This window comes from gamma proteobacterium symbiont of Lampromicra miyakona, assembly GCF_059730895.1.
In genome coordinates, this window is sequence record NZ_AP035932.1 from 3027786 (window position 1) to 3258471 (window position 230686).

The 230686-nt window shown below is 58.2% G+C and carries 209 protein-coding genes, 4 tRNA genes, 3 rRNA genes and 1 pseudogene (1 of these 217 running past the window's edge); 78 read left to right on the forward strand and 139 right to left on the reverse strand.

The features are described from left to right. Positions 1-12 precede the first annotated feature (12 nt). Together AC6I8P_RS14245 and aroL are read right to left on the reverse strand one after the other, a co-directional pair. On the reverse strand, positions 13-204 hold the full coding sequence (locus AC6I8P_RS14245; protein WP_021507229.1) for a YaiA family protein: 192 nt from the start codon (positions 202-204) through the stop codon (positions 13-15). A 110-nt stretch (positions 205-314) separates the two neighbouring features. Next, positions 315-839: a shikimate kinase AroL gene (aroL, locus tag AC6I8P_RS14250; protein ID WP_021507230.1), complete on the reverse strand. Its 525-nt coding sequence runs from the start codon at positions 837-839 to the stop codon at positions 315-317. 332 nt (positions 840-1171) lie between these two features. Here aroL and AC6I8P_RS14255 point away from each other — a divergent pair, with 332 nt between their 5' ends. After that, a complete protein-coding gene (locus AC6I8P_RS14255) occupies positions 1172-1858 on the forward strand; it encodes a DUF2076 domain-containing protein (RefSeq protein ID WP_058775202.1) in 687 nt (228 codons plus the stop codon). On the opposite strand, the gene AC6I8P_RS14260 is transcribed toward AC6I8P_RS14255, so the two are convergent. After that, positions 1859-2302, reverse strand: a complete 444-nt coding sequence (locus AC6I8P_RS14260) for a YaiI/YqxD family protein (RefSeq protein ID WP_498030682.1) — start codon at positions 2300-2302, stop codon at positions 1859-1861. Positions 2303-2446: 144 nt separating this feature from the next. Between AC6I8P_RS14260 and proC the strand changes: the two genes are divergently transcribed. Beyond that, a complete protein-coding gene (gene proC, locus AC6I8P_RS14265; protein ID WP_021507232.1) occupies positions 2447-3259 on the forward strand; it encodes a pyrroline-5-carboxylate reductase in 813 nt (270 codons plus the stop codon). Positions 3260-3375: 116 nt separating this feature from the next. On the opposite strand, the gene AC6I8P_RS14270 is transcribed toward proC, so the two are convergent. The 4 genes from AC6I8P_RS14270 to iraP all read right to left on the reverse strand — a co-directional run bounded on the left by AC6I8P_RS14270 (position 3376) and on the right by iraP (position 6805). After that, positions 3376-4902: an FAD-dependent oxidoreductase gene (locus tag AC6I8P_RS14270; RefSeq protein ID WP_264249262.1), complete on the reverse strand. Its 1527-nt coding sequence runs from the start codon at positions 4900-4902 to the stop codon at positions 3376-3378. Between the two features lie 146 nt (positions 4903-5048). Beyond that, positions 5049-5960 (reverse strand): lipid A hydroxylase LpxO, encoded by a 912-nt coding sequence (gene lpxO, locus AC6I8P_RS14275; RefSeq protein ID WP_021507234.1) that lies wholly within the window; start codon positions 5958-5960, stop codon positions 5049-5051. A gap of 199 nt (positions 5961-6159) precedes the next feature. Further along, positions 6160-6465, reverse strand: coding sequence for a PsiF family protein (locus tag AC6I8P_RS14280; protein ID WP_058775199.1), 306 nt, complete (start codon positions 6463-6465; stop codon positions 6160-6162). Positions 6466-6550: 85 nt separating this feature from the next. Beyond that, positions 6551-6805 (reverse strand): anti-adapter protein IraP, encoded by a 255-nt coding sequence (iraP, locus tag AC6I8P_RS14285; protein ID WP_021507236.1) that lies wholly within the window; start codon positions 6803-6805, stop codon positions 6551-6553. An 18-nt stretch (positions 6806-6823) separates the two neighbouring features. Here iraP and AC6I8P_RS14290 point away from each other — a divergent pair, with 18 nt between their 5' ends. Then, on the forward strand, positions 6824-6976 hold the full coding sequence (locus tag AC6I8P_RS14290) for a hypothetical protein (protein WP_155519908.1): 153 nt from the start codon (positions 6824-6826) through the stop codon (positions 6974-6976). 486 nt (positions 6977-7462) lie between these two features. Next, positions 7463-10549, forward strand: a complete 3087-nt coding sequence (locus AC6I8P_RS14295; protein WP_498030683.1) for a beta-galactosidase — start codon at positions 7463-7465, stop codon at positions 10547-10549. Here AC6I8P_RS14295 and AC6I8P_RS14300 read toward each other — a convergent pair. After that, positions 10482-11780: a multidrug efflux MFS transporter gene (locus tag AC6I8P_RS14300; protein WP_058757990.1), complete on the reverse strand. Its 1299-nt coding sequence runs from the start codon at positions 11778-11780 to the stop codon at positions 10482-10484. The two genes, AC6I8P_RS14295 and AC6I8P_RS14300, sit on opposite strands and share 68 nt — an antisense overlap. 393 nt (positions 11781-12173) lie before the next feature. Here AC6I8P_RS14300 and AC6I8P_RS14305 point away from each other — a divergent pair, with 393 nt between their 5' ends. Then, positions 12174-12425, forward strand: a complete 252-nt coding sequence (locus AC6I8P_RS14305) for a biofilm development regulator YmgB/AriR family protein (protein ID WP_021313231.1) — start codon at positions 12174-12176, stop codon at positions 12423-12425. A gap of 12 nt (positions 12426-12437) precedes the next feature. Here the strand turns inward: AC6I8P_RS14305 and AC6I8P_RS14310 are convergent, their stop codons facing one another. Then, positions 12438-12755: a hypothetical protein gene (locus AC6I8P_RS14310; protein WP_283341804.1), complete on the reverse strand. Its 318-nt coding sequence runs from the start codon at positions 12753-12755 to the stop codon at positions 12438-12440. Between the two features lie 250 nt (positions 12756-13005). Next, positions 13006-13305: an I78 family peptidase inhibitor gene (locus AC6I8P_RS14315; protein WP_058758053.1), complete on the reverse strand. Its 300-nt coding sequence runs from the start codon at positions 13303-13305 to the stop codon at positions 13006-13008. 533 nt (positions 13306-13838) lie between these two features. On the opposite strand from AC6I8P_RS14315, the gene AC6I8P_RS14320 reads away from it, so the two are divergent. Next, positions 13839-14486 carry a CPBP family intramembrane glutamic endopeptidase gene (locus AC6I8P_RS14320; protein WP_021507241.1) on the forward strand — a complete coding sequence of 216 codons (648 nt, stop codon included), beginning with the start codon at positions 13839-13841 and terminating at the stop codon, positions 14484-14486. A 93-nt stretch (positions 14487-14579) separates the two neighbouring features. Then, a complete protein-coding gene (locus AC6I8P_RS14325; RefSeq protein WP_481658084.1) occupies positions 14580-15599 on the forward strand; it encodes a LacI family DNA-binding transcriptional regulator in 1020 nt (339 codons plus the stop codon). Here AC6I8P_RS14325 and AC6I8P_RS14330 read toward each other — a convergent pair. Further along, positions 15594-16481, reverse strand: coding sequence for a LysR substrate-binding domain-containing protein (locus AC6I8P_RS14330; protein ID WP_211726365.1), 888 nt, complete (start codon positions 16479-16481; stop codon positions 15594-15596). The two genes, AC6I8P_RS14325 and AC6I8P_RS14330, sit on opposite strands and share 6 nt — an antisense overlap. 152 nt (positions 16482-16633) lie before the next feature. On the opposite strand from AC6I8P_RS14330, the gene AC6I8P_RS14335 reads away from it, so the two are divergent. Further along, entirely contained in the window at positions 16634-18013 is a 1380-nt protein-coding gene (locus AC6I8P_RS14335; RefSeq protein ID WP_021507244.1) for an NAD-dependent succinate-semialdehyde dehydrogenase, read from the forward strand. 51 nt (positions 18014-18064) lie between these two features. Here AC6I8P_RS14335 and AC6I8P_RS14340 read toward each other — a convergent pair whose 3' ends face one another. The 5 genes from AC6I8P_RS14340 to AC6I8P_RS14360 form a co-directional block, all read right to left on the reverse strand. Continuing rightward, complete coding sequence (locus AC6I8P_RS14340; protein ID WP_498030684.1) at positions 18065-19504, reverse strand: glycoside hydrolase family 1 protein; 1440 nt, start codon at positions 19502-19504, stop codon at positions 18065-18067. A gap of 12 nt (positions 19505-19516) precedes the next feature. Beyond that, on the reverse strand, positions 19517-19831 hold the full coding sequence (locus AC6I8P_RS14345) for a PTS lactose/cellobiose transporter subunit IIA (protein WP_010618140.1): 315 nt from the start codon (positions 19829-19831) through the stop codon (positions 19517-19519). After that, positions 19831-21147 carry a PTS sugar transporter subunit IIC gene (locus AC6I8P_RS14350; RefSeq protein WP_498030685.1) on the reverse strand — a complete coding sequence of 439 codons (1317 nt, stop codon included), beginning with the start codon at positions 21145-21147 and terminating at the stop codon, positions 19831-19833. The genes AC6I8P_RS14345 and AC6I8P_RS14350 overlap by 1 nt, the downstream gene beginning before the upstream one ends. Before the next feature lie 88 nt (positions 21148-21235). Then, a complete protein-coding gene (locus tag AC6I8P_RS14355) occupies positions 21236-21544 on the reverse strand; it encodes a PTS sugar transporter subunit IIB (protein WP_481658085.1) in 309 nt (102 codons plus the stop codon). Positions 21545-21752: 208 nt separating this feature from the next. Continuing rightward, a complete protein-coding gene (locus tag AC6I8P_RS14360; RefSeq protein ID WP_021507248.1) occupies positions 21753-21938 on the reverse strand; it encodes a hypothetical protein in 186 nt (61 codons plus the stop codon). Between the two features lie 58 nt (positions 21939-21996). Here AC6I8P_RS14360 and AC6I8P_RS14365 point away from each other — a divergent pair, with 58 nt between their 5' ends. Further along, complete coding sequence (locus tag AC6I8P_RS14365) at positions 21997-22320, forward strand: hypothetical protein (RefSeq protein WP_125310664.1); 324 nt, start codon at positions 21997-21999, stop codon at positions 22318-22320. A 111-nt stretch (positions 22321-22431) separates the two neighbouring features. Next, positions 22432-22671 carry a hypothetical protein gene (locus tag AC6I8P_RS14370; protein ID WP_021507249.1) on the forward strand — a complete coding sequence of 80 codons (240 nt, stop codon included), beginning with the start codon at positions 22432-22434 and terminating at the stop codon, positions 22669-22671. Positions 22672-22782: 111 nt separating this feature from the next. On the opposite strand, the gene yniD is transcribed toward AC6I8P_RS14370, so the two are convergent. The 6 genes from yniD to AC6I8P_RS14400 form a co-directional block, all read right to left on the reverse strand. Then, positions 22783-22890, reverse strand: a complete 108-nt coding sequence (yniD, locus tag AC6I8P_RS14375; RefSeq protein WP_021507251.1) for a small membrane protein YniD — start codon at positions 22888-22890, stop codon at positions 22783-22785. Positions 22891-22969: 79 nt separating this feature from the next. Further along, a complete protein-coding gene (locus AC6I8P_RS14380) occupies positions 22970-23398 on the reverse strand; it encodes an OsmC family protein (RefSeq protein WP_141496676.1) in 429 nt (142 codons plus the stop codon). 62 nt (positions 23399-23460) lie between these two features. After that, the gene (gene lldD / locus AC6I8P_RS14385; protein ID WP_152391319.1) at positions 23461-24651 is read right to left on the reverse strand and encodes an FMN-dependent L-lactate dehydrogenase LldD; all 1191 of its coding nucleotides are present in this window, start codon (positions 24649-24651) and stop codon (positions 23461-23463) included. Then, complete coding sequence (gene lldR / locus AC6I8P_RS14390; RefSeq protein ID WP_058781186.1) at positions 24651-25436, reverse strand: transcriptional regulator LldR; 786 nt, start codon at positions 25434-25436, stop codon at positions 24651-24653. The genes lldD and lldR overlap by 1 nt, the downstream gene beginning before the upstream one ends. Further along, complete coding sequence (gene lldP, locus AC6I8P_RS14395) at positions 25433-27082, reverse strand: L-lactate permease (protein WP_058769354.1); 1650 nt, start codon at positions 27080-27082, stop codon at positions 25433-25435. Before lldP ends, lldR begins: the two co-directional genes overlap by 4 nt. Positions 27083-27309: 227 nt before the next feature. Further along, positions 27310-28482: a cyanate transporter gene (locus tag AC6I8P_RS14400; protein WP_498030686.1), complete on the reverse strand. Its 1173-nt coding sequence runs from the start codon at positions 28480-28482 to the stop codon at positions 27310-27312. A gap of 87 nt (positions 28483-28569) precedes the next feature. On the opposite strand from AC6I8P_RS14400, the gene AC6I8P_RS14405 reads away from it, so the two are divergent. After that, positions 28570-29430, forward strand: coding sequence for a LysR family transcriptional regulator (locus AC6I8P_RS14405; RefSeq protein WP_031279666.1), 861 nt, complete (start codon positions 28570-28572; stop codon positions 29428-29430). Between the two features lie 89 nt (positions 29431-29519). Then, a complete protein-coding gene (locus AC6I8P_RS14410; RefSeq protein WP_498007701.1) occupies positions 29520-30881 on the forward strand; it encodes an amidohydrolase family protein in 1362 nt (453 codons plus the stop codon). A 109-nt stretch (positions 30882-30990) separates the two neighbouring features. Here AC6I8P_RS14410 and AC6I8P_RS14415 read toward each other — a convergent pair whose 3' ends face one another. After that, complete coding sequence (locus AC6I8P_RS14415; protein WP_010618157.1) at positions 30991-31188, reverse strand: hypothetical protein; 198 nt, start codon at positions 31186-31188, stop codon at positions 30991-30993. Between the two features lie 391 nt (positions 31189-31579). On the opposite strand from AC6I8P_RS14415, the gene dbpA reads away from it, so the two are divergent. From dbpA to AC6I8P_RS14430, 3 genes are all read left to right on the forward strand, one after another. After that, positions 31580-32959: an ATP-dependent RNA helicase DbpA gene (gene dbpA, locus AC6I8P_RS14420; RefSeq protein ID WP_136548229.1), complete on the forward strand. Its 1380-nt coding sequence runs from the start codon at positions 31580-31582 to the stop codon at positions 32957-32959. 141 nt (positions 32960-33100) lie between these two features. Beyond that, positions 33101-34063, forward strand: a complete 963-nt coding sequence (locus AC6I8P_RS14425; protein WP_021507259.1) for a chemotaxis protein — start codon at positions 33101-33103, stop codon at positions 34061-34063. A gap of 572 nt (positions 34064-34635) precedes the next feature. Further along, entirely contained in the window at positions 34636-36192 is a 1557-nt protein-coding gene (locus tag AC6I8P_RS14430; protein ID WP_058758001.1) for a methyl-accepting chemotaxis protein, read from the forward strand. Positions 36193-36291: 99 nt separating this feature from the next. Here the strand turns inward: AC6I8P_RS14430 and AC6I8P_RS14435 are convergent, their stop codons facing one another. The 4 genes from AC6I8P_RS14435 to AC6I8P_RS14450 form a co-directional block, all read right to left on the reverse strand. Continuing rightward, positions 36292-37581 carry an HAAAP family serine/threonine permease gene (locus AC6I8P_RS14435; protein ID WP_481657804.1) on the reverse strand — a complete coding sequence of 430 codons (1290 nt, stop codon included), beginning with the start codon at positions 37579-37581 and terminating at the stop codon, positions 36292-36294. A gap of 399 nt (positions 37582-37980) precedes the next feature. Further along, positions 37981-38976, reverse strand: coding sequence for a glycosyltransferase family 2 protein (locus AC6I8P_RS14440; RefSeq protein WP_481657805.1), 996 nt, complete (start codon positions 38974-38976; stop codon positions 37981-37983). Beyond that, on the reverse strand, positions 38973-40280 hold the full coding sequence (locus AC6I8P_RS14445; protein ID WP_058758004.1) for an oligosaccharide flippase family protein: 1308 nt from the start codon (positions 40278-40280) through the stop codon (positions 38973-38975). Before AC6I8P_RS14445 ends, AC6I8P_RS14440 begins: the two co-directional genes overlap by 4 nt. Before the next feature lie 16 nt (positions 40281-40296). Further along, complete coding sequence (locus tag AC6I8P_RS14450) at positions 40297-41274, reverse strand: glycosyltransferase family 2 protein (RefSeq protein ID WP_498030687.1); 978 nt, start codon at positions 41272-41274, stop codon at positions 40297-40299. A gap of 1203 nt (positions 41275-42477) precedes the next feature. Here AC6I8P_RS14450 and AC6I8P_RS14455 point away from each other — a divergent pair. Beyond that, on the forward strand, positions 42478-44376 hold the full coding sequence (locus tag AC6I8P_RS14455) for a flagellin N-terminal helical domain-containing protein (RefSeq protein WP_498030688.1): 1899 nt from the start codon (positions 42478-42480) through the stop codon (positions 44374-44376). A gap of 9 nt (positions 44377-44385) precedes the next feature. On the opposite strand, the gene AC6I8P_RS14460 is transcribed toward AC6I8P_RS14455, so the two are convergent. Next, complete coding sequence (locus AC6I8P_RS14460; protein ID WP_481657807.1) at positions 44386-45303, reverse strand: LysR family transcriptional regulator; 918 nt, start codon at positions 45301-45303, stop codon at positions 44386-44388. 104 nt (positions 45304-45407) lie between these two features. Between AC6I8P_RS14460 and AC6I8P_RS14465 the strand changes: the two genes are divergently transcribed. Further along, positions 45408-46826 (forward strand): aldehyde dehydrogenase family protein, encoded by a 1419-nt coding sequence (locus AC6I8P_RS14465; RefSeq protein ID WP_481657808.1) that lies wholly within the window; start codon positions 45408-45410, stop codon positions 46824-46826. 205 nt (positions 46827-47031) lie between these two features. Here the strand turns inward: AC6I8P_RS14465 and AC6I8P_RS14470 are convergent. The 10 genes from AC6I8P_RS14470 to proB form a co-directional block, all read right to left on the reverse strand. Next, positions 47032-47107 (reverse strand) — tRNA-Thr (locus AC6I8P_RS14470). 197 nt (positions 47108-47304) lie between these two features. Further along, the gene (locus tag AC6I8P_RS14475; protein ID WP_021507268.1) at positions 47305-49050 is read right to left on the reverse strand and encodes a putative phage tail protein; all 1746 of its coding nucleotides are present in this window, start codon (positions 49048-49050) and stop codon (positions 47305-47307) included. Between the two features lie 50 nt (positions 49051-49100). Continuing rightward, positions 49101-49241: a hypothetical protein gene (locus AC6I8P_RS14480; RefSeq protein WP_021507269.1), complete on the reverse strand. Its 141-nt coding sequence runs from the start codon at positions 49239-49241 to the stop codon at positions 49101-49103. 10 nt (positions 49242-49251) lie between these two features. Next, complete coding sequence (locus tag AC6I8P_RS14485) at positions 49252-49545, reverse strand: hypothetical protein (protein ID WP_021507270.1); 294 nt, start codon at positions 49543-49545, stop codon at positions 49252-49254. Next, the gene (locus AC6I8P_RS14490; protein ID WP_031279668.1) at positions 49542-49886 is read right to left on the reverse strand and encodes a DUF7940 domain-containing protein; all 345 of its coding nucleotides are present in this window, start codon (positions 49884-49886) and stop codon (positions 49542-49544) included. Before AC6I8P_RS14490 ends, AC6I8P_RS14485 begins: the two co-directional genes overlap by 4 nt. A gap of 2 nt (positions 49887-49888) precedes the next feature. Further along, the gene (locus tag AC6I8P_RS14495; protein ID WP_021507272.1) at positions 49889-50356 is read right to left on the reverse strand and encodes a lysozyme family protein; all 468 of its coding nucleotides are present in this window, start codon (positions 50354-50356) and stop codon (positions 49889-49891) included. A 178-nt stretch (positions 50357-50534) separates the two neighbouring features. Beyond that, the gene (locus AC6I8P_RS14500; protein ID WP_481657809.1) at positions 50535-50813 is read right to left on the reverse strand and encodes a transcriptional antitermination N peptide; all 279 of its coding nucleotides are present in this window, start codon (positions 50811-50813) and stop codon (positions 50535-50537) included. A gap of 413 nt (positions 50814-51226) precedes the next feature. Further along, a complete protein-coding gene (locus AC6I8P_RS14505) occupies positions 51227-51958 on the reverse strand; it encodes a S24 family peptidase (RefSeq protein ID WP_031279669.1) in 732 nt (243 codons plus the stop codon). 353 nt (positions 51959-52311) lie between these two features. Next, positions 52312-53565, reverse strand: coding sequence for a glutamate-5-semialdehyde dehydrogenase (gene proA, locus AC6I8P_RS14510; protein WP_481658086.1), 1254 nt, complete (start codon positions 53563-53565; stop codon positions 52312-52314). A 10-nt stretch (positions 53566-53575) separates the two neighbouring features. Beyond that, positions 53576-54679 carry a glutamate 5-kinase gene (proB, locus tag AC6I8P_RS14515; RefSeq protein WP_021507276.1) on the reverse strand — a complete coding sequence of 368 codons (1104 nt, stop codon included), beginning with the start codon at positions 54677-54679 and terminating at the stop codon, positions 53576-53578. A 246-nt stretch (positions 54680-54925) separates the two neighbouring features. Here proB and ompC point away from each other — a divergent pair, with 246 nt between their 5' ends. Continuing rightward, positions 54926-56008, forward strand: a complete 1083-nt coding sequence (gene ompC / locus AC6I8P_RS14520) for a porin OmpC (protein WP_021507277.1) — start codon at positions 54926-54928, stop codon at positions 56006-56008. 81 nt (positions 56009-56089) lie between these two features. On the opposite strand, the gene crl is transcribed toward ompC, so the two are convergent. From crl to gpt, 3 genes are all read right to left on the reverse strand, one after another. Continuing rightward, complete coding sequence (gene crl / locus AC6I8P_RS14525; protein WP_021313042.1) at positions 56090-56491, reverse strand: sigma factor-binding protein Crl; 402 nt, start codon at positions 56489-56491, stop codon at positions 56090-56092. Positions 56492-56600: 109 nt separating this feature from the next. After that, positions 56601-57848 (reverse strand): esterase FrsA, encoded by a 1248-nt coding sequence (frsA, locus tag AC6I8P_RS14530; RefSeq protein WP_059011004.1) that lies wholly within the window; start codon positions 57846-57848, stop codon positions 56601-56603. A gap of 120 nt (positions 57849-57968) precedes the next feature. Continuing rightward, positions 57969-58427, reverse strand: coding sequence for a xanthine phosphoribosyltransferase (gene gpt, locus AC6I8P_RS14535; RefSeq protein ID WP_021507279.1), 459 nt, complete (start codon positions 58425-58427; stop codon positions 57969-57971). A gap of 254 nt (positions 58428-58681) precedes the next feature. On the opposite strand from gpt, the gene pepD reads away from it, so the two are divergent. Next, positions 58682-60142, forward strand: coding sequence for a beta-Ala-His dipeptidase (pepD, locus tag AC6I8P_RS14540; protein WP_021507280.1), 1461 nt, complete (start codon positions 58682-58684; stop codon positions 60140-60142). A gap of 108 nt (positions 60143-60250) precedes the next feature. On the opposite strand, the gene dinB is transcribed toward pepD, so the two are convergent. Then, positions 60251-61306, reverse strand: a complete 1056-nt coding sequence (dinB, locus tag AC6I8P_RS14545; protein WP_021507281.1) for a DNA polymerase IV — start codon at positions 61304-61306, stop codon at positions 60251-60253. A 244-nt stretch (positions 61307-61550) separates the two neighbouring features. On the opposite strand from dinB, the gene dpaA reads away from it, so the two are divergent. Beyond that, positions 61551-62294: a peptidoglycan meso-diaminopimelic acid protein amidase gene (gene dpaA, locus AC6I8P_RS14550; protein ID WP_021507282.1), complete on the forward strand. Its 744-nt coding sequence runs from the start codon at positions 61551-61553 to the stop codon at positions 62292-62294. Here dpaA and AC6I8P_RS14555 read toward each other — a convergent pair. Continuing rightward, positions 62265-63032 carry a class II glutamine amidotransferase gene (locus AC6I8P_RS14555; protein WP_021507283.1) on the reverse strand — a complete coding sequence of 256 codons (768 nt, stop codon included), beginning with the start codon at positions 63030-63032 and terminating at the stop codon, positions 62265-62267. The two genes, dpaA and AC6I8P_RS14555, sit on opposite strands and share 30 nt — an antisense overlap. A 48-nt stretch (positions 63033-63080) precedes the next feature. Continuing rightward, entirely contained in the window at positions 63081-63659 is a 579-nt protein-coding gene (lpcA, locus tag AC6I8P_RS14560; protein WP_021507284.1) for a D-sedoheptulose 7-phosphate isomerase, read from the reverse strand. Between the two features lie 229 nt (positions 63660-63888). Between lpcA and fadE the strand changes: the two genes are divergently transcribed. From fadE to AC6I8P_RS14580, 4 genes are all read left to right on the forward strand, one after another. Next, complete coding sequence (fadE, locus tag AC6I8P_RS14565; RefSeq protein WP_238561154.1) at positions 63889-66339, forward strand: acyl-CoA dehydrogenase FadE; 2451 nt, start codon at positions 63889-63891, stop codon at positions 66337-66339. A 184-nt stretch (positions 66340-66523) separates the two neighbouring features. Continuing rightward, positions 66524-67684: a pyridoxal phosphate-dependent aminotransferase gene (locus AC6I8P_RS14570; RefSeq protein WP_238561155.1), complete on the forward strand. Its 1161-nt coding sequence runs from the start codon at positions 66524-66526 to the stop codon at positions 67682-67684. Then, a complete protein-coding gene (locus AC6I8P_RS14575) occupies positions 67672-68442 on the forward strand; it encodes an amidohydrolase (RefSeq protein ID WP_238561156.1) in 771 nt (256 codons plus the stop codon). The genes AC6I8P_RS14570 and AC6I8P_RS14575 overlap by 13 nt, the downstream gene beginning before the upstream one ends. Before the next feature lie 118 nt (positions 68443-68560). Continuing rightward, positions 68561-69001, forward strand: a complete 441-nt coding sequence (locus AC6I8P_RS14580; protein WP_236569448.1) for a helix-turn-helix domain-containing protein — start codon at positions 68561-68563, stop codon at positions 68999-69001. Positions 69002-69042: 41 nt separating this feature from the next. Here AC6I8P_RS14580 and katG read toward each other — a convergent pair whose 3' ends face one another. The 10 genes from katG to hpxU form a co-directional block, all read right to left on the reverse strand. Continuing rightward, on the reverse strand, positions 69043-71241 hold the full coding sequence (katG, locus tag AC6I8P_RS14585) for a catalase/peroxidase HPI (RefSeq protein ID WP_058776020.1): 2199 nt from the start codon (positions 71239-71241) through the stop codon (positions 69043-69045). 294 nt (positions 71242-71535) lie between these two features. Continuing rightward, on the reverse strand, positions 71536-71871 hold the full coding sequence (gene uraH / locus AC6I8P_RS14590; protein WP_058758020.1) for a hydroxyisourate hydrolase: 336 nt from the start codon (positions 71869-71871) through the stop codon (positions 71536-71538). Further along, entirely contained in the window at positions 71868-72362 is a 495-nt protein-coding gene (gene uraD, locus AC6I8P_RS14595) for a 2-oxo-4-hydroxy-4-carboxy-5-ureidoimidazoline decarboxylase (RefSeq protein ID WP_104189161.1), read from the reverse strand. The genes uraH and uraD overlap by 4 nt, the downstream gene beginning before the upstream one ends. Positions 72363-72374: 12 nt before the next feature. Then, positions 72375-73634: an allantoate amidohydrolase gene (gene hpxK, locus AC6I8P_RS14600; protein WP_498030689.1), complete on the reverse strand. Its 1260-nt coding sequence runs from the start codon at positions 73632-73634 to the stop codon at positions 72375-72377. Then, positions 73631-74866, reverse strand: a complete 1236-nt coding sequence (locus tag AC6I8P_RS14605) for a pyridoxal-phosphate-dependent aminotransferase family protein (RefSeq protein ID WP_058781166.1) — start codon at positions 74864-74866, stop codon at positions 73631-73633. The genes hpxK and AC6I8P_RS14605 overlap by 4 nt, the downstream gene beginning before the upstream one ends. Before the next feature lie 21 nt (positions 74867-74887). Next, the gene (locus tag AC6I8P_RS14610; RefSeq protein WP_021507294.1) at positions 74888-75619 is read right to left on the reverse strand and encodes an amino acid ABC transporter ATP-binding protein; all 732 of its coding nucleotides are present in this window, start codon (positions 75617-75619) and stop codon (positions 74888-74890) included. Further along, positions 75600-76256, reverse strand: a complete 657-nt coding sequence (locus AC6I8P_RS14615; protein ID WP_481657813.1) for an amino acid ABC transporter permease — start codon at positions 76254-76256, stop codon at positions 75600-75602. The genes AC6I8P_RS14610 and AC6I8P_RS14615 overlap by 20 nt, the downstream gene beginning before the upstream one ends. After that, positions 76253-76921 (reverse strand): amino acid ABC transporter permease, encoded by a 669-nt coding sequence (locus AC6I8P_RS14620; RefSeq protein ID WP_498030690.1) that lies wholly within the window; start codon positions 76919-76921, stop codon positions 76253-76255. Before AC6I8P_RS14620 ends, AC6I8P_RS14615 begins: the two co-directional genes overlap by 4 nt. A 12-nt stretch (positions 76922-76933) precedes the next feature. Beyond that, positions 76934-77719 carry a transporter substrate-binding domain-containing protein gene (locus AC6I8P_RS14625; protein ID WP_031279673.1) on the reverse strand — a complete coding sequence of 262 codons (786 nt, stop codon included), beginning with the start codon at positions 77717-77719 and terminating at the stop codon, positions 76934-76936. 194 nt (positions 77720-77913) lie between these two features. Further along, positions 77914-78753: a MurR/RpiR family transcriptional regulator HpxU gene (gene hpxU / locus AC6I8P_RS14630; protein ID WP_021507298.1), complete on the reverse strand. Its 840-nt coding sequence runs from the start codon at positions 78751-78753 to the stop codon at positions 77914-77916. Positions 78754-78945: 192 nt separating this feature from the next. Between hpxU and AC6I8P_RS14635 the strand changes: the two genes are divergently transcribed. Genes AC6I8P_RS14635 through hpxZ form a run of 4 tightly spaced genes read left to right on the forward strand, consistent with a single transcriptional unit; the run spans position 78946 to position 82509 of the window. Further along, a complete protein-coding gene (locus AC6I8P_RS14635) occupies positions 78946-80532 on the forward strand; it encodes a gamma-glutamyltransferase family protein (protein WP_159377491.1) in 1587 nt (528 codons plus the stop codon). Between the two features lie 11 nt (positions 80533-80543). Continuing rightward, positions 80544-80729: an oxalurate catabolism protein HpxX gene (gene hpxX, locus AC6I8P_RS14640; protein WP_010616983.1), complete on the forward strand. Its 186-nt coding sequence runs from the start codon at positions 80544-80546 to the stop codon at positions 80727-80729. Then, positions 80726-82123, forward strand: a complete 1398-nt coding sequence (locus AC6I8P_RS14645; protein ID WP_498030691.1) for an AtzE family amidohydrolase — start codon at positions 80726-80728, stop codon at positions 82121-82123. Before hpxX ends, AC6I8P_RS14645 begins: the two co-directional genes overlap by 4 nt. A gap of 2 nt (positions 82124-82125) precedes the next feature. Beyond that, on the forward strand, positions 82126-82509 hold the full coding sequence (gene hpxZ / locus AC6I8P_RS14650) for an oxalurate catabolism protein HpxZ (protein WP_058758028.1): 384 nt from the start codon (positions 82126-82128) through the stop codon (positions 82507-82509). 74 nt (positions 82510-82583) lie between these two features. Here the strand turns inward: hpxZ and puuE are convergent, their stop codons facing one another. From puuE to AC6I8P_RS14665, 3 genes are read right to left on the reverse strand one after another with little or no spacing between them, the layout of a single operon-like run. Then, complete coding sequence (gene puuE, locus AC6I8P_RS14655) at positions 82584-83537, reverse strand: allantoinase PuuE (protein ID WP_021507302.1); 954 nt, start codon at positions 83535-83537, stop codon at positions 82584-82586. A gap of 35 nt (positions 83538-83572) precedes the next feature. Continuing rightward, the gene (hpxA, locus tag AC6I8P_RS14660) at positions 83573-84304 is read right to left on the reverse strand and encodes an allantoin racemase (protein WP_021507303.1); all 732 of its coding nucleotides are present in this window, start codon (positions 84302-84304) and stop codon (positions 83573-83575) included. Continuing rightward, the gene (locus AC6I8P_RS14665) at positions 84301-85023 is read right to left on the reverse strand and encodes a GntR family transcriptional regulator (protein WP_058758029.1); all 723 of its coding nucleotides are present in this window, start codon (positions 85021-85023) and stop codon (positions 84301-84303) included. Before AC6I8P_RS14665 ends, hpxA begins: the two co-directional genes overlap by 4 nt. A gap of 144 nt (positions 85024-85167) precedes the next feature. Between AC6I8P_RS14665 and AC6I8P_RS14670 the strand changes: the two genes are divergently transcribed. Then, positions 85168-86661 carry an NCS1 family nucleobase:cation symporter-1 gene (locus AC6I8P_RS14670; RefSeq protein WP_215480038.1) on the forward strand — a complete coding sequence of 498 codons (1494 nt, stop codon included), beginning with the start codon at positions 85168-85170 and terminating at the stop codon, positions 86659-86661. A gap of 100 nt (positions 86662-86761) precedes the next feature. Here the strand turns inward: AC6I8P_RS14670 and AC6I8P_RS14675 are convergent. Continuing rightward, a tRNA-Asp gene (locus tag AC6I8P_RS14675) sits at positions 86762-86838 on the reverse strand. Positions 86839-86972: 134 nt separating this feature from the next. After that, positions 86973-87704 (reverse strand): DNA polymerase III subunit epsilon, encoded by a 732-nt coding sequence (dnaQ, locus tag AC6I8P_RS14680; protein WP_058776026.1) that lies wholly within the window; start codon positions 87702-87704, stop codon positions 86973-86975. On the opposite strand from dnaQ, the pseudogene rnhA reads away from it, so the two are divergent. After that, a pseudogene (gene rnhA / locus AC6I8P_RS14685) lies at positions 87658-88225 on the forward strand (ribonuclease HI). The gene dnaQ and the pseudogene rnhA sit on opposite strands and share 47 nt — an antisense overlap. On the opposite strand, the gene AC6I8P_RS14690 reads toward rnhA, so the two are convergent. Next, on the reverse strand, positions 88210-88944 hold the full coding sequence (locus AC6I8P_RS14690; protein WP_021507307.1) for a class I SAM-dependent methyltransferase: 735 nt from the start codon (positions 88942-88944) through the stop codon (positions 88210-88212). The pseudogene rnhA and the gene AC6I8P_RS14690 overlap by 16 nt on opposite strands. Before the next feature lie 40 nt (positions 88945-88984). On the opposite strand from AC6I8P_RS14690, the gene gloB reads away from it, so the two are divergent. Further along, positions 88985-89740: a hydroxyacylglutathione hydrolase gene (gene gloB, locus AC6I8P_RS14695; protein WP_480308914.1), complete on the forward strand. Its 756-nt coding sequence runs from the start codon at positions 88985-88987 to the stop codon at positions 89738-89740. Between the two features lie 71 nt (positions 89741-89811). Next, on the forward strand, positions 89812-91188 hold the full coding sequence (mltD, locus tag AC6I8P_RS14700; protein ID WP_031279674.1) for a murein transglycosylase D: 1377 nt from the start codon (positions 89812-89814) through the stop codon (positions 91186-91188). Positions 91189-91381: 193 nt separating this feature from the next. Here mltD and AC6I8P_RS14705 read toward each other — a convergent pair whose 3' ends face one another. Next, positions 91382-92182, reverse strand: coding sequence for an endonuclease/exonuclease/phosphatase family protein (locus AC6I8P_RS14705; RefSeq protein WP_031279675.1), 801 nt, complete (start codon positions 92180-92182; stop codon positions 91382-91384). Between the two features lie 148 nt (positions 92183-92330). Further along, a complete protein-coding gene (locus AC6I8P_RS14710; RefSeq protein ID WP_498030692.1) occupies positions 92331-93509 on the reverse strand; it encodes an MFS transporter in 1179 nt (392 codons plus the stop codon). Positions 93510-93609: 100 nt separating this feature from the next. On the opposite strand from AC6I8P_RS14710, the gene yafC reads away from it, so the two are divergent. Continuing rightward, entirely contained in the window at positions 93610-94518 is a 909-nt protein-coding gene (yafC, locus tag AC6I8P_RS14715; protein ID WP_498030693.1) for a DNA-binding transcriptional regulator YafC, read from the forward strand. A gap of 12 nt (positions 94519-94530) precedes the next feature. Here yafC and dkgB read toward each other — a convergent pair whose 3' ends face one another. From dkgB to gmhB, 7 genes are all read right to left on the reverse strand, one after another. After that, on the reverse strand, positions 94531-95334 hold the full coding sequence (gene dkgB / locus AC6I8P_RS14720; RefSeq protein ID WP_136547731.1) for a 2,5-didehydrogluconate reductase DkgB: 804 nt from the start codon (positions 95332-95334) through the stop codon (positions 94531-94533). A gap of 170 nt (positions 95335-95504) precedes the next feature. Further along, positions 95505-95581: transfer RNA gene (locus AC6I8P_RS14725), tRNA-Asp, on the reverse strand. Positions 95582-95681: 100 nt separating this feature from the next. Next, positions 95682-95797 (reverse strand): 5S ribosomal RNA (rrf, locus tag AC6I8P_RS14730). Positions 95798-95994: 197 nt separating this feature from the next. Continuing rightward, positions 95995-98900 (reverse strand): 23S ribosomal RNA (locus tag AC6I8P_RS14735). Positions 98901-99114: 214 nt separating this feature from the next. Continuing rightward, positions 99115-99189, reverse strand: a tRNA-Glu gene (locus tag AC6I8P_RS14740). A gap of 88 nt (positions 99190-99277) precedes the next feature. Beyond that, positions 99278-100819, reverse strand: a 16S ribosomal RNA gene (locus AC6I8P_RS14745). Together the 16S, 23S and 5S rRNA genes with 2 tRNA genes alongside form the textbook arrangement of a ribosomal RNA operon. Before the next feature lie 408 nt (positions 100820-101227). Next, positions 101228-101788, reverse strand: a complete 561-nt coding sequence (gmhB, locus tag AC6I8P_RS14750) for a D-glycero-beta-D-manno-heptose 1,7-bisphosphate 7-phosphatase (RefSeq protein ID WP_238561161.1) — start codon at positions 101786-101788, stop codon at positions 101228-101230. Between the two features lie 188 nt (positions 101789-101976). Here gmhB and metN point away from each other — a divergent pair, with 188 nt between their 5' ends. The 6 genes from metN to proS all read left to right on the forward strand — a co-directional run bounded on the left by metN (position 101977) and on the right by proS (position 107550). After that, positions 101977-103008, forward strand: a complete 1032-nt coding sequence (metN, locus tag AC6I8P_RS14755) for a methionine ABC transporter ATP-binding protein MetN (RefSeq protein ID WP_104094481.1) — start codon at positions 101977-101979, stop codon at positions 103006-103008. After that, the gene (locus AC6I8P_RS14760) at positions 103001-103654 is read left to right on the forward strand and encodes a methionine ABC transporter permease MetI (RefSeq protein ID WP_021507464.1); all 654 of its coding nucleotides are present in this window, start codon (positions 103001-103003) and stop codon (positions 103652-103654) included. Before metN ends, AC6I8P_RS14760 begins: the two co-directional genes overlap by 8 nt. A 37-nt stretch (positions 103655-103691) precedes the next feature. Beyond that, positions 103692-104507: a MetQ/NlpA family lipoprotein gene (locus tag AC6I8P_RS14765; protein ID WP_498030694.1), complete on the forward strand. Its 816-nt coding sequence runs from the start codon at positions 103692-103694 to the stop codon at positions 104505-104507. A gap of 127 nt (positions 104508-104634) precedes the next feature. Beyond that, the gene (gene rcsF, locus AC6I8P_RS14770; RefSeq protein ID WP_021507466.1) at positions 104635-105036 is read left to right on the forward strand and encodes an envelope stress sensor lipoprotein RcsF; all 402 of its coding nucleotides are present in this window, start codon (positions 104635-104637) and stop codon (positions 105034-105036) included. Continuing rightward, positions 105033-105740 (forward strand): tRNA (N6-threonylcarbamoyladenosine(37)-N6)-methyltransferase TrmO, encoded by a 708-nt coding sequence (gene tsaA, locus AC6I8P_RS14775; RefSeq protein WP_059012941.1) that lies wholly within the window; start codon positions 105033-105035, stop codon positions 105738-105740. The genes rcsF and tsaA overlap by 4 nt, the downstream gene beginning before the upstream one ends. 91 nt (positions 105741-105831) lie before the next feature. Continuing rightward, positions 105832-107550 (forward strand): proline--tRNA ligase, encoded by a 1719-nt coding sequence (gene proS / locus AC6I8P_RS14780; RefSeq protein ID WP_058759538.1) that lies wholly within the window; start codon positions 105832-105834, stop codon positions 107548-107550. 32 nt (positions 107551-107582) lie between these two features. On the opposite strand, the gene arfB is transcribed toward proS, so the two are convergent. Beyond that, a complete protein-coding gene (gene arfB, locus AC6I8P_RS14785) occupies positions 107583-107993 on the reverse strand; it encodes an alternative ribosome rescue aminoacyl-tRNA hydrolase ArfB (protein WP_021507469.1) in 411 nt (136 codons plus the stop codon). Between the two features lie 216 nt (positions 107994-108209). On the opposite strand from arfB, the gene AC6I8P_RS14790 reads away from it, so the two are divergent. Beyond that, positions 108210-108410: a YaeP family protein gene (locus AC6I8P_RS14790; protein WP_021507470.1), complete on the forward strand. Its 201-nt coding sequence runs from the start codon at positions 108210-108212 to the stop codon at positions 108408-108410. Further along, a complete protein-coding gene (gene rof / locus AC6I8P_RS14795) occupies positions 108397-108660 on the forward strand; it encodes a Rho-binding antiterminator (RefSeq protein WP_021507471.1) in 264 nt (87 codons plus the stop codon). The genes AC6I8P_RS14790 and rof overlap by 14 nt, the downstream gene beginning before the upstream one ends. 39 nt (positions 108661-108699) lie before the next feature. On the opposite strand, the gene AC6I8P_RS14800 is transcribed toward rof, so the two are convergent. The 21 genes from AC6I8P_RS14800 to rpsB form a co-directional block, all read right to left on the reverse strand. Beyond that, positions 108700-109008 carry a c-type cytochrome gene (locus AC6I8P_RS14800; RefSeq protein ID WP_058780481.1) on the reverse strand — a complete coding sequence of 103 codons (309 nt, stop codon included), beginning with the start codon at positions 109006-109008 and terminating at the stop codon, positions 108700-108702. A gap of 15 nt (positions 109009-109023) precedes the next feature. Next, positions 109024-110322, reverse strand: coding sequence for a tRNA lysidine(34) synthetase TilS (tilS, locus tag AC6I8P_RS14805; protein ID WP_498030695.1), 1299 nt, complete (start codon positions 110320-110322; stop codon positions 109024-109026). Between the two features lie 54 nt (positions 110323-110376). Continuing rightward, the gene (locus AC6I8P_RS14810) at positions 110377-110766 is read right to left on the reverse strand and encodes a VOC family protein (RefSeq protein ID WP_498030696.1); all 390 of its coding nucleotides are present in this window, start codon (positions 110764-110766) and stop codon (positions 110377-110379) included. 75 nt (positions 110767-110841) lie between these two features. Next, entirely contained in the window at positions 110842-112992 is a 2151-nt protein-coding gene (locus AC6I8P_RS14815) for a lysine decarboxylase LdcC (RefSeq protein ID WP_058770580.1), read from the reverse strand. A gap of 213 nt (positions 112993-113205) precedes the next feature. Continuing rightward, complete coding sequence (accA, locus tag AC6I8P_RS14820; RefSeq protein WP_021507476.1) at positions 113206-114165, reverse strand: acetyl-CoA carboxylase carboxyl transferase subunit alpha; 960 nt, start codon at positions 114163-114165, stop codon at positions 113206-113208. A 12-nt stretch (positions 114166-114177) separates the two neighbouring features. Next, entirely contained in the window at positions 114178-117660 is a 3483-nt protein-coding gene (dnaE, locus tag AC6I8P_RS14825; protein WP_264441616.1) for a DNA polymerase III subunit alpha, read from the reverse strand. 31 nt (positions 117661-117691) lie between these two features. Beyond that, the gene (gene rnhB / locus AC6I8P_RS14830) at positions 117692-118318 is read right to left on the reverse strand and encodes a ribonuclease HII (RefSeq protein ID WP_058759533.1); all 627 of its coding nucleotides are present in this window, start codon (positions 118316-118318) and stop codon (positions 117692-117694) included. Beyond that, the gene (gene lpxB / locus AC6I8P_RS14835) at positions 118311-119459 is read right to left on the reverse strand and encodes a lipid-A-disaccharide synthase (RefSeq protein ID WP_058759532.1); all 1149 of its coding nucleotides are present in this window, start codon (positions 119457-119459) and stop codon (positions 118311-118313) included. Before lpxB ends, rnhB begins: the two co-directional genes overlap by 8 nt. A 3-nt stretch (positions 119460-119462) precedes the next feature. Then, positions 119463-120251 carry an acyl-ACP--UDP-N-acetylglucosamine O-acyltransferase gene (gene lpxA, locus AC6I8P_RS14840; protein ID WP_021507480.1) on the reverse strand — a complete coding sequence of 263 codons (789 nt, stop codon included), beginning with the start codon at positions 120249-120251 and terminating at the stop codon, positions 119463-119465. Positions 120252-120254: 3 nt separating this feature from the next. Further along, positions 120255-120710 carry a 3-hydroxyacyl-ACP dehydratase FabZ gene (fabZ, locus tag AC6I8P_RS14845; protein WP_013507953.1) on the reverse strand — a complete coding sequence of 152 codons (456 nt, stop codon included), beginning with the start codon at positions 120708-120710 and terminating at the stop codon, positions 120255-120257. A 194-nt stretch (positions 120711-120904) separates the two neighbouring features. Further along, the gene (lpxD, locus tag AC6I8P_RS14850) at positions 120905-121930 is read right to left on the reverse strand and encodes a UDP-3-O-(3-hydroxymyristoyl)glucosamine N-acyltransferase (RefSeq protein ID WP_264441618.1); all 1026 of its coding nucleotides are present in this window, start codon (positions 121928-121930) and stop codon (positions 120905-120907) included. Positions 121931-121933: 3 nt separating this feature from the next. Continuing rightward, complete coding sequence (gene skp, locus AC6I8P_RS14855; RefSeq protein WP_021507482.1) at positions 121934-122431, reverse strand: molecular chaperone Skp; 498 nt, start codon at positions 122429-122431, stop codon at positions 121934-121936. A 113-nt stretch (positions 122432-122544) separates the two neighbouring features. Further along, complete coding sequence (bamA, locus tag AC6I8P_RS14860) at positions 122545-124956, reverse strand: outer membrane protein assembly factor BamA (RefSeq protein WP_021507483.1); 2412 nt, start codon at positions 124954-124956, stop codon at positions 122545-122547. A gap of 51 nt (positions 124957-125007) precedes the next feature. Continuing rightward, complete coding sequence (rseP, locus tag AC6I8P_RS14865; RefSeq protein WP_058759530.1) at positions 125008-126357, reverse strand: sigma E protease regulator RseP; 1350 nt, start codon at positions 126355-126357, stop codon at positions 125008-125010. Between the two features lie 12 nt (positions 126358-126369). Next, positions 126370-127227, reverse strand: coding sequence for a phosphatidate cytidylyltransferase (gene cdsA, locus AC6I8P_RS14870; protein WP_010616187.1), 858 nt, complete (start codon positions 127225-127227; stop codon positions 126370-126372). A gap of 18 nt (positions 127228-127245) precedes the next feature. Next, entirely contained in the window at positions 127246-127998 is a 753-nt protein-coding gene (ispU, locus tag AC6I8P_RS14875; RefSeq protein WP_058759529.1) for a (2E,6E)-farnesyl-diphosphate-specific ditrans,polycis-undecaprenyl-diphosphate synthase, read from the reverse strand. A gap of 165 nt (positions 127999-128163) precedes the next feature. Beyond that, positions 128164-129366, reverse strand: a complete 1203-nt coding sequence (gene ispC, locus AC6I8P_RS14880) for a 1-deoxy-D-xylulose-5-phosphate reductoisomerase (RefSeq protein WP_498030697.1) — start codon at positions 129364-129366, stop codon at positions 128164-128166. A gap of 115 nt (positions 129367-129481) precedes the next feature. After that, the gene (gene frr / locus AC6I8P_RS14885; RefSeq protein WP_021507488.1) at positions 129482-130039 is read right to left on the reverse strand and encodes a ribosome recycling factor; all 558 of its coding nucleotides are present in this window, start codon (positions 130037-130039) and stop codon (positions 129482-129484) included. A 148-nt stretch (positions 130040-130187) separates the two neighbouring features. Continuing rightward, complete coding sequence (gene pyrH, locus AC6I8P_RS14890; RefSeq protein ID WP_010616191.1) at positions 130188-130913, reverse strand: UMP kinase; 726 nt, start codon at positions 130911-130913, stop codon at positions 130188-130190. Positions 130914-131066: 153 nt separating this feature from the next. Then, on the reverse strand, positions 131067-131918 hold the full coding sequence (gene tsf, locus AC6I8P_RS14895; protein ID WP_021507489.1) for a translation elongation factor Ts: 852 nt from the start codon (positions 131916-131918) through the stop codon (positions 131067-131069). Between the two features lie 180 nt (positions 131919-132098). After that, on the reverse strand, positions 132099-132818 hold the full coding sequence (gene rpsB, locus AC6I8P_RS14900; RefSeq protein ID WP_031279692.1) for a 30S ribosomal protein S2: 720 nt from the start codon (positions 132816-132818) through the stop codon (positions 132099-132101). A gap of 317 nt (positions 132819-133135) precedes the next feature. Between rpsB and map the strand changes: the two genes are divergently transcribed. The 4 genes from map (at position 133136) to AC6I8P_RS14920 (ending at position 138465) form a co-directional block, all read left to right on the forward strand. After that, positions 133136-133930 carry a type I methionyl aminopeptidase gene (gene map, locus AC6I8P_RS14905; RefSeq protein ID WP_021507491.1) on the forward strand — a complete coding sequence of 265 codons (795 nt, stop codon included), beginning with the start codon at positions 133136-133138 and terminating at the stop codon, positions 133928-133930. 196 nt (positions 133931-134126) lie between these two features. Continuing rightward, positions 134127-136781, forward strand: coding sequence for a bifunctional uridylyltransferase/uridylyl-removing protein GlnD (glnD, locus tag AC6I8P_RS14910; protein ID WP_498027363.1), 2655 nt, complete (start codon positions 134127-134129; stop codon positions 136779-136781). 172 nt (positions 136782-136953) lie between these two features. Then, positions 136954-137778: a 2,3,4,5-tetrahydropyridine-2,6-dicarboxylate N-succinyltransferase gene (gene dapD / locus AC6I8P_RS14915; protein ID WP_021507493.1), complete on the forward strand. Its 825-nt coding sequence runs from the start codon at positions 136954-136956 to the stop codon at positions 137776-137778. Positions 137779-138072: 294 nt separating this feature from the next. After that, positions 138073-138465 (forward strand): DUF3461 family protein, encoded by a 393-nt coding sequence (locus AC6I8P_RS14920; protein WP_010616197.1) that lies wholly within the window; start codon positions 138073-138075, stop codon positions 138463-138465. Positions 138466-138503: 38 nt separating this feature from the next. On the opposite strand, the gene AC6I8P_RS14925 is transcribed toward AC6I8P_RS14920, so the two are convergent. The 3 genes from AC6I8P_RS14925 to dgt all read right to left on the reverse strand — a co-directional run bounded on the left by AC6I8P_RS14925 (position 138504) and on the right by dgt (position 142932). Continuing rightward, a complete protein-coding gene (locus tag AC6I8P_RS14925; protein ID WP_021507495.1) occupies positions 138504-139661 on the reverse strand; it encodes a CdaR family transcriptional regulator in 1158 nt (385 codons plus the stop codon). 201 nt (positions 139662-139862) lie between these two features. Further along, a complete protein-coding gene (gene degP, locus AC6I8P_RS14930; RefSeq protein ID WP_058759526.1) occupies positions 139863-141302 on the reverse strand; it encodes a serine endoprotease DegP in 1440 nt (479 codons plus the stop codon). A gap of 136 nt (positions 141303-141438) precedes the next feature. Continuing rightward, entirely contained in the window at positions 141439-142932 is a 1494-nt protein-coding gene (dgt, locus tag AC6I8P_RS14935; RefSeq protein WP_498030698.1) for a dGTPase, read from the reverse strand. Between the two features lie 98 nt (positions 142933-143030). On the opposite strand from dgt, the gene mtnN reads away from it, so the two are divergent. The 3 genes from mtnN (at position 143031) to AC6I8P_RS14950 (ending at position 144886) form a co-directional block, all read left to right on the forward strand. Beyond that, entirely contained in the window at positions 143031-143729 is a 699-nt protein-coding gene (mtnN, locus tag AC6I8P_RS14940) for a 5'-methylthioadenosine/S-adenosylhomocysteine nucleosidase (protein WP_021507498.1), read from the forward strand. Continuing rightward, a complete protein-coding gene (btuF, locus tag AC6I8P_RS14945; protein WP_498030699.1) occupies positions 143722-144528 on the forward strand; it encodes a vitamin B12 ABC transporter substrate-binding protein BtuF in 807 nt (268 codons plus the stop codon). The genes mtnN and btuF overlap by 8 nt, the downstream gene beginning before the upstream one ends. Before the next feature lie 106 nt (positions 144529-144634). After that, complete coding sequence (locus AC6I8P_RS14950; protein WP_498030700.1) at positions 144635-144886, forward strand: hypothetical protein; 252 nt, start codon at positions 144635-144637, stop codon at positions 144884-144886. A 33-nt stretch (positions 144887-144919) separates the two neighbouring features. Here AC6I8P_RS14950 and erpA read toward each other — a convergent pair whose 3' ends face one another. Then, positions 144920-145267: an iron-sulfur cluster insertion protein ErpA gene (erpA, locus tag AC6I8P_RS14955; protein ID WP_021507501.1), complete on the reverse strand. Its 348-nt coding sequence runs from the start codon at positions 145265-145267 to the stop codon at positions 144920-144922. A 221-nt stretch (positions 145268-145488) separates the two neighbouring features. Between erpA and hemL the strand changes: the two genes are divergently transcribed. Continuing rightward, positions 145489-146769 (forward strand): glutamate-1-semialdehyde 2,1-aminomutase, encoded by a 1281-nt coding sequence (hemL, locus tag AC6I8P_RS14960; RefSeq protein WP_021507502.1) that lies wholly within the window; start codon positions 145489-145491, stop codon positions 146767-146769. A 35-nt stretch (positions 146770-146804) separates the two neighbouring features. Here the strand turns inward: hemL and fhuB are convergent, their stop codons facing one another. From fhuB to hrpB, 6 genes are all read right to left on the reverse strand, one after another. Then, the gene (fhuB, locus tag AC6I8P_RS14965) at positions 146805-148781 is read right to left on the reverse strand and encodes a Fe(3+)-hydroxamate ABC transporter permease FhuB (protein ID WP_498030701.1); all 1977 of its coding nucleotides are present in this window, start codon (positions 148779-148781) and stop codon (positions 146805-146807) included. Beyond that, entirely contained in the window at positions 148781-149659 is an 879-nt protein-coding gene (gene fhuD, locus AC6I8P_RS14970; protein WP_498030702.1) for a Fe(3+)-hydroxamate ABC transporter substrate-binding protein FhuD, read from the reverse strand. Before fhuD ends, fhuB begins: the two co-directional genes overlap by 1 nt. A gap of 9 nt (positions 149660-149668) precedes the next feature. Further along, a complete protein-coding gene (gene fhuC / locus AC6I8P_RS14975; protein WP_021507505.1) occupies positions 149669-150463 on the reverse strand; it encodes a Fe3+-hydroxamate ABC transporter ATP-binding protein FhuC in 795 nt (264 codons plus the stop codon). Between the two features lie 44 nt (positions 150464-150507). Then, positions 150508-152715: a ferrichrome porin FhuA gene (gene fhuA, locus AC6I8P_RS14980; protein WP_159377292.1), complete on the reverse strand. Its 2208-nt coding sequence runs from the start codon at positions 152713-152715 to the stop codon at positions 150508-150510. A gap of 328 nt (positions 152716-153043) precedes the next feature. Continuing rightward, the gene (gene mrcB, locus AC6I8P_RS14985; protein ID WP_159377293.1) at positions 153044-155584 is read right to left on the reverse strand and encodes a bifunctional glycosyl transferase/transpeptidase; all 2541 of its coding nucleotides are present in this window, start codon (positions 155582-155584) and stop codon (positions 153044-153046) included. A 98-nt stretch (positions 155585-155682) separates the two neighbouring features. Next, a complete protein-coding gene (gene hrpB, locus AC6I8P_RS14990; protein WP_159377294.1) occupies positions 155683-158160 on the reverse strand; it encodes an ATP-dependent helicase HrpB in 2478 nt (825 codons plus the stop codon). Positions 158161-158195: 35 nt separating this feature from the next. On the opposite strand from hrpB, the gene thpR reads away from it, so the two are divergent. The 9 genes from thpR (at position 158196) to panD (ending at position 165302) form a co-directional block, all read left to right on the forward strand. Beyond that, positions 158196-158735, forward strand: a complete 540-nt coding sequence (thpR, locus tag AC6I8P_RS14995) for an RNA 2',3'-cyclic phosphodiesterase (protein ID WP_498030703.1) — start codon at positions 158196-158198, stop codon at positions 158733-158735. Next, positions 158736-159452, forward strand: a complete 717-nt coding sequence (sfsA, locus tag AC6I8P_RS15000; RefSeq protein WP_159377296.1) for a DNA/RNA nuclease SfsA — start codon at positions 158736-158738, stop codon at positions 159450-159452. A 239-nt stretch (positions 159453-159691) separates the two neighbouring features. Further along, positions 159692-160147, forward strand: coding sequence for an RNA polymerase-binding protein DksA (gene dksA, locus AC6I8P_RS15005; RefSeq protein WP_021507512.1), 456 nt, complete (start codon positions 159692-159694; stop codon positions 160145-160147). A 70-nt stretch (positions 160148-160217) separates the two neighbouring features. Continuing rightward, positions 160218-161153, forward strand: coding sequence for a tRNA glutamyl-Q(34) synthetase GluQRS (gene gluQRS, locus AC6I8P_RS15010; protein ID WP_371815467.1), 936 nt, complete (start codon positions 160218-160220; stop codon positions 161151-161153). Between the two features lie 38 nt (positions 161154-161191). Next, positions 161192-162607, forward strand: coding sequence for a polynucleotide adenylyltransferase PcnB (gene pcnB / locus AC6I8P_RS15015; RefSeq protein WP_206099480.1), 1416 nt, complete (start codon positions 161192-161194; stop codon positions 162605-162607). Further along, positions 162604-163089 carry a 2-amino-4-hydroxy-6-hydroxymethyldihydropteridine diphosphokinase gene (gene folK / locus AC6I8P_RS15020; RefSeq protein WP_058780459.1) on the forward strand — a complete coding sequence of 162 codons (486 nt, stop codon included), beginning with the start codon at positions 162604-162606 and terminating at the stop codon, positions 163087-163089. The genes pcnB and folK overlap by 4 nt, the downstream gene beginning before the upstream one ends. A gap of 82 nt (positions 163090-163171) precedes the next feature. Continuing rightward, positions 163172-163966: a 3-methyl-2-oxobutanoate hydroxymethyltransferase gene (gene panB, locus AC6I8P_RS15025; RefSeq protein ID WP_088516660.1), complete on the forward strand. Its 795-nt coding sequence runs from the start codon at positions 163172-163174 to the stop codon at positions 163964-163966. 15 nt (positions 163967-163981) lie between these two features. Continuing rightward, entirely contained in the window at positions 163982-164836 is an 855-nt protein-coding gene (gene panC / locus AC6I8P_RS15030) for a pantoate--beta-alanine ligase (RefSeq protein WP_021507517.1), read from the forward strand. 85 nt (positions 164837-164921) lie between these two features. After that, a complete protein-coding gene (panD, locus tag AC6I8P_RS15035) occupies positions 164922-165302 on the forward strand; it encodes an aspartate 1-decarboxylase (protein ID WP_021507518.1) in 381 nt (126 codons plus the stop codon). 36 nt (positions 165303-165338) lie between these two features. On the opposite strand, the gene AC6I8P_RS15040 is transcribed toward panD, so the two are convergent. The 4 genes from AC6I8P_RS15040 to hpt form a co-directional block, all read right to left on the reverse strand. Further along, a complete protein-coding gene (locus AC6I8P_RS15040) occupies positions 165339-166346 on the reverse strand; it encodes an acyltransferase family protein (protein ID WP_498030704.1) in 1008 nt (335 codons plus the stop codon). 150 nt (positions 166347-166496) lie between these two features. Beyond that, complete coding sequence (locus AC6I8P_RS15045) at positions 166497-167267, reverse strand: ABC transporter permease (RefSeq protein WP_021507520.1); 771 nt, start codon at positions 167265-167267, stop codon at positions 166497-166499. Then, positions 167264-168190, reverse strand: coding sequence for an ABC transporter ATP-binding protein (locus tag AC6I8P_RS15050; protein ID WP_021507521.1), 927 nt, complete (start codon positions 168188-168190; stop codon positions 167264-167266). Before AC6I8P_RS15050 ends, AC6I8P_RS15045 begins: the two co-directional genes overlap by 4 nt. 245 nt (positions 168191-168435) lie before the next feature. Further along, entirely contained in the window at positions 168436-168972 is a 537-nt protein-coding gene (gene hpt, locus AC6I8P_RS15055; RefSeq protein WP_021507522.1) for a hypoxanthine phosphoribosyltransferase, read from the reverse strand. A gap of 154 nt (positions 168973-169126) precedes the next feature. Between hpt and AC6I8P_RS15060 the strand changes: the two genes are divergently transcribed. Continuing rightward, positions 169127-170422, forward strand: coding sequence for a cystathionine gamma-synthase family protein (locus AC6I8P_RS15060; RefSeq protein WP_058759511.1), 1296 nt, complete (start codon positions 169127-169129; stop codon positions 170420-170422). On the opposite strand, the gene cueO is transcribed toward AC6I8P_RS15060, so the two are convergent. After that, positions 170409-172022, reverse strand: coding sequence for a multicopper oxidase CueO (gene cueO / locus AC6I8P_RS15065; protein WP_498030705.1), 1614 nt, complete (start codon positions 172020-172022; stop codon positions 170409-170411). The two genes, AC6I8P_RS15060 and cueO, sit on opposite strands and share 14 nt — an antisense overlap. A 177-nt stretch (positions 172023-172199) precedes the next feature. Between cueO and AC6I8P_RS15070 the strand changes: the two genes are divergently transcribed. The 3 genes from AC6I8P_RS15070 (at position 172200) to speD (ending at position 174340) form a co-directional block, all read left to right on the forward strand. Further along, on the forward strand, positions 172200-172547 hold the full coding sequence (locus tag AC6I8P_RS15070; RefSeq protein WP_021507525.1) for a YacC family pilotin-like protein: 348 nt from the start codon (positions 172200-172202) through the stop codon (positions 172545-172547). 109 nt (positions 172548-172656) lie between these two features. After that, a complete protein-coding gene (speE, locus tag AC6I8P_RS15075) occupies positions 172657-173511 on the forward strand; it encodes a polyamine aminopropyltransferase (protein WP_498030706.1) in 855 nt (284 codons plus the stop codon). Between the two features lie 19 nt (positions 173512-173530). Continuing rightward, the gene (gene speD / locus AC6I8P_RS15080) at positions 173531-174340 is read left to right on the forward strand and encodes an adenosylmethionine decarboxylase (RefSeq protein WP_498030707.1); all 810 of its coding nucleotides are present in this window, start codon (positions 173531-173533) and stop codon (positions 174338-174340) included. A 78-nt stretch (positions 174341-174418) separates the two neighbouring features. On the opposite strand, the gene AC6I8P_RS15085 is transcribed toward speD, so the two are convergent. The 3 genes from AC6I8P_RS15085 to dtnK are packed head-to-tail and all read right to left on the reverse strand — an operon-like array spanning position 174419 to position 177431. Continuing rightward, entirely contained in the window at positions 174419-175180 is a 762-nt protein-coding gene (locus AC6I8P_RS15085; protein ID WP_262256402.1) for a DeoR/GlpR family DNA-binding transcription regulator, read from the reverse strand. A gap of 6 nt (positions 175181-175186) precedes the next feature. Beyond that, positions 175187-176215 (reverse strand): D-threonate 4-phosphate dehydrogenase, encoded by a 1029-nt coding sequence (locus tag AC6I8P_RS15090; RefSeq protein ID WP_220496590.1) that lies wholly within the window; start codon positions 176213-176215, stop codon positions 175187-175189. Continuing rightward, positions 176160-177431, reverse strand: coding sequence for a D-threonate kinase (gene dtnK / locus AC6I8P_RS15095; protein WP_498030708.1), 1272 nt, complete (start codon positions 177429-177431; stop codon positions 176160-176162). Before dtnK ends, AC6I8P_RS15090 begins: the two co-directional genes overlap by 56 nt. 188 nt (positions 177432-177619) lie before the next feature. Here dtnK and AC6I8P_RS15100 point away from each other — a divergent pair, with 188 nt between their 5' ends. The 4 genes from AC6I8P_RS15100 (at position 177620) to AC6I8P_RS15115 (ending at position 182156) form a co-directional block, all read left to right on the forward strand. Beyond that, positions 177620-178774, forward strand: a complete 1155-nt coding sequence (locus AC6I8P_RS15100) for an iron-containing alcohol dehydrogenase (RefSeq protein ID WP_058770605.1) — start codon at positions 177620-177622, stop codon at positions 178772-178774. Positions 178775-178785: 11 nt separating this feature from the next. Continuing rightward, positions 178786-179670, forward strand: a complete 885-nt coding sequence (locus AC6I8P_RS15105; RefSeq protein ID WP_498030709.1) for a dihydrodipicolinate synthase family protein — start codon at positions 178786-178788, stop codon at positions 179668-179670. A gap of 171 nt (positions 179671-179841) precedes the next feature. Continuing rightward, positions 179842-180795 carry a phosphoglycerate dehydrogenase gene (locus AC6I8P_RS15110; RefSeq protein WP_498030710.1) on the forward strand — a complete coding sequence of 318 codons (954 nt, stop codon included), beginning with the start codon at positions 179842-179844 and terminating at the stop codon, positions 180793-180795. A 41-nt stretch (positions 180796-180836) separates the two neighbouring features. Next, entirely contained in the window at positions 180837-182156 is a 1320-nt protein-coding gene (locus AC6I8P_RS15115; RefSeq protein ID WP_481657835.1) for an MFS transporter, read from the forward strand. Between the two features lie 39 nt (positions 182157-182195). Here the strand turns inward: AC6I8P_RS15115 and yacL are convergent, their stop codons facing one another. Together yacL and acnB are read right to left on the reverse strand one after the other, a co-directional pair. After that, positions 182196-182558, reverse strand: a complete 363-nt coding sequence (gene yacL / locus AC6I8P_RS15120; protein ID WP_031279698.1) for a protein YacL — start codon at positions 182556-182558, stop codon at positions 182196-182198. A 168-nt stretch (positions 182559-182726) separates the two neighbouring features. Next, positions 182727-185324, reverse strand: coding sequence for a bifunctional aconitate hydratase 2/2-methylisocitrate dehydratase (acnB, locus tag AC6I8P_RS15125; protein ID WP_152999258.1), 2598 nt, complete (start codon positions 185322-185324; stop codon positions 182727-182729). A 762-nt stretch (positions 185325-186086) separates the two neighbouring features. Between acnB and AC6I8P_RS15130 the strand changes: the two genes are divergently transcribed. Further along, positions 186087-186233, forward strand: a complete 147-nt coding sequence (locus tag AC6I8P_RS15130; protein WP_021314460.1) for a Hok/Gef family protein — start codon at positions 186087-186089, stop codon at positions 186231-186233. A gap of 148 nt (positions 186234-186381) precedes the next feature. On the opposite strand, the gene lpdA is transcribed toward AC6I8P_RS15130, so the two are convergent. The 4 genes from lpdA to pdhR all read right to left on the reverse strand — a co-directional run bounded on the left by lpdA (position 186382) and on the right by pdhR (position 193445). Further along, positions 186382-187806 carry a dihydrolipoyl dehydrogenase gene (gene lpdA / locus AC6I8P_RS15135; protein WP_021507536.1) on the reverse strand — a complete coding sequence of 475 codons (1425 nt, stop codon included), beginning with the start codon at positions 187804-187806 and terminating at the stop codon, positions 186382-186384. A gap of 174 nt (positions 187807-187980) precedes the next feature. Next, positions 187981-189873: a pyruvate dehydrogenase complex dihydrolipoyllysine-residue acetyltransferase gene (gene aceF / locus AC6I8P_RS15140; protein ID WP_481657836.1), complete on the reverse strand. Its 1893-nt coding sequence runs from the start codon at positions 189871-189873 to the stop codon at positions 187981-187983. 14 nt (positions 189874-189887) lie between these two features. After that, positions 189888-192554 carry a pyruvate dehydrogenase (acetyl-transferring), homodimeric type gene (gene aceE / locus AC6I8P_RS15145; protein WP_021507538.1) on the reverse strand — a complete coding sequence of 889 codons (2667 nt, stop codon included), beginning with the start codon at positions 192552-192554 and terminating at the stop codon, positions 189888-189890. Between the two features lie 126 nt (positions 192555-192680). Continuing rightward, a complete protein-coding gene (pdhR, locus tag AC6I8P_RS15150; protein ID WP_021507539.1) occupies positions 192681-193445 on the reverse strand; it encodes a pyruvate dehydrogenase complex transcriptional repressor PdhR in 765 nt (254 codons plus the stop codon). Between the two features lie 512 nt (positions 193446-193957). Between pdhR and aroP the strand changes: the two genes are divergently transcribed. From aroP to AC6I8P_RS15165, 3 genes are all read left to right on the forward strand, one after another. Further along, positions 193958-195313, forward strand: coding sequence for an aromatic amino acid transporter AroP (gene aroP / locus AC6I8P_RS15155; protein WP_021507540.1), 1356 nt, complete (start codon positions 193958-193960; stop codon positions 195311-195313). Positions 195314-195467: 154 nt separating this feature from the next. After that, positions 195468-196874 (forward strand): glycoside-pentoside-hexuronide (GPH):cation symporter, encoded by a 1407-nt coding sequence (locus AC6I8P_RS15160; protein ID WP_264441632.1) that lies wholly within the window; start codon positions 195468-195470, stop codon positions 196872-196874. After that, positions 196871-197824: a glycoside hydrolase family 43 protein gene (locus AC6I8P_RS15165; protein WP_125308869.1), complete on the forward strand. Its 954-nt coding sequence runs from the start codon at positions 196871-196873 to the stop codon at positions 197822-197824. The genes AC6I8P_RS15160 and AC6I8P_RS15165 overlap by 4 nt, the downstream gene beginning before the upstream one ends. Here the strand turns inward: AC6I8P_RS15165 and ampE are convergent. Continuing rightward, positions 197806-198660: a beta-lactamase regulator AmpE gene (gene ampE / locus AC6I8P_RS15170; protein ID WP_031279700.1), complete on the reverse strand. Its 855-nt coding sequence runs from the start codon at positions 198658-198660 to the stop codon at positions 197806-197808. The two genes, AC6I8P_RS15165 and ampE, sit on opposite strands and share 19 nt — an antisense overlap. A gap of 16 nt (positions 198661-198676) precedes the next feature. Beyond that, a complete protein-coding gene (ampD, locus tag AC6I8P_RS15175) occupies positions 198677-199228 on the reverse strand; it encodes a 1,6-anhydro-N-acetylmuramyl-L-alanine amidase AmpD (RefSeq protein ID WP_010618114.1) in 552 nt (183 codons plus the stop codon). 182 nt (positions 199229-199410) lie between these two features. On the opposite strand from ampD, the gene nadC reads away from it, so the two are divergent. The 4 genes from nadC to hofC all read left to right on the forward strand — a co-directional run bounded on the left by nadC (position 199411) and on the right by hofC (position 203506). Then, a complete protein-coding gene (nadC, locus tag AC6I8P_RS15180) occupies positions 199411-200307 on the forward strand; it encodes a carboxylating nicotinate-nucleotide diphosphorylase (RefSeq protein ID WP_459745923.1) in 897 nt (298 codons plus the stop codon). 176 nt (positions 200308-200483) lie between these two features. Continuing rightward, positions 200484-200933, forward strand: coding sequence for a prepilin peptidase-dependent pilin (ppdD, locus tag AC6I8P_RS15185; protein ID WP_104094008.1), 450 nt, complete (start codon positions 200484-200486; stop codon positions 200931-200933). Continuing rightward, positions 200926-202314, forward strand: coding sequence for a type II secretion system protein GspE (gene gspE, locus AC6I8P_RS15190; protein ID WP_498030711.1), 1389 nt, complete (start codon positions 200926-200928; stop codon positions 202312-202314). The genes ppdD and gspE overlap by 8 nt, the downstream gene beginning before the upstream one ends. Continuing rightward, positions 202307-203506: a protein transport protein HofC gene (gene hofC / locus AC6I8P_RS15195; RefSeq protein WP_288423324.1), complete on the forward strand. Its 1200-nt coding sequence runs from the start codon at positions 202307-202309 to the stop codon at positions 203504-203506. Before gspE ends, hofC begins: the two co-directional genes overlap by 8 nt. 30 nt (positions 203507-203536) lie before the next feature. Here the strand turns inward: hofC and AC6I8P_RS15200 are convergent, their stop codons facing one another. Next, on the reverse strand, positions 203537-204577 hold the full coding sequence (locus tag AC6I8P_RS15200; protein ID WP_021507548.1) for a GMP reductase: 1041 nt from the start codon (positions 204575-204577) through the stop codon (positions 203537-203539). Between the two features lie 207 nt (positions 204578-204784). Between AC6I8P_RS15200 and coaE the strand changes: the two genes are divergently transcribed. The 3 genes from coaE to yacG are packed head-to-tail and all read left to right on the forward strand — an operon-like array spanning position 204785 to position 206347. Then, on the forward strand, positions 204785-205393 hold the full coding sequence (coaE, locus tag AC6I8P_RS15205) for a dephospho-CoA kinase (protein ID WP_058780442.1): 609 nt from the start codon (positions 204785-204787) through the stop codon (positions 205391-205393). Between the two features lie 4 nt (positions 205394-205397). Next, entirely contained in the window at positions 205398-206141 is a 744-nt protein-coding gene (gene zapD, locus AC6I8P_RS15210) for a cell division protein ZapD (RefSeq protein ID WP_058759493.1), read from the forward strand. An 8-nt stretch (positions 206142-206149) separates the two neighbouring features. After that, positions 206150-206347, forward strand: a complete 198-nt coding sequence (yacG, locus tag AC6I8P_RS15215) for a DNA gyrase inhibitor YacG (protein WP_021507551.1) — start codon at positions 206150-206152, stop codon at positions 206345-206347. Positions 206348-206373: 26 nt separating this feature from the next. Here yacG and mutT read toward each other — a convergent pair whose 3' ends face one another. Continuing rightward, a complete protein-coding gene (gene mutT / locus AC6I8P_RS15220; protein ID WP_010618124.1) occupies positions 206374-206769 on the reverse strand; it encodes an 8-oxo-dGTP diphosphatase MutT in 396 nt (131 codons plus the stop codon). Positions 206770-207002: 233 nt separating this feature from the next. Between mutT and AC6I8P_RS15225 the strand changes: the two genes are divergently transcribed. After that, entirely contained in the window at positions 207003-207341 is a 339-nt protein-coding gene (locus tag AC6I8P_RS15225) for a winged helix-turn-helix domain-containing protein (protein WP_498030712.1), read from the forward strand. A gap of 40 nt (positions 207342-207381) precedes the next feature. Here the strand turns inward: AC6I8P_RS15225 and secA are convergent, their stop codons facing one another. The 20 genes from secA to ilvN form a co-directional block, all read right to left on the reverse strand. Next, positions 207382-210087 carry a preprotein translocase subunit SecA gene (secA, locus tag AC6I8P_RS15230; protein ID WP_059010287.1) on the reverse strand — a complete coding sequence of 902 codons (2706 nt, stop codon included), beginning with the start codon at positions 210085-210087 and terminating at the stop codon, positions 207382-207384. A 71-nt stretch (positions 210088-210158) separates the two neighbouring features. Then, positions 210159-210665, reverse strand: a complete 507-nt coding sequence (gene secM / locus AC6I8P_RS15235; protein ID WP_211726684.1) for a secA translation cis-regulator SecM — start codon at positions 210663-210665, stop codon at positions 210159-210161. 272 nt (positions 210666-210937) lie between these two features. Next, the gene (gene lpxC / locus AC6I8P_RS15240; protein WP_031279703.1) at positions 210938-211855 is read right to left on the reverse strand and encodes a UDP-3-O-acyl-N-acetylglucosamine deacetylase; all 918 of its coding nucleotides are present in this window, start codon (positions 211853-211855) and stop codon (positions 210938-210940) included. A gap of 101 nt (positions 211856-211956) precedes the next feature. Further along, positions 211957-213111: a cell division protein FtsZ gene (gene ftsZ, locus AC6I8P_RS15245; protein ID WP_021507556.1), complete on the reverse strand. Its 1155-nt coding sequence runs from the start codon at positions 213109-213111 to the stop codon at positions 211957-211959. Between the two features lie 71 nt (positions 213112-213182). Beyond that, positions 213183-214439 (reverse strand): cell division protein FtsA, encoded by a 1257-nt coding sequence (ftsA, locus tag AC6I8P_RS15250; RefSeq protein ID WP_013507861.1) that lies wholly within the window; start codon positions 214437-214439, stop codon positions 213183-213185. After that, entirely contained in the window at positions 214436-215275 is an 840-nt protein-coding gene (gene ftsQ / locus AC6I8P_RS15255) for a cell division protein FtsQ (protein WP_058780440.1), read from the reverse strand. Before ftsQ ends, ftsA begins: the two co-directional genes overlap by 4 nt. Before the next feature lies 1 nt (position 215276). Further along, positions 215277-216197 (reverse strand): D-alanine--D-alanine ligase, encoded by a 921-nt coding sequence (locus AC6I8P_RS15260; RefSeq protein ID WP_104188113.1) that lies wholly within the window; start codon positions 216195-216197, stop codon positions 215277-215279. Next, positions 216190-217665 carry a UDP-N-acetylmuramate--L-alanine ligase gene (gene murC / locus AC6I8P_RS15265; RefSeq protein WP_031279704.1) on the reverse strand — a complete coding sequence of 492 codons (1476 nt, stop codon included), beginning with the start codon at positions 217663-217665 and terminating at the stop codon, positions 216190-216192. Before murC ends, AC6I8P_RS15260 begins: the two co-directional genes overlap by 8 nt. A 70-nt stretch (positions 217666-217735) precedes the next feature. Beyond that, the gene (murG, locus tag AC6I8P_RS15270) at positions 217736-218794 is read right to left on the reverse strand and encodes an undecaprenyldiphospho-muramoylpentapeptide beta-N-acetylglucosaminyltransferase (protein WP_498030713.1); all 1059 of its coding nucleotides are present in this window, start codon (positions 218792-218794) and stop codon (positions 217736-217738) included. Then, positions 218791-220005, reverse strand: a complete 1215-nt coding sequence (ftsW, locus tag AC6I8P_RS15275) for a cell division protein FtsW (protein ID WP_021507561.1) — start codon at positions 220003-220005, stop codon at positions 218791-218793. Before ftsW ends, murG begins: the two co-directional genes overlap by 4 nt. After that, positions 220005-221321, reverse strand: coding sequence for a UDP-N-acetylmuramoyl-L-alanine--D-glutamate ligase (gene murD, locus AC6I8P_RS15280; protein WP_058774827.1), 1317 nt, complete (start codon positions 221319-221321; stop codon positions 220005-220007). Before murD ends, ftsW begins: the two co-directional genes overlap by 1 nt. 2 nt (positions 221322-221323) lie before the next feature. Continuing rightward, positions 221324-222406: a phospho-N-acetylmuramoyl-pentapeptide-transferase gene (gene mraY / locus AC6I8P_RS15285; RefSeq protein ID WP_021507563.1), complete on the reverse strand. Its 1083-nt coding sequence runs from the start codon at positions 222404-222406 to the stop codon at positions 221324-221326. Continuing rightward, positions 222400-223761: a UDP-N-acetylmuramoyl-tripeptide--D-alanyl-D-alanine ligase gene (gene murF, locus AC6I8P_RS15290; RefSeq protein WP_104188111.1), complete on the reverse strand. Its 1362-nt coding sequence runs from the start codon at positions 223759-223761 to the stop codon at positions 222400-222402. Before murF ends, mraY begins: the two co-directional genes overlap by 7 nt. After that, a complete protein-coding gene (gene murE / locus AC6I8P_RS15295) occupies positions 223758-225245 on the reverse strand; it encodes a UDP-N-acetylmuramoyl-L-alanyl-D-glutamate--2,6-diaminopimelate ligase (protein ID WP_498030714.1) in 1488 nt (495 codons plus the stop codon). The genes murF and murE overlap by 4 nt, the downstream gene beginning before the upstream one ends. Further along, the gene (locus AC6I8P_RS15300; protein ID WP_021507566.1) at positions 225232-227001 is read right to left on the reverse strand and encodes a peptidoglycan glycosyltransferase FtsI; all 1770 of its coding nucleotides are present in this window, start codon (positions 226999-227001) and stop codon (positions 225232-225234) included. The genes murE and AC6I8P_RS15300 overlap by 14 nt, the downstream gene beginning before the upstream one ends. 16 nt (positions 227002-227017) lie before the next feature. After that, on the reverse strand, positions 227018-227338 hold the full coding sequence (ftsL, locus tag AC6I8P_RS15305) for a cell division protein FtsL (RefSeq protein WP_021507567.1): 321 nt from the start codon (positions 227336-227338) through the stop codon (positions 227018-227020). Beyond that, positions 227335-228276, reverse strand: a complete 942-nt coding sequence (gene rsmH, locus AC6I8P_RS15310; RefSeq protein WP_021507568.1) for a 16S rRNA (cytosine(1402)-N(4))-methyltransferase RsmH — start codon at positions 228274-228276, stop codon at positions 227335-227337. Before rsmH ends, ftsL begins: the two co-directional genes overlap by 4 nt. 2 nt (positions 228277-228278) lie before the next feature. Continuing rightward, entirely contained in the window at positions 228279-228737 is a 459-nt protein-coding gene (gene mraZ, locus AC6I8P_RS15315; protein WP_021507569.1) for a division/cell wall cluster transcriptional repressor MraZ, read from the reverse strand. A gap of 492 nt (positions 228738-229229) precedes the next feature. After that, positions 229230-230240, reverse strand: coding sequence for a catabolite repressor/activator (gene cra, locus AC6I8P_RS15320; protein ID WP_010615604.1), 1011 nt, complete (start codon positions 230238-230240; stop codon positions 229230-229232). A 197-nt stretch (positions 230241-230437) separates the two neighbouring features. Then, positions 230438-230686, reverse strand: the 3' portion of a protein-coding gene (gene ilvN, locus AC6I8P_RS15325; RefSeq protein ID WP_010615603.1) for an acetolactate synthase small subunit. It continues 243 nt past the right edge of the window; the window shows 249 of its 492 coding nt (coding positions 244-492); the start codon falls outside the window, past its right edge; the stop codon is at positions 230438-230440.

The window sequence follows — 230686 nt, forward strand, 5'->3', positions numbered from 1 at the left end:
TGCCCGCCGGGATTATTCTTTTTCCACATCTTCATAGCGGTCTTTGGCATCCTGCGCTTCCGCTTCCGATTTATGTTCGCTAATTAAGGTATCCGGACGTGGATGGTCGGCCCGTAATTCATACCAGGTGACGGTATTGCCCGCCTGCCCTTTTTCAACGGCAACAATGCGCGCTTCTCGCGGATAGGGTGGTCTGGTTGGCATCGTTTTCCCTCTTATGTCAGGTTTCCACACAGACAGCGGTGATCCTCTGCCTGCTATTCAGTATAGACAATCGAGGATCGCTGTAAAAAAGAGGGAGAATTCTTAGGCAGTTAGCTGGCGCGGGCGAGAGAAAGCGATTGCAGAATATGTTCCACCACCTGCTCCGGTGCCTGCATCGCGTTGACTTCATGGTGCGCGGCCTGACGATAGAGCTGCGCGCGTTCACGCAGGATATCTTCCATCTCTTCCGCGATGGGCCGGCCGGTCAGGGTCGGACGCTGTGCCGCTTCTGGCTGACGCTCCAGCCGATCGGCCAGCACGCCAGAGGGCGCGTTGAGCCAGATGACCTGGCCATGCTCGCGCATGAAGTGGCGATTGACGTCAGCCAGCACCATGCCGCCGCCGGTGGCGATTACGCTGGCAGGCGCGGTAACTGCCCGCAGCGATTCACTTTCACGCGCGCGAAAGCTGTCCCAGCCTTCCGTCGCCACAATCTCTGCCACGCTGCGCTGTGTGGTGAGCTGCAGGTGATGGTCGGTGTCACGAAAGGCATAGCCCAGCGCTTGCGACAGCGCCTGGCCAATAGTGGTTTTACCGCAACCGCGTGCGCCGATCAGATAGATGGGTAATGACATCCGGGCTCATCCTCCGCCGTAGTCTGCCGCGCGGGCAACGTCATCAGGTCAATAATGCGTCGCATGATACCTGGATTTTATTTTATCAGCCAGCCGCGAAGCACGAATTACGCGTATTTCAGCGATAGCCAGTGCCATTCTCATGATTTTAAACGGAAAAACGATGCGCATTTCGTGCATCAGGCGATTTGTAAGCGCGGGGCAACATTTGCTTACCAGGCCGCTGATTTACTTTCTGTCACGCAGCCCGCATATACGCTTTATAGTTCAGGCAACGGACGTCCTGTTGGTCGCCTGAAGAACAACACGCTATGCCTAACCGGAGGTTCACCATGCAGAGCCAGGAACAACAACTTATTGAAAGCCTGTTCAGCCGTCTGAAACAGGCAGAAAGCCAGAGCGGCCCGCGTGATGCTGGTGCCGAACAGTTAATCAATCAGCATTTACAGAGCCAGCCCGGTGCGCCCTACTACATGGCGCAGGCGATCCTGATTCAGGAAGCGGCGATGAAAAAGCTCAACGCGCAGGTGTCTGAGCTGGAGAGCCGTCTGGCGCAGGCGCAGCAGCAGGCCCCACAGCAAAGCAGCGGCGGTTTCCTGTCGAGCCTGTTTGGCGGCGGTTCACGCCCGGCGCAGCCGCAACAGCCGGCATGGAACAGCGCACCGCAACAGCCACAATATGCCGCACCGCCTCAGCAGCAGTATGCTGCACCGGCACGCGGTACCGGTTTCCTGGGTGGCGCACTGCAAACGGCTGTCGGCGTGGCCGGCGGTGTGGTGATGGCGGACATGCTCACCAGCCTGTTCCACCATTCGCAGCCGGAAGAGATCGTCAATATCATCAACGAACCGGCGCTGCCGCAGGTGGATGATAATCTGGACACCTTCAACGGCAATGACAGCAACAATGCCTTCCTGAATGACAATTCAGGCTGGGACAACAACAGCTTTGCCGATAACAATGATTTCAACGATTTCGGCAGCGGCGGTGATTTTGACGACGACGACAGCTTCGTCTGATTAACGCTGACGTAACCATTTATCCAGTTCGTTGGCAAACTGCTGGCGGTCACGTGGGCTTAATGCCGACGGGCCGCCGCTCTGAATGCCGCTGGCGCGCATCGTTTCCATAAAATCGCGCATGGTCAGGCGCTGGCGAATGGTATCGCTGCTGTAACGCTCCCCGCGCGGATTCAGCGCTGCCGCCCCTTTCTCCAGTACTTCTGCTGCCAGCGGAATATCGCCGGTAATTACCAGCTCGCCCGGCTGCACGCGTTTCACAATCTCGTTATCGGCCACATCAAAGCCGGCAGCTACCTGCAGCGTTTTCAGAAACGGCGACGGCGGTACGCGCAGCGGCTGGTTAGCAACGAAGGTCACGGTGATTTTGGTGCGCTCAGCGGCGCGATACAGCACCTCTTTGATGACATTGGGACACGCATCGGCATCCACCCAAATCGACATGTTTAATCCTTATTAACGGGCAATGCCTGCGATCTTGCCGCGCTGACCGCGAATGGCAAATGTTATTTGTGCGCGACTTGTTATTCACCGCCGCTGACGTAAGCTAACCCACTGAGAAAACCGAACCACGTAAAGGATAAAGCGATGCTGGAGAAGAAAATCGGGTTTGTCGGCTGCGGCAATATGGCGAAAGCCATCATCAGCGGCCTGGTGAACAGCGGGCAGATCGCCCCGGCCAATATCTGGGTGCACGATCGAAAACCCGACACCAACCAGGCGATGGCGCAGCAGTATGGCGTGACGGCGGCGGAAAGCGTCGAGAGTCTGGCACGTGAAGTGGACATTCTGTTTGGCGCGGTGAAACCCAACGTGATTCTCAAAGTGCTCAAGGATCTGGCTGGCCAGCTGAAGAAAGATGCGCTGGTGGTGTCGATTGCCGCAGGTGTGACGCTGGATTCGCTGGCGGCGGTGCTCGGTCACGATCGTAAAATCATCCGCGTGATGCCGAATACGCCGTCGCTGGTCAATGAAGGCATGACCTCTATTACGCCGAACGTGCTGGTGGAACCGCAGGAAGTGGACGAGGTGGTGACCATTTTTGAAAGCTTCGGCAAAGCGGCGGTGGTGAACGAGTATCTGATTCATGCCGTGGTGGGTGTCAGCGGCTCGGCACCGGCTTACGTGTTTATGTTTATCGAAGCGATGGCAGATGCCGCCGTGCTGGGCGGCATGCCGCGGGCGCAGGCTTATCAGTTTGCGGCGCAGGCGGTAAAAGGTTCTGCCCAGATGGTGCTGGAGACCGGCAAACATCCTGGCGAACTGAAAGATATGGTGTGCTCACCGGGCGGCACCACCATTGAAGCGGTGAAGGTGCTGGAAGAAAAAGGCTTCCGCGCTGCGGTGATGGGCGCGATGCAGCAGTGCATGGCGAAGTCCGAGGCGCTGAGTAAGCAGTGATGGTGCGGGTTTCCCCTCACCCTAACCCTCTCCCGCAGGCGGGAGAGGGGACTGTTGGGTGCTCGTTTGTCTCTTCCGCAGGCGGGAGAGGGAACTGTTGGGTGCTGGCTTCAGGATCAGCCCTGATACGCTTCAAACAGCGCCAGGCCTTGTTCCAGCGTCATTGGCTGCTGCATCTCATGCACCAGCGCGGCGGTGAGCGTATACATGCCGGCTGAACACACTGCCGCAATCATGCCCTGCTGGCAGTAAAAAGCGATAAAGCGCTTGTCCTGCAGCGATCCCAGCAGGCGATAATCGTCCCACTCCTCTGCATGCCCCAGATACTCATAGCGGGTGCCGTAATGCGCAGTCCAGAAGAACGGCACGCGATCGTACATGATGCGTTTGCCCAGCATATTCAGCGCGGCAATGCGCCCCTGCTGATGCGCCACGCGATAGTGCTCAATGCGCTGCACGCCACGCGGCGTGAGATAGCTGGCAATATCCCCCGCGACCCAGATGTTTTCACTGACCCGCAACTGACTGTCGGCCAGCAAGCTGCCATCCTTCTGTAAGGGCAGGTCGTGAATAAAATGGGTGGCCGGCACAATGCCGGTGGCAAACAGCACCTGGCTGGCTGGCACGGTTTTGCCACCTTTGAGCCGCACGCCACTCACTGCGCCTTCGCCGCTCAGCGCTTCCGGTTCACCCTCGACAAACTTCACGCCGTTGCTGCGGTGCAGCTCATAAAAATGACGGCCAATCTCTTCGCCGAACTGGCTGGCAAACGGCAGCGGATGACGCGCCACCACCGTGACATCAATGTCGCGGTTTCGCAGCGCACCGGCCACTTCCATACCGATAAAACTGTTGCCGATAATCACCAGCTGCTGCGCCTCATCCACCTGCGAAATCAGCGTGTCGGCCTGGCGCAGTGAACGCAGCAGGTGCACGCCATCCAGATCCTTGCCCGGGATATCAAGCGGCTGCGGCACGCCGCCAGTCGCGATCAGCAGCTGGTCAAACTTCACCTGCTGCCCGTCTTTCAGCACCAGCGTCTGCTCCTGCGCCTTCAGCTGCACCACCTCCCCCTGCAGCCACGCCACCGGGCCCAGCACATCCTGTTTCAGCAGCCTGGGTACCTCGTCGATGGCCATCTTGCCGGAGGGGACAAATTTACTCAGCGTGGTGCGATCGTAAGGGGCGTCGCTTTCACGCTCAATACGCACAATCCGGCCGCTAAAGCCTTCATCGCGCAGCGTCCAGATCGCGGCACTGCCCGCCGCGCCAGAGCCGAGAATCACGCATACCGGCGCTTCACCCTGGGCTACCGGCGCACTGGCCGGCGACATCGCCTGCGGATTGATCAGCACCTGCCCCTGTTCAATGCGCACCGGATAACGTTTGAGATTGGCCAGCGCCAGCGGCTCGCACATTTTGCCATCGCGCAGCTCAAACACCGCCTTATGCCACGGACACACCAGTTTGTCGCCGCACACTGCGCCCTGCTCCAGCGGTGCGCCCGCGTGCGGACATTTTGCCTGCAGCGCCTGCACGCGGTCGCCGTCGCGAATCAGCACCATATCCGTTTCGCCGACGGTCACTTTAGTGGGTTTACGCTGCGCCAGCGCCTTGAGTTCCACGACAGATTGATAGCTCACGGTTCGCCTCCTTCGGGGTTATTCGTCTGATACGACAATTCCTTACAAAGAGTAAGTGTGGCAAAGCGTGAGGATTTAGCAGGAGAAACAAAGCGAAACGGCGGTTAACTGACTGTTAAACCGCCGTTTTAAGCGGCACGAAAGGATCAGAAGAACACGCTGGGCACGATGATCAGCGCGAAAATCGCCACAATCAGTCCATGTTTGACCCAGTAATACAACCGGCGATTACGTTTCTTCAGGTTCTGACCGGCATCGCGCAGCGCATAAACGTATTTGAAGATGCGGTTGAGGAAGCCGGTACGATCGTTTTCGTCGTTGGGCGACGCCGCTGCTGACATTAACGTCGAGCCCACCCAGTGATTGACCGCCTGCGCCCAGCGCCATTTCATTGGCCGCTCGATATCGCAAAACAGGATGATACGCGTCTGCTCGCTTTCATTCTGCGCCCAGTGCACGTAAGTTTCGTCGAAGATCACCGCCTGACCGTCGCGCCAGCTGTGGCGCTGACGATCCACTTCAATAAAGCAGCGATCGTCGTTCGGCGTTTGCAGCCCGAGGTGATAGCGCACCGAACCGGCATAAGGATCGCGGTGTTTGCCCAGATGGCTGCCCGGCGGCAGTTCAGCAAACATGGCCGCTTTAACGCCGGGAATGTTGCTCACCAGTTCGGTGGTTACCGGACAGAGTTCGCGCGCTGACGGATGTGCATCGCTATACCATTTTAAATAGAAACGCTTCCAGCCACGCTTGAAGAAGGTATTAAATCCGGCATCGTTATGCGTCTGCGCCGCTTTAATGTGATCCTGCAGGCGAATGGCTTCATCGCGAATCACCTGCCAGTTATCGGTCAGCTGACGCAGCTCAGGAAAATCCTCAACCGGAAAATAGGGCTGTTTAGCCGGCAGTCGCGACAGCCCGGTCATAAACATATTGATCGGCGCCATAAAAGTGGAGTGATCAAATAACTGACGGGAAAACTTTTGCTTTTCCACGCCGCGTGAGTGGGCGTAAAGCACACTAATAATAAATACACCAATAATGATCGCAGCGACCATACAACAGGTTCCTTATGTTGCACGTAAAGCCGCTCTGGCCACGGTTAAGCGCCAGAGAGACTGGATGGGGAGAAATGGAATTTTATGTAAGGATTTTGTAAAGTTTTGGCAACGCGTGCCGTTTATGACAGAAAAAATACGTCGCGCATTAACCCTGCGAGTGCGGACACAAAAAAGCGGCCCGCAGGCCGCCAGAGGTTTAAGCACTCTTCTTCAGACAGCTGCTCATAAAGGTTTTACGCGCATCGCCGCTGAGTTTTTTCTCTCCTGCTTCGTTATTACAGCTTTTCATTTTCATCTGCTGCGGCGTCATATTGCCCATTTTGCTGTCTTTCTTCAGGCATTCGCTCATAAAGCTTTTACGCGCATCGCCTTTCAGATTTTGCGCGCCTGCATGCTGATTACACAGCGTCATTTTTTCCTGCTGCGCGGTTTTCTCCGCCGCGCCCGCACCGCCAGCCAGCAGCAGGCCTGCTGCCATTATTGCCACAAGACACGATTTCATTGCCGGTTTCTCCGTGTGATTATTGCCTGTTAAGCATGGCACGGAATAAGCAAAGCGGAAAAAAATCTATGCGCGTACGGCGGGATTATTCGCGCGGGTGGTTGAGCAACTTTTCGACGTAATTGCGCAGCATCAGCGCGTCCGGATTTTCCTGCACGGAAGCGGCGGGCGGCATCGCGCGATCAATACCCGCCGCGATGTCGCTAACCTGGGCGGCATCCAGTCTGCGCAGCATGGCGGTGAGCACGATTTCCAGCGCCTCAACCTGGACCACTAATTCTTTAGACTCTTCTTCTTTTTCTGCCAGCTTGAGCAGGAGTTCCGCAATCAGGTTTTTCATGCGATGGACTCAGTCAGAATGGGAAAACAAAAATTAGCATTGGCAGGATTAAAACAACAAGAATTTTTGCCGGCCAGAGGAAAAATAATGGTTAGCCGAAGCGTAAAAAAAGTGGCTGAAATTCAATATATAACGGCGAAACGTTTCACTGACAAAATACGCCGCAGATAAAACGTTTCGCATCGCTGCATTAATTATGCACTGGCGCTAAATTAACGCGGACCCTGATACCCATGGCCGGGACCGCCACCGCCAGGACCACCCCAACCTCCGCCGCCGCCCGGCGGCGGAAAAAGACAACCGCTTAACGCGGACACCAGCGCTACAACAGCAGCGAGCTTAACGATACGGATCATATTGACCTCAGGTTGCTGAAATTGCGCTGAGTGTATGAAGCGGCGGTTAACACGACAATACAGAATGCTCCGCAACCCGGCGCTATTCATGCCTGCTCACCACGCTTAACGTTTTAGTGGCAAGAAACCGCTAAAAAAGCCTCACAGACCGCGCAATACATCAGCTTAAGTTACAGCGAACGCTGTGCCGCAAACGTCAGTGCTGCTCGCTGTGCGCGCAGTAACAAAATTGCGCGCTGCGTCTTTACAGCTAACGCCATTTCACGCAATGTGAGCGCAATACAATTAATGAGATCTCACTATGACCTTAGCGGCTGTTTCTCTGAGTGAAGTGCTGGCGCGCCGTGACTGGGAAAACCCGGTTATTACCAACCTGCATCGCCTGGACGCGCATCCACCCTTTGCCAGCTGGCGCGATGAAGTCAGCGCGCGCGATGGCCATTCCTCACCTGCGCAGCAGCGGCTGAATGGTCAGTGGGCCTTCAGCTATTTTACCGCGCCGGAAGCGGTGCCGCACAGCTGGCTGCTACAGGACTTACCGGACGCCGCAACGCTGCCGGTGCCTGCCAACTGGCAGTTGCACGGCTACGACGCGCCCATTTATACCAACGTGCAGTATCCCATTCCGGTCAATCCCCCTTTGGTGCCACGTGAGAACCCCACCGGATGTTACTCGCTCACATTTAAAGTTGATGACGGCTGGTTAAGCCAGGGACAGACGCGCATCATCTTCGATGGTGTCAACTCGGCCTTTCATTTGTGGTGCAACGGACAGTGGATGGGTTATTCGCAGGATAGCCGCTTACCCGCCGAATTTGATCTCAGCCACGCGCTGCAGCCGGGAAACAACCGTCTGGCGGTCATGGTGCTGCGCTGGAGCGACGGCAGCTATCTGGAAGATCAGGATATGTGGCGCATGAGCGGCATTTTCCGCGACGTGACGCTGCTGCACAAACCGGACACCCGCCTGAGCGATGTACAGATCGAAACTGCGCTCAGCCCGGAATATCTGCGCGGCGATTTACGGGTGAGTGTCAAAATCCATGCCGGCGCGCGCCCGCTCAGTCAGTGTCGGGTGCGCGTCACGCTATGGCGCAACGGCGACTGTATTGCGCAGCACGAACAGCCGCCGGGCAGCGTCATCATTGATGAACGTGGCCACTATCCGGAACGCACCCTGCTGGTGTTGCCGGTACTGCAACCGCTGTTGTGGAGCGCCGAAACGCCTCATCTCTACCGCGCGGTCGTTACGCTGCTTGATGATGCCGGCGAGGTGATCGAAGCCGAAGCTTATGATGTGGGTTTCCGACGCGTCAGCATTGAGCACGGCCAGCTGTGCCTCAACGGCAAGCCGCTGCTGATACGCGGCGTTAATCGTCATGAGCACCATCCCGAGCGCGGTCAGGTGGTGGATGAAGCCAGCATGCGTCAGGATATTGAACTGATGAAGCGCCACAACTTTAACGCGGTGCGCTGCGCTCACTATCCTAACCATCCGCTGTGGTATCGGCTGTGCGATGAGTACGGCCTGTACGTGGTTGACGAAGCCAATATCGAAACGCACGGCATGCAGCCGATGAACCGCCTCTCCGACGACCCGCGCTGGTTTGCCGCCTATAGCGAACGCGTAACGCGCATGGTGCAACGCGATCGTAACCATGCCTGCATCATCATCTGGTCGCTGGGCAATGAGTCCGGCCACGGCAGCACGCACGATGCGCTGTACCGCTGGGTGAAAAGCAGCGATAGCACGCGCCCGGTACAGTATGAAGGCGGCGGTGCCAACACGGCGGCCACCGATATTCTGTGCCCGATGTATGCGCGCGTCGATCAGGACCAGCCCTTCCCGGCGGTGCCGAAGTGGTCACTGAAAAAATGGATCAGCCTGCCGGATGAAGCGCGTCCGCTGATTCTGTGTGAATACGCCCATGCGATGGGAAACAGCTTTGGTGGCTTTGCCAAATACTGGCAGGCATTTCGCCAGTTTCCGCGGCTGCAGGGTGGCTTCGTCTGGGACTGGGTCGATCAAAGCCTGACGCGCTATGACGCACACGGCCAGCCGTGGCAGGCGTACGGCGGCGATTTCGGTGACACGCCCAACGATCGCCAGTTCTGCATGAACGGGCTGGTGTTTGCCGATCGCACGCCGCATCCGGCGCTGTTTGAAGCACAGCGCGCCCAGCAGTTTTTCCGGTTTACGCGCGATCCCGGCGATGCGTATCGCGTGACCGTCACCAGCGAATATTTATTCCGCCGCAGCGACAACGAACGGCTGCGCTGGTGGATTGAGCAGGACGGTGTAACCCTCGCGCGCGGTGAATGGGTGCTGGATCTCGATGCCGAAGGCAGCCACACCTTTACCGTGCCCGCGCCTGAAGCGCTGCAGGGTGAAGCGTGGCTCAACCTCACGGTGCATCAGATCGCCGCCACGCCCTGGTCTGAGGCGGATCATCGCGTGGCCTGGGATCAGTGGGCGCTGCCGGCCGCGCTGCCGGTTACGTTGCCGCCGCTCAGCGCCTGCACGCCCCAGCTGGAAACCAATCACAATCTGGTGGCGGTGGTGCTGCCCACGCAGCGCTGGCACTTCTGTCGCCGCAGCGGCGCGCTGCTGCAGTGGTGGGTGAACGATCGTGAAACCATGCTGACACCGCTGGAGGAGTGCTTTATTCGCGCACCGATCGATAATGATATCGGCACCAGCGAAGCTGCCAATATCGACCCTAACGCCTGGGTCGAGCGCTGGAAACGCGCGGGCTATGATCGGCTGCAAACAGAGCTGCTGGCGATGCAGGTCGACAGCCTGCAGCACGGCGTGCAGATTGAAACCTGGCATCGCGTACTGGGTGAGGGTCAGCATCTGTTTACCAGCCATAAGCGTTATGGCATCAGTGGCGATGGCGAACTGACTATCAGCGTCGATGTACAACAGGCCGCTGGTCTGCCGCCGCCCGCGCGCATCGGCCTGCGCTGCCAGCTGGCTCAGGTCCCGCACCAGGTGAGCTGGCTGGGACTGGGGCCTCATGAAAACTATCCGGATCGCCAGCTGGCGGCGCAGTTTTCACGCTGGCAGCTGCCGCTGGCGGCGCTCAGCACCGGCTACGTCTTTCCGGGTGAGAATGGCTTGCGCTGCGGCACGCGCCAGCTGGATAGCGGCAGCTGGCAGATCAGCGGCGACTTTGCCTTCTCGCTCAGCCGCCACAGCCTTGAGCAGCTGCGCGCCACCTCGCACCGCCATTTGCTGCAGGACGAACCCGGCTGCTGGCTGCATCTCGACGGCTTCCATATGGGCGTCGGCGGCGACGATTCGTGGAGCCCGAGCGTCAGCCCGGAGTTTTTGCTTTCTCAGCGGCGCTGGCACTATGCGCTGACGCTGCGTCAGCCGGTTTAGCGGCGGCCGCCGGGCTAAGGGGTTTCAGCTCGGTTTTTGGCCGGCGATAGAAGCGCTGCAGCAACAGCACATTGAGCAGGACGACGACCGCAGTAGCGAAGAATACCCAGCGGTAACCGGTGGCGGCTGAGACCGCTGCGCCCAGCAGCGGTCCGGCGACGTTACCGAGGTACATGAACGACTGGTTATAACCAAAAATACGGCCGGTGACGTTATCGCGTGAATGACGCACCAGCAGGGTTTGCACCGCCGGCATCATCGCGCCATCGGCAAAGCCGAGCAGAAAGCGCAGGACGCCCAGCTGCGTGGCGCTGGTGACAAACGACATGGCAATCAGCAGCAGCAGCGAGGCGATCATGGTCGCCAGCAAAATACGCTGGGTACCGATGCGATCGCCGAGTTTGCCGAGACGCGGTGCGGCGATGAGTGCCGACACGCCGGGCAGCGCGGCAATCACACCACTGAGAAACGCGATATTCTGCGCATCCGGCGCCAGCTCACGCACGAACAGCGTCAGGATAGGATTCACCGAGCCGTTACACATCTGAATCACCATGGTGGTGACGAACAGGCAGAACATCAGGCGTGGATTATCGAGGCTGCGCATCACCTCACGCCCGCTCAGTTTGTCCTGCTTGCTCACCGGCGTGTAGCCGGTCTCCTTAATCAGAAACAGCGTCACCAGAAAGCTGACCATCAGCAGTACCGCGGTAACGATAAACACCATGCGCAGGCCCAGCCAGTCGGCCAGCAGACCGCCAATCATCGGCCCGAGGATCACGCCGCCAATTTGTCCGGTCGACACGCAGCTCAGCGCCCAGCCGCTGCGCTCACGCGGCACCTGCGCGGCCACCAGCGCCATGGCGTTGGGAATATAACCGGACGTCAGTCCCATCAGCGCGCGCAGCAGCAACAGCTGCCACGCCTGAGTGACAAACGCCTGCAGCAGAATCACCGCGCCCATGCCAAACGAAGCGCGCAGCAGCATCAGCTTGCGCCCTTTGCGATCGGCAAGGCTGCCCCACAGCGGCGCCACGGCGGCAGAAACAATAAAGGTGACACTGAAGGTCAGGCCTGACCAGATACTGAGCGCGTTGCCGCCACGGATACCCAGCTCTTCCACGTAAAGCGGCAGGAAAGGAATGATCTGACTAATGGCCAGGCCGGTAAAAAAGCAGCCAAACCAGACGGATATCAGATTGATCTTCCAGGATTCGATGGAGCGTAGCATGAGCACAGATGTCAGAAAAAATGAAACGAGGGTTCAGTCTAACAACCTCGTAACATTACCGGACGGCAAAACATGGCATGAGGATGAAAACGCAGTTTTTCGCTGCCGGGCGTGATTCTGCTCACAGCAAATAGGGCGATGCCTCACTTTTGTAGTGTCTTTATGTGCGGTTACCTGGCATAAGGCCCGATAAGCGCATCGCGAGAGACGGCAAACGTGAAAAAATATGACGATTCGTTACTGACAATATTCCACACCGCATCTATGTTTAAAAAATCACCAGTTATCACTGGCGAGGCGCTGCCCGTCCTGGACAGTCCGCATGCTTAATTCAGGTTTTCAGTTGCTGCCCGTCGTGGGTGGCAGGCTTCGTTGTCTCTGCGGAGGTCGGCTATGAGAACGCACCATGACAGCGCCAGTCGGGCGATTACCGACTATTTCAACAGCCCCGCCTGGCACGCGCCGCACGAGAGCGATTTGCTGGCCGCCATCATGCGCGAGCTGATGGATGATGGCCAGCCCGCCACCAATAAAGCGGTGATTGCCCGCGTGATTACCCGGCTGGAAGTGGAAGGCGATGAACAGCGCCTGCAGAGTTACCGCAACCTGCTGGCGCAGCTGTTAGAAGCAGGGCCGCAAAAATAGCGGCCCCGGAGATTATTTCACCACCCGCAGCTGGTCGGCTTCGCTGACCACTGCTTTACCGCTCTGACGCTGATACAGGCACAGTTCCCGCCCCAGCTGATTTTTCATGTGCTTTTGCGGATAGCGGCCTTCGAGCAACAGCGCATCGTAGCCAACGCTGTCGTCGTACATCATCGGCTTGCCTACCACTTTCACCGCTTTCAGACCGCTGGCCTGCACACACGCCTGCTGCAGGTTTTTATCGTGCTGCTGCCATGCCGCCTCGCTTGAGGCCTGCGCCAGCGGGCTGAGCAGCAGCGTCAAACACAGCGTTCGGGTCAGGTATTTCATCGTCACTCCTGTAAGGTCAGTCTGTTATTGCTGCCTGTACGCCTGACGCCGCAGAACCGCGATTAAACGCGCGCTATGGCGGGGGCAATATGGCGCAGCAGGCAGGTTATAGCGAAAAAAATTCCCGCCGTAGCGGGAAGAAACAAGACGAGCATTGCATATTCGAGAGTGACGAGGAAATCTCCGTAATGCGCAGCTATCCTCGCCCGCCGCCGTGACAGCCCGATGACAATGCCGTGTCCGTTTGGTGTTACCCGCAGTAAACCCGGGAAATTTTCCCGTTCTGATCGCCGAGGAAATTCAGGCGGCGCAGATTGAAGTCCATGGTGGCGGCACCGTTCCACGGAATCGCGCGCACCGGTACGGCAAAGCGCTGGGTATCAAGCGCGCTCAGCGGCTGACCGAGGTAGTTCTGATACTGCGAGGCACCGCACTGGTCGGTTTCCGGATCGTGGCTGACGGCGTGACTGCTGTCAGTTTTACTTGCTGACTGACAGGCCGTTAAGGCGAGCATCGCCGTGAGCAGCAGCGCTTTTCCATAATGGTTCACAATTTTCTCCTCCTGGATAATGAACAAGCGGTTCCTGAGAGTAACAAAGCGTGCCGCCGATGCGAAAATTTTTCCAGCAGACTGGTCGCATTGCGTGACAAAAGGCGCGATTTTCTGCTCACATTTTCGGATTAATCGCACGCCGTGTCTAAAAATCACCCGCGCAGACGCTACAATTATCTAAGACTTTTCTGAGGAGATAATGATGGAACTGGCTATTTTTATCGGCTTCGCCATCGTGATGACCTTCGTGGCCGTCCGGGTGCGTTAAGCCTCGTTAATTTTCTCTCTGCCGTTGTGCACCAAACGGTGCCAGCGGCATCCTCCGCGCCAGATAAGTGATTCGGTTCCCTCTCCGCCTGCTCGCCTGCGATGAAAGCGCAAGCTACCATGCCGCGCATCGCCTGTGATGAGACGGTCGGTTAGCGCCGCGACTGTGGCGTATCTGAACCGGCGAAAATCTCCGCAAACGCACCTCGACAGCACCGATCGCCGTTGCTACTATGCGTCTTCCTCTGCCCGCTGAGTCGCCTATGGACACCCAATCCGACAAAGTTACGTTGACCCTGTTTTACGTCGGTAGCTTTGTGGTTTATTACCTCGTGACCATGCTGATTACGCTGTTTCCCAATTACGGGACGCTGCGCAATAACGGCTTGCTGGTGCCAGTGCTGTGCCTGTTTGAATTTGCCGTGATTTATCCCCTGTACCGTTTCTACTGCCAGCGCCGCAGCGACATTCCCCTGGGCTTTCTGCGTCCCGGCCAGGCACTGCTGTTTATCGGCGCGCTGTTTGTACTGATGGTGGCGCAGACGCAGTTCCTGCAGCCGGAAGGCTGGCTGATTGAACAGAGCCAGCAGGGACGCAGTTCAATGCTGATTCTGCTGCTCACCGCCGTGCTGCTGGCGCCGGTGTTTGAAGAGGTGCTGTTCCGCGGCTTTCTGCTGCAGGCGTTTTTGCTGTGGGCGCCTAAAAGCCGTTTTGCCTGCATGTTGCTCACTTCGCTGCTGTTCGCTGCGTTACACACACAGTACGTGCACTGGGAAACTATCGTTGCGCTGACGCTGTTCTCGCTGCTGCTGTGCTACGCGCGTCTGCGCAGCAACAGCCTGGCGCTGCCGATTTTTCTGCATACGCTGAATAACCTGATCGCCATCCTGCCCGCCTGGTTCTACGCCTGATCCCCCTCACTGTTTGCTAACGATGCCATTAATTTCCCTGCATTTTCAGGTACTATCGCTTTTTAGCCTGCAGGAATGATGGTCGAAGCGCTGATGATTACTATGCTGGATGTGGCCCGCAAAGCGGGCGTTTCTAAAGCCACCGTGTCGCGCGTGCTGGCGGGCAACCGCTATGTCAGCAAATCCACGCAGCAGAAAGTGTTTCAGGCGATAGAGGAAACCGGCTACCGCCCGAATCTGCTGGCGCGCAGTCTGGCGACGCAAAAATCGCAGAATATCGGCCTGATCGTCACCCATTCGCTGTTTAACGGCCCCTATTTCAGCGAGCTGCTGTACCAGACGGCCACGCTGACCAATAACTATGGCCGCCAGCTGATCCTCGCCGATGGCAAAACCAGCGCTGACGATGAGCGCGCGGCAATCGAGTTTCTGCTCGATCTGCGCTGCGACGCCATCATTATCTACCCGCGTTTTCTCGACACCGCCGCGCTGGAAGCGATCATCGACCAGCACGATATCCCAATCATGGTGGTTAACCGCCGCCTGACGCAGCACGCGGCGAACTGCGTCTGGGCTTCGCACCAGCAGAATACCCGCGATGCGGTGAACTACCTGATTACGCGCGGTCACCATGACATCGCGTTTATCACCGGACTGGCGGGATCGCCCACCGCCGCCGCGCGTCTGGCTGGCTATCAGCAGGCGCTGGCCGACCATCAGCTGCCGTATGAAGCGGCGCGCGTACTGCCGGGCGCGTGGACGCCGGAGAGCGGTCAGGCTGCGGCACGCCAGCTGCTGAGTGCCGGCGTACCGTTCAGTGCGCTGATGGCCAGCAATGACGATATGGCGATTGGTGCCGCGCTGGCGCTGAGTGCGGCGGGCAAACGGCTGCCGCAGGATGTATCGCTGATGGGCTTTGATGATATTCGCATGGCCGAATTTTTCCTGCCGCCGCTCACGACGGTTCACGTGCCGGTGGCGGAGATGATTCAGCACACGCTGGCGCAGCTGGTGGCGATGCTGGAGGGCGAAGCGTTTGCGCCCCTGCCGCCGTTCAGCGGACGGCTGATTGAGCGCGCCTCCGTGGCAGATGGACCATTTCGCCGCTCATAACGCCTGATCGCCGTCATCCTGCGTGACCAGCCACTGCTCCAGCTGCTGTAGCGTAGCAGCCTTAACGCTCTCCTGCGGGCGCACCAGGTAATAGGTGTGCCGGCCACAGTCCAGCTGGTAATCCTCCATGGCGATCAGCGTGCCTGCCTTCAGCTCCGCTTCCACCAGCACGCGCTGCGCCAGCGCAATTCCCTGCCCTTCAAGGGCGGCCTGATAGGCCAGCGCCGAACTTTCCATCTGCCGCCGGTGCGGCAGCGCGTCCATTTCCACGCCAAATGCTTCGCACCAGCGCTGCCAGTCATCAGGACGTCCGCGCACCAGCAGCAGGGTATGCTGCGCCAGCCCGGCCAGATGCATGCTGGCGCGCCGGTCAGCTGTCGGACGGCACACCGGCACCAGCACGTTTTTCACCAGCGGCGTGGCGTGCTGCTGCGGCCACGTACCGTCACCAAGCCGAATCGCCGCGTCGCAATCCACCGTATCGTCCCATTCCGACGCGGTCGTCAGGCGCACGTCAATCGCCGGATGCGCCAGCTGAAACTGTGCCAGCCGCGGAATCAGCCAGCGGGTGGCGAAGGTGGTGAAGGAGTGCAGCCGGATGACCGTGCGGCCGGCATTGCGCTGCAGCGTGGCGCTCGCCTGGCGAATACCGTCGAGGTGCTGGCTGATTTGCAGAAAATAGGCATTGCCGGGCAGCGTCAGTACCAGCCCGCGCCCCTGACGCTGAAACAGCGCCGTGCCAAAGTACTCTTCCAGCAGACGAATCTGACGACTCACCGCGCCTGGCGTCACCGACAGGCCATCAGCCGCTGCCCGCACGCTGCCGCTACGGGCGACATATTCAAACGCCAGCAAGGCATTCAGGGGTGGCAAATCACGCATCAGATAACCGTTCAGTTTTTCTCAATGATGGAGCAATTTTAATCGATTGTGGCGAAAAGGCCAGACGCGCATCATTTCTGCACAGCGGCAGCCAGCCCGATAACGCTGACTGCCAGATTGTCACATTGATTCTGACACTGGAGCACACTGGAATGATTAAAGTCACCAATCCTGCCGACGGCAGTCTCGTCGGCGAAGCACCGTTCATGCGCCACGACGAGGTCGCGGCCGCTATCGATCGCACCTGTGCCGCGTTTCCGGCATGGGCGGCAAAAAGCGCGAAACAGCGCAGCGACCTGCTGCGTGGCTGGTACGATCTGGTACGCGCCGATAAGCACCTGTTTGCTGAACTGATGGTCAGGGAGAACGGCAAATGCCTGAGCGAAGCGCTGGGCGAAATCGAGTACGGTCTCGGCTTTATTGAGTGGTATGCGGAAGAGGCCAAACGCGTCAACGGTGATACCCTGCCGTCGCACGATGCTAACGCCTCCGTGCTGGTGGTAAAAGAGCCGGTCGGCCCGACCGCGGCCATCACGCCGTGGAACTTCCCGTTTATGATGATCACCCGCAAAATCGCTACCGCGCTGGCCGCAGGCTGCACCATGATCATCAAACCGGCAGAAGAGACGCCGCTTACCGCGTATAAACTGCTGGAGTATGCACGTCAGGCCGGTATTCCCGCGGGCGTGTTTGAGATGGTGACCGGCGATCCGCAAGCCATCGGCGAAGCTTTTACCAGCGATACGCGCATCCACAAAATCTCCTTCACGGGATCTACCCGCGTCGGCAAACTGCTGGCGCAGCAGTGCGGGGCCACGCTGAAAAAGATGACCATGGAGCTGGGCGGCAACGCGCCGTTTATCGTGTTCGCCGACAGCCCGCTGGAAGAGAGCGTGGCCGGGCTGGTCAGCGCCAAACTGCGTAACTCCGGCCAGGTGTGTATTTCGCCTAACCGCATCTTTGTGCATGACGCGATTTACGATGCCTTTGTGCAGCAACTGGTGAAAACAGTCAGTGAGATCCGTGTCGATCAGGGTATGCAGCAGGAATTTGTGGTTGGCCCGCTGATTAACCGCATGGCGCTCGATAAAGTCACCGCGCTGGTGGATGATGCGGTTGCACAGGGGGCGACGCTGCGCCTCGGCGGCAAGCCACACGCGAAAGGCGGGCTGTTCTATGAACCCACCATCCTGTGCGATCTGGACGCCTCGTTTGCCGTGCACAACACCGAGATTTTCGGACCGGTATTTGCCCTGTACCGTTTCAGTGATGAAGAGCAGGTGATTCGCTGTGCTAACGACACCGAATACGGTCTGGTGGCCTATGCGTGGACGCGGGACGTTGGCCGCGCTTTCCGCCTGTCGAAAAAACTGGAAGCCGGCATGGTGATCCTCAATTCCGGCTCAGTCGGTACGGCGTCAGTGCCGTTTGGCGGTATCAAGCACTCCGGCTACGGCCGCGAGGGCGGCCATTACGGTATTGAAGAGTATGTGCAGGTAAAATATGTGCTGATGGCGGGACAACACCGCTAATCACGCTGCTGGCGCGGCGGCGACCCAGCAGGGATGCCGCCGCGCCGCGCGTTAGTATTCCACCTCCGCATCAGGCTGTGCGCCGTTATTGCGGATCAACTGCTGATACCAGAAAAAGCTCTTCTTGCGATAGCGCGCCAGATCGCGCAGATCGTGTTCATCACGGTTAACGTAGATAAAGCCGTAACGTTTGCTGATGCCCTGGTGGGTGCTGACCAGATCGATGGCCGACCACGGACAGTAGCCAAACAGCTCCACGCCATCGGCAATTGCCAGCCGCAGCTGAGTGATATGCTCACGCAGATAGGCAATGCGGTAGTCGTCATACACCTTATTGCCCGCCTCCAGCGTGTCGAACGCGCCGAGACCATTTTCTGTCACAATCAGCGGCAGCCGATAGCGCGCGTAGATCTCCCGCGCGGTAATGCGGAAACCGACCGGATCGATATACCAGCCAAACTGATTCTGCTGCAGATGCGGATTGTTGCAGCCGACGTACACCGATTTGTCGATGCCGGCCATCTGCTGGTCGGCCTGCTGCTTGCTGTTCAGCTCACCGCGCGCGACCTCAGGCATGTCAGCACTGACGGTGGCCGATGCATAATAGTTGAAGGCGATAAAGTCCGGCTGACCGGCGGCGATGGTCGCCATATCCTCCGCCTCAATGTGCGGCAGCCAGCCGCGCTGCTGCAGAAACGCCCACACTACGTTGTTGTAATGGCCGTGCACCGCCAGGTCGAGGTAGAGCCAGTTGCGGATCGCTGAAAAGTTATCGGCGGCCAGCACATCTTCCGGTCTGGCGCTGGCGGCATAGATACAGGAGATGTTCGGTGCCGGGCCAATTTTGGCCTGCGGCAAGCGCTGGTGACAGGCAATCATCGCTTTGGCCTGCGCCAGCATCATATGGTGGTTCTGCTGATACAGCGTTTTCTGCGCATCCACCGTGCCGGCCGGCAGTGTGCCAATCACCTCGCCTTTGAGGATCATCATGTTCTGTTCATTGATGGTCAGCCAGTATTTCACCCGGTCGCCATAGTGTTCGAAACAGGTGATGGCGAGGCGCTCAAAAGCGGCCACGGTGCGCCGGTTTGACCAGCCGCCATCCTGCTGCAGCGCCCACGGCAGGTCGAAGTGATAGAGCGTGACCAGCGGCTCAATGCCGTGGCGGCAAATTTCATCAATCAGCTGCTGATAAAACGCAATGCCCGCCGGATTCAGCTCGCCGTCACCCTGCGGATAGATGCGGCTCCAGGCGATGGAGAATCGATAGGTTTTCAGGCCCAGCTCCGCCAGCAGCGCGATATCTTCCCGGAAGCGATGATAGTGATCGCTGGTTACGGTGAAATCCGTCATCCCCTCAGGAAAATGGCCTTTATCGATCACCGACGGCCCTTTGCCGTCTTCGTTCCAGGCGCCCTCGACCTGATACGCCGAGGTTGAAGCGCCCCACAGAAAGCCGTGCGGAAACGCACCGGGGTTAGGATGTTGCATACTGCCTCCTTGTTAGTCTGCAGCCAGCTCGCGCCGCAGTTGGATGATCTCTTCCGCCAGTTCACGGCACAGCATGGCGTTCATCAGATGATCCTGCGCATGCACCATGATCAGATTGACCGGAATTTTGCCGCAGCCTTCGTCGGCACCAATCAATTCGGTCTGGATACGGTGCGCGGCTCTGGCCGCCTCGCTGGCTTCGCTCAGCAACGCATCGGCGCGTGGCCACTCTTTGCGCCGCGCCGCGCGCAGCGCCTCCATCGAGCAGGAGCGCGCTTCTCCCGCCTGAATAATCAGTTCCATGACCGTGCTCTCATCAATTTCCATCATGCCTCCTTAACCGGTTGCGCTGCGGCGGCCTGCTCAAGCTCCTGCTGCAGCAGTTGCCGCTCATAAATTTTGAAAAACGGGTAGTAAATCAGCGTGGCGATGGTTACCAGCACGGCAATCAGCACGATGACGCGCCAGTCCCAGCCGGTCGACCAGGCCGCCCCGATCGGTGCCGGCGTGGTCCAGGGGGCCAGCGACACCACGTGGTTAATCAGGTGGGTTTTGGTGGCTGTCCAGGCGAGCGTGGCGTTGACTAACGGCGCGCAGATAAACGGAATGAACAGAATCGGGTTCATCACCACCGGCGAACCGAAGATGACTGGCTCGTTGATGTTGAACATGCTGGGCACAATGCTCAGCTTGCCAATCGAGCGCAGATGCGCCGAGCGGCTGCGCAGGTAGAGCAGCACCAGCCCCATGGTGGAACCGGAGCCGCCAATAACGATGAAAAACTGCCAGAACGGCTCGATAAACACGTGCGTGATCGGCTCACCGGCGTTGAGCGCCTGCTGGTTGAGGCCGAGATTAGTCAGCCAGAACGCCTGCAGAATGCCGCCGACAATTACCGCACCGTGAATGCCGGCGAACCACAGCATGTGGCACAGCAGCACCGCCACCAGCACCGCCGGTAACGAATCCGAGGCGGAGATAATCGGTGCGAACAGCGCCATGATCGCCTGCGGCAGCAGCAGGCCAAACTGCGCCTGCACCCACAGGCTGAGCGGAAACAGCGTGATGAAGATGGCAATGATCGGGATCAGCAGATCGAACGACTGACGAATTTTGGGCGGCACCTGCTCCGGCAGCTTAAAGCCGATGTTGTGCTTTTGCAGGAAGTGCATCAGCTCAGTGGCGAACAGCGCCACCAGAATCGCGGTGAAAATACCCTCGCCGTCGAGTGAGCCAACCGGCAGCGTGCCGTTGCTCTGTGGCGCGGCCACCACCAGAAACGCCATCAGCGCCAGGCTGGCCGCCATAAAGCCGTTCATCTTGTAGCTGTTCGCCAGGTTATAGGCGATGGCGCTGGCGATATACAGCGCCATGATGCCCATGGTCATGTTATACGGCATCATGATTTGCGCTTCATGCGCGCGCACCATACCGAGCCACCACTGGGCAAACGCCCATGAACTGTCAGCTGAGAACGGCGGATGGGCAAACAGCAGCATAAACGAGCCCACAATCAGAAACGGCATCGAGGCGATAAATCCATCGCGGATGGCAATCACATGGCGCTGGCTGGAGAGGCGTCCGGCCAGCGGGCTGATGCGGTTTTCAATCACACCAAATAACGATTCGCTTATGCTGCTCATCGGCGAGCTCCTTGCATCAGGCAACAACAGAATAAGCCTGTGCATTGGCGCACAGGCGTAAACAATTATTTTATTTTCGGAACAATCGTCAGGCGTGAATCAGCTTTAGCGAATCATCTAATATTTTCGCGCCATTCATCATGCCGTAATCCATGCTATTAATCACAGTGATAGGCTTATTTAGCTGCTGCGCCAGCGGCAGGAAGTCCGCCAGTTTGTATTTAATCTGCGGCCCGAGCAGGCAACAGTCAAAGTTCGCGATCTGATCGTTAAACTCTTCAATGCCAACGGCTTTTATCTCAACCTCGACGCCCTTCTCTTTGGCGGCCTTCTCCATTTTCTGCACCACCATGCTGGTGGACATCCCGGCGGCGCAGCAGAGTAGAATCTTTGGCATCATTCAATCCTCAGTGTGGGGTTTAATTAACGAATACCCGCGCTAAAGATTTTCTGCAACCGGTTTCAGATTTGCGTTACGGATCTGTGAGAAATATCAAAAAGCGCGCTGCAAATTTAATCGGGATGCAATAATAAACGGAAGAGATTATGTGAAAGTCGGGGAACAGTGGCGCGGCCAGACACAGCGCGCCACCAAGGGCAGAACGTCAGGAGATGGCGGAATCTTTTTGCTTGTCGGCTTCGAAGTGTGCCTTGAACTGCTCGTAGATGGAGATCATATTGGAGGCATCGCCGTGCAGCGGGCTCAGTTTACCGGCGCGCACCAGTTCGATGACCAGTTGCAGGGCGGCCTGTTTTGGGCTGCTGGCCGGATGGGCAATTTCATGAGACATCAGATATCACTCCTTATTGTTGTCAGTGCCGCACAGTTTAGCCCAGATTGTGCTGCTAATGGGCGCGGCGCTGGTTATCATCATCCTGTTCGGACAAAAAAGCCGCTCAGGCTGTTCATTGACGCCTGAGGCGTTTAGCTATACTGGATCAAAAAAAGGAACACACAGCCACGCATTCCGTACCACGGGAATGGTGCAGAAGGAGTCGGTTATGTTGATTGGTTTTGTCTTGTTAGTGAGCGCCTGCGGCCACGATGCCTGTGATGCCCTGCCGGTGTCGGAGCGGATTTACCCCACGAAAGTGGCCTGCGAACAGATGGCCGATCGCATCCATAAAGTCCGGCCGAACGTGGTGCTGCTTTGTGGGGAAGTGCACCGTTAATTCGGTGCCAGTGCGTCATCAATTGCATAAAAAACAGCCAGACGGCATTGCAACCTGGGCCCGCAGCGTTCAAAATATAAGCTGCTTTACACTATTACAGTTGTGAATCCCATGAAAAAAACTCGCCCCCGTCGTCCCAACGGACGCTGGGTTTATTACATTTTGTATGACGGCATTCTCTGGCCCTGTCCGGTGCGCTGGGAGTGGGAGAGCGGCTTCGGCGGCTGGCTGCCGTTTTACTATTCGCCCACCTTTGAATTTGTTGCGGGCGATCCGCGTAAGGCCTACCGCATTGCGCGCAGCAGCGTGCGCAATCTGCGCCAGCATGAGCATGACGGCGAATATGCCTGAGGCGTCAGAACTGCCACGGCAGCCACGAGGCCGTCAGCAGGTAGTGCACCAGTTCCAGCACCAGAATAATCATCACCAGCACCCCGAGCTTGTGGCGGCATACCCAATCCTTTAGCCCCATATCATCGCCGCCCAGCGAATCAGCATCAGCGCGCCGCAGATGCACAGCAACACCACAATCATCTTCCAGTGTTTTGTCGCAGCCAGTTTTTTTGCCACGTCTCCTCCAGACAGCAGAAAGCAACGATGCGCCCGCAGGCGCATCGCATAGTCTACCGCTGGTCACCCGTGAGGGCGATTAATTATTCAGCGTATAGTCGAGGGTGATTTCGGCATTCAGCACCTGAGACACCGGGCAGCCGGCTTTGGCTTTCTGAATGATTTCATCGAATTTGGCATTATCGATGCCCGGCAGCGCAATGGTGCTGTTGAGGGCAATTTTGGTGATGGCGAAGCCGTCGCCCTTTTTGTCCAGTGAAACATCGGCGGTGGTGTCGATGCTTTTCGGTGGATGACCGGCCTGGCCCAGCATCAGCGACAGCGCCATGGAGAAGCAGGCGGCGTGTGCCGCGCCAATCAGCTCTTCCGGATTGGTGCCCTTCTCGCCTTCAAAACGGGTGTTAAAACCGTATGGCTGGTTGCTGAGCACGCCGCTTTCAGTGCTAACCGTGCCTTTGCCTTTGATGTCGCCTTCCCAATGGGCCGATCCTTTCTTATGAATGGTCATGTCATTCCTCCTGTTAGTCAGACAGCTATTCAGTATAGACAAGAGCCGGCGCTTTGCCTGGCTTAGCGCACCGCGTGCGGGCGCGCCGGGCTGAGTCCGGCTTCGCTCAGCAGCGCATTCGCCTGCACCAGCGAATCCTGCGTGATGTCCGCAATGGTTTTCGCGCCGGTCAGCGTCATCGCCACCCTCATCTCTTTCTCAACCAGACTCAGCAGATTCTCCACGCCGCGCTGGCCGTGCGTCGCCAGCGCATAGATAAACGCGCGTCCCAGCAACACGCTGTCAGCCCCCAGCGCGATCATGCGCACCACATCCAGCCCGTTACGAATGCCGCTGTCGGCCAGAATGGTGATGTCGCCCTTCACCGCGTCGGCGATGGCCGGCAGCGCGCGCGCCGACGACAGCACGCCATCCAGCTGACGTCCGCCGTGGTTGGAGACCACGATGCCATCGGCGCCAAAACGCACCGCATCGCGCGCATCTTCCGGGTCGAGAACGCCTTTGATCACCATCGGCCCTTCCCAGAATTCGCGAATCCACTCCAGATCCTGCCACGAGATCGACGGGTCGAAATTTTTCGCCAGCCAGCCGATATAATCTTCCAGTCCGGTAGGGTTACCGAGGTACGTGGAGATATTGCCGAGATCGTGCGGACGCCCGTGCAGCCCGACGTCCCACGCCCACTGCGGATGGGTGACCGCCTGCCAGTAACGGCGCAGCGCGGCATGCGGGCCGCTCATGCCGGAGTGCGCATCGCGGTAGCGCGCGCCCGGCGTCGGCATATCGACGGTGAACACCAGCGTCGAGCAGCCTGCCGCTTTGGCCCGCTCCAGCGCGTTGCGCATAAAGCCGCGATCGCGCAGCACATACAACTGAAACCACATCGGACGGTTAATCGCCGGTGCCACCTCTTCTATCGGGCACAGCGAAACCGTCGACAGGGTAAACGGAATGCCGCGATTCGCTGCCGCACGCGCCGCCTGCACTTCACCGCGTCGCGCGTACATGCCGCACAGGCCGACCGGCGCCAGTGCCACCGGCATCGACAGCGTTTCGTTGAACAGCCGCGTTTCCAGACTCAGCTCAGCCATGTTTTTCAGCACGCGCTGGCGCAGCGCCACATCAGAGAGATCGGCCACGTTGCGCTTCAGGGTATGTTCTGCGTAGGCCCCGCCGTCCAGATAGTGAAACAGGAATGGCGGCAGGATACGTTGCGCCGCGGCGCGATAGTCACTGGCAGCAGAAATAATCATCAATTGTCTTCCTTACGGGTAGCCTGCGTGGCGCCCGGTAGCCGCGTGATGCGGGCCTGGCGCGCTTCGTCTTCATGCAGCGTTTTCATGGTGGTGTGAACAAAGCCGAGGTGATCCATCGCCGCCTGGCGCGCCGCGTCGGCGTCGCCCGCCATCACCGCGTCGAACATCGCCTGATGCTGGGCGTTGAGCTGGTTGAAAATCACCGGCTGGGTGTACATACGCTGGCGGCTGTGCAGCACGGAGGATTGCAACAGATCGAAAAATCCGCGCATGGTCTGCAGCAGCACCAGATTATGCGAGGCTTCGGCAATGGCGAGGTGGAAGCGCAGATCCGCCTGCGCGGCCAGTTCGGGATCGTCGCAGTCGTTCATTTGTATCAGCGCGTCAAAGGCATAGCGCAGCCGCTCTTTATCCGCCTCGGTGGCGCGCTGCGCGGCGTGCCAGGCGGTGCTGGCCTCAATCGCGTGGCGCGCCTCAAGAATATCCCAGCGGTAGTCAGGATCGGCGGCCAGCAGCTGGCGAATCGGCTCGACGATGCGCTGTTCTGACCACGGCTCCTGCGGCTCGCACAGCCAGGTGCCGCCGCCGCGTTTACTGATCAGCACGCCACTGCTGATCAGCTGCTGGATGGCCTCACGCACCGACGAGCGCGACACGCCGAAGCGGGCGGCCAGCGCACGCTCCGAAGGTAAACGCATGCCGGGTTTCAGCTGATGCTCTTCAATCCAGGCGCTAAGACGCGCGCGCAGCGTATCCGCCAGCCGCGGTGTGGGTTCAGTCATGGAATCATCCAGGTAAAGACATACGCCTGCAGCGTGGTGATCACGCCGACCATACAGGTAAAAATCAGGCTGTGTTTAACGGTAAACCGGAACAGATCGGACTCGCGCCCCACCAGCCCCACGGCGGCGCAGGCGATGGCGATCGACTGCGGCGAAATCATTTTACCAGTAACACCACCGGTGGTATTGGCGGCCACCAGCAGCACATCCGACACACCAATCTGCTGCGCGGTGGTCGCCTGCAGCGCGGCGAACAGCGCGTTGGAAGAGGTATCGGAGCCGGTCAGAAAGACGCCCAGCCAGCCGAGGAACGGCGAGAAGAAGGTGAAGGCCTGGCCGGTGTGCGCCAGCGCCAGGGCCAGCGTGGCCGACAGCCCGGAGTAGTTTGAGATGAACGCAAAGGCCAGCACCATGCCGATGGAATAGATCGGCAGCGCCAGCTCCTTCAGGGTTTCGCCAAAGGTGCGCAGCGCCGCCGCCGGCTTCATACGCAGGAAAATCACCGAAATCACCGCCGCCAGCAGAATCGCAGTGCCGGTGGCGGAGACCACGTCAAATTTGAACAGCGCTGCATACGGCGTTGCTGCGCTCACTACCGGCGGCATGCGTGCCACCAGCTCGTGCAGCAGCGGCACCGGCACGCTAAACACCCAGTCATACAGCGCGCCGCCTTTGGCGAACAGCGCTTTAAACGGCGGAATACTCCACAGCGTAACGGTCGCGGTCAGGAACAGGAACGGCATCCAGGCACGCACAATCTGCGCCAGCGTGTAGCGTTGTGTCCCTGATGGCGCAACCTCTGGCGCGGGCTCTTTAAAGCGGAAGATGCGTACCGGCTGCCAGCGGCGCAGAAACAGCGTCAGGCAGATCAGCGAAGCCAGCGACGAAATGATATCCGGCAGCTCCGGGCCAAGGAAGTTAGAGCTGAGGTACTGGGCGATGGCAAACGAGCCGCCGGCCACCATCACCGCCGGCCAGGTCTCTTTGATGCCGCGCCAGCCATCCATGATCGCCATGATCCAGAACAGCACGATGAGGGTGAGAAACGGCAGCTGGCGTCCCGCCATCTGGCCAATCTGGAAGCTGTCCAGCCCGGTGACCTGACCGGCGACGATGATCGGAATCCCCATCGCGCCGAATGCCACCGGCGCGGTATTGACGATCAGGCACAGGCCGGCGGCATAGAGCGGATTAAAGCCCAGCCCGACCAGCAGTGCGGCGGTGATCGCCACCGGTGCCCCAAAGCCTGCCGCGCCCTCTAAAAACGCGCCAAACGAAAAGCCGACGATCAGCATCTGCAAACGCTGGTCTGGCGTGATGGAGAGAATCGAAGCGCGAATGATATCGAACTGGCCGGTTTTCACCGAGATCTTGTAGACAAACACCGCCGCCACGATGATCCAGGCAATCGGCCACAGGCCGTATAAAAAACCATACGCCACCGACGCCAGCGCCTGGGGCACCGGCATGCCGTACAGCAACAGCGCCACCAGCAGCGCCAGCACCACGGTGATCGTACCGGCCTGATAGCCCTTCAGCTTGAGCTTAATCAGCGCGAAGAAGAAAAAAACAATCGGGATCACCGCCACCAGGCTGGATAGCCACAAATTGTTGAGCGGATCGTAGTTTTGTTGCCACACCTGCATGCCGTTTCTCCAGAGGTCACCAGAGGGATGCGGCGCATCGGCAAAAGCAGGCGTGCGCCGCAGATTATTGCCCGGTTCAGGACCACAATTGGTAGGACCACATTGCGGCTGACGGGCTTTATGGCTCCAGATAGTTAATGCATTGTTAACCCAAAGCAACGCGGCAGGCGTGATTTTTCGTGTTATGTGACCATGTGGCTACATTTCTATAACATTGGTAGGACCAATCAGCGCGCTGCCGCACCAAAGGCGCGCGCATAGCTGTGCGGATGAAAACGCAGATTGAGTCCGATCAACCCCAGCGTCACGATGCCCTGCATCAGCCATACGCTGGCAAAGCTGTGGGTGAGCACCTGTAACTGACCGGCAATAAACGGCATGCAGCCGGCGATGATGAATCCTGCGCCCTGCATGAAGGCCACCAGCCGCGCGCCTGCCTGCGGCTGCGGCAGGTGATCGAGCGCCAGCACCATCGCCAGCGGGAACGCGGCACCGAGACCGAAGCCGGCGATGGCGGCCCACAGCCACGGCGCCAGCAGCGGCACAAAAAGAAACCCGCTCATTCCGGCCAGCTGGCACAGCAGACTGACAATCAGCTGCGGACGGCGATCGGCACCGCGCGCCAGCAGCGGCATCAGCAGCGCGCCGGCAACCTGGCTCAGAATCATCACGCCCAGCAGCGAGCCGCCGGCCTGCGCCGACCAACCCAGCCGGTGATACGCATCCGGCAGCCAGGCAACGCAGGTGGCATAGCCGCCGTTGACCAGGCCAAAGCTCAGCGCCAGCGACCAGGCGCGCGGCTTACGCCACAGCGGCGGCAGCGTTACCTGTGCGGCATCCGGCGCGGCAGGCACGCGCACCAGTAGCCACAGCAGGATAGCCAGCAGCACCGGCAGCGCCCAGCCGCTGAGCGCCAGCGGTACGTCAAGCTGCGCGCTGAGCCACGGCGACAGCGCCGCGCCCAGTCCGCCGCCGCCCATCAGCGCGCCCGCCCACAGCCCGGTGACCGCCGCGCTGCGCCGGCTAAAACGCTGACGAATCAGTCCCGGCATCGCCATCTGCACCACGCCGACACCGATGCCAGCAAACAGCGCGCTGAGCACCAGCCCGCTGCCGCTATCGATCACGCCGCGCGCCGCCAGTGCCAGCAGCAATAACGTCAGCCCGGCCAGCAGTAAGGGCTTTAAAGCCATGCGCTGCATCAGCGTGGCGCTGAACAGCGCCACCGCGCCCATCATCACCATCGGCACCGCCGGCAGCAGCGAGGCGGCCAGCCCTGACAGATGCAGGCTGTGGCGCAGCTGGCCCAGCAGCGGACTGACCGAGGTCAGCAGTGGGCGCATGTTCAGCCCGGCCAGTACCAGCGCAGCCAGCGTTAACGTATTGGCATGTCGGTTCATAACCCATCCTGCAGTGAAAAGGTTGTCAGCATCGCAGCAGACAGTACTATTTGGAAATGAAATAACACCATGATGGGCAGTGGATAAATGAATCGTCAGCCAATGTTTACGCCGCAGCAGCTATTAAGCTTTGTGGCGGTGTGCGAGACCGCCAGCTTTACCCGCGCCGCCGAGCGTGTGCACCTGTCGCAGTCGACGGTCAGTCAGCAGGTGCGGCGGCTGGAAGAGATGGTGGGTAAAGCGCTGTTACAGCGCACCTCACATCAGGTGGCGCTGACCGAAGAGGGAGAAAAATTGCTCGGCTACGCGCGTCGCATCATCGCCCTTAACGGCGAAGCGCACGATGTGCTGAGCGATAAGTGGCGCGACGGCATTGTGCGCATTGGCGTGCCGGAGGATTTTGCCGCCCCGACCGCCAGCCTGCTGGCCGGATTCAGCCGACAGCATCCGCAGCTGCGTCTTGACGTGATGAGCGGCATGTACGTCGATTTGCATCGTGCATGGCAGCGCGAAGAGCTGGATCTGATGCTGATCAAGCAGCCGGGCGGCGATCGCCCGCTGGCCGCCCGGCCCGAGCCACTGCTATGGCTGGACAGTGCTGAACATCCCTGCTTTGACCAGACGCCGCTGCCGCTGGTGGTGTTTCCGCAGCAGGGGCTGTATCGCGAAGAGATGTGTCAGACGCTGGATGCGCTCGGCCGCAGCTGGCGCATCAGCTACAGCAGCGCCAGTCTGGTGGCCCTCGCCAGCGCCAGCGCCGCTGGTCTCGGCCTGACGCTGCTGCCCGCCAGCTGCCGCCTGCCCGGTCACCGCGTGCTGGGCAGCGCTGAGGGTTTACCGGTGATCAGCCATTTCGAGCTGGCGCTGTTCTGCCGTAAGCCGCAGGATGCGCTGCAGCAGGCACTGGCCGCTGCGCTGGTGCAATTCTGCCAGCTACAGTGGCAGTGATTTTTCCACTGCCAGGCAGTGGGAAATATCGCAGCGCGGCGGCGTCGGTTTTGCCAGATTAGGTTTTTTCCTTTTGCCTGGAGTTTCCGATGCCTCTGACCGCTTCCAGCCGACGTGATTTCCTCAGCCACGGCGTGCGCCTTACTGCCGCAGGCAGCCTGATGATGGCTGGCATGAGCAGCGCCGCCCGTCCCGACACACCACCGGTCTCGCCCACCCCGCCGCCTGCCGTGGCGCACTATCAACTGCTGAATGTGCGCCTCGAAGAGGGATTTGAGCGCGACGGCGCGGAGATAGTCGCCACCCGCACTGCGCTGTACGACATCACCATTAAAGAAGGCAAGTTCAGCGCCATTAGCGCCGCCGGCCAGGCGCGCCAGCCTGCCCTGCCGCAGTGGGATGCCGGCGGTGCGCTGCTGTTACCGCGCACGCGGGACATGCACATCCATCTGGATAAAACCTTCTACGGCGGACCATGGCAGGCACCGCGCCCGCGGCAGGGCAAGACCATCATGGATATGATTGCGCGCGAGCAGGTGCTGATTCCCCAACTGCTGCCAACCTCGCAGGCGCGCGCCGAAGCGCTGATTGGCCTGCTGCAAAGTAAAGGCAGCACCGAAGCGCGCAGCCACTGCAACATCGATCCAGTCAGTGGCCTGAAAAGTCTCGAACATCTGCAACTGGCGCTGGCCAACCATCCGGCGTTTCGCTGTGAGATCGTCGCCTTTCCGCAGCATGGTTTGCTGCATTCGCAGGTCGACGGCCTGATGCGTGAGGCGATGCAGCTCGGCGTGCAGTATGTCGGTGGGCTGGATCCCACCAACGTGGATGGTGCCATGCAGGCTTCGCTTGATGCGATGTTCCGCATCGCGCTCGATTACGATCGCGGCGTGGACATTCATCTGCATGAGACCAGCGCCGCCGGCGTGGCAGCCATTCAGTACATGATCGCCACCATCGCCCGTAATCCGCAGCTGAAAGGCAAAGTGACGCTGAGCCACGGTTTCGCGCTCGCCACGCTGGAAGGTAAGGCGCTGGATGAGATTATCGCCGGCATGGCCGAACAGCAGATGAGCGTGGCGTCAACGATTCCGATTGGCAAGCTGACGATGCCATTGCCGCAGTTGCAGGCAGCGGGCGTGACGGTGATGACCGGCACCGACAGCGTGATCGATCACTGGTCGCCGTTCGGTACCGGCAGCATGCTGGAGAAAGCCAATCTGTATGCCCAGCTGTATCGCGGATCGGATGAGTTTGGCCTGAGCCGCGCGCTGCATATCGCCACCGGCGGCATTCTGCCGCTCGCCAATAGCGGGGAGCGCCAGTGGCCGCAGCTGCAGGATGAAGCCAGTATGATGCTGGTCGACGCCAGCTGCTCGGCGGAAGCCGTGGCGCGCATTGCGCCGGTGCGCGCTACGTTCCAGCGCGGCACGCCGGTATTCAGCGCCTGAAGGCGCATCGCAGCCAGCACCAGCACGCCAGACCCGGCCAGAAAAAAGCCTCCCGCAGGAGGCTTTGGAAGGTGACACCGGCGCGGCAAGCCCGATGATAATGCTGGATTTAAGACAACATCTGAATCGCCAGCGCATACAGGCGCTGGTGCTCATCGTCATTAACAGGCTCTTCTTCCGCATAACAGGCAATCATGGAGCTGACTTTATCGGAGGATAACGTCTCTCCATGCAGATGCAGCGTTAGCACGGCGCGGCCGACGATTTTCAGAACGTCTTCGTTTTGTCCCTGGACATAGTGACTCAATGAGGTGACCTCTGAAGTAATTATTAATTGCCAAATGGCGCGCTAAATATAAAGCAAAGCGGTTAGGATTTTTACTCAGATTTTCCGCGTAACAGGTAACATATAAGCGAAATCTTACTGAAAATAGCCGTAACATGCGGCGATATTGCCGCTTACCTGCCGCTAATATCATTTTTTCCCTCGAAAAAGCGTTTTTACCGTTCGTGCTGCCTGGTGTGAAATTCGGAACATTCATTAAAACTTTGCGATAGTTGCACCTCATCATTGACCTGACAAAGCGCAACGACTGACTAATTTCACAACGTGATTATTATCGCAATTGCCGTTGCCGATAGGCCGCCTTTCTGCCAGACTGGCCGCCGCTATTCCTGCTACTACCTGAGATGCTCCTGTGACTGCTTTTTCTACCCTGACGCAACTGCCTGCCAGCCAGCTCGACAACCTGCGCGAGATGGGCTTCGACGCCATGACGCCGATTCAGGCCGCTTCCCTGCCGGCCATCCTTAGCGGACGCGATGTGCGGGCGCAGGCGCAAACCGGCAGCGGCAAAACCGCCGCCTTCGGTATCGGCGTGCTGAACCGCATCGACAGCGGGCGTTTTCATACCCAGGCGCTGGTGCTGTGCCCGACGCGTGAACTGGCCGACCAGGTCAGCAACGTGCTGCGTCAGCTGGCGCGCTTCACCCGCAACATCAAGATCCTGACGCTGTGCGGCGGCCAGCCAATGAGTGCGCAGCGCGACTCGCTGGTGCACGCGCCGCATATTGTGGTCGGCACGCCGGGGCGCATCCTCGATCATCTCAAGCGTGACAATCTCGATTTAAGTCAGTTGCAGAGCCTGGTGCTGGACGAAGCCGATCGCATGCTGGAGATGGGTTTCCGCGACGATATGGAAGCTATCATTGGCTTTACGCCGGATTCGCGTCAGACGCTACTGTTCTCCGCCACCTGGCCCGATACCATTGCCAGCCTGAGTCAGCGCTTTCAGCGCGATGCGCTGGCGGTAGCGACCGAAGCGCAGTCGGAACTGCCGGCGATTGAGCAGCAGTTTATTGAAACCAGCGCCAGCGAGCGTATCAACCTGCTCAGCGCTCTGCTCAGCCAGCAGCAACCGGCTTCCTGCGTGGTATTCTGCAACACCAAACGGGAATGCGATGAGATTGCGGCCGCGCTCAACGATCGCCAGATCAGCGCGCTGGCGCTGCACGGCGATCTGGAACAGCGCGATCGCGAACGCGTGCTGATTCGCTTTGCCAACGGCAGCATCCGCGTGCTGATCGCCACCGACGTCGCCGCACGCGGCCTCGACATTAAATCGCTGGCGCTGGTGGTTAACTTCCAGCTGGCGTGGGATCCGGAAGTGCACATTCACCGCATTGGCCGTACCGGCCGCGCCGGCGAACAGGGGCTGGCGGTCAGCTTTGTGGCGGCCGACGAAATGGTGCGCGCTCATGCGCTGGAAGATTACCTGCAGCAGAAGCTCAACTGGCAGCCGGCCAGCACGCTGAAAGGCAAAGGCGCACAGCCGCTGCCGGCGGCGATGATGACGCTGTGCATTGACGGTGGGCGTAAAGCCAAGATGCGTCCCGGCGATATTCTGGGCGCCCTGACCGGTGAAGCCGGTTTCAGCGGCGATCAGATCGGTAAAATCGATCTCACCCCGACCCATGCGTATGTCGCCATCGACGCCACACAGGCGAAGAAAGCGCTGATCAAGCTGAAAGAGGGCAAGATCAAAGGCAAAAGTGTGCGCGCGATTCTGCTGAAGTAACTGTCGTGAGCGTGAGGGCGATCGCCCTTACGCTAAATTTTCATCGCCCTTCCCTTCATTTTTTTTCTCCGCTGCCGATAAGTTAATCATGGCGCTATTGCCCTGCCCTTTACTCCGCCCAGATTCTGCCCCGAGGCCACAATGGATAATTTTCAGAAAGAGATCGATGAACGCGCCAACCTTGCGCTTTCTAACAAGTTCGAACTGCTGCTGTTCCGGCTGGGTTCCGATCGGCTGAAAGGCAAGTCTGAGCTGTACGGCATCAACGTATTTAAACTGCGTGAAATTGTGCCGATGCCGACCATTACCCGCGCCGCCGGCATGAATTCACCGCTGCTCGGCATGGCCAGCATTCGCGGCCAGTTTATTCCGGTAATCGACCTGCCGGCAGTAACCGGTTGTAAACCGGAAACCGGCCTCAACCTGCTGCTGGTGACCGAATACGCGCGCAGCACCCAGGCATTTGCCGTGGAATCGGTGGAGAACATTGTGCGTCTCGACTGGAATCAGGTGCACACGGCGGAAGCGGGCATCGGCAGCCGTAACATCACCAGCATCGCCTGTCTGGACACCGACGGTCAGAGCAACAATCTGGCACTGGTGCTCGACGTCGAGCAGATTCTGTATGACATCATTCCGTCGGTGCGTGGTGTTGAGCCGAGCGAAGAGACGGCGAAGAATTTCAACCTTAAACCCGGCCAGGTAGCGATTGTTGCTGAAGACTCCAAAGTGGCGCGTCAGCTGCTGGAACAGGGGCTGAAAAGCATGGGCATTCCGGCCATCATGCACAATACCGGGCTTGAAGCGTGGATTAAAATCAGCGAGATGCAGAAAGAAGCGCAGGCTAACGGCGAGTCGATTCACGACAAAATCGCGCTGGTGCTGACCGACCTCGAAATGCCGGAGATGGACGGCTTTACCCTGACGCGCAACATCAAGCGCGACGACGCGCTGCGGCAGATTCCGGTGGTGATTCACTCCTCGCTGTCCGGCAGCGCCAACGAAGATCACGTGCGCAAAGTGGGCGCAGACGGTTACGTCGCTAAGTTTGAAATCAACGAGCTGTCCAGCGTGATTTATCGCGTGCTGGAGAAGAAGCGCTAAGCGCTTACCCCGTTTATCCCCTCAGGCGCGATGTTCGCGCCTTTTTTGTGCCCGCTCGCCTGTCATTCGCTGCATTACCGTAACGGCGTATTTATCCTGTACTGCTGGACAGTTAATCGTCCCTGGTCACCATGAATGGTGACCCTACAGGGTCTCTGCGCGTTTTTTGCTGGGGGCAATTTATTGCGCATTCCGCCACGGTGCGGGAAATGAAATGCGCGATGAATCGCGCCGCTACGGTTTGTGCGACGGGATAATGCAGATATCGCATCCGCCTCTGCGCGTTTTTGTAGGGTGCGCAATTTTGCGCACCGGCATAGGCCGTGATGCCAGCTAATTACGACCAGTGATTAATCAACCTTAAGCCCCCTTAACCGTTTTGTGACAAATCCCTAAAAAATTAAAGTTAAAACATTAGCAACCGATAACTTTAGCGCCTGCGCTGGTGGCGCCAGACCCGTCTCGTCGCAATGGCAAAAAATCTTTCCTTTATACATCATCGACATATTGCAGACCCGTCGTCTGCGTTTCCGTTTTAATACAACAGCATTTTGGCATTGCGGGGAGATCCAATGTTGAGCTTAAAGAATATGAAGGTCGGCGTCCGCCTGGGCATCGCCTTTGGTTTAGTGGTGGCACTACTGGTGGTGATTGGTATCACCTCAATCATGAAGATCAACAACATCAAGAGCGGCATTACTTCGATTGTGGAAGATCGCTATGTAAAAGTGCGGCTCGGCTTTGACGTGCGCGATGGCGTCAACGATCAGATCAAATACCTGCGTGGCATCGTCATCGATACCACCCGACCGCAGTTCAACGTGCAGCGCTTTCAGCAGCTGGCAGACGCCACCGCCCGTACCAACGCGGCGATGAAGAAGATCGAAGCGATTCAGATTACCGCCGTAGGCAAGAAGAAAATTGCCAGCCTGCTGGCTGCCAGTCAGCAGTTTGAACAGCAGAAAAATGAGGTGCTGGATCTGGTGCGGGCCGGTAAAGCCGATGACGCCAGCTATTACGTGCTGAAAAAAATTACCGCCGTGCAGAATGCCTACCTCGACCTGGCGGTGGCGTTTGCTGATTCCCAGTCCTCGCAGCTCCAGCAGGAAGGCGCCGGCATTATCGACGATGGCACCACGGCGATTGAAGTCACGCTGGTGTTCTCCGCGCTCGCCATTCTCGCTGCCGTGGTGATGGGCTGGCTGCTGACCCGTTCGATTGTGCATCCGCTGAATGAAGCGGTGACCATCGCCAGCAAAGTGGCTGCCGGCGATCTCAGCTCGCGCATTGAAATACGCAGCAAAGATGAAACCGGCGCGCTGATGCAGGCGCTGCAGGCGATGAACGATAACCTGCTGACCATTGTTTCCGACGTACGCGCCGGATCCGACACCATCGCCGTGGCGTCCAACCAGATCTCCAGCGGCAACATCGATCTCTCTTCACGCACTGAACAGCAGGCCAGCTCGCTGGAAGAGACGGCGTCCGCGATGGAGCAGATGACCGCTACCGTGAAGCACAACGCCGACAATGCGCGCGAAGCCAACTCGCTGGTGGCGAAAACCTCCGGCGTCGCCAAAGAAGGCGGTGAAGTGATGGAGCAGGTAATTGTGAAGATGGAGGCGATTGCCCTCTCCTCGAAGAAGATTGTCGACATCATCAGCGTGATCGACTCTATCGCCTTCCAGACCAACATCCTGTCGCTCAACGCGGCGGTCGAAGCGGCGCGCGCCGGTGAACAGGGTCGCGGATTTGCCGTCGTCGCCACCGAAGTGCGTAACCTGGCGCAGCGCTCAGCCTCCGCGGCGAAAGAGATCAAAGTGCTGATTGAAGACTCGGTGGCGAAGGTGGATGAAGGCAGCCGTCTGGTGACGCACGCCGGTTCAACCATTGGTGAGGTGGTCAATAGCGTAAGCAGCGTGGCGGAGATCATGAGCGAAATCACCATTGCCAGCAGCGAACAGAGCAGCGGCATCAGTGAAATCAATCAGGCCATTACGCAGATGGAAGCGGTGACGCAGCAGAACGCCGCGCTGGTACAGGAAGCGTCCGCTGCGTCTCAGGCGCTGCAGGAGCAGGCCGATCGTCTGGCGCAGTCGATGAGCGTGTTTAAAACCGCTGCGGTTTAAAACAGACAGCCCCGTTCTGCATGCGTCAGACGGGGCCGTTCAGTGTCGCTGGCATTGTCATGGCGGTGCGCATCGGGTCCGGCGCACCGCGTCCTGCGGTTAATTCATCAGCGAATAAGCGATGGAAGAAATCGCCAGAATCCCCACCAGCACCACAAACAGGTTGCTGATTTTGCCGCTGTACTGGCGCATCGCCGGGACTTTATGAATAGCGTACATCGGCATCAGGAACAGAATCATCGCAATCACCGGCCCGCCCAGCGTCTCAATCATGCCGAGAATGCTCGGGTTCAGAGTGGCAACCAGCCAGGTGGTCAGCAGCATAAACAGCGTGGTCAGGCGATTCATTTTCTGCGGCGTGATGGTTTTGCCGCGGCTGCGCAGCGACTTCGCCACCATGCCATTGAAGCCTTCACGCGCGCCCAGATAGTGGCCGAGGAACGATTTGGTGATCGCCACGATGGCGACAATCGGCCCCATCCAGGCAATCATCGGCACGTTAAAGTGGTTCGCCAGATAGGAGAGAATGGTGATGTTCTGCGCCTTTGCTGCCTGTAAATCGGCGGGCGACAGGCTCAGCACGCAGCTGAACACAAAGAACATCACGGTCACTACCATCATCAGATGGGCGCTGGCGAGAATGCGTGAACACTTTTTCTCCGCGCCGGCGCCGTACTCGGCGCGTTTCGCCACGGCAAAAGACGAGATAATCGGCGAATGGTTAAAGGAGAACACCATCACCGGAATCGCCAGCCACAGTGTCATCCAGATACTGCTGTCGCTGCCGCTTTGCGCAAACGATAAGGTCTCCAGCGCCGCGCCGTGCCAGTGCGGCACCAGATACGCAGCCAGCAACATCAGCACTGCCACAAACGGAAACACCAGCACGCTCATCGCTTTGACAATCATCTGCTCGCCGAAGCGCACCACCGTCATCATGCCAGCAATCAAAATCAGCGACAGCAGCGCACGCGGCGGTGATACCAGCCCGAGCTGGTGCACAATAAAGCTGTCCACGGTATTGGTGATCGCTACGCTGTACATCAGCAGGATTGGGTAGATGGCAAAGAAGTAGAGCAGCGTGATGATCTTACCGGCGCCGACACCGAAATGCTCTTCCACTACGTCCGTGATATCCGCACCGGGATTTTTACCGGAGAGCACAAAACGCGTCAGCGCACGGTGCGCAAAGAAGGTCATCGGGAAGGCGAGAATCGCCATGATGAGTAACGGAATCAGCCCGCCCGCGCCGGCGTTAATCGGCAGAAACAGCACCCCTGCGCCAATCGCGGTGCCATACAGGCCCAGCATCCACACCGTATCACTCTTGCGCCAGCCGGTTGCTGCCGCATCCACCGTACCGAGGGTACCGGTTTGTGAGTTATCCATCTGTCTCTCCAAAATTGTCTCAAATGCAGCCGGAACGACGGCTAAAAATTCGCGGCGGCCTGCAGCGTGCGGTCGCTTCACAAAACGCGCCTATGCTACCCGTTTTTGCCCGGCGTGGATTGCCGCAACGCAAGACATGCATCACAAAGGCGGTAAAAATGCGCGAGATGGCGATAAAAGCAACAATAACGCACGAAACACGCACGCAATCGATTGCCTGGGGCGCTATTTGACCTGAGAAGTGTCAGGAGTGCAAGACACAGCGCGAAGTGGACGTGAGCGGGAGAATGAAGTGCGGGGATGTTGCCAGCAGCAGAGCGCTAAGGAGGAAACTCCCCCGGCAGCTAGCCTCGGGCAATGCTGTACTTCGCCAGAGGATAACGCCGGGAGAATTGAAAATCAGAACGCCCGCATTCTGTAGAGGGCATAAAGGAAATAGTACGCTGTGATAGTATTCAAATTCATAATCATGTACTTCAGTTTTTCATTTTTATTCAGCAGCGTAAAAATACCTTTAGAATATTTTCCGCGCTTGATTTGATTAATTTCCTGCGCAATATCAGCAGGTGAAAACGAGGCGTGATACATAGCGGTGACAATCTGCATATCCAGTGCCAGCACGCGTTTCGAGATTGCTTTTAAAAAATGGTCGAGATTACCCGACGCGTACTTTTCCACAAGCGAATCGTACAAATCGGTGAGCGACTGTTTACGCACTTTCAGTTCGCTGTACTGCACTTTACGTTTCGACAGCGATCCCGCCACATCCTCATAATGATAAGCCGCGCCTGGGGTAATGAGAAAATTACTGACGCAGCTGAAAAACTTCAGGTTAAACAGCAGGTCCTCACTCATCGAGACGCCTTCCATGAAGCGCAGATGAAGATCGTCAATAATCTGGCGGCGATAACATTTATTATGCAGATAGCCAATGTTGTCACTCATCTCCAGCTCGCCCAGCACGTAAGGAATATCCTGCTGGCTGAAGAATCCCGCCTGCGAGACTTTGCCGATACGGTTGTCGTTGAGATTGCCAACCATTAAGTCCACCGATTCGGCCGGCCAGGCATTGAGATTGAGTTTGAAACTCATCAGGAAGTTATCGTCAACCCAGTCATCCGCATCGAGAAACAGGACATATTCCCCGCTGGCCTGCTGCAGCCCGCTATTGCGTGCCGCACTGACGCCTGCGTTAATTTGATTAAGCACCGTAACCTGCGGATAGTGCGCAAACTCCTGCAAAATCCGGGCACTGTTATCGCGACTGCCATCGTTGACAACAATAATTTCATAGCTACTGAAGGTTTGATTTAATACGCTTTGCAACGTACGCCGGATAGTGTTTTGCGCGTTAAAGACGGGAATGATAATACTAAATAGCGTTTTTTCATTCATGATAAACTCTCTTTACTGTCTGAGGTTTTGATAGTGCTAAAGAGCTGCCATAGTTTCCTGGGGTTGAAAAAGATCAGATGAATACGCATGACCGGCTGTGCCGGGAAAAAGTAATTCAGCAGGGAGAACGATAAAAACTCGGTTAATACCACGCTCATGGCGGCACCGGTTAAACCGAAATGTGGCACCAGCAGCAGCGACGACAGCAGGCAAATCACTAATACCGCGAAGGTTTTCTTCACCAGATAGCGGTAGCCGTTATATTTAATGATGAAACGATCCATGACGCTGCTCAGCACCGCGCACATCGCACCGAGGCTGAGTAATAACGTTGGCGCGACCGCATCAAGATATTGCTCACCGTAGAAGTCACGAATAAACCAGCCCGACAGCAGCCAGATCGCCACAATTACCGCAGCGGAAACGCCAATCACCAGCAGATGCAATTTCTGCGCTTTGACGATCGCCTGCTGGTCATTACGCTCGGCAAAAAACGCCGGATAAAACGACGCCAGCAGCGCGCTGGGTAAAAATACCCAGGCGGTCGACAACGTCAGCGCCACGGAAAAAATGCCCGCCTCTTTCACGCCGAGAAAATAAGAGACGCTGATTTGGTTGACGCGGGTATAGAGCGCAACGGCAATCGCAGAGAAGATCAGCGACATGCCGGACACCAGCATGTAGCGCGAATACTTTTTCACGTGGCGCAGCGCCGGAAGCGGTGCACGCCGCTCATACAGCAGAAACAGCGTTAACTTGATGGTGAAAGGAATAAAGGTGGCGAGCACAATCGGGATCGCCAGCCAGGCCGGTTCGAGCTGGTAATAGGAGATCAGAAAGCGCACCGTCAGGCTGATCGCCAGGCCAATGACGTTGGCAATCACATTGAGACGCGCGTTGAGCCTCGCTTCGTTGTAAATATTGACCAGGTCAATGGATGAGAACAGGCAGGCAATGGCTGCCGCGCAGATAAAGACCAGCGCGTCGGCGCTCCACTCCTCTTCCATAATCGCCATGCCGACAATCGACAGCACGCAATACAGCACCAGTACCAGCAGGAAGGTCGCCATCATCAGGCGCAGGCCGGAGTGATGATTTTGCGCGATGCGTTTCAGCAAAATCACATCGCTGCCCATCAGTGCAATGGTCTGAATAAACTGAAATACCAGCATTGCGATGGAGATAATGCCGAAGGTGGTGGGCCCGACGTATTTCGCCACGTAGGAGGTGACAAAGATCAGGCCGAATACCGCAATCAGCTTTTCGGCAATCATCCACATGGAGTTTTTTAATTTGTCTTTCACAACGCCTCCGGTGCGATTATTTCTCTGCCAGCCGGCGCAGCCGTGAAACCAGGCGCGGGCTAATGAAAAACAGCGCAAAATACAGGCTCCACGGATTAAATAGCGGTCCGGCGGAGCACCAGCTGCGGAAACTGCGGCGATAGAGCGTGATGTATTCATCAATAAAGGCGCGGCTCAGGCTGTCGCTGTGCAGCCCTTTGTGGATGTAAGACGCCGTGACTTTTAAATAGAGGTGGTAATAGCAGCGATAATGCTGGCTCGATAAAAACGCCTTCATGCCGCTGAACGAGCGGGCAAAAGAGAAATGTTTTTCCCGCAGCGCCGAACGCGTGGCGGAGTGCGTGGATTTGACGTAGTGATAAACCACCCGCTGCGTCATCACTACCTGGCGATCCTGCTGCAGATGCAGGTAGTTCATGACAAACAGCAGGTCTTCGAAATTGGCGATCTCTTCATTGAACCGCAGCCGGTGCTGACGAATGACATCGCCGCGAAACACCTTGTCGCAGATACCGTGGCGCGGATGGTAATAGAGCAGATCGTTAATCGCCGCCGATACCGACAGCGCGTGCGCCTGTTCACGGTTGGCGGGAAAATCCAGCGGGGCACCGTCCGGGTTGAAGTGTTGTGACTCACCCACCACCATCGCCGTTTCATCACTCATCAGCCGCACATACGTCGAGAAGGCCTGGGGCGGCAGAAAGTCATCGGCGTCTAAAAAACACAGCAGCCGGCCGCGCGAGGCGCGAATGCCCCGGTTGCGCGCCGCCGAGACGCCCGCGTTGGCCTGGCTGATAAGGTGGAACTGCGGATAACCGGCGTAGCGCTGCAGGATCGCCAGCGAGTCATCGCTGGAACCGTCATTAATAAAAATGGCCTCAAAGCGAACCTCATCCTGCTGCAGCAGGCTGTCGATGCATCTTTCCAGATAAGCTGCGGCGTTATACACCGGCACAATGACGCTAATCAGCAAGTCGTTAACGGGAGTTTGCATATGACCTCAAAACATAATTTATTGCGGGTTAAACCCGCCGTGACAAAATAAAAATCGATACTGAACCGTTAATACTTAACGTTTAACGGCCCATGCTTTCATGCGGCTTAACATTAATACGCCGCTGTTTTCAGAGTTTCCTCAGCAAAATATGACCGCCTGAATACGTCTATTTTTCGCTGGCGCCAGATAAGAATTTCGCTATATATTCAGGACAGGTTTATCTGGCGATTTAAAGGGTAAAAACCGCAGGCTACCGCCCCTGGCTTACAGCGACCAGCGTGCTGAAATTCTCTTTGGTGCATTTTCAGGCGTAAAGAAGGGGCGCTGCACTCCGCAGAGTTCAGTGAATTATCAGCCAGTTAGCCCCAACGCCTCCTGCACAGCAACGTATTTATTGCGTTGCTGCCGGGTAAAACATTTATCAGATAGAGGTTTATTCGTTATCCTGATCGGCGCTACCTCTCCAGCTATTTTTTGCCGCATCAGGAGAACGGGAACTGCCGACCGCGGTTGAAAAGGTGCATCTTTCGACGGGCCTTCGCAACGAGCGTCACGACATTAACGATATTTGCTGTATGCCCTGCACTTTTATTACGCCGCGATGTGTGTTGCGCGGCGCGAGGTGCAAGTGGCGTTAATTCAGTCCGGCTATCGCAGCCGGACTGCAAATGGTACAAGGCCAAAAATTGCGATCTGATTCAAAACTTTTACCGCATTCTTACCAGGCGCAGTTATAAGGTCAATGCCTTCCAGACCAAAACGGAATTTACTCACTCGCCCCGCCACAATATTTCGCGCTGACTGATTAGCATGGATAAAGCGCAACCGCGGCGATTGATAAGGGCGGCGCGCGCTGCTGACCAGGAATAAGAGCAGGGAAACCGGCGGATAAGTCCAGTAGCATCCTAAGCGGTTGTTATCGCAATGGGTTACGCCCTCGCCGTCCCGCTTAAGCAGTAATAATCTTTATTCATTGTGCTGACCTGCTATTTTTAGTAGTCGTCAAGCCCTGCCTCTATAAATTAGCGTCGTGCGAAAAAATACAGATCCTTACCGCACCACAAACTCAACTTAGCGCGATTTCATGCTGCTTACTTTAACAATCAGCGCTTCGCTGACGTGACTTAGGCCAAATATTTTTTTAAAGAAAGCCGGTAAATGCCGATAACGCTATCAGTGTATTTATCAGTGAGCCCGGAAATGATCAGCCTGCAAACCAATCTGTCTGCCCTCAACGCCAGCAAGCAATCTGCCAGAAGTGGCGCGGCGCTGGGCGATGCGATCCGCCATTTATCGTCGGGTATGCGCATCACCAGCGCGCGTGACGATGCGGCAGGTCAGGCGATTGGTAACCGTTTTAGCAGCCAGCAGAACGGCCTGGCGGTGGCGCAGCGTAATACCGGTGAAGGCCTGTCACTGGTCGAAACCGCGGAAAGCGCGCTGGATGAGATCAATAACCGCCTGCAGCGGATTCGCCAGCTGGCGGTTCAGGGATTAAACAGCACCAATTCGCAGAGCGACTCAGACGCCATTCAGGCGGAGATTAACCTCAATCTGAAAGAGATTGACCGGCTCAACACCAGCAGCAGCTTTAACGGCATCAGGCTGCTGGATGGCAGCGCCGGTAAGCTGGGATTCCAGGTGGGCGCTAATGACAACGAGAAAATCAGTCTCGACCTGTCGGCGCCCGGCTTCAGCGTGGAGGCACTGGGACTTAAGGATTTGGTGATCAGCGGCATCAGCGGCAAAGTGACCAATGTCACCACCCTCACCGGCCTCGCCACCAATATGGCGTTCAGCAACCCGGCGATTACCGTGAACTATCTGCCCGCCAGCGGCTCACCGCAGCTGGTGCGCAGCAGTGGTGATAACCGCCAGTACGTGCAGAGCAGCGACGCCGACGGCAAGCCGGTCTATTATCTGGCCGCCGTCAGTGCGCGCTGGGACACCGCCACGGCTGCCGGTAACGTCTCGATTAGCCGCAGCAATCCGGCGCCGCTGTACAGTAACGTCAGCAGCATTGCGTCGCGCACCATCCCGGCGGTTAATTTTCAGGACAGCGGCGGCAGCGCGCTGAGCACCACGCCCGCAGCCACGTTAACGCAGGATAATGGCCAGTATTATATTGAGCAGAACAACAGCTGGTATCCGGCCACGCTCAGCTTTGGCAGCAGCGGCGCAGTAACGGCACGCATGACCGGCGGTGCCGCCAAAACCGACAGTGATTTCGCCACCCTGCCGACCACGGTGACCGACACGCCGGCGATCGACACCAGCACCGCCAGCCTTAGCTTCAGCGATGCCAGCGGCAATGCAGTGAGCAATGGCCGTCTGCTGCGCACCAGCGGCGGGCAGTATGTAATGGAAGTGGATAACGGCGGCGGTAGCTACCAGTATTACAACGCCGCCGTCAGCGCGACCTCGGATGGCACCAGTAATTCCCTGAGCATCGTCGCGACCAGCGCCAGCAGCATTAACAGCTTCAGTGCGGTAAACAGCGTGACCGGCACCTCCTACATCACGCTCGATCCGGCCAATGTGGATGTGCGCTATACCGATGTCGATGGCAACAGCAGTAATGATGTGCTGAAACTCGACGCCGACGGCAATTACTACATGGATGTGCCGAACGGCAATCTGGATAAAACCGCCACCTTCGTGCGCAGTGACAGCAGCGGCAACCTGATGCTGAAAACCCTGCAGGGCGTGGGTGACGTGCAGATTTACTTCCAGGCGGCTTTGTCGTCAGTTACCGATGCCTCCACCAACTTTACGACGCTGCGCGTGGCCGAGACCGGTTCAGAGATCCGCCTGAAGCATCCGGACGATCCGCTCGCCACGCTGGATCGCGCTATCGGCCAAATCGACAATCAGCGCACCCGTCTGGGCGCCGTTGCTAACCGGCTGCTCTCGGCGCAAACGCTGCAGGGCAACGCGACCGCCGCCATTGCGGCATCGCGTTCCCGTATTGAGGATGCGGATTACGCCACGGAAGTCTCCAGCCTGTCGCGACAGCAAATTCTGCAGCAGGCCAGCAGCGCCCTGCTGGCGCAGGCTAATCAGCTGCCGCAGCAGGTGCTGAAGTTACTGAACGCCTGATAAAGGACGTCATCCGGCTTCAGATGAGGCAGAAGCATCACGCTGCTCACGCACAAATTCGCTGAGCGCCCGCAGTGCCGGCGGCACCAGCCGGTGTCCCGGATAGTAGAGGCAGAGCGCACCGAGAGGCACCTGCCAGCCGGGCAGCAGGTGCACCAGTCGGCCCGCCTGCACATCCGCCGCGACCTGCTGTTCCGTCATGCAGGCAATGCCCAGACCCGCCAGCGCTGCCTGGTGGATGGCGCTCATGTCGCTGGCCGCCATACGCGGCTCGCCCTGCAGCCGATAACGCTGCTGCTGCTGGCTCAGCTCCCAGCGGTAAACGCTGCCGTCCGCCATACGCATACACAGGGTTTGATGCTGATCGAGCGCCTCTGGCGTCTGCGGTGTGCCCGCGTGTGCGAGGTAGGCTGGCGCGGCCACCACAATCATGCGCATTTCCGGCGTCAGCCTGACGGCAATCATATCGCCCGGCACATCTTCTGCCAGCCGAATGCCGGCATCGAAGCCGTCGGCCACGATATCCACCCGCTCTTTCTGGCTGTAAATATCGACGCGAATGCGCGGATAGCGCTGCAGGAACGGCAGCAATATCGATGCGTACCACAGCGCACTGCTCTCCGGCGGCACGTTGAGACGCAGCATACCGGCCGGATCGCCCGGATCGCTGCCGGCTTCCTCAGCCGCGCTGCGGATCATCGCCAGCGCTGGCACAATTTTCTCGCTGAAACGCCGTCCGGCATCGGTCAGCGCGACGCTGCGCGTGGTGCGGTTGAAAAGCCGCACGCCCAGCCGTTTCTCCAGCGCGGCAACCGCATTGGTCACCGCCGAAGGCGACATCTCCAGCTCGCTGGCCGCCGCTTTAAAGGTGCCGCGCCGCGCGACCGCCAGCACAATTTCCAGTTCAGTCAGACCTGTCCGGTTCATCAATTATTCCGTTTTGCGCAATACCCTTTGCAGGCGGAGGCGGATTATCGCCGCCGGTGGTGCGTGCTACTTTGCCGCCACGCAACATGCAAAGGAGCATAGCCATGCACATGATTGAACACATCTATATCAACGGCCAGTTTGTCACTCCTGACGGCGATGAATGGCTGGATATTATCAAACCTGCCGACGGCAGCGTAATCGGTAAAGCGCGTCTGGCCAATGCGCAGGATGCTGAACGCGCGATTGCGGCGGCCGCGGCGGCGTTTCCCGCCTTCGCCGCGACCACGGTGGCGCAGCGCATCACCCTGCTGGAACAGATGTACCATGCGGTTAACCGCGCCGAAAGCGAGCTGCGCGCAGCGATCCTTGAGGAGTACGGCGCTCCCACCGCACGCTCCGAGTGGATGAGCCGCTATCCGGCTGATGTGATTCTGCAGGTAATAGAAGAGCTGAAACGCTATCCGTTTGTACAACAGGCAGGCCGCGCGCAGGTGCAGATGCTGCCGCTCGGCGTTGCCGGCCTGATCACGCCATGGAACAGCAACGCGGGCTTTATCTGCCACAAACTGGCGACCGCGATTGCCGCAGGCTGTACCGCCGTGATCAAACCCAGCGAGTTCAGCCTGTTGCAGACCCAGGTGATCACCAGGGCGCTGCACACCGCCGGTTTGCCTGCGGGGGTGTTTAATATCGTCACCGGACGCGGTGCCAGCGTCGGTGAAGCCCTGAGCCGCAGTCCGCAGGTGGCGAAAATCTCCTTCACCGGCTCGACCGCCACCGGCAAAGCGATTTTGCGCAGCGCCGCCGACACCTTTAAACGCGTCACGCTGGAGCTGGGCGGTAAATCACCGACGCTGATTTTGCCGGATGCCGATGCCGCGCAGGCGGCCGGGCTGGCGGTTCAGGCTGGCTTTATCAACAGCGGCCAGGCCTGTATTGCCGGCACGCGCATTCTGGTGCCGGAGCAGCGCAAGGCCGAGTTCGAACAGGCGCTGACGGCGGCAGTCGTTGCGGAGGTCTCCGGCGATCCGGCTGACGCGCGCACCACCATCGGGCCGATGGTTAACGAGAAACAGTGGCAACGCGTGCAGCACTATATTGCGCTTGGCGAACAACAGGGCGCGCGCCTGCTGACCGGCGGCAGCGGCCGCCCGGACGGACTGCACCACGGCTGGTATATCCGCCCGACGCTGTTCAGCGATGTCACCAATGATATGCCGCTGGCGCGCGAAGAGATTTTTGGCCCGGTGCTGAGCATCCTGACCTACCGCGATGAAGCCGAAGCCATCGCCATGGCCAACGACAGCGATTACGGCCTGTCGGCACTGGTGATCGGTGCGGATGAACAGCATGCACGCCAGGTGGGAGAGCAGCTGATCGCCGGCCGCGTGATGATCAACACGCTGGCACACGAACCGCGCGCGCCGTTCGGCGGTTTCCGCCACTCCGGCATCGGCCGGGAGATGGGTCAGGCTGGTATCAGCGCGTTTCTGGAACCAAGGGCGCTGATTGCTGGTTAAGGATGAGGTGAGCGCTGCAGTGAATAGCACTGCGGCGCAGGGTGTCGCGCCAGAGCAATGCGCCTCTTTTAGATTGTGATTATCCTGACGCCCATCACCTTTCTGCGCACGCAAAAATCGCCATGTTTATAGGTGTTGAGGGCACAAATCTGTCACACAGGCTGAATCGGGACAGTAACAATATTAGATAAGGGATTGATTTAACTGGTGCCGGAAACAGGAGTCGAACCTGCGACCTTCGCATTACGAATGCGCTGCTCTACCAACTGAGCTATACCGGCATTGAGGCGGGAACTACGGGGAGTAAACATAGAAAAATCGGGGAGATGAGTCAAGATGGTGCCGGTTAAGTGCTGCGTTTTTCAGCATCACCCGGGCTGGCCTTAGGTTTTGACGCGGAAAAACCGCGGCGAACAGCGCCGTCTCGCGCCAGACACAAAAAAAGGCGAGGCCGCAGCCTCGCCAAAAGGTGCTGGCCTCAATCGTAATAAGGAAGCTTACGATCGACACCGTTGATATTGACCAGCACAAAGCCCGTCGGCGTGGTTTTATTGGTCGGCGTACCTGCTGCCGTCGCGACGGTAAGCACGCCTTTCTCGTTAGCCCCAATACCCGCGACGCCATTGTGCAGGCCAAAGCGCGCCGCCGGTTTGAGGGTGCCCATTTTGGTGGTATCCGTCACCACCGAGAAGTCAGGCTGGAACAGCGAGCAGGAGCCGGCTTCAAAACGCGTCGGCCCGGTGGTCTTCAGGTTAATCAGCGTGTCGCCGCTGTTGGCGCGCAGCTTCACCCATACCACGGCATAGGTGGTGCCGACGCGGCTGTAGCGAATATCCAGCACCGCCGGCTGCCCCATATGGCAGGCGTCAGCCCATACCGTTTCCAGCCGCTGCAGGTTAATCCACGTTTTCCCGGTGCCTGCCAGATTGACCGGCGAGGCGGCCGTTCCGGTTGGCTGGGTAGCGTCGGCTTTACCAATCAGCTCCATCACCCACTGCTGATTCGCCGTCGGAAAGAACAGCTGGCCGAGGCGATACCAGTTATCGGTGTCGGTATTGTTGGTGACTTTGTGGCCGCTGTAGTAGCCCGCGCGGAATGAGCCGGTGATCAGCGTGCCGTGATGCTCTTCACGGCGATAGCCGTAGTCAAAGGTCGACAGCCAGCGCGTGCCGGCCATATCGTTCGAGATCTTCGCTCCGGACTGCAGGCCAATCTGGCGCATGATGACGCGCGCATTATTGAGATTGAACGGCGTGCCGCAATCCTCAATGTTCAGCGTATCAATGCTCCAGGCACCGTCCGACAGATCGCCCGGATTACGCGTGTGCTCAATCCACACGTTACGCATGATGCCCTGCGTCACGCGCGGCATGTACAGCGTGGCGTCGCCATAGCCGGTCTGGAAGTTACAGTTGCAGATCTCGATAGCCGTTGAGTGGTCCCACTTGCCGTTTGGCGAGTTCGACCAGCCAATGTCAAACACCCGGCCATAGGTCCACAGCGTGTAGATCTGGTCAAATTTACTGTCGAGCGTATCCAGCGCTTTAATCACCGTGCCGCCGCTGTTTTGCGCGCGGAAACAGTAAATATTTAACGTGGTGCCTTCGATGCAGGTGTTTTCGAAGAACGGCTGCACGTTGGTACACATCTCGGCGGTAATGGTACCTTTGTTGGTGGTGACGTCGGCCGATGCCTGACCGTGCCAGGTGATGCCTTTGATCGCGGTCCGCCGTGCCTTCACTTTGAACACCGTGTTGGCACTTTTGTCGGAGATGATGGTAGTGCGCGGCAGCGAACCCAGCTCCACGTCATCCCCCTGCAGGCCAAAAAAGGCGATCTCGGTGGCGCTGATGTCGATCGGGTTAATCAGGAATTTACCGCCCGGAAAACGCACCGGCAGGTCACGGATATTCCCGCTGTAGCCCTGCGTCCACGCCAGCATGCGGTTAAAGGCATCGGTGTCGTTGGCGTAACCGTCCCCTTTCGCGCCAAAGTGGTAGACGTTGACGTCAGCCGGATCGTTGATCACGCGTTTCCAGTAAAAGCCATTGCCGACCGCCAGCGTACCGCCGTCATCGGCGGCCGTGGTGGTGCCGATAAAGCCGGTGAAATCACCGCCGCCACGGAAGGTAGAGTCCGGGTTGTAGCGGCGCAGGAACGCCAGATCGCCATTTTTGGCCGGCACAGTGGTACGCAGTTCAGCAAAAGAGTTAACTTCGATCATCTTAGCCTCCTCGGCATTTCAGGTTTGCAATACAAAGCGTGAGAACAGCGTCAGTGCGCCGCTGGACGGCAGTGCTGATCCCAGAGATCGTTGTGGTTGTTGATGGCGCGCACGGTGCGAATGTCCATGCGTTCGGCGTCATTGCCGTGGGTATAAATCGGGGAAAAGAGTGAACAGGCGGAGTCGATCACGACGGGCGCCTCAGGGCTGGTGATATTTCGACTGCTGCAGCTTGTCGCGAGCAGCAGCGTCATCAAGATTACCGTTGCGGGTTTCCACACGTCTGGCCTCCTCACGCAGCTGTTGCTGCTGGTGATTAACTTCAACCGCCTGCGCGGCGGTCTTTTCGGCCTGCGCAACATCAGCTTTCGCCTGCTGCTGCACCTTGCCGATTTTTTTACCGCCGGCGTAGCTGGCAATCAGCGCGGCAATCACGCCGCCAATTGCTGCCAGCCAGTGCCAGCTGCCGGCAAGCTGAGAAAGAAGAAAGCTCATGGTTTGTCCTCCAGCGTTTTCCTCTGCTCCACCAGGTTCTTCTGACGCACGAACTGCGCCAGTACGCCCATCGCCACCATGAAGGCACCGATCAGGCCGAGATAGTTGTGCGGCAGGATCTCTTTGATATCCGCCGGCAGCGCGTTCCATGCATCCAGCGCTGACGAGGGAAACGACTGCACCCAGGCGCTGAGCATCGAACCCAGCGACGCCAGCCACACCGACCAGGTTTTAAACAGCAGGCGCGCGTGTTTAACAAACTCCAGCGTGGTGAAGCGCTGCAGCAACAGCAGCAGGATGATGGCCGCCAGCACGGCGATAACGAACAACAGCCAGCGCATGTTCATAACAGCCCCCTGTAGATGTCGTAGGTGCCCGTGCGCATCACTTCGGCATGACGCCGGGCGCGCCCCGCAGTTTGCCGCGCCCACAGGCTATCGAGCATGGCGTTCGCCGCCGCGTCGAAATCGCGTTGCGTCACCGCGGTGAGCATGCCGCGAAACAGCGCCAGACCGTCGACGCCCATCTGGTAGGCCATGCTGATCAGCACATCGCTGCGCGCCTCATTGCATTGACTCAGTGCCTGCTGCACCAGTGCGCGCTGCTGCATCTCCTGCACCTTGCCCTCAACGATGCACTGCTTCCACACGTCACCAACGCGGCGCGGCACGCGGAAGATATAGTGGCTGAGCGACGCGCCTTTCGGCCCGATGCGAATACCGCCCGCAACGGTGGGAAACCCCTGCGTGTCGAGGTAAGGCGCTTCGCGGTATCCCTCTTCGAAATTCAAAATGGCAATGATTTGGCTCATAACGGTTCCTCTTTGACGGGCGCAACGGCATGAAAAGCTGCGCAAATAACCACAACACATAAACCTCGCTGATCGGTTGCGCCGGGCGACAGGCAGCCGTTAAGCGCAACGCTCAAGCGCAACTAAACAGTGAGGAAAGGTGAAACGTTCCGTTCAGAACTGGAAAAACAGCAGAGAATTAACGCACGGCGTACAGATGAACGTGGGGCAAACAGCAGTTATCAAAGCTGGGGTTGTCGTTGCAGGGCCGCGCAGGCGCCAGTACTGCGCGGTCTACCCGGGAGCGGATTTCCCGCTGGCAGATGCGCTCGGCGGTGCGCAGGGTGATCTCATCACACTCCAGGCCCAGGGCACTGTCGATGCTGCGCTTCAGGCGGCTGAGCGGCTGACGCCGCCGGTGGCGACGGGTGCGCGCGTTACCGCTAAAGACTGATTTGCCATATTGAATAATCGCCATAACTCCTCCTGTGAATGAGTCTTTGGCGATGGGGTGGTGAGCACGGCGATTCGGCACAGACCGGGACGTCCGTGGCCCCTCTGCAATCACCCGCAACTGGCTTGCCCGGCCGTAAAAAACGGCCAGGTATAAGCAGAGGAGAGTGAAAGCAGAGGACAACTGACGACGCTGCTAAGTGCGTATCCACCCCATCCCAAAATTCACTGACTTTGGGTGGGTTGTCTCGCGCTTGTGCAGCGCCTCAATTGTTTAAGAGCGGGCTCATCCGGGAGCAGAGATGTCGTCCATCTATGGTCAAATTATTAACAGGTTCTAATGCATTGGCAAACACTGACGGTTAATTTTTTATTTACCGCCAGTTAAATTTTTGATTTCAGCCGGATTATTTTTTTTGCCGGTTAGCGCACTGCTGCTCAGCCCAGAATCTGATAGTCACGCGCCTGGCTCATGATGACGCGGGCAATCACCTGCAGCGACGCCGCTTCGTCCAGCGTCAGGTACCAGGTCTCGTAGCGTTTGTTGTCGGAGATCACCGCCACCTTCTTGTGCTGTAACTGCAGCCGCTTGAGGTAGAGCTGGTTGTCGAGATTGAACAGATAGATGCCGTCGCCGTCGAAGCGGTGCACGCTGATATCGACAAACAGCTGATCGCGCGGAGCAAAAGTACCGGCCATGGAGTCACTGTTCAGGGCAATCAGCCGGATATTTTCGGCCGGACGGCCGTTAAACAGCACGCGCGCCTCATCCAGACCGTATTCAATCGCCTGAATGGTCTCGACCAGTTCGTCGCGCGCGACAATACCCTGTGCGCTGCGTTGCCCGATGTCCAGGCTTTCGACGCGGAACATGTGCTGCGGATCGATCAGGCGCTGACGGGCAAGCGCCACATCCGGTTTTTCCATGCCGAACTGCAGCCACTCCACGCGCACGCCTAACAGCTGGCTGAGCGCCAGCAGATTACTGTCATCCGGAATGGATTGCGCGTTAAACCATTTCCAGACCCCTGGAGTTGAGATCCTGCATCCCCGTTGTTGCAGTGCCTGAGCGACCTGTTTGTTCCGTCCATGTCCGACAATTCCCGCGCTCTCGCATGCGGCAATCAGCCTGGCAGTAAAAGCTTGTCTCGTACTCTCTTTTTTAACCATCAGTTAATAGTCTGCCATCAGTAAAAGACTGAATGTTATTTTCATTTTTGCTACCAGTTCATTTTATATTACCGCTAGTTTACTACCCAACCGCTTTTATCAATAAAGCTGGACGATCATTATCCTCTTCGCCCTGGTGGAAACCAGTAATGAATCTCTGACAGCTTGTTCTGACAGGGGTTTTCAGGATTGTTCTGTAACGCTGAGACCAGCACCCACAGCAAAAAATGGGCGAAAAGCCGCAGGCGCGCCACAGATGACAGGAATAAAACGAAAAGCTCTGGAAATAACTGGATCGAAAGCGATCAAAAAGGGCACCGCGTCAGGTGCCCATTATGATGCCGGAGAGAAAACTAACGGCGCAGGGTATCGTCGCCCCAGCCAATCCATTTGTAGGTGGTGAGCGCTTCGAGGCCCATCGGACCGCGCGCATGCAGTTTCTGCGTACTGACCGCCACTTCAGCGCCGAGACCGAACTGGCCGCCGTCGGTAAAGCGGGTGCTGGCGTTGACGTACACCGCCGATGAGTCGACCTGATTCACGAAGCGATTGGCGTTGCCAATACTGCGCGTCAGAATGCCGTCGGAGTGCTGGGTGCCGTGCGCGCGGATGTGCGCGACCGCTTCATCGAGGTCCGCCACCAGCTTGACGTTCAGATCGTTCGACAGCCACTCATCGTCGTATTGGTGCAACTGCACCGCCACCACGCTGGCCGGGCCCTGCTGCAGCAGCGCCAGCGCGTTTTCGTCGGCGTGCAGCGCAATGTTCTCCTGCGCCATACGCTGCAGAAACGCCGGAATGAAACGCTCAGCCTGATTGCGATGAATCAGCAGGGTTTCCAGCGAGTTACAGGCGCTGGGACGCTGTTTCTTGGCGTTAACAATCACCTCCAGCGCGGCGTCCGTCTCCATGGTTTCGTCGAGATAGAGATGGCACACGCCGATACCGCCGGTGATCACCGGAATGGTGGAATTTTCGCGACACAGCTTGTGCAGCCCGGCACCGCCACGCGGGATCAACATGTCAACGTAGCGATCAAGCTTCAGCAGCTGATTCACCAGTTCGCGATCCGGATTCTCAATCGCCTGCACCGCTGCTGCCGGTAAACCATGCTCGATGAGCGCGTTCTGGATCACCCGCACCGTGGCGGCGTTGGTGCGGTAAGTCTCTTTGCCGCCGCGCAGAATCGCCGCGTTGCCGGTTTTCAGACACAGTGACGCCACATCGACCGTGACGTTCGGGCGCGCTTCGTAGATCACCCCGATCACGCCAAGCGGCACGCGACGTCGCTCAATGCGCAGGCCGCTGTCGAGCAGCCCGCCGTCGATCAGCTGGCCAACCGGATCGGCCAGACGGCACACCTGGCGCACGTCGTCCGCGATGCCTTTCAGGCGCTGCGGGTTGAGCGTCAGACGATCGAGCAGCGCCGCACTCATGCCGTTAGTGCGCGCATCGGCCAGATCCTGCTGGTTAGCCGCCAGAATGTCGGCGCTTTCCGCTTCCAGCCGATCGGCGATGGTCAGCAGCACCTGATTTTTTTGTTCGGTGGAGAGCTCCGCCAGTTTGTACGACGCCTCACGCGCCGCTTTACCCATCTGTTCTAACATCATCCGCTCCTTAACTGACGATCATATCGTCGCGGTGCACCGCAACCGGGCCATATTCGTAACCGAGGATCTCACCAATCTCCTGACTGTGATGACCGGCGATCATGCGCATCGCATCGCTGTTGTAGCGCGTGACGCCGTGGGCGATATCGCGCCCTTGCAGGTTACGAATGCGGATCACTTCGCCGCGCGAGAAATTGCCCTGCACGTCACGGACGCCTTTCGGCAGCAGCGAACTGCCGCGCTCCAGCACCGCCGCCAGCGCGCCGTCGTCTATGGTGATCTCGCCCGCCGGTGGTGCGCCGAAGATCCAGCGCTTGCGGTTTTCCAGCGGTGACTGCTGCGCGTGGAAGCGCGTCCCCACCGGTTTGCCGTGCAGCACATCCCCGATCACATCCGGGCGGCTGCCGGCCGCAATAATCACGTCAATGCCGGCGCGACAGGCAACATCCGCCGCCTGCAGTTTGGTGGCCATGCCGCCGGTGCCGAGACCGGAGACGCTGCCGCCAGCCAGCGTGCGCAGCGCATCATCAATCTGATGCACATCGCTGATCAGTTCTGCCTCGGGATTGGTGCGCGGATCGGCGGTAAACAGGCCAGGCTGATCGGTCAGCAGCAGCAGTTTATCGGCACCGCCGAGCATCGCCGCCAGCGCGGACAGGTTGTCATTGTCGCCGACCTTGATTTCCGCGGTTGCCACCGCGTCGTTCTCGTTAATCACCGGCACGATATGGTTGTCGAGCAGCGCGCGCAGCATATCGCGCGCGTAGAGGAAGCGTTCACGGTCTTCCATGTCGGCGCGTGTCAGCAGCATCTGCCCGATATGGATACCGTAGATGGAGAACAGCTGCTCCCACAGCTGGATTAAACGGCTCTGCCCCACCGCAGCCAGCAGCTGCTTTGAGGCGATGGTCGGTGGCAGTTCCGGGTAACCAAGGTGTTCGCGACCGGCGGCTATTGCGCCTGAGGTGACGATGATAATGCGATGACCGGCGGCGTGCAGTTGTGCACACTGCCGAACCAGCTCCACCATATGCGCCCGGTTCAGCCGGCGCGATCCGCCGGTGAGGACGCTGGTACCCAATTTGACCACCAGGGTCTGACTGCCACTCATGTTTTTCCTGCCATGTAAGAAAAAAATCTGCGAAGGGACGTTTTAACAGGAGTCAGCAAGGAAGCCAACAGCGGCAAGGGGAAAAGCACAAAAAACGCCTGACAAGCGGGTAGACCAAAAGTTCGCGATTAACAAGAAATCAGAAAAAATGTCATAAAACCTTCATTGCCAGTCGGTAAAACGTCCCGTGTTTTACAAACCTTTTCACGGGTACAACAAATTTTACTCATTGGGATTGATAGCAAAATGAAGAAAAGCACACTGGCACTCATCGTTTCCGCGCTGGCTCTGGCCTCAACCGCACAAGCCGCAGAAGTTTATAACAAAGACGGTAACAAACTGGATCTGTACGGTCGTGTGAAAGGCATGCACTACTTCAGCGACAACGCAGCCGCTGACGGCGACAAAACTTACATCCGTCTGGGCTTCAAAGGGCAGACGCAAATTAACGACCTGATGACCGGCTACGGTCAGTGGGAATATCAGTTCCAGGGTAACCGCGCGGAAACCAACACCGACGCTAACATCGGTAACAAAACCCGTCTGGGCTTTGCCGGTCTGAAGTTTGGTAACTACGGCTCTGTTGATTACGGTCGTAACTACGGCGTGGTTTACGATGTGCTGGCATGGACCGACGTGCTGCCAGAATTCGGTGGCGACAGCGCCTACACCGACACCTACATGCTGGGCCGTACTTCTGGCGTCGCCACTTACCGCAACAGCAATTTCTTCGGTCTGGTGGATGGCCTGCGTTTCGCGGTGCAGTATCAGGGCAAGAACGATTCCACCAGCGCCAACGGCCGTTCAGAGATTCCTAAGCAGAACGGCGACGGTTACGGTGCGTCACTGGGTTACACCCTCGGCGATAGCGGTGTCAGCCTGATGAGTGCGATCTCCTCTGCTGACCGTACCAACTCGCAGGACGTGGCGACCCGTCTGGGCCGTGGTGACAAAGCGGAAGCCTGGGGCGCGGGCATCAAATATGATGCGAACAGCATCTACCTGGCGTCGACCTACTCTGAAACCCGTAACATGACGCCAATCACGGGCGGCGTGGCGAATAAAACGCAGAACTTTGAAGTGGTTGCGCAGTATCAGTTCGACTTCGGTCTGCGTCCATCGCTGGGCTATGTGCAGAGCAAAGGCAAAGACATTGAAGGCATTGGCGATGCGGACATCGTGAAATATGTCGACGTGGCGATGACGTACTACTTCAACAAAAACATGTCGGCCATGGTTGACTACAAAATCAACCAGCTGGATGACAACAACCCGCTGGGCATCAACAGCGATGACGTGGTGGCGGTCGGTCTGACCTACCAGTTCTAAGCGTCAGCATTACCCTGTCTGTGTCTGTAAAAAAAGAGCCGGCTCATCACCGGCTCTTTCTTATTCAGGTCTGACTCAGGTTCAGGCGCTGAGTTTAACCGGCTCTTCTTTGAACCCCGCCGCGGGCCTGAGATCAAGCTTAAACTCATGCAGCGTGGCTTTCAGGCGCTCGTGGAAATTACGCAGCGTGCTCTCCACTTTCTCATTGTTCTCTTTGCCCTTGATCGCGGCCACGCTCCAGTCGCCGTCTTTATCAAACAGGCCGAAGTGGTATTCGTAGGTGAAGTGATCTTCATAGGCGTTCAGCGTCATCCACCAGCCCCAGAACTCGCGGCTTTCCGGCGCCGGTTTGACGTTGACGCACGCTGCCAGGCAATCAAAGAAGAAACGCGTCTCTTCACACTGTCCTTCACGGATGTACGGCCCCAATTCGGTGAAGCGCTTAAGCAGGCGACTACGGGGGTGACCACTCGGTAACGTCATGCTAACTCTCTCCCTCAAATAAACCGTATAAAACGCAGTGCGGCGGCAAAACGCCACCGCACGTATTTTCCCGAAGATAAGTTGTAGCAGAGTCTGCGTATTTCGCCAGTTAGCGCTGCAACTGTTTTGCCAGCCAGTCACAAATTTGATTGAGCGCCTTCTCAAAGCTGGCAAACACTGGCGTGGCGGGAATCGCCAGCGCCTTGCCCTGCGCCGAGGAGCTGACGATCAGCTGCGCCTCCTCTTCCGGGCAGAACAGATCGTTGGGCCAGTAAGCGGCCAGCATCGGCACCGGCGTCCGGCGGCCCAGCAGGCCCTGCACTTTGAGCGAATAGCGGTTGAGCTCGATGCGCAGATTGCTGTCGGAGGTCGACGACATGCCCAGCCGGCTGGCCAGCATGTCCATATACATATCCGGCAGCTGCTGCTGGCGCTGCGCATCGACAAACACGTGATGCACCATCGGCCCGAGCGATGCCACCGCGCGCAGACGCGGCACCTCAAGGTAAGCCAGCCGCGTCGCCACGTTGGCGCCAAAGCGGTAACCGAACAGCGCCACGCGCGTGTGGTCAATCCACGGCACGTTGCTCAGCTCGCGCAGCACCTGCTGATGCAGCTGGCTGGTGTCCTGATTGAGCGTCCATTTGCTGCTGAAACCCACCGACGGCATATCCAGCGTCAGCATGGCGATGCCGCGCGGTGCCAGATAATCATGAAACAGCCGGTAATGGTCGCTCTGCAGCGAGTCGAGACCGCCGCACAGCAGCACGGTGGGATACGGCGCGCTGGCCTGCGCCGGCATATGCAGGAAGCCGGTGACCGGACTGCCGCCGCTGATGGGAAAGGTCAGGGATTTCAGCTCGCCGGGCAGGCGCTGGGTGGCTTCTTCATAAGCGCGATTCGCCAGCACCTGCGCCTGATCCGCCAGCTCATCGCCTTTAATGTAGGGATACGCGGCCAGGCTGTAGAGACTGGCGGCATGCAGCCACTGCTGGCCGGCCTCATCGTGATCGGCGTTCTGCATCGCGCGCTGCTGCCACAGCGCCGCCTGCTTCGACCACTCATAGTTCCAGTTGCCGCCGCGATAGCCAATCACCGTGTCCAGCAGCGTTTCGTCGGTGTGTTCAAACTTACTGACGGCAATGCGCGCCAGCACTTCGCTGATCTCCTGCGGTGCCAGGCCACGCCACGTCCACAGCAGCTTATTCAGCATGCGATACCAGCCGCGCTGGGTATCGCCTTCCAGGGCATTGTGCACCTGCGCCGTCGGGTGGTGCTGGCGATGCACCAGCGAGGAGGTTTCCGGGTGTTTGAAGCGGGGTTTGAACAGTTCTTCGCTGAGATTTTTCTCGGCCATCTTAAGCTTCTCCTGCGGCAGTCGCATAGATGGCTAAGAGTGTACTGCACCCGCCGCACGGGCGCGAGGCGCAGAAAGCACAACGCCCGGCATAACCGGGCGTTGTTTGCGTTGCATCAATCAGCTTTTTACAATCGGCGGAATGTACACCACGCCCATGTCCCACGGCTGCTCGATCCAGGTGTTCTGCGGAATATCGACAATGTAGTCGTCCACCAGCGCGCGGCCAGCCGGCTTGGCGAAGATGGTGCAGAAACGCGCTTTTGGATACATATCACGAATCGCCTGCGCGGTACCGCCGGTATCCACCAGATCGTCGATGACCACAAAACCTTCACCGTCGCCTTCTGCACGCTTCAGCACTTTCATTTCACGCTGGTGATCGTGATCGTAGCTGGAGATGCACACGGTATCGACGTAGCGAATCCCCAGTTCACGCGCCAGCAGCGATGCCGGAACCAGACCACCGCGGCTGACCGCGATGATGCCTTTCCACTGTTCCACAGGAAGCAGGCGCTGGGCCAGTTTACGGGCATGAATCTGCAGCATGTCCCAGGTAACGACGTATTTTTCGCTCATAAAAGGAATCCCGGCCAATGAGATTGGCTTAAAAATATGCAAGGGGGAAAAGGTTGCGCGAGATTATAAGGATCTGACGCGTTAAAAACCAGCACCCGTCACATCGGTTGCAGGTTTTTAGCGCGCCCGATGGCGCACCCGGCAGGAAACAGTGATATTCTCTGGCCCATCACGTCAGATGTGCTGACGGCGATCTTTCACTGGAAACCCGCGTGCGAGCGGTATGTCCGCCGCGCTGACACAGGAGACGCGTTGTGTCTGAATTGTCTCAACTTTCCCCGCAGCCGCTGTGGGATATCTTCGCAAAAATCTGCTCGATTCCGCACCCTTCTTACCATGAAGAAGCGCTGGCCGAATACGTTGTTGGCTGGGCTAAAGAGCAAGGTTTCTGGGTTGAACGCGATCAGGTCGGCAATATCCTGATTCGTAAACCTGCTACCGCAGGCATGGAAAACCGTACTCCGGTGGCGCTGCAGGCGCACCTTGATATGGTGCCGCAGAAGAACAATGACACGGTACACGACTTCACCAAAGACCCGATTCAGCCGTACGTTGATGGCGAGTGGGTGAAAGCGCGCGGCACCACGCTGGGTGCGGATAACGGTATCGGTATGGCCTCTGCGCTGGCGGTGCTGGCTGACAACAGCCTGACTCACGGCCCGCTGGAAGTGCTGCTGACCATGACCGAAGAGTCGGGCATGGACGGCGCCTTTGGTCTGCAACCAAACTGGCTGCAGGCGGACATCCTGATCAACACCGACTCGGAAGAGGAAGGTGAGATCTATATGGGCTGCGCCGGGGGTATCGACTTTATCACTACCCTGCCGCTGAGCCGCGAGGCCGTGCCTGCCGGTTTCGAAACCCTGAAGCTGACGCTGAAAGGTTTGAAAGGCGGCCACTCCGGCGCGGACATTCATCTTGGTCTCGGCAACGCCAACAAGCTGCTGGCGCGCTTCCTTGCCGTGCACGCGGCTGAGCTGGATATCCGTCTGATTGAGTTCACCGGCGGTACGCTGCGTAATGCAATTCCGCGCGAAGCGTTCGCTACGCTGGCCATCGACAGCCATAAAGTGGATGCGCTGAAGTCTGCTGCCGCCCATTTCCAGGCCACGCTGCAGAATGAGCTGGGCAGTAAAGAGAAGAACGTCGCCGTGCTGAGCGAGCCGCTGGCGCATCAGGGCCAGGCGCTGACCGCAGACAGCCGCGATCGCTTCATCAACCTGCTGAACAGCACGCCAAACGGTGTAATTCGCAACTCGGACGTGGCGAAAGGCGTGGTGGAAACCTCGCTTAACGTCGGCGTGGTCACGATGGAGCAGGACAGCGCCGAGATCATCTGCCTGATTCGCTCGCTGATCGACACCGGTAAAGATTGGGTAGTCGAAACCCTGACCTCGCTGGGTGCGCTGGCCGGGGCGAAAACCGCGCCGAAAGGCGGTTACCCGGGCTGGCAGCCGGATGCCGACTCGCCCATCATGGCGCTGACGCGTAAGACTTATGAAGCGCTGTTTGGTAAGACGCCAAACATTCAGGTGATTCACGCCGGTCTGGAGTGCGGCCTGTTCAAAAAACCATATCCGGACATGGACATGGTGTCGATTGGGCCAACCATCACCGGTCCGCACTCGCCGGACGAGCAGGTGCACATCGACAGCGTCGGTCTGTACTGGAAACTGCTGACCGCGCTGCTGAACGTGGTACCGGAAAAAGCGTAACGCCGTTGCGATAAAAAAATCCTGCCTCCGGGCAGGATTTTTTATTTACGGTAACGGTACCGTGTCAGGCGATCGCGCTGTAGCGCTCTTCCAGCGGCAGCTCAGCCATTACAACCCCAGCACCAGCTGGCGCTCCAGCTGCGGATTTACCAGCGTGACGTGCAGCCCCACCAGCCGCACACCGCGCCCGGCGCGGCGTTCATCCCAGGCCTGACGCGCCACAGCGATCATGTCGTCTTTATTCAGCACCGGCCAGACATGCTCCTGGGTGGTGAGCTGGAAATCGTTGAACTTCAGCTTTACGCCCTGACGTGCAATCTGCTTATCCGGGCGGATCGCGCTGAGACGGCGATCGAGTTCGGCGTAGAGAAAATCAATAATCTCCAGACACTGCTCCCAGTGATGAATGTCCTCACCCAGCGTACGCTCGACGCCCAGCGATTTGCGTTCGCGCTCCACCACTACGTCGCGATCGTCGATGCCGTTGCTGCGCTCCCACAGCACGCGGCCAAATTTTCCAAAGCGCTTCAGCAGCTGCGCCAGATCGGCCTGTTGTACGTCAGCGCAGGTGCGCAGTCCCATCTCTTCCAGCTTTTTGGTGGCCACTTTACCGACGCCGGGAATCTTGCTCAGCGGCAGCGTCAGCAGAAAGTCCGGCATCGCCTGCGGCGTGATCACATACTGGCCGTCTGGCTTGTTCATGTCTGAGGCGATTTTGGCGAGAAACTTGATCGGCGCAATGCCAGCCGACGCGGTCAGGCCGGTTTCGCGCAGGATATCGGCGCGAATCGCCTGCGCCATCAGCGTGGCCGATCCCTGGCAGTATTCACTGTCGGTGACGTCCAGATAGGCTTCATCCAGCGACAATGGCTCAATCAGTGGCGTATAGCGGGTAAAGATGGCGCGAATCTGCTGCGAAGCTTCTTTATAGGCGTCAAAGCGGCCGGGCAGCAGTTTCAGATGGGGACAGAGGCGCAGCGCCGTGGCGGTCGGCATCGCGCTGCGCACACCGTATTTCCGCGCCGGATAGTTGGCGGTGCTGATCACCCCACGCTGCACGCGGCTGCCGCCGATGGCAATCGGGATATCACGTAATGAAGGATCGTCGCGCATTTCCACTGCCGCGAAAAAGCAGTCCATATCGACATGAATGATTTTGCGCATACGCCCCTCCGGATACTGGATAAGTATACAGCAGAGAAAAACAACGGCAATATTTGTGGCGCGTGCGATTAAAGTTTACAAATTTGTGGTCGTATTCCCTTTAGGATTGCACCATTTTCTCGGACTCCGGCTTGATTAAACGCCAGACAATGATAATGTTGCGCTGCGGTAGCGGATATTTCCGATAATGCAATACAGTGACGCACTGCGTCAGCGTTCCTCTTCACTTCAAGGTACACACAGAATGGGCAGAATCGCATTATTGTTTGCGATGATTCTTATGCCGCTCCTGAGCTGGGCAATGACGCCTGAGCCAATGCAGCCGCTGGCTCCGGTGAGCAAAGAGTTAAAGAAACAATTACTGGGTACACCGGTATTTATTCAGATCTTCAAGGAAGAGCGTACGCTGGAACTGTACGGCAAAATCGGTAATGAATATCGTCTGCTGGACAGCTATCGCATCTGTAACTTCTCCGGCGGCCTCGGGCCGAAACGTCGTCAGGGCGATTTTAAAAGTCCGGAAGGCTTTTATAACGTGAAGATGAATCAGCTTAAGCCGGACAGCCGTTTTTATCGCGCCATCAATACCGGATTCCCGAATCAGTACGATCGCGCCAAAGGCTATAACGGTAACTATTTGATGATTCACGGCGATTGCGTGTCCGTGGGCTGCTATGCCATGACCAACGCATCGATGGATGAGATCTTCACTTACGTGAACGCCGCGCTGCGTAACGGTCAGCAGGATGTGCAGGTCAACATCTTCCCGTTCCGCATGACCGACAGCAACATGCAGCGTCATCGTTACTCGACTTATATCAGCTTCTGGCGTGAACTGCAGCCGGGCTATGCTTACTTCGCCAAATACCACGTGCCGCCAACGGTCAACGTGACGGCAACCGGTCAGTATGCGGTGAACAACACGCCGGTCATGACCACGCCGGAAGCGGCGTCGAAATCATTCCTGGCGCTCACCCAGGTAAAATAATGCCCACTCGCCTGGCACGATGCGGTGCCAGGTTTCATTACCGGTCAGCGGCTGCGTCGCAATCACCGTCACCACGTCTTTCGGCGTGGTCTGCTGCAGAAAATCAATCTCCACATCCTGATCGAGCAGCTTCGCTTTGCCAAACGGCGCGCGGCGCGTAATCCAGTACAGATTGGTTGAGCAGAAGGCCATTAAATAGCGTCCGTCAGACAGCAGCATATTGAATACGCCCTTCTGGCGCAGCTCCGTCGCCAGTTCCGCCACATAGCGAAACACCGCCGGCCAGTTGCCCGGCGTGCGCGGATAGCGCTCAGCCAGCTTATGCAGAATCCAGCAAAACGCCTTTTCGCTGTCGGTTTCGCCTACCGGACGGAAATGCCCGGTCTCCAGCTGGCGATAGCCCTTCAGCTGGCCGTTATGCGCGTAAGTCCAGTTGCGGCCCCACAGTTCGCGGGTAAACGGATGGGTATTTTCCAGTGACACCTGGCCGCGATTGGCCTGACGAATATGCGCCACCACCGAGTGCGACTTGATTGGATACTCCTGCACCAGGCGGGCAATCGGTGAGTTGTAGCTCGGCAGCGGATCTTTAAACGTGCGGCAGCCTTTATCTTCGTAAAAGGTGATACCCCAGCCATCTTTGTGCGGCCCGGTTGCACCGCCACGCTGCACCAGACCGGTAAAACTGAAACAGATATCCGTGGGGACATTGGCGCTCATCCCGAGCAATTCGCACATAGCAACCGCCTTATCAGAACCTCCCGCAGGCGCGGGAGGAGCACGTCATCACTTAACCATCTCTTTTTCGATTAACAGCATCAGGATGTGGATCACTTTGATGTGAATCTCCTGAATGCGATCGGCATATCCAAAGTGCGGCACGCGAATTTCGATATCGGCCGTACCGGCCATTTTGCCACCGTCTTTGCCGGTCAGGGTAATCACTTTCATGCCTTTGGCGCGCGCGGCTTCTACGGCTTTGATGATGTTGGCCGAGTTACCCGAAGTGGACAGCCCCAGCAGCACATCGCCCTCGCGCCCGACCGCCTCGATGTAGCGGGAGAACACGTAGTCGTAGCCAAAATCGTTGCTGACGCAGGAGAGATGGCTGACATCCGAAATGGCGATGGCCGGATAGCCAGGACGATTTTCGCGGTAGCGCCCGGTCAGCTCCTCAGCGAAGTGCATGGCATCGCAGTGCGAGCCGCCGTTGCCGCAGGAGAGCACTTTGCCACCGGCTTTGAAGCTGTCGGCCAGCAGCACGGCTGCGCGCTGAATGGCGTGAATGTTGGCTTCATCACTCAGGAACTTATTGAGCGTATCGGCGGCTTCATTGAGTTCTGAGCGAATAATGTCCTGATACATAGGGATGTCCTTTAGAGGAAAATTGACCCAGCAAGTTTAACGGAATGGGCCAGAGCCGCAAAGCGCCCGCAGCAGGGAAAAGCGCGACGCCGCGCTGACGTCCAATTGCCGGCGCGATTTTGTGAGTTCGGTTGTAATTGCGATGTAAACAGATTGATAAATTTCGTGCGCTGCTCTAAACCTTATCACTAACAGGTCAGACCTCTTACAACTTACGGAGCGGTTCATTATGTTGCTTGCCTCGATCATCGCGACGCTGGTGTTAATTAGCGCCCTCTTCTACCATCAGGTTTCACTGCGGCTCAGCAGTGCGATTGTGCTGCTGTGGACCGCGGCACTGGCCGCCACCGGTCTGTGGACGCCGTGGCTGCTGCTGCCGCTGGCCATAATTCTGCTGCCTTTCAACCTGCCGGCGATGCGCCGCAGCATGTTCTCTAAGCCGGCTCTGCACAGCTTCCAGAAGGTGATGCCGCCGATGTCGCGCACCGAAAAAGAGGCGATCGACGCCGGCACCACCTGGTGGGAAGGCGATCTGTTTCGCGGCAAACCGGACTGGCAGAAACTGCACAACTATCCGCAGCCGCGCCTGACCGAAGAGGAACAGGCGTTTCTGGATGGCCCGGTGGAAGAAGCCTGCCGCATGGCTAACGACTTCGAAATCACCCATGAAATGGCCGATCTGCCGCCGGAGCTGTGGGCTTACCTCAAGCAGCACCGCTTCTTTGCCATGATCATCAAAAAAGAGTACGGCGGTCTGGAGTTTTCCGCTTACGCGCAGGCGCGTGTGCTGCAAAAACTGGCAGGCGTGTCCGGGATCCTGGCGATCACCGTCGGCGTGCCGAACTCGCTGGGTCCGGGTGAACTGCTGCAGCATTACGGTACCGATGAGCAGAAAGATCACTACCTGCCACGCCTCGCGCGCGGCGATGAAATCCCCTGCTTTGCGCTGACCAGCCCGGAAGCGGGCTCCGACGCCGGCGCCATTCCGGATACCGGCGTGGTGTGCATGGGCGACTGGCAGGGCCAGCAGGTGCTGGGCATGCGCCTGACCTGGAACAAGCGCTACATTACCCTGGCGCCGATTGCCACCGTGCTCGGCCTCGCCTTTAAGCTCTCCGACCCCGATCATCTGCTGGGCGAAACCGAAGAGCTGGGTATTACCTGTGCGCTGATCCCGACCCATACGCCAGGCGTTGAAATTGGCAGACGTCACTTCCCGCTAAACGTGCCGTTCCAGAACGGGCCGACGCGCGGCAAAGATATCTTTGTGCCGATCGATTACATCATCGGCGGTCCGGCGATGGCCGGTCAGGGCTGGCGTATGCTGGTTGAGTGCCTGTCGGTAGGACGCGGCATTACCCTGCCGTCTAACGCCACCGGCAGCCTGAAAAGCCTGGCGCTGGCGACCGGTGCCTACGCGCACATTCGCCGCCAGTTCAAAGTCTCTATCGGTAAAATGGAAGGGATTGAGGAGCCGCTGGCGCGCATCGCCGGTAACGCTTACGTGATGGACGCGGCGGCGACGCTGATCACCAGCGGCATTATGCTGGGCGAAAAACCGGCGGTGCTGTCAGCGATTGTTAAATACCACTGCACCCATCGCGGTCAGCGCGCCATCATTGATGCAATGGATATCGCCGGCGGTAAAGGCATCATGCTTGGCGAGAACAACTTCCTGGCGCGTGCCTATCAGGGCGCCCCGATCGCCATCACCGTTGAGGGCGCGAACATCCTGACGCGCAGCATGATTATCTTTGGCCAGGGCGCAATCCGCTGCCATCCGTGGGTGCTGGAAGAGATGAACGCCGCCGCAAAGAACGATCTCGTCGCCTTTGACCGTGCGCTGTTCAGCCATATCGGCCACGTCGGCAGCAATAAAGTGCGCAGCCTGTGGCTTGGCCTGACCGGCGGCCGCACCAGCGCTACGCCAACCCGTGACGCGACCTGCCGCTACTATCAGCAGCTGAACCGCCTGAGCGCCAACCTTGCGCTGCTGTCGGATGTGTCGATGGCGGTGCTGGGCGGTAGCCTGAAACGTCGCGAACGTATTTCGGCACGCCTCGGCGATGTGCTGAGCCAGATGTATCTGGCGTCAGCCACGCTGAAACGCTATGACGATGAAGGCCGCAACGAGGCGGATCTGCCGCTGGTGCACTGGGGCGTGCAGGATGCGCTGCATCAGGCGGAAGTGGCGATGGACGATCTGCTGCGCAACTTCCCGAATCGCCTGGTTGCAGGTGCGCTGCGGCTGGTGATTTTCGCCGGCGGCAAACACTGCCCGGCACCGTCTGATAAACTGGATCATAAGCTGGCCAAAATGCTGCAGCTGCCGTCCGCAACCCGCACCCGTCTGGGCCGCGGCCAGTATCTGACGCCGAGTGAGCACAACCCGGCCGGTCAGCTGGAGCAGGCGCTGCAGGATGTGATGGCGGCAGAAGTGATTCACGATCGTCTGTGTCAGCAGCAGAAAAAACACTTCTCCTTCACCCGGCTGGATGCGCTGGCCCAGCGCGCGCTGAAAGAAGGCTGGATTGACGAGAGTGAAGCGAAGGTGCTGACGCGGGCCGAAGCCAGCCGGCTGAAGGCCATCAACGTGGATGATTTTGCGCCCGAGGCGCTGGCGGTGGCCAAACCGGACAGCAAACCCAAACCGAGCGCCCGCCCCAGCGAAGCGGCGTAACCGCAAAAAGCCTCCAGCCGGAGGCTTTTTTTATGGCCTGCGGCAGCGGATAAGCGCACTCAGCGTCTGTGCCAGCCACGTTTAGACGTCTAAGCGTCTCGATTGCCAAGTGTTAACATCCTGTTTATAGTGGCTGCAGCACAAGGTTACTCCGCAACGACATTCGCGCTTAAGGCACCCGATAATGACGCAGCCCAACCTGATCCCCGAGAGCAAACTACCGGCGCTCGGCACCACCATTTTTACCCAAATGAGCGCCCTCGCCGCCCAGCACAACGCCATCAATCTGTCACAGGGCTTTCCCGATTTTGACGGCCCGCGCTATTTGCAGCAGCGCCTGGCACATCACGTCAGCGAAGGCGCTAACCAGTACGCGCCGATGATTGGCACCCTGCCGCTGCGCGAGGCGATCGCCGATAAAACCGCAGACATGTACGGCCATCGGCCGGATATCAACAGCGACATCACCGTGACGGCGGGCGCAACCGAAGCGCTGTATGCCGCGATCACCGCGCTGGTGCGGCCGGGCGACGAGGTGATCTGCTTCGATCCCAGCTATGACAGCTATGCGCCGGCGGTTCAGCTGGCCGGCGGCGTGCTGAAACGCATCGCGCTGCAGCCGCCCACGTTTCAGGTCGACTGGCAGGCCTTCAGCAGCCTGCTCAGCGCGCGCACCCGGCTGGTGATCGTCAACACGCCGCATAATCCGTCCGCCACCGTGTGGCACGCCAGCGACTACGCCGCGCTGTGGCAGGCGATCGCCGGACAGGAAATTTATGTGCTCAGCGATGAAGTCTATGAGCACATCTGTTTTGATGAGCAGGGCCATGCCAGCGTGCTGGCACATACCGATCTGCGTCAGCGCGCCATCGCAGTCTCATCCTTCGGCAAAACCTTTCATATGACCGGCTGGAAAGTGGGTTACTGCATCGCTCCGGCGGCGATCAGCGCCGAAATCCGCAAAGTGCATCAGTATCTCACCTTTTCAGTGAATACCCCGGCGCAGCTGGCGATTGCCGATATGCTGCGCCAGCAGCCGGAACATATTGATGCGCTGCCGGCATTTTATCGCGCCCGGCGTGACCGCCTGACGCAGGCGCTGGCCGCCAGCCGGTTTAAGGTGCTGCCCTGTGCCGGCACCTATTTCCTGCTGGTGGATTACAGCGCCATTTCCGATTTGGATGATGTCAGTTTCTGCCAGTGGTTAACCCGCGAAGTGGGCGTGGCGGCGATTCCGCTGTCGGTGTTCTGCTCGGACCCTTTCCCGCACAAGCTCATTCGCCTGTGCTTTGCTAAACAGGAAGCGACGCTCGACGCCGCTGCGGAGCGTTTATGTCAGCTTTAAAACTTACCGTATTGCAGGAAACCCTGAGCTGGATGGATGGCGCAGCCAACCTGCGTCATTTCGATGAGGTGCTGCAGGGCTTGACGGGCCGCGATGTCATCCTGCTGCCGGAGATGTTTACCACCGGCTTCGCCATGGAGGCGGCGGCCAGTTCGCTGCCGCAGGATCAGGTAGTGGCGTGGCTGCACGGTCATGCCAAAGCCCTGAATGCCCTGGTCGGCGGCAGCGCGGCGATTCAGAGCGACCAGGGCGCGGTAAACCGTTTCCTGCTGGTGGAGCCCGACGGCACGCTGCACCAGTACGACAAACGCCACCTGTTCCGCATGGCCAGTGAGCACCAGCACTATGTGCCCGGTGAAACGCGCGAGGTGTTCCACTGGCGCGGCTGGCGTATTCTGCCGCAGATTTGCTACGACCTGCGCTTCCCGGTGTTTTCGCGCAACCAGAATGATTACGATCTGGCGCTGTACGTCGCCAACTGGCCGGCACCGCGCGCGCTGCACTGGCAGGCGCTGCTGCTGGCGCGCGCCATCGAAAATCAGGCCTATGTAGCCGGTTGTAACCGCATCGGCAGTGACGGCAATCAGCATCAATACAGCGGCGACAGCCGGATTATCTCGCCGCAGGGTGAGATCCTCGCGGCCGCTGAACCCTTCGCCCGCGCGCGCCTCGACGCCGAGTTATCACTGGAGGCGCTGCAGGACTATCGCGAGCGCTTCCCGGCCTGGCGCGACGCGGATGAATATACGCTGAAGTAATCTTTTAGCCGCATCCCTGCGATGCGGCTTCCACATATCCTCCTGCCCTGTTGTTTCCCGTGTGGAAACATTCTATGTTGTGCGTTACAATGTTTCCACCCTGGAACAGTTCGAGGGAATGATGCACATTATCTCAGGGAAAGTGTTTAACGAAGCGATTCAGGCCTCCAACAATCTGATTAAAGCCGTGCCGCTGCTGGGCGGAAGTCAGTCCAGAGCCGATTATGAACAGGCGCTTGAACTGGTGGAATACCTGGTTGAGCATCAGCCGGGGCATCCGCTGATCGAGATGCTGGCCGTTAAAGTCGCGAAGTATGAAGAAACCGCAGCGGAATTTGCCGCGTTTAATGCGCGCACTCAGGCGCTGCCGGGCGGCGTGGCGCTGCTGCGGGTGCTGATGGACCAGCACGGTCTGAATCAATCCTCTTTCGTGGCAGAAATCGGTCAGCGTTCGTATGTGAATCGCATTCTGAAAGGCGAGCGCAGATTAACGGATAAGCATAAGGCGGCGCTGGCGCGACGCTTTAATCTGCCGTTTGAGGCATTTCGTGAGGCATAAACAGGAATAAGCCGCAGCGCATGACGCTGCGGCTCAGGGGATTACAGATCGAACCGGTCGAGGTTCATCACTTTGGTCCAGGCGGCCACGAAGTCGTTAACGAACTTCTGCTTCGCATCGCTGCTGGCGTAAACTTCCGCCAGCGCGCGCAGGATGGCGTTAGAACCAAACACCAGATCGGCGCGGGTGGCGCTGTACTTCACTTCTCCGCTCTGACGATCGCGGCCTTCGAACAGCTCAGCGCTCTCATCGGTGGCGCGCCATGCGGTGCGCATATCCAGCAGATTGATGAAGAAGTCGTTGCTCAGCACGCCCACGCGATCGGTAAACACGCCGTGCGCGCTGCCGTCGAAGTTGGTGCCCAGCACGCGCAGACCACCCAGCAGTACCGTCAGTTCTGGCGCGCTCAGCGTCAGCTGTTGCGCTTTGTCCAGCAGCAGGGTTTCGGTGGAAGAACCGCCCTGTACGCGGCGATAGTTACGGAAACCATCGGCCAGCGGCTGCAGTACGTTGAATGACTCGACATCCGTCTGGTCCTGACGCGCATCCACGCGGCCCGGCGTGAACGGCACCTGCACCGCGACACCTGCCGCTGCTGCCGCCTGCTCAATCCCGACGCTGCCCGCCAGCACAATCACATCCGCCAGCGACGCTTTACCTGACTCCTGCTGAATCTTTTGCAGCACCGGCAGCACATCACGGGTGACGCTGGCGTTGACCGCCCAGCCGTTCTGTGGCGCCAGCGCCAGACGGGCCCCGTTCGCGCCGCCGCGCTTGTCGCCGCCACGGAAGGTGGAAGCTGACGCCCAGGCCGCAGAGACCAGCTGGCTGACGCTCAGACCCGAAGCGGCAATTTTCGCTTTCAGATCGGTGATGTCATCTGGCGTTGGCTGATGCGTGGCCTGCGGTAACGGATCTTGCCACAGCAGATCTTCCTTCGGCACTTCCGGACCGAGGTAACGCGCTTTTGGCCCCATATCGCGGTGCGTCAGTTTGAACCAGGCACGGGCGAAGGCTTCATTGAACGCCTGCGGATCGTTGAGGAAACGACGCGAAATCTTCCCGAACTCCGGGTCGAAACGCAGCGTCAGGTCGGTGACCAGCATGGTCGGCTTGCGTTTTTTCTCTGGATCGAACGGATCCGGGATAATCGCTTCGGCATCAACCGCTTCGAACTGAATCGCGCCCGCCGGGCTGTGCGTTTGTACCCACTCATATTTGAACAGGTTCTCGAAGAAGTAGTTGCTCCACTGCGTTGGGGTTTGCGTCCATACCACTTCCAGACCGGAAGTGATGGCATCAGCACCAGCACCGCTGCCGTAGCTGCTGTGCCAGCCCAGACCCTGCGCTTCCAGCGGCGAGGCTTCCGGATCGACGCCCACGTGGCTGGCCGCAGCGGCACCGTGCGTTTTACCTAGCGTGTGACCGCCGGCAATCAGCGCGACGATCTCTTCATCGTTCATGCCCATGTTGCCGAAGGTAGCGCGAATCGCCGGGGCCGCCGAGCGCGGATCGCCGCTGGCTTCCGGACCTTCCGGGTTCACGTAGATCAGGCCCATTTCCGTCGCACCCAGCGGCGCGTTTGCCAGGCTTTCCGGATGGCGGTGCGCCAGCCATTCGGTCTCATGTCCCCAGTCCACGTCCATGTCCGGTTCCCAGACATCTTCACGACCGGCACCAAAGCCAAAGGTACGGAAGCCGGCGTTTTCCAGCGACACGTTACCGGCAAGAATGTAGAGATCGGCCCAGGAGATTTTCTGGCCATACTTCTGTTTCACCGGCCACAGCAGACGACGTGCTTTGTCGAGGCTGACGTTATCCGGCCAGGAGTTGAGCGGCGCAAAGCGCTGCTGGCCACGTCCGGAACCGCCGCGACCGTCGATGGTGCGGTAGGTGCCGGCGCTGTGCCATGCCATACGGATAAACAAGCCGATGTAGCTGCCCCAGTCGGCTGGCCACCAGGATTGCGAGTCGGTCAGCAGCGCACGAATATCGGCTTTCAGCGCGGCGTAATCCAGCTTGCTGAACTCTTCACGGTAGTTGAAATTGTCACTGAGGGGGTTAGAACGGCTGGAATGCTGGTTTAACAGATCGACGCGCAGCATATTTGGCCACCAGTCGCGGTTAGTGGTCCCGCTTCCGGCGCCACGCGCTAAAACGCTTTTCTCTTCCGATGCTCCATGATGAAAGGGGCATTTTCCTGAGGCGGCTGCATTATCATTATTTTCGGGCGTGCTCATTTCTCGGCTCCATTGGCTTCACGTTGTCCGGTTAAGATAACCGCACCGTGTTGCAGAATATATTTGGATGGACCGAAGGTTTTGATAGTTACTGGCTTTCAAGCGCGAGGTTTGTGATAGAGAGCACGAATTTCAGCGGGCCTGAGAGGGTGTGAAGCCGGTACTGCAAGTCGCACAAGATTCGTAGCGGCGCGATTTATCGCGCAATAAATTGCGCCGCTACCAAAACGCAACCGTTGTTAAGCGGATTTACAATTTAACAGACAAGCATTGCGCCATTTATGGCGACCTGGATCAACTCCCGCGGTAAGTCGACCACGACCACGGGGAAATGAGGAACGGCAGGTGATAATGGCTGCCGGCGGTGCCAATCACAAAATCAATCTGCGCGCTGACGTACAGCGCATCACGTCCGTCGGCGGCGAAATAGTCACCGATCTCCGCGGTTAAGCGATAGTGGCCCGGCGCCAGCGGTTCAGGCGTGAGATCTTTGATGCGCCCGTCGCTGTCGGTTTCGCCCTCGGCCACCGGCAGCCAGCCTTCCGGGCTGTTCTGCTCCAGCGACATCGCGACGCCAATCGCCGGTTTGCCCAGCGCGGTGTCGAGAATATGGGTGGTGATGGTGCTCATGTGATGCTCTCCTTAAGCCGTAACAGGGTAATTTCCCGCAGCTGCGCCAGCGCTTCCTGCTGCTCAGTCTCCTCATCATTGTTGAGCCTGCGCTGCAATTCCGCCAGCATCTGTTCACCGCTGCGCCCTTTGGCGCGAATCAGAAATACCCGGCCGAAGCGCTGCTCATAGCGCTCATTACCGGCCAGCATCGCCAGTTGCAGCGCGCCGTTAGCCTGCTGCATCGCCGCCTGTTCCTGCTGCGACAGCGCGGCCTCTTTACCCGCGCCCTGCGCTTTTTCGCCGATGCGCGGATGGGCGCTCAGCGCCTGCTGCAAGGCGTCGCCCTGCCACGCCAGCGCCAGCTGTTGCGCCGTGGTGTACAGCGCCGTCAGGCTGGCGAACGGCCGCGCCGCCACCAGCGCCTGCTGCCAGGCGGGAATCGCCACGCAGTGGGCAATCGCCGCCTGCGCCTGCGCGGCGCTCGCCTGATTAAAATCGTTCAGATCCATTTCCCGGCTCCTTTAGCTGCGCGCCAGATCGCACACCGCCTGCAGATAGGCCTGCACACCGAGCGCCACATCGGCCACCTGCACCGATTCCGCCGGATGATGGCTGATACCGCGATGGTTGCGCACAAACAGCATGCCCACCGGCCAGCGCTCAGCCATCGCGATCGCGTCGTGACCGGCTCCGCTCGGCAGCGCCAGGCTGCGCCCCTGCACGGTTTCTACCGCATGGCTCAGCGCCTGCTGCAGCCGCGTATCACAGGCGGTGGCCGCGATGCGATAGTACTCGTTAGCGCTGAAGCTGAGCCCGCGCCGCAGCGCGATGGCTTCCGCCTGGGTCAGCAGGCTGGAGAGCAGACGTTCCAGTGGTTCATCCTGCGGTCCGCGCACGTCCAGCGACAGCTGCACCTCGCCGGGGATAACGTTAACGGCGCCCGGCAGACAGCTCAGCGTGCCCACCGTTGCCACCAGCTGCGCATCCTGATCCTGCGTGGCCTGTTCCACAAACACCATCCACTCTGCCGCTGCTGCCAGCGCGTCTTTGCGGTGCGTCATCGGCACCGTGCCGGCATGACCGGCCTCCCCGACAAAGCGGCAGTTAAGACGGCGCGCGCCGTTAATCGCCGTCACCACACCAAGCGCCAAATCGTCCTGTTCCAGGCACGGTCCCTGCTCAATGTGCAGTTCGAGATAAGCCACAATGTCGCTCACCCCACGTGCCGCCTGCGGGATCAGCGCCGCGTCCAGGCCGAGGTCCTGCATCGCCTGCGCCACCGTAATACCGTTACCGTCCGGATGTGACACCCAGCTCTCCGGCCAGCTGCCGGTGAGGCCGCGGCTGCCAAGCAGCGTGATGCCAAAGCGCGTGCCCTCTTCATCGCCGAAGCCGACAATTTCAATCGCCAGCGGCAGGCGCTGCTGATGGTCGTGCAGCCACTGCACGGTTTCGATGGCGCTGAGCACGCCCAGCATGCCATCGTAACGTCCGGCGTTGCGCACGGTATCAAGGTGCGAGCCGAGCAGCAGCGCCGGTGCGCCCGGCTCCGCCGCTTCATAGCGACCGCAGATATTGCCGACCGCATCCTGCCAGGTGTGCATACCTGCCGCCTGCATCCACTCAGCAACGCGCGCGTTGGCGCGCACCTGCTCCGGCGACAGATAGACGCGGGTCAGCCCCTCTTCGCTCTCACTGATTGCTGCCAGCGCGTCACAGCGCGCCATCACCCGCGCCGCCGCTGACTGCGCCTCACCGGCGCTCATCAGGCTATGACTCATGCGTGGCTCCCGTAGTGGTCCCAGGCAGCCTGCAGCGCCGCGCCCTGAGTGGTGCGGAAACCGACGTGATTCAGCACGGACTCCAGCGCGCTCAGCGTCAACATCACGCAATCTTTGCGCGCGTTGTAGCCCATGGTGCCGATGCGCCACACTTTGCCGTGCAGCGGACCGAACGAGGTGCCAATCTCAATGCCGAAATCGTCCAGCATCAATTTGCGTACCTGGTCGCCGTTGATGCCCTGCGGGATCACCACGCCAAGCACGTTATTCATCTTGTGTCTGAGATCGCCAAAGGTTTCCAGCCCCATGCCCTGAATACCTTTCAGCAGCGCATCACCGTGCAGTTTGTGGCGTGCGATGCCGTTATCCAGCCCTTCCTGCAGGATCAGACGGGCACATTCGCGTGCGCCAAACAGCGCCGAGGTGGCTTCGGTATGATGGTTGAGCCGCTCCGGTCCCCAGTAATCCATGATCATGCCGAGATCGAAGTAGTTGGAGTAGATCATCTCGTCGACGCCATCCTGATGTGCGTCGGTGCGGATGCCCTGCTCCACGCACTTACGCTGGCGGATCACCGCTTCCATTTGCGGGCTCAGGGTGATCGGCGAGGTGCCGGACGGACCGCCGAGGCATTTCTGCATGCCGGCAGAGACCGCATCCAGCCCCCAGGCATCGGTTTCCAGCGGGTTGCCGCCCAGCGATGCGGTGGCATCGGTGTACAACAGCACGCCGTACTGGCGACAAATGGCACCGAGCTGCTCCAGCGGTTGCAGCATAGTGGTTGAGGTATCGCCCTGCACCGTCAGCAGCAGGCGCGGTTTGACTTTTTTGATCGCATCTTCGATCTGATCCGGGGTAAATACCTCGCCCCACGGCACCTCAATGGTATGGACTTCCGCGCGGCAGCGACGGGCAATTTCGCACAGCAGATGGCCGAAGCGGCCGAACACCGGCACCAGCACTTTATCGCCCGGACGAATCGCCGACAGCAGGATGGCTTCGATACCGGCGCGTGAGGTGCCATCAATCAGCAGGGTCCAGCGGTTTTCAGTGCGGAATACGCCACGGTACAGCGCCATCACCTCGTTCATATAGTGCGTCATCGCCGGATCGTACTGCCCAAGCAGCTGGCTCGACATGGCGCGCAGCACGCGCGGGTCGGCGTTGATCGGGCCCGGTCCCATCAGCAGACGCTGTGGCGGATTGATTTGCGAGAACTGGCTGATATCCATGAGGGGTTCCTTATTGTTCGGTTACAGACGCACGGTCGAAATAAACTGCTTCAGCTCGGCGGTTTGTGGATTCGCAAACAGCGTTTTGCTGTCGCCCTGCTCCCACACGCGTCCCTGATGCATAAACACCACGCGGTCGCCCACGTCGCGGGCGAAGTTCATTTCATGGGTGACGAGAATCAGCGTCATGCCTTCGGCGGCCAGCTGCTCCAGCACTTTCAGTACTTCACCCACCAGCTCCGGATCGAGCGCCGAGGTGATTTCGTCACAGAGTAAAACTTTTGGCTGCATCGCCAGCGCACGGGCAATCGCCACGCGCTGCTGCTGACCGCCCGACAGGTTGGCCGGGTAGTAATTGAGACGTTCGCCGAGCCCGACTTTTTCCAGCATCTGCGTGGCCAGCGTGCGGCACTCCGCCTCGCTCTTTTTCAGCACGCGGCGCGGTGCCAGCATCACGTTTTCCAGCGCGGTCATGTGCGGAAACAGGTTGAAGTTCTGAAACACCATGCCCACCGAGCGGCTGATTTCACGCGCCTGCGATTCACGATCGGTAATCGTCATGCCGCCCAGTTTAATGCTGCCTTCCTGATAGCCTTCCAGCCCGTTCATGCAGCGCAGCAGGGTACTTTTACCGGAGCCGCTGCGGCCAATGATGGAGATCACTTCGCCGTTGTCGATATCCAGATCGACCCCTTTCAGTACGTGGTTATCACCGTAGTACTTCTGGACCTGATTAATGGTGATGAGCGGCATTGAATTTTTTCTCCAGGTACTGGCTGTAACGCGACAGCGGATAACACATCAGGAAGTAACCGAGCGCCACCAGGCCAAACACCTTGAAGGGCTGATACGTCACATTGTTGAGAATGGTGCCGGCTTTGGTCAGCTCGACAAAGCCGATAATCGACGCCAGCGCAGTACCCTTGATCACCTGCACGGCAAAGCCAACGGTCGGCGCGATGGCGATGCGGATCGCCTGCGGTGCCACCACGCGATACAGCGTCTGGCCAAAGTTCAGGCCGAGGCAGCGCGACGCTTCCCACTGCCCTTTTGGCAGCGCGCGAATGCTGCCGTACCAGATATCCAGTAAAAACGCGCTGGTATACAGCGTCAGCGCCAGTGACGCCGCCGTCCAGGGCGCAACGTCGATGCCGAACAGGCCGACGCCGAAGAAGGCGAGAAACAGCTGCATCAGCAGTGGCGTGCCCTGAAACAGCTCGGTATAACAGCGAATCAGGCGGGTGAGCCAGCGCCGCTGCAGCAGACGCAGAAACAGCAGCGGCAGTGTCACCAGCGTGCCGCCGAGAAAGGCCACCAGCGACAGCAAAATCGTCCAGCGCGCCGCCAGCAGCAGGTTGCGCAGGATGTCCCAGTCAGTAAACGTTGTCATGCCGGCTGCGCTCCAAACCATTTGCGACCCAGCGCCAGCAGCAGCTGACGCATGGCAATCGACAACGCCAGATAGATCAGCGTGGTCACCAGATAGACTTCAAAACTCAAAAAGGTGCGCGACTGAATCAGGTTGGCGGCAAACGTCAGCTCTTCATAAGAGACCTGCGACACCACCGACGAGCCGAGCATCACAATGATGCACTGGCTGACCAGCGCCGGATAAATGCGCTGCAGCGAGGGCGGCAGCACCACGCGGATGAAGGTTTGCGTGCGGCTCAGCCCGAGCACGCGCCCCGCTTCCCACTGCCCGCGCGGCGTGACCTGGATACCGGCACGGATGATTTCAGTGCTGTAAGCGCCAAGGTTAATCAGCATCGCCAGCAGCGCCGCTTCACCGGCCGTCAGTTTCAGCCCGAGATTAGGCAGACCAAACACGATAAAAAACAGCTGTACCACGAACGGCGTGTTGCGAATCAACTCGACGTAGATGCCCCACAGGCGGCTGGCCCAGCCCGGTTTGCGGCTGCGCAGCGCCGCGCCGAGAATACCAAGTCCGACACCGCCCACCGTCGCCAGCACCGTAAGCTGCACCGTGACCCACAGTCCGGCCAGCAGCTCTGGCCAGTGCGGCCAGAGATCTGCAAAGTTAAGTTGCCCAATCATTGGCCGTTCCTGTTATGCGCCGAGGTTGGCAGGCAGCGGCGCTTTCAGCCACTCTTCCGACAGCTTGTTCAGCGTGCCGTCTTTAATACCCTGCTCAATCAGTGCGTTCACTTTCTCTTTCAGCGCTGGCTCATTCTTTTTCAGGCCGATAAAGCACGGTGAATCTTTCAGCATAAACTGCGGCACCGGGGCTTTTTCCGCGTTCTGGCGCGCAATCGCTGCGACCACCAGGTTTCCGGTAGCGACATACTGCACCTGACCGGAGAGATAGGCGGACAGCGTAGTGTTGTTATCTTCGTAGCGCTTCACCTGAGCATCTTTCGGGGCGACATCGCTCAGCACCATGTCCTCTACCGCACCGCGCGTCACGCCAATCGATTTACCGCTCAGCGCCGCCGCATCTTTCAGCGTCTCGCCTTTCGGGCCGAACACGCCGAGGAAGAACGGTGCGTAGGCGCGGCTGAAGTCGATCACTTTTTCGCGCTCGGCGTTTTTGCCCATGCTGGAGATCACCAGGTCGACCTTGTCGGTCTGCAGATACGGTACGCGGTTGGCACTGGTCACCGGCACCAGCTGCAACTTCAGTTTCATCTGCTTCGCGAGGTATTTCGCCATGTCGATGTCATAGCCCTGCGGCTGCAGATCGGTACCGACCGAGCCAAACGGCGGAAAGTCCTGCGGCACTGCCACGCGAATCACGCCACGCTTCTGGATATCCTGCAGCTGATCGGCCATGGCGCTGCCTGCCTGCGCCAGCAGCAATGCTGCTCCTGCTACTGCCAGTAATACTTTGTTCATTATGCACCCCGGTGAGTTAATGGTGAAACAAAAGATTCTTGATAAATTGATTTGCAACTAATGTGCCAACCACAACGGGCAGCAAACGCAGCGGCTAAGCGGAGGATTTAAGGCGGTTGTGGGCGCATCATAACGGGGATCACCCCGTCAGCGGACGCGATCAAAAAAGGTGCAAAGCACCAAAACGGTGCCCTTTAGCGATGTTCCAGCTCATCGAGCTGCTGGTAAAGATCGGCAATCTGGTGGATGCGCTGACGCCCCTGCGACAGCATTTCGTGCAGCAGCGCGTTGGCCAGCAGGTTGATCAGGCTCATTGCCGAGGCGTAGCTGTCAAAGGCGGAAACGCTGTCGAGCGGTGCGCACAGCTGCCAGCGCGCCAGGGTGAGAATGCCCTGCGCCTGCGGTTCGCACAGCACCAGTACCGGGATGCCGCTCTGCTGCAGCTGCTGCATCAGTGGACGGATGATGCGTGGCCGGCGGCGAAACGCCATCACCACCACCACATCTTCCGGCGTCATGTCCACCAGCTCTTCGCCCAGCGTCTGGCCTGGCTGCGGCAACACCTGCACCTGAGCGCGCGCCTGCAGCAGCTGCTGACGCAGGTGCAGCGCCACCGGATACGCGTTGCGCATCCCAATGATGAACACCCGCCGTGCAGCGCCCAGCGCAGCAATCACCTCGCTAAACTGCCGGGCGTCAATGCTGTTGACCCACTGCGTCAGGTTCGCCATCTCCTGCTTGTAATGGCGCGACAGCAGCGTGTTGCCCTGCACCGCGTCGCGGTTATCGGTCAGCGGCATTCCGCTCTGGCGCAGGGTGCGCAGCTCATCACGCATGTCTTTGTATTTTTCATAGCCGAGGCGTTTGAACAGCCGACTCACCGTGGCCTTTGATACGCCGCTGAGCCGCGCCAGCTCAGCGCTGTTATAGCTAATCAGATCATCAAAATGGTCAAACACAAAGTCAGCAATGCGCTGCTCCTGCGGCGACAGTTGCGGATAGTGACTGCGAAGGCGTTCATCGAGCTGTTTCATCATCGGTCCTGTAACTTTCGTTTCATCACAAGCTAGCATAAATCGATCCAGGCTGGCGTAACACCAAAACTGGAACGGCTCTTGCTTTACCATTGCTACAGACTGGTAGCGGCGCAATTTGTTGCGCTTGTTTTCCCTATCCAGCGCGCCAAATCGCGCCGCTACAAAAGAATAATCCGGGAACAGTTCACTATGATTCAAAGCAATATGGCCCCGATGGGCATGGCGGTGACGCCACATCACCTTGCCAGCGAAAGCGCACTGGCGGTTCTGCGTGAAGGCGGCAACGCGCTGGAAGCCATGGTGGCCGCCGCGGCGACCATTGCGGTGGTTTACCCACACATGAATGGCCTCGGCGGCGACGGCTTCTGGCTGGTGGTGCCGCCCGGCGGCGATCCGATTGCCATCGATGCCAGCGGCGCCGCCGGCTCGCTGGCGCACCCCGACTTCTATCACGGTGAGAGCCATATTCCGCATCGCGGCCCTAAAGCGGCACTGACGGTTGCCGGCACCGTCAGTGGCTGGCAGGAAGCGCTGACGCTGGCGCACGAACTGGGCGCGACGCCGCTGCCGCTGAGCCGTTTGCTGCGCGATGCGATTCGCTATGCGGCCGATGGCATTCCGGTCACCGCCTCGCAGGCGGCAGCGACGGCGGCAAAACAGCATGAGCTGCAACATCAGCCCGGTTTTGCTGCCACCTTTCTGCCTGATGGCGCACCGCCCGCCGCCGGCAGTCGTTTTACCCAGCCGGCACTGGCACAGACGCTGAGCGTGCTGAGCGAGCAAGGGCTGGAGAGCTTTTATCGCGGTGAGCTGGCGCACCATCTGGCGCGCGAAATGGGCGCGCTCGGCATGCCGATTACGCTGGACGATTTACACCGGCAGCGCGCCCGGCGCTGCACGCCGCTGCACCTCGCGCACAGCGAAGGCGATATCTGGAACATGACGCCGCCAACGCAGGGGCTGGTATCGCTGGCGATCCTCGGGATCACCGATCGTCTGGCGATGGCCGACGCCAGTGAAGCGCAGACGGTGCACCGCATCGTTGAAGCCACCAAACAGGCCTTTGCCCTGCGCGATCAACACATCACCGATCCGCGTCACATGGCGATTGATGTGCAGTCACTGCTGAATGCCGATCATCTCGGCACGCTGGCCGCGCAGGTGCAGGACGATCGCGCCGCGCCCTGGGGCACCGGACGCGGACCGGGCGATACCGTGTGGATGGGGGTGATGGACAGCAGCGGCCTGGCGGTCTCCTTTATCCAGAGCATTTACCACGAATTTGGCAGCGGCGTCGTGCTGCCCGGCACCGGTATTACCTGGCAAAACCGTGGCGCGGCGTTCAGTCTGCAGCCGGATCACCTGCTGACGCTGGCACCGGGCAAACAGCCGTTCCATACGCTCAATCCAGCGGCGGCACGCCTGAAAGATGGCCGCACGCTGGTGTACGGCTCGATGGGCGGTGATGGCCAGCCGCAAACCCAGGCGGCGATCTTTACCCGCTATGTCATTCAGGGCCAGCCGCTGCAGCAGGCGGTCAGCGCACCGCGCTGGCTGCTTGGCCGCACCTGGGGCCAATCCTCGGACTCCCTCAAGCTGGAGGCGCGCATCGCGCCTGAAACCGTGCAGCAGCTGCGCGCGCTCGGTCATGAAGTCGAACTGCTGGCTGAATACAGTGAAGTGGTGGGCCACGCCGGCGCCATCGTCAGACACAACAATGGCATGCTGGAAGGCGCGTTTGATCCGCGCAGCAACGGCAGCGCTGCCGGTTTTTAACGGAGAAAATCATGAGTGCACAACCGGACTGGGCAACCTATATTGCCCAAATGGAACAGATTCTGGCGCTGGAACTGGACGACACGCGCCGCGCCGAACTGCTGACGCAGTTTAACCGTATCGCCGCGATGGCGCAGCCGCTGATGGCGCTGCCGCTGGACGATCGCCTGGAAGTGGCAGGAGTGTTTCATCCATGACGCTGGCAGCCTTATCAATTAGCCAGCTGCAGCAGGCACTGGCGCAGGGCGATCTCAGCGCGCGCGACATCGCACAACAGACGCTGGCCGCCATAGAACAGCATAACCCGGCCATCAACGCCTGGACCGCCGTCACCGCGCAGCGCATGCTGCGGGAAGCCGACCGGCTGGATCAGCAGCGTCAGCGCGGCGAGCCGCTGCCGGCGCTGGCTGGCATTCCCTATGCGGTAAAAAACCTGTTTGACGTCGCCGGTCAAAGCACGCTTGCCGGTGCCAGCCTGTTCAGCGAGCGGCCGGTGGCACAGCAGGATGCGTGGGCGGTCTCTAAGCTGCAGCAGAGCGGCGCGCTGCTCTCCGGCATGCTGAATATGGACGCCTACGCTTACGGCTTTACCACCGAGAACACCCATTATGGTGCGACGCGCAACCCGCGCGATCTGTCACGCGTGGCCGGCGGCTCATCTGGCGGTTCCGCGGCAGCCGTCGCTGCCGGGCTGGTGCACTTTTCACTCGGCACTGACACCAACGGCTCGATTCGCGTGCCTGCTTCGCTGTGCGGCATTTTCGGCCTGAAACCCACCTTTGGTCGCCTGTCGCGCAGCGGCAGCCATCCGTTTGTCGCCAGCCTCGATCACATCGGTCCGTTTGCCCGTTCGGTGGAAGATTTGAGTCTGGTTTACGATGCGCTGCAGGGCGGCGACGCCAGCGATGCGTTTCAGGCGGCGCGGCCTGCGGAACCGGTCAGTGACAGGCTCTCTGCTGGCAGCGAAAAGCTGCGCAGCGCGGTGCTGGGCGGCTTTTTTGCTGACTGGTGCAGCGATGAGGCGCGCGCGGCGGTGGCGGTAGCGGCCCGCGCGCTCGGCGCGACAGAAGAAGTGACGCTGCCGCAGGCCGAACTGGCGCGCTCGGCCGCGTTTATCATGACCGCGGCGGAAGGCGGCAATCACTATCTGCCGGCTCTGCGCACCCAGCCAGAACGCTTTGAGCCGAATTCACGCGAACGCCTGCTGGCGGGCGCGATGCTGCCCGCCGCGTGGTATGTGCAGGCCCAGCGTTTCCGCCGTCACTTCCAGCAGCAGGTGCTGCCGCTGTTCGACCATTATGATGTGCTGATCGCCCCGGCCACGCCCTGTACCGCCACCACCATCGGCCAGGAAACCATTCAGATCAACGGTCAGGATTTGCCGACACGCGCCAGCATGGGCATGCTGACGCAGCCGATTTCGTTCCTCGGCCTGCCGGTGTGTAGCGTACCGCTGCTCACTGCCAGCGGCTTACCGATTGGCCTGCAGCTGATTGCTGCGCCGTTTAACGAACAGCTGGCGCTGCGCGCCGCCTGGGCACTGCAGCAGCAGGGTGTAACGCTGCCACAAACCTCTTTTATGGATGCCTGAAGATGACACCTGAACATATCGATCGTCCGGCGATACTGGCTGAAGTGACCGCCGCGTTTTACCGCTACGAGCAGGCGCTGGTGAGCAATGATGTCGCCGTGCTGGACGAGCTGTTCTGGCACGATGCGCGTACGGTGCGACTCGGTGCCGGAGAGAATCTGTACGGGATTGAGGAGATTCGCGCCTTCCGCGCGGCGCGTCCGTCAAAGGGGCTCGATCGCACGCTGCGCAATACAGTGATCACCACTTTTGGCGATGACTATGCGGTGTGCAGCACCGAATTCACCCGCGAGGGCGTAGAGAAGATCGGCCGTCAGCAGCAGACCTGGGTACGGCTGCCGTGCGGCTGGCGCATCGTGGCGGCACAAGTGAGTTTGATGAGCTGAGGCGGGCGCGAGTGTTGCCCTCTCCTGACAAGAGAGGGCAAAAACGACCTGACATCGGTGGAAAGTAAGGCCACTCAGGCAGCCGGATGCGTCTTCATCCAGTGATCGGCAATCTGCTGACGCGTGCACACCCACACCTTGTCGTGCTGCTGAATATGGTCGAGGAAACGCTGCAGCGCGCGGAATTTCCCCGGACGCCCCAGCAGACGGCAGTGCATGCCAATCGACATCATCTTCGGCGCCGTCGCGCCCTCTTCATACAGCACATCAAAGGTATCGCGCAGATAGGTATAGAACTGCTCGGCGGTGTTGAATCCCTGCGGCGTGGCGAAGCGCATGTCGTTGCACTCCAGCGTGTAGGGAATGATCAGATGCGGCTTCACCGTGCCGTCCTGACAGGTGACCTGCGTCCAGAACGGCAGATCGTCACCGTAGTAATCGCTGTCGTAGCTGAAGCCGCCCTGCTCGACCACCAGCCGCCGCGTATTGGGGCTGTCGCGCCCGGTATACCAGCCGGTGGGCGCTTTACCGAATAACTCGGTGAGCACGTCCACTGCCTGCTGCATGTGCTGACGCTCGGTTTTGGCATCCATCCCCTGATAGTGAATCCAGCGCCAGCCGTGGCTGACCACATCGTAATCGGCGGCTTTGATGGCCTCGACAATCTGCGGATGCCGCGCCAGCGCCATCGCGACGCCAAAGATGGTCAGCGGCAGGCCGCGCTGCTGAAACTCCTGATGGATGCGCCAGAAACCGGCACGCGAGCCGTACTCATACAGGGAATCCATCGACATGTGGCGATCGGCATAGCTGGCGGCACCGATGATGTCGGAAAGAAACTGCTCAGAGCCCGCGTCACCGTGCAGCACATTGTTTTCAGCGCCCTCTTCATAGTTGAGCACGAACTGCACCGCCACCCGCGCCTCACCTGGCCACTGCGCGTGCGGCGGCTGGCCCGCATAGCCAATCAGATCGCGCGGATAATTTTTGTTGAAGCTGTACTCTTTCTTTTCAGATACATCACTCATTCTGCAAGTTCCTGTCATCAGTCCTCAACCAGCCCTTAGTTTAGGTGCTGAAATGCCGCGCTGAGCGGTTTTTTAATCGGGTAAGCCAGATCGCCGTGTTTGCTGGTACCAAAGCCCAGCGCCAGTAATGACTCGACCATTTTCACCGCCGCACTGACGCCATCAATCACCGGCAGGCCCAGCTCTTTAGTCAGATCCTGCGCCAGCGACGCCATGCCGCCGCAGCCCAGCACAATCGCCCCGCTGCCATCTTCACGTTTCGCCTGCAGGCAGCGCTCGCGCACTTTCTCCTGCGCGACGCCGCTGCCGTCCTCAAGCGCCAGCACCGGCAGGTCAATGGCGTGCAGCGCGGCACAGTGATGGCTGAATCCGTACTGCTGCAGCAGATGGCGGGCGATCACCAGCGTGCGCGGCAGCGTGGTGACAATCGAAAAGCGCGTCGCCACCAGCGTCGCGGTGTGCATCGCCGCTTCGGCAATGCCAATCACCGGTCCGCTCGCCAGTTCGCGCGCCGCCAGCAGTCCCGGATCGCCAAAGCAGGCGATGATGTGGCCGCTGACGCCCTGCTCTTTGCCGCGTTTTACCTGTTCCAGCACGCCCACCGCGGCAATCGCTTCATCAAAGTGTCCTTCAATGGAGGGCACGCCCTCGCTCGGGCACACCGCCACAATCTCCGTGCCAGGTGCGGCCACGGCGCGTGCCGCTGCGCCGATGGTCGCCGTCATGGCGGCGCTGGTATTCGGGTTGATCACCTGGATCAGGCTCATGATGCCGCTCCTTTATGACCGGCAAATAACCGGGTGAAATCAGGCAGGGTTTCGCCGCTGCGTTCAAAGTGCAGGCTGGCGACGATATGTTCGAAGTGATGCTGCAGCGCCGTGGTTAACGCTGGCAGATCGTTTTGCCGCAGCAGATCCACCAGCCGATCGTGATGATCGCAACGACAGCCGCGCTGCCACGGTGCACCGTAGGCGGCGATCACCAGCGAGGAGCGCTGCGTCAGGCGCGTCACCATGTCAGTCAGCACCTGGTTGCCGGAAATCGCCTGCAGCTGGATATGAAAAGCCGCAGACAGACGGATGGCGGCGGCCCCGTCGTGCTGCTGGTGCGCCTGCTGCTCGTCGGCAATTAAGCCACTCAGCGCGGCGAGATGCGGAGGCTGCAGATGCGCCAGCACCGCCGGCAGATTGGCGCACTCCAGCAGGCTGCGCGTGGCGAAGATGTCGCGCGCTTCCTCCACGCCCGGCGTCGCCACCTGTGCACCACGTCTGGGCGACAGGGTGATCATTTGCACCGCCGCGAGGCGCTGCAGCACCTTACGAATGCCGGTGCGGCTGACGCCAAACACCTCCGACAGCGCCTCTTCCGGCAATTTGCTGCCCGGCGGCAGCTGATGCTCCACGATGGCGTTCAGCAACGCCTGATAGATAGGTTCGTCTCTGTCATTCAGATCGGCAGCCGTTTTCTGGCCTGTTTCACTCTTCATTACCCGCTCCGGCAAGTGACTGTATGCAGACATCGTATACGTGAAATTAATTTTTTGTATACAAGAAATCAATTCTGGCCTGAATCCTGCAATACCGTTTCACGCTGTCATTATTTTTCCATGAAGTTAAGAGGAGCAGGTTTCATGCCAAATCATTCTGAAGTGACCTCTGCGGTGGCCTCTGAAGCCAACGCCCATTACAGCCCGCGTCTGTGTAACGACGACCTGGCGCCGACCCGCAACCAGAGCTGGTCGTGGTACAACATTTTTTCGTTCTGGATGTCGGACGTGCACAGCATGGGGGGCTATGTGGTGGCGGCCAGCTTCTTCACCCTCGGTCTGGCCAGCTGGCAGGTGCTGCTGTGTCTGCTGGTGGGAATTTGTATCGTGCAGCTGTGCGCTAACCTGGTGGCGAAGCCGAGCCAGATGGCCGGCGTGCCTTATGCGGTTATTTCGCGTCAGGCATTTGGCGTGTTCGGGGCCAACATCCCGGCGGTGATTCGCGGGCTGATCGCCTTCGCCTGGTACGGCATTCAGACCTATCTGGCGGCGAATGCGCTGATGCTGGTGCTGCTGAAGTTCTACCCGTCGTTAAGCAGCATGACGCAGAGCAGCTGGCTCGGCCTGTCGCAGCTTGGCTGGTGCTGTTTCGGCGTCATGTGGCTGCTGCAGGCGATGGTGTTCTGGCACGGCATGAGCGCAATTAAACGCTTTATTGATGTCGCCGGTCCGGCGGTCTACGTGGTGATGGTGGCGCTGGCGGGCTGGATTGTATACAAAACCGGTTTTGACGGTATCTCCTTCACCCTCGCCAGTAAATCACTGAGCGCGGGCGAGCAAACCTGGCAGATGATTACCGCGACCGCGCTGGTGGTCTCTTATTTCTCCGGCCCGCTGCTCAACTTTGGTGACTTCTCGCGCTACGGCAAAAGCATGGGTGAGATTCGCCGCGGCAACCGCTGGGGCCTGCCGTTCAACTTCCTGCTGTTTTCGATTGTGACCGTGGTCATTGTCTCGGGTACTCAATCGCTGTTTGGCAAAATGATCACCGACCCGATTGAAACCGTGAGCATGGTAGGCAACGATGTGGCCGTCGCTATCGGACTGCTGACCATGATTACCGCCACCATCGGCATCAATATCGTGGCGAACTTCGTTTCACCAGCGTTTGATTTCTCTAACTGCTCACCGCAGAAGATCAGCTTCCGCGCCGGTGGCATGATTGCCGCCGTGGGTTCAGTGCTGTTGACGCCGTGGAATCTGTTCCAGTCGCCGGAGCTGATTCACTACACGCTGGATGTGCTGGGATCGTTTATCGGGCCGCTGTTTGGCATTCTGATCGCCGATTTCTACCTGATCAAACGCAGCAAGGTGTACGTTGATGACCTGTTCAACGATACGCCAAAAGGCCGCTACTGGTATCGCGGCGGTTTCAATCCGAAAGCGATTGCTGCACTGCTGCCTTCCGTCGGCATTTGCCTGGTGATTAGCTTTATTCCGTCCCTGCATGCAGTGGCGAACTTCAGCTGGTTCATCGGCGTGGCGCTGGGCGCTGGCTGCTACCGCTGGCTGGCGCGCGCCGAACGTGAGGTGCCGCAAGCCACCTATCGTGCGGAAGTGGCGGTACAGAAGGATTAATGCGGTGGCGGTCGCCATGAATGGCGACCGTACGCCAGATGGGTATGATTTAGAAAAGCAAAAAGCCGATGCATTGCTGCATCGGCTTCTTTAAAGAGATTGGCGGAACGGACGGGGCTCGAACCCGCGACCCCCTGCGTGACAGGCAGGTATTCTAACCAACTGAACTACCGCTCCGCGCTTTGTTCCCCGTCGGGAACGAGGCGCATATTAATGGCAGCCTCATCCCTCGTCAACGCTTTTTGCAGGGGAATCTCTCGTTTGCCGGTTTTTTCAGCTTAACGACGCTTTTCCACGCAAAATCAGCGGCTTCAGGCGCGCCACAGGCAGCTGCCGCCCTTCTTTTGCACCAGATCGAGCCGGCTCTCATGCGCCATTATCTCTTCATCGCTGGCGCTAACCACGCGCAGGCCGGCGCCCGGACGAACGATGCGCTGAATGTGCTCGCCTGCCACCTGATTGCTCTGCTCGCCTTCCATCGAAAACGCCAGCGAGGTCTGGCCGCCGGTCATGGTGAGGAACACTTCGGCCAGAATCTCGGCATCAAGCAAAGCGCCGTGCAGCGTACGTTTGCTGTTGTCGATCTCGAAACGGTTACACAGCGCATCCAGGCTGTTGCGTTTGCCCGGAAACATTTTACGCGCCATCGCCAGGCTATCGGTGATCTGACAGAAGGTTTCTGTCTTGCCGATGTCACGCTGCAGCATGGCAAATTCGTAATCCATAAAGCCGATGTCGAACGAAGCGTTATGAATCACCAGCTCCGCGCCGCGAATGTAATCGAGGAATTCGTCGGCGATTTGCGCAAAGGTCGGTTTATCGGCGAGGAATTCATCGGCAATACCGTGTACGCCGAACGCTTCCGGATCCACCAGCCGATCGGGCTTGAGATACATATGGAAGTTGTTGCCGGTCAGGCGACGGTTGATCACCTCAACCGCACCGATTTCAATGATGCGATGTCCTTCGTAATGCACCCCGATCATGTTCATGCCGGTGGTTTCGGTATCGAGGACGATCTGGCGGTTATTTGCAGTGCTCATAGGACTCGTTTTATGTCAGACTTGGCGTTTTGTCAGAAGGAAGTCTACCAGAGATGCGCAAACAGGTAGAAATATTCACCGATGGATCCTGCCTGGGCAATCCCGGTCCCGGCGGCTACGGCGCCATTCTTCGCTACCGCCAGCACGAGAAATTATTCAGCGCCGGCTACCGCCTTACTACCAATAATCGCATGGAGCTGATGGCGGCCATTGTGGCACTGGAAGCGCTGACCCAGCCGTGTGACGTGGTGCTCAGCACCGACAGCCAGTACGTGCGCCAGGGCATCACCAGCTGGATTCACAACTGGAAAAAGCGCGGCTGGAAAACCGCAGAAAAGAAGCCGGTGAAGAACGTTGATCTGTGGCAGCGACTCGACGCGGCGCTCAGCACCCATCAGATTCAGTGGGAGTGGGTAAAAGGCCATGCCGGTCATCCGGAGAACGAACGCTGCGATGAACTGGCACGCAGCGCTGCCGGCAATCCTTCCCTCGACGATATTGGCTATCAGGTTGAGTCCTGATCGCTGGCTTCACGAAACTGCCGCGTGGCATTGACCGCTGGCCGTAACTGGGTTTTGCCGGGCATCATCTTCACTTTGCCCGGCGTCAGCGGGAAGGTGCGCTTACGTGCTACCACAATGTTAAGACAGCCCAGCGCCGGCAGGTGCGTGCTGATCATCTTGCCGCCCTGGCGGTGCCACGGCACCACCTGAAAGCGCGTACGATACACCACTTCATAGTTGAGTAAGCTCAGCCAGTCGAGCAGGCGCACCTGGCTGAACATCCGTCCGCTCCACGGTGCGCGGCGCTGTAATCCGGGCAGGCCTTTACTGATGCCCAGCAGGCTGAATGGATTGAAGCCGCTGATAATCATCCAGCCGTCATCAATCAGTACACGATCCACTTCGCGCAGTACGCGGTGCGGATCCTGGCTCCAGGCCAGCGTGTGCGCCAGCAGACAGGCATCAATCGATTTGGCTTCAAACGGCAACTGTGTTGCGCTGGCGATGACGTGCAGCCCATCGCCCTCATCGCCCACATTAACCTGATGCGATATGGCACACTGGCGGGTATTGATTTCTGCGCTGAGGCTGCCAATTTTAAGCATATGAAAGCCGTACAGCTTGCCGAGATACGGTTGCAGTTGCTGGGTTAACGCGTCGCGGAAATAGTCGCCCCAGGGCATATCCTGCCAGGAGCGCGGCGCAGTCAGGATTTGGCGTGTTTTCGCTGGCTTCATGCTCTACCATTTTCCTTTTTCTACGACCTGAGAGGTGTTTATGAATCTTACCAGTATTCCCGCGTTGCAGGATAACTACATCTGGACACTGAACGATGAACAGGGACGCTGTCTGATCGTCGATCCGGGTGAAGCCCGGCCGGTGCTGGAAAAAATTCGCGCCAATCACTGGCAGCCGCAGGCCATTCTGCTGACCCATCATCATCACGATCACGTGGGCGGCGTTAGCGAACTGCTGGAGCACTATCCACAACTTGAGGTTTATGGTCCGCAGGAGACCGCCGATAAAGGCGCGCGCACTATTCTCAGTGACGGTGATGAATTTACGCTGCTCGGGCTAAATTTCCGCGTCATCGCAACGCCTGGACACACTTTAGGACATATCTCATATTTCAGCTCACCTTATCTTTTCTGTGGCGATACGATGTTTTCGGGTGGCTGCGGACGACTGTTCGAAGGCACTGCGCAGCAAATGTTTGAGTCGTTTCAGTCGCTTAATCAACTCCCTGCCGATACGCTTATCTGCTGTGCGCATGAATACACTTTATCCAATATGAAGTTTGCTGCGGCTATTCTGCCTCAGGACCCGAAAATTTTGGCAAGGTATCAGCAAATTAAGGACTTACGCGCAGAAAATCGCATTACTTTGCCAACAAAACTGGCGCTGGAGCGTGAAATAAATTTATTCCTGCGTACGCAAGACCCTGATTTGCAAAAGGCTTTAGGCATTAATGTGTCGTCGGCTCCGTTATGGCAGACTTTTGCCGATCTACGCGAGAAGAAAGACCGTTTTTGATATTTCTGGTTGTGTTGTGCCGGTCGCTAACGTATAGTTGCTCGTCTTTTAAGCGAACTATTGACACACACATGAAGGCTAAAGCGATATTACTCGCCTCGGTCTTGCTGGTTGGATGTCAGGCATCAAGGAATGACGCCAGTATCCCGGTACAGCATGCACAGAGTCTGTCTTCAGCTGGTCAAGGTGAAAATGGAAAGTACGGAGATCGCTTGTTGTCGCCGCGCTGGCAAGATGATGGAACCAGCCTCGCAGAAGACACTGATCTCTGGAATCACATTAGTGACGAGTTGAAGATGGGGATTCCGGAAAACCCGCGAATCCGCGAACAAAAAACAAAGTACTTAAAAAATAAGAGCTATCTCCACGATGTAACATTACGGGCAGAGCCGTACATGTACTGGATTGTCGAGCAGATACAGAAACGTAAAATGCCGATGGAACTGGTACTGCTACCCATAGTGGAGAGCGCTTTTGACCCACACGCAACCTCTTCTGCGAATGCCGCTGGCATCTGGCAGATCGTTGCGCAAACGGGCAAAAACTATGGTTTGAAACAGAACCAATGGTATGACGGACGCCGCGATGTGGTGGCCTCAACCAAAGTTGCGCTGGATATGATGCAACGTCTGAACGGCATGTTTGACGGTGACTGGTTACTGACCATCGCCGCCTATAACAGCGGTGAAGGGCGTGTGCTGAAGGCGATGAAACAGAACAAGGCGCGCGGTAAGCCGACCGACTTCTGGCATTTATCGCTGCCACGCGAGACTACGGTTTACGTACCTAAAATGCTGGCCCTGAGTGATATTCTCAAGAACAGCAAACGTTACGGTATTAAGCTGCCAACCGCCAATGAGAGCCGTGCACTGGCTCGCGTTGAAGTGGGACAGCAGATTGAACTGACGCAGGCCGCAGATATGGCCGGTATGTCGCTCAGCAAGCTGAAGACATTCAATGCCGGGTATAAAAACGGCACCACCGCGCCAAACGGACCGCACTATATTATGGTGCCAAAGTCCAACGTGGCTCAGCTGCGCAATTCACTGGCTTCCGGTGATATTGCTGCGGTACAGCCCGGCGAGCTGGCGAAAGTCAGCGCTGCAGGCAATAGCTATAAGGTCCGCAAAGGCGACACCTTATCGGGCATTGCCAGTAAGCTTGGTGTGAGCGTTAGTGCACTGAAGCAGCAGAATAACCTGCGCAGTGCGTCAGTACGCATCGGTCAGACACTGACCGTTGGCAGCAAAGCTGGCGCGTCGCAGCTGGCGGATAACGGCAACAGCATCACCTATCGTGTACGTAAGGGTGATTCTTTTGCCAGTATCGCCAAACGTCACGGTGTTAACACCAAAGACGTGATGCGCTGGAACAGTGACGCTAAAGACATTCAGCCCGGCGACAAGCTGACGCTGTTTGTGAAGAATAGCGCAACACCCGATACCTGATGCACCGAAAAGGCTGACTTTTGTCAGCCTTTTTCATTATTTACCTTTTCCCTTTCCCGCAGTCAGATACACTCACGCGTAAACCTCGTTATTTTCGCCGTTGCGCCATGCCTTTAGCAGCCTGAAGTGGTTTATTGAGCAGGATGCGGCTTCAGCGCTGTGAATCATTCGCCTTTGGCGCGCCGCGCCTGGCTTAGCGTTTAGCCGCGCCGGGACTGAATTCAACCAGCAGAGGATTATGGTCAGAGGCACGCGTCACCAGCACCGACGCCTCGCTGACTTTCATGTCGCGGTAAAAGACAAAGTCCAGCGGGCGGCCAAAGGCCTTGCGCCGATGATCATCAGTAAAGTTTACTTCGCGCAGCGCCATCTCACGGGCAAAGCGGTAGAGCGCGTTCATACGCTGGCGGCTCCAGGCATTGAAGTCGCCGGCCATGATCACCGGCCCGCGATGATGCTGGATTTGCTCGCCAATCGGCCCCAGCTGTTTGCTGTACACATCAACGCCGAGGCTGAAATTGACCGCATGAATGTTGACCACCATCAGCATTTCGCCGGTGGGAAGCGGATAGGCAGTGACCAGAGCGGATTTAGACAGCCTCAGTAGCGGCTCACGTTCACGCAGCGGACAGCAGTAGACCGGATGGGCAGAAGCCAGCGTCATGACGCCAGAGGGGTGTTGCGGCAGCACAAAGGCCGGTACCTGATCGGCCGCCAGATAATTACTGGTGGCGAACTGCACCAGTTCCGGGGTGGTCTGCGCCTCCTGCAGCAGCACCAGATGGGCATCTTTACCGAAGCCCTGCAGTACTGACATCCAGTCTGCCCGCTGCTGTTTGAAGATATTCCACACCAACACGCGCAGGGTTGGGTCGGCTGGCAGCGGTGCACCGGGCGGTAACGCCTGCCCAAGATGCAGCATCGCCCCTGGCGGAAAAATCCGCTCAGCAGGCTGACCTGCTACATACCGCATTGCATAAGTTTTTTTTCGCACTGTCCCGCCTGGCTGATTTTCGACTACAACTTCACCTGACTGTTATAGGGATTTTAGCGCGGGGTTTCAATTGCTGTTATTGATTGTCGGAATTCGCCTCACAGCCAGCAACGGCAACAGCCCGCCATGCGGCAGGCTGTTGTGCGGCTTATTCAGTAATGGCTGCCGCGCGTGGCTTATCCAGCTGGCCGCTGAGGCGGACCAGCAGCAGAGCCGCAAACACGATGACGGCACCCACCCATGGCGTCTGCGCCAGACCGTAATGTTCCACGATGTGACCACCGACGGTTGAACCCAGTGCGATGCCAATATTAAAGGCCGCGATATTCAGCCCGGACGCGACATCAACCGCGCCTGGCGCATAGTGTTCGGCCTTTTGCACCACGTAAACCTGCAGGCCCGGTACGTTAGCAAAGGCAAAGACGCCCATCACCAGCACCGTGAGCAGCGCGAGGTAATGCATGCTGGCGGTGAACTGGAATACTATTAACAGAATGGCCAGCGCGATAAAAATCAGCGTCAGCGCCGGTACCGCCCCGCGGCGATCGGCGAGCCTGCCGCCCCAGATATTTCCGATAGCCACCGCAATACCGTACCCCAGCAGCACGCCGCTGACGGCGGTCGGCGAGAAACCGGCCAGTGACTGCATCATCGGTGCCAGGAAGGTAAAGGTGGTAAAGATGCCACCGTAGCCCAGCGCCGTAATCGCGTAAATCAGCAGCAGACGCGGATTGATCATTACCGCGGCCTGTTGTGCCAGTGAAGTGGCAGGCGGCTGTGCGATGTTACGTGGTACCAGTATCATGCTGCTGACCAGCGCAATCACGCCCAGCAGAGAGACCGCCAGAAAACTTTCACGCCAGCCAAAATGCTGACCAATCAGTGTGCCAAGCGGTACGCCGGTGACCAGCGCCACGGTTAAGCCGCCAAACATGATGGCTATCGCACTGGCAGCCTTCTCTTTGCTTACCAGGCTGGTGGCAATGGTTGAGCCGACGGAGAAGAAAACGCCGTGCGCCAGTCCGGTCAGCAGACGCGCCATCACCAGCGTTTCATAGTTGGGTGCCAGCCAGGCCACCAGATTACCGACGGTAAACAGCGCCATCAGCCCCATCAGCAACTGCTTGCGCGGCAGCTTGCCGGTTAAGGCGGTGAGCACTGGCGCACCGACGGCCACGCCAAGCGCGTAGATGGATACCAGCATCCCGGCAGAAGGTAACGTAATGCTGAGCTGTTCAGCGATGGTCGGAATCAGCCCGACGATAACAAACTCGGTGGTTCCGATAGCGAAGGCGCTGATGGTCAGCGCCCAGAGTGCAAGTGGCATGGTTGACTCCCAATAATGTTTTGATGGGCGCCATTATCGACTCGTGCTTTAATAACAAAAAGAAGCAAAGTAACAATAAACTTTTGCCTGAGGAGGCATAATGAAGGCATCTTCAGAGGAGTTAAAAGTCTTTATCGCTGTGGTGGAAAGCGGCAGTTTTAGCCGTGCAGCGGAGCAGTTACAGATGGCCAATTCAGCGGTGAGCCGCACGGTGAAGAAGCTGGAGAACAAGCTTGGCGTGTCGCTGCTGACGCGTACCACCCGTCAGCTGGCGCTGACTTATGAAGGCGAACTTTATTTCCGGCGCGTGCAGAAGCTGATCCTTGAGATGGCGACGGCAGAGAATGAGCTGATTGAGCGCCAGCAGGCGCCACAGGGCGTGCTGCGCATCGACGCGGCAACACCGGTGATCCTTAACCTGCTGATGCCGATGATTAAACCCTTTCGCGAGCGCTATCCGGCGGTCACGCTATCGCTAATCTCCTCTGAAAGCTTTATTAACCTGATCGATCGTAAAGTGGATGTCGCTATTCGTGCTGGGGATTTAACCGACTCCACGCTGCGTGCCCGGCTGCTGTTCACCAGCTATCGTAAAATGGTCGCTACGCCAGCTTATCTGGCGAAATATGGCACGCCGGCGTCGGTGGAGGCGCTGGCACAGCATCAGTGCCTCGGCTTTGTCGAGACGCCTCGTCTCAATCGCTGGCCAGTTTCGGCCAATGGCAGCGATCTGTATGAAATTGACGCGGCGATGTCATCAAACAGCGGAGAGACAATCAAGCAGCTGTGCCTGAACGATCAGGGTATCGCCTGCCTGTCGGACTTTATGGTGAATGCGGAAATTGCGTCGGGCACTTTTGTTGAGGTGCTGGCGCACCAGTCGGTACCGGTTGAGATGCCTTTTAATGCGGTGTATTACAGCGATTTAGGGGTGAGCCAGCGCGTGCGGGCCTTTATTGATTTTCTCAGCGAGTGGGTCAGAGATCAGCCCTGGCGCGTGCAGGGCTGATGCATGGGAGAATTAATCCCAGTCTGGTGCCAGACCTTCCGGGCTGACCAGACGCTGCTGACGATCCAGCGCGGCGATCTGCGCCATGTCGTCCGCATCCAGTGTCAGATCCTGCGCCGCCATATTGCTGGCCAGGTTCTCACGTTTGGTTGAGGAGGGGATCACGGCATAACCCAGTGCCAGTGCCCACGCCAGGACGATCTGCGCGGGTGTGGCCTGATGTTTCTGCGCAATCTGCTTTATCACCTGTTCTTTTAACGCTTCGCCATATGCCAGCGTCATGTATGAAGTGATGTGAATGCCCTGCTGTTTCGCGAACTCCACGACCTGGCGATTTTGCAGGAACGGGTGCAGCTCAATCTGGTTGGTCGCAATGTTCTCTGCGCCCACAGCGGCAATGGCCTCTTTCATCAGGGCAATCGGGAAGTTAGAGATACCAATCTGACGCGTCAGTCCCGCCTCTTTCGCCGCCATCAATGCCTGCATGCTCTCTTTGACCGATACCGCTGCACCCGGCGATGGCCAGTGAATTAGCGTCAAATCGACATAGTCGGTACGCAGTTTCGCCAGGCTCTGCTGTAGGCTGGGGATCAGTTTGTCGGCGGCGAGATTCTCAATCCAGATTTTAGTGGTGATAAACAGCTCATCACGTGCCACGCCGCTTTCGGCAATAGCCTGACCTACGGCAGCTTCGTTTTCATAAATTTGAGCGGTATCGATGGTGCGATAACCGAGTTCCAGTGCGGTTTTCACTGAATGAATAACGACATCGTCCTGCAGACGAAATGTTCCTAAACCAAAAGCGGGGATTGTCATGTTTTCCTCATCATTGCGTTGAATGTTGCGATGAGGCGTATTTTGGCAGGATTATTGTTGCTGAAAAATCCGCTTATGAGCAGAGGAATTTTGCGTTTTACTCAACAATGTCGGGTTTTTAGCGGACATGAAAAAGCCCTGACTTCACAGTCAGGGCTTCTCAATTTAAGTGGCGGAACGGACGGGGCTCGAACCCGCGACCCCCTGCGTGACAGGCAGGTATTCTAACCAACTGAACTACCGCTCCACCGATTCTGTACTGATATCAGACCGTCGCTGATTTCAGGTGTTTCGCCCTTTCCGCGTCACCGGGAAGGTCACGACCCGATTAGGGGTCTTAAATTGATGCCTGGCAGTTCCCTACTCTCGCATGGGGAGGCCCCACACTACCATCGGCGCTACGGCGTTTCACTTCTGAGTTCGGCATGGGGTCAGGTGGGACCACCGCGCTGTTGCCGCCAGGCAAATTCTGTTTTCGTCCGCGTCTTTCGCGCTCTGACTGCGTTGCCCCGCTCGCGCCGCTCAGTCACATACTCGTGTATGCTCCTTCACGTCGTCTCGCGTGCCGCCTTGTCACAGCACAAAATCCACTGGACGTAATCCGGTGAACAAAGCTGAAAATTCTTTCGGTCTCTCGGACCAAAACGCCTCTGGCGTTGTAAGGTTAAGCCTCACGGGTCATTAGTACCGGTTAGCTCAACGCATCGCTGCGCTTACACACCCGGCCTATCAACGTCGTCGTCTTCAACGTCCCTTCAGGACCCTTAAAGGGTCAGGGAGAACTCATCTCGGGGCAAGTTTCGTGCTTAGATGCTTTCAGCACTTATCTCTTCCGCACTTAGCTACCGGGCAGTGCCATTGGCATGACAACCCGAACACCAGCGGTGCGTTCACTCCGGTCCTCTCGTACTAGGAGCAACCCCCCTCAATTCTCCAGCGCCCACGGCAGATAGGGACCGAACTGTCTCACGACGTTCTAAACCCAGCTCGCGTACCACTTTAAACGGCGAACAGCCGTACCCTTGGGACCTACTTCAGCCCCAGGATGTGATGAGCCGACATCGAGGTGCCAAACACCGCCGTCGATATGAACTCTTGGGCGGTATCAGCCTGTTATCCCCGGAGTACCTTTTATCCGTTGAGCGATGGCCCTTCCATTCAGAACCACCGGATCACTATGACCTGCTTTCGCACCTGCTCGAGCCGTCACTCTCGCAGTCAAGCTGGCTTATGCCATTGCACTAACCTCCTGATGTCCGACCAGGATTAGCCAACCTTCGTGCTCCTCCGTTACGCTTTGGGAGGAGACCGCCCCAGTCAAACTACCCACCAGACACTGTCCGCAGCCCGGATTACGGGCCTACGTTAGAACATCAAACATTAAAGGGTGGTATTTCAAGGTTGGCTCCACGCAGACTGGCGTCCACGCTTCAAAGCCTCCCACCTATCCTACACATCAAGGCTCAATGTTCAGTGTCAAGCTATAGTAAAGGTTCACGGGGTCTTTCCGTCTTGCCGCGGGTACACTGCATCTTCACAGCGATTTCAATTTCACTGAGTCTCGGGTGGAGACAGCCTGGCCATCATTACGCCATTCGTGCAGGTCGGAACTTACCCGACAAGGAATTTCGCTACCTTAGGACCGTTATAGTTACGGCCGCCGTTTACCGGGGCTTCGATCAAGAGCTTCTCCTTGCGGATAACCCCATCAATTAACCTTCCGGCACCGGGCAGGCGTCACACCGTATACGTCCACTTTCGTGTTTGCACAGTGCTGTGTTTTTAATAAACAGTTGCAGCCAGCTGGTATCTTCGACTGGCTTCGGCTCCGGGAGCAAGTCCCTTCACCTACGCGCCAGCGTGCCTTCTCCCGAAGTTACGGCACCATTTTGCCTAGTTCCTTCACCCGAGTTCTCTCAAGCGCCTTGGTATTCTCTACCTGACCACCTGTGTCGGTTTGGGGTACGATTTCGTGTTACCTGGAGCTTAGAGGCTTTTCCTGGAAGCAGGGCATCAGTTACTTCACCGCCGTGGCGGCTCGTCATCACGCCTCAGTGTTAAAGAAGACCGGATTTGCCTGGTCTTCACACCTGCACGCTTAAACCGGGACAACCGTCGCCCGGATAACCTAGCCTTCTCCGTCCCCCCTTCGCAGTAACACCAAGTACAGGAATATTAACCTGTTTCCCATCGACTACGCTTTTCAGCCTCGCCTTAGGGGTCGACTCACCCTGCCCCGATTAACGTTGGACAGGAACCCTTGGTCTTCCGGCGAGCGGGCTTTTCACCCGCTTTATCGTTACTTATGTCAGCATTCGCACTTCTGATACCTCCAGCGTGCCTCACAGCACACCTTCAGCGGCTTACAGAACGCTCCCCTACCCAACAACACATAGTGTCGCTGCCGCAGCTTCGGTGCATGGTTTAGCCCCGTTACATCTTCCGCGCAGGCCGACTCGACCAGTGAGCTATTACGCTTTCTTTAAATGATGGCTGCTTCTAAGCCAACATCCTGGCTGTCTGTGCCTTCCCACATCGTTTCCCACTTAACCATGACTTTGGGACCTTAGCTGGCGGTCTGGGTTGTTTCCCTCTTCACGACGGACGTTAGCACCCGCCGTGTGTCTCCCGTGATAACATTCTCCGGTATTCGCAGTTTGCATCGGGTTGGTAAGCCGGGATGGCCCCCTAGCCGAAACAGTGCTCTACCCCCGGAGATGAGTTCACGAGGCGCTACCTAAATAGCTTTCGGGGAGAACCAGCTATCTCCCGGTTTGATTGGCCTTTCACCCCCAGCCACAAGTCATCCGCTAATTTTTCAACATTAGTCGGTTCGGTCCTCCAGTTAGTGTTACCCAACCTTCAACCTGCCCATGGCTAGATCACCGGGTTTCGGGTCTATACCCTGCAACTTAACGCCCAATTAAGACTCGGTTTCCCTTCGGCTCCCCTATGCGGTTAACCTTGCTACAGAATATAAGTCGCTGACCCATTATACAAAAGGTACGCAGTCACCTAACAGGTAGGCTCCCACTGCTTGTACGTACACGGTTTCAGGTTCTGTTTCACTCCCCTCGCCGGGGTTCTTTTCGCCTTTCCCTCACGGTACTGGTTCACTATCGGTCAGTCAGGAGTATTTAGCCTTGGAGGATGGTCCCCCCATATTCAGACAGGATACCACGTGTCCCGCCCTACTCGTCGGACTCACAGCTCATGCATCTTCGTGTACGGGGCTGTCACCCGGTATCGCGCGACTTTCCAGACGCTTCCACTGATGCACAAGCTGATTCAGGTCCTGGGCTGCTCCCCGTTCGCTCGCCGCTACTGGGGGAATCTCGGTTGATTTCTTTTCCTCGGGGTACTTAGATGTTTCAGTTCCCCCGGTTCGCCTCGTTAACCTATGTATTCAGTTAACGATAGTGTGTCGAAACACACTGGGTTTCCCCATTCGGACATCGACGGCTGTAGCGGTTCATATCACCTTACCGTCGCTTTTCGCAGATTAGCACGTCCTTCATCGCCTCTGACTGCCAGGGCATCCACCGTGTACGCTTAGTCGCTTAACCTCACAACCCACAGGCGTTTTGCAACGCTGCGGACTGCAAGCATTTGAGAGACCCGAACGCATCGCCATTTCATTCTTATTACGGAGAATGAACGCGACGCGTCGTTTCAAATTTTCAGCTTGTTCCGGATTGTTAAAGAGCAATATCTCAAACACGACGTTACCGTCAGTTTTGAGATATTCTGTGGAGACACCTTTCACCTGTCACCAAGCAGTGGCGTCCCCTAGGGGATTCGAACCCCTGTTGCCGCCGTGAAAGGGCGGAGTCCTAACCGCTAGACGAAGGGGACACAAAGTGTCACGACTTCGCAGCCGTCCTGCTCGTTACTTTTCTATCAGACAATCTGTGTGAGCACTTCGCGGGAAAGTATCTTCAGGTAAGGAGGTGATCCAACCGCAGGTTCCCCTACGGTTACCTTGTTACGACTTCACCCCAGTCATGAATCACAAAGTGGTAAGCGCCCTCCCGAAGGTTAAGCTACCTACTTCTTTTGCAACCCACTCCCATGGTGTGACGGGCGGTGTGTACAAGGCCCGGGAACGTATTCACCGTAGCATTCTGATCTACGATTACTAGCGATTCCGACTTCATGGAGTCGAGTTGCAGACTCCAATCCGGACTACGACGCACTTTATGAGGTCCGCTTGCTCTCGCGAGGTCGCTTCTCTTTGTATGCGCCATTGTAGCACGTGTGTAGCCCTGGCCGTAAGGGCCATGATGACTTGACGTCATCCCCACCTTCCTCCGGTTTATCACCGGCAGTCTCCTTTGAGTTCCCGGCCGAGCCGCTGGCAACAAAGGATAAGGGTTGCGCTCGTTGCGGGACTTAACCCAACATTTCACAACACGAGCTGACGACAGCCATGCAGCACCTGTCTCAGAGTTCCCGAAGGCACCAAAGCATCTCTGCTAAGTTCTCTGGATGTCAAGGCCAGGTAAGGTTCTTCGCGTTGCATCGAATTAAACCACATGCTCCACCGCTTGTGCGGGCCCCCGTCAATTCATTTGAGTTTTAACCTTGCGGCCGTACTCCCCAGGCGGTCGACTTAACGCGTTAGCTCCGGAAGCCACGCCTCAAGGGCACAACCTCCAAGTCGACATCGTTTACGGCGTGGACTACCAGGGTATCTAATCCTGTTTGCTCCCCACGCTTTCGCACCTGAGCGTCAGTCTTCGTCCAGGGGGCCGCCTTCGCCACCGGTATTCCTCCAGATCTCTACGCATTTCACCGCTACACCTGGAATTCTACCCCCCTCTACGAGACTCAAGCCTGCCAGTTTCAAATGCAGTTCCCAGGTTAAGCCCGGGGATTTCACATCTGACTTAACAGACCGCCTGCGTGCGCTTTACGCCCAGTAATTCCGATTAACGCTTGCACCCTCCGTATTACCGCGGCTGCTGGCACGGAGTTAGCCGGTGCTTCTTCTGCGGGTAACGTCAATCGGCAAGGTTATTAACCTCACCGCCTTCCTCCCCGCTGAAAGTACTTTACAACCCGAAGGCCTTCTTCATACACGCGGCATGGCTGCATCAGGCTTGCGCCCATTGTGCAATATTCCCCACTGCTGCCTCCCGTAGGAGTCTGGACCGTGTCTCAGTTCCAGTGTGGCTGGTCATCCTCTCAGACCAGCTAGGGATCGTCGCCTAGGTGAGCCATTACCCCACCTACTAGCTAATCCCATCTGGGCACATCCGATGGTGTGAGGCCCGAAGGTCCCCCACTTTGGTCTTGCGACGTTATGCGGTATTAGCTACCGTTTCCAGTAGTTATCCCCCTCCATCGGGCAGTTTCCCAGACATTACTCACCCGTCCGCCACTCGCCACCCAAAGAGCAAGCTCTTCTGTGCTGCCGTTCGACTTGCATGTGTTAGGCCTGCCGCCAGCGTTCAATCTGAGCCATGATCAAACTCTTCAATTTAAAGTTTGATTTGCTGCAACGAGTGCAGCGATGCTCTGTGAATTAAACTTCGTAATGAATTACGTGCTCACTCAGCAAAGACTTGATATTTTTTAAAGCCCGTAGGCTTGTGATATCAATCCTGCGAGTGCCCACACAGATTGTCTGATAAATTGTTAAAGAGCGGTGCGACGCGGCGTTCGGCCTGCTGTCGCGAGGTGGCGTATATTACGCTTTCCTCCTTCAGAGTCAAACACTTTTTTTAGCGTTTTTCTCCGGCGGGGTGAATCGCTTCACGCCCTGCTGAGCCGCCTGCGTTGCCGCTTTGCCGTCTCAGTGGTGGCGCATTATAGGGCGAACTTATGGAAGCGCAAGTGCAAATTTCAACTTTTTTACTGTTCGCTTAAGATTTGTGCAGAAGGCCTGATTTCAGGCCTTTTTCATGCGCGCCGGCAGCTCTGCGAGACTATCAATCACCCAATCCGCAGCCGCTTCGCCTTCGGCGGTGACCGGCTTACCACTGCGCACCAGCACTTTGGTTCCCACACCTGCCGCCTGCGCTGCCAGCATATCTTCCAGCTTATCGCCCACCATATAAGAAGCCGCCATATCGATGTTCAGGTGTTTCTGTGCCGAAAGCAGCATGCCCGGTTGCGGCTTGCGGCAATCGCAAGTCTGGCGGTACTCCACGACCGTTGCATCTGGCAGATGCGGACAGAAATAGATGCTGTCGAGATCGACATCGCGATCGGCCAGCGACCAGTCCATCCACTCGGTGAGTTGCATAAACTGATCTTCGGTAAACATGCCGCGCGCGATGCCAGACTGGTTGGTCACCAGCACCAGCGCGTAGCCCATCTTCTTTAACGCCTGCAGCGCTTCAATGGTGCCATCAATAAACTGAAAATTATCGATCTCATGAACATAGCCGTGATCGACATTCAGGGTGCCATCACGATCGAGAAAAATAGCCGGGACTGGGTTCGCCACGTAGAAACTCCTGCTGCAAATAGTGCCGCGCAGTATCGCATGATTGCGCGTACCGTGAGAATGGCAGATTGAATGACTTTGATTGATTTAGCCGTCTGGATGCCTTACCATCCATCCAGATTTCGCCTGCCCCGGCGGCGCGAAGACCGATACACCACGGACAACGCAACACGATAACAATTAAACTAATGATTATACTCGAAAATATAACCAAAGTGTTCCAGCAGGGTTCACGCACTATTCAGGCGTTGTCAAACGTTAGCCTGCACGTGCCTGCCGGACAAATTTATGGCGTCATCGGTTCATCCGGTGCCGGTAAAAGTACGCTCATCCGCTGCGTCAACCTGCTGGAGCGCCCGACATCCGGTCGCGTGCTGGTTGACGGTCAGGATCTCACCGCGCTCTCTTCCGGGCAGTTAACACTGGCGCGCCGCCAGATTGGCATGATCTTCCAGCACTTCAACCTGATGAACTCCCGCACCGTGTCGGGCAACGTTGCGCTGCCGCTTGAGCTGGGTAACCTGTCACGCGAGGCGATCAAAAAGCGCGTCAGCGAACTGCTGGAGCTGGTCGGTCTGGCGGACAAACACGACAGCTGGCCGGCGAATCTGTCCGGCGGTCAGAAACAGCGCGTCGCAATTGCCCGTGCGCTGGCCAGCAATCCGAAGGTCCTGCTGTGTGATGAAGCCACCAGCGCGCTGGACCCGGCCACCACCCGCTCGATTCTGGAGCTGCTGAAAGACATCAACCGTCGGCTCGGCATCACTATTCTGCTTATCACCCACGAGATGGATGTGGTGAAACGCATCTGCGATCAGGTAGCGGTGATCAGCAACGGCGAACTGATTGAAAAAGACAGCGTCAGCGAAGTGTTCTCGCACCCGAAAACGCCCCTGGCCCAGCAGTTTATTCAGTCAACGCTGCATCTGGATATTCCGGATGATTACCAGCAGCGCATGCAGGCGAGCGCGGGCAGCGAGAGCGTGCCGCTGCTGCGGCTGGAGTTCACCGGTAAATCGGTCGATGCGCCGCTGCTGTCAGAAGCCGCGCGCCGTTTCAACGTCAATAACAACATTATCAGTGCCCAGATGGATTACGCCGGTGGCGTGAAGTTCGGCATCATGCTGGCCGAAATGGACGGCAGTGAAACAGATACACAAGCCGCTATTGCCTGGCTGAAAGAAAATCATGTGAAAGTAGAGGTGCTGGGTTATGTCTGAAGCGATGCTGTGGTTACTGACGCGTGGCGTCTGGGAAACGCTGATGATGACCTTCGTTTCTGGTTTCTTTGGCTTTGTGCTTGGCCTGCCGGTTGGCGTTCTGCTGTACGTCACGCGTCCGGGGCAGATTCTGGCCAACACTGCGCTGTATCGCGTGCTGTCAGCCATCGTCAATATTTTCCGTTCTATTCCTTTTATTATCCTGCTGGTGTGGATGATTCCGTTTACCCGCGCCATCGTCGGCACCTCCATTGGCCTGCAGGCGGCTATCGTTCCGCTGACCGTGGGCGCGGCGCCGTTTATCGCCCGTATGGTGGAGAACGCGCTGCTTGAGTTGCCGACCGGACTGATTGAAGCCTCGCGCGCCATGGGTGCCACACCGCTGCAGATCGTGCGTAAGGTGCTGCTGCCGGAAGCGCTGCCAGGGCTGGTGAATGCCGCTACAATTACCCTGATTACGCTGGTGGGCTACTCCGCCATGGGCGGTGCTGTGGGCGCGGGCGGTCTGGGCCAGATTGGCTATCAGTATGGTTACATCGGCTATAACGCCACCGTGATGAATACCGTGCTGATTTTGCTGGTGGTGCTGGTGTATTTAATTCAGTTCTGTGGTGACCGCATCGTGCGTGCGGTGTCACATAAATAAGCAAACAACATCAATAGTCCTCTATTAAGGAAAGGATATGTCTTTCACATTTAAAAAGATTGCCGCTGTGGGTGCTCTGATTGGCGCGATTGCGCTGGCAGGATGCGATCAGAAAGAGAAAGATCCCAACCACATTAAAGTGGGTGTGATTGTCGGGGCTGAACAGCAGGTTGCGGAAACTGCCGTGAAAGTCGCGAAAGAGAAATACGGTCTCGATGTTGAACTGGTTACCTTTAACGATTACGTGCTGCCTAACGAAGCGCTGAGCAAAGGCGATATTGACGTTAACGCCTTCCAGCACAAGCCGTACCTCGATCAGCAGATCAAAGACCGCGGTTACAAACTGGTGACGGTCGGCAACACCTTCGTTTATCCGATTGCTGGCTACTCGAAAAAAATCAAATCGCTGGATGAGCTGCAGAACGGTGCGCAGATCGCTATCCCGAACGATCCAACCAACCTCGGTCGTTCTCTGCTGCTGCTGCAGAAAGTGGGCCTGATCAAACTGAAAGATGGCGTGGGCCTGCTGCCAACCTCACTGGATATCACTGAGAATCCAAAGAACCTGAAGATTGTTGAGCTGGAAGCGCCACAGCTGCCACGTTCACTCGACGATCAGCAGATTGCGCTGGCGGTGATCAACACCACTTACGCCAGCCAGATTGGCCTGACCCCGGCGAAGGACGGCATCTTTGTCGAAGATAAAGACTCGCCGTACGTGAACCTGATCGTTAGCCGCGAAGACAACAAAGACGCGGAGAATGTGAAGAAGTTTGTTGAGGCTTATCAGTCAGACGAAGTGTCTGAAGCCGCCAACAAAATCTTCAACGGCGGCGCAGTGAAAGGCTGGTAATTATCCCTTTCATGCGGTGCAGGGCGGCTTCGGCCGCCCTTTCTATTTCAGCATGTGGCAGCTGACTTGTTATTTCTGGTCGTCCTTGTTTCAATAACGCCACTTTTTATTACATGAGGATGTTGCCATGCGTTTTTTACCGCTCTGCTTGTTGGCATTGATGCTGACCGGGTGCGTGCGTGAATATCACCCAATAAGCAGTGCTCCGTCTCGCCCGCAGCAATCAACCAGCGAACCTCAGCGCAAACCGGCTGCGCGTCCAGCCCCGGTGAAGATCTATACCGATGCGACCGATCTGGTCAGCAATCCGTTCCGAGATCTGGGCGAAGTGTCGGGTGATGATTGCCAGAGCAGCACCCAGGACTCGCCGCCGAACCTCAATACCGCGCGTAAACGCCTGCAGATTAAAGCGGCCGGCATGAAAGCCAACGCCGTGCTGCTGCACAAGTGTGAAATTGTCTCCAGCACACCGGGCTGCTATCGCCAGGCCGTATGCCAGGGCTCTGCGCTGAAAGTTTCGAATCAATGAGTGAATTTGCCTTTGCGCAAATCGGCGTGATCCGTTCGCCGTGGAAAGAGAAATTTGCCGTACCGCGCCAGCCGGGTCTGGTGCAGGACGGCGGTGGCGAACTGCATCTGCTGGCGCCGTACAATCAGCCTGAAGCGGTGCGTGGACTGGAGGCATTCAGCCATCTGTGGGTGCTGTTCGTCTTTCACCAGACCATGGCAGGCGGCTGGCGCCCAACCGTACGCCCGCCGCGCCTCGGCGGTAATGCCCGCATGGGCGTATTTGCCACCCGCTCGACCTTTCGCCCCAATCCTATCGGCATGTCGCTGGTTGAGCTCAAAGGCATCCGCTGTGAGCAGCAACAGGTGATTCTGCAATTAGGCAGCCTCGATTTGGTGGACGGCACCCCTGTGGTGGATATCAAGCCTTACCTGCCCTTCGCCGAAGCGCTGCCTGAGGCGCGCGGGGGGTTCGCTCAGAGCGCGCCCGACGCCAGCATGCCGGTGCGTTTCTCTGCACAGGCGCAGCAGCAGCTGCAGCAGCAGCAACGCCATTACCCGCAGCTGGCGCGCTTTATCACTGAAGTGCTGGCGCAGGATCCGCGTCCGGCTTATCGCAAAGGTGAAAGCCCCGGCCGTGAATATGCCGCCTGGCTGCTCGACTTTAATGTGCGCTGGCGCATTGACGCGGCGGGAACCGAGGTGATCGCGCTCGATCCGCGCTAAAACAAGCTTTTGAGTGACGGATCTCGCTGGTACACTAGCCGCCAGCAAATTTTTTGTTCGTATCCTTCCGTACAACTGGAATCGTAAATTAATGCGTACTACTCAATATCTGCTCTCCACCCTGAAGGAGACGCCTTCCGATGCTGAAGTGATCAGCCACCAGCTGATGCTGCGCGCCGGTATGATCCGCAAACTGGCTTCCGGTCTCTATACCTGGTTGCCGACCGGTATTCGCGTGCTGCGAAAAGTTGAAAACATCGTGCGCGAAGAGATGAACAACGCCGGTGCGATTGAGATCTCCATGCCGGTGGTTCAGCCAGCCGATCTGTGGGAAGAGAGCGGTCGCTGGGAGCAGTACGGCCCGGAGCTGCTGCGCATTAAAGACCGCCACGAACGTCCGTTTGTGCTGGGTCCGACCCATGAAGAAGTGGTCACCGACCTGATCCGCAACGAGCTGAGCTCCTATAAGCAGCTGCCGCTCAACGTCTATCAGATCCAGACCAAATTCCGTGATGAAGTACGCCCGCGTTTTGGCGTGATGCGTTCGCGCGAATTCATCATGAAGGATGCGTATTCGTTCCACACCTCGCAGGAGTCGCTGCAGGAAACTTACGATGCGATGTACCGCGCCTACAGCCAGAGCTTCAGCCGCATGGGGCTGGATTTCCGCGCCGTACAGGCCGATACCGGTTCGATTGGCGGCAGCGGCTCGCATGAGTTCCAGGTGCTGGCGCAGAGCGGTGAAGATGATGTGATCTTCTCCAGCGAGTCCGATTATGCTGCCAACATTGAGAAAGCCGAGGCGCTGGCACCTGCCGGTGAGCGCCCGGCGGCAACGCAGGCGCTGACGCAGTTCGCCACGCCAAACGCGAAAACCATCGCCGAGCTGGTCGAACAGCACCAGATCCCGGTAGAAAAAACGGTGAAAACGCTGATCGTGAAAGCCAGCGAAGAGAGCGGTCATTCGCTGGTTGCGCTGCTGTTACGCGGCGACCACGAGCTCAACGAAATCAAAGCCGAGCATCTGGACATTGTGGCCGCGCCACTGGAAATGGGCAGCGAGGAAGAGATTCGCGCCGCCATCGGTGCCGGTTTTGGTTCTCTCGGTCCGGTCGGTCTGACCATCCCGGTGATTGCTGACCGCACCGTGGCAAAAATGAGTGACTTCGCGGCAGGTGCCAACATTGATGGCCAGCACTATGCCGGCATCAACTGGGGCCGCGATCTGCCAGAAGCACGCGTAGAAGATATTCGTAACGTGGTAGAAGGCGATCCGAGCCCGGATGGCAAAGGCGTGCTGATGATTAAGCGCGGCATTGAAGTCGGCCACATCTTCCAGCTCGGCACCAAATATTCGGACGCGATGAAAGCAGCGGTACAGGGTGAAGATGGTCGCAACCAGATCATGACCATGGGCTGCTACGGTATCGGTATCACCCGCGTCGTGGCGGCGGCTATCGAACAGAACCACGACGAGCGCGGGATTATCTGGCCAGCGGCGCTGGCACCGTTCGAAGTGGCGATTCTGCCGATGAACATGCACAAATCCTTCCGCGTGAAAGAGCTGGCGGAACAGCTGTACAACGAGCTGCGTGCCAAAGGCATCGACGTCATTCTTGACGATCGTAAAGAGCGTCCGGGCGTGATGTTCGCCGATATGGAACTGATTGGCGTACCGCACACTATTGTAATTGGCGACCGCAACCTGGATAACCAGGAGATCGAGTACAAAGCCCGCGCCGCCAGCGAGAAGCAGATGATTAAGCAGCACGACATCGTCGACTTCCTCAGCCGCGCACTCAACAAGTAATCCCCTGACGCCTCCTGCCGGAGGCGTTTTTTTTAGCGTAGCTTGCCGCGCAGCGCCTTCACATTGCTGCGTCGTGATTTACCTTCCAGCCGCCGCTCTCTGGACGCCCGCGTCGGGCGCGTCGCGCGGCGCACTTTCTCCACCGTTGTCAGCTCGCGTATCAGGTTGATCAGCCGCTGCAGCGCCGCTTCACGGTTCATCTCCTGGCTGCGATACTCCTGCGCTTTGATAATCACCACGCCATCGGCGCTGATCAAATGGTGGTTCGCCTCCAGCAGCCGCTGTTTATAAAACGGCGGTAGCGACGAGGCGTGAATATCGAAGCGCAGATGGATAGCGGTCGACGTCTTATTGACGTGCTGGCCGCCCGCGCCCTGAGCGCGAATGGCACTGAGCTCCACTTCATTGTCCGCAATTGAAACACTACGTGACAGCACAATCATCTGCCACCTGCCGTTATCAGCGCGGTTGTATCCGGAAATAACCTGTTCATCAACTTAACCTTTTGTGCGCCGCCAGTCTGGCTGAGACCAGTGCTGGCTGTCACTTTTTGCCCTTTCTTTGCCACCTTCCCTGCGCCCCCTGGCTGATTTCCAGCGAACCCCTGTGATATAGTCGCATATCAACCAGAGTATTGATGCTCTGCTGAGGAGGTGTATGTGCAAAAGTATTGTGAGTTAGTTCGCCAGAAGTATGCCGGGATTGGCAGCGGCGACCTGGGGTATGTGCCAGACGCGATCGGATGCGCACTGAAAGCACTCAATGATATTGCCGCTAATTCTGCGCTAAACTCTTCTGTCAGGGAACAGGCAGCGTATGCCGCTGCAAACTTATTGGTGAGCGACTATGTTGACGAATGAAGCCTACAAACCCATCAACTGTGATGACTACGACAACCTCGAGCTCGCCTGTACCAAACACTGGACGCTGTCGCTGGAGCTCAAAAACGGCGACCAGCTGAAAGCGAAAGCCGTGGACATGGTCTCACGTAAAAACGTCGAGTATCTTGCGGTCGACCTCTCCGGTGAAACGCGCGAGCTGCGTCTCGACCACATCGCCAGCTTCAGCCATCCTGAGCTGGGCACCGTTATCGTCAGCGAAGACGAATAATCTCTCCCCGGGCGGGAAAGCTGTTCCCGCCCACCTCGCTTAAGGCTGCAGCGAAGCGTAGTACGCCGCTAAATCATCCATATCCTGATCGCTCAACCCGGCCACAAAGGCTTTCATCACCTCTGCCTGACCGCCACTGCGCTCGCCTTTTTTGTAGGCCTGCAGCGAATGCAGCAGGTAAGGTGCATGCTGCCCGGCCAGATTAGGGTAAAGCGGCACCGCGCTCTTACCTTCCGCGCCATGGCATGCCATACAGCTGGCGGCTTTCTGCGCGCCGGCCCTGACGTCGCCCTGCGCAAACGCCGGCAGCGCAGCAGCCAGTAGCGCCGCGACAATCCACTGTTTCATCATTGCTGTTCCTTTTTAGGGTGTTGACCAGATCGCCTGCCAGCCTTGCGTCTCGCCCGCCGCGCCTGCGCGGGTGATAAACAGCCCCGGCGCAGCAATCAGCGTCTGGTTGTAGTAAATCAACGGAATGCGTTCGCGCTGCCAAGGCGGGACGCCCAGCTCCTGCCACAGTTTTTTCATTTCGCGACCACCAGCCCGGCCAACAACATGGTGATAGCCGTGGGCCTGAAAGCGCACAATAACCTGTTCATCCGCCGCCGGCTGGCGCAGTTCCGCCTGCGCCAGGCTGGCGCGCAGTTCACCCAGCCCATCAGGCAAAATTAATGGCTGCGTCAGCGGCTGCCAGGTTAGCGAGTGCTGACTCAGTGAGTGCTGTCGCGGCAGCCAGTAAAGCCGTTCCCGGTAGCGCCGCAGTTCGTGCGCGCCAAAGCGCAGACACGGCTGCGCATCTTCACGGCTGTGCATCACCTCGTCGGTAATGCGCTGCAGCGCGTCGCGCGCGGGCATTGCACCACCGCGTTCGCCAATCCAGCGCCGCAGCAGCGCGTGCCGTCGCGCCTCGCTACAGGCCAGCAGCGGCGGAAAATGCAGCGCGCCCTGGGCATCGGTCAGTTGCGCAAGCTGCTCGCTGAGCAGCTCATCCAGCAGTTGCTCCTGCTCACCGCACAGCGCTGCGCTGCGGGCACTGGCCGCGCTGAAGTGCGGCCAGCGCGCCTGCAGCAGCGGCAGCACCTCCTGGCGCAGGAAATTGCGATCGTAGCGACGGTCAGCGTTGCTCTCATCGTCAATCCAGTCCAGCTGGTGCCCGACAGCGTAAGCTTCCAGCTGCTGACGGCTGAGGTTAAGCAACGGGCGCAGATGCCAGTGGCCGTTAACCTGCCGCTGCTGCGGCATCGCCGCCAGACCAGCCGGACCACTGCCGCGTTTCAGCGCCAGCAGCAGCGTTTCAGCCTGGTCATCGAGGTGCTGAGCAGTAAGTAAGTACTCACCGGGTTGCAGGTGAGTGAATAACTCCTGATAGCGCGCCGTGCGGGCTGCGGCTTCGATACCGCCGGCGCGAGCGTCCACCTGCACGCGCAGCACCTCGCAGGGAATGTGCCACTGCTGACACTGCTGCTGGCAGTGCGCCGCCCAGCGATCGGCGTTGGGGCTTAAACCATGATGCACGTGTAATGCGCGCACGCGCAGCTGCGGCTGCTGGCGTTGCCAGCTCACTAACTGATGCAGCAGAACGCTGGAATCGAGCCCGCCGCTGAATGCCAGCACGCAGCGGGCATCGGCTGGCAGCAGCGCAGCAAGATGAGAAAAGGACATGCACGCATTCCGTTGAGGTGAACCGCCGGATTGCGGCTCACTGCGCGCGCTATTTTACGCCTGATACAGCTCCAGCGGCAAACCGTCCGGATCGGGGAAGAAGGTGCAGGCTTTACCGGTGAGAGCATCGATGCGGATCGGCTCGCACACCACGCCCTTTTCTGCCAGCGCGGCAACCGACTGTTCGACATCATCCACACAAAACGCCAGATGGCGCAGCCCGCACGCTTCCGGCCCGCTGACGCGCGGCGGCGGCGCAGGAAACGAGAACAGCTCAATGGTATAGACGCCATTAAGGCTAAGATCGCCTTTCCATGAGTCGCGCTCAGCGCGATAGTATTCACCCAGCAGCTCAAAGCCCAGCACGTCGCAGTAAAACGCCTTACTGCGCTGATAATCGGTGGCAATAATGGCGATGTGGTGGATCTGTTTTATCTGCAGCATAGCGGCTCCGAAAGTATTCTGAGCCGCTTAGCCTACGTGCCCGGCGCGGCGCTGAAAAGAGGCAATTATCTGAAGTTAGCGCGCAGGCTCGTCGCGCAGCACGCGCACCAGATAGCGACCGTCGTCGGTGAGCGTGGCACCGTGAATATCCGTTTCAAAGCCGGGATAGTGCCGCCCGATGGTACAGAGCATCAGCAGGAAATCCAGCACCGCCCGGCTCTGTTCGGTAATCATCTCGCCCGGCATCACCAGCGGCACGCCTGGCGGATAAGGCAGGATCATGTTGGCTGAAATCCGCCCGACCAGCTCGCGAATGTCCACGGTTTCCACCTGTCCCTGCACCTGCCGCTGAAACGCCTGGTGCGGCGTCATCTTCATCTCCGGCAGAACGTCAAATGCCCGCAGCATCAGACGCGGCAAATCGTGCTGCAGGATCAGCTGATGAATGCCCTGCGCCAGCGTCTGGATGCGCATATTACGGTAGAAGTCAGGATCTTCAGCATAGAGATCCGGCAGCATGTTTTTTACCCGCAGGTTGAGATCGTAGGCACGTTTGAACTCCGTCAGCCCGCGCAGCACGCTCATCGCTTTGGTTTTATCGATGCCAATGCTGAACAGGAACAGCAGGTTATACGGTCCGGTCTTCTCCACCACGATGCCACGCTGGTCGAGGAATTTCGCCACCAGCGCGGCCGGAATGCCCTCTTCCGCCATCTGGCCCAGTTCGCTCATGCCCGGCGTGAGAATGGTGACTTTGATGGGATCAAGGTACATATGATCGCGATCGGCGTGGGTAAAGCCGTGCCACGCCTCGTCGCCCGGCTGAATCGGCCAGCATTCGGCTTCATCCACCTGTTCCGGCTGCCAGATATCAAAGAACCAGCCGTCAGACTCTTCGCGCAACCGCTGGATCTCGCGGCGAAAATGCAGTGCGCGCTCCACCGAGCGATTAATCAGCCGCCGGCCCGGATTACCGCGCAGCATCGCCGCTGCGGTCTCAATCGAAGAGACGATCGCGTAGCTCGGCGAGGTGGTGGTGTGCATCATGTAGGCTTCGTTGAAGGTGTCGTGATCGTAATCGCCCTTGATGTGAATCAGCGACGCCTGTGAGAACGCCGCCAGCAGTTTGTGGGTCGACTGGGTTTCATAGATCACTTTGCCGGGAATGCGCTCGCCGCTCATGCCACTTTTGCCGCTGTAGATAGGGTGAAAATTGGTGTATGGCACCCAGGCGGAATCGAAATGGATGGACGGCACGTCCAGCGTCTGTTTGATGTATTGCGTGTTATACAGCAGGCCGTCGTAGGTTGAGTTGGTGATGACCGCATGCACCGGCCAGCTGGCGCGCGGGGTATCGTTAACTTTCTGCTGGATGCTGTCGCGGGTGAATTCGCGCTTAGGGATGCCACCCAAAATGCCCAGCGCGTTGCGCGTTGGTTTGAGCCAGATGGGGATGATGTCGCTCATCATCAGCAGATGCGTCAGCGATTTGTGGCAGTTACGGTCAATCAATACCGTGCTGCCGGCCGGTGCGGCGTACATTCCGACGATTTTATTCGAGGTCGACGTGCCGTTGGTGACCATATAGCTCTGCTCAGCGCCAAAGGTGCGCGCCACATACTCTTCTGCTTCGAGGTGCGGACCGGTGTGATCGAGCAGCGAGCCCAGTTCAGTGACCGAGATCGAAACATCCGCTTTCAGCGTGTTGGCGCCGAAGAAATCATAGAACAGGCTGCCGACCGGGCTTTTCTGAAACGCCGTACCGCCCATGTGGCCCGGCGTGCAGAAGGTGTATTTCCCCTCTTTGACGTAGGTGAACAGCGCTTTGGTCAGCGGCGGCATAATTTTGTCGATGTACTCATCGGTGTACTGCCGGATATGCAGTGCGATATCGTCAGCGGCGTTGAGCGCGTATTCGAAGAAGTGCAGCGCCATGCGCATTTCATTAATGCTGACATCCATCTGCGAATGGGTGTTGATGAAGGCATACAGCGGCAGTGATTCGTTAAGCTGATTGATGTCGCTGCACAGCGCCAGGCTGTAGTCGTCCCAGTCAAATATCACCCCGCAGACGCGCGGGTTGTGTTCAATCAGTTTCAGCAGGTCGCTGGCATTGTTGGGATAAACGGTCTGGAAACCCTGCAGCTTCAGCGCCGCGTCCAGTTCGCGAATCGGTTCATCTTTGTAGAACGCGCCGTGCGGTCCCATGATCGCAATAATATTCAATGCTCACCTCCTGTGGTGTTGTGGCACGGAATAAGGATAGCGAAAAGTGGCGGGTGAATGTTCCGGAATAGCGCCGTTGTTGGCCTGATGTTTGCCAGCGATGCATCTCAGGTCGACATGAATGGCGCATCTACAGGGAACTCAAGCCTGATCGCGGAAAACAGGCATAAAAAAAGCGGACCGGGGTCCGCTTCTGTGAAGGCTTTTCGGCGCTTACGCGTAGCCGTAGCTCATCAGACGCTGATAGCGGCGGTTGAGCAGCTCTTCCGTGCTCAGCACATCGAGATCGGCCAGATCGGCCAGCAGCTGCTGCTTGAGCGCTGCCGCCATGTCCACCGGATGACGGTGCGCGCCGCCCAGCGGTTCCGGGATGATCGAATCGATCAGCTTCAGCTCTTTCAGACGTCCGGCGGTGATGCCCATCGCTTCTGCGGCCAGTGGCGCTTTGTCAGCGCTCTTCCACAGAATTGATGCACAGCCTTCCGGTGAGATCACCGAATAGGTGCTGTACTGCAGCATATTCACTTTATCGCCAACGCCAATCGCCAGCGCGCCGCCGGAGCCGCCTTCGCCGATCACGGTACAGATCACCGGGATCTTCAGGCCTGACATCTCGCGCAGGTTGCGGGCAATCGCTTCAGACTGACCGCGCTCTTCCGCGCCCACGCCCGGATAGGCACCCGGCGTGTCGATGAAGGTGATCAGTGGCATCTTAAAGCGCTCGGCCATCTCCATCAGACGCAGCGCTTTACGGTAGCCCTCGGGTGCTGGCATACCGAAGTTACGCCGGATTTTCTCTTTGGTTTCGCGGCCTTTCTGATGGCCAATGACCATCACAGGACGCCCATCCAGACGAGCGATGCCGCCGACAATGGCTTTATCATCGGCATAGGCGCGGTCACCGGCCAGCTCGTCAAAATCGTCAAACGCATTGCGGACATAGTCCAGCGTATAAGGACGCAGCGGATGGCGCGCCAGCTGCGCAACCTGCCATGCACCCAAATCGGAGAAGATTTTACGGGTCAGCTCAACGCTTTTCTCGCGCAGACGCTGCACTTCTTCATCCAGATTAATATCGTGTTTCTCATCCGAACGACCAATCGATTTCAGCGAGTCGATTTTCGCTTCCAGTTCAGCGATTGGCTGTTCAAAATCCAGGTAATTAAGACTCATAATGTTCCTGTTTTAGTCAAACTCCAGTTCCACCTGCTCCGACCCTACTAACGACCGCAAATCGTTGAGTAAACGATCGCTGGGCGAAATACGCCACGCTGCACCAAAGCGCAGCTTCGCCCGCGCATCTGCTCTCTGATAATAGAGATGCACCGGAATGGTCCCGGAGCGATGAGGCTCCAGAGACTGGCGGAGACGGTTTAAAAGCTGGTCATCAATTTGCCTGTCCGTCAGCGAGATAGCAAGTCCGCGCGCGTATTTTTCCCGCGCTTCGTCGATGTCCATGACTTCCCGGGCGGTCATTTTAAGCCCACCGCTAAAGTCATCAAAGCTGACCTGTCCACTGACGATCAGGATACGGTCCTTCTCCAGCAGCTGCTGGTATTTATCTAACGCATCGGTAAATAACATCACCTCGAGACGGCCAGAGCGGTCGTCAAGAGTACAGATACCAATTCGGTTGCCGCGCTTGGTGACCATGACGCGAGCGGCAATCACCAGCCCGGCCGCAACGGTCACTTTACCACGTTCTGTTGGATGCATGTCTTTCAGGCGCATGCCGCCAACGTAGCGCTCAATTTCTTTCAGATACTGATTGATCGGATGGCCGGTGAGATACAGACCGAGCGTCTCACGCTCGCCATCCAGCTGCACCTGTTCCGGCCACGGCGTAATGGCCGCATAAGATTGCTCAACCTGCTCGGGCTCTTCGGCCAGCACGCCGAACATATCCGCCTGTCCCGTCGCTTCGGCTTTGGCATGCTGATCCGCCGCCTTCAGGGCGTCACCCAGCGCGCTCATCAACGCGGCGCGGTGCGGGCCAAGACGATCGAACGCGCCGGACATGATCAGTTTTTCCATCACGCGACGGTTGATCTTTTTGGTGTCGGTGCGCGCGCAGAGATCAAACAGCTCTTTAAAGTAGCCGCCCTGATTACGCGCTTCGAGGATCGCTTCGATCGGCCCCTCACCCACGCCTTTGATGGCGCCGATGCCGTACACGATCTCCCCGTCATCGTTGACGTGGAACGGATAGAGCCCGGAGTTAATGTCTGGCGGCAGCACTTTCAGCCCCATGCGCCAGCACTCATCCACCAGTCCAACCACCTTCTCGGTGTTATCCATATCGGCGGTCATCACCGCCGCCATGAACTCGGCCGGATAGTGCGCTTTCAGCCACAGCGTCTGATAGGAGACCAGCGCATAAGCAGCAGAGTGCGACTTGTTAAAGCCGTAGCCTGCGAACTTCTCCACCAGATCGAAGATTTTCATCGACAGTTCGCCGTTGATACCCATCTTCTCAGCACCGTCCTGGAACACCGAACGCTGCTTGGCCATCTCCTCCGGCTTCTTTTTACCCATGGCACGACGCAGCATATCCGCGCCGCCCAGCGTATAGCCGGACAGCACCTGCGCAATCTGCATCACCTGTTCCTGATAGAGGATGATGCCGTAGGTCGGCTCCAGCACGGGCTTCAGGCTCTCATGCTGCCACTGAATATCCGGGTAAGAGATGGCTTCACGGCCGTGCTTACGGTCAATAAAGTTATCGACCATGCCCGACTGCAGCGGCCCCGGACGGAACAGCGCTACCAGTGCGATCATATCTTCGAAGCAGTCCGGCTTGAGGCGCTTGATCAGATCTTTCATGCCGCGCGATTCAAGCTGGAATACCGCGGTGGTTTCCGAGCGTTGCAGCATGTCGAAGCTTTTTTTGTCATCCAGCGGGATGGCGGCGATATCGATCGGCGGTAAACCCTGCTTTTCGCGCCGCGGATTGATCATCTTCAGCGCCCAGTCGATGATGGTCAGCGTGCGCAGGCCGAGGAAGTCAAACTTCACCAGTCCGGCGTATTCCACGTCGTTTTTATCGAACTGGGTGACCGGGAACTGGCCGTTCTCATCACAGTACAGCGGCGCAAAATCGGTGATTTTGGTCGGCGCAATGACCACGCCACCGGCGTGCTTGCCAGCGTTACGCGTGACCCCTTCCAGCTTGCGCGCCATATCGATCAGCGCTTTGACCTCTTCGTCAGCTTCGTAGATCTCCGGCAGCTGCGGTTCCGCCTGGAACGCTTTTTCCAGCGTCATGCCGGGATCCGGCGGGATCAGTTTTGAGATGCGATCAACAAAGCCGTACGGATGCCCCAGCACCCGGCCGACGTCGCGAATCACCGCTTTCGCCGCCATGGTACCAAAGGTGATAATCTGCGACACCGCATCGCGGCCGTACATCTCAGCCACGTGATCGATCACCTGGTCACGTTTTTCCATGCAGAAGTCGACGTCGAAGTCGGGCATCGAGACACGTTCCGGGTTAAGGAAACGTTCGAACAGCAGGTCAAACTCCAGCGGATCGAGATCGGTAATTTTCAGCGCGTAGGCCACCAGCGAACCGGCGCCGGAACCACGCCCCGGCCCGACCGGAATGCCGTTGTCCTTCGACCACTGGATAAACTCCATCACGATCAGGAAGTAGCCGGGGAAACCCATCTGGTTAATGACGTTGAGCTCGATGTCGAGACGCTCGTCATACTCCGGCCGGCGTTCAGCACGCACCTGCTCATCCGGGAAGAGAAACGCCAGGCGCTCCTCCAGCCCTTCGCGCGACTTCATCACCAGAAAATCTTCGGTCGACATGTCGCCGGTCGGGAATTGCGGCAGGAAGTATTCGCCGAGGCGCACCGTGACGTTACAACGCTTAGCAATCTCTACGCTGTTTTCCAGCGCTTCCGGGATGTCCGAGAACAGCTCGCACATCTCCTCTTCGCTGCGCATATATTGCTGAGGACTGTAGTTGCGCGGACGTTTGGGATCGTCCAGCGTGTAGCCGTCGTGAATCGCTACGCGGATTTCGTGCGCATCGAAATCTTCTTCATTCAGGAAGCAGACTTCATTGGTGGCCACCACCGGCACCGATTCAGCGATCGCCAGTTCCACCGCGGCGTGCAGATACGCCTCTTCGTCTGGCCGGCCGGTGCGCGTCAGTTCCAGGTAATAGCGGTTGGGAAAATGCTGCTGGTAGAAACTCAGGCACTGCGCCACCAGCGCGTTATTGCCGCGCAGCAGGCTGCGACCAACGTCGCCGCGCCGTCCGCCCGACAGCAGAATCACCCCTTCGCCCAGCTCCAGGAGCCAGTCGCGATCGATAATCGGTCCGGCGATACCGTATCCGCGCTGGTAAGCGCGCGAAATCAGTAGCGTCAGATTCTGGTAACCGGTGTTATTAGCGGCCAGCACGGTGAGCTGCGTCAGCTCATCGCCCATCAAATCGCTGGCCACCTGGAAGTCGGCCCCGACGATCGGTTTGATACCGGCGCTGTGCGCGCTGCCATAAAAGCGCACCAGCCCGCACAGGTTGGTGTAGTCGGTGATGGCAATGGCGGGCATGCCGAGCGCGGCCGCCTTTTTTACCAGCGGCCCGGTCTTGGCCAGACCATCGACCATGGAGTAATCGCTGTGTACGCGCAGATGTATAAAACGAGGTTCAGCCATATCAGTTTCCGGTTAAAACAGCGTCAGGCTATTAAAGCGTAGTCGGCTGGCGCGCGGCCAGCACATCAGCATCAATCAGGGCGTTACGCACCGGCGCAAAGCTGCGGCGGTGGTGAGGTGTGGCACCAAACTGCGTCAGTTTTTCCATGTGCAGCGCGGTCGGATAGCCTTTGTGCTGGGCGAAACCGTACTGCGGAAACAGCAGGTCCAGCTCGGCCATTTCACGGTCGCGCGTGACTTTGGCAATAATCGAGGCGGCGCTGATTTCCCGCACCAGACTATCGCCCTTCACCACCGCCTGCGACGGCATCGGCAGCGCCGGACAGCGGTTGCCATCAATCAGGACAAAATCCGGTGCAATATGCAGACCGGCAACCGCGCGCTGCATCGCCAGCATGGTGGCGTGCAGGATGTTCAGCTGATCGATCTCTTCCGGTTCAGCGCGGCCCAGGCTCCACGCCAGCGCTTTCTCTTTGATTTCATCAAACAGCGCAAGGCGGCGCTTTTCAGACAGCTTTTTGGAATCCGCCAGGCCGGCAATCGGCCGCGCTGGATCGAGGATCACGGCGGCGGTCACCACGGCACCGACCAGCGGGCCACGTCCGACTTCATCAACGCCGGCAATCAGCCGGGCATCAGGATAGATAAATTCAGCCATTGGCAATCTCCAGTACCGCATCCGCCGCCTGTTCGTCGGCGTTCCAGCGAATCTGCTGATGCAATTGGGTGAAAGTGGCCAGCAGCGCGTCACGCTCCGGACCGGCATGCAGCAGCGGCTCCAGCGCCGCGGCTAACGCTGCAGGCTGGCACTCCTCCTGCAGCAGCTCCTGCACCAGCTCACGGCCGGCCAGCAGGTTAGGCAGCGAAACGTACGGGGTTTTCACCAGCCGCTTCGCCAGCCAGAAGGTGAACGGCTTCATACGATAGCCCACCACCATCGGGCATTTCGCCAGCATGCACTCCAGCGCTGCAGTGCCGGAAGCCAGAATCGCCGCGTCGCTGGCGATCATCGCCTGGCGCCCTTTGCCATCCAGCAGGTGCATCGGCAATTCCGGCGCGACGCTGGCTTTAATCTGCTCGAACTGCGCGCGCCGCTTCGCGTTAACCAGCGGCACCACGATCTCCAGCGCCGGATAGCGCTGGCGCAGCAGCTGTGCAGCGCGCAGGAAATCGGCGCTGAGCATCTCCACTTCCGCGCCACGGCTGCCCGGCAGCAGGCCAAGGCACAGCGCATCGTCAGCGATGCCTAATTCACGCCGCGCGGCCAGTTTGTCCGGCTGCAGCGGCATCGCATCGGCCATGGTGTGCCCGATAAAGCGGCACGGCACGTTGTAGCGATCGTAAAACGCTTTTTCAAAAGGCAGAAACGCCAGCACCAGATCGGTGTTGCGGCCAATTTTGAACACGCGCTTTTGTCGCCAGGCCCACACGGAGGGACTGACATAATGAATGGTGCGAATGCCGGCACGCTTGAGGTTGCCTTCCAGCGTGATGTTGAAATCCGGGGCATCGATGCCGACGAAGACATCCGGCCGCAGCTCGGTAAAGCGCTGGGTTAAATCCTTGCGGATGTGCAGCAAACGGCGCAGGCGGCCAAGCACCTCAACGATGCCCATTACCGCCAGCTCTTCCATCTCGTACCAGGCTTCGCAGCCTTCGGCCTGCATCAGCGGACCGGCAACGCCAACGAAGCGCGCGTCAGGATGGCGCGCTTTCAGCGCACGAATCAATCCGGCACCAAGAATATCGCCGGAGGTTTCTCCGGCGACCAGGGCAATCGTTAAGGGACGCACTGACATGAATTAACGAATCAATCCACGGGTAGAACGGGCAAAGAAGTCGTAGAAAGGCTGCACTTCGCTATGAAGTTTGGCCAGTTCTTCAATCTCCGGCTTCACTTCATCCAGCGTTTTACCGCTGCGGTACAGCAGCTTGTACGCGTTACGAATGGCGTGCAGTGCTTCTTTGCTGAAGCCACGACGCTTCAGGCCTTCGATATTGACACCGAACGGCGTGGCATGGTTGCCCTGCGCAATCACATACGGCGGCACGTCCTGCGCGACGCCGGAACAACCGCCTACCATCACGTGGGCACCAATGGTGCACCACTGGTGCACCGCCGTCACGCCGCCGATGATGGCAAAATCATCCACGGTAACGTGGCCGCCCAGCGTTACGTTGTTGGCCAGAATACAGCGATTGCCGATCACGCAGTCATGAGCAATGTGCGCATTGACCATCAGCAGGTTGTCGCTGCCGACTTTGGTCAGGCCGCCACCCTGCGTGGTGCCACGATGAATGGTGACGCTCTCGCGGATGCGGTTGCGATCGCCGACTTCAACGCGGGTCGGTTCACCGGCATATTTCAGATCCTGATTCACTTCGCCAATCGAAACGAACTGGTAGATCTGGTTATCTTTACCGATACGCGTGTGGCCATTCACCACCACGTGCGATTTCAGCACCGTGCCTTCACCAATTTCCACGTTCGCTCCGACAACACAAAACGGACCGATTTGGACGTTGGCGCCGATCACCGCACCTTCTTCAATGATGGACGTTGGATGGATGCTGGCGGTTGAATCAATCACTAATTATGCCTCCCGGCTACGGGCACACATCATGGTCGCTTCACAGACAATCTTACCGTCTACGGTTGCCACGCCTTTAAAGCGCGTCAGGCCACGGCGGGTCTTCTCGAAGGTGACTTCCATGATCATCTGGTCGCCCGGCACTACCGGACGCTTGAAACGGGCTTCGTCGATACCGGCGAAATAGTACAGCTCGCCCGGTTCCAGTTTTCCAACGCTTTTAAACGCCAGAATACCGGTCGCCTGCGCCATCGCTTCCAGGATCAGAACGCCTGGGAAAATCGGTTTACCAGGGAAGTGTCCCTGGAAAAACGGTTCATTAACAGAAACGTTCTTTACCGCACGCAGATATTTATGCTCTTCAAATTCCAGCACGCGGTCAACCAGCAAAAACGGGTAGCGGTGCGGCAGCAGTTCTAAAATCTCTTCAATTTTCAGAGTATGCGTTTCAGTTGTCAAAATACTCTTCCTGTCCTAAAAAATCTGATGGCAACAATAACACGGCCTGCACCGATCAAAATGATCTTTCGCAGGCCGCAAATCAGTTCAGTGGCGTTTCGCTTACCATGATACCTGCTGCCGCACTCTGGTTAACCCCGAGGTGAAAGAAGGTACGCTGCTTTATTATGAAAGCGGGTAGAGCCGGGATGTGCTCAGTCGTCTTTGCCGACCTTGCGTTCGATGGCTTTTAAGCGTTTGCTCATGTCATCGATGTTCATCACCAGCGCTGCCGTTTTACGCCAGGTTTTGTTGGGTTGCAGCGGGATACCCGATGAGTATACCCCAGGCTCTGTGATGGGACGCATGACCATGCCCATGCCGGTTACCGTCACTTTGTCACAGATTTCCATATGGCCGTTAATGACGCTGGCTCCGCCAATCATACAGTAACGCCCAATCTTCAGACTACCCGCCATGATCACACCACCGGCAACCGCGGTGTTATCACCAATCACGACGTTGTGCGCAATCTGACACTGGTTGTCTATGATAACACCATTGCCGATCAGAGTGTTATCCAGCGCACCGCGATCGATCGTGGTACAGGCACCAATTTCTACCCGATCGCCAATCACCACGGTGCCCAGCTGAGGAATTTTCACCCAGTTGCCGCGGTCGTTAGCATAACCGAAACCATCGGCACCAATCACGGTGCCAGACTGAATCAGACAATCCTGACCCATCTGAATCTCATGATAAACCGTAACGTTGGCCCACAGACGGGAACCACGGCCAATGCGCGTGCGCTTGCCGACAAAGCAGCCGGCGCCAATCACCACGTCATCACCCAGCTCAACGCCGGACTCGATGACCGCGTTAGCGCCCACCGAGACATTGCTCCCCAGCTTCGCGCTCGGATCGATCACGGCGCTGGGCGCGATATTTTGCGCGGGCTGCGGCGTGGTGTCCAGCAGTTGTGCCATGCGGGCATAAGTCAGGTAAGGGTTTTTCACCACCAGCGCGGCGGTTTTACACCACTCCAGATCCGCTTCCGTCAGCACCACGGCTGAGGCCTGAACCTGTGCGAGCTGCTCGCGGTAGCGGCTGTTGGCAAGAAAAGTGATTTGACCAGGGGTGGCGGATTGCATAGAAGCAATGCCGGAGATGGCGATATCGCCATCTCCGTGCAATTCTGCATCCAACTGCTGGGCTAAATCAGCCAGTCGAATTGATGACATCGATTATTTAACCTGTTTCAGCACGTCAGCAGTAATGTCTTTCGCGTTAGAAGCATAGGCAACGGCATTGGCGTCGATTACCACGTCATACCCTTCGCTGTCCGCCACTTTCTTCACTGCGTCCTGAATACGGCTCAGCAGTTTGTTACGCTCTTCCATCTGACGACGGCGGTTATCCTGATCGAAAGCCTGCGCTTTCGTCGAGAATGCTTCGCGCTGTGACATGATGTCTTTTTCCATGCGGCTGCGGTCGCTGGCCTTCATGGTTGAACCATCACGCTGCAGTTTCTGCATTTTAGTCTGCAGATCGCGCTCCTGGCTCTGCAGCTCAGTGGCACGGCCCTTGAATTCGTTTTCCAGCTGTTTAGCAACGGTCGCACGTTGCGGTAACTGTTGGAAAATGCTGGACACGTTTACCACTGCAATTTTGTCAGCAGCCTGAACGCCCGCGGAAACCGCTAAAGCAAGACCCAGACCTGCGGCACACAACAACTTTTTCACTATAAACTCCTTACCATCAACGTTTGTGTCAGCGACACAGTGTTGGCATCGTCCGGCTCCCGTCTGGCGCCGGCGCGATGCCGTACTACGACTCTGCTTCCGTGCTCAGAACCTTACCAGGTTTTACCGATGTTAAACTGGAACTGTTCTGCTTTGTCTCCCTCGACTTTTTTCACTGGCTGTGCGTAGGAGAACACCAGTGGTCCAAGTGGCGACATCCACTGCAGCGCAAGACCGGCAGAGACGCGAATGTTGTTCGGGTCGCTGTAGTCCGGAATGCCCGCCGCGCGGGTTTCCGCGGTGTTCTGCCACTTGGTATCCCAGACGGTACCGGCATCCATAAATACCGAGGTACGTACTGAGTTTGCATATTTTTCGCTCAGGAACGGCGTTGGCGTAATCAGCTCAAGGCTGGCGATCGCCATGGCGTTACCGCCCACCGCATCGTCAGACTTACAGATGCCGTCCGGATCGGTCAGATTACAGCTCGACGAACGATCGTTCAGATAAGCGGCTTTCGGACCAATGGTGTTGGACTGGAAGCCACGCACGGTGCTGGAACCGCCGGCGTAGAAGTTCTCATAGAACGGCATCTCTTTGCCACCGAGTCCGTCACCGTAGCCAACACGGCCACGACCCAGCACCACCCAGGTGCCATCACGGTTCAGCGGCACGTACTGCTGGGTGTCCAGCGTCGCTTTGTAGAACGAGTTATCAGAGCCCGGGATGGTCACTTTACCGTTCAGGTTGGTACGGTTACCGCGCGTCGGGAAGAAACCACGATCGAGCGTGTTGTACGTCCAGCCGTAGTTGAAGGTGAAGTCATCCGCAGAGAAATCACCGTCATCATTCAGCCCCTGATGACGACCCACCGAGTCAAGGTAACGCCACATCGCCACCTGCGGACGCATGTTGGACAGGTCGTTGTGCACATAACCTAAGCCGACGCGCAGCGTGTTGTTTTCGTTAACCGGGAAGCCGAGCGTACCGTCCACACCGTAACTTTTGTTGGTGTAGTCGGAGAGATCAGCATCATCCGCTTTAAAGTCGTTGTAGAAGAGGCGGCCGCCGAGGCTCACACCGTCCACCGTGAAGTACGGATCGGTGAGTGAGAATTCTGCGTAAGTCTGGTAGTCGTTCTTGGTACCGCTGATGCCGACGGTATTACCGGTGCCGAGCCAGTTCTCCTGGGTCACGCCAACCTGGAAGCTGACGCCACTCTCCGTACCGTAACCCACACCAAAGTTGAAGGTACCGGTGTTACGCTCTTTGACTTTGTAAACCACGTCAACCTGGTCTGGCGAGCCCGGAACGCGCTGGGTATCAACGTCCACGGTTTCGAAGTAACCGGTACGGTTCAGGCGCTCTTTGCCCTGATCGACGAGGTCGCTGCCCAGCCATGCGCCTTCCATCTGACGCATTTCGCGGCGCAGTACGGCATCTTTCGAGGTGTCGTTACCTTCAAAACGCACTTTACGCACGTAGTAACGGTTACCGGCATCAACGTTGATGTGCAGCTTAACGGTTTTATCCGCATCGTTGATTTCCGGCTGCGTCACCACGCGTGGATAGGCGTAGCCATAACGGCCCAGCAGCTTCTTGATGTCATCTTCCATCTGGGTGACTTTGGTGCCGTTATACAGCTCACCGTTTGGAATCTGCGTCAGGTGCTCAATTTCCGCCGAGTGGCCCGCCATGCTGCCGTTGACGATCACGCCGGCAATCTTGTACTGATCGCCTTCAGTGATGTTGACGGTGATGTAGATGCCTTTCTTGTCCGGCGTCAGGCTCACCTGCGTGGAATCAATATTGAAACGCGCATAACCGCGATCCAGATAGAAGCTGCGCAGGGTTTCGAGATCGCCCGCCAGTTTCTGTTTCTGGTATTTACGATCGCCCACCACGTTCCACCACGGCACTTCATCGCGCAGCTGGAAGCGGGAGATCAGTTCGTCTGAGCTGAACGCTTTGTTGCCGACAATGTTGATCTGCTGGATCTTGGCCGAGACGCCTTCCTGGAAGACGAATTTCAGATCGACACGGTTACGCGGCAGCGGCGTCGCGATGGCTTTGACGCTGGCGGTATATTTACCGACGCTGTAGTAAAAGTCCTCCAGCCCCTTCTCAATGGAAGAGAGCGTGGTGCGGTCAAGCGCTTCGCCAACGCGCACACCGGAGGCCTCAAGGTTCTCCTTCAGCTGATCCTCTTTCACCGCTTTGTTACCGGAGAAGGTGATGCTGGCAATGGTCGGACGTTCCTTCACCTGAACAATCAGGGTGGTGCCGTCACGCAGAACCTGGACATCTTCAAAGTTACCGGTAGCGAACAGTGAGCGAATGGTGTTTCTGATGTCATCATCATTCACCGTATCACCGACGCGTACCGGCATGCTGAGCAGAGCCGCGCCGACGGCGACTCGCTGTAGACCTTCGAAATGAATGTCCTTCACTACGAAATCGTCTGCACCGTAAACGGTGGCGCTGCTAAACAGCAGCGACGCTATGAGCAACTTTTTCATCGCCATCGTTGTTATGCGTTTTCCTAACACATCCCGCGCCTGTCTGCGTTCCAGCGATTACAGGCGAGAGAAATCATTGAAAAGTGCAAGCCCCATTAAAAGCACCAGCAAAATTGAGCCGATGCGATAACTGAAGTCCTGAACTCGCTCGGACACCGGTCCACCTTTGATCTTTTCGATCGCCAGAAAGAGCAGATGTCCACCATCTAAAACCGGCAGAGGGAACAGATTGATGATCCCTAAGTTGACGCTAATCAGCGCGAGGAACATCAGGTAATAAATCACCCCATATTCAGCTGATAATCCGGCACCCTGCGCAATCGAAATTGGCCCGCTCAGGTTATTCAGCTTGACGTCCCCGGTTATCAACTTGCCCAGCATCGAAACCGTCAGCTTCATCAGTTGCCAGGTTTTGACACCGGCTTCACCAATCGCGGCGAAAGGTCCGTACTGTTTTACCGTTTTGTACTCATCCGGCAGCGGGATCACACGCGGGATCACCCCGGCAAAACCTTCCGCTGCGTTACCCGGTTTCGCTTCCGGCGTTAGCGTCAGCGTTAACGGTTCACCGTTACGCTCAACCTCCAGCGCCATGTTTTTGCCGGGATTATCCCGAACCTGAGCCGCAAAAACCTGCCATTGCGTTAATGGCTGACCATCGACTTTAACGATCCTGTCGCCGGCTTGCAAACCGGCAGCACTTGCCGGTGAACGCGCCTGCACTTCTGCCAGCGTGGTTTCGATTTGCGGCCCGCGCGGTCGAATACCTAAAGCGACCACCGGGTCCTGTTTGTCCGGTTCAAATTGCCAGTCACGCAGATTGAGCTGCTTCTGCTGCGTCGCCTGCTGACCAAACTGTGACACGGTCAGCGTGGCGCTGCTGTCGCCGATTTTACCGATCAGCGCCAGGCGCACAGCATCCCAGTCAGGCGTTTCGATACCGTCAACCGCTTTAAGTTCCATGCCGGAGGTAATTTGCGCTTCTGCCGCGACGGAACCGCTCATAATTTCGCCGACCACCGGGCGAACACCCGGCACCCCATGGATGAACACCACCCAGTAGGCAAACACGGCAAAAATGAAATTTGCGATGGGACCGGCGGCAATGATTGAGGCACGCTGCAGCACGGTTTTATTGTTGAAGGCCTGATGACGCAGCTCAGCGGGCACGCTCTCTACGCGCTCGTCGAGCATTTTGACGTAGCCACCGAGCGGAATCAGCGCGATCACGTATTCCGTGCCCTGGCGGTCAGTGCGACGCCACAGGGCTTTGCCGAAACCGATCGAGAAGCGTTCTACTTTGACACCGCAGCGACGCGCCACCCAGAAGTGGCCGAACTCGTGCACCGTAATCAGCACGCCGAGCGCCACGATAAAGGCGACAAAACTCCAGAGTATGCTCAACATCGTCGCTTATCCTCAGAGGGTGCGGAACACCAGCAGCAGCAGGCAGGCAAATACCGGCACCGCGGCTGTCAGGCTATCAATGCGATCGAGGATACCACCGTGGCCCGGAATCAGGTTACCGCTGTCTTTGATACCGGCTTCACGTTTGAACATACTTTCCGTGAGATCGCCCAGCACGGAGGCCAGCGTGGCAATCACGGCGCAGATAATCAGCGTGCCCGGCGCCACCGACAGCGGGGCCAGCAGCGCAAACAGCCAGGCGATAATCGCCGATGACAGCAGTCCGCCAAAGAAGCCTTCCCAGGTTTTGCCCGGCGAGACTTTCGGCGCCAGCTTATGCTTGCCGAACAGACGACCAAACATGTAAGCACCGGAATCCGCGCCCCAGACGAGGAACATCACGAACAGCAGCCACCAGGCGCCGGCGAAATGGTCGGTGTCATAGTGATACTGGCGCAGCGCCATCATGCCCCAGAAGAACGGCACCACGGTCAGCACGCCAAACAGCAGGCGCAGCGGACGCGATGCGCGCCACAGCGCAGCGGAGGCCGGATAAAACAGCACGAGAAACAGCGCGACAATCCACCAGCCCAGCGAGGCCCAGAGCGAGCTCTCCATCTGGAACTGGTGCAGATTACGTTGATAGGGTTGCAGGGTGAACAGCATCACCGCCAGCAGCAGGCCGCATAGCACCGCCAGCCAGATACGCTGCTGACGCGTTGCCATCCCCGCCAGCTGCCCCCACTCCCAGGCGGCAAGCATGCAGATGATGATGGTGGTAATCGCAAAACCGGACAGCGGCAACCAAAACAGAGCAGCGATCACCAGCGGAATCAGAATAAACGCGGTGATCAGACGAGACTTCAGCAAAGGTTACCCCCAGGTTGCTCAGGCGCCGCCTGGTGCAGCGCCGCCATAGCGTCGCTCCCGCAGAGAGAATGCATTCAGTGCACCTTCAAAAACGTGTTCATCAAAATCAGGCCAGAGAACATCGGTAAACCAAAACTCAGCATAGGCGATCTGCCACAGCAGGAAGTTGCTGATCCGATGCTCTCCCCCGGTCCTTATCACTAAATCCACCGGCGCCAGCTCCTGCATACACAGATGCGGAGCCAGACTTTCTTCAGTTATCTGGTCAGGACGTAGCAGTCCTTCCTGAACCTGTTCAGCCAGTTTTTTTACACCCTGGATAATATCCCAACGGCCGCCATAGTTGGCAGCAATGTTGAGGGTGAGTCCATCATTTTGCTGAGTCAGTTCCTCGGCGCGGCGAATGCGTTCCTGAATGCGGTTATTGAAACGGCTGATATCACCAATAATGCGCAGACGCACATTGTGCTTGTGCAGGCTTTTGACTTCGCTGTCGAGCGCCCAGACAAACAATTCCATTAAGGCCGTCACTTCCTGTACCGGTCGGCTCCAGTTTTCACTGCTGAACGCATAGAGCGTGAGCGCTTCCAGCTTGTTGCTGACCGCAAAGCTGACAGCCCGGCGTACTGATTTTACCCCGGCTTTGTGGCCTGAAATACGCAGTTTGCCCTGATTTTTTGCCCAGCGACCATTACCATCCATAATGATGGCCACGTGACGTGGCGTGCAGTACGACCCGTCATCGATTGTATTGTGATTGTTGGACGACATAACGCGTAATAATTCCTTTCATCAGAAATGCTGTGGTTTCTGAATACATTGCGCCTGCGGCAAACGCCGGTAACCTCACCGGATGACATCGAAACAATGTCGGGCCGTAAAACGCGAGCGAGCGACTATACCATTTTCACCCTGAGCGAACAAATAGCGCCACCATCAACCGGCTAAACGAAAGCGCGGCAGCAACGCCGTGGCCCGCACGCGTGCGATCCGATCAATCTCCATCACGTCATCCACGCTGCACGGCTCCTGACACTGCAGGGTTGCCAGCACTTCACTGTTGATGGCCGCGATATCGGTAAAGCGAATCTGATGCTGCAGAAATGCCGCTACCGCGACTTCATTGGCTGCGTTCAGCGTGGTGGTGGCCGCCTGTCCGGTTGCGCATGCATCGATTGCCAGCTTCAGGCAGGGATAGCGTTCGTAGTCCGGCTCAGCAAACGTCAGCGCCTTCATTCGGGTGAAATCAAGCGGCGTTACGCCTGCGGTAATACGTGCCGGCCAGGCCATGCTGTGGGCGATTGGCGTGCGCATATCGGGTGAACCCAGCTGTGCCAGCACGCTACCATCGCAGTATCGCACCATGGAGTGAATCACCGACTGCGGATGCAGGATGACCTCCATTTGTGCGTCGGTGGCGTTAAACAGCCAGCGGGCTTCAATGTATTCAAGACCTTTATTCATCATGGTGGCCGAATCAACGGAGATTTTACGCCCCATTGACCAGTTCGGATGCGCACAGGCCTGATCTGGCGTCATAGCGGCCAGCTCGGCTAATGGCGTGTCACGAAAAGGACCACCCGATCCCGTAAGGAGAATCGACTCGATGCCATTCTCCCGCAGATCAGCGTACCCCAACTGATGCTGTATGGAAGCGGGCAAACTCTGAAAAATGGCGTTGTGCTCGCTGTCGACCGGCAGCAGCTGCGCCTGATGCTGGCGTACCGCCTCCATAAACAAACGGCCGCATGTGACAAGCGATTCTTTATTGGCAAGCAGGACGGTTTTGCCGGCACGAATGGCGGCCAGCGTCGGTTGTAAACCGGAAGCGCCCACAATGGCGGCCATCACCTGATCGACCTTATCCAGCGCGGCCAGTTCGCAGGCGGCCTGAACGCCGGAGAGCACTTCCGTATCGATGTTGAGTGCTTTCAGTCGTTCACGCAGCGTCGCAGCGGAAGCGTCGTCGGACATCGCCGCGTAGCGCGGTTTAAATTGCTGACACTGTTCGGCCATCAGCGCCACATTTTGACCTGCCACCAGCGCAGTCACCTGATAGCGTTCAGGATGCGCCGCCACTACCGCCAGCGTGCTGGTGCCAATTGAGCCGGTCGAACCCAGCAGAGTTAATCGCTTCATGGTGCTGTCCCTGTGAAGTCGTGGTGCGCGCCCGCGCGTACGCCGGGCACAATGTAAAACGCCGCCAGAGTCGTACTACGTCTCTGAACGGCGTTTTGTCAGGCAAATGACGGAATCAGAATTCCATCAGTTCCTTCTCTTTCTCGGCCAGCGCCGCATCAACGTGCTTGATGCGAACGTCGGTCATTTTCTGGATCTCGTCCTGCGAGCGACGTTCGTCGTCTTCGCTGATCTCTTTGTCTTTCAGCAGCGCCTTGATCTTGTCGTTCGCGTCACGGCGCACGTTGCGCACGGAAACACGGCCCTGCTCGGCTTCGCCACGCACAACCTTGATCAGATCTTTACGACGCTCTTCGGTCAGCGCAGGCAGTGGAACACGAATGTCGCTACCGGCTGAGCTTGGGTTGAGGCCGAGGTCAGAAGCCATGATGGCTTTCTCGACTGCCGGACCCATTGAGCGATCGAACACGTTGATTTTCAGCGTGCGTGAATCTTCAACGGTGACGCTGGCCAGCTGACGCAGCGGCGTTGGCGTACCGTAATATTCCACAACGATGCCGTCGAGCAGTGAAGGCGAAGCACGACCGGTGCGCACTTTGCTGATGGTGTTTTTGAATGCTTCCACGCATTTGTCCATGCGCGTTTCAGCATCTTTTTTAATATCGTTAATCACGTTGAAACCCTTGGATTCGGTTTGACCTGGCCACTTCCGGACGCAGCGGAACGGAAACGGTATCGATAAACATCGATCATCCTGAATGCTGCGCGACAGCAGTGCAGCGCGCCAACAGAATATACCTTATTTTATCCTGCGTCGGGTATTAATGCGTAATCAGGGTGCCTTCTTTTTCACCCATCACTACGCGACGCAGCGCGCCAGGCTTGTTCATATTGAAGACGCGGATCGGCAGTTGATGGTCGCGCGCCAGCGTAAAGGCGGCCAGATCCATCACTTTCAGCTCTTTTTCCAGCACTTCACCGTAGGTCAGCTGTTCATACAGCGTGGCATCCGGATTTTTCACCGGGTCGGCTGAGTAGACGCCGTCGACCTTGGTAGCTTTCAGTACCACGTCCGCTTCGATTTCGATGCCGCGCAGGCAGGCCGCTGAGTCGGTGGTAAAGAACGGGTTGCCGGTACCGGCAGAGAAGATCACCACGCGGTTATTGCGCAGCAGGCTGATGGCTTCTGCCCAGCTGTAGTTATCACACACGCCGTTCAGCGGAATCGCCGACATCAGGCGCGCGTTGACGTACGCACGATGCAGTGCGTCACGCATTGCCAGGCCGTTCATCACGGTCGCCAGCATCCCCATGTGGTCGCCGACCACGCGGTTCATGCCTGCCTGCGCCAGACCCGCGCCACGGAACAGGTTACCGCCACCAATTACCACACCCACCTGAATGCCCAGCTCAACCAGCTCTTTCACCTCTTGCGCCATACGGTCAAGCACGCTCGCGTCGATACCAAAACCTTCGGCACCCTGCAGTGCTTCGCCGCTCAGTTTCAGTAAGATACGTTGATATACAGGTTTTGCGTTGGTCGCCATGGTCAATTCTTCCTGGAAGATAAGATGAATGAGAAGTTAAATCCGATCGATCATCCGCTTAGCGCGTGAGAAAAGCTATTGGGATGAGACTGAAAATTGCTGCGCCAAAACGCAGACAAAAAAGAACCGCCTCTCGGCGGTTCCTGCAAACCATTAAGACTGTTTGGACATGGCAGCAACTTCGGCTGCAAAGTCAGATTCAACTTTCTCAATGCCTTCGCCCACTTCGAAGCGGATGAAGTTGATCACGTCAGCGCCCTGCTCTTTCAGCGCCTGGCCAACGGTTTTGCTTGGGTCGATAACGAAAGCCTGACCGGTCAGAGAGACTTCGCCGGTGAATTTCTTCATGCGGCCTTCAACCATCTTCTCTGCGATCTCTTTTGGCTTGCCAGACTGCATCGCGATGTCCAGCTGAACCTGGTACTCTTTCTCAACCACGTCAGCAGAAACGTCTTCTGGTTTAACGAATTCAGGCTTGCTCGCTGCAACGTGCATCGCGATCTGCTTGATCAGATCTTCGTTAGCGCCTTTCGCTGAAACCAGAACGCCGATGCGCGCGCCGTGCAGGTAGCTACCCAGCTCTGCGCCTTCGAGGACAGCAACACGACGGATGTTGATGTTCTCACCGATTTTCGCAACCAGTGCCACGCGCTCTTCTTCGAACTGCGCTTTCAGAACTTCCACATCAGTCACTTTACCGGCAGCAGCAGCGTCCAGCACTTTGTCAGCAAAGGCCTGGAAACCGGCATCTTTTGCCACGAAGTCAGTCTGGCAGTTCACTTCCAGAATCACGCCATAGTCGCCAGCGATTTTGGTTTTGATCACGCCGTCAGCAGCCACGTTGCCTGCTTTCTTAGCAGCTTTGATCGCACCAGACTTACGCATGTTCTCGATCGCCAGCTCAATGTCGCCGTTCGCTTCGGTCAGCGCTTTTTTGCAGTCCATCATGCCTGCGCCAGTACGCTCGCGCAGTTCTTTTACCAGTGCAGCGGTAATTTCAGCCATTCCAGAATCCTCGATTCGTCTCGCAGTGCTTTCACACTGTCAGAAACTTGTTGCGGAAAATTTACTTGCCCCGCCAGCCCGAACAGGGTGCGTGACTAAGTGAGATAAATAAAGGGGCCTTCACGGCCCCTTAACAGATCACATCTGATGTCTAAGGGCTCTCAGAAAGAGCGAACCTTATTAAGCTTCAGCAGCTTCTTCAGCCTGCTCAGCCAGGTCCTGTGAACGGCCTTCGCGCACGGTAGTGGCAACGGCAGTCAGGTACAGGCTTACAGCACGGATCGCATCGTCGTTACCTGGGATAACGAAATCAACGCCGTCTGGATCAGAGTTAGTATCAACGATAGCAAATACCGGGATACCCAGGTTGTTTGCTTCTTTGATTGCGATGTGTTCGTGGTCAGCGTCAACAACGAACAGTGCATCCGGCAGACCGCCCATATCTTTGATACCGCCCAGGCTGTTTTCCAGCTTGGCCAGCTCACGAGCACGCATCAGTGCTTCTTTCTTGGTCAGTTTGTCGAAAGTACCGTCCTGAGACTGAGTTTCCAGATCTTTCAGGCGTTTGATTGACTGACGAACGGTTTTCCAGTTGGTCAGCATACCACCCAGCCAGCGGTGGTTAACGAAGAACTGGTCGCAGCTCAGTGCAGACTCTTTTACCGCTTCGGCAGCAGCGCGCTTGGTACCAACAAACAGAATCTTACCTTTACGGGAAGAGATCTTGTTCAGCTCAGCCAGGGCTTCGTTGAACATTGGTACGGTTTTCTCAAGATTGATGATGTGAACTTTGTTACGCGCACCGAAAATGAATGGCTTCATTTTTGGGTTCCAGTAACGGGTCTGGTGACCGAAGTGAACACCAGCCTTGAGCATGTCGCGCATGGAAACAGTTGCCATGATTACCTCTAAAAGTTTGTTTGGGGTTGGGCCTCCATGTATCCCATACAACCGACCTCTTACGAGGCACCCCGGCGTACGTGTCGATACATGTGTGTTTTAGTACACATAATGAGATTTATGCGTTTCCTGCCCTCTCATACGAGGTGACAGAGAATCGTCGGCGCGCTTTATACCACAATGCGCAGGAATACGCCAACAGTTGTTAGCATGAGCGGCAGGCTGTAATCCCGATTTGGCAGCCCATTTGCTGACTGCTAACATGACTGCCACAGAACTCATTATTGTCGAAAATTGCGGCGATTGCGGATTATTTAATGGCCATTTCAATCAAAACCCCAGAAGAAATCGAAAAAATGCGCGTGGCGGGCCGTCTGGCTGCAGAAGTGCTGGAGATGATCGCTCCACACGTCGTGCCGGGCGTCACCACCGGCGAGCTTGACCGTCTGTGCCACCAGCACATCACCGAAAAGCAGCAGGCCATTTCAGCCTGTCTCGGCTACCACGGCTTCCCGAAATCGGTGTGTATTTCGGTCAACGAAGTGGTATGTCACGGTATTCCCAGCGACGATCGCGTGCTGAAAGACGGGGATATCGTTAACGTCGACGTCACGGTGATCAAAGATGAGTACCATGGCGATACGTCAAAGATGTTCATCGTCGGCAAACCGACGATTCAGGGTGAGCGCCTGTGCCGGGTTACGCAGGAGAGCCTGTACATTGCGCTGCGTCTGGTGAAGCCGGGCATTCGCCTGCGTGAACTGGGCCGGGCGATTCAGAAATACGTGGAAGCTCAGGATTTTTCCGTGGTGCGCGAGTATTGCGGACACGGCATCGGTAAAGGTTTCCATGAAGAGCCGCAGGTGCTGCATTACGATGCCGACGACAGCGGCGTGGTGCTGCAGGCTGGCATGACGTTTACCGTCGAACCGATGGTAAACGCCGGTGATTATCGCATCCGCACCATGAAAGATGGCTGGACGGTGAAAACCAAAGATCGCAGCTTGTCCGCACAGTATGAGCATACTATTGTGGTGACGGAAAACGGCTGTGAAATCCTGACGCTGCGCGCCGACGACACTATTCCAGCGGTGCTGGAAAACAACGCGTAACGCTCGTCATCAGGATAACAGGCCGGCTCAAAACGAACGCCTGTCAGTTTAGGTTCACCATCCCTGCACCTCCCGTAGCGGCGCCATCAGTTGCGCGTTAACCCGCGCCGCTACTACGGTGATGTCACGGACGGAGGCTAACTGAACGGCATCACGGCGTTAAGCCCGCTTTTTATGGCGCAGAAGAGGCATGTTGATGAGTGGTAGCGTGACCGAAGCAGTACACAAAGGCCTGACCGATTCCCCCGCCAGCTGGCCAGACGACGCGCTGACGCGCGACAAACTCAAACAGTATCTTGAACAGTTCCAGCAGCATCTGGGCAGCGCTTTTGACGCCGGCAGCGATATCGAATCGCTGATTGATGCGCGCACGCTGTTTATCGATCGCCTGCTGCGCCGGCTGTGGCGGCTGTTTGGCTTTGACCAGATGAAAGAGATCGCGCTGGTGGCGGTGGGCGGCTATGGCCGCGGCGAGCTGCATCCGCTGTCGGACATCGACGTGCTGATCCTGAGCCGCCAGCCACTGGACGAAGCTGCCGCGCAGCGCACCTCAGAATTACTGACGCTGATGTGGGATCTCAAGCTGGAGGTCGGCCACAGCGTACGCACGCTGGAAGAGTGTCTGCTGGAGGGCTTGTCGGATCTCACCGTCGCCACCAACCTGATTGAGTCTCGCATGCTGACCGGCGACGTGGCGCTGTTTCTCGAACTGCAAAAGAATATCTTCAGCGACGGTTTCTGGCCGTCGTCATGCTTCTTCGCCGCCAAAATTGAGGAGCAGCTGGAACGCCATCAGCGTTATCACGGCACCAGCTACAACCTCGAACCGGATATCAAAAGCAGCCCGGGCGGGCTGCGCGACATTCATACTCTGCAGTGGGTCGCGCGCCGCCACTTTGGCGCCACCACCATGGATGAGATGGTCGGTTTTGGCTTTCTCACTGAAGCAGAGCGCAATGAGATCAATGAGTGCCAGGAATTTCTCTGGCGCATCCGTTTCGCGCTGCACCTGACGCTGCCGCGCTACGATAACCGCTTACTGTTCGATCGCCAGCTCAACGTGGCACAGCGCCTCAACTATGGCGGCGAAGGCAATGAGCCGGTTGAGCGCATGATGAAGGATTTCTATCGCGTCACGCGCCGTATCGGCGAGCTGAACCAGATGCTGCTGCAGCTGTTTGACGAAGCCATTCTGGCGCTGTCGACCACCGAGAAGCCGCGCAGCATCGATGAGGATTTTCAGCTGCGCGGTAATCTGATCGACCTGCGCGATCCCACGCTGTTTGAGCGCGAGCCGCAGGCGATTCTGCGCATGTTTTACGTGATGGTGCGTAACGAAACCATCACCGGCATCTATTCCACCACGCTGCGCCAGCTGCGCTACGCCCGCCGTCATCTGCAACAGCCGCTGTGTCAGATCCCCGAAGCGCGCCGCACCTTTATGGCGATTCTGCGCCATCCAGGCGCGGTAAAGCGCGCGCTGCTGCCGATGCATCGCCACAGCGTACTGTGGGCCTATACGCCGCTGTGGGGCAACATTGTCGGCCAGATGCAGTTCGACCTGTTTCACGCCTACACCGTGGATGAGCACACCATCCGCGTGTTGCAGAAGCTGGAAAGTTTTGCCGACGAAGCCACGCGCCCGATGCACCCGCTGTGCGTCGAGCTGTGGCCGCGTCTGCCGCAGCCGGAGCTGCTGCTGATGGCCGCGCTGCTGCACGATATCGCCAAAGGGCGCGGTGGTGACCACTCGATTCTCGGCGCGCAGGATGCGCTGGACTTTGCTGAGCTGCATGGCCTCAATTCGCGCGAAATGCAGCTGGTGGCGTGGCTGGTGCGTCATCACCTGCTGATGTCGGTGACTGCTCAGCGTCGCGACATTCAGGATCCCACGGTGATTCAGCAGTTTGCTGAAGTGATGCAAAATGAAAACCGGCTGCGCTATCTGGCCTGCCTGACAGTTGCCGACATCTGCGCTACCAATGAAAGCCTGTGGAACAGCTGGAAACAGAGCCTGCTACGTGAACTGTTCTTCGCCACCGAAAAACAGCTGCGACGCGGTATGGAGAACAGCCCGGATCTGCGCGAGCGCGTGCGTCATCACCGGCTGCAGGCACTGGCGCTGCTGCGCATGGAAAATCTCAACGAAGAGCGCCTGCACCATATCTGGAGCCGCTGCCGCGCCGACTACTTCCTGCGCCATACGCCCAACCAGCTGGCGTGGCACGCGCGGCATCTGATCAATCATGACCTCAGCAAACCGCTGGTGCTGGTAAGCCCGCAGGCCACGCGCGGCGGCACCGAGATCTTCATCTGGAGCCCGGATCGCCCTTACCTGTTTGCCGCCGTAGCCGGAGAGCTCGATCGCCGTAATCTGAGCGTGCACGATGCGCAGATCTTTACCAGCCGCGACGGCATGGCCATGGACACCTTTATTGTGCTGGAGCCGGACGGCAGTCCGCTGGCAGCAGATCGCCATCCGCTGATTATTCAGGCGCTGGAGCAGGCGATCACGCAAACGCAGTGGGTGCCACCGCGTACGCGCCGGCCGTCGTCACGTCTGAAACACTTCAGCGTCGATACCGAAGTCAACTTTTTGCCCACCCATACCGACCGCCGCAGCTATCTGGAGCTGGTGGCGCTGGACCAGCCCGGTTTGCTGGCGCGCGTCGGCGAAGTGTTTGCTGACCTCGGTGTTTCGCTGCACGGCGCCCGCATCAGTACCATCGGCGAACGGGTGGAGGATTTGTTCATCCTTGCCAACAGCGAACGACGTGCGCTGGATGCCGAAATGCGTTCCGTGCTGCAACAACGGTTGACAGAGGTACTTAATCCAAACGATAAAATGTGACCCGGCTTCCATTCTTCACGTTGCCGATGCATTGGCCTGGTGACACGGCCCATCCGTGGATCTCGCTCGGATAGGCGCGCCACCGTTCTGCAGCATGAAGGATGTTTGCCCGATAATTTTACTCTGCACGCCAGCTGGCGTGCATCCGCAATGACAGACTCAGGAATTAAATATGCAACAGTTACAGAGCGTTATCGAATCTGCCTTTGAACGCCGCGCCGACATTACGCCGACCAGCGTAGACAGCGCCACCCGTGAAGCGATCAACCAGGTGATTGGCCTGCTGGACAGCGGTGAACTGCGCGTGTCAGAAAAGATCAACGGCGAATGGGTAACGCATCAGTGGCTGAAAAAAGCGGTACTGCTGTCGTTCCGTATCAACGACAACCAGGTGATCGACGGGGCAGAAACCCGCTTCTACGACAAAGTGCCGATGAAATTTGCCGGCTGGGATGAAGCGCGCTTTAAAAGCGCCGGCTTCCGCGTCGTGCCACCGGCCGCAGTGCGTCAGGGTGCATTCATCGCGCGCAACACCGTGCTGATGCCGTCCTATGTCAACATCGGTGCGTATGTCGATGAAGGCACCATGGTTGATACCTGGGCCACCGTCGGCTCCTGTGCGCAGATTGGTAAAAACGTGCATCTGTCCGGCGGCGTCGGCATCGGCGGCGTACTGGAACCGCTGCAGGCCAATCCAACCATCATCGAAGATAACTGCTTTATCGGTGCCCGTTCTGAGATCGTTGAAGGCGTGATCGTCGAAGAAGGCTCGGTGATCTCCATGGGCGTTTACATCGGCCAGAGCACCAAAATTTATGACCGCGAAACCGGTGAAGTGCACTACGGTCGCGTACCGGCGGGTTCGGTGGTGGTTTCCGGTAACCTGCCGTCTAAAGATGGCAGCTACAGCCTGTACTGTGCGGTGATCGTGAAGAAAGTTGACGCGAAAACGCTGGCAAAAACCGGCATCAACGAACTGCTGCGTACCATCGATTAAGTTTTTTCTTCCCGCTTATTTTTATAGCCACGGGCCTGTATTCAGGCCCGTCATTTTTTCTTTACACTTCTACCGCTATTACCTGTTTCGCGCCGCGAATTAACAGGTGCGTTTGTTTTTCAAACAGGTCATAATCCGCGCCAGTTAACTCCGGTCGCGCACTGTTCATCCCGGTTTTTGTGTCTACAGTTGATTAAGTATGCCGTAAGCGTTCGGTTCGTTGCGCTTATTACGCAGCCGAATGATGATGATAATCCTGCGCGCTCACTCACTCTCAGATGGAATATAAACGCTATGTACGACAACCTGAAAAGCTTAGGTATCAGCAATCCTGAAGACATTGACCGCTACAGCCTGCGTCAGGAAGCCAACAACGACATCCTGAAAATCTACTTCCGTAAAGACAAGGGCGAGTTCTTCGCCAAAAGCGTGAAGTTTAAATACCCGCGTCAGCGCAAAACCGTGGTGGCCGATCACACCACCCAGGGTTATAAAGAGATTCAGGAAATCAGCCCTAACCTGCGCTACGTGATCGACGAACTGGATCAGATCTGCCAGCGCGATCAGGTAGAGGTGGATCTGAAGCGCAAAATCCTCGCCGATCTGCGCCATCTGGAGAACGTGGTGTCGAACAAAATCGCGGAAATCGAATCCGATCTCGATCAGCTGACCCGCAACGGTCGCTAATTCCCGCCGCTTCTCAGGCCAGCCGCTGCTGGCCTTTTTTATGCCTGCTCATCAAGCTGCAGCGCCACATACAGCAGCAGCCGATCGTCAAAGTTCGCCAGGTTAAGGCCGGTCAGTTCCGAGATGCGGTTCAGGCGGTACTCCAGCGTATTGCGATGAATAAACAGCGCGCGCGCCGTGGCGCTCGGCTGCACGTTGTGGCTGAACCACGCAACCAGCGTCCGCCGCAGCAAACCGTTATTGTCCATACTCTTCAGCTTTGCCAGCGGACGTGCCAGCTCGCTGGCCTGCCAGCCGCCGCGCAGGCTATCCAGCAGCACTGGCAGCACCAGATCCTGATAGAAGAAGCTCCGCTGCTGCGGCATGCGCTGTTTGCCCACCATCATGGTGGTGCGGGCGGTGCGGTAAGAGCGCGCAATGCTGCCGGGCCCGGTAAAGAAATTGCCGAGCGCGATACGCATCCGCACCTGACCGCTCTCTTTCATGCGCTGCAGCAGTTGATCGACGCGGCGGCGATGATCGTCCTGATCGTAACGGCCATGGGCATTCAGCGCTGGCTTCAGCACCACCATTTCGGTGAGCGAAACAATGGCGATCAGGTTATCGCGATCGGGCGTGGTCAGCAGCGTCTGTAATTGCTGCAGTTCCGACATTGCGCTGTCGACCCCCAGCTGTCCGCTGTCCACTTCCACCACCGCCACCACACGCGGCTGATTGAGATCGATGCCCAGTCGCTGCGCCCATTCGTTCAGCGCTGGCGACAGCGTATCGCTGCGGATCAGGTTCAGCACCAGCTCCTCACGCAGGCGGCTGTCCTGCGCCAGCATATGCAGCAGGCGCGCCTGTTCCAGCATCATCTCTGCCGTCATGCACACCAGCTCGCCGTAGTGGCGTAGCGTGCTGGGCTGGCCGGTGAGGCCAATCACGCCGACGATGTCGCCGTCAATGCGCAGCGGCAAATTGATGCCCGGCCGCACGCCGTGCAGGTGTTTAGCCACCGCTTCGTCAATATCAACCACCCTGCCCTGTGACAGCACCAGCAGCGCGCCCTCGTGCAATTCGCCAATACGCTCGCGATCGCCACTGCCAATAATGCGGCCGCGCGCATCCATCACATTGACATTGCTATCGATAATTTTCATGGTGCGGGCAACGATATCCTGAGCCAGTCGCGCATCAAGATGATAGGTGGCCATCAAACACTCCAGAATTCGGGACGAACCGACAGAATACGCATCCCGATTGCCCCTGGCATTGTGCAACTGCACATAGCCGCAGGGTGATTACCGGAATTGCGGCAGCGGTCACACTGGGAAGGCACAGATGACTGAGGACGCAGCAGCATACAGGCAATAAAAAAGGCGAGCCGAAGCTCGCCTGAGAGACCAATAAAAGGATTACTGCATCAGCAGATAGAGGCTGCTGTCGCCGCGCTTGACGTTGAGCGCCAGCACCGACGGTTTGGTGTCGAGGATTTTACGCAACTCGCCAAGGTTGCTTACCGCCTGCTGGTTCACACCGAGGATCACATCGCCTTTCTTCAGGCCGATACGTGCCGCAGCGCTGCCGGCTTTCACGCTGTCAACGCGCACGCCCTTCTGGCCGTTGCTGTCGACGTTGCTGAGATCGGCGCCTTCAATGCCGGTGTAAATCGTCGCGGACTGCACTTTATCCTGTGAGCTCTGCTGCAGCTCAACCGTCACGTTGAGCGGTTTGCCATCGCGCAGCAGACCCAGCTGCAGTTTGGTGCCGACCGGCAGCGAGCCGACTTCTGCACGCAGCGCCGCAAAGCTGGTCAGCGCTTTACCGTTCATGGAAACCACCACATCGCCCGCTTTCACACCGGCTTTCGCCGCCGCGGAGTTTGGCAGCACCTGGCTGACAAAGGCGCCACGCTGCGCATCCACTTTCATCGCTTTAGCCAGCTCGGAGTTGAGCTCGGTGCCCATAATGCCCAGCTCGCCGCGTTTCACCTGGCCATACTCCACCATCTGCGCGGTCAGGTTTTTCACCATGGAACTCGGGATGGCAAAGCCGATACCGATGTTGCCGCCGTCCGGTGCGAGGATCGCGGTGTTAATACCGATCAGCTCGCCGTTCAGGTTAACCAGCGCACCGCCGGAGTTGCCGCGGTTGATGGCGGCATCGGTCTGGATAAAGTTTTCGTAATTTTCGACGTTAAGGCCGCTGCGCCCCAGCGCTGAGACGATGCCGGACGTGACCGTTTCGCCCAGGCCGTACGGGTTACCGATGGCCACGGTGTAATCACCGACGCGCAGATTGTCGGAGTCTGCGATCTTAATTGCCGTCAGGTTTTTCGCATCCTGCAGCTGGATCAGCGCGATGTCAGACTGCGGATCTTTGCCGATGACCTTAGCATCGTAGCGACGGCCATCGCTCAGCTGTACCTGAATTTTGGTGGCGTTATCTACCACGTGGTTGTTGGTAACCACATAGCCTTTGTCGGCGTTGATGATTACCCCAGAACCCAGCGCGCGGAACTGCTGCTTCTGCGCGTTGGCGCCATCGTCGCTACCGTCACCGCCGCCGCCCTGGCACATGGGTGAACCCTGGAACGGCGATCCGTCCTGACAGAACGGGGAATTATCGCCAAAGAATTGCTGGAACTGCTGCGGCATGCGCGGGGTTTTCACCGTGGTACTGCCTTCCACGCTGATACTGACCACGGAAGGCATCACTTTTTCCAGCATGGGTGCCAGGCTGGGCAGTTGCTGACTGGAGGAAGACGCTGTCTCCGCCGCGAAAACACTGACAGGGCTTAACGCCATGCCCAGACTAAGCGCCAGCGCACTTAACATTAATGTGCTTTTTTTCATTCGTCTGTGTCTCTCTGAAATTAACGTGCAGACCATTGCTGTGGTCGTGATGATGAGATTAAGTTTTTAGCGCGAAGTTCCTGATAAAGTATTGGGCAAAGGTAAAAATTTATTCTTCGTCTTTACAAAACTGCGCTTATTCCACCGCCATCAACCGACGATACTCATCCCAGGCGTAATTGTCCGTCATCCCGCTGATATAGTCCTGAATCAGCCGCGAGCGATAATAACGTTCCCATAACAATTGCTGATATTTATGCTGCACCACCAGGTTACGCATCTGTTGCTGATAAGCTTTACGATGTTTACCGGAAAGTTTATGAAACAGTCGGGTTTCGATCGGATGTTTCGCGAGAAAATCCTCATTCATTAACGTGGTAAACTGTTCATAATCGAGCTGCATCAGCGACTGATAAATTTCCAGTAATCCTTTAATGACCCGATAACCCTGTAATTCCAGCTGCTCAACTTCAGGGTGATTAAACACCTGCTGGCGCGCCACGGTTTTAAATAATTTTAACAGGCGCCCTTCATCACCGTCGTCTTCCAGCAGCGCATGGTTAAAGTTGCCGGCAAAAATGGCAGGTAAATTATCAACAAAGCGGCGCACCGCATGGCTGACCAGTACACTCTGGACGTTGACCCGCAGCGACATGAAAAATTGATCGCTAATACTGCGGCGCTTTTTCTGATTGGCCTCTTTCCACGCTTCATTAATGGTGCGGCTGAACGCGTCGCCGGGTTTCACCGGGCCCCAGGCGTTGAGCAAAGAATGATAGAGCGTATCGACGGTGAAGATATCTTTTTCTACGGCGTCATCAAGGTCGGCAATACAATAGGAGATATCGTCAGCCGCTTCCATTATCCAGGTCAGCGGATAACGGTGGTGCTCAGGTATATCCGTTGCCGCGCGAAGATCGGCCACATATTCACGTTCGGATAAATAGAAACCCGGCTTTTTCATTAACACGCTGAACTCCGCCGGCTTATCGCCCTGCCACCACGCCGGCGCGGTGTATTTTAAAATACACGCTACCTGCGCATAGCTAAGATTTAGCTGCAGCAGGGTATGCACCAGCCGAATGGCCTGCGCATTCCCTTCGAAATGGCACAAATCCTGACGAATCATTGCATTTAACCGGTCGAAATCGGCACGCTGCGCGTCATCCGCCACGCCCGCCACCAGCGGATCCACCAGTTCGGCCGGCAGGTTGTCATCAAACCAGTCATTGATCGCCGCTTCACCAAAATGGCCAAACGGCGGGTTGCCGACGTCGTGCAGCAGGCAGGCCATCTCCACCAGGCTCTCGACCGCGCCCTCAAAGCCATCGAGGCCGTATGCTGCCAGCCCGCCGCCCTGGGTTTTCAGCGTATGCAGAATCTCTTTGGTGATGTAACGTCCGGTTTGCTGCACCTCAAGCGAATGGGTCAGGCGCGAGCGCACGGCCGCATTCCGCTCCAGCGGAAACACCTGGGTTTTTTGTTGCAGACGGCGAATCGCGGCAGAATTAATAATGCGTCCACGATCGCTTTCAAAGTGGCGGGTAATAAGGTATTCGCCTTCGGGATCTTTGCGGCTGGTATAAGGGCGGGTGAAACTGATCTTCTTCCTGAAATTGATCGTCGCCATTGTTACCCCTTATTTTTTCCTGAATTGATCCCCATTGAGCCATGTTAGACTATGCCTCACTTTAGCCTTATACATCCATAACTACAGCGAGATTCTTTATGAAAGCAGGCATTATTGGCGCGATGGAGCAGGAAGTCACACTGCTGCGTGACAAAATTGAAAACCGTCAGACGCTGACGCTGGCCGGCTGCGAAATTTACACCGGTACGCTCAACGGCGTTGAGGTGGCTCTGCTGAAATCGGGCATCGGCAAAACCGCGGCGGCGCTGGGTACCACGCTGCTGCTGGAGCTGTGCAAACCAGATCTGGTGATCAACACCGGTTCCGCAGGCGGTCTGGCACCAACCCTGCAGGTGGGCGATATCGTGGTGTCCGATGAAGTGCGTTATCACGATGCCGATGTCACCGCTTTTGGCTATGAGCCTGGTCAGATGGCGGGCTGCCCGGCGGCGTTTGTCGCGGACAGCGCGCTGATTGCCGCCGCAGAGCAGGTGATCAAACAGCTGGATCTCAACGCGGTGCGCGGTCTGGTGGTCAGCGGTGACGCCTTTATTAATGGCGCCGCGCCGCTGGAGCGTATCCGCAGCACCTTCCCGCAGGCGATTGCGGTAGAGATGGAAGCCACGGCGATTGGTCACGTTTGCCATCAGTTTAAGGTGCCGTTCGTGGTGGTTCGCGCTATTTCTGACGTGGCCGATAAAGCGTCGCATCTGAGTTTCGAAGAGTTCCTCAGCGTGGCGGCTAAACAGTCGTCGCTGATGGTGGAAAACCTGCTGGCTCAGCTGGCGCGTGGCTAAATATCTGCTGCTCGGGCTGTGGCTGCTGTGCCGCAGTCTGCTGGCCGCACCGCGCGTCATTACCCTGTCGCCGCATCTCACCGAACTGGCGTTTGCCGCCGGCATCACGCCGGTGGCGGTGAGCGCGTGGTCAGACTATCCCGCCGCTGCTCGCCAGCTGGAGCAGGTGGCAAACTGGCAGGGCATTCGCGTTGAACGCATTGTGCAGCTCAGACCGGATGTGGTACTGGCCTGGCGCGGCGGCAATCCGCTGCGCCAGGTGGAGCAGCTGCAGCGTCTGGGCATCCATGTGGAATGGATCGATCCGCAATCACTCGACCAGATGATTGACGCGCTGGCGGCGCTGCAGCGCTGGAGCCCACAGCCCCAGCGGGCCACCGCGGCCGCGCAGGCGTTACACCAGCAGTTGCAGACACTGCGTCAGCGCTATCAGCAGCAAACGCCGGTGCCGCTGTTTCTGCAGTTTGGCCAGCAGCCGCTGTTTACCGCCGCGCGCAGCACGCTGCAGAATGAGGTCATCACCCTGTGCGGCGGTCGCAATATCTTTGCTGACAGCAGCGTAAGCTGGCCTCAGGTGAGCCGGGAGCAGGTGCTGATGCGGCACCCGCAGGCGATTGTCACTGGCGGTGATGCCAGCCGCGCCGCCAGCGTCGCGCGCTTCTGGCAGCCGCAGCTTAACGTGCCGGTGATTGCGCTTAACGATGACTGGCTGAGCCGGCCGGGTCCGCGCCTGCTGCTGGCAGCAAAACAATTGTGCGAAGCTTTACATCCGACGAAAAATAAAGCATTACCAGACTAAAGATTCGACGATTCATGTCGAAAATCAAATAACAAGGCACAGCGGCCACGTATGCTCTGTGCCCTTTTAGCGCGTAGCGCACTTTTGACATCACCAGGATTTCACCATGACCAGAGCGCTGCTGCTGGCCATAGGGCTGACCGTGGCTGCACCGATCGGTGCGGCAACCACCACGGGCTCTATCGCCGTCTCGCTAACGATTTTCTCCCGCTGCGATATCTCACGCCCGAGTGAGCAGACGCTGCCGTCTGTTGACTGCGGCCGGCATTTCAGCGCGCAGCCGCGCGTGACACAAAGCGTACTGAACCGCGATGCGATGCGCCGTGAAACGGCTCGCTTAGTGACAATTGAGTGGTAAATCATGGCTGCCAGAACGGCAGCCAGCCCAGCATCAGATGCTGAAAGAGGAGCCGCAGCCGCAGGTGGTTTTGGCGTTGGGATTGGTCACGATAAAGCGTGAACCTTCCAGACCTTCGGTGTAGTCAACCGATCCACCCACCAGATACTGCAGGCTCATCGGGTCAACTACCAGCGCCACACCCTGCTTCTCGATGGTCATGTCGCCGTCATTCATTTGATCGTCAAAAGTAAAACCATACTGGAAGCCACTACAGCCCCCGCCGGTGATATATACGCGCAGTTTCAGCGCCGGATTCTCTTCATCCGCAATCAGGTTTTTTACTTTTTTCGCTGCTGCATCGGTGAACTGCAGAGGCAGCGCGGCTACGTCGTCACTCATCTTTTACTCCGGGTAAACGTCCAGGTCATAAAACGAACTCAATTTCGCTATTATCTGCCAGCCGTCCAGTGCAATCAAGTAGCGCCCTTGACACTGTGTGCCGCCAGTTATGGCATAAAGTATAGCAATGTCGCAGGCGCAAGCGGCCGCGCGCCTTTCTTCACCGGCCGCTCTTCCGTAGAATGGCGCCAGATTTTTTCCAGAACAGCAGGAGCCGAACCATGAGTAAGTCAGAAAACCTGTATGCCGAAGCACAACGCCTGATCCCGGGCGGCGTGAACTCCCCGGTGCGTGCCTTTACCGGCGTGGGCGGCGTGCCGCTGTTCATCGAACGCGCCGACGGTGCCTATCTGTATGATGCCGATGGCAAAGCCTATATCGATTACGTCGGCTCCTGGGGACCGATGGTGCTGGGCCACAATAACGCCACCATTCGCAATGCGGTGATCGAAGCCGCCGCGCGCGGCCTGAGTTTTGGCGCGCCGACCGAGATGGAAGTGAAGATGGCCGAGCTGGTGTGCGAGCTGGTGCCAAGCATGGATATGGTGCGTATGGTTAACTCCGGCACTGAAGCCACCATGAGCGCCATCCGCCTGGCGCGCGGTTTCACCCAGCGTGACAAAATCATCAAATTTGAGGGCTGCTACCACGGCCATGCTGACTGCCTGCTGGTGAAAGCCGGTTCCGGTGCGCTGACCCTCGGCCAGCCCAACTCGCCGGGCGTGCCGGCGGATTTCGCCCGTCATACCCTGACCTGCACCTATAACGATCTCGACTCGGTGCGCGCGGCGTTTGAGCAGTATCCGCAAGAGATCGCCTGTATCATCGTCGAACCGGTGGCAGGCAACATGAACTGCATCCCGCCGCAGCCGGAATTTCTGCCGGGCCTGCGTGCGCTGTGCGATGAGTTTGGCGCGCTGCTGATTATCGACGAAGTGATGACCGGCTTCCGCGTGGCGCTGGGCGGTGCCCAGGCTTATTACGACGTTACGCCAGATCTGACCTGTCTCGGCAAGATCATCGGCGGCGGTATGCCGGTTGGTGCCTTTGGCGGCCGCCGCGAAGTGATGGCCGCGCTGGCTCCCACCGGCCCGGTGTATCAGGCGGGTACGCTGTCCGGCAACCCGATTGCCATGGCTGCCGGTTTTGCCTGCCTGTCGCAGATTGCGCAGCCTGGCACCCATGCGACCTTAACCGCACTCACCGACCAGCTGTGTGCTGGCCTGCTGGCGGCGGCGGAGGCGGAAAATATCCCGCTGGTGGTGAACCACGTCGGTGGCATGTTCGGTATTTTCTTCACCGACGCCGACAGCGTGACCTGCTACGCCGACGTGACGAAGTGCGATGTGGAGCGCTTTAAGCGTTTCTTCCATCTGATGCTGCAGGAAGGTGTTTACCTCGCGCCATCGGCCTATGAGGCCGGCTTTATGTCACTGGCGCACAGCCAGGAAGATATTCAGCGCACCGTCGATGCCGCCCGCCGCTGCTTCGCGCAGCTGTAAACCTGCCGGGGCGCCATTCATAGCGCCCCGCTTCACTAAGCGCGCCTTAGTAACCAGATAAAATACGGCGCGCCGAAGAAGGTCGCCATCAGGCCTGCCGGGATTTGATCCGGGAAGGCCAGCATGCGGCCGCACCAGTCGGCGAACACCAGCAGGCACCCACCGAGCAGGCCAGCCATCAGCAATTGCGGCAGCGCGCGACGGAAGCCGAGCATGCGCACAATATGTGGCGCCATCAGGCCAATAAAACTCAGCGGACCGATAGTGAGCGTCGCGGTGGCGGTCAGCGCAGCCGCCAGCAACAGCAGGCTGAAGCGCGATCGGTTTAGCGCCATGCCGGCTGAGCGCGCCGTGGCACTGCCGAGCGGCAGCAGCGTCAGCCAGCGGCTGGCCAGCGGTGCCAGCGCCACCAGTATCATGCCCACGCCAGCACTCTGCAGCGCCTGTGTCATTGAGATGTTGTACGTCGAACCGGAAATCCAGCTCAGCAGCCCGGCCATGCGCGGATCGCCGCTCGCCAGCAACACCATCAGTAACGTGACGAACGCACTGTTCAGCGCCATTCCGGCCAGCAGCATGCGTTCCGGTGCAAAACCGCCGCGGCTGGCCACCAGCATAATCACCAGCAGCGTCAGCGCGGCGCCCAGCACGCCGGCCGGCAGCAGCCAGGCGACCGCGTTGCCGGGCACAAAGAACAGCATAACCACTACCCCGCAGGCCGCCCCGGAGCTGATGCCCAGCACTTCCGGACTGGCCATCGGATTACCGGTCAGGCGCTGAATCAGCACCCCGGCGACGCCCAGCATCGTGCCGACTACCAGCGCCGCCAGCACGCGCGGCACGCGCCACGGCAGCAGCTGTTGCAGCATGTCGCCGCTGACCCACGTCCAGCCGTGTGCGTCGCGCCCAAACGAAATGCCCGCCAGACTGCACAGCGCCAGAATCATCACGCCCGCCAGGCACCAGCGCAGCACGGCCTGCCGCTCCTGCGGCACTGTGTCGCCGGCATTCATCGCCGGCGGCAGCGAGCCTGTGCGCAGACGCGGCAGCAGCCACAGCAGAATCGGCACGCCAATCAGCGCAGTAGCCGTCCCGGTTGACACTTCACGCCAGTGCGCGGTCAGCCACAGCACGCACTGATCGGCCAGCCACAGTAGCAGTGCGCCAATCAGCGGCGCCAGCAGCAAGCGGCTCAGCAGACGACGCGCCCCCAGCATCTTCGCCAGCAGCGGCGCGAACAGCCCAATAAAGCCGATGATGCCGGCGACGTTAACCAGCTGCGCACTGAGCAGAATCGCCAGCGCCAGCGCGGCAATGCGCGCTGCCGACAGCGCCAGACCGAGGTTTCTTGCCACGCCATCATCCAGCCCCATCAACGTCAGCGGACGCAACAGCGCCAGCGCCAGTGCGAACGCCAGCAGCAGGCGCGGCCACAGCAGCGCCACGTTGTGGCCGTCGAGCTGGTTCAGCGCGCCGGTGCTCCACAGAAACATGTTTTGCAGCTGATCGTGATTGAAGATGGCAAAGATTTGATTAACCGCGCCGGCATACAGGCTCAGTACCAGACCGGCCAGGATCAGCGTCACCGGCGACAGACGCTTGCCCCAGGCGATGCCAAACACCAGCACGCCGACCAGCACCGCCCCGCCCATCGCGGCAAACTGCTGCGTCAGCTCCCCGCCCGGCAGTTGCCACAGGGTGGCGACGGTCAGGCCAAGCTGCGCGCCGGAAGAGACGCCCAGCGTGGTCGGCTCCGCCAGCGGATTGCGCAGCACCTGCTGGAACAGCAGGCCCGCGAGGCCAAGTCCGGCCCCGACCAGCAGCGCCAGCGCCAGCCGCGACAGCAGGCTGTAGTGGAACACCACCTGACGGATGTTATCGATATCCGGCGCGAACATCGCCTGCTGCCACTGCGCCAGCGGCAGCGCCTGGCGCAGGTTGATAAACGTGAGCGCCAGCGCCAGTAAACTGAGCACGCTGAGCAGCGCGACGGGAAACAGACGGTTGCGCATCAGTGCGACTCCAGCGCGCGTTCCAGCACGCGAATAAATTTGATGGCTGAGTAAGTGGCGCCGTAGTACCACACCGCCGGTACCCGCCGGAAACGGCCGGAATGGACAAACGGCAGCGCCTGCCACAGTGCGCTTTGTGTCACCTGCTGCATATCGCGTTCGTTATCGTGATCGAAGCAGATCACCTCAACGTCACCGACCTCCGCCAGCCGCTCCAGCCCGACCACCGCACTGCCCCAGAAGTTGGTTTCGCCCTGCCAGGCATTGCGCAGGCCAAGCTGCTCCATCACTTCGAGGAACAGGCTGCCTTTACCGAAGGTAATGGCGTGACGCGGATCCATCAGCGACATCAGCAGCAGCGGACGCTGCGCCCACGGACGTAACCGCTCACGCGCGGCCGCCACTTCACCATCCACCCAGTGCAAATGGGCCTGAGCCTGCGCTTCAAGGCCAAGCCGGGCACCCAGCGCATGCAGCGATGTGCGCGCGGTGGTGAACGGTTTGCCATCGCCGCTGTTGAGGTCAAAGCCCATCGTCGGCGCAATGCGCTCCAGCTTGTCGACCGCCGGGCCGTAACCGTTGGAGTGCAGGATCAGCGACGGTGCCAGCTGGGTCATCAGTTCCAGATTGGGTTCGGTGCGTAAGCCGAGATCGAGGGTGCCGGCCGGCAACACCGGGTCACCCACCCAGATGGCGTAGTTGTGCAGATCGGCTACGCCGAGCGGGGCGACGCCGAGCGCCATCAGCAACTCCACTGGCAGCCACTCCAGCGCCAGGATGCGCTGGTTGTCCGGCGGCGCGGCGCGCAGCGGTGCAAGGTTCATCAGCGGTGAGAGCGCCAGCACGGTCAGCAGACGGCGACGGGAAATGTCGAACATCACGAGGCCTCAGTAGACAAAGCTGACGGGCGCGCCGCCCTGCGGATGCGGCAGAATGCCCATCGGAATGCCATAAATATCACCCAGCACCCCGGCCTGCATAATCGCTTCCGGTCCGCCTTGCGCGATCACTTCGCCCGCGCGCAGCGCCACCAGCTGGTCACAGTAGCGAGCCGCCATGTTGAGATCGTGCAGTACCGCTATCACCGTCAGGCCGCGTTCGTGGCTGAGGCGCTGAATCAGCGCCAGCACATCCACCTGATGGGCGATATCCAGCGCCGAGGTGGGTTCATCCAGCAGCAGACAGCGGCTGTTCTGCGCCACCAGCATTGCCAGCCACGCACGCTGCCGCTCGCCGCCGGACAGGCTGTCCACCAGCCGCCCGGCGAAGGGTTTCAGTCCAACCAGCGCAATCGCCTCGTCAACCCGATCGCGATCTTCCTGGCCGTAGCGCCCCAGCGCACCGTGCCACGGATAGCGCCCAATCGCCACCAGCTCGCGCACCGTCATGCCCTCCGCCGCGGGCAACTGCTGCGGCAGATAGGCCACCTGTCGTGCAAAAGCTTTACTGCTCCAGGTATCAACCGCCTCGCCGTTGAGCATCACGCGCCCTTCGCTGGCGGCGTGGTGACGGCCGAGCATCTTCAGCAGCGTGGATTTACCGGAACCGTTATGCCCGATCAGCGCGGTGACTTTGCCCGGGGCGAAAGTCAGCGACAGCGGATGCAGCAGCGTGCGGCCGGGCACACGGAAGCTGACGTTTTCCAGTGAAAAGGTGGTTTCTGCGTGGTGCGGATGCTGCATGATAATCCCTGGTTAACGGGCGCCGCAGCGCCCTGTGTTCAGTATCAGAAGCGGAAGGTGGCGGTACCGACGATCTGGCGCTCTGCGCCCCAGTAGCAGGCGTAGTCGCGGTAGCAGCTGGCAACGTATTCGCGATCGAACAGGTTGTTGATGTTGACGCCGACGGTTGAGCCCGGCAAGCCGAAGCGGCCCAGATCGTATTTCAGTGCGGCATCTACAGTGGTGTAGGCGGCGACGTCAAAGTTCTGGTTGGCATTTGCGCCGCTGGCGTACAGGCCTTTGCTTTCACCCACGTAGCGCACTCCGGCGCCCACGGTGAAGCCCGACAGTGCGGTTTCGTGGAAGGTGTAATCGCCCCACAGCGAAGCCATGTGCTTCGGCACCTGCACCGGCGTACGGCCTTTCAGCAAGGTGTCTTCGGTGTACTCCGCATCGGTATAAGAGTAAGCCGCCGTCAGGTTGATGTTGGCGTTAAGCGCCGCTTTGGCTTCCAGCTCGACGCCGCGTGAGCGAATTTCACCGCTTTGCACGCTGGCAAATTGATGGCTTGCATCGGGATCGGCCGTCAGGTTCTTCGTTTTGGTCAGCTGATAGACCGCCGCCGTCATGACAATCGGACGATCTTTGGGAACGTATTTTACGCCCGCTTCATATTGTTTAGCGCGTGACGGATCAAACGCTTCGCCGCCCCATGTTGCGCCAGCATTAGGAATAAACGCTTCGCTGTAACTGAAATAAGGTGCAATGCCATTATCGAACACATAGTTAACACCTCCACGCCAGGTAAAGGCCTGATCGTTCTGGCGATCTACGCTCTGCGCTACGCGGTCGGTAACGGAATTCATCGCGTAGTCGTAGCGGCCACCGAGCGTCAGCACCCAGCGGTTCCACTCCATTTGATCCTGCGCGTACAGACCGGTCTGGCGTTGCTGGTTCAAACGCTGATAAGGATCGTCATAAGGGGTGTAGCTGTCGTTGCCATATTGCGGATTGAATGGACTCAGGCCGGTGGCGGTGCCGAACTGACCATCAATATCGTTACGGGTGCGCTGAAAATCGACGCCCAGCAGTAACGTATGGGCTAAATCACCGGTTGCGAATTTAGCCTGCGCTTGCGTATCCACGGCAAACTGGTTGAGTTTTTCTTTTGAGAATGCGGCATTGCGGGTAATCAGTTGATTCTCAGGGTCATAACCGAAGCCATAAATACTGCGATAATCGGTCTGCATTTCGGCATAGCGCAGATTCTGGCGCACCGTCCAGGTGTCGTTAAAGCTGTGCTCAAAGTTGTAGCCAACCATTTTGGTGTTGCGCGAGATCTTATTGCTGTCTTCGCCTTCATCGAAATTGGTGGGCAGCTTATAGCTGCTGCCGTCCGGCCGGGTGATGCCCACCACGGTGCCTTCGCGCGGCAGCCAGCCGTAATAGCCGGTTTCCGGTTCGTTCTGGAAGTAGGTCAGCAGGTCAAAGCGGGTATTGGCATCGGGACGCCAGCTGAACGAAGGCGCAAGGGTATAGCGCTTCTCTTTGTTCATCTCCTGTTGCGCATCGGCGCTGCGCGCCAGGCCGGTCAGGCGATAGCTGTAAACACCGTCATCATCCAGTGAGCCGCCAAAATCGAAGCCGGTGGAGAACAGGTTGTCGGTGCCCATCTGGAACTGGACTTCACGCAGCGTCTCCTGGGTCGGCCGCTTGCTCACCAGTGACACCACACCGCCCGGGTTGCTCTTACCGTACAGCACCGACACCGGGCCGCGCAGCAGCTCCGCGCGCTCAAGGAAGTAAGGATCGATAGCGAATTCGGAGTAGTTGTCACCCTGTAGCTTCAGGCCATCCAGATACTGGTTGGTGTTGGTTTCGCTGAAGCCGCGAATCGACAGCGCGTCGATAACGTCCGAGCTGCCGCGGTTACCGGTCAGCACGCCTGGCGTGTAATTGAACGCACCTTTGACGCTGGTCACCGCATGCATTGACATCTCTTCCTGCGTCACCACCGACACCGACTGCGGATTCTTCTCGATTGGCGTATCGGTTTTGGTGCCGGTCGCGCTGTGTTTAGCGGCGATGGTCGGCGATGGTCCCCATGCGCTCTCCTGCGCGACGCCGCTGCCGCCATCAGCCGTCACTACCACGGTATCTTCGGCCAGCGCCTGCATGCTGAGTGTGCCCAGAGTCAGGGAAATCAATAACGCGAGCGGTCGACGGGTGGTCACCGCGCGCAGAGAACAAGGAAAAGTGTTTCGCGCATTCATAGTGGGATCTCATGAAAATAGAACAATGCAGGCGAATGGAAACGAGAATGATTATTAGACGCACGGATTTTAGGCGAAACCCGGCAAGCACCGCAAGATGTAATGCCTGCTGGCGGTGAGTTTGCCAGCGGATCGCACATATCCATGATCGCGGCTAAAAAAATGGCGGGCAAAGAAAAAGGCGCCGCAGCGCCAGAGGGAGTTAAATTCAGCTTTTATGCAAGACTCAGGCTGGAGCGCCGCCATGTATCTGGCACCGCCACGTGGTGGTAAAACGCCGGCACTGCACAGGCTCTGAAGGTATAAAGCCGGTGCAGTGCCGGATGGCTTATTTACTGCCAAACATATCTTTAATCCAGCCCGCGACGCCGTCAGAGTCCTTCTGCTCGCCCTGCGGCTGCTGCTGTTGCTGTTGTTGCTGTTGTTGCTGTTGTTGCTGTTCTTGCTGTTGCTGTTGCTGAATCTGCTGCTGTTGCTGCTGGCACAGCGCGTTCGGATCCAGCGCCCACACCGGCAGCGAACGCCAGGTGCTGCTGCCGCTGCCGCAGACAAAGTTACCGGCCGAATCGATATTCATCTGAGTGATATCTTCCGGTGGCGTCAGGACCAGTGGCATCGGCGCCTGATTGTCGAGGTAGCGACGATAGATCTGCATCGCACCACTGGCACCGTACAGCTTCGAGGTCTGGTTGTTGTCGCGGCCAACCCAGGTGATCGCCACTTCTTTGCCATCAATACCGGCAAACCAGCTGTCGATCAGGTCATTGGTGGTACCGGTTTTCGCCGCCAGATGCGCACCCGGGAAGCGTGCGCCCAGCGCCCGCGCCGTACCGTGATCGGCCACCTGCTGCATGGTATACAGCGTCAGATACGCCGCCTGCGCCGGCTCAACGCGCTGCGCCTGCGGGAAGCTCTGATACAGCACCGTGCCATCTTCCGCGATCACCGAGCGCACCGCCGACAGCGCAGCGCGGTTACCGCCGCTGGCAATTGACTGGAACGCCTGCGCCACTTCAATCGGCGTCAGATTAAGCGCCCCCAGCAGCATGGCCGGTACCGGATGCAGCTGATCTTTTGGCACGCCCAGTTTAGTCCAGGTATCCACTACCGCATCGAGTCCCAGCGTCATACCGAGGTTAACGGTTGGCACGTTCATCGAGTTAGTCAGTGCATCCACCAGCATCACTTTACCGCTGAAGCGACGATCGTCGTTCATCGGCTTCCACACCGAACCGTTTGGCTGTTTCAGCGCGATCGGCTCGTCAGCGATCCAGCTGTTCAGGCGATAGCTGTTTGGCTGGCTGAGGGCGGTCAGATAGGTCGCCGGTTTTGCCAGTGAACCAATCGAGCGACGCGCCTGCAGCGCGCGGTTATAGCCGGCAAACTGCGGATCGGCACCGCCGACCATGGCGCGCACTTCACCACTGAAGCGGTCGACCACCACCATCGCGGTTTCCAGATCTTTCAGCCCGCGCTGTTTCTTCAGCGTGGGAATGCCATCTTCAACCGCTTTTTCCGCGGCATCCTGCGAAATCGGATCGAGCGTGGTGAAGATCTTCACGCCGGACAGATCTTTGACTTTATCGCCCAGCTTCGCCTGCAGCTCATTACGCACCATCTGCATAAACGCCGGCTGCGGCGTGATCACCCCACCTTTCGGCTGAACGCCAAGCGGCCGTGCCGACAGCATGTCGTATAGCTCCTGGTCGATCACTTTCTGCTGTTGCAGCAGACGCAGCACCAGGTTACGACGCTCCAGCGCCAGCTGCGGATTGCGCCACGGATTGTACAGTGACGCACCTTTAACCATGCCGACCAGCATCGCCTGCTGATCAAGGCTCAGTTCGTCCACCGGGCGGCCAAAGTAGTACAGGCTGGCCAGCGGGAAACCGCGGATTTGGTCGTTGCCCGCCTGGCCGAGATACACCTCGTTCAGGTAGAGCTCAAGAATGCGATCTTTGCTGTAGCGCGCATCCATGATCACCGCCATATAGGCTTCACGCGCTTTACGCCACAGCGAGCGTTCGTTGGTGAGGAACAGGTTTTTCACCAGCTGCTGCGTCAGCGTACTGCCGCCCTGCACCGCTTTACCGGCGGTGATATTGGCGAGGAAGGCGCGACCAATCGAGTACGGGCTGATGCCGTCATGCTCATAGAAGTGGCGGTCTTCGGTGGCGATCAGCGTATCGACCAGCAGATCCGGGAACCCGGCGCGCGGTACAAACAGACGCTGCTCGCCGTTTGGCGACTGCAACATGGTGATCAGCCGCGGATCGAGGCGGAAGAAGCCAAAGTCGCGTCCGGTATCGAGGTTTTTAATCTCGCTCAGCTCGTTGTTGCTGAAGGTGAGACGCGCGTTAATCTGGCCCTCTTTGCTGTCCGGAAAATCAAACGGACGGCGCAGCAGGTCGATGGTGTTGCCTTTCACGCTGAACTCACCCGGACGGGTAATGCGCGACACTTCGCGATACTGCGTGCCTTCCAGCAGCGCAATCATCTCTTTCTTGTCGTAAGCCATGCCCGGTTCGAGGCTGACCATGCGCCCGTACACGGCCGCTGGCAGCTGCCACACTTTACCGTCAATGCGGCTGCGGATTTCCGAATCGAGATAGACGCCCCAGGCGGCCATCACCACGACAAACACCAGGAAGAGTTTAATCAACCAGCCTAACCAGCGGCGTTTGCCACGCGCGGGTCGTTTTCCTTTACCTTTGGGTGGCACCGGCGCACTCTCCTCATCATCTTCGTCAAAATCGTCCTGATCGATATCATCTTCAGGCTCCCTGCGGCGACCCCGGCGCGCAACGTTACGCGGCGGCTTTGGCGCTTTTCCTTTGCGCCCAATAGGTTCGCGATCGTTCCCAGACATGCTTTGTTTTCTCCAGGCATAGCTACGGCAGCGCCGCTACTCTAACTGCTTTCTCGTGCCGCGCATGGCAGAACCCTCTGAATTCGATCCACTGCGGGCTACGAGGAATATTTTTTGGTGCGCCTCGTCGGCAAGGCGCTGGCCGGATCGTCCGGCCACGGATGTTTGGGATAGCGCCCTTTCATCTCTTTCTGCACTTCAGGATACGCACCGCGCCAGAACGCCGCGAGGTCACGGGTGATCTGCAGCGGACGGTGCGCCGGCGAAAGCAGCTCCAGCACCAGCGGAACGCGCCCATCGGCAACCGCCGGGTTCTGCGCCTCGCCAAACATCTCCTGCATACGTACCGCCAGCGCGGGGGGCTTTTCCGCGTCGTAGCGAATCGGCAGGCGACTTCCGGTCGGCACAGTGTAATGAGTTGGCAGCACAGTATCCAGCCGCTGCCGCTGTGACCATGTCAGCAAATGTAATAAAGCGCTGACAAGATTAACGCTCTGCAGCCCTTTCAAATCGCGTACTGCGCCCATCTCCGGCAGCAGCCAGTGCTCCAGCGAGGCCAGCAGCGTGTCATCATCCAGCGTCGGCCACGCCTCTTCCGGCAGCCACTGCGCGGCGCACTGCAGGCGCAGACGCAGCTGCTCTGCCTCTGGCGTCCAGCCGAGCACCGCCAGCCCTTTTTCGCGGATCCAGCGCAGCATCGCCGGATGCAGGATCTCCGGCTCGGGCCGCGCCTGCGGCTGGGCCCGCAGGATCAGCGCGCCAATCGCTTCCCGCCTCCACGCGCGCAGCGTGCCTTTGTCTTCATCCCAGTCCACATCGGTACGCTGCTCCACCAGCTGCGGGCACTGCTGGTGTAACGCATCCATCTCTACCGGCAGCGCCAGCAGCATGCGCGCATCAGCGCTGCTGGCCCCCTGCAGCAGGCTCGGGGCAATCAGCCACTCATAGCGGCTCAGGCCGTCGTGCTCATCCAGCATCGCGCCGATACCATTGGCGAGCTGATAGCGCGCGCTGTCACCGCGACGCTGCGCCAGCCGGTCAGCAAATCCGGCGGCCAGCAGCGCCGGGAAGCGATCGGCGTCAACGTGACCTTCGCGCGCGTTCAGCCGCTGCTGCCAGTGGCGCGCGCGCCGCAGCCACTGCGGCTGTGGCTGGTTGAGCGCATCACGCAGATCGACACTGCCGCTGCGCGGCGGATCCTCCAGAATCGCCACCAGCAGCGCCGCGCTGGCGATGGCGTGCACATCATCGCCGGCGGCGCACAGCATCGCCGTGAGACGCGGATCGCTGCCGAGCTGCGCCATTTTACGACCGCGCGCGCTGAGCCGTCCTTCGCTATCCAGCGCGCCGAGCCGCTGCAGCTGTTGACGTGCCGCCTGCAGGCTGCGCGCCGGTGGACTATCCAGCCATTGCAGCTGAGCCGCGTCCTGACAGCCCCACTGCAGTAAATCCAGCTGCAGCGAGGCCAGATCGCTGGTGAGTATCTCCGGCTCACTCTGCGCCGCCGCACGCAGCGCCTGCTCCTGCGGCAGCAGATGCAGACAGATCCCCGGCGCCAGGCGACCGGCGCGGCCAGCGCGCTGCGTCATCGATGCCTGGCTGATGCGCTGGGTCAGCAAACGCGTCACGCCGCTGCGCACGTCAAACTGCGCCGCGCGCTCCAGCGCGCTGTCAACCACCAGGCGGATGCCTTCAATCGTCAGGCTGGTCTCGGCGATATTGGTGGCGAGCACCACTTTACGCCGGCCCGGCGCGGCCGGCAGGATGGCCCGCCGCTGCGCCTCCAGCGACAGCGCACCATATAAAGGAGATAAATCCACCTCATCACTGACGCGCGACACCAGTTCACGCTTCACCCGTTCAATCTCCGCCACGCCGGGCAGAAACAGCAGCAGCGAACCGGGCTCATCCCGCAGCAACTGTGCCACCTCGCGCGCCACTGCCTCTTCAAACCGCTGCTGCGGATTGAGCGAAGCGTAACGTCTAATCACCGGAAAGCTGCGCCCCTGTGACGCAATAAACGGCGCGTCGGGCAATAGCGTGCGTAGCTGCTGATTATCCAGCGTTGCCGACATCAGCAGAATTTTCAGGTCGTCGCGCAATCCCTGCTGCACATCAAGCAGCAGCGCCAGCGCCAGGTCAGCCTGCAGGCTGCGCTCATGGAATTCGTCGAGGATCACCAGCGATACGCCCTCCAGCAGCGGATCGCGCTGCAGCATGCGCGTCAGAATGCCTTCGGTGACCACCAGCAGACGCGTCGCTGCGCTGCTGCAGTTTTCCCCGCGCAGCCGATAGCCTACCGTCCCGCCCGGCTGTTCGCCCAGCTGTTCCGCCAGCCGCTGTGCCACGTTGCGTGCCGCCAGCCGGCGCGGCTCCAGCATGATGATTTGCCCCGGCAGCTGCGCCTGTTGCAGCAGCTGTAGCGGCAGCCAGGTGGATTTCCCGGCGCCGGTCGGGGCCGCCAGCAGCACCTGTGGCGACTGCGCCAGCGCGGCCAGCAATGCAGGCAGTACCTCGCTTACCGGTAACTCACTCACACTCAACTCCCACTCTGCCTGTGCTAAGATGGCGCGCATTGTACACCACCCGGCGCCAATTACCGGAGTTCAGCATGGCCACGCAACGACTGTTTTTTGCCCTCGAATTGCCTGATGCCCTCCAGCAACAGCTGGTGCAATGGCGGGCCGATTGCTTCGCCGCAGACGCGGGTAAACCGGTGGCGGCGGCGAATCTGCACCTGACGCTGGCGTTTCTTGGTGAGGTCAGCACGGAAACAGCGGGCCAGCTGCAGCAGCTGGCGGCACGCATCCGCCAGCCGGGCTTTACGCTGGATCTCGATGACGCCGGTCACTGGCCGCGTCCCGGCGTGGTGTGGCTTGGCTGCCAGCGCGCGCCGCGCGGTTTACTGCAGCTGGCCAACCTGCTGCGCGCCCAGGCCGCGCGCCATGGCTGTGCGCAGAGTACGCAGCCGTTCCATCCCCAAATCACCCTGCTGCGCCACGCTGCGCAGGCCGTGGCGCTGCCGCCGCGCGGTTTTCACTGGCGCATTGAGGTGAATCATTTCGCGCTGTTTGCGTCCAGTTTCACGCAGGGACGCACGCGCTATCGCCGGCTGGCGCGCTGGCCACTGTTATCTGCCGCAGGAGCATAAATGCAGTTCGATCCGCCGTTACAATCAGCCCGCTTAATCACCCGCTATAAACGTTTTTTAGCCGATGTCATGACGCCGGAAGGTGACACCTTTACTCTGCACTGCGCTAATACCGGCGCGATGACCGGCTGCGCCACGCCAGGCGACACGGTGTGGTACTCCACTTCGGCCAGCGCGACGCGCAAATATCCGCACAGCTGGGAAATAACGCAAACCGCGCAGGGCCACTGGATTTGCGTCAACACCCTGCGCGCCAACCAACTGGTGCGCGAGGCGCTGCTGCGCGACGCAATTCCGGAATTATCCGCTTATAGCCACTGCCAGGCTGAGGTGAAATACGGCACGGAAAAAAGCCGAATTGACTTCCTGTTGCAAGCGGAGGGCAAAGCCAACTGCTATATTGAAGTCAAGTCCGTCACCCTTTTACAAAATGGTAAAGGCTATTTTCCGGATGCGGTGACGGCTCGTGGACAGAAACATCTGCGCGAATTAAGCACTATCGCGGCAGAAGGCCACCGGGCCGTTTTGTTGTTTGCTGTTCTGCACACGGGGATTGAGGACGTTTCCCCGGCGCACCATATCGATGCGCAATACGCAGAACTACTGGTACAGGCGCAGCGCTGCGGTGTGGAAGTGTTGGCGTATCAGGCTCAGATTTCACCGGCAGAAATGTTACTTACCCGGCCGTTAACGGTAACGATTAACGCACAGTTGTAATATTTAACGTTATTTGCTGTGATAAGAATGTTCTGAGCGGTGCGCTAAATACGCTGTTCCTCACAGGCTTGTCAAGGTGCGTTCATGAATAATTGCCAACCTTGATTGCTTCTGCTATTTATAGCGGCCTGTTTTTTTCCCTGATGGGAATCGATATGCCCCGCATGCGTCGGGTTGCAGGCAAAGGCTTTCGCAATCTGAAACAGAACGGGTAGTGCGTGTTATCCAGGAGAAACAACATGCAAGAAGGGCAAAACCGTAAAACATCGTCCCTGAGTATCCTCGCCATCGCTGGGGTGGAGCCGTATCAGGAGAAACCGGGCGAAGAGTATATGAATGACGCCCAGCTGAGCCATTTCCGCAAGATTCTGGAAGCCTGGCGCAACCAACTCAGGGATGAAGTAGACCGTACTGTGTCGCATATGCAGGACGAAGCTGCCAACTTCCCGGATCCGGTTGACCGTGCCGCCCAGGAAGAGGAGTTCAGCCTGGAGCTGCGTAACCGCGATCGTGAGCGCAAACTCATTAAAAAGATTGAGAAAACGCTCAAGAAAGTGGAAGACGACGACTTTGGCTACTGCGAATCCTGTGGGGTCGAAATTGGTATCCGCCGTCTCGAAGCGCGTCCGACCGCCGATCTCTGCATTGACTGCAAAACGCTGGCAGAAATCCGCGAGAAGCAGATGGCAGGCTAATGGCCGTTAACAGACTGTCGCCGCACAGCCGGGAAAACCACTGTTTTCCCGCCGTGCGGTGTACCACAGCATGATGTCCGCCACGCTTCCCTGCATCGGGCGTTTCGCCCCCTCTCCTTCCGGTGATCTTCATTTCGGTTCGCTGATAGCCGCATTAGGCAGCTACCTGAGCGCGCGCGCGCAGCAGGGCCGCTGGCTGGTGCGCATTGAAGATATCGATCCGCCGCGTGAAGTCGCCGGTGCCGCAACGCGCATCCTGCGTCAGCTGACGCATTATGGGCTGCACTGGGACGGCGACGTGCTGTGGCAGTCGCAGCGCCACGAGGCCTATCGCGCGGCGCTGAGCTGGCTGCGCGAACATCGTCAAAGCTACTTCTGTACCTGCCCGCGCAGCCGCATTCAGCAGCTGGGCGGCTTTTACGACGGTCACTGCCGCGATTTACATCTGCCGCCGGACGGCGCCGCGCTGCGGCTGCGTCAGCATGCGCCGGTGTACGGTTTTGACGATCGCCTGCGCGGCCATCTGCAGGCGGAGCCGCGTCTGGCGCAGGAAGACTTTATTATTCACCGTCGTGACGGCCTGTTCGCCTATAACCTTGCGGTGGTGGTCGATGACCATTTTCAGGGCGTGACGGAGATAGTGCGCGGTGCGGATTTGATTGAGCCAACGGTGCGCCAGATTGCGCTGTATCAGCAGTTTGGCTGGCCGGTGCCGGCTTATCTGCATCTGCCGCTGGCAATTAACCCGGACGGTAATAAATTGTCGAAGCAAAACCACGCGCCGGCTTTGCCGGACGGCGATCCGCGACCGGTGCTGGTGCAGGCGCTGAGCTTCCTGGGGCAGTCGGTTTTGCCTGGCTGGCAGGACCATGGGCTGGGGGCGCTGCTGGACCATGCCGTTACACACTGGGATAGCGCATTGATTCCGCGGCATGATGCGCAACAACCGGATGAGGCGACAACGCCATTCCTAAATGGTTCGCAACAGGCTATGATTAGCCGCTGATTTTATTCACACCCATTTTCTCACTGTCGAGGTGTCCCATTTTTACCCGAGTCGCTAATTTTTGCCGGAGAGTCCTCAAGCGTGATGAGGAGGCCCCTGAAGAGGTGGAAACCGTAAGTCTGATGACCGTTATCCCCCGGGAAAGCCACAATATCTCACGCAAAGATATCAGCGAAAACGCTCTCAAAGTGCTGTATCGCCTGAATAAAGCCGGATACGAGGCTTATCTGGTTGGCGGCGGCGTGCGCGATTTGCTGCTGGGTAAAAAGCCGAAGGACTTTGACGTGACCACCAACGCCACGCCGGAGCAGATGCGTAAGCTATTCCGCAACTGCCGCCTGGTCGGGCGTCGCTTCCGTCTGGCGCATGTGATGTTCGGTCCGGAAGTGATCGAAGTCGCCACGTTCCGCGGCCACCATCAGGAAGAGAGCGTCGACGATCGCAACGGTTCGCAGCGCGGTCAGAACGGCATGCTGCTGCGCGACAACATTTTTGGCAACATTGAAGATGATGCGCAGCGCCGCGATTTAACCATCAACAGCCTCTATTACAGCGTGGCTGATTTCACCGTGCGCGATTACGTCGGTGGCCTGCAGGATCTGCAGGAAGGCATCATCCGCATGATTGGCGATCCGGAAACGCGCTACCGCGAAGATCCGGTGCGTATGCTGCGCGTGGTGCGCTTCGCCGCCAAGCTGGACATGAGCATTGCGGCGGAAACCGCCGAGCCGATTCCCCGCCTCGCCACGCTGCTGAATGACATTCCGCCGGCGCGCCTGTTTGAAGAGTCGCTGAAGCTGCTGCAGGCCGGTTACGGTTATCGCACCTATCTGATGATGCGTGAATACCAGCTGTTCCAGCCGCTGTTCCCGACGCTGGCGCGCAACTTCACCGAACAGGGCGACAGCCCGATGGAGCGCATGCTGGCCCAGGTGCTGAAAAACACCGATACCCGCCTGCACAACGATATGCGCGTGAATCCGGCGTTCCTGTTTGCGGCGATGTTCTGGTATCCGCAGCTGGAGTCAGCCGAGCAGATTGCGCAGGAGAGCGGCCTGACCTATTTCGACGCCTTTGCGCTGTCCATGAACGAAACGCTGGATGAAGCCTGCCGTGCGCTGGCGATTCCGAAACGTATCACCACGCTGATTCGCGATATCTGGCAGCTGCAGCTGCGCATGTCGCGCCGTCACGGTAAGCGCGCATGGAAGCTGATGGAGCATCCTAAATTCCGTGCCGCCTACGACCTGCTGGCGCTGCGCGCAGAAGTCGAGAACAACGCCGAGCTGCTGCGCCTCAGCCAGTGGTGGGGCGAGTTCCAGTCGGCGGTGCCGACACAGCAGAAGACCATGCTCAACACTTTGGGTGACGATCCGGCCCCGCGCCGTAAACCACGCCGTCCGCGCCGTCGTCCAGCTGGCCCGCGCCGCGACAGCAACCACAGCGCGTCATGACGCGGGTCTATCTCGCCTTAGGCAGTAATCTCGCCGATCCGCTGCATCAGGTTGATGCAGCGCTGGCCGCGCTGGATGCCATTCCCGATACCCACCGCGTAGCCACCTCCGCGTTTTATCGCACGCCACCGTACGGCCCGCCGGATCAGCCGGATTACCTCAACGCCGTGGTGGCACTGGAGACCACACTGGCCGCGGAAACGCTGCTCGATCACACCCAGCGCATTGAGCTGGAGCATGGCCGGGTGCGCAAAGCTGAACGCTGGGGACCGCGCACGCTGGACCTCGATATCATGCTGTTCGGCAATGCAGTGATCCACACGCCGCGCCTGACGGTGCCGCACTACGATATGCACAACCGCGCCTTCATGCTGGTGCCACTGCTGGAAATCGCGCCGACGCTGCGCCTGCCGAACGGCCAGCCGCTGGCCGGCATTCTGGCGACGCTGGACCGCAGCAGCATCCGCTTGTGGTCCGCCTGACGCGGCAGAATCGCACGCCCGTCGTATCGCCTTTGCAATCAATCCAGTACACTGCGCGCATCAGAAAATGCTGGAGATTGCGATGAAACCCACCACCCTCTCTCATTTACGCCAGCTGAAAGCCAGCGGCCGCAAGTTCGCCACGCTGACCGCCTACGATTTCAGCTTCGCGCGCCTGTTTGCCGACCAGGGCATTCCGCTGCTGCTGATTGGCGATTCGCTCGGCATGACCGTGCAGGGCCATGATTCAACGCTGCCGGTGACGGTCGACGATATTGCTTATCACACAGCCGCGGTGCGGCGCGGTGCGCCCAACGCGCTGGTGATGGCCGACCTGCCGTTTATGAGTTACGCCACGCCGCAGCAAACCTTTGACAGTGCCGCGCAGCTGATGCGCGCCGGTGCCAACCTGGTAAAACTGGAAGGCGGCGCCTGGCTGGCAGAGACCGTGCGCATGCTGACCGAGCGCGCCGTGCCGGTATGTGGTCATCTGGGATTGACGCCGCAGTCGGTTAACATCTTCGGTGGCTACAAGGTGCAGGGGCGCGATGAAGCGGCAGCCGAGCGCCTGCTGGCGGATGCGCTGGCGCTGGAAGCGGCCGGCATGCAGCTGCTGGTGCTGGAGTGCGTGCCGGTCGCGCTGGCTGAGCGCGTCACAAAAGCGTTATCGGTACCGGTGATCGGCATCGGTGCCGGTAACGTCACCGACGGCCAGATTCTGGTGATGCACGACGCGTTTGGTATTACCGGCGGCCACATTCCAAAATTTGCCAAAAATTTCCTTGCGGAAACCGGCGACATTCGTGCGGCAATTCGCCAGTATATGGCCGACGTTGAGGCAGGCACCTACCCTGCTGCCGAACACAGTTTCCAGTAAATCAGGAGATTTGCAGTGCTGATCATTGAAACGCTGCCGCTGCTGCGCCGTGAGATTCGACGCTGGCGCCAGGCAGGTAAACGCATCGCGCTGGTGCCCACTATGGGCAACCTGCATGAGGGGCATCTGACGCTGGTGGATGAAGCACGCCAGCGCGCAGATATCGTGGTGGTATCGATCTTCGTTAACCCGATGCAGTTTGATCGCGCCGACGACCTGGCGCGCTATCCGCGCACGCTGCAGGACGATTGTGAAAAACTCAATCGCCACAGCGTCGACCTGGTCTTTGCCCCGGCGCCGGCCGATGTCTATCCGCAGGGTCTCGACAGCCAGACGTTTGTTGAAGTCCCGGGCCTCTCCTCGCTGCTGGAGGGCGCCAGCCGTCCCGGTCATTTCCGCGGCGTGGCCACCATCGTCAGCAAGCTGTTTAATCTGGTGCAGCCGGATATCGCCTGTTTTGGCGAGAAGGATTTTCAGCAGCTGGCGATCATCCGCAAGATGGTGGCGGACATGGGCTTTGACATTGACATCGTTGGCGTGCCGACGGTGCGCGCCAAAGACGGTCTCGCGCTCAGCTCACGTAACGGCTATCTTACTGCCGATGAACGCAAGCTGGCGCCGGTGCTCAGCCAGGTGATGAACAGCATGGCGCAGCGCCTCAGCAACGGCGAGCGGCACGTGGATGAGATTATTGAACACGCCGAACAGACGCTGCGCGATCAGGGCCTGCGCCCCGACGGCCTGGCCATCTGCGATGCCGATACGCTGCAGCCGCTGACGGTCGACAGCCAGCGCGCAGTGATTTTGATGGCCGCCTGGCTCGGCAATGCGCGTTTAATTGATAATCAGCAAGTGGATCTGACGGTTTAACGCCGTCGTTTATGGGCAGCATGTACCCGCTACACACTACGCGGTAGAAACCGGCCGCGCACGGGTATAACAAAGGTATCACGCTATGATTCGTACCGTATTACAAGGCAAACTGCACCGCGTAAAAGTGACGCAGGCGGATTTGCATTATGAAGGCTCCTGCGCCATCGATCAGGATTTTCTTGATGCCTCCGGCATTCTGCAATACGAAGCCATCGACATCTATAACGTCACCAACGGCCAGCGCTTCTCTACCTATGCCATTGCCGCCGAGCGTGGCTCGAAAATCATTTCGGTCAACGGCGCAGCCGCGCGCTGTGCCTGTCAGGGCGATCTGCTGATCATCTGTTCTTATGTGCAGGTGGAAGATGAAGTGGCGCGCAGCTGGCAGCCGAAAGTGGCCTATTTCGACGGCGATAACGAAATGAAGCGTATCGCTAAAGCGCTACCGGTGCAGGTGGCCTGATCATCCCGCGCGCTGTACTGACAGCGCGCCTTTTCCTTATAAGCCCGCCAGCTGCGGCTGCCCTTTGCGCTTCAGCGTAAACAACCAGTCAAACCATCCTTTTGCCCGCAGTACGCACAGCGCCGTTGGCAACGCCAGCGCGACGCTGAACGCCAGCACAAAATGCAGGTCAGCCAGCCACGCAGAGTGGCCGTCATGGCGCAGCAATTTACTGCACACCTGAATCGCCAGATAGTGCGACAGATAAAACACAATCGAATGGCGGCCAACGTAGTTAACCGCCCGCAGATTGATACGGCAGGCCAGTGCAACGAACAGCGGGATTGAGGGCAGCGCCAGCGGCAGCAGCCACGGCGAATGCTGACGCAGCCCGCCCCACAGGCTGAACGCCGCGAGCAGCATAAAGGCGATCAGCGACAGCAGCAGCGGCATACGACGCTGCGCGAACGCGGCAATATTAACATCCTTTCGCACCAGCCAGTCGGCGCTGTAGAAGAAGGCAAACAGCACCAGCGACTTGTTCAGATGCAGGTTATCGAAACTGGCAAACAGCGAGTCAGGCGGCACCGGCGGCAGCAGCACCGCACCAGTAACGCACAGTGTCAGTACCAGCGCCGCAGGCAGGCGGCGTGCCGGGATAATCAGCACAAAAAACAGAAACAGCGAGTGCAGAAACCAGGTGATATCGCCGCCGCTCAGATGGCCGAGCGCGATGGCCAGCGGCGACTGTGGGTGATTGGCCATCGCGCTGAAGGTCCACTTCAGCCCGCCGTAGATCAGCGCCCAGACGGCAAACGGATAGAGAATGCTGCTGACTTTGTTTCGCAGATAGCGCGCCTGCCCGTGGCGTAAACCGCTGGCGACGAACAGTCCGGAGACAAAGCACATCAGCCCCATACGCACCGGCGCCAGCAGCTGATTCACCAGCTCGTTAAAGGCAGTGAAGTGCCCGGCCTGCTGGTTCACTGCAATCATGCAGTGCAAAAAAATCACGGCCAGAATGCTCATGCCGCGTAAATTATCAATCCATGATACCCGATTCACTCTTCGCTTCCCCGCTGCTTTTTTGGTCAGCGGCCACTATGGGGAAAGCCACGGGCTGAAAGCACAAGACGCGTCTGGAACTGCGTAAAGCAGGTAAAAAAAGCCGCCGCCGGACGACGCCGGCAGCGGCTTCTTATTCTGACCTGCGCCTCAGGTGCGCAAGCCGCGTCCGCGCTGAATCAGCGCATATACCAGCACGTAAAACACCACGATAAACGCCACCAGCACTGACAGCGTCAACACCAGCGGAACATCGTTGATGCCAAGGAAGCCATAGCGGAACCCGCTGATCATGTACACCACCGGATTGAGCTTCGACACCGCCTGCCAGAACGGCGGCAGCAGCGCCAGCGAGTAGAATACGCCACCGAGGTAAGTTAACGGCGTCAGCACGAAGGTCGGGATCAGGCTGATATCGTCAAAGGTGCGCGCAAACACCGCATTCAGCAGGCCCGCCAGCGAAAACAGAATCGCCGTCAGCAGCAGCGTGATCGCCACCATCGGCCACGAGAATACGTGGAACGGCACGAAAAACAGCGACACCGCCGTCACCAGCACGCCCACGCACACGCCGCGCGCTACGCCGCCGCCGACATAACCGGCGATAATGATGTGCGTCGGCACCGGCGCCACCAGCAGCTCTTCAATGTTGCGCTGGAACTTGGCGCTGAAGAATGACGAGGCGACGTTGGCGTAAGCGTTGGTGATCACCGCCATCATAATCAGGCCCGGCACGATAAACTGCATGTAGCTGAAGCCGTGCATATCGCCGATGCGTGAGCCGATCAGATTGCCAAAGATAATGAAGTACAGCGTCATGGTGATCACCGGCGGCACCAGCGTCTGAATCCAGATGCGGGCAAAACGGTTGATCTCTTTGCTCCAGATACTCTTGAGCGCCACCCAGTACAGATGCGTCATGCGGTTACTCCTGTTTTTCCCTGCGTCAGGCTGACGAACAGCTCTTCCAGACGATTCGCTTTATTGCGCATGCTGAGCACCTGCACGCCCTGCGCGCTCAGCTGGCTGAATACGCTATTCAGCCCCTGTTCACGCATCACTTCCACTTCCAGCGTTGAGGTATCAACCAGACGATACTGGAAGCCCTCCAGCTGCGGCAGCGGGCTGCGCGGCGCCAGGTCGAGGATAAAGGTTTCCGACTGCAGCTTGGACAGCAGCCCTTTCATTGAGGTGTTCTCCACCAGCTCGCCGCTCTGGATGATGCCGATGTTACGGCACAGCATTTCCGCCTCTTCCAGATAGTGGGTGGTCAGGATGATGGTGGTGCCTTTGGCGTTCAGCTCTTTCAGGAACACCCACATTGAGCGGCGCAGTTCGATATCCACGCCAGCCGTCGGCTCATCAAGAATCAGCAGTTTCGGTTCATGCATCAGCGCCCGGGCTATCATCAGCCGGCGCTTCATGCCGCCGGACAACATGCGCGCCCGTTCGTTACGCTTGCCCCACAGGTCGAGCTGATTGAGGTATTTTTCCGCGCGCTTGTTCGCTTCGGCGCGTTCCACGCCGTAATAACCGGCCTGGTTAACCACAATCTGCATTACGGTTTCAAACGGGTTAAAGTTGAATTCCTGTGGCACCAGCCCAAGCTGCCGCTTGGCGTTGACCACATCTTTCTGCAGGTCGTAGCCAAACACGCGCACGCTGCCGCTGGATTTGTTCACCAGCGAGCTGATAATGCCAATGGTGGTGGACTTACCGGCACCGTTAGGGCCCAGTAAGGCATAAAAGTCGCCTGCTTCCACGTTGAGATCGAGGCCTTTCAGCGCCTGTACGCCGCCGGGATAGGTCTTGGTCAGCCCGGAAAGTTCCAGTGCATAAGTCATTGCGAGTCCGTACCCTGTTGTAGTGACATCATAGCCATATGAAATGATAGTGCGCTCGCGTCGAGCGTGCGGGGTTATTCAGCGATAACGGTTGTGAAATCAAAGGAATTGCGCAGAGTGATAACCCACCACACTCTACCACTCTGCGTGCCGCAGGAAAACGCGTGCCGAGCCCGTAAGTCATTGAGTTACGGGCTGCGCATCTTATCGCAGGCGGAGGGAATCAGCCTTGGAAGATTGTGCGGTTATTCGTCCAGCAGCGTAACTTTGCCGATATACGGCAAATGGCGGTAGCGCTGTGCGTAGTCGATACCGAAGCCGACCACGAACTCATCCGGAATGGTAAAGCCGACAAACTCGACCGGCACCTCAACTTCACGACGCTCCGGCTTATCCAGCAGCGTGCAGATCGCCAGCGATTTTGGCTCACGCAGCTGCAGAATTTCACGCACTTTGCTCAGGGTGTTACCGGAGTCGATGATGTCCTCGACGATCAGCACGTCTTTGCCGCGAATGTCTTCATCGAGATCTTTAAGGATTTTCACGTCGCGCGTAGAGGACATGCCGCTGCCGTAGCTGGAGGCGGTCATGAAGTCGACTTCGTGCGCGACATCAATGGCGCGGCACAGGTCAGCCATAAACATGAAGGAGCCGCGCAGCAGGCCGACCAGCACCATTTCGCTGCCGCTGTTGCGGTAGTGCTCGCTAATCTGCTTGCCCAGTTCGGCAATACGGGTTGCGATCTCCTGCTCAGAGATCATCACGTCGACGGTGTGTTTCATTGCATTCGCCTAAGAAGGTTTTCAGAAAGCCGCGCATTCTATCATAGTCGACGCACAGGCTAACGCCGCGCACAGAACGCAAACGTTATCGTGGCGAAATTTATTGCGCTGGCGTTAACTGTAAGCATCCTGCCCGCTCTCTCTGGAGATCCCTATGGCCGCTTCATCAGGTAAAAAAACGCAGATCGGCACGCGTGAACTGCATCCGGAAACGCAGATGCTCAACTACGGTTACGATCCGCGCCTGTCAGAAGGTGCGGTGAAGCCGCCGGTGTTTCTGACGTCAACCTTTGTGTTTAACAGCGCCGAAGAGGGCAAAGAATTTTTCGATTTCGTTGCCGGCCGCCAGCAACCGCCGGCGGGCAAAAGCGGCGGGCTGGTCTATTCCCGCTTCAACCACCCTAACAGCGAGATCGTCGAAGATCGGCTGGCCATTTATGAAGGTGCCGAAAGCGCCGCGCTGTTCTCATCCGGCATGTCGGCGATTGCCACCACGCTGCTGACCTTTGCCCGTCCCGGCGAAGTGATCCTGCACTCGCAGCCGCTGTACGGCGGCACCGAAACGCTGCTGAGCAAAACGCTGCACGATCTGGAGATCAAAGCGGTGGGATTCAGCGACGGCACCGACGAAGATAAAGTGTATGAAGCCGCGAAGCTGGCGTGGCAGCGCGGGCGCGTCGCGATGATTCTGATCGAAACGCCGGCCAACCCCACCAACAGTCTGGTGGACATCCAACTGATGCGTCAGGTGGCGGAGGTGATTACACAGCAGCAGGGCTCCCGGCCGATTCTCGCCTGCGACAACACCCTACTCGGCCCGCTGTTTCAGCGTCCGCTGCAGCACGGCGCGGATATCTCGCTCTATTCGCTGACCAAATATGTCGGCGGTCATTCCGATTTGATTGCCGGCGCCGCGCTGGGCAGCCGGGCGTTAATAAACAAAGTGCGTTCGCTGCGCAGCGCGATTGGCACCCAGCTCGATCCGCACTCCAGCTGGATGATTGGCCGCTCACTGGAAACGCTATCGCTGCGCATGGAGAAAGCCGCCAGCAATGCGGAACAGGTCGCGGCATTTTTACGCGATCACGCGCAGGTGGCGAAACTGCACTGGCTGCCCTATCTCGACGCCAGCAGTCCGGCAGGAGAAACCTGGCAGCGCCAGTGCAGCGGCGCCGGTTCCACCTTCTCCTTTGATATCGAGGGCGGCCAGGCTGCGGCATTCCGCTTTCTCAACGCGCTGGCGCTGTTCAAACTGGCGGTGAGCCTCGGCGGCACCGAGTCGCTCGCCAGCCATCCCGCCAGCACCACCCATTCCGGCGTGCCGCAGGAGGTGCGGGAGCGCATCGGCATCACCGATGCGACGGTGCGCCTGTCGATCGGCATCGAACATGCCGATGATTTGATTGAAGATATTCGCCTGGCGCTGGAAGCGGCCGTCAGCTCACCGTAAAGCCCAGCATCATGCCGGTATCTTCATGCTCCAGCAGATGGCAGTGCGCCATATAGGCATTTTCAGTATCGGCGACGTAGTTGAAGCGCACCAGCACTTCACTGCGCCAGCCGTTGACGCTGACCATGTCTTTCCAGCCGGCGCGATGCGCCGCAGGCGGCTTGCCGTTCTCGGAGAGAATGCGGAACTGCGTGCCGTGAATATGGAACGGATGCAGCATGGCGTCGCCTTCGCCGGAGATGGTCCATTTTTCATACTTGCCCAGCGGCACGGCAAACATGGGCTTTTCCATGTTAAAGGCCTGGCCGTTGATTTTGTTGCCGTTGTGGAAATCATATGCGGCGCTGCTGGCGTGGTTACCCTGATCCATCGCCATATCGCCGTGATCCATGTTGCCATGATCCATCGCGCCATGGTCCATGTTCATGCTGCCGTGATCCATCGCTTTGCCCGCGCCGTGCTGGCTGCCCATCGCTTTAGCACCGTAACGCTGCTGCAGCGCCTGCATGCCCTGCTGATCCAGCTGCGGATCCATCATCAGCTGCAGCCAGCGGCTCTGCAGCCCTTCCGTTGCCGGCAGCGGCGGCACATCCACCAGCTGGTCCGGCAGCGTACCGCTGGCCATCACGCGCAGCGGCAGAATCTGCACCAGTGGCAGCGGCTGATCGAACGGCGCCAGCGTCATGCCCATCTGCGTGACCGGCAGCGTTACAATATCGAAGGTTTTGCCGTCTGAGGTATCCACCAGCACTTCAAAGCGCTCGCCCGGCAGCAGCGGCAGGCTCGCCACCTTCACCGGTTCAGCCAGCAGGCCACCGTCGCTCGCCACCACGTACAGCGGACGTTTATCGCTGGCGGCGATGTGCAGTGAGCGCGCATTGCAGCCGTTGAGCAGGCGCAGCCGCAGCCAGCCACGCGGCACCGCGTGCTGCGGATACGGCACGCCGTTGGTCAGCATCAAATCGCCAAACCAGCCCACGGCGGCGCGCATGATATCCAGCTGATAATCGATACGCGTGCCGTCCTGAGTGAGCTGCTTATCCTGGAAAATCAGCGGCACATCATCTTCGCCCCACTGCATCGGCAGCCGCAGCTTGCCGGACGCCTCATCTTCCAGCAGTACCAGCCCTGCCAGCCCCTGCGCCACCTGATAGCCGGTTTTGCCATGCTGATGCGGATGGAACCAGCAGGTCGCCGCCGGTTGATCGGGGGTAAAACTCACCTGACGCGTAGCGCCGGGCGCAATCAGCGCCTGCGGACCGCCATCCACCGCGCCGGGAATTTCCAGCCCGTGCCAGTGCAATGTGGTGGCTTCCGGCAGGCGATTATGAATATTGACGGTGACGCTTTTCTCACGCTGCAGGCGCAGCGCCGGGCCGAGCAGGCTACCGTTGTAACCCCAGGTTGGGACGGATTTGCCGTTCCACTGGCTGCTGCCGGTCATGGCGGTCAGCGTGTACTGGCCGCGCGCATCGGGTTCCAGCAGCGACGGGATGGGCAACAGCGGACGCGTGGCGGCCATTAGCGAGCGGCTCCAGAAGGGCAGCGCGCCGGCTGCACTGAGGGCGGCAGTCAGCTTGAGAAAATGACGACGTTGCATATTCATATCCTTATCGTGAATAGGGGCACAGCGTAAACCTTTCCCCTGCGGGAGGGTCAAGCGATGAAAGCGCCCACCGGGATAAAAAGCGCGCCAGTGGCCCATTTAGCCAAATTTAGCGGAATCCCGGCAATAACTGTGCTAACGTCATTAAATTGTCCCTTGTTGAGAACGATTATGACGAAAAGCATCAAGATCCTGCTGCTGGCGGGACTCCTTGGCTTCTCCTCCACCAGTTTTGCCCTGAGCGAATCCGAAGCAGAAGATCTGGCTGACCTCACCGCGGTGTTTGTCTATCTGAAAAATGATTGCGGCTATCAGGATCTGCCCGACGCGCAGATTCGTAAAGCACTGGTGTTTTTTGCCCAGCAAAACCGCTGGGATCTGAGCAACTACAGCGCTTACAACATGAAATCCCTCGGTGAAGAGAGCTACAAAGATTTGAGCGGTATCGCCATCACCAACGACAAAAAGTGTAAGTCGCTGGCGCGCGACTCCCTCAGCCTGCTTGCCTACGTGAAATAATCCTCCGCCCTGCGCTGCTGTTAACGTCCTGACCGTGCAAGCACGGTCATAATTCGTTATGCTTTTTTCTGGCATTATTGCGCGTTAACAGCATAAGGAGCGCTCCGGCATGGCCGACAAAGATACCTGGCATGAGACGCTGCATAGCGGCTTTGGCCAATATTTCAGCGTAGACAATCTGCTTTACCGCGATAAAACCGCGCATCAGGATCTGGTGATCTTTGAGAACGCCGCGTTTGGCCGCGTGATGGCGCTGGACGGCGTGGTGCAAACCACCGAGCGCGATGAGTTTATCTATCACGAAATGATGACGCACGTGCCGATTCTGGCGCACGGCAATGCCCGGCGCGTATTGATTATCGGCGGCGGTGACGGCGCGATGCTGCGCGAGGTCGCCCGGCATCAGCGCGTTGAGCACATCACCATGGTGGAAATTGATGCCGGAGTGGTGAATTTCTGTCAAACCTATCTGCCTAACCACAGCGCCGGCGCTTACGACGATCCGCGTCTGCAGCTGGTGATCGACGATGGCGTTAACTTCGTCAGCCAGACGCAGGAACGGTTTGATGTGATCATCTCCGACTGTACCGATCCAATCGGTCCCGGCGAGAGTCTGTTCACCTCGGCGTTTTATGCCGGCTGCAAACAGGCGCTCAATCCCGGTGGCGTGTTTGTCGCGCAGAACGGCGTCTGCTTCCTGCAGCAGGATGAAGCGGTCAACAGCCACCGCAAACTCAGCCACTATTTCGCTGACGTCAGCTTTTACCATGCGGCGATTCCGACCTACTACGGCGGCATCATGACCTTCGCCTGGGCGAGCGATAATCCGGCGCTGCGCCAGCCGGACCTTACAACGCTGCAGTCACGTTTTGCCGCAGCCGGACTGCCCTGCCGTTACTACACGCCAGAGCTGCACATCGGCAGCTTTGCCCTGCCGCAATACCTTTTAAACGCGCTCAGCTGACCTCAGGAGGTGAACCCAATTGCAAAAGCTAAAACTACATGGCTTCAATAATCTGACCAAAAGCCTGAGTTTTTGTATCTACGACATTTGCTATGCCAATAGCAAAGCCGAACGTGATGGCTATATCGCCTATATTGATGAGCAATATAACGCCAACCGCCTGACGGAAATCCTCACCGAGACCTGCTCGATTATCGGTGCTAACGTGCTGAATATTGCGCGCCAGGATTATGAGCCGCAGGGTGCCAGCGTGACGATTCTGGTCAGTGAAGAGCCGATCAATCCGCAGGATATCGATAATTCCGAGCATCCCGGCCCGCTGCCCAATTCGGTGGTGGCGCACCTCGACAAGAGTCACATCTGCGTGCACACCTATCCGGAGAGTCACCCGGAAGGCGGTTTATGTACCTTCCGCGCCGACATAGAAGTCTCGACCTGCGGCGTGATTTCGCCCCTGAAGGCGCTGAATTATCTGATCCACCAGCTGGAGTCGGATATCGTGACCGTGGATTACCGCGTGCGCGGCTTCACCCGCGACGTCAATGGCGTGAAGCATTTCATCGACCATGAGATCAATTCCATTCAGAACTTCATGTCCGAGGATATGAAAGCGATGTACGACATGGTGGACGTTAACGTTTATCAGGAAAACATCTTTCATACCAAGATGTTGCTGAAAGAATTTGATCTGAAGTATTACCTGTTCAACACCAAACCTGAAGAGCTGAGCCCGCAGGAACACAAGCGCATCACCAATCTGCTGTGGAAGGAGATGCGTGAGATTTATTACGGGCGCAATATTCCGGCGACGGGATTGAAGTTGTTATAACTCAGCGCCGGCAGTGGGTGAAGGCTGCGCCGCGGTAGCGCAGCGCACGTCATTCACCCGCTGATGCGGGCGGCACATTTACGCGGTCAGCTGCAGGCCAATGCCGCGCTCGCGCAATTCACGGCATACCGCTTCATCAAGGCGGGAATCTGTCACCACATCGGTCAGGCTATCAATCGGTGCCGCGCAGTACAGCGACCATGAGCCATATTTACTGCTGTCGGCCAGCAGAATGCGCCGGCGCGCGTTGGCCAGCAGATCCATCTTCAGCCCGGCTTTGTCTTCCGTCGGCGTGGTAATACCGCGCTCAATACTCCATGAGTTACAGCTGACAAACGCAATGTCCGGATTGATACTGCGCAGCAGGCGCCGGCCGTGCTCACCAATGCACGACTGGCTGGAGTCGTCGATGCGGCCGCCGATGATGGTGGTCTCAATCTGTTTAAACTCCGACAAAAACAGCGCAATGTGCAGATCGGCGGTGATCACCCGCAGCTGCAAATGGGTCAGCTGTCGTGCCAGTTCCAGCATGGTGGTACCGGCATCCAGCACCACCGCATCGCCGGACTGCACATAGCTGGCGGCGAACTGCGCGATGGCCTGCTTCTCCGCCAGGTTACGCTGCATCTTCTCCAGCGTGGTCGGCTGCGTCGGGATAAAGCGGTTCAGCGTGACGCCGCCGTGGCTGCGGCTAATCACCCCTTCCTTGTCCAGCTTAATCAGATCGCGGCGAATGGTGGCTGGCGAAGCAGAAATGGCGCTCACCAGCTGTTCAACAGTGACCAGATTATGACTTTTGAGATAGTCCATAATCTGGTCGAGACGGCTTTGTCCCTTCATATTTCCCTATGCAAGCTGCATCGCGAGTTTTATTGAGATCGCCATGCTCGCAGAGTTCGCTTTACCTGTCCAGGCGATATCAAATGCCGTGCCGTGGTCGGCGGAAGTGCGGATAAACGGCAGTCCCGCCGTGATGTTGACGCCATCGTAAAATCCAAGCAGTTTCAATGGGATATGCCCCTGATCGTGGTACATCGCCACTACCATATCGTACTGCCCCTGCTGGCACTGTAAAAACACCGTATCCGGCGGGCACGGGCCATGGACATCAATGCCCTGCTGCTTCATTGCCTGGATCGCTGGCGTCACCGTGGTGATCTCTTCATCACCAAACAGGCCATTCTCGCCCGCGTGCGGATTGACCCCGGCGACCGCGATGCGCGGTTGGTCATAGCCCACGCGGCGCAGGAAGCTGTCAGCCATGCCGATCACCGTCTGAATACGTTCGCCGTTCAGCGTGTCGAGGAACTTACGCAGCGCGATGTGCGTGGTCACGTGGATCACTTTCAGATGGTCGGTATACAGCACCATGGCGTAATTTTTGGTTTGGGTCAGCTGTGCCAGCAGTTCAGTGTGGCCGGGATAAAGGTGGCCCGCCGCGTGCAGCGCCTCTTTGTTCAGCGGAGCGGTGGCAATCGCCTGCACGTCGCCCGCCAGCGCCAGTTCGGTGGCGCGCTTCACGCAGCGCCAGGCCAGATCGCCGGCCTGCTTCTGCACCTTGCCCGGCTGCAGCGCGTCAGGATCGGCCAGCGGCTCATCGATGACGTTAATGATGCCCGGTGCGAAATGCGCATCCTGCACGCTGTCCAGCACGCGCAACTCAGCGTGCGGCGTAATGTTCAGCGCCAGCACCCGACGCAGCGTCGCGGCACAGCCGACCACCACCGCCGGAATGCCCGCCAGCTCCCCTTCTGCCAGCGCTTTAATGATGATTTCCGGGCTGATGCCCGCCGGATCGCCCATGGTCACCGCAATAGTGTTATTCACTCGACTTCTCCTCAATAAAACGAATGGCTTCTGCCAGGGTGTTTTCATCACCAAAGCCACCCGCTTTGGTCATCACCGGCAGGTGTAATTCACTGTTAAGCAGAACCCCGTGCGGCACACAGCCCGCCACCTGGCCCTGAATCTGAAAGCCGCTGGCCCCGAGCGCCTGCGCCACCGCGATGGCCACGTCACCGCCGGAAAGAAACAGGCCGGCAGGCTGAATGTGCGCGCAGACGGCGCGCGTGAGCTGTGCCAGAAACTGGCAGATGCGCTCGCCGAGCTGCTGGCGCGTAATCTGCTGCTGCTGACACAGCTGCGCAATCGCGTGGCGCTGGTCAGCCTGTTGCGTAGTGCGCACCACACAGTGCACGCCCTCGCGCAGCGCCTGGACCATCGCCTGCTGCCAGGCCGCCGCCTGCGGCCATGCCGGTGTGGCAAACAGCTGGCAAATATCAATATCAATCAAGCGAATGTCACGCTGGCTGGCGAGCCGGGCGATTTGCTGCTGCGCCATGGCGCTCATCGAACCGACAATCGCCAGCACCGGGCGAGAGGGCCGCGCAGCAAGATGCGCACCCAGCGCATCGCTTAACCCGGACGCGCCGACCAGCAGCGGACGTTCCGGCAGCGTCGCGGCAGCCGCGATAATGGCGTCGATATCCGCCTGCAGTTCCGCGTCCAGTACCAGCAGGCCCTGACTGGTCGCCAGCCGTGCGGCCAGCGTGCCGCTGCGTACCGTGGCAAGATCGATCTGCTCGCCCGGCAGCTGGCATTGCATCTGCAGCCGCGTCAGCACGTTACTGCTGGTCACCGGGGTTTTAGGATCGCTGGCAAATTCGGTGTCGATCAGGCGCTGCTGATGGATCCAAACTTCCCCGCCGCGCGTGATGCGGCCCAGCTTAGGCACCGCCGGCACCACCAGCGCCAGCCGTTTCGCGCTGACCTGCAGCGCGGCCGCCACCTCAGCGCCTGGATTGCCGCGCAGCGTTGAGTCAATTTTCTTAAACAGCCAGCCGTGTTGCGCTATCTGCTGATGCGGCTGCATGGCGGCATGCGTACGGCTGGCGGCTTCCGCTGCGCTGACCGCACGGCTATCGGTGCTGATCACCAGCACATCCGCTGCGCCGGCCTCCGGGGGTGTCAGGTTATTGAACAGCACGTGGACGCGTGCGCCGGCCAGCGCGAAGCCGCTGCCTGCGTCATTGGCGCCGGTAAAATCGTCGGCAATCACCAGAACGGGCGTTTTCCATGGCGATGAAGTCATTCTCTCTCCTGTCACGGCCCCTTGCCGTGCTGCATTTGATTATATTCAATCATGATTGATTATATGTGAGCAAGATCAAATTAATTGAAATCGATATCGCCTATAAATTTAGCCTCAGAAAGGGATACACCCCGCACAGCATTGAGCAAACCTAATCATAATGTGCAAAACCGTTATAAGGGCATGACATGAATATCAACAGCACCGTGATCAGTGGCTATCAGGCTTTGAACGATCTCAGCTATTTACTGCAGGATAAGCAGAAGGCGTTGCTGGTCACGGATAAAAACATTCTGGGCATTCCGGCGGTGCAGGCGCTTATCGCCCGGCTGCAGCAGCAGATCGCCAGCCTGAGCCTGGTTGATACGGTGCCGCCCGAGCCGAGCCAGCATGATGTGGCGGCGATTGTTGCGGCGCTGCCGCACGGCGACGTCGATCTGGTGATCGGCATTGGCGGCGGCAGCGTACTGGATGTGGCGAAGCTGCTGTCCGTGCTATGCGTGGCCGATGCGCCAACCCTGACGGCGCTGCTGGCCGGTGAGAAGCCGCACACGCGTACCGCTTCTTTACTGATCCCAACCACGGCCGGCACCGGCTCGGAAGCCACGCCCAACGCCATCCTTGCCATTCCGGAGAAAGAGACCAAAGTCGGTATTATTTCGCCGGTGATGCTGCCGGACTACGTGGCGCTGATTCCGGAACTGACCACCAGCATGCCGGCGCACATCGCCTCGTCGACCGGAATTGATGCGCTGTGCCACCTGATTGAGTGCTTCACCGCCACCGTGGCCAATCCGGTGAGTGATAACTATGCGCTGATCGGCATGAAAAAGCTGTTCGCCAGCCTCGAAAAGACCCTTGCCGAACCGGACAACCTGGAAGCACGGCTGAATATGTTGTGGGCGTCCTACTACGGTGGAGCAGCGATCGCCCATGCCGGGACGCACCTGGTGCACGCCATGTCCTATCCGCTGGGCGGCAAGTATCATCTGCCACACGGCGTGGCCAACGCCATTCTGCTGGCGCCGTGCATGCAGTTTGTGCGTCCGGCGGCGGTGAGCAAGTTCGCGCAGGCCTACGATCTGCTGCCGGATGCCGATAGCGCACTGGATGAAGAGGCCAAATCGCATGCGCTGGTGGCCTATTTCGCTGCGCTGGTGCAGCGCCTTAAACTGCCGGCCAGCCTGGAAGCGCTGGGTATCGGGCCGGATCATCTGCCGTATCTGGTCGAAGCCGCGCTGGACGTGCAGCGCCTGATGAAGAATGTACCGATGAAAGTCAGCGCCGACGATGTGCGCAACGTCTACCTGACGCTGTTTCCGGCGTTAAATCACTCAGCATGAGCGGGGAAATCATGAGCAACACCATTCAGGGCGTACTGACCGCCATCGTCACCACTTTTGATCGCGACGGAGCCTACAATCCTGCCGCGCAGCGTGAACAGATTCAGCGTCAGCTGAGCGCCGGTAACGGTATTTTCTGCGGCGGCACCAACGGGGAGTTTTTCGTGCTGAACGAGCAGGAGAAGCTGGCGGTGACCGAGACCTGCGTCGACGAAGTAAACGGCAGCGCACCGGTGGTGGCCCACATTGGCGAGATCTCGACGCGTGAGACTATCCGGCTGGGCAGGCAGGTGGCAAAGCTGGGCGTGGATGCCGTCTCGGTGATCACCCCTTACTTTGTGCCGCTCAAACAGGAAGAGCTGATTGATCACTACCGTGCCGTGGCCGACGCTATCGACGTCCCGCTGTTTCTCTACAACATTCCGGCGCGCACCGGTAATACGCTGCTGCCGGAAACCGTGCGCACGCTGGCAGCGCATCCCAACATCATTGGCATCAAAGACAGCGCCGGCAGCTACGAAAGCCTGAGCGGCTTTCTGCAGGCAGCGGCAGGTATTGCGCATTTCAACGTGCTGAACGGGCCGGATTCACTGATTCATCAGGGCTTCGTCGATGGCTGTTCCGCCTGTATTTCCGGGCTGGCTAACGTGGCGCCGAAAGAGATTAACGCCATCTGGGCGCGCTTCCATGCCGGTGACATCGCCGGATCGCGCGCCGCTCAGGAGAACGTCACCGGCCTGCGTACCGATCTCTACAGCATTGGTTTTTCCCCGGCGGCGGTGAAAAAAGCCGTGGCGCTGCTCGGCTATGAGGTCGGCGACAGCCGCTATGCGGTGCGCTTCTCTGCGGAGGAAGAGCAGAAGATCCGCCAGATCGTGAATCAGTATTTGCAGTAAAGCCAGTAAATTCAAAGCACTTACCGCACGCAGCTGTGGTAGCGGCGCGATTCATCGCGCAATACAGGCGCCGCTCCCCCCTGCCGCCATCAGGGTTAGGGTTAATCTGACGGTGGCGGGGCGGATTCAGGCAGCGATGGCTGCTGTTATTAACACCGGGACGCATTTGCTATGAAAGTCATCTGTACTTCACCTTCGTTCGCCCGCTACGACGCCGCGCCGATCGACACACTGCGCCAGCAGGGCTTTGAGCTGATTACGCTGCCCGCCGACGCGCCGCTCAGCGCGCTGGCGCCGCATCTCGCCGACACCGTCGCCCTGATCGTGGCCTTTACCGAGGTCAACGATGCGCTGCTGTCGCTGGCACCGCAGCTGAAAATTGTCTGCAAGCACGGCGTGGGCGTCGATAACATCGACCTCGACGCGACGCGTGCGCGCGGTATTTACGTGACAAACGTGCCGGACGCGAACAAACACGCGGTTGCCGATTTCGCCTTTGCGCTGATTCTTAATAGCGCGCGCCAGATCACCACCGCCGCAATAGAGACCCGCGCCGGCCACTGGCCGCGCATTTTTGCCACCGACGTCTACGGCAAAACGCTCGGCATCATCGGCCTGGGCAATATCGGTAAGCAGGTGGCACTGCGCGCTAAAGGCTTCAATATGCGCATCCTCGCCTTCGATTTTTATCCCGATGACGCCTTCGCCGTCGAACACGGCGTGACGTTTGTCAGCCTCGATCAGCTGACGGAGCACAGCGACTTCATCACCTTACATATGCCGCTCACCGACCAGACGCAAAACCTGTTCGACGCCGCGCGCCTGAAGCGCATGAAGAAGAGCGCGTTTCTCATCAACGCGTCACGCGGTGGCGTAGTGAATGAGCAGGATCTCTACCAGGCATTGCAGGATAACGTGATTGCCGGTGCGGCGGCGGATGTCTTTGTGCAGGAGCCGCTGGTGCAGCATCCGCTGTTCACCCTGAGCAACTTTATCCCCACGGCGCACCTTGCCGGTTATACCGACGGTGCTATCAGCGCCATCGGCGAACGCTGCGTGACGCAGATTGTGCAGTGTATCAAACAGGGCGAACGCCCGATGAATGTCATGAACGGGCTGGCCTGACGCCGCCCTCCTCTGTCACCCTTTTCGCGTGGATAATGATTATGACCAACACCGCACGCTCAACACGCATCAGATGGTGGATCGCCGGCCTGATGTGGCTGGCCATTGCCATTAACTATATTGATCGTACCGTACTCTCTGCCGCCGCACCGCACCTGATCACCGAGCTCGACATCAATCCGGAGATGATGGGCTTTATCATGGCAGCATTTTTCTGGTCCTACGCGCTGTTGCAGATCCCGGCAGGCTGGTTTGCCGACCGCTTCGGCCAGAAAAAAGGCCTCGGTATCGCTGTCGGCTGGTGGTCGATTGCCACCATGGCGATGGGGCTCGCCACCGGCTTTAAATCGCTGCTGGCGCTGCGTCTGGCGCTCGGCGTGGGTGAAGCAGCGGCTTATCCCAGCAACGCCGGTATTACCGCGCGCTGGTTCCCGGATCGCGAGCGCGCCACCGTCTCAGGCCTGTTCGACAGCGCATCAAAATTTGGCGGGGCCGTCGCCATGCCGCTGATCGTCTTTATGATCGCGCTGTTCGACTGGCGTCTGACCTTTCTGGCGATTGGTGCCGTCGGTCTGATTTGGGTCATCGCCTGGTACTTCATTTATGCCGAGAACCCGGAAGACCATAAAGCGATCAGCGCCGATGAAGTGCGCCTGATCCGCGATGGCCAGGCGCAGAAGCACGGCGATAAGAACGTGCGGCCGATGAAGTGGTACAAGCTGCTGCGTTACCGCAACATCTGGGCGATGTGTATTGGCTTCTTCACCATCAATTACACCTCCTACTTCTTTATCACCTGGTTGCCAACCTACCTGGTGAAAGACAAAGGGATGGATTTCCTGAAAATGGGCATGGTGGCGGCGCTGCCGCTGCTCTGCGGTATGGTGATTGAAGTGCTGGCGGGCTGGGCGTCGGACCGTATGGTGCATAAAAAAGTGCTGTCGCTGACCGCCACGCGCAAGCTGTTCCTGACGATTGGCCTGCTGATGGCGCTGTGCATCGGGTTCGCGCCGTTCACCGATTCCGTGTTCATGACGGTACTGCTGCTGTGTATTGCCAAGTCCGGCACCACCGTCGCGGCCTCTCAGGTGTGGGCGTTGCCGGGCGATGTTGCGCCCACCAACAGCGTGTCAATTGTTGCCGGGCTGCAGAATACCGTCTCCAATATGGGCGGCGCGGTCGGGCCGATCATTACCGGCGCTATCGTCGGTGCCACCGGCCACTTTACCTGGGCGCTGGTGTTCTCGGCGGTGCTGGTGGTGATCGGAATCCTTAACTACCTGTTCCTGCTCGGCAAGGTCGAACCGATTGTGGATGAGGAACCTTTATCCCACGCCCGTTCCGCCATTAACGGCGTGTAACCTGCGCAACGGCAGTGGCGCCCCGGCTGCGGGCGCCCGTTAGCGGCCGGCCATAAACCGGCGATAAGCAGCAATCACCGCAAGAAAATCCTCCACGCCGCAGAACGACAGGCTCTCCTCATCGTAATAAGTCATGCCCTCTTCCAGGCCGTCATCCTCTAACGCCAGCTGATTGGCGCGGATCATCACCTCTTCCTCATCCAGCCACAGCGTATATTCGTGCCCGACGCGCTGCCACTGCTGCTGTGTGCCTTTGACTGCACGCACCGCGGCTTCGACTTCATCCAGCAGCGCAAAGTTCTCTTTCACTTCTTCATTGAACCAGTGCCCCACCGCTTCGTGGTCCATCGACATGCGCACCCGGACCTGACCGGTCACGTCACGCAGAAATTCATATTCCATGTTGGCCTCATACCAGTGGCGCGCCAGACGGCACGCTTTCGTGCATTTTGTGCGCAGCGCGCGCAAGAAAGTGGGATCGCGCTCGCATTATGCCTGGAGACGGCGAGGGAAAAAAGCGCATAAAAAAAGGGACGATGCGCTCGTCCCTTTTTCACTGGCAGGCGTATTTTACACCGCGGTCTGGAAAATCACTCCGTCCGCTTTTTCGGTGTACTGGCCCAGCTGATCGAAGTTCAGGTAGCGGTAGGTGTCGGCAGCGGTTTTATCCACCTGCACCATAAACTGCTGATACTCGTCCGGCGTAGGCAGTTTACCCAGCAGGGAAGCGACCGCGGCCAGCTCGGCTGACGCCAGGAACACGTTGGCACCGGTACCCAGACGGTTCGGGAAGTTACGGGTCGAGGTGGAAACCACCGTCGCACCGTCTTTCACGCGCGCCTGGTTACCCATGCACAGTGAACAGCCCGGAATCTCGATACGCGCACCGCTCTTACCAAAGACGCTGTAGTAGCCCTCTTCCGTCAGCTGCGCGGCATCCATCTTGGTTGGCGGCGCTACCCACAGGCGGGTCGGCAGCTGGCCTTTGTGCGCGTCCAGCAGTTTACCTGCCGCACGGAAGTGACCGATGTTGGTCATGCACGAACCGATGAACACTTCGTCGATCTTCTCGCCCTGTACGTCAGACAGCCAGCGCGCGTCGTCCGGATCGTTCGGCGCACACAGGATTGGCTCTTTGATTTCCGCCAGATCGATTTCGATCACCGCTGCGTATTCCGCATCGGCATCGGCTTCCAGCAGTTGCGGATCGGCCAGCCATTTTTCCATGCCCTGAATACGGCGCTCCAGCGTACGACGGTCGCCGTAGCCTTCGGAGATCATCCACTTCAGCAGTACGATGTTGGAGTTCAGATACTCGATGATCGGCTCTTTATCCAGCTTGATGGTACAACCCGCCGCAGAACGCTCGGCCGAGGCATCGGTCAGCTCAAATGCCTGCTCAACTTTCAGCTTCGGCAGACCTTCGATTTCCAGCACGCGACCGGAGAAGATGTTTTTCTTGCCTTTCTTCTCAACGGTCAGCAGACCCTGCTTGATGGCGTACAGCGGAATCGCGTGCACCAGATCGCGCAGCGTGATGCCCGGCTGCATTTCGCCTTTGAAGCGCACCAGCACTGACTCCGGCATATCCAGAGGCATAACGCCCGTCGCGGCGGCAAACGCCACCAGACCAGAACCGGCCGGGAACGAGATGCCAATCGGGAAGCGGGTGTGTGAGTCACCGCCGGTGCCGACTGTATCCGGCAGCAGCATACGGTTCAGCCAGCTGTGAATCACGCCATCGCCCGGACGCAGCGAGACACCGCCACGGTTCATGATGAAGTCCGGCAGCGTGTGGTGTGTGGTGACATCGACCGGCTTCGGATAAGCGGCAGTGTGACAGAAGGACTGCATCACCAGATCGGAGGAGAAGCCCAGACACGCCAGATCTTTCAGTTCATCACGGGTCATTGGACCGGTGGTGTCCTGAGAGCCGACCGAGGTCATTTTCGGTTCACAGTAGGCGCCAGGACGAATCCCTGCCACGCCACAGGCGCGGCCCACCATTTTCTGCGCCAGCGAGTAACCACGGTTACTTTCGGCCACATCTTTGGCTTTGGTGAACACATCGCTGTGCGGCAGACCCAGCGACTCACGCGCTTTGGTGGTCAGGCCGCGACCGATAATCAGCGGAATACGGCCACCGGCGCGCACTTCATCCAGCAGCACGTCAGTTTTCAGCGCAAAGGTCGCCAGCAGTTCATTGGTCTCGTGATTGCGTACTTCACCCTTGTAAGGGTAAACGTCAATCACATCGCCCATGTTCAGGCGCTCAACGTCGAGTTCGATCGGCAGCGCGCCGGCATCTTCCATGGTGTTGAAGAAGATCGGCGCGATTTTACCGCCGAGGCACAGACCGCCGCCTTTTTTGTTCGGCACATACGGAATGTCGTCACCCATGAACCACAGCACTGAGTTGGTCGCGGACTTACGTGAAGAACCGGTACCAACCACGTCACCGACGTAGGTCAGCGGGAAGCCTTTCTGCTGCAGAGCTTCAATTTGTTTGATCGGGCCAATGTTGCCAGCATCGTCGGGTTCGATGCCGTCACGTGGGTTTTTCAGCATCGCCAGCGCGTGCAGTGGAATATCCGGACGTGACCATGCATCCGGCGCCGGAGAGAGGTCGTCGGTGTTGGTTTCGCCGGTCACTTTGAACACGGTGGTGGTGATTTTTTCTGCCAGCTTAGGACGCTTAAGGAACCATTCTGCATCAGCCCAGGACTGGAGGATTTTCTTCGCGTGGGGATTACCCGCTTTGGCTTTCTCTTCGACGTCGTAGAAGTTATCGAACATCAGCAGCGTGTGGGACAGTGCTTCAGCGGCAATCGGTGCCAGGGCCTCATCGTCAAGCGCCTCGATCAGCGCATGGATGTTGTAGCCGCCCTGCATGGTGCCCAGCAGTTCGACTGCTTTTTCACGAGTGACCAGAGGAGAGTGGGCTTCGCCCTTTGCGATAGCTGCCAGGAATCCGGCTTTTACATACGCCGCTTCATCAACACCCGGCGGGACACGGTTGACCAGCAGGTCAGTCAGGAATTCTTCTTCACCCGCTGGCGGGTTTTTCAGCAGTTCAACCAGCGCGGCCATCTGGGAAGCATCTAACGGCTTAGGTACGATTCCCTGGGCAGCACGCTCGGCAACGTGCTTACGGTATTCTTCTAGCACGACGTTCTCCTCGCTCTCATTGTATAGCTTTCCGGTGCACCTGTTGATGCTGTCAAACAGTAGGGTGAGGTGCCCGGTTCTGCGTCGGCCAGCATAGCAGGATTTCGGCTGATTGTTAATCCGTTTACAAAAAAGCAACATCCGCGCGTTATTTAGCAGATTTGACTGCGCTTTGCGCCAGGAGAGAAGCCAGAACGGCTCTAATAGTGCCTGTTCGCGCCTGTGCCGATAGCCAGTGGAACCAGGTTGTAGCGCGTAATTTGTTGCATTCGGCCTTCACACCGCGAATCCATAACCTGCAATCCCCCTTCGGGCCGGTTCATTCACTTTTGGTTATATGCTAATGCGCTTGCACTAAACGGCTACCGTTCAGCTTCCCACACGTTTTTCTGAGGAAAATTAATACCACATCATCTAATAAATATTGAAGGTGATAACTTGCGCGCATTTAATTAATTATCAACGCAGTGCCGGTTTAAATTAACCTTTAAACTTAGTCACTCAATTAAAATACACCCTTAAAAAATAACTGCGATTTAAAAAAGAGATAAAAAATAAAAGAGGAAATGATAAATAAATAGCGCAGACTGCCTGCGGGCGCTTGAGGCTATCTGCCTTAAGATCTGCAAAAGAAATTGGGGTGGATGGTGGAAGGTGAACCGTGCGATTAATTTTCATTAACCGCACGGGTGAGCCACTACCCTACACCCAGACAGTGTCAGGGTAATGGCTTGCTCGTGCTAATGCAAGGAGTAAGTGATTATGAAGGTGAAATTCAGCACGCTGATTATCAGCGGGCTCATCCTGTTAGGTTTATGCCTGGCAAATCGCAGTTCACTGTGTGAATTACGATTGCGGATATTCGCGGCTGAATTATCGGCTGTCATGGCTTACGAAGCACAACAGTAAACTTCAATAGCGGAGGGTCTCCTCCGCTATTCCGGCATCGTTAACGTGTTGCTCCTGCGCCCGCTTTTATCTATTCAACTTACGTTTTCAATTAATAAAAAAACGGCTCCTTACAGGAGCCGTTAATTAACCTAAGCCTCAGACGAAATTATTTCTTTTTCGCTTTCGGATTTGGCAGGTCAGTAATGCTACCTTCAAACACTTCCGCCGCCAGGCCAACCGATTCGTGCAGGGTTGGGTGCGCGTGGATGGTCAGCGCGATATCTTCGGCATCACAACCCATCTCGATAGCCAGACCGATTTCACCCAGCAGCTCGCCGCCGTTGGTACCGACAATCGCGCCACCAATAACACGGTGCGTCTCTTTGTCGAAGATCAGTTTGGTCATACCGTCTGCGCAGTCAGACGCGATAGCACGGCCCGATGCCGCCCACGGGAAGGTGGACACTTCGTAGCTGATGCCTTTCTCTTTGGCTTCTTTCTCGGTCAGACCCACCCAGGCCACTTCTGGCTCGGTATAAGCGATAGAAGGGATCACTTTCGGGTCGAAGTAGTGCTTCAGACCGGAAATCACTTCTGCCGCCACGTGACCTTCGTGCACGCCTTTGTGCGCCAGCATTGGCTGACCGACGATGTCACCGATAGCATAGATGTGTGGCACGTTGGTGCGCATCTGTTTGTCGACGCGGATAAAGCCGCGATCGTCCACTTCCACGCCTGCTTTGCCAGCATCCAGACCTTTACCGTTCGGTACACGGCCAATCGCCACCAGCACTGCGTCGTAACGCTGTGGTTCAGCCGGCGCTTTTTTACCTTCCATGGATACGTAGATACCGTCGTCTTTCGCTTCTACCGCGGTGACTTTGGTTTCCAGCATCAGGTTGAATTTCTTGCTGATACGCTTGGTGAACACTTTCACCACGTCTTTATCGGCGGCCGGGATCACCTGGTCAAACATCTCAACCACGTCGATCTCTGAACCCAGCGCATGGTAGACGGTACCCATCTCCAGACCGATGATGCCACCGCCCATAACCAGCAGACGCTTCGGAACTTCTTTCAGCTCCAGCGCATCGGTAGAGTCCCACACGCGCGGATCGTTATGTGGAATGAAGGGCAGTTCGATTGGACGCGAGCCTGCAGCGATGATTGCGTTGTCAAAGTTGATGGTGGTTGCGCCACCTTCCCCTTCTACCACCAGCGTGTTAGCACCGGTGAATTTACCCAGACCGTTGACCACTTTCACTTTGCGGCCTTTTGCCATGCCAGCCAGACCACCGGTCAGCTGAGTGATGACTTTCTCTTTCCAGGTACGGATTTTGTTGATGTCAGTCTGCGGCTGGCCAAACACGATACCGTGCTCTTCCAGAGCCTTAGCTTCTTCGATGACTTTCGCCACGTGCAGCAGCGCTTTTGACGGGATACAGCCGACGTTCAGACAGACACCGCCGAGGGTGCTGTAGCGCTCTACCAGTACGGTTTCCAGACCTAAATCAGCGCAACGGAAGGCTGCAGAGTAACCTGCAGGACCTGCCCCAAGTACCACGACTTGAGTTTTAATCTCTGTACTCATCATGACCTCTTGTTAGATTGCCGGCGGTCAAAAGCGACCCTTTCCCAGGCTCTTGATGCCCTATCTCCACCGGGACATTTCACCGCGAGAGTTTACAGAATTGTTAACAAACTGCCAACCGCGGCAACTCCGAATGCTTACAACAAGGCCGGCATTTGCCGGCCTTGATTAACGTCACATCACCAGACGGCGAATATCAGACAGCATATTGTTAATGATGGTGATGAAGCGCGCACCATCCGCACCGTCGATGACGCGGTGGTCGAACGACAGCGAAATCGGCATCATCAGGCGCGGAGTGAACTCTTTGCCGTTCCACACCGGCTCCATCGCCGACTTAGACACCCCGAGGATAGCCACTTCCGGCGCGTTAACAATTGGCGCGAAGTGCGTGGTGCCGAGGCCGCCAAGGCTGGAGATGGTGAAGCAGCCGCCCTGCATATCGCTGGCGGTCAGTTTGCCATCACGCGCTTTCTTCGACGTCGCCATCAGCTCACGCGACAGCTCAGTGATGCCTTTCTTGTTCACGTCTTTGAACACCGGAACCACCAGACCGTTTGGCGTATCGACCGCCACACCGATGTTGATGTACTTTTTCAGCGTCAGCTTCTGACCATCTTCCGACAGCGAGCTGTTGAAACGTGGCATCTGCTCCAGTGCCGCCGCGACCGCTTTCATGATGAACACCACCGGGGTGAACTTCACATCCAGCTTGCGCTTCTCGGCTTCCGCATTCTGCTGCTTACGGAACGCTTCCAGATCGGTGATATCGGTTTTGTCGAAGTGAGTCACATGCGGAATCATTACCCAGTTACGGCTCAGGTTAGCGCCCGAGATTTTCTGGATACGCCCCAGTTCCACTTCTTCGATTTCGCCGAACTTGCTGAAGTCCACTTTCGGCCATGGCAGCATGCCCGGAATACCGCCGCCTGCGGCCGCAGCCGGGGCCGCTTCAGCGCGTTTCACTGCGTCTTTCACGTAAGCCTGCACGTCCTCTTTGAGGATGCGACCTTTACGGCCGGTGCCTTTGACTTTCGCCAGGTTAACACCGAACTCGCGCGCCAGGCGACGAATCACCGGCGTGGCGTGCACGTAAGCATCGTTTTCAGCAAATTCGCTCTTCGCATCGGCTTTCGCCGCTGCTGGCGCAGGTGCAGCAGCCGGTTTGGCTTCTGCAGCGGGGGCGGCTTCCTGTTTCGCTGCCGGTGCCGCAGCAGCCGGCGCAGCGCCTTCTACTTCGAACACCATGATAAGCGAACCGGTGCTGACTTTATCGCCGGTAGCCACTTTCAGCGCTTTAACCGTACCGGCAAACGGCGCCGGAACTTCCATTGACGCTTTATCGCCTTCCACCACGATCAGTGACTGCTCAGCCTCAACTTTATCGCCTACTTTGACCAGCACTTCAGTGACTTCCACTTCGTCGCCGCCGATATCCGGGACGTTAACGTCTTTGGCACCCGCAGCCGCGGCTGGCGCGGAGGCCGCCGCTTCTTTCACGGCAGGTTTGGCAGCCGCTGCTGGCGCCGCGCCTTCGGCTTCAAAGATCATGATCAGTGAACCGGTGTTCACCTTGTCGCCCGTGGCGATTTTGATCTCTTTCACCACACCGGCAAACGGTGCAGGCACTTCCATGGACGCTTTGTCGCCTTCGACGGTGATCAGCGATTGCTCTGCCGCCACTTTGTCGCCCACTTTAACCAGAATTTCGGTGACTTCTACTTCGTCGCCGCCGATATCCGGTACGTTAACGTCTTTCGCTTCGCTGGCGGCGGCCGCAGCAGGTGCGGCTTCCGCTGGTTTCTCTTCGGCGGCCGGTGCCGCAGCAGCTGCACCTTCGGCGTCGAAAATCATGATCAGTGAACCGGTATTCACTTTGTCACCGGTCGCGATTTTGATCTCTTTGACCACGCCGGCCTGCGGCGAAGGCACTTCCATCGAGGCTTTATCGCCTTCCACGGTGATCAGCGACTGTTCGGCTTCAACCTTGTCGCCCACCTTGACCAGAATCTCGGTGACTTCAACTTCGTCTGACCCGATATCCGGTACGTTAATTTCGATAGCCATTACTCTCTTACCTCTTAAGCCAGACGCGGGTTAACTTTATCGGCATCGATGTTGAATTTCGCGATCGCATCCGCCACCACTTTCTTCTCGATTTCGCCGCGTTTAGCCAGTTCACCCAGGGCTGCAACCACTACGTATGACGCATCCACTTCGAAGTGGTGACGCAGGTTTTCGCGGCTGTCTGAACGGCCGAAACCATCGGTACCCAGCACGCGATAATCGCTGGCTGGCACGTAGCTGCGAACCTGCTCTGCGAACAGCTTCATGTAGTCGGTCGATGCCACCGCCGGCGCGTCGTTCATCACCTGAGCGATGTACGGTACGCGTGGAGTTTCCGTTGGGTGCAGCATGTTCCAGCGCTCACAATCCTGGCCGTCGCGTGCCAGCTCGGTGAACGAGGTCACGCTGTAGACGTCAGAACCGATGCCGTAATCCTTCGCCAGGATCTGTGCCGCTTCGCGCACGTGACGCAGGATAGAACCTGAGCCCAGCAGCTGCACTTTGCCTTTGCTGCCTTCTACCGTCTCCAGCTTGTAGATACCCTTACGGATGCCCTCTTCCGCACCCTGCGGCATCGCAGGCATGTGGTAGTTTTCGTTCAGCGTGGTGATGTAGTAGTAAATATTTTCCTGCGCTTCGCCGTACATACGTACCAGACCGTCATGCATGATGACTGCCACTTCGTACGCGTAAGACGGATCGTAAGAGATACAGTTCGGGATAGTCAGCGACTGAATGTGGCTGTGACCATCTTCATGCTGCAGACCTTCACCGTTCAGCGTGGTACGACCGGACGTGCCGCCCACCAGGAAGCCGCGCGCCTGCTGGTCGCCTGCCAGCCACATCAGATCGCCGATGCGCTGGAAACCAAACATCGAATAATAGATGTAGAACGGAATCATCGGCAGGTTGTTGGTGCTATAAGAGGTCGCCGCCGCCAGCCAGGAAGACCCTGCGCCCAGCTCGTTGATCCCTTCCTGCAGAATCTGGCCTTTCTCGTCTTCTTTATAGTAAGCAACCTGCTCACGGTCCTGCGGCGTATACTGCTGGCCGTTCGGGCTGTAGATACCAATCTGACGGAACAGACCTTCCATACCAAAGGTACGCGCTTCGTCCGCGAGGATCGGCACCAGACGATCTTTGATCGACTTGTTCTTCAGCATCACATTCAGCGCACGCACGAAGGCGATGGTGGTAGAGATCTCTTTGCTCTGCTCTTCCAGCAGCGCACTGAACTCTTCCAGCGCCGGCATTTCCAGCTTTTCGCTGAACTCAGCCTGACGGGTTGGCAGATAGCCACCCAGCTTCTCGCGCTGGCCGTGCAGGTAGTTGTACTCTTCTGAGCCTTTTTCGAAGGTCACATACGGCAGCTGTTCGATCTTGTCGTCAGCCACTGGCACGTTGAAGCGATCGCGGATGTAGCGAACGCCATCCATGTTCATCTTCTTAACCTGGTGCGCGATGTTTTTACCTTCCGCAGTGTCACCCATACCATAGCCTTTAATGGTATGCGCCAGGATCAGCGTTGGCTGACCTTTGGTCTCCTGCGCTTTCTTCAGTGCCGCGTAGATTTTCTTCGGATCGTGACCACCACGGTTCAGGGCGAAGATCTCTTCGTCTGACCAGTCTTTCACCAGCGCTGCAGTCTCCGGGTATTTACCGAAGAAGTGCTCGCGCACGTACGCACCGTCGCGTGATTTGAAGGTCTGATAGTCGCCGTCAACGGTTTCGTTCATCAGCTGAATCAGCTTGCCGCTGGTATCTTTCTTCAGCAGCTCGTCCCAGCGTCCGCCCCAGATCACTTTGATCACGTTCCAGCCAGCACCGGCAAAGATGCCTTCCAGCTCGTTGATGATCTTACCGTTACCGGTGACCGGACCGTCGAGACGCTGCAGGTTACAGTTGATGATGAATACCAGGTTATCCAGCTTCTCACGGGTAGCGATGGTGATCGCCCCTTTGGATTCTGGTTCGTCCATCTCGCCATCGCCAAGGAAGGCGTAAACGGTCTGCTTAGAAGTATCTTTCAGGCCGCGGTGTTCCAGATATTTCAGGAACTTCGCCTGATAGATGGCGTTCAGTGGGCCGAGACCCATCGACACGGTCGGGAACTGCCAGAAGTCCGGCATCAGTTTTGGATGCGGATAGGAAGAGAGACCGTTGCCGTGGACTTCCTGACGGAAGTTGTTCATCTGCTCTTCAGTCAGGCGTCCTTCAAGGAACGCACGCGAGTAGATGCCCGGAGAAATGTGGCCCTGGAAATAGACCAGATCGCCGCCATCCTGCTCGCTACGCGCGCGGAAGAAGTGGTTGAAGCACACTTCATAAATGGTGGCAGAAGACTGGAAAGACGACAGGTGACCACCCAGCTCCAGATCTTTCTTCGACGCACGCAGAACCGACATAATGGCGTTCCAGCGGATTGCGGAACGGATACGACGTTCAAGAGAGGTGTTCCCCGGATATTCCGGCTCATCTTCGACCGCAATGGAGTTGATGTAGTTGCTGACGGCGTTGCCGCCCGCTGCCACTTTCACACCGCCTTTGCGTGCAGCACTCAATACCTGATCAATCAGATACTGCGCGCGCTCAACACCTTCTTCACGGATGACCGATTCGATCGCCTGTAGCCAGTCACGAGTTTCGATCGGATCCACGTCATTCTGTAAACGTTCTGACATGGGGTGTATTCCTTATCTGTGTCTAATACGTTGAATTATCAGGAGCCTGTCTGCTTGTGCTTTGCTTCTGATTCACAGCACAAGAAGACAGGCCCGTCGTTTATGTCGCACGTTCATTGCCGTGCGTTATTCCTTACGTTGCTGTAAACGACGCAGGGAGCGTTCACGACGGCTCTGCTCCCGACTTCTGTCCAGCAAGATTTCCTCAATGAACGCCAGGTGACGATGGGATGCCTCGCGTGCTTGTTCTGGCTCACGAGCCACAATCGCCTCAAAGATACTGGCGCGGTGACCGCTCACTTTCGCCAGCATTTCGCGGCGAGCGTAGAGCAATTCGAAATTCTGACGGACGTTCTGTTCCAGCATAGGGCCCATCGAACGCAGCAAGTGCAGCAGCACCACATTATGGGCGGCTTCTGTGACAGCGATCTGATACTTCATGACCGCATCGGCCTCAGCATCTAAATCGCCGCTGTCCTGCGCCTGCTGGATGTTGACGTGACAGTCGCGAATACGCTGCAGGTCTTCATCGGTGCCGCGCAGCGCAGCGTAGTAGGCCGCAACGCCTTCCAGCGCGTGGCGGGTTTCCAGCAGGTCAAACTGGGATTCAGGATGTTCAGCAAGCAGGCCGACCAGCGGGTCGCTCAGGCTTTGCCAGAGGTTCTGCTGTACGAAGGTGCCACCACCCTGACGGCGCAGCAGCAGGCCTTTGGCTTCCAGACTCTGGATCGCTTCGCGCAGCGATGGACGTGAGACATCAAACTGTTTGGCCAGTTCACGCTCGGGAAGCAGTTTTTCACCCGGCTGGAGCGTCCCTTCCATAATCAGGGATTCCAGCTGCTGCTCGATTGCATCGGAGAGCTTGGGTTGGCGAATTTTACTGTAGGCCATCATCCCTTCTTATGAGCCAAACGTCCGGAGTAAATTGGTAATACCAATTGAAAAATGGTGCCCGTAAAGTAACAAAGTATTCACCTTGTGTCTATATGGCCCCCCGCACACTTTCACCGCAGACACCGGTTACCGTGCGCTAACTTACCGGGATCTGGCAGAAAAGCGTCTCAGCGCGGCAAATGTTAACAGATTTCACTTTTACCAAACCTTACACTGCATTAGCGCGCATCAGGCTGCGTAGCCATAAGCGAATGCTATTCGTGTTTAAGCCTTATTCATGGCAGAAATAGCGCAAGGGAAGCGCAGAGGATGCTGCTGCTTTTTCAGCCATCTCTCAGCACAAAAAGCAAAAGCAGGTGCAAAGCGGCGCGCTTATCACTATTCTGGTCGCCAGGGTAGCTCAGGCTTGCACACAGCCCGCCGGATACCGTAAAGAAAAACGTACACAGATAGAACAGCCTTACAGTGCGCGCACTGCAGGTGCACAATAACAACATCATGAGGTTTGTATGGAACAACAGCATGGCGAAACGCTGCATCGCGGCCTGAAAAATCGCCATATTCAGCTGATTGCGCTGGGCGGTGCCGTCGGTACCGGTCTGTTTCTGGGCAGCGCATCAGTGATTAAATCGGCCGGTCCGGCCGTGATTCTCGGCTATGCCATCGCCGGTTTTATTGCCTTCCTGATCATGCGCCAGCTCGGTGAAATGGTGGTGGAAGAGCCGGTGGCCGGCAGCTTTAGCCACTTCGCCTATAAATACTGGGGCAACTTTGCCGGCTTTGCCTCCGGCTGGAACTACTGGGTGCTGTATGTGCTGGTGGCGATGGCTGAACTCACCGCCGTCGGCAAATATATTCAGTTCTGGTGGCCGGAATTCCCCACCTGGGCCACTGCGGCTATCTTCTTTGTGGTGATCAACGCCATCAACCTGACCAACGTCAAAGTGTTCGGTGAGATGGAGTTCTGGTTCGCGATTATCAAAGTGGTGGCGGTCATCGGTATGATCCTGTTTGGCGGCTGGCTGCTGTTTAGCGGCAACGGCGGCCCACAGGCCAGCGTCAGCAACCTGTGGAACCAGGGCGGTTTCCTGCCGCACGGCGTTAGCGGGCTGGTAATGATGATGGCGATCATCATGTTCTCCTTCGGCGGCCTTGAACTGGTGGGTATCACCGCCGCAGAAGCCGACAATCCACAAGAGAGCATCCCTAAAGCCACCAACCAGGTGCTGTGGCGTATCCTGATTTTCTACATCGGCTCGCTGGCGGTGTTGCTCTCCCTGCTGCCATGGACGCGCGTCACCGAAGAGACCAGCCCGTTTGTACTGATTTTCCACGAACTGGGCGATGCACTGGTGGCGAATGCGCTCAACGTGGTGATCCTGACCGCCGCGCTGTCGGTGTATAACAGCTGCGTTTACTGTAATAGCCGCATGCTGTTCGGCCTCGCGCAGCAGGGTAACGCGCCAAAAGCGCTGCTGAAAGTGGATCGTCGTGGTGTGCCGGTGGCGACCATTCTGGTGTCGGCGGTAGCCACTGCGCTGTGCGTGTTGATTAACTATCTGATGCCGGGCGAAGCCTTCGGCCTGCTGATGTCGCTGGTGGTCTCCGCGCTGGTCATCAACTGGGCGATGATCAGTCTCGCGCACCTGAAATTCCGTAAGAAGAAAGATCAGCAGGGCGTGACCACCCGTTTCAAAGCGGTGCTGTATCCGCTGGGTAACTGGATCTGCCTGCTGTTCCTGGCGGCCATTCTGGTGATCATGCTAATGACGCCGGGCATGGCGATTTCAGTGTGGCTGATTCCGGTGTGGCTGCTGGTGCTGGCCGTGGGTTATACCGTTAAAAATCGGGTACAGAAAGCCTGATGCTTCACCGGGCCCGGCACGCTGCTGCCGGGCCGATCCGCTTCACACTTTTCCCCGCCCGCGTATTTTGTCCATCATCCTGACCGATTGTTCCCCACCAGGTTACTGATTTAACGCTGATAATTTTTGCTCCACTTGTCGCAGGAGACGACTGATGAAAGGAGCAGCCCTCTCGTTCAGAGAAAAACTGGGATACGGCATGGGTGACGCCGGATGCAACATGATCGGCGGTGCCATCATGCTGTTCCTCAACTACTTCTACACCGACGTATTTGGCCTCGCCCCGGCGCTGGTCGGCACGCTGTTACTGTCAGTACGGGTGCTGGATGCGGTGACCGACCCGATAATGGGCGCAATTGCCGACCGCACACAGAGCCGCTGGGGACGCTTTCGCCCATGGCTGCTGTGGATATCGCTGCCCTACGTGCTGTTCAGCGTGCTGATGTTTACCACCCCGGACTGGAGCTACGACAACAAGGTGATCTGGGCATTTGTCACCTATTTCCTGATGTCGCTGACCTACACCGCCATCAATATTCCTTACTGCTCGCTGGGCGGCGTCATCACTAACGATCCCGGTGAACGCGTCTCCTGCCAGTCATACCGCTTTGTCATGGTGGGCATCGCCACGCTGATCCTCTCGCTGTCGCTGCTGCCGATGGCCGAGTGGTTTGGCGGCGACAACAAAGCGCGCGGCTATCAGCTGGCAATGAGCGTGCTGGCGCTGATTGGCCTGGTGATGTTTCTGTTCTGTTTTGCCACGGTGCGCGAGCGTATTCACCCGGCGGTACCGAGCAACGATGATCTGAAGAAAGATTTGCGCGATGTATGGAAGAACGATCAGTGGGTGCGCATTCTGCTGCTGACGTTCTGTAATGTCTGTCCCGGTTTTATTCGCATGGCCGCCACCATGTATTACGTCACCTGGGTGATGGGCCAGTCGACGCACTTTGCGACGCTGTTTATCAGCCTGGGCGTCATCGGCATGATGCTGGGCAGCACACTGGCGAAAGTCCTCACCGACCGCTGGTGCAAGCTCAAGGTGTTTTTCTGGACCAACATTGCGCTGGCGCTGTTCTCCAGCGGCTTTTACTGGATCGATCCACACGCCACCGTCACCGTGGTAATTGCTTATTTCCTGCTGAACATCCTGCACCAAATCCCGTCGCCGCTGCACTGGTCACTGATGGCTGATGTCGATGACTACGGCGAATGGAAAACCGGTAAACGCATCACCGGGATCAGCTTCTCCGGCAACCTGTTTTTCCTCAAGGTCGGACTGGCGGTAGCGGGTGCCATGGTCGGGTTTTTATTGTCGATGTATGGCTATGACGCAGCGGCGAAACAGCAGTCTGCCAGCGCGCTTAACGGCATTGTGCTGCTGTTTACCCTGATCCCCGGCGTCGGCTATCTGATCACCGCCGGCGTAGTGCGCCTGCTGAAAGTGGACCGCGCGCTGATGCGCACCATCCAGCAGGATCTCGCGCTGCGTCGCGCCAACTTCCATGACCTGTCCGCCCCTGTTCGCCGCGCAACCTCACAACCAGGAGAAATTAAATGAGCTGGCCTAACCCGTTTATTACGCAACGTGCCGATCCGTTTATATTGCGCCACGGCGATGGCTACTATTTTATCGCTTCGGTGCCCGAGTACGATCGGCTGGAGCTGCGCTATGCCAGCACGCTTAACGGCCTGATTACCGCCCCGGCCACAACCGTGTGGCATAAACCGGACAGTGGTCCCTGCAGCGCCCTGATCTGGGCACCGGAACTGCACCTGATTAATGGCCAGTGGGTGATTTACTTTGCCGCCGCGCCGTCCCGCGAAATCAAAGAGGGGCTGTTTCAGCACCGTATGTACGCGCTGGTATGTGACGATGCCGATCCGCTCAGCGGTCACTGGCAGCCGTGCCGCCGCGTGCAAACCCACCTCGATACCTTCGCCCTTGACGCCACCCACTTCGTGCATCAGGGTAAAAACTGGTATCTGTGGGCGCAAAAAGACCCGGCCATTCCCGGTAACTCCAACCTTTATCTGGCGGAATTACTGAATCCGTGGACGCTGAAAACCCAGCCGCTGATGCTCAGCCGGCCGGAGTATGAGTGGGAGTGTGCCGGCTTTAGCGTTAATGAGGGACCGGCGGTAATTCGCCATGGCGAGCGGCTGTTTGTCACCTACTCAGCCAGCGCCACGGATGAAAATTACTGCCTCGGCATACTGAGTATTGACGCTCAGGCCGATCCGCTCGACATCAGCGCATGGCACAAATCGGCGCGGCCGGTATTTGCCACCAGCTGGGATAATCACCAGTACGGTCCGGGGCATAACAGTTTTACCGTGGATGAAGCAGGACGGGACGTGCTGGTGTATCACGCACGGAATTACACCGAAATTGAGGGCGATCCGCTGTGGGATCCCAACCGCCATACGCGGCTTAAATATTTTGCCTGGCGCGAAGACGGCACACCGGATTTCGGCGTGCCGCCTGCCGATCACACTAACGTGCCGTAGATAGTCAGCAGCGCCACTACCACGACCAGCACCAGCGAAACGCGTTTGGCCAGCGCCACGGCAACCCGTGGCGTTTCCACTTTATCCAGATGCGGATCGCGCGCCAGCGAGAACTGCGCCAGGCTGGTCAGCACCTGATACTGTGGACGATGCACATCGCTGAGCGCAGCAAACCATGCCGGCAGCGCACGCTCGCCGTGGCCGAGCAGCGCATAAGCCACACCGGCTAGCCGCACCGGAATCCAGTCCAGCACGTGCAGAATGCGATCGATGCCGGACTGTGCGCGTTCCAGCGGTGAACGGTGTTTCGCCAGCCAGCTCTGCCAGGCACGCAGAAACGCATACCCCACCAGCAACACTGGCCCGTAAGGGCCACCCACGACAAACCAGAACAGCGGCGCAAGATAGAAGCGGAAGTTAATCCAGATCAGCGCGTTTTGCAGCGCCTGCAGAAATTCGCGCTCGCTACAGTCAACCGGCACGCCGTGAATCAGCGTCAGCTCTGCCGCCATCGCCTGATGGGCCGCTTCATCATCGTGGCTCGCCGCTTTAAGATACTGATGATAATGCAGCCGCACCGAGCCGGCACCAATGCACAGCAAACCGACCACAATCCAGAACAGCAGCTGCGCCACGCCAAACAGAATGCCCTTCAGGCTCCACACCACCAGCCAGACCAGCAGCATGGCGATCACGGTCATCAGCAGCGTACGCAGCAACGAGAAGCGCTGGCGACCGCGAAACAGCGGCTCAAGCCGATGATCCAGCTGCCAGTGTTCACCTAATTTAAAAAGACGTTCCCAACCCAAAACTAACAACAAACTAAACAACGTCATACCTGCTCCTGCGGTGTCAGGGGTGCTCCTGCCCGATAGCCTGTTTATAGCGTATCCAGTCAAATGCCGGACCGGGATCGGTCTTGCGTTCCGGCGCAACATCGCTGTGACCGGTGATACGCTGCGGCGTCAGCGGATAATGCTGCATCAGCAGGCGGGTAACCTGCTGCAGCGTAGCGTACTGGGCATCGGTGTAGGGCAGCGTATCAGTGCCTTCCAGCTCTATACCCATGGAAAAATCGTTGCAGTTTTCCCGTCCGGCAAACTGCGAAATGCCGGCGTGCCAGGCGCGCTGGTCAAAGGAAACATACTGTACCAGCTCACCGTCACGGCGAATCAGACAGTGTGCTGCCACGCGTAACTGGGCGATATCCGCAAAATAGGGATGCGCATCAGCCGGTAGCGTACCGGTGAACAGCCGGTCAATCCACGGACCGCCAAATTCGCCCGGCGGCAGACTGATGTTATGAATGATCAGCAGCGACGGCGCTTCGTTATCCGGCCGCGCATTGAAGTGCGGCGACGGCACCTTGCGTGCGCTCGTGATCCAGCCGTGTTCCAGTTTCATGCCTGTTATCCTGAACAAAATCTGGCTGAGAATACCATGATTCCACCTCACTGCTTGTGACTTAATGCGCTATGGCATGAGCAAGTTAAGGATACTAAACATTTCACCTGGCGTGTCTGGCAATAGCTGCAAAATCAGGCTAAGGTGAGCGCACGTAATCCGCAGGGTGGAGCCGCAAAATCATGGTGTCGCGTCGTTATAATCCCGAACATCGTCGTCAGGAATTGCTTAAACGTATTCAGCTGGATATCCCGGAAACCGTGGCACGTGCGCTCCAGGAGGATTTAGGTGGTGACGTTGACGCTGACCGCGACATCACCGCCCAGCTGTTGCCGCAGGCGGCGCAGGCTGAAGCGCGCGTTATCACCCGCGAAGCCGGTGTTTTCTGTGGTAAACGCTGGGTGGAAGAGGTGTTTATCCAGCTGGGCAATAACGTTTCCATTACCTGGCACGTCGAAGACGGCCAACCGCTGGTGGCCGATCAGCTGCTGTTTGAATTACAGGGACCGGCGCGGTTGCTGCTGACCGCAGAACGTACCGCGTTAAACTTTGTGCAGACGCTCTCCGGCGTGGCGACAGCCGTGAACCGCTATGTGGCGCTCTTGTCTGGCAGCAATACCCAGCTGCTGGATACGCGCAAAACCCTGCCCGGGCTGCGCACCGCGCTCAAGTATGCGGTGCTGTGCGGCGGCGGGCAGAATCATCGCCTGGGCCTGTCCGACGCTTTCCTGATCAAAGAAAACCACATCATTGCCAGCGGTTCGGTCAGTAAAGCGGTGGAGAAAGCCCTGTGGCTGCATCCGGATGTGCCGGTCGAGGTGGAAGTGGAAAATCTCAGCGAACTGCAGCTGGCGCTGGCGGCCGGTGCCGACATCATCATGCTGGATAACTTCACGCTGGCGATGATGCAGCAGGCGGTTACGCTGACGGCGAAGCGCGCACTGCTGGAGGTGTCCGGCAACGTGACGGAGACGACGCTGCCGCAGATCGCCGCCACCGGAGTGGATTATGTCTCGGTGGGCGCGCTGACTAAGCACGTGCAGGCGCTCGATCTGTCGATGCGTTTTCGCGAAGTCTGACGTCTGCCCGTGCCGCCGGTGCTGGCGGCAAATTGCGAGCGGGCTTCCATCATCATGTGGCTTCGCCTGTAATGCGCCAGATTGTCTGCGCGCCCCTTTCCGGGATTGAAACGCGCCCCCTTCCGCTTTTCCCCGCCCTTTCTTACCGTTGCGGCTCCACAACAAGGAGCCTCATTATGGATAAACAACGCGGTTTTACCCTGATCGAGCTGATGATTGTCATCGGTATCGTCGCCATCCTCAGCGCCATTGGCCTGCCCGCTTACCAAAATTATCTGCAACGTGCCGCGCTGACCGACATGCTGCAAACCATGGTGCCCTATAAAACTGCCGTGGAGCTGTGCGCCATTGAGCGCGGCGGACCGGCGCAGTGTCAGGCCGGCGAGCGCGGTATTCCCGCCGCCAAAGGCTCACGCTATGTGGCGAGCCTGAGCGTGGTGAATGGTGCCATTACGCTGACCGGCCAGGAGAGCCTGACGGGGTTAACCGTTGCAATGTTGCCGATATGGAATGCGGCGGAAGGCGCACTCAGCTGGCAACGCAGCTGCACCAGCGACAACGCCAGCCTGCGCGACAGCTGCCTTGAGCAGTTCCGCTTTGCCGACAAGGAAGAAAACAATGGATAAGCCGGATAGCACCCTGCAGGCGCTGTGTGCCCGCTATCAGGCCGTGATATTGCACCATGACGCCACGCACTTGCGCGTGGCGGTCGCGGACGCGCCAGACCCGCTGTTGTTAGAGGCGCTGCAGTTTGCCAGCCAGTGCGCAGTCGAGGTTGAGTGCTGGCCCGCCGCACGGCTGGAGCAGCTGCTGCACCAGCCAGAAAGCAGTGCGGCACCGCGCGAACAGGCCAGCGCCGAGTCCGCCATTCACGCGGTGGATCAGATTCTGCGCCAGGCCATACAGCGACGCGCCTCCGATGTGCACTTTGAACCGCAGCGTCACGGGCTGCGCGTACGGCTGCGGATTGACGGCGTGCTGCACCCGCTGCCGCAGTTACCGGATGCCCCACCCGCCGCCGTGCTGGCACGGTTGAAAATTCTCGGCGGTCTGGATATCGCGGAGCGTCGGCTGCCGCAGGATGGCCAGTTCAGTCTGGAGATGGATGACAAACCGGCGGCGTTCCGCCTGTCGACCCTGCCGGTCAGCCAGGGGGAAAAAGCGGTGGTGCGCCTGCTGCAAAGTGAAAACAGCGCCATTGCGCTCGATAAGCTGGGCATGCCAGTACCACAGCTGCGCCTGCTGAAAAACGCGCTGGCCAAACCGCAGGGGCTGATTCTGGTCACCGGCCCAACCGGCAGCGGCAAAACCTTTACGCTGTACAGCAGCCTTAGCGCCCTCAACGTGCCGGAGAAAAACGTCTGCAGCGTGGAGGACCCGCTGGAAATTCCGCTACAGGGGATTAACCAGACGCAGGTACAGCCAAGGAGCGGTCTCGACTTTAACCGCGTCCTGCGCGCGCTGCTGCGGCAGGATCCGGACGTCATAATGATCGGTGAAATCCGTGATGCTGAAACCGCCAGCATCGCCGTAAAAGCGGCGCAGACCGGACATCTGGTGCTCTCAACCTTGCATACCAACTCGACGGCCGAAACTCTGACCCGCTTACGGCAGATGGACATTCCCGGCTATCTGCTTGGCCCGGCGCTACAGCTGGTGGTGGCGCAGCGGCTGGTGCGCCGTTTGTGCGTGCACTGCCGTCAGCCGGGCCAGGCGATTGCCCACCTGCCCGGCGACATGTGGCCCGGCACGCTGCAAACCTGGCGTGCGCCCGGCTGCGATCACTGCTTCTCCGGTTACTACGGCCGCCTGGCGCTGTTAGAAATCCTGCCGATGAGCAGCAGGTTGCAGAACGCCATCTCGGCTGATATGCCGCTGGAGCACCTGCTGACGCTGGCTGCGGAGCAGGGAATGAAAACGCTGCTGACCGCCGGGCTGGAAGCGGTGAGCCGCGGTGACACCTCATTCGAGGAGATGCAGCGCGTGGTGGGCCTTGGCAATGGCTAATCGCTACCAGTTTCACTGGCAGGCACTCGACAGCATGGGCCTGCTGCAGGAGGGCGAGTCGCTGCAGCCCACGCAGGATGCCCTGCTCGGCCAGTTGGGCGATCGCGGCATGCTGGTGGTGAGCTGGCAGCGCGGGAAATGCTGGCGCGCGCGCGACTGGAAGTGGCAGCAGAAAATTGACCTGATGCGCCAGCTGGCGACGTTGCTGAAAGCCGGGCTGCCGCTGGCGGAGAGTCTGACATTGCTGGCCAGCGGCCATCCCCATGCAGGCTGGCGCGTGCTGCTGAGCCTTCTGCAACAGCGGGTCATGGCCGGAGAGCCGTTTTCTCAGGCGCTGCGCGCCTGGCCGGATATCTTCCCGCCGCTGTTTCCGGCGCTGATGCAGGTTGGTGAGCTGACCGGACAACTGGACGAGTGCTGCCGCCAGCTGGCACTACAGCAGAGCAGGCAACAGTTTCTGCGCCAGAAAGTGGTGAAAGCGTTGCGCTATCCGCTGTTCATCCTGCTGGTAGCGCTGGCGGTCAGCGCCGGGATGCTGCTGTTTGTACTGCCGGAATTTGTTGCGGTGTACGCCAGCTTTGACGCACCGCTGCCGGCCTTTACCGCCGGCGTGATGGCGCTGTCGGCACTGTTGCAGCAGGCGGCGCTGCCGCTGCTGTTGTGCGGTGTGGCGTCCGGGTGGCTGGCGCGTCTGACCTATCGACGATCCGTTGCGTGGCAAAAGCGCAGCCAGCAGTGGCTGCTGCGGCTTCCGCTGCTGGCCCCGTTGTGGCGCGGCGGTCAGCTCAGCCAGATATATGCGATTCTGCAACTGACGCAGCAGGCCGGACTGACGCTGCTGCAAAGCCTGCAGGCGGTGGAAGTGACGCTGGCCGCGCGACTGTGGCGCGATGCCATCGTGGCGTTACAGCAGCACATTGCCGCTGGCGCACCGCTGCATCAGGCGCTACAGGGACATCCGCTGTTTACGCCGCTGTGCGCTCAGCTGATCCGCGTCGGTGAAGAGGCCGGTGCGCTGGATGTGATGCTGGCGCGACTGGCGGAGTGGCACGAAGCGCAAACGCTGACGCGCGCAGACAGCCTCGCCGCTTCGCTGGAGCCATTAATGATGGTGGTGATTGGCGGCATTGTCGGCACGCTGGTGATTGCCATGTATCTGCCGGTATTTGGTCTGGGAGACGCCATACGTTAAACGGGCGCACGCGGCGCCCGTTGCGGCACATCAGCGGTTAAAGACGCGGTTTTCCTGCTCTGCCACACGAATAAAGGTGGTGCGTTTGGTCAGCTCTTTCAGGCGCTCTGCGCCGACGTAAGTACAGGCCGAACGCAGTCCGCCGAGGATATCTTTCACCGTCTCCGCGACCGGTCCACGCAGCGGCAGACGAACGGTTTTACCTTCTGCGGCGCGGTAGCCCGCCACACCGCCCACATGTCGTTTCATCGCGGATTCGGAGCTCATGCCGTAGAACAGCATGAACTGCTCGCCCTGCTCTTCAACAAGAGTGCCTTCGCACTCATCGTGCGCCGCCAGCATGCCGCCGAGCATCACGAAGTCAGCGCCGCCGCCGAACGCCTTGGCGATATCGCCCGGCACGGCGCAACCGCCGTCACTGACAATCTGCCCACCGAGGCCGTGCGCCGCATCAGCACACTCAATCACCGCGGAGAGTTGCGGGTAGCCAACGCCGGTTTTGACGCGCGTGGTGCAGACCGAACCCGGGCCGATTCCCACCTTTACAATGTCGGCACCGGACAGAATCAGCTCTTCGACCATTTCACCGGTCACCACATTCCCGGCACAAATGGTTTTCCCCGGGAAGCTTTCCCGCGCGCGCTGCAGGAAGGCAACAAAGTGCTCGGAGTAGCCGTTTGCCACATCAATACAGATAAAATTGAGTTGGGGTGACAGCGCGAGGATCGCGCTTAACTTTGTGAAATCTGCTTCTGAGGTCCCGGTGGAGACCATCACGTGGCTGAGCACCGTGGCCGGTACGCGCTGGATAAAGGTCTGCCACGCTTCAACACTGTAGTGCTTGTGAACGGCGGTCAGCACGTTAAAGCCAGCCAGCGCTTCGGCCATGGTAAAGGTGCCGACGGTATCCATGTTGGCGGCAATCACCGGAACGCCGGACCAGGCGAGGCCTGAATGTTTGAAGGTGAACGTACGTTCCAGCTCAACCTCGGAACGGCTTTTCAGCGTGGAGCGTTTCGGGCGGATCAATACATCTTTAAAGCCCAGTTTTACATCTTCTTCGATACGCATAGCAGAGTGTCCTGGTTAGTGACGACGAACCGCAGTTCGGGTAGCGCTCACGGCTCCAGTGTCGTTATCATACGCGCCATTCGTTCCGCGACAAGACTGCGAATTTCACTTTATTTAAGCTACAATCCGTTAAATTTAGCTGAGAAAACCGATTGTGATCGGGCTCTCATCACGCTGCGGCAGATGAGAAAATGTTGAGAGAACGCTATGCCTTTTACCGTTGCACTGACCGGCGGCATTGGTAGTGGTAAAAGCACCATTGCTAACGCTTTTGCCGCGCTGAACGTCGACATCATTGATGCCGATGTGATTGCCCGCGAGGTGGTTGAACCGGGCACACCTGCGCTCAATGCGATTGTGAAACGCCACGGAGAATCGATTCTGACCGCAGAAGGCACGCTTTATCGCGCGCGTTTGCGGGAAATTATTTTCCAGCAGCCGCAAGAGAAAAACTGGCTCAATCAACTGCTGCATCCGCTGATTAACGCCCGTACCCAGCAGCTGAAGGCGCAGGCGACTTCGCCTTACGTCATGTGGGTAGTGCCGCTGCTGGTAGAAAATGGTCTGCAGCATCAGGCTGATCGGGTATTAGTCGTAGATGTCGACGAGGCCACGCAGCTGCAGCGCACCCGCCAGCGTGATGGTATCTCTCTCAGCCAGGCGCAACGGATTCTTGCCGCGCAGGCCAGCCGTCAGCAGCGTTTAGCCTGCGCGGATGACATCATTGATAACAGCGGCACGCCGGAACAGGCTTTGCCGCGCGTTGCTGAACTTCACCAGCGCTATTTACGCCTGGCAGCAACCGGACGGGATTAATATCATGAGCACAGTGGTTCTGTTTGAACACCCATTGAATGAGAAAATGCGCACCTGGCTGCGCGTGGAGTTTTTGATTAACCAGCTGCACGAAACGCTGCCGGTCAACAGCTCGGTTGCCGCACTCGGTGTATTTCGTATTATTGGCGACCTGCTGGATATCTTCGAACGCGGCGATATGCGCACCGAGCTGTTAAAAGAGCTGGAGCGTCAGCAGCAAAAACTGCGTGCCTGGCTGGATGTGCCGGGTGTCGATGAACACACCGTCAGCCAGCTGCGCGAACAGCTGAAGCAGCAATCCAGCGAGCTGATGGCCGCGCCGCGCATGGGCCAGCAGCTGCGCGAAGACCGGCTGATTGCCTCCGTACGTCAGCGCCTGAGCATTCCCGGCGGCTGCTGCAGTTTTGATCTGCCGGGTTTACACATCTGGCTGCACCAGCCACAGGCGCTGCGCGATACTCTGGTGAATAGCTGGCTGGCCTCGCTCGATCCGCTGCGCAACAGCCTGACGATGATCCTCAACCTGATTCGTCAGTCGGGCGTGTTTCGCCATCAGACCAGCCTCAACGGCTTTTATCAGGATAATGCCGAGGGGTCCGACCTGCTGCGCCTGCAGCTGACGCTGGAAGATGCGCTCTATCCGCAGGTCTCTGGTCATAAAAGCCGCTATGCCATCCGCTTTTTACCGCTCGATAGCGAACGCGGTGAAGTGCCGGCGCGACTGAATTTTGAATTAGCCTGTTGTTAGAGGATGTTATGCAGGAAGAGATGATTACCGTACCTTGCCCCAACTGCGGTAAAGCCGTGATGTGGGATGAACTCAGCCCGTGGCGCCCGTTTTGCAGCAAACGCTGTCAGTTGATCGACCTGGGCGAGTGGGCCGCTGAGGAGAAACGCATTCCCAGCAGCGGAGACATGACGGAGAGTGACGACTGGAGTGAAGAGCAGTCGTGATCGGCAGGGGCACGCGGCCCCTGAGTTTAAATCTCGCCCGCCACTAAGCGGGCAATCAGGGCGTGGTTGGCCGGTGGAAATTCATCGGCCACTAAATCACGCTGCTCGACCCAACGCTGCGGCTGACCTTCGCGTCCCCACGGCTCACCCTGCCAGCCCTCCACCAGGAAGAAATGCAGCGTAACACGCAGGTCATCGTAACTGTGGTCGGCCTGACCAATCGCTTTCGCCGCCGTCACCTCAATACCGGTTTCTTCCATCAGCTCACGTTTTAACGCCTGTTCTGCGCTTTCGTGCTGTTCAATTTTTCCGCCCGGGAACTCCCATTTGTTGGCCATGTGCGAGCTTGCTGCGCGCTGGGCAAGAAAGATCTGACGACTGGCATTGCGAATGATGCCCACCGCAACCTGCAGGTGTTTCATAAGCTGGATTCCGCTTGTAGTGAGTGAGCGCTGATTTTAAAGCAGACGCCGGACGATGTTAACTGCTGTCGGCTTCACCGCGATCCTGTCGCACAGATTCCAGTTATTAAGACAGGTCGTAATGATCGCACGGCGCCATGTTGGGAATACTCGCAGCCACTTTACTCTAGCCAGGCCGACTACACATGGAACGCAAACTAACAACGTTTCTGGCGCAAGACGCACAGAAACAGATGAATACCTTACGCCATTTGGTTTTTCACGACATCCTGACACTCGACAGCGCGCAGAACACCTTAACCTGGTGGCCAGAGCAGAAGACCATCCCGCTTAATGAAGCACAGAAGCGCTTCTTCTCCTGCCTGCTGCTGCGCATCACGTCGAAACGGCAGATTATTGCCACGGTATGGAATGAGAGCTATCCGGGGATCAGCGACAACAACTATCACCAGTTGCTGTTTCAGAGCCGGGCGTTGCTGAAACGCTATGGTTTGCCGGATGGGCTGCTGGTCACGCTGCCCTACCATGGCGTGCGGCTGAATGAGGAGAAGCTGATGGCGATTAACCGCTAATCAGCCAAAGAAAAAGGAGCCCGCGGGCTCCTTTTTGTTATCAGGCCAGACGACCGTGACACTGTTTGTATTTTTTACCTGAGCCGCATGGGCACGGATCGTTACGTCCCACTTTCCGCTCACCGCCCTGTGCCGCCAGCGCAGCGGCCGCTGCGGTGTCGTCATCGACGTGACTGAGCTGCTGCTGCTGTGCCAGACGCTCTGCTTCTTCACGACGCTGCTGCTCCATCGCTTCCACTTCTTCCGGCATCCGCACCTGCACTTTGCTCAGGGTGCTGATCACTTCGTACTTCAGCGACTCCAGCATCGCGGCAAACATGGCGAAAGATTCACGTTTGTACTCCTGCTTCGGATCCTTCTGCGCATAGCCACGCAGATGGATACCCTGACGCAGATAGTCCATCGCCGCCAGATGCTCTTTCCACAGCGAGTCGAGCGTTTGCAGCATCACGCCTTTTTCGAAGTTGCGCATCATTTCTGCGCCGACCACTTCTTCTTTCGCCGCATAGTTTTCGCTGGCGCGGCTCATAATGCGCTCACGCAGCGTCTCTTCATGCAGATCCGGCTCTTTATCCAGCCACTCGGCAATCGGCAGATCCAGATCGAAATCATTGCGCAGACGCTCTTCCAGCCCCGGAACGTCCCACATCTCTTCCAGCGACTGCGGCGGAATGTAAGTGTCGATAGTGGCTTTGAACACATCTTCACGGATGCTGTTGATGGTGTCCGAAACGTCAGAGACATCCAGCAGTTCGTTACGCTGGCTGTAAATGGCGCGGCGCTGATCGTTAGCGACGTCATCATATTCCAGCAGCTGTTTACGGATATCGAAGTTGCGGCTTTCCACTTTGCGCTGCGCATTAGCAATCGCTTTGGTTACCCACGGATGCTCAATCGCTTCACCCGGCTTCATACCCAGCTTACGCATCATGTTGGACACACGATCGGAGGCAAAGATACGCATCAGCGCATCTTCCATCGACAGATAGAAGCGCGAAGAACCGGCGTCACCCTGACGGCCCGCACGGCCGCGCAGCTGGTTATCGATACGGCGTGATTCGTGGCGTTCGGTACCGATAATGTGCAAACCGCCTGCCGCCAGCACCGCATCATGGCGCAGTTTCCACGCCGCCTTGATGGCTTCAATCTGCTCTTCCGTCGGGTTTTCCAGCGCGGCCACTTCCGCCTGCCAGCTACCGCCGAGCATGATGTCCGTACCACGACCGGCCATGTTGGTCGCGATGGTTACCGCGGCTGGCTGACCTGCCTGCGCCACGATATCCGCTTCGCTGGCGTGGAACTTGGCGTTCAGTACGCTGTGCTTAATACCCGCGCGCGTCAGCTCCTGGGATACCACTTCCGATTTTTCAATCGAGATGGTGCCCACCAGTACCGGCTGCCCGTTAGCCGTACAGGTGCGAATATCTTCGATAATGGCGTCAATCTTCTCTTTCTCGGTCATGTAGACCAGATCGGCCATATCTTTACGCACCATCGGACGGTTGGTCGGCACCACGATGGTATCGAGCTTGTAGATGGAGCTGAATTCAAACGCTTCAGTATCAGCGGTACCGGTCATACCGGCCAGTTTCTCGTAGATACGGAAGTAGTTCTGGAAGGTGATGGAAGCCAGCGTCTGGTTTTCATTCTGGATCTCCACACCTTCTTTGGCTTCGACCGCCTGGTGCAGGCCATCAGACCAGCGACGTCCCTGCATGGTACGGCCGGTGTGTTCATCAACAATGATCACCTCGCCGTCCTTCACGATATAGTCAACGTCGCGGGTGAACAGTGCATGGGCGCGCAGCGCTGCCGTCACGTGGTGCATCAGCATGATGTTGGTCGGCGAGTAGAGTGATTCGCCCTCATCCATGATGCCCTGACTGACCAGCAGCTCTTCCACTTTCACCAGACCGCGCTCGGTCATGTGCGCCTGACGGGCTTTTTCATCTACCCAGAAGTCACCTTCGCCCTGGAAGTTATCCGAGTCTTCTTTTTCCTGGCGCACCAGGTGTGGAATGATTTTGTTGACCTTGATATAGAGATCGGAGCTGTCTTCGGCCGGGCCCGAGATAATCAGCGGGGTACGCGCTTCATCGATCAGGATCGAGTCCACCTCATCCACCAGCGCATAGTGCAGTTTACGCTGTACGCGCTCTTCCGGACTGAAGGCCATGTTATCGCGCAGATAATCGAAGCCGTATTCGTTGTTGGTGCCGTAGGTGATATCGGCTGCATAGGCAGCGCGCTTGGCCACTGCCGGCATGCCCGGCAGGTTGATACCGACTGTCAGACCAAGGAACTCAAACAGCGGACGGTTGTTTTCGGCGTCACGCTGCGCCAGATAGTCGTTGACGGTCACAACGTGCACGCCCTTGCCGCTCAGCGCGTTCAGGTAAGCCGGCAGCGTCGCAGTCAGGGTTTTACCCTCACCGGTACGCATCTCCGCGATGCAGCGTTCGTTGAGCACCATGCCGCCGATCAGCTGCACGTCAAAGTGGCGCATGCCAAACACGCGCTTACTGGCTTCACGCACGGTGGCGAAAGCTTCAGGAATCAGGCTCTCCAGCGTTTCACCTTTTTTCAGGCGCTCGCGGAATTGATCGGTTTTCGCTTTCAGTTCGTCGTCAGACAGTTTGACGAACTCCGGCTCCATCTTGTTGATGACATCGACCACTTTACGCATGCGGCGCAGAGTACGATCATTGCTGCTACCAAAAACTTTCGTTAACAATTTGATTAACATAATAAATTTATCTCAATTCAGCCGTGACAATACGGGCTGCAAAGGCAAAAAACAGAAAAAGGAAAATAACGTTAGCTTTGAGCAATGAAAGGTCCGGCGCGGATGCCATGAATAGCAGCCTGCCAGTCAGCAGAAGAGTGAACGTTGGGCGAAACATGATGCGCTCGCGACGGCGGTACCATCGTGGCTAAAGGTTGCGCGGGTGAAGTCAGCAGCGCCTGCAGCGAGTCAATCAGCGCCAGCTTTTGCGCCGCCAGCGGCAATGCATGTTCCGCTTCCGCTGTCGCGGGCGGCGTCATGCTGAATGAGAGATGGCGAATGACGGTGCGGATGGCGTGCTGATGCCAGTAGTCAACGTTGAAACTGGGGCGACGCGCGCTTTCCTGCAGGCGAATCAGGTGATCAAACCGCACCACCTTGCCGGTAAACAGGCTGCTGACCGGCGAATCGCTGCTGGTGGGCTCTGCGCTTTGTGCACAGGCAGGCAGGCCGAGACTGGCCGCCACCATTCCCAACAGGAGATGAGGCCAGAAATAGCGTCTGCCGAGTTGTCGCCAGCGTGAGAAAATCCCGATCACCTTTCGTCCATCATGCCAGTCATTAAGCGCTAAGCCAGAGTTGCGTTTCGCACCCTGCTTACATGAGCGCCAGATAATAGCACTTATGTGGGGCTTCGACATCAGGGATTAAAGGGCTTACGGCGGATTTCACGTTTTTTTGCGCAGGGTTTGGTCGCTGACAACAGGGTTTTGCGAGCGGGATTACAGCGCCAGCGGCAGGCAATAAAAAACGGCGGGTTCCACTGACCGGAGAGGGTGTCAGGGAAGCCCGCCGTTTGATGGCTGACTAATTAAGCCAGCACTAAATTTGGCGCTTTGAAGGCCAGTGGCAGTTCAGCTTCGTCTTCGAAGGTCGCCCATTCCCAGGCTTCCTGTTTCGCCAGCACCGCCTGCAACAGTTTGTTGTTCAGCGCATGGCCGGACTTGAACGCAGAGAATGCGCCAATCACGTTATGACCACACATGAACAGGTCGCCGATGGCGTCCAGCATTTTGTGACGCACGAACTCATCTTCAAAGCGCAGGCCATCTTCATTCAATACGCGGAAGTCATCGAGGCCAATCGCACAATCTAAACTACCGCCCAGGCACAGGCCTTTAGACTGCAGATATTCGATTTCACGCATAAAGCCGAAGGTGCGCGCACGGCTAATCTGACGCACAAAGGATTCAGCCGAGAAATTGAGCTGGTAACGCTGCGAGCTTGAGTCGATCGCCGGATGTTTGAAGTCGATGGTGAAGTCGAGTGAAAAACCGTTGTACGGTTTGATCTCGGCCCACTTATCGCCATCTTCTACCCGTACCGTTTGCTTCACGCGCACGAATTTCTTCGCACTGTTCAGCTCTTCGACACCGGCATCCATCAGCAAATAAACAAAAGGCGCGGCACTGCCATCCATGATCGGAATTTCTGGCGCATCGACTTCAACAATAATGTTGTCGATACCCAGACCTGCCAATGCAGCATTCAGGTGTTCAACCGTCGAAATACGCACGCCTTCATCATTCACCAGGCAGGTACTCAGCATGGTGTCGCGCACGTATTTTGCATCAGCCGGGAAATCAACCGGTGGATTCAAGTCAGTGCGACGATAGATGACCCCGGTATTAGCCGACGCAGGGCGTAAAGTCAGCGTGACTTTTTTGCCGGTATGCAAACCGACGCCAGTCGCCTGAACAATACGTTTTAATGTCCTTTGTTTGATCATCGCATTATCTCGCAATATTACCCATCCGACCGCCAGTATAAATTACCGGCGGGCAAATACTTTAGCACAAAGAGCGGAGAATCCCAATTCTCAGGATATTCTTAGTCTGCCTGTTTACGCAGGAAGGCTGGAATATCAAGATAGTCAGGCTCTTTGCTGGATGACGCTGGCTGGTCATTCACCACTTTCGCGGCCGGTTTCTGCTCCTGCGGCAGCGGCGCCATGCCGTGCTGCTGGTAGCGATGATCCATGACCGGCTGAGTCGCAGGTTTGTTAGTCACCAGGGTGATTTCCGGACGCTTGTCCATGCCGATACCGGTCGCCACCACGGTGACGCGCAGCTCGTCGTTCATCTCTGGATCCAGCGAGGTACCGATAACCACGGTCGCGTTGTCCGAGGCGAAGGCGCGGATGGTGTTACCCACGGTTTCGAACTCATCCAGGCGCAGGTCGAAGCCCGCCGTGATGTTGACCAGCACGCCACGCGCACCCGACAGATCGATATCTTCCAGCAGCGGGCTAGAGATCGCCATTTCGGCCGCTTCTTCGGCACGGTCTTCACCACAGGCAACGCCAGAACCCATCATCGCGTAACCCATTTCTGACATCACGGTACGCACGTCGGCGAAGTCGACGTTCATCAGACCCGGACGGGTAATCAGTTCTGCGATACCCTGCACCGCACCTTTCAGCACGTCGTTAGCCGCACCGAAGGCATCCAGCAGAGAGATACCACGGCCCAGCACTTTCAGCAGCTTGTCGTTAGGAATGGTGATCAGTGAATCAACATGCTTGGACAGCTCAGCGATACCCTGCTCAGCAAACGCCATGCGTTTTTTCCCTTCGAAGTTGAAGGGCTTCGTCACCACTGCAACCGTCAGGATACCTAAATCTTTGGCTACTTCAGCCACCACAGGAGCTGCACCGGTACCAGTACCGCCACCCATGCCCGCGGCGATAAACACCATGTCTGCCCCTTCCAGCGCAGAACGCAGTGCTTCGCGATCCTCTTCCGCCGAGGTACGACCGACTTCCGGGTTAGCACCCGCACCGAGACCTTTGGTGATATTGGTCCCGATCTGAATCGTCTGGCCGACCGCCGTTTTACGCAACGCCTGTGCGTCGGTATTCACAGCGAAGAATTCCACACCTTCGATACGCTCGCGTACCATGTGCTCTACGGCGTTGCCACCGCCACCGCCGACGCCGATGACTTTAATCACCGCGTCATTGGTTAATTCCATAGGTTCAAACATGATTTCTCTCCGTTATGTGCCTGTCGCCTGGAGATCATAAACATTGCCTGATGATCTCCTTTTTCAAAAAATTAAAACTCTTTCTTCAGCCAGCTGTTGATGCGTTTAAACCAATTGCCCACTGAAGCACGTTTTTCCGTTTCTGCATCACCGTTCATGTGTGACTCTTTGCCGTAATGCAGCAGGCCAACCGCCGTCGAGTAGTACGGCTCCTGTGCATAATCCGTCAGGCCGGTGATGTTAAGCGGCTGACCGATGCGCACCTGGGTGTGGAACACCCGCTGTGCACAGGCCGCCAGACCTTCAATCTGCGCCGCACCGCCGGTCAGCACAATACCGGCTGCCAGATGATGCTTCACGCCCTGCTGGCGCAGTTGCTCCTGCAGTTGCAGAATCTCGTCGTTCACCAGATTCAGCAGTTCGGTGTAACGCGGCTCAATCACTTCGGCCAGCGTCTGGCGCTGCAGGCTGCGCGGTGGACGTCCACCCACGCTCGGCACCTCGACGTTTTCGTCTTTGCCGACAATCGAACCCAGCGCACAACCATGACGCACTTTAATCGCTTCGGCGTCGGTTGGCGGTGTGCCAAAGGCATAGGCGATATCGCTGGTCACCACGTTCCCGGCATAGGGAATCACTTTGGTATGACGCAGCGCGCCGCCGGTGTACACCGCGATATCCATTGTACCGCCACCGATGTCAACAACACAGACTCCCAGCTCACGTTCATCTTCGGTCAGCACCGAAAAACTGGATGCCAGTCCGGCAAAAATCAGTTGGTCAACTTTCAGGCCACAACGTTCAACGGCTTTCACGATATTTTTTGCCATATCGTTGTGGCAGGTGATGAGATGCACCTTGGCCTGCATACGCACGCCGGAAAGGCCAACCGGATTTTTGATGCCTTCCTGATAATCGATGGCGTATTCCTGTGGAATCACATGCAGAATACGATGTTCGTCGCGCACGCGAACGGATTTCGCCGTATGCACCACGTTTTCCACATCATCCTGAGTGACTTCCTCTTCGGAAATCGGAACCATCCCGATTTCGTTCTGACAACTAATATGTTTGCCCGATAAAGCAAGGTATACCGACGAAATCTGGCAGTCTGCCATCAATTCCGCTTGGTCGATGGCGCGCTGAACGCACTTCACCACCGACTCCAGATCGTTCACGCCGCCTTTGTCCATACCGCGGGACGGGCAGCTGCCGACGCCAATAATGTTGACCATACCATCGGGCAGAATTTCCCCAACCAGGGCGGCGACCTTCGCAGTGCCGATTTCAAGTCCTACTACCAGTTTTCTGTCCGTTGCCTTGATCATTGTGGTTTAGCCTGTGCCTGGTTTTGTTGCTGATTACTGTCCTGTGGCTCAATCGGTGCCGGTGCCCAGCCTACTGCGGCGCCGGAGTCATAGCGTAGATCAACATAGCTGATGCGCTGGTTCTGACTCTGGCCCTGCTGCTGTAACTCCGGATAGAGCTCAATAAAACGGTTCAGACGCTTCATGGTATCGCTGCGCCCCAGTTCGATGCGCACATCGTCGCTGGTCACCAGCTGCCACGAGCGCCGCGCCGTCATCGACGCGACCTTCAGGGTAAACTTACTGGCCCGCAGCACATCACTCATGGTGTGATAGCCGGCCAATACCTCTTTCTCACTGCCTTCCGGCCCATACAGCATCGGCAACGTCTCTTTGCCGATGTGGCTGGCCGGGACGCTGAAGGAGACGCCATCGGCGTCCACCATGTGCGAGTCATTCCAGCGTGCCACCGGGACAAACTCCACCAGGTTTATCTTCAGCTCATCAGGCCACTGCTTGCGCACGCTAACCTGCTTAATCCACGGTAAACGCTCGATCTGCTGCTGGATAATATCCACATTCTGCGACATGAACGTTCCCGGCGCGCCGAGCGATAAAATCGCCTGACGAATATCATCGTGCGTGGTGTAGTGGGTTTCGCCCGTCACCACCAGCTTCGACAGCGGCAGTCGCGACGCATCGTTCATCCACTTCAGCACCACGAGGCCGCCAGCCACCATGATGCCCATCACCAGCAGCAGGAACACGATGCCAAACAGCCGTGCTCCGTTGCTCCGTCCGGAGCGCGCACGCTCCTGAGGTTCGCGATTTCTTACGCGCAGTGCCGCCTGAGACATATCAGTCAGCCAGCTCCAGAATGCGCGCCACCAGTTGCGGGAAGCTGTATCCCGCCTGCTTTGCCGCCATCGGCACCAGGCTGTGGCTGGTCATGCCTGGCGAGGTGTTCACTTCCAGCAGCTGGAAATTGCCGTCACCGTCGACCATCACATCAACCCGTCCCCAGCCGCTGCAGCCTAACGCGCGCCACGCGGCCAGCACTAATGTCTGCAGTTCCGCCTCTTTCTCCGCACTCAGGCCGCTCGGGCAGAAGTATTGAGTATCGTCAGAAATGTATTTTGCTTCATAGTCATAGAACTCGCTGGCGGTCTGAATTCTGATTGACGGCAGAATTTCGTCGCCGACGATGCCCACGGTGTATTCGGCACCGCTGAGAAAAGCTTCCACCAGCACGTCATCATCATGGCGAAACGCCTCCTGCAGCGCGGCTGGCAGCGCTTCCGCCTGGTTCACGCGGCTGATGCCAACGCTGGAACCTTCACAGCTTGGCTTCACAAACAGCGGCAGTCCGAGCGCGGCGATCGACGCCTGCGCTGCAGCATCCAGCCCCTGCTCATACTGCTGGCGCGTCAGCCAGACAAATTTGCCCGCCGGCAATCCCCTGCCCTGCCACAGCAGTTTGCTGCGCAGTTTATCCATGGTGATGGCCGACGCCATGACGCCGCTGCCGGTGTAGGGCAGTTGCAGAAACTCCAGCAGCGCCTGCAGCGTGCCGTCTTCGCCACCGCGACCGTGCAGCGCGATAAACGCTTTGGCAAAGCCCTGCTGCCGGAGGTCCAGCACTGAGACGTCACGGGTGTCGACACCGTGCGCATCAATGCCCATCTCGCGCAGTCCCGCCAGCACCGCGCTGCCGGACATCAGTGACACCTCGCGCTCGGCGGAGGTACCGCCCATCAATACCGCGACTTTCTCAGCCATGGCGCGCCTCCGTGTTCAGAGCCGGCTGCAGCTGAATCTCAGCCAGCTTGCGGGCAATTTTGCCGATGTTGCCGGCGCCCTGCACAATCACCAGATCGTCGCCGGACAGCAGCGGCGCCAGCGCATCCGGCAGCGCTTCGTGCTCGGAGACCAGAATCGGATCGACCTTGCCGCGATTGCGGATGGCACGGCACAGTGAACGGCTGTCCGCGCCCGGAATAGCGGCTTCGCCCGCCGGGTAGACATCCAGCATCAGTAATACGTCCACCTGCGACAGCACATTGGCGAAATCATCAAACAGGTCGCGGGTGCGCGTGTAGCGATGCGGCTGAAACACCATCACCAGCTTTTTCTCTGGCCAGCCGGCGCGCGCCGCTTTGATGGTGACATCCACTTCGGTCGGATGATGGCCATAATCGTCGACCAGCATCGCGCTGCCTGGCTTACCGTTAACGGCTGCGGTGTCAAACTCGCCCAGCACGTCGAAACGGCGACCGGTGCCCTGGAAACTCTCCAGCGCCGCCAGAATGGCGTTATCGTCAATGCCCTCTTCGCTGGCAACCGCCACGGCTGCCGCGGCGTTCAGCGCGTTATGGCGACCCGGCGCATTCAGCGTCACATGCAGCACCGGTTTGTCCTGACGAATCAGGGTGAAGTGGCCCTGCGCGCCGCGCTGTTCGTAGTTTTCGACCCGCACATCCGCATCGTCGCTGAAACCATAGGTGGTGACCTGACGGCCCACGCGCGGAATCAGATCGCGAATCACCACATCATCCACGCACATCACCGCGCGCCCGTAAAACGGCAGGTTGTGCAGGAAGTTAATAAACGTCTGCTTCAGGTTCTCAAAATCGCCCTGATAGGTATCCATGTGATCCGCTTCGATGTTAGTGACAATCGCCACCATCGGTTGCAGATGCAGGAAAGACGCGTCGCTTTCGTCCGCTTCCGCAATCAGATAACGGCTGCTGCCGAGGCGCGCGTGCGTACCCGCCGCTTTAACCAGACCGCCATTGACGAACGTCGGATCGAGACCGCCTTCCGCATAAATACTGGTCACCATCGCGGTGGTGGTGGTTTTACCGTGCGTGCCGGCAATCGCAATGCCGTGACGGAAACGCATCAGCTCAGCCAGCATCTCCGCCCGGCGGATCACCGGGATACGCTGCTCACGCGCCGCCACCAGCTCCGGGTTATCCTGCGCCACGGCGGTAGAAACCACGACGACGCTGGCGTCGGTAACATTTTCCGGGCGATGGTTGAAGTAAATGGTCGCGCCCAGCGAGGCCAGATGCTGCGTAACCGGATTGGGCGCCAGATCGGAGCCGCTAATGTGATAGCCTTCGTTCGCCAACACCTCGGCAATACCGCCCATGCCGGCACCGCCGATGCCGACAAAGTGGATGTGCCGGACGCGACGCATCTCGGGCACAATAGAACGCAGTTTTGCCAATTGTTGTGTATTCATCTGTCTCTGTTACCTGTTTTCCCGTTTGCACCTGCATTCAGATGCGGGCCAGTCAAACTGACCGGTTAACTTACTTCGCGACGCGCGCAACCTCTTGTGCCACCCGTTCGGTCGCATCAGGAATCGCGACCTGGCGGGCTTTTTCCGCCATCGCCAGCAGCGTGGCGCGATCCCAGTGGCGCAGCGTGTCTGCGACGGCCGCAGCAGTAAACTGCGGCTGCTCGAAAATTTTGGCCGCGCCGGCTTTTTCCAGCGGCAGCGCATTCCAGTACTGCTGACGATCTTTGTGCTGGAACGGCACGAAAATCGCCGGTAAACCTGCCGCCGCCACTTCACTGACGGTCAGCGCGCCGGAGCGGCACACCACCACATCGGCCCACGCATAGGCTTGCGCCATGTCATCGATGAACTCGGTGACCTTATGCTGCGGCTGGCCAGCGGCCTGATACGCCTGCTGCACGGTCTCCCGTGCGCCTTTGCCGGTCTGATGCCACAGCGTGATGGCGTCACCCAGTTCAGCGGCGACCTGCGGCACGATCTGATTGAGGATGCGCGCGCCCTGACTACCGCCAATCACCAGCACGCGAATCGGCCCGCTGCGGTGTGCCAGACGCTGCGCCGGAAGCGGCAGCGCCAGCACATCATTACGCACCGGGTTACCCACCACCTCAGCAGTGGGGAACGCGCCCGGAAAGGCCTGCATCACTGTGGTGGCGATCTTCGCCAGCCACTTGTTGGTCAGCCCGGCAATGCCGTTCTGCTCGTGCAGCACCACCGGGATGCCGCAACTCCATGCCGCAAGGCCGCCCGGCCCGGAAACATAACCGCCCATGCCCAGCACCACATCCGGCTGCCAGTTTTTCATGATGCGGCGCGCCTGGCACCACGCATTGAAGATGCGCACCGGTGCCAGCAGCAGGGCCTTTACGCCTTTACCGCGCAGTCCGCTGATGCGAATGAAGTCGATATTGATGCCATGCTTTGGCACCAGATCGGCTTCCATCCGGTCTGCCGTTCCCAGCCAGCGCACCTGCCAGCCTTGTTCGATCAGATGATGCGCCACGGCCAGTCCGGGGAACACATGTCCGCCGGTACCCCCTGCCATGACCATCAGCCGTTTACCACTCATCGGGCACCTCGGGTAAACGCCTGGGCTTTTGCCAGACGTGTTTCATAATCTATGCGCAATAAAAACACGATGGCGGTCGACATAATGATCAGACTCGATCCACCGTAACTGATCAGCGGCAGCGTCAGGCCCTTGGTCGGCAGCATACCCGCCGCCGCACCAACGTTAACCAGCGCCTGGAAGCTAAACCACACGCCAATGGAACAGGCGAGGAAGCCGGAAAAACGCTGGTCGATCTCCAGCGCGCGACGGCCAATCGACATTGCGCGAAAAGCGACGAAGAATACCATCAACAGCGCCAAAACCACACCGACATAACCCAACTCTTCACCGATAATTGAGAAGATAAAGTCGGTATGCGCTTCCGGCAGATACTCCAGTTTTTGCACCGAGTTGCCCAGGCCCTGCCCCCAGAACTCACCGCGGCCAAACGCCATCAGCGACTGGGTCAGCTGGTAGCCGCTGCCGAATGGATCTTCCCACGGGTTCCAGAAGGAGGTCACGCGGCGCATACGGTAAGGTTCCGCGATAATCAGCAGCACCACGGCGAAAATGCCGGAGCCGATAATCGCCAGGAACTGCCACAGTTTGGCGCCCGCCAGGAACAGCATCGCCAGCGTGGTAACAAACAGCACCACCACGGTTCCGAGGTCCGGCTGGGCCAGCAGCAGCACCGCCAGCACCACCATCACGCCCATCGGCTTACAGAAGCCCCAGAAGTTGTTCCGCACCTCTTCCACTTTGCGCACCAGATAACTGGCGAGATAGCAGAACAGCGACAGCTTGGATAACTCCGCCGGCTGAATACGCAGCGGCCCGAGTGCGATCCAGCGCGATGCGCCGTTAACCGAGCTACCGACCACCAGTACGATCAGCAGCATCGCCACCGAAGCCATCAGCATCGCGTTACTGTAGCGCTGCCAGAAATCCATCGGTACGCGCAGCGTCACTAACGCCATCCCCAGCGCCAGTGCGATATAAAAGGCATCACGCTTGGCAAAGTAGAACGGATCGTCGTTAAGACGCTGTCCAACCGGCATCGACGCCGAGGTGACCATGACAAAACCGATAATCGCCAGGCCAAACGTCAGCCACAGCAGCGTGCGGTCATACAGCACCACCGGCGCGTCGTCGTTGTCGCGCGCGCCCATCACCCAATCACGCAGGCGCAGCGAAATAAAACTGGCGATACTGGCTCCGGGAATACGCATCAGCTCAGCTCCTTCGCCAGTTGCGCGAAGCGATCGCCACGCTGTTCAAAATTACGGAACTGGTCGAGGCTGGCGCACGCCGGTGACAGCAGCACCATGTCGCCCGCCTGCACCTGAGCGGCAATCTGCGTCATCGCCTGTTCGAGCGTGTCGGTGCGCGTCGCCACCGCCGGACGCAGCGCGGCCAGCGCGTCGCCGTCGCGGCCAAAGCAGAACAGCCGCACGTTGTCGCCCTGCAGATAGCGCGCCAGCGGCGTAAAGTCCGCCCCTTTGCCATCGCCACCCAGCAGCAGCCACAGCGTGCCTTTCACCTGCAGGCCGTTAAGCGCGGCTTCGGTGCTGCCCACGTTGGTGGCTTTCGAATCATTAATCCAGCGCACGCCATGCGCTTCGTGCACCAGCTGGAAGCGATGCGGCAGGCCGCTGTAGGTGGTTAACGCTTTCAGGCTGGAGGCGCGCGGGATATTCACCGCATCGGCCAGCGCCAGCGCGGCCAGCGCATTGGTGTAATTGTGCTGCCCGACCAGCTTCATCTCGTCGGTATTAAGGACTTTCTCGCCCTTCACCCGCAGCCAGGTACTGCCCTGCTGCTGGTTGAGGTGATAATCGCCAACGTCGATGCCAAAGCTGACGCAGCGGCGATCGGCGCCGCGCACTGGCATGGTCATGCCATCGTCAGCATTCACCACGCAGATATCCGCGTTTTCATAGATGCGTAATTTAGCGGCGCGGTACTGCTGCATGCCGAGCGGATAGCGATCCATATGATCCTCAGTGACGTTGAGGATGGTTGCCGCCGCCGCTTTTAGGCTGTAGGTGGTTTCCAGCTGGAAGCTGGAGAGCTCCAGCACATACAGCTGCGCCGGCGATTTAAGCAGCGTCAGCGCTGGCAGCCCAATGTTGCCGCCTACGCCCACCTGCCAGCCCGCAGCGCGCGCCATTTCGCCCACCAGCGTGGTGACGGTACTTTTGCCATTGGAACCGGTGATCGCCACAATCGGCGCCTGCGCTTCACGGCAGAACAGTTCGATATCGCCGACAATTTCAATGCCGGCGTCGGCCGCTTCGCTCAGCGCCGGGTGCGCCAGCGCGATGCCCGGGCTGGCGATGATCAAATCGCATGCCAGCAGCCAGTCGCTGTTGATACCGCCAACGTGGCGCTCCACCTGCTCTGGCAGTTTGTCCAGCCCCGGCGGTGACACACGGGTATCCATCACGCGGGGCGTTACGCCCTGCGCGAGGAAGAAATCAACACAGGACAGGCCGGTGATGCCTAATCCAATGATGACGACTTTTCTGCCCCGATAGTCAGCCATGATTAACGTACCTTGAGCGTTGCCAGGCCAATCAGCACCAGCATCAGCGAAATAATCCAGAAGCGCACGATCACGCGCGGCTCCGGCCAGCCTTTCAGTTCATAGTGGTGGTGAATCGGTGCCATGCGGAAAATACGCTGACCGCGCAGCTTGAACGAACCCACCTGCAGAATCACCGACAGCGTCTCGACCACAAATACGCCGCCCATGATCACCAGCAAAAATTCCTGACGCAGCAGCACTGCCAGCGTACCCAGTGCGCCACCCAGCGCCAGCGAACCCACGTCGCCCATAAAGACCTGCGCCGGATAGGTGTTGAACCACAGGAAGCCGAGACCGGCCCCGACAATCGCGGTACAGACAATCACCAGCTCACCGGCGTGACGCAGATACGGAATGTGCAGATACTCGGCAAATTTCACGTTACCGGTCGCCCAGGCCACCAGTGCAAATCCCGCCGCGACAAACACCGTTGGCATGATGGCCAGACCATCCAGACCGTCTGTCAGGTTTACCGCATTACCGGTTCCGACAATCACAAAGTAGGCCAGCACCACGTAGAACAGGCCGAGCTGCGGCATAACATCTTTGAAGAACGGCACCACCAGCTGTGTGGCAGGCGTATCTTTACCGGCGATGAACAGCGCGAACGCCACGCCGAGCGAAATCACCGACATCCAGAAATATTTCCAGCGCGCGATCAGGCCCTTAGTGTCTTTACGCACCACTTTGCGATAGTCATCAACAAAGCCAATTACGCCAAAACCGACCAGCACCACCAGCACGCACCAGACGTAAGGATTGGACGGATAAGCCCACATCAGCACCGAAACCGTGATGGAGGTCAGAATCATTATGCCGCCCATGGTCGGCGTGCCGCGCTTGCTGAAGTGCGACTCCGGACCATCGTTACGTACCACCTGGCCAATCTGCAGTTTCTGCAGCCAGGCGATCAGGCGCGGGCCCATCCATAAAGAGATGAACAGAGCGGTCAGCAGGCTGACAATGGCGCGAAACGTCAGATAGGAAAAGACGTTAAAGCCGGAATAAAATGCGACCAGATGTTCGGCCAGCCAGACTAGCATGTTCCTTTCTCCTGTAAGCTCTGTACTACCTGCTCCATGGCGGCACTACGTGAACCTTTAACCAAAATAGTGATGTCCGCATGTTGGGACAGCAGCGTGCGTAAACGTTCAGTCAGTTCAGCTTTACTGGCGAAATGTTCGCCCCGGCCGCTGCTTTCACTAATCAAATGGCTGAAGCTGCCGGTGCTCAGCACACAATCAATACCGGCGGCTTTCGCCGCTTCGCCCACCTGACGATGACAGGCTTCGGCTTCTTCGCCCAGCTCACCCATGTCACCCACCACCATGACGCGGAAGCCCGGCATATCGCCCAGCACCTGCGCAGCGGCGGTCATCGAACCGACGTTGGCGTTGTAGCTGTCATCCAGCAGCAGCTGATTACCGGCGAGGCGAATCGGGAACAGGCGCCCAGGAACGGGCTGTAAGGTTTTAAGGCCAGACTGGATAGCGGTTAACGGCGCGTCAACCGACAGCGCCAGCGCGGCAGCAGCCAGCGCATTAGCGATATTGTGCCGGCCCGGCAGCGGCAGCTCGACGGCGATGTCGCCGCGCGGCGTGTGCAGGGTAAACAGCGTGGCGTCAGCGCGCAGTACGATATCGCTGGCGCGGAACTCCGCGTCTGCCATCGGCTGCGGCGAAAAGCGCCACAGGGTTTTGTCTGCGAACTGCGGCTGCCAGTTGGGCAGATCGTTGCTGTCAGCGTTGATGATTGCGGTGCCGTGTACCGGTAAGCCGCCAAAGATTTCGCCTTTGGCTTTTGCCACGCCCGCCAGTGAACCGAAGCCTTCCAGATGCGCCGCCGCCAGATTGTTGACCAGCGCGGTTTCCGGACGCACCAGATTGGTGGTGTAAGCGATTTCACCCTGATGGTTCGCGCCCATTTCAATCACGGCATACGCGTGTTGCGGGGTAAGACGCAATAGCGTCATCGGCACGCCGTAATCGTTGTTGAGATTGCCGGCGGTATACAGCGTTTCACCGCACTGGCGCAGAATCGCCGCAGTCATCTCTTTCACGGAGGTTTTACCGGAGGAGCCGGTCAGCCCTACCACGCGCGCTTTCGCCTGCTGACGCACCCAGGCGCCGAGCTGACCAAAAGCGATACGCGTGTCAGCGACCACCACCTGCGGCACGTCAACCGCTAAACGACGGTTCACCAGCAGCGCCTGAGCGCCACTGGCGATAGCGTCGGCGGCAAAATCGTGTGCATCGAAACGTTCGCCCACCAGCGCGACAAACAGGCTGCCTGGGGTGACTTTACGGGTATCCGTGGTGACATCCGCAATAGTGAGATCGCTGCCGTGCAGTTGCCCACCGCTAATCTCTGCCAGGGTTTTCAGCGTAACCGGAATCATGCCATTACCCCCAGCAAACGGGCGACGGTGTCGCGGTCAGAGTAGTCAAGGCGGCGGTTGCCGATGATTTGATAATCTTCATGGCCTTTACCGGCCACCAGCACGATGTCGTCGGCGCTGGCCTGCATCACCGCATGGGTGACCGCCTGCGCTCGTCCTGCAATGACGCGGGCGCGGCCCGGATCGAGCAGGCCGGTGAGAATGTCGTTAACAATCGCCGTCGGATCTTCGCTCCGCGGATTGTCATCGGTGATCACCACGATATCGGCAAACTGTTCGGCAATCGCGCCCATCAGTGGACGTTTGCCTTTGTCACGGTCGCCACCGCAGCCAAATACGCACCACAGCTGGCCCTTGCAGTGCAGCCGGGCCGCTTCCAGCGCTTTTTCCAGCGCGTCTGGCGTATGTGCGTAATCCACCACCACCGTCGGCTTGTGCGCGGCGGTGAACACTTCCATACGCCCGCACACCGGCTGCAGCTGGCTGGCACTGGCCACCAGCGTGTCGAGCGGATAATCCAGCGTCAGCAGTGTCGCCAGCGCCAGCAGCAGATTGCTGACGTTAAAGGCACCCATCAGGCGGCTGTCAAACTCGCCGTTGCCCCAGCTCGAACTGAACTGCACGTGTGCGCCACCGTCGTGATAATCGATCGCTGTCGCCTGCAGCCAGCGGCCACGACAGCCGGGCTGCAGATTGTTGCTCAGCGTAACGGCCACGGCATCCGGTAATTTTTCCAGCCAGCGGCGGCCCACTTCATCATCAGCGTTGATGATGGCCTCGCCTACCTGATGCTCAGAAAACAGCAGCCACTTGGCCGATTCGTAGCCCTGCATGTCACCGTGATAATCAAGGTGATCGCGGCTCAGATTGGTAAATACCGCGGCGGCAAACGGCAGCGCGGCCACGCGATGCTGCACCAGACCGTGCGAAGAGACTTCCATCGCGGCGACGGTAGCCCCCTGCCCGACCAGGTCGTGCAGAATATGCTGTACATCCACCGCCGAGCCGGTGGTGTTTTCACTCGGCACCAGCTGGCCGTACAGGCCATTGCCCACCGTGCCCATCACCGCACCGGTTTCGCCCAGCAGGTTGGCCCACTGCGCAATCAGCTGCGTGGTGGTGGTTTTGCCGTTAGTGCCGGTCACACCAATCAGCTTTAATTTGTCAGCCGGCTGCTGGTAGAAACGCCCGGCCAGCGCGGAAAGGCGCTGCGGCAGCTGAGCCAGATAGATAACCGGGACGCCGTGCATCTCGCGGATATCACCATCGCTGGCTTCACCTTCAGCCTCGGCAATGACCGCCGCCACACCCTGGGCGATGGCCTGTGGAATAAATCGACGTCCATCAGCATGATGGCCCGCCACGGCGATAAACAGATCGCCAGCAGCCGCAGCGCGGCTGTCCAGTGTCATGTCACGGAGTGGACGCGCCGGCGCGCCAGGCACCCAAGGGGCCAGCAAGTCGCGCAGGTTACGATCTGTCACTTGATTCCTCACTTCTCTTATTCTTCACCAACTCGTTTTTATCCACCGTTGGCAGCGCATCCGGTTCAATGTTCATGGTGCGCAGCACACCGCCCATGATGGCGCCAAACACCGGTGCAGAAACCGCACCACCATAATATTTACCGGCCTGGGGATCGTTGATCACTACCACCAGCGCAAAACGCGGGCGACTGGCAGGCGCAACGCCCGCGGTGTAAGCAATGTATTTATTGACGTAGCGTCCGTCCGGCCCGACTTTTTTCGCGGTACCGGTTTTGATCGCGATGCGATAGCCCTTGATGGCGGCTTTAACACCACCGCCACCCGGCAGCGCCACGCTTTCCATCATGTGCATCACGGTTTTCACCAGGTCTTCCGGGAAAACACGCTCGCCCGCCACCGGCGGGTCAACTTTGGTAATCGACAGCGGGCGATTGATGCCGTAGCTGCCAATGGTTGCGTAGACTCGCGCTAACTGTAACGGCGTTACCATTAGCCCGTAGCCGAAAGAGAAGGTGGCCCTCTCTATGTCAGACCACCGTTGTTTTTGAGGGTATAAGCCACTACTTTCCCCGACCAGCCCCAAATTGGTCGGTTTACCCAGGCCAAAGCGCGCGTAAGTTTCTACCAGCGCTGAGGAGGGCATCGCTAACGCGAGGCGCGAAACCCCGACGTTACTCGACTTCTGCAGAACCCCGGTAAGGGTCAATTCGTTGTAGCGCGCCACGTCTTTGATCTCATGGCCATTGACGCGATACGGCACGGTGTTCAGAACGCTGTTCTCTTTCACCACGCCGCGCTGCAGTGCGGTCATCACCACCATTGGCTTCACGGTGGAACCTGGCTCGAAGATGTCGGTAATAGCGCGGTTACGCATGACGTCTTTCGGCGTGTTGCTGAGATTATTGGGGTTGTAAGCCGGGCTGTTGGCCATCGCCAGCACTTCGCCGGTGTTCACGTCCACCAGCACCGCAGTGCCCGATTCGGCTTTGTTGAAGGCAACGGCATTGTTCAGTTCGCGGTACACCAGCGCCTGCAGGCGCTCGTCGATGCTCAGTGTCAGGTTGTGCGCGGCGCGACTGTCGACCGAGGAGATGTCCTCAATCACCCGCCCGTAGCGGTCTTTGCGCACGGTACGTTCGCCCGGCTCGCCGGTCAGCCATTTATCAAAGCTCTTCTCGATGCCTTCAATGCCCTGGCCGTCAATGTTGGTGAAGCCAATCAGGTGGGCAGTGACCTGACCGGCCGGATAGTAGCGGCGCGACTCCTGGCGCAGGTAAATACCGGGCAGCTTGAGCTTTTTCACGTATTCGCCAATCGCCGGGTTAACCTGACGGGCGAGGTAAATAAAGCGCCCTTTTGGGTTGGCGTTGACGCGCGCCGCCAGCTGATCCAGCGGGATCGACAGCGCATCCGACAGCGCTTTCCAGCGGCTATCAACGGTGACGCCGCCGTGCTCGGTCAGCTCTTTGGGATCGGCCCAGATGGCGTTAACCGGCACGCTTACCGCCAGCGGGCGTCCGGCGCGATCGCTGATCATGCCGCGTGCGGTAGGCACTTCCTGCACGCGCAGCGAACGTAAATCGCCTTCCTTCACCAGCTTATCCGGGCTGATCACCTGCAGCCACGCCACGCGCGACAGCAATCCGCCCAGCGCCAGAAGAATACAGCCGCACAGCAACGCAAAACGCCAGCTTACAAAGCTGGCCTTATCTTCCTGTTTTCTTAACTTCAGCGTTTTGCCTGCGCCACTCATTGAGGTCTGCGATTCCTTATTTCTGCACCACAATATTTTCCTGTGAAGGATCAACATGCTGCAACTGCAGCTTATCGGTTGCTATCCGTTCTACCCGGCTGTGATCGCCCAGCGCATTCTCTTCGAGGATCAGGTTGCGCCATTCGATATCCAGCGCATCACGCTCCAGCACCAGCTGCTCACGCTGCGCCGTCAGCAGACGGGTCTTATGCGTGGTGGTCACCACCAGCACCGAAGAAACCAGCACGGCGATCAGCAGCAGCAGCGGGATCTTGCCAAAACGCAGCAGATCGCCACCAATGACGCCGGGCAGGCTGTGACGCTCATTGCCAATCACGATGCGGTTCTCTCAGCGATACGCAGGACCGAACTGCGCGCGCGCGGGTTGTCTTTGACTTCGGCTTCGCCAGGAATCAGCTTGCCGAGGGTTTTCAGTTCACGTCCGCCCAGCGCTTTCAGCTGGCTCTCGGTCATCGGAATCCCGGCCGGCACCTGCGGACCACGGCTCTGGTCACGCATGAAGCGCTTCACCAGCCGATCCTCCAGCGAGTGGAAGCTGATGATGGATAAACGCCCGCCCGGTGCCAGCACCGTCAATGCCCCTTTCAGCGCGATATCGATCTCTTCCAGCTCACTGTTGATCCAGATGCGTATCGCCTGGAAGCTGCGCGTCGCCGGATGCTTAAACTTGTCTTTTACCGGCGTTGCCGCCGCAATCAGATCGGCCAGCTCTTTGGTGCGCGTCATCGGCTGTTCCCGGTTGCGCTCGACGATGGCGCGGGCGATGCGTTTTGCGAAGCGCTCTTCGCCGTAGGTTTTCAGCACAAACGCAATGTCTGCCTCTTCCGCGCTCTGCAACCACTCGGCTGCCGACTGACCGCGCGTCGGATCCATACGCATATCCAGCGGCCCGTCGCGCATAAAGGAGAAACCGCGCTCGGCGTCATCCAGCTGAGGTGAAGAGACGCCCAAATCCAGCAGTACGCCGTCGATTTTGCCGGTCAGTCCGCGCTCTTCGACATACTCAGCCAGCGCTGAAAACGGCCCGTGCACAATCGAGAAACGTGGATCTTTTATCTCAGCGGCTGCGGCTATGGCTTGCGGATCGCGATCGATCGCCAGTAACTGTCCGTGCGCGCCAAGCTGCGACAGGATCAGGCGTGAGTGACCGCCGCGACCAAAGGTACCGTCAATATAAATGCCGTCTTCCCTGATATTAAGGCCGTTAACCGCCTCATCCAGCAGCACCGTGGTGTGTTTAAAATTTTCCTGCATAGCTATAGCGACAAGTCCTGCAACCGCTCAGATAAAGGCTCCTGAGCTGACTGTTCTGCGTCAATATCGTCCTTAACTTGTTGATACCAGGTCTGTTCATCCCACAGCTCAAACTTGTTGAACTGTCCAACCAGCATCACTTCTTTGGTCAGGCTCGCATGCTGGCGCAACGTATTCGCCAGCAGTAAACGGCCTGCGTTATCCATCTGGCACTCGCTGGCATGTCCTAACAGCAGACGCTGCACGCGACGCTCGTTCGGATTCATACTGGATAACCGGGCCAGTTTTTTCTCAATAATTTCCCATTCGGGCAGGGTATAAAGCAGCAGGCAGGGCTGATGGAGGTCAATGGTGCAAACCATTTGACCCTGAGACTCTGCGAGCAGCAATTCGCGATAACGCGTCGGCACCGCCAGGCGCCCTTTGCTGTCGAGATTGACTAACGTTGCTCCACGGAACATGCCAGCCCTACCCCTCAGTTACCCGTTTTCACCACTTTATCCCACTTTTTACCACGAAACGAGTTTACGGAGCCGATGAAATCCTTGTCAAGCCGCAACGGCAAGTGAATATCACTCTTTACACCGAATGAAATTAACCGGAGAGAAGAATAAGAGGAGAATGAATGGTCAATTTAAAATTAACCTGATGAATAACAGTATAAAAAAAATTTGCGTCAGATTTATCGGTGAAAATTAGCGCAATTTTACCGCTGCGATTATTCTGCCCCAATCTGCGACGGCGGCGGCATTTTAGGGGATTTCTGAAAGGAAGCCCAGCACCATCGCGTCAGCTCTGCTATGCGCGATTGCTGAAGATGTAAACAAATAAGAAAATCCAGCGCCGATAATTCGTTAGCCGGGGCGATGATAATTTACGCTTTTTTACGCCCGTGTGCGTCTGGTTAAATAGGGATGAGAGAAATTAGCGCGGGCGACGTCTCGCCCGACGCTTCATTTAGCGCGACGACTTAATTGTCCGCGGCGGAATAAATTACGGCGAATACGGGTTAAACCTGGCTTCGGTTTGCGTGGCTCATCCAGCGAAGCCAGCACCAGCTCCAGCACACGCTCAGCAACATCGCGATGGCGCTGCCCTACCGCCAGCACCGGGCACTCCAGAAAGTCTAATAATTCGTGGTCGCCGAAAGTCGCAATAGCCAGGTCAGTTGGCAAGCGGCCGTCACGCTTCAGCGTCACGTCCATCACCCCCTGCAGCAGGCCAAACGAGGTGGTAAACAGTGCTTCGGGCATCGCGTGGTCTTCGAGGTATTTTTCAAACAGCGTCGCCGCAGCGGCGCGGTCAAAGCTGTTGCAATAGATGAAATCGATCGGGCGTTCATCGCCCTGCCACGCCTCGCGGAAACCCATTTCACGCAGGAAGCTGACCGACAGCTCCGGCAGCGCGCCGAGAAACAGCACGTTTTTCACCGGCAGCTGACGCAATTCAGCCGCCAGCGCCTGCGCGTCATCCTGATCGGCACCGACCACGCTGGTGAAGTGTTCACGATCCAGCGCGCGGTCCAGCGCGATAATCGGCAGCGGATCGTTGACCCAGCGCTGATAGAACGGATGTTCCGGCGGCAGCGACGTGGAGACAATGATCGCATCCACCTGACGCTGCAGCAGATGCTCAATGCAGCGCATTTCGTTATCCGGCTGATCTTCGGAACAGGCAATCAGCAGCTGATAGCCGCGCTGACGCGCCTGGCGTTCAAGATAGTTGGCGATGCGGGTATAACTGGTGTTTTCCAGATCGGGGATCACCAGACCAATCGAACGGGTGCGTCCGGCGCGCAGGCCCGCAGCCACCGCGTTGGGGTGATAGTTGTACTCACGCACCACCGCCATGACTTTCTCAACGGTTTTGTCGCTGACACGATACTGCCGCGCTTTGCCATTGATGACATAGCTCGCCGTGGTGCGCGACACGCCCGCCAGGCGCGCAATTTCATCCAGTTTCACGATGACACCTTAATTCTGATAAGCCAGGGCTGGCGAAAATGTCCGCAGAGTAGCTAAGGGTAAAACATTTGTAACATCTAACCGCAGAACAGTACGCTGAGCAACCGCTTTTCATGCACAAGCGGCCGAAGCGCATAAAATAAAAAAACCCGGCATTCCGCCGGGTTAGCTTGAAAACCAATGATAACTTTGCGGTATTAACGCATTACGCGATCGCCGCGTGATACCCCGACGATGCCGGAACGCGCCACTTCAACGATTTCCGCCACTTCACGTACGGTGTTGAGGAACGCGTCGAGTTTATCGCTGGTGCCGGCCAGCTGAACCGTGTACAGCGTCGGCGTCACATCAATGATCTGCCCACGGAAAATTTCCGCGCTGCGTTTTACCTCTTCGCGACCGTACCCGCTGGCCTGAATCTTCACCAGCATGATTTCACGCTCGAC

What these genes read in the sequence shown, in the direction of transcription:
- AC6I8P_RS14305 (WP_021313231.1), top strand. Translation starts at nt 12,174, where the DNA reads ATGAGAACGCACCATGACAGCGCCAGTCGGGCGATTACCGACTATTTC.
- proS (WP_058759538.1), top strand. Translation starts at nt 105,832, where the DNA reads ATGCGTACTACTCAATATCTGCTCTCCACCCTGAAGGAGACGCCTTCC.
- AC6I8P_RS14920 (WP_010616197.1), top strand. Translation starts at nt 138,073, where the DNA reads ATGTACGACAACCTGAAAAGCTTAGGTATCAGCAATCCTGAAGACATT.
- AC6I8P_RS15200 (WP_021507548.1), bottom strand. Translation starts at nt 204,577, where the DNA reads ATGCGTATCGAAGAAGATGTAAAACTGGGCTTTAAAGATGTATTGATC.
- AC6I8P_RS14320 (WP_021507241.1), top strand. Translation starts at nt 13,839, where the DNA reads ATGGACACCCAATCCGACAAAGTTACGTTGACCCTGTTTTACGTCGGT.
- AC6I8P_RS14690 (WP_021507307.1), bottom strand. Translation starts at nt 88,944, where the DNA reads ATGAAGCCAGCGAAAACACGCCAAATCCTGACTGCGCCGCGCTCCTGG.
- dnaE (WP_264441616.1), bottom strand. Translation starts at nt 117,660, where the DNA reads ATGGCTGAACCTCGTTTTATACATCTGCGCGTACACAGCGATTACTCC.
- AC6I8P_RS14290 (WP_155519908.1), top strand. Translation starts at nt 6,824, where the DNA reads ATGGGAAAACAAAAATTAGCATTGGCAGGATTAAAACAACAAGAATTT.
- degP (WP_058759526.1), bottom strand. Translation starts at nt 141,302, where the DNA reads ATGAAAAAAAGCACATTAATGTTAAGTGCGCTGGCGCTTAGTCTGGGC.
- cueO (WP_498030705.1), bottom strand. Translation starts at nt 172,022, where the DNA reads ATGCAACGTCGTCATTTTCTCAAGCTGACTGCCGCCCTCAGTGCAGCC.
- uraH (WP_058758020.1), bottom strand. Translation starts at nt 71,871, where the DNA reads ATGAGCACCATCACCACCCATATTCTCGACACCGCGCTGGGCAAACCG.
- AC6I8P_RS14620 (WP_498030690.1), bottom strand. Translation starts at nt 76,921, where the DNA reads ATGATTGGGCAACTTAACTTTGCAGATCTCTGGCCGCACTGGCCAGAG.
- dksA (WP_021507512.1), top strand. Translation starts at nt 159,692, where the DNA reads ATGCAAGAAGGGCAAAACCGTAAAACATCGTCCCTGAGTATCCTCGCC.
- AC6I8P_RS14245 (WP_021507229.1), bottom strand. Translation starts at nt 204, where the DNA reads ATGCCAACCAGACCACCCTATCCGCGAGAAGCGCGCATTGTTGCCGTT.
- proC (WP_021507232.1), top strand. Translation starts at nt 2,447, where the DNA reads ATGCTGGAGAAGAAAATCGGGTTTGTCGGCTGCGGCAATATGGCGAAA.
- ompC (WP_021507277.1), top strand. Translation starts at nt 54,926, where the DNA reads ATGAAGAAAAGCACACTGGCACTCATCGTTTCCGCGCTGGCTCTGGCC.
- AC6I8P_RS15260 (WP_104188113.1), bottom strand. Translation starts at nt 216,197, where the DNA reads ATGGCTGAGAAAGTCGCGGTATTGATGGGCGGTACCTCCGCCGAGCGC.
- AC6I8P_RS14300 (WP_058757990.1), bottom strand. Translation starts at nt 11,780, where the DNA reads ATGCTACGCTCCATCGAATCCTGGAAGATCAATCTGATATCCGTCTGG.
- AC6I8P_RS14425 (WP_021507259.1), top strand. Translation starts at nt 33,101, where the DNA reads ATGGATAATTTTCAGAAAGAGATCGATGAACGCGCCAACCTTGCGCTT.
- hpxZ (WP_058758028.1), top strand. Translation starts at nt 82,126, where the DNA reads ATGACACCTGAACATATCGATCGTCCGGCGATACTGGCTGAAGTGACC.
- AC6I8P_RS14325 (WP_481658084.1), top strand. Translation starts at nt 14,580, where the DNA reads ATGATTACTATGCTGGATGTGGCCCGCAAAGCGGGCGTTTCTAAAGCC.
- AC6I8P_RS15225 (WP_498030712.1), top strand. Translation starts at nt 207,003, where the DNA reads ATGAATACCTTACGCCATTTGGTTTTTCACGACATCCTGACACTCGAC.
- speE (WP_498030706.1), top strand. Translation starts at nt 172,657, where the DNA reads ATGGCCGACAAAGATACCTGGCATGAGACGCTGCATAGCGGCTTTGGC.
- aceE (WP_021507538.1), bottom strand. Translation starts at nt 192,554, where the DNA reads ATGTCAGAACGTTTACAGAATGACGTGGATCCGATCGAAACTCGTGAC.
- mraY (WP_021507563.1), bottom strand. Translation starts at nt 222,406, where the DNA reads ATGCTAGTCTGGCTGGCCGAACATCTGGTCGCATTTTATTCCGGCTTT.
- sfsA (WP_159377296.1), top strand. Translation starts at nt 158,736, where the DNA reads ATGCAGTTCGATCCGCCGTTACAATCAGCCCGCTTAATCACCCGCTAT.
- dapD (WP_021507493.1), top strand. Translation starts at nt 136,954, where the DNA reads ATGCAACAGTTACAGAGCGTTATCGAATCTGCCTTTGAACGCCGCGCC.
- AC6I8P_RS14665 (WP_058758029.1), bottom strand. Translation starts at nt 85,023, where the DNA reads ATGAAGAGTGAAACAGGCCAGAAAACGGCTGCCGATCTGAATGACAGA.
- AC6I8P_RS14310 (WP_283341804.1), bottom strand. Translation starts at nt 12,755, where the DNA reads ATGAAATACCTGACCCGAACGCTGTGTTTGACGCTGCTGCTCAGCCCG.
- mrcB (WP_159377293.1), bottom strand. Translation starts at nt 155,584, where the DNA reads ATGTCTGGGAACGATCGCGAACCTATTGGGCGCAAAGGAAAAGCGCCA.
- zapD (WP_058759493.1), top strand. Translation starts at nt 205,398, where the DNA reads ATGAGCACAGTGGTTCTGTTTGAACACCCATTGAATGAGAAAATGCGC.
- AC6I8P_RS14280 (WP_058775199.1), bottom strand. Translation starts at nt 6,465, where the DNA reads ATGAAATCGTGTCTTGTGGCAATAATGGCAGCAGGCCTGCTGCTGGCT.
- mraZ (WP_021507569.1), bottom strand. Translation starts at nt 228,737, where the DNA reads ATGTTCCGTGGAGCAACGTTAGTCAATCTCGACAGCAAAGGGCGCCTG.
- AC6I8P_RS15090 (WP_220496590.1), bottom strand. Translation starts at nt 176,215, where the DNA reads ATGAAAACACCCTGGCAGAAGCCATTCGTTTTATTGAGGAGAAGTCGA.
- yacG (WP_021507551.1), top strand. Translation starts at nt 206,150, where the DNA reads ATGCAGGAAGAGATGATTACCGTACCTTGCCCCAACTGCGGTAAAGCC.
- hpxU (WP_021507298.1), bottom strand. Translation starts at nt 78,753, where the DNA reads ATGAAACAGCTCGATGAACGCCTTCGCAGTCACTATCCGCAACTGTCG.
- rpsB (WP_031279692.1), bottom strand. Translation starts at nt 132,818, where the DNA reads ATGGCAACTGTTTCCATGCGCGACATGCTCAAGGCTGGTGTTCACTTC.
- tsaA (WP_059012941.1), top strand. Translation starts at nt 105,033, where the DNA reads ATGAGTGAATTTGCCTTTGCGCAAATCGGCGTGATCCGTTCGCCGTGG.
- arfB (WP_021507469.1), bottom strand. Translation starts at nt 107,993, where the DNA reads ATGATTGTGCTGTCACGTAGTGTTTCAATTGCGGACAATGAAGTGGAG.
- AC6I8P_RS14810 (WP_498030696.1), bottom strand. Translation starts at nt 110,766, where the DNA reads ATGCTGCAGATAAAACAGATCCACCACATCGCCATTATTGCCACCGAT.
- AC6I8P_RS14435 (WP_481657804.1), bottom strand. Translation starts at nt 37,581, where the DNA reads ATGGATAACTCACAAACCGGTACCCTCGGTACGGTGGATGCGGCAGCA.
- rsmH (WP_021507568.1), bottom strand. Translation starts at nt 228,276, where the DNA reads ATGCAGGAAAATTTTAAACACACCACGGTGCTGCTGGATGAGGCGGTT.
- AC6I8P_RS14355 (WP_481658085.1), bottom strand. Translation starts at nt 21,544, where the DNA reads ATGCCAAAGATTCTACTCTGCTGCGCCGCCGGGATGTCCACCAGCATG.
- AC6I8P_RS14635 (WP_159377491.1), top strand. Translation starts at nt 78,946, where the DNA reads ATGATTCAAAGCAATATGGCCCCGATGGGCATGGCGGTGACGCCACAT.
- AC6I8P_RS14625 (WP_031279673.1), bottom strand. Translation starts at nt 77,719, where the DNA reads ATGAACAAAGTATTACTGGCAGTAGCAGGAGCAGCATTGCTGCTGGCG.
- AC6I8P_RS15070 (WP_021507525.1), top strand. Translation starts at nt 172,200, where the DNA reads ATGACGAAAAGCATCAAGATCCTGCTGCTGGCGGGACTCCTTGGCTTC.
- AC6I8P_RS14295 (WP_498030683.1), top strand. Translation starts at nt 7,463, where the DNA reads ATGACCTTAGCGGCTGTTTCTCTGAGTGAAGTGCTGGCGCGCCGTGAC.
- AC6I8P_RS14455 (WP_498030688.1), top strand. Translation starts at nt 42,478, where the DNA reads ATGATCAGCCTGCAAACCAATCTGTCTGCCCTCAACGCCAGCAAGCAA.
- lpxC (WP_031279703.1), bottom strand. Translation starts at nt 211,855, where the DNA reads ATGATCAAACAAAGGACATTAAAACGTATTGTTCAGGCGACTGGCGTC.
- AC6I8P_RS15045 (WP_021507520.1), bottom strand. Translation starts at nt 167,267, where the DNA reads ATGACGCATCTGTACTGGGTGGCGCTCAAGAGTATCTGGAGCAAAGAG.
- AC6I8P_RS14340 (WP_498030684.1), bottom strand. Translation starts at nt 19,504, where the DNA reads ATGCAACATCCTAACCCCGGTGCGTTTCCGCACGGCTTTCTGTGGGGC.
- AC6I8P_RS14615 (WP_481657813.1), bottom strand. Translation starts at nt 76,256, where the DNA reads ATGACAACGTTTACTGACTGGGACATCCTGCGCAACCTGCTGCTGGCG.
- rseP (WP_058759530.1), bottom strand. Translation starts at nt 126,357, where the DNA reads ATGTTGAGCATACTCTGGAGTTTTGTCGCCTTTATCGTGGCGCTCGGC.
- yacL (WP_031279698.1), bottom strand. Translation starts at nt 182,558, where the DNA reads ATGGAATATGAATTTCTGCGTGACGTGACCGGTCAGGTCCGGGTGCGC.
- gpt (WP_021507279.1), bottom strand. Translation starts at nt 58,427, where the DNA reads ATGAGCGAAAAATACGTCGTTACCTGGGACATGCTGCAGATTCATGCC.
- proA (WP_481658086.1), bottom strand. Translation starts at nt 53,565, where the DNA reads ATGTTAGAACAGATGGGTAAAGCGGCGCGTGAGGCGTCGTACAAACTG.
- AC6I8P_RS14555 (WP_021507283.1), bottom strand. Translation starts at nt 63,032, where the DNA reads ATGTGCGAATTGCTCGGGATGAGCGCCAATGTCCCCACGGATATCTGT.
- AC6I8P_RS14760 (WP_021507464.1), top strand. Translation starts at nt 103,001, where the DNA reads ATGTCTGAAGCGATGCTGTGGTTACTGACGCGTGGCGTCTGGGAAACG.
- map (WP_021507491.1), top strand. Translation starts at nt 133,136, where the DNA reads ATGGCCATTTCAATCAAAACCCCAGAAGAAATCGAAAAAATGCGCGTG.
- hpxK (WP_498030689.1), bottom strand. Translation starts at nt 73,634, where the DNA reads ATGAGTCATAGCCTGATGAGCGCCGGTGAGGCGCAGTCAGCGGCGGCG.
- katG (WP_058776020.1), bottom strand. Translation starts at nt 71,241, where the DNA reads ATGAGCACGCCCGAAAATAATGATAATGCAGCCGCCTCAGGAAAATGC.
- hemL (WP_021507502.1), top strand. Translation starts at nt 145,489, where the DNA reads ATGAGTAAGTCAGAAAACCTGTATGCCGAAGCACAACGCCTGATCCCG.
- fadE (WP_238561154.1), top strand. Translation starts at nt 63,889, where the DNA reads ATGTTGCTTGCCTCGATCATCGCGACGCTGGTGTTAATTAGCGCCCTC.
- AC6I8P_RS14350 (WP_498030685.1), bottom strand. Translation starts at nt 21,147, where the DNA reads ATGAGCAGCATAAGCGAATCGTTATTTGGTGTGATTGAAAACCGCATC.
- AC6I8P_RS14460 (WP_481657807.1), bottom strand. Translation starts at nt 45,303, where the DNA reads ATGAACCGGACAGGTCTGACTGAACTGGAAATTGTGCTGGCGGTCGCG.
- AC6I8P_RS14450 (WP_498030687.1), bottom strand. Translation starts at nt 41,274, where the DNA reads ATGCAAACTCCCGTTAACGACTTGCTGATTAGCGTCATTGTGCCGGTG.
- aroL (WP_021507230.1), bottom strand. Translation starts at nt 839, where the DNA reads ATGTCATTACCCATCTATCTGATCGGCGCACGCGGTTGCGGTAAAACC.
- AC6I8P_RS15050 (WP_021507521.1), bottom strand. Translation starts at nt 168,190, where the DNA reads ATGACTTATGCACTGGAACTTTCCGGGCTGACCAAGACCTATCCCGGC.
- rnhB (WP_058759533.1), bottom strand. Translation starts at nt 118,318, where the DNA reads ATGGCTGAATTTATCTATCCTGATGCCCGGCTGATTGCCGGCGTTGAT.
- dkgB (WP_136547731.1), bottom strand. Translation starts at nt 95,334, where the DNA reads ATGACAATCCCCGCTTTTGGTTTAGGAACATTTCGTCTGCAGGACGAT.
- AC6I8P_RS14260 (WP_498030682.1), bottom strand. Translation starts at nt 2,302, where the DNA reads ATGTCGATTTGGGTGGATGCCGATGCGTGTCCCAATGTCATCAAAGAG.
- fhuD (WP_498030702.1), bottom strand. Translation starts at nt 149,659, where the DNA reads ATGTTCGACATTTCCCGTCGCCGTCTGCTGACCGTGCTGGCGCTCTCA.
- AC6I8P_RS14365 (WP_125310664.1), top strand. Translation starts at nt 21,997, where the DNA reads ATGGGCGCGGCGCTGGTTATCATCATCCTGTTCGGACAAAAAAGCCGC.
- AC6I8P_RS14500 (WP_481657809.1), bottom strand. Translation starts at nt 50,813, where the DNA reads ATGGCGATTATTCAATATGGCAAATCAGTCTTTAGCGGTAACGCGCGC.
- lldP (WP_058769354.1), bottom strand. Translation starts at nt 27,082, where the DNA reads ATGCAGGTGTGGCAACAAAACTACGATCCGCTCAACAATTTGTGGCTA.
- thpR (WP_498030703.1), top strand. Translation starts at nt 158,196, where the DNA reads ATGGCCACGCAACGACTGTTTTTTGCCCTCGAATTGCCTGATGCCCTC.
- murF (WP_104188111.1), bottom strand. Translation starts at nt 223,761, where the DNA reads ATGATTCCGGTTACGCTGAAAACCCTGGCAGAGATTAGCGGTGGGCAA.
- panD (WP_021507518.1), top strand. Translation starts at nt 164,922, where the DNA reads ATGATTCGTACCGTATTACAAGGCAAACTGCACCGCGTAAAAGTGACG.
- AC6I8P_RS14605 (WP_058781166.1), bottom strand. Translation starts at nt 74,866, where the DNA reads ATGGATATCAGCCAGTTCTCGCAAATCAATCCGCCACAGCGTCTGCTG.
- AC6I8P_RS14335 (WP_021507244.1), top strand. Translation starts at nt 16,634, where the DNA reads ATGATTAAAGTCACCAATCCTGCCGACGGCAGTCTCGTCGGCGAAGCA.
- metN (WP_104094481.1), top strand. Translation starts at nt 101,977, where the DNA reads ATGATTATACTCGAAAATATAACCAAAGTGTTCCAGCAGGGTTCACGC.
- coaE (WP_058780442.1), top strand. Translation starts at nt 204,785, where the DNA reads ATGCCTTTTACCGTTGCACTGACCGGCGGCATTGGTAGTGGTAAAAGC.
- dinB (WP_021507281.1), bottom strand. Translation starts at nt 61,306, where the DNA reads ATGCGCAAAATCATTCATGTCGATATGGACTGCTTTTTCGCGGCAGTG.
- pdhR (WP_021507539.1), bottom strand. Translation starts at nt 193,445, where the DNA reads ATGGCCTACAGTAAAATTCGCCAACCCAAGCTCTCCGATGCAATCGAG.
- dtnK (WP_498030708.1), bottom strand. Translation starts at nt 177,431, where the DNA reads ATGACTTCATCGCCATGGAAAACGCCCGTTCTGGTGATTGCCGACGAT.
- frsA (WP_059011004.1), bottom strand. Translation starts at nt 57,848, where the DNA reads ATGGCCGAGAAAAATCTCAGCGAAGAACTGTTCAAACCCCGCTTCAAA.
- ppdD (WP_104094008.1), top strand. Translation starts at nt 200,484, where the DNA reads ATGGATAAACAACGCGGTTTTACCCTGATCGAGCTGATGATTGTCATC.
- bamA (WP_021507483.1), bottom strand. Translation starts at nt 124,956, where the DNA reads ATGGCGATGAAAAAGTTGCTCATAGCGTCGCTGCTGTTTAGCAGCGCC.
- fhuC (WP_021507505.1), bottom strand. Translation starts at nt 150,463, where the DNA reads ATGCAGCATCCGCACCACGCAGAAACCACCTTTTCACTGGAAAACGTC.
- AC6I8P_RS14710 (WP_498030692.1), bottom strand. Translation starts at nt 93,509, where the DNA reads ATGCCACTTGCACTCTGGGCGCTGACCATCAGCGCCTTCGCTATCGGA.
- AC6I8P_RS14925 (WP_021507495.1), bottom strand. Translation starts at nt 139,661, where the DNA reads ATGGCCACCTATCATCTTGATGCGCGACTGGCTCAGGATATCGTTGCC.
- lldD (WP_152391319.1), bottom strand. Translation starts at nt 24,651, where the DNA reads ATGATTATTTCTGCTGCCAGTGACTATCGCGCCGCGGCGCAACGTATC.
- AC6I8P_RS15165 (WP_125308869.1), top strand. Translation starts at nt 196,871, where the DNA reads ATGAGCTGGCCTAACCCGTTTATTACGCAACGTGCCGATCCGTTTATA.
- aroP (WP_021507540.1), top strand. Translation starts at nt 193,958, where the DNA reads ATGGAACAACAGCATGGCGAAACGCTGCATCGCGGCCTGAAAAATCGC.
- nadC (WP_459745923.1), top strand. Translation starts at nt 199,411, where the DNA reads ATGGTGTCGCGTCGTTATAATCCCGAACATCGTCGTCAGGAATTGCTT.
- AC6I8P_RS14485 (WP_021507270.1), bottom strand. Translation starts at nt 49,545, where the DNA reads ATGAGCTTTCTTCTTTCTCAGCTTGCCGGCAGCTGGCACTGGCTGGCA.
- gspE (WP_498030711.1), top strand. Translation starts at nt 200,926, where the DNA reads ATGGATAAGCCGGATAGCACCCTGCAGGCGCTGTGTGCCCGCTATCAG.
- fhuB (WP_498030701.1), bottom strand. Translation starts at nt 148,781, where the DNA reads ATGCGCAACCGTCTGTTTCCCGTCGCGCTGCTCAGCGTGCTCAGTTTA.
- crl (WP_021313042.1), bottom strand. Translation starts at nt 56,491, where the DNA reads ATGACGTTACCGAGTGGTCACCCCCGTAGTCGCCTGCTTAAGCGCTTC.
- ispU (WP_058759529.1), bottom strand. Translation starts at nt 127,998, where the DNA reads ATGTCGTCCAACAATCACAATACAATCGATGACGGGTCGTACTGCACG.
- dnaQ (WP_058776026.1), bottom strand. Translation starts at nt 87,704, where the DNA reads ATGAGCACTGCAAATAACCGCCAGATCGTCCTCGATACCGAAACCACC.
- ispC (WP_498030697.1), bottom strand. Translation starts at nt 129,366, where the DNA reads ATGAAGCGATTAACTCTGCTGGGTTCGACCGGCTCAATTGGCACCAGC.
- uraD (WP_104189161.1), bottom strand. Translation starts at nt 72,362, where the DNA reads ATGGATCTGAACGATTTTAATCAGGCGAGCGCCGCGCAGGCGCAGGCG.
- ftsQ (WP_058780440.1), bottom strand. Translation starts at nt 215,275, where the DNA reads ATGTCTCAGGCGGCACTGCGCGTAAGAAATCGCGAACCTCAGGAGCGT.
- ftsA (WP_013507861.1), bottom strand. Translation starts at nt 214,439, where the DNA reads ATGATCAAGGCAACGGACAGAAAACTGGTAGTAGGACTTGAAATCGGC.
- AC6I8P_RS15060 (WP_058759511.1), top strand. Translation starts at nt 169,127, where the DNA reads ATGGCCGCTTCATCAGGTAAAAAAACGCAGATCGGCACGCGTGAACTG.
- gloB (WP_480308914.1), top strand. Translation starts at nt 88,985, where the DNA reads ATGAATCTTACCAGTATTCCCGCGTTGCAGGATAACTACATCTGGACA.
- AC6I8P_RS15110 (WP_498030710.1), top strand. Translation starts at nt 179,842, where the DNA reads ATGAAAGTCATCTGTACTTCACCTTCGTTCGCCCGCTACGACGCCGCG.
- lpdA (WP_021507536.1), bottom strand. Translation starts at nt 187,806, where the DNA reads ATGAGTACAGAGATTAAAACTCAAGTCGTGGTACTTGGGGCAGGTCCT.
- AC6I8P_RS14360 (WP_021507248.1), bottom strand. Translation starts at nt 21,938, where the DNA reads ATGTCTCATGAAATTGCCCATCCGGCCAGCAGCCCAAAACAGGCCGCC.
- lpxD (WP_264441618.1), bottom strand. Translation starts at nt 121,930, where the DNA reads ATGTCATCAATTCGACTGGCTGATTTAGCCCAGCAGTTGGATGCAGAA.
- mltD (WP_031279674.1), top strand. Translation starts at nt 89,812, where the DNA reads ATGAAGGCTAAAGCGATATTACTCGCCTCGGTCTTGCTGGTTGGATGT.
- AC6I8P_RS14645 (WP_498030691.1), top strand. Translation starts at nt 80,726, where the DNA reads ATGACGCTGGCAGCCTTATCAATTAGCCAGCTGCAGCAGGCACTGGCG.
- panB (WP_088516660.1), top strand. Translation starts at nt 163,172, where the DNA reads ATGAAACCCACCACCCTCTCTCATTTACGCCAGCTGAAAGCCAGCGGC.
- AC6I8P_RS14475 (WP_021507268.1), bottom strand. Translation starts at nt 49,050, where the DNA reads ATGATCGAAGTTAACTCTTTTGCTGAACTGCGTACCACTGTGCCGGCC.
- tilS (WP_498030695.1), bottom strand. Translation starts at nt 110,322, where the DNA reads ATGTCCTTTTCTCATCTTGCTGCGCTGCTGCCAGCCGATGCCCGCTGC.
- AC6I8P_RS14570 (WP_238561155.1), top strand. Translation starts at nt 66,524, where the DNA reads ATGACGCAGCCCAACCTGATCCCCGAGAGCAAACTACCGGCGCTCGGC.
- murG (WP_498030713.1), bottom strand. Translation starts at nt 218,794, where the DNA reads ATGAGTGGTAAACGGCTGATGGTCATGGCAGGGGGTACCGGCGGACAT.
- hpt (WP_021507522.1), bottom strand. Translation starts at nt 168,972, where the DNA reads ATGAAACACACCGTCGACGTGATGATCTCTGAGCAGGAGATCGCAACC.
- fhuA (WP_159377292.1), bottom strand. Translation starts at nt 152,715, where the DNA reads ATGAATGCGCGAAACACTTTTCCTTGTTCTCTGCGCGCGGTGACCACC.
- AC6I8P_RS14580 (WP_236569448.1), top strand. Translation starts at nt 68,561, where the DNA reads ATGATGCACATTATCTCAGGGAAAGTGTTTAACGAAGCGATTCAGGCC.
- mtnN (WP_021507498.1), top strand. Translation starts at nt 143,031, where the DNA reads ATGAAAGCAGGCATTATTGGCGCGATGGAGCAGGAAGTCACACTGCTG.
- AC6I8P_RS15085 (WP_262256402.1), bottom strand. Translation starts at nt 175,180, where the DNA reads ATGAAGGGACAAAGCCGTCTCGACCAGATTATGGACTATCTCAAAAGT.
- ampD (WP_010618114.1), bottom strand. Translation starts at nt 199,228, where the DNA reads ATGAAACTGGAACACGGCTGGATCACGAGCGCACGCAAGGTGCCGTCG.
- secA (WP_059010287.1), bottom strand. Translation starts at nt 210,087, where the DNA reads ATGTTAATCAAATTGTTAACGAAAGTTTTTGGTAGCAGCAATGATCGT.
- mutT (WP_010618124.1), bottom strand. Translation starts at nt 206,769, where the DNA reads ATGAAACACCTGCAGGTTGCGGTGGGCATCATTCGCAATGCCAGTCGT.
- AC6I8P_RS15105 (WP_498030709.1), top strand. Translation starts at nt 178,786, where the DNA reads ATGAGCAACACCATTCAGGGCGTACTGACCGCCATCGTCACCACTTTT.
- AC6I8P_RS15300 (WP_021507566.1), bottom strand. Translation starts at nt 227,001, where the DNA reads ATGAGTGGCGCAGGCAAAACGCTGAAGTTAAGAAAACAGGAAGATAAG.
- AC6I8P_RS14410 (WP_498007701.1), top strand. Translation starts at nt 29,520, where the DNA reads ATGCCTCTGACCGCTTCCAGCCGACGTGATTTCCTCAGCCACGGCGTG.
- AC6I8P_RS14505 (WP_031279669.1), bottom strand. Translation starts at nt 51,958, where the DNA reads ATGGTTAAAAAAGAGAGTACGAGACAAGCTTTTACTGCCAGGCTGATT.
- AC6I8P_RS14610 (WP_021507294.1), bottom strand. Translation starts at nt 75,619, where the DNA reads ATGCCGCTCATCACCATTAATCAGGTCCAGAAGTACTACGGTGATAAC.
- pyrH (WP_010616191.1), bottom strand. Translation starts at nt 130,913, where the DNA reads ATGGCGACCAACGCAAAACCTGTATATCAACGTATCTTACTGAAACTG.
- AC6I8P_RS14490 (WP_031279668.1), bottom strand. Translation starts at nt 49,886, where the DNA reads ATGCGCTGGCTGTTGTTCGTTATCGCCGTGCTGGCGGCCATCATCCTG.
- proB (WP_021507276.1), bottom strand. Translation starts at nt 54,679, where the DNA reads ATGAGTGGCAGTCAGACCCTGGTGGTCAAATTGGGTACCAGCGTCCTC.
- rcsF (WP_021507466.1), top strand. Translation starts at nt 104,635, where the DNA reads ATGCGTTTTTTACCGCTCTGCTTGTTGGCATTGATGCTGACCGGGTGC.
- AC6I8P_RS14400 (WP_498030686.1), bottom strand. Translation starts at nt 28,482, where the DNA reads ATGAACCGACATGCCAATACGTTAACGCTGGCTGCGCTGGTACTGGCC.
- hrpB (WP_159377294.1), bottom strand. Translation starts at nt 158,160, where the DNA reads ATGCGCGCCATCTTAGCACAGGCAGAGTGGGAGTTGAGTGTGAGTGAG.
- AC6I8P_RS14950 (WP_498030700.1), top strand. Translation starts at nt 144,635, where the DNA reads ATGACCAGAGCGCTGCTGCTGGCCATAGGGCTGACCGTGGCTGCACCG.
- hofC (WP_288423324.1), top strand. Translation starts at nt 202,307, where the DNA reads ATGGCTAATCGCTACCAGTTTCACTGGCAGGCACTCGACAGCATGGGC.
- AC6I8P_RS15130 (WP_021314460.1), top strand. Translation starts at nt 186,087, where the DNA reads ATGAAGGTGAAATTCAGCACGCTGATTATCAGCGGGCTCATCCTGTTA.
- murC (WP_031279704.1), bottom strand. Translation starts at nt 217,665, where the DNA reads ATGAATACACAACAATTGGCAAAACTGCGTTCTATTGTGCCCGAGATG.
- AC6I8P_RS14405 (WP_031279666.1), top strand. Translation starts at nt 28,570, where the DNA reads ATGAATCGTCAGCCAATGTTTACGCCGCAGCAGCTATTAAGCTTTGTG.
- AC6I8P_RS14495 (WP_021507272.1), bottom strand. Translation starts at nt 50,356, where the DNA reads ATGAGCCAAATCATTGCCATTTTGAATTTCGAAGAGGGATACCGCGAA.
- AC6I8P_RS14330 (WP_211726365.1), bottom strand. Translation starts at nt 16,481, where the DNA reads ATGCGTGATTTGCCACCCCTGAATGCCTTGCTGGCGTTTGAATATGTC.
- ampE (WP_031279700.1), bottom strand. Translation starts at nt 198,660, where the DNA reads ATGACGTTGTTTAGTTTGTTGTTAGTTTTGGGTTGGGAACGTCTTTTT.
- AC6I8P_RS15115 (WP_481657835.1), top strand. Translation starts at nt 180,837, where the DNA reads ATGACCAACACCGCACGCTCAACACGCATCAGATGGTGGATCGCCGGC.
- AC6I8P_RS14670 (WP_215480038.1), top strand. Translation starts at nt 85,168, where the DNA reads ATGCCAAATCATTCTGAAGTGACCTCTGCGGTGGCCTCTGAAGCCAAC.
- dpaA (WP_021507282.1), top strand. Translation starts at nt 61,551, where the DNA reads ATGGGCAGAATCGCATTATTGTTTGCGATGATTCTTATGCCGCTCCTG.
- ftsW (WP_021507561.1), bottom strand. Translation starts at nt 220,005, where the DNA reads ATGCGTATTCCCGGAGCCAGTATCGCCAGTTTTATTTCGCTGCGCCTG.
- glnD (WP_498027363.1), top strand. Translation starts at nt 134,127, where the DNA reads ATGAGTGGTAGCGTGACCGAAGCAGTACACAAAGGCCTGACCGATTCC.
- lpxO (WP_021507234.1), bottom strand. Translation starts at nt 5,960, where the DNA reads ATGGTCGCTGCGATCATTATTGGTGTATTTATTATTAGTGTGCTTTAC.
- murD (WP_058774827.1), bottom strand. Translation starts at nt 221,321, where the DNA reads ATGGCTGACTATCGGGGCAGAAAAGTCGTCATCATTGGATTAGGCATC.
- AC6I8P_RS14800 (WP_058780481.1), bottom strand. Translation starts at nt 109,008, where the DNA reads ATGAAACAGTGGATTGTCGCGGCGCTACTGGCTGCTGCGCTGCCGGCG.
- iraP (WP_021507236.1), bottom strand. Translation starts at nt 6,805, where the DNA reads ATGAAAAACCTGATTGCGGAACTCCTGCTCAAGCTGGCAGAAAAAGAA.
- puuE (WP_021507302.1), bottom strand. Translation starts at nt 83,537, where the DNA reads ATGAGTGATGTATCTGAAAAGAAAGAGTACAGCTTCAACAAAAATTAT.
- aceF (WP_481657836.1), bottom strand. Translation starts at nt 189,873, where the DNA reads ATGGCTATCGAAATTAACGTACCGGATATCGGGTCAGACGAAGTTGAA.
- AC6I8P_RS14575 (WP_238561156.1), top strand. Translation starts at nt 67,672, where the DNA reads ATGTCAGCTTTAAAACTTACCGTATTGCAGGAAACCCTGAGCTGGATG.
- AC6I8P_RS14465 (WP_481657808.1), top strand. Translation starts at nt 45,408, where the DNA reads ATGCACATGATTGAACACATCTATATCAACGGCCAGTTTGTCACTCCT.
- tsf (WP_021507489.1), bottom strand. Translation starts at nt 131,918, where the DNA reads ATGGCTGAAATTACCGCTGCACTGGTAAAAGAACTGCGCGAGCGTACT.
- AC6I8P_RS14255 (WP_058775202.1), top strand. Translation starts at nt 1,172, where the DNA reads ATGCAGAGCCAGGAACAACAACTTATTGAAAGCCTGTTCAGCCGTCTG.
- ftsZ (WP_021507556.1), bottom strand. Translation starts at nt 213,111, where the DNA reads ATGTTTGAACCTATGGAATTAACCAATGACGCGGTGATTAAAGTCATC.
- rof (WP_021507471.1), top strand. Translation starts at nt 108,397, where the DNA reads ATGTTGACGAATGAAGCCTACAAACCCATCAACTGTGATGACTACGAC.
- accA (WP_021507476.1), bottom strand. Translation starts at nt 114,165, where the DNA reads ATGAGTCTTAATTACCTGGATTTTGAACAGCCAATCGCTGAACTGGAA.
- AC6I8P_RS14430 (WP_058758001.1), top strand. Translation starts at nt 34,636, where the DNA reads ATGTTGAGCTTAAAGAATATGAAGGTCGGCGTCCGCCTGGGCATCGCC.
- hpxA (WP_021507303.1), bottom strand. Translation starts at nt 84,304, where the DNA reads ATGAGCCTGATCCAGGTGATCAACCCGAATACCAGCGCCGCCATGACG.
- dgt (WP_498030698.1), bottom strand. Translation starts at nt 142,932, where the DNA reads ATGGCGACGATCAATTTCAGGAAGAAGATCAGTTTCACCCGCCCTTAT.
- AC6I8P_RS14380 (WP_141496676.1), bottom strand. Translation starts at nt 23,398, where the DNA reads ATGACCATTCATAAGAAAGGATCGGCCCATTGGGAAGGCGACATCAAA.
- hpxX (WP_010616983.1), top strand. Translation starts at nt 80,544, where the DNA reads ATGAGTGCACAACCGGACTGGGCAACCTATATTGCCCAAATGGAACAG.
- yafC (WP_498030693.1), top strand. Translation starts at nt 93,610, where the DNA reads ATGAAGGCATCTTCAGAGGAGTTAAAAGTCTTTATCGCTGTGGTGGAA.
- lpxB (WP_058759532.1), bottom strand. Translation starts at nt 119,459, where the DNA reads ATGTCAGTGCGTCCCTTAACGATTGCCCTGGTCGCCGGAGAAACCTCC.
- lpcA (WP_021507284.1), bottom strand. Translation starts at nt 63,659, where the DNA reads ATGTATCAGGACATTATTCGCTCAGAACTCAATGAAGCCGCCGATACG.
- AC6I8P_RS15100 (WP_058770605.1), top strand. Translation starts at nt 177,620, where the DNA reads ATGAATATCAACAGCACCGTGATCAGTGGCTATCAGGCTTTGAACGAT.
- folK (WP_058780459.1), top strand. Translation starts at nt 162,604, where the DNA reads ATGACGCGGGTCTATCTCGCCTTAGGCAGTAATCTCGCCGATCCGCTG.
- erpA (WP_021507501.1), bottom strand. Translation starts at nt 145,267, where the DNA reads ATGAGTGACGACGTAGCCGCGCTGCCTCTGCAGTTCACCGATGCAGCA.
- AC6I8P_RS14440 (WP_481657805.1), bottom strand. Translation starts at nt 38,976, where the DNA reads ATGAATGAAAAAACGCTATTTAGTATTATCATTCCCGTCTTTAACGCG.
- gluQRS (WP_371815467.1), top strand. Translation starts at nt 160,218, where the DNA reads ATGATGTCCGCCACGCTTCCCTGCATCGGGCGTTTCGCCCCCTCTCCT.
- AC6I8P_RS15160 (WP_264441632.1), top strand. Translation starts at nt 195,468, where the DNA reads ATGAAAGGAGCAGCCCTCTCGTTCAGAGAAAAACTGGGATACGGCATG.
- AC6I8P_RS14345 (WP_010618140.1), bottom strand. Translation starts at nt 19,831, where the DNA reads ATGGAAATTGATGAGAGCACGGTCATGGAACTGATTATTCAGGCGGGA.
- AC6I8P_RS14370 (WP_021507249.1), top strand. Translation starts at nt 22,432, where the DNA reads ATGAAAAAAACTCGCCCCCGTCGTCCCAACGGACGCTGGGTTTATTAC.
- lldR (WP_058781186.1), bottom strand. Translation starts at nt 25,436, where the DNA reads ATGACTGAACCCACACCGCGGCTGGCGGATACGCTGCGCGCGCGTCTT.
- AC6I8P_RS14765 (WP_498030694.1), top strand. Translation starts at nt 103,692, where the DNA reads ATGTCTTTCACATTTAAAAAGATTGCCGCTGTGGGTGCTCTGATTGGC.